Annotated in this window: 190 protein-coding genes and 5 tRNA genes; 75 read left to right on the top strand and 120 right to left on the bottom strand. The window is 61.6% G+C overall.

Annotation, left to right across the window (positions count from 1 at the left end):
* On the top strand, positions 1-207 hold a 207-nt coding region (locus tag OKB87_RS16395; protein WP_270828005.1), incomplete at its 5' end, for a hypothetical protein.
* A gap of 10 nt (positions 208-217) precedes the next feature.
* Here OKB87_RS16395 and gmhB read toward each other — a convergent pair.
* The 22 genes from gmhB to OKB87_RS16285 form a co-directional block, all read right to left on the bottom strand.
* Positions 218-760, bottom strand: a complete 543-nt coding sequence (gene gmhB, locus OKB87_RS16390) for a D-glycero-beta-D-manno-heptose 1,7-bisphosphate 7-phosphatase (RefSeq protein ID WP_039216140.1) — start codon at positions 758-760, stop codon at positions 218-220.
* A gap of 112 nt (positions 761-872) precedes the next feature.
* Positions 873-2,057, bottom strand: coding sequence for an elongation factor Tu (gene tuf / locus OKB87_RS16385; RefSeq protein WP_011707694.1), 1,185 nt, complete (start codon positions 2,055-2,057; stop codon positions 873-875).
* 54 nt (positions 2,058-2,111) lie between these two features.
* A complete protein-coding gene (gene fusA / locus OKB87_RS16380) occupies positions 2,112-4,217 on the bottom strand; it encodes an elongation factor G (protein ID WP_011707695.1) in 2,106 nt (701 codons plus the stop codon).
* Between the two features lie 75 nt (positions 4,218-4,292).
* Entirely contained in the window at positions 4,293-4,763 is a 471-nt protein-coding gene (gene rpsG / locus OKB87_RS16375; protein ID WP_005306266.1) for a 30S ribosomal protein S7, read from the bottom strand.
* A gap of 93 nt (positions 4,764-4,856) precedes the next feature.
* Positions 4,857-5,231, bottom strand: coding sequence for a 30S ribosomal protein S12 (gene rpsL, locus OKB87_RS16370; RefSeq protein ID WP_005306278.1), 375 nt, complete (start codon positions 5,229-5,231; stop codon positions 4,857-4,859).
* Positions 5,232-5,414: 183 nt separating this feature from the next.
* Complete coding sequence (gene tusB, locus OKB87_RS16365) at positions 5,415-5,693, bottom strand: sulfurtransferase complex subunit TusB (protein ID WP_024945207.1); 279 nt, start codon at positions 5,691-5,693, stop codon at positions 5,415-5,417.
* Between the two features lie 7 nt (positions 5,694-5,700).
* A complete protein-coding gene (gene tusC / locus OKB87_RS16360; protein WP_016352262.1) occupies positions 5,701-6,057 on the bottom strand; it encodes a sulfurtransferase complex subunit TusC in 357 nt (118 codons plus the stop codon).
* A 9-nt stretch (positions 6,058-6,066) separates the two neighbouring features.
* Positions 6,067-6,459 carry a sulfurtransferase complex subunit TusD gene (tusD, locus tag OKB87_RS16355; RefSeq protein ID WP_270828004.1) on the bottom strand — a complete coding sequence of 131 codons (393 nt, stop codon included), beginning with the start codon at positions 6,457-6,459 and terminating at the stop codon, positions 6,067-6,069.
* 86 nt (positions 6,460-6,545) lie between these two features.
* Positions 6,546-6,926, bottom strand: coding sequence for a RidA family protein (locus tag OKB87_RS16350; RefSeq protein ID WP_016352264.1), 381 nt, complete (start codon positions 6,924-6,926; stop codon positions 6,546-6,548).
* A 25-nt stretch (positions 6,927-6,951) separates the two neighbouring features.
* Positions 6,952-7,668, bottom strand: a complete 717-nt coding sequence (locus OKB87_RS16345; protein WP_005306294.1) for a helix-turn-helix transcriptional regulator — start codon at positions 7,666-7,668, stop codon at positions 6,952-6,954.
* Between the two features lie 197 nt (positions 7,669-7,865).
* Entirely contained in the window at positions 7,866-12,170 is a 4,305-nt protein-coding gene (rpoC, locus tag OKB87_RS16340) for a DNA-directed RNA polymerase subunit beta' (RefSeq protein WP_011707700.1), read from the bottom strand.
* Positions 12,171-12,260: 90 nt separating this feature from the next.
* Complete coding sequence (gene rpoB / locus OKB87_RS16335; RefSeq protein ID WP_010635847.1) at positions 12,261-16,289, bottom strand: DNA-directed RNA polymerase subunit beta; 4,029 nt, start codon at positions 16,287-16,289, stop codon at positions 12,261-12,263.
* Between the two features lie 224 nt (positions 16,290-16,513).
* A complete protein-coding gene (gene rplL / locus OKB87_RS16330) occupies positions 16,514-16,879 on the bottom strand; it encodes a 50S ribosomal protein L7/L12 (protein WP_011707702.1) in 366 nt (121 codons plus the stop codon).
* A 51-nt stretch (positions 16,880-16,930) separates the two neighbouring features.
* Positions 16,931-17,431, bottom strand: coding sequence for a 50S ribosomal protein L10 (rplJ, locus tag OKB87_RS16325; RefSeq protein WP_011707703.1), 501 nt, complete (start codon positions 17,429-17,431; stop codon positions 16,931-16,933).
* A gap of 256 nt (positions 17,432-17,687) precedes the next feature.
* Complete coding sequence (rplA, locus tag OKB87_RS16320; RefSeq protein ID WP_011707704.1) at positions 17,688-18,389, bottom strand: 50S ribosomal protein L1; 702 nt, start codon at positions 18,387-18,389, stop codon at positions 17,688-17,690.
* 4 nt (positions 18,390-18,393) lie between these two features.
* Positions 18,394-18,822 carry a 50S ribosomal protein L11 gene (gene rplK / locus OKB87_RS16315; RefSeq protein WP_005318556.1) on the bottom strand — a complete coding sequence of 143 codons (429 nt, stop codon included), beginning with the start codon at positions 18,820-18,822 and terminating at the stop codon, positions 18,394-18,396.
* A gap of 133 nt (positions 18,823-18,955) precedes the next feature.
* Complete coding sequence (nusG, locus tag OKB87_RS16310) at positions 18,956-19,507, bottom strand: transcription termination/antitermination protein NusG (RefSeq protein WP_005306318.1); 552 nt, start codon at positions 19,505-19,507, stop codon at positions 18,956-18,958.
* A gap of 9 nt (positions 19,508-19,516) precedes the next feature.
* Positions 19,517-19,888, bottom strand: a complete 372-nt coding sequence (secE, locus tag OKB87_RS16305) for a preprotein translocase subunit SecE (protein ID WP_011707705.1) — start codon at positions 19,886-19,888, stop codon at positions 19,517-19,519.
* Positions 19,889-19,948: 60 nt separating this feature from the next.
* Positions 19,949-20,025: transfer RNA gene (locus tag OKB87_RS16300), tRNA-Trp, on the bottom strand.
* A 53-nt stretch (positions 20,026-20,078) separates the two neighbouring features.
* Positions 20,079-21,263 (bottom strand): elongation factor Tu, encoded by a 1,185-nt coding sequence (gene tuf, locus OKB87_RS16295; protein WP_011707694.1) that lies wholly within the window; start codon positions 21,261-21,263, stop codon positions 20,079-20,081.
* 171 nt (positions 21,264-21,434) lie between these two features.
* Positions 21,435-21,509: transfer RNA gene (locus tag OKB87_RS16290), tRNA-Gly, on the bottom strand.
* Positions 21,510-21,547: 38 nt separating this feature from the next.
* Positions 21,548-21,632 (bottom strand) — tRNA-Tyr (locus OKB87_RS16285).
* Between the two features lie 262 nt (positions 21,633-21,894).
* On the opposite strand from OKB87_RS16285, the gene coaA reads away from it, so the two are divergent.
* On the top strand, positions 21,895-22,833 hold the full coding sequence (coaA, locus tag OKB87_RS16280; protein WP_011707706.1) for a type I pantothenate kinase: 939 nt from the start codon (positions 21,895-21,897) through the stop codon (positions 22,831-22,833).
* 75 nt (positions 22,834-22,908) lie between these two features.
* Here the strand turns inward: coaA and birA are convergent, their stop codons facing one another.
* A complete protein-coding gene (gene birA / locus OKB87_RS16275; protein WP_011707707.1) occupies positions 22,909-23,874 on the bottom strand; it encodes a bifunctional biotin--[acetyl-CoA-carboxylase] ligase/biotin operon repressor BirA in 966 nt (321 codons plus the stop codon).
* The gene (murB, locus tag OKB87_RS16270; RefSeq protein WP_270828003.1) at positions 23,871-24,908 is read right to left on the bottom strand and encodes a UDP-N-acetylmuramate dehydrogenase; all 1,038 of its coding nucleotides are present in this window, start codon (positions 24,906-24,908) and stop codon (positions 23,871-23,873) included. The genes birA and murB overlap by 4 nt, the downstream gene beginning before the upstream one ends.
* Before the next feature lie 127 nt (positions 24,909-25,035).
* Here murB and OKB87_RS16265 point away from each other — a divergent pair, with 127 nt between their 5' ends.
* The gene (locus tag OKB87_RS16265; RefSeq protein ID WP_011707709.1) at positions 25,036-25,689 is read left to right on the top strand and encodes a potassium channel family protein; all 654 of its coding nucleotides are present in this window, start codon (positions 25,036-25,038) and stop codon (positions 25,687-25,689) included.
* A complete protein-coding gene (locus tag OKB87_RS16260; protein WP_135318816.1) occupies positions 25,686-27,041 on the top strand; it encodes a TrkH family potassium uptake protein in 1,356 nt (451 codons plus the stop codon). Before OKB87_RS16265 ends, OKB87_RS16260 begins: the two co-directional genes overlap by 4 nt.
* 27 nt (positions 27,042-27,068) lie before the next feature.
* On the opposite strand, the gene OKB87_RS16255 is transcribed toward OKB87_RS16260, so the two are convergent.
* Positions 27,069-27,896 (bottom strand): helix-turn-helix transcriptional regulator, encoded by an 828-nt coding sequence (locus OKB87_RS16255; RefSeq protein WP_270828002.1) that lies wholly within the window; start codon positions 27,894-27,896, stop codon positions 27,069-27,071.
* 100 nt (positions 27,897-27,996) lie between these two features.
* Here OKB87_RS16255 and OKB87_RS16250 point away from each other — a divergent pair, with 100 nt between their 5' ends.
* Both OKB87_RS16250 and OKB87_RS16245 read left to right on the top strand, forming a co-directional pair.
* On the top strand, positions 27,997-28,530 hold the full coding sequence (locus OKB87_RS16250) for a carboxymuconolactone decarboxylase family protein (RefSeq protein WP_270828001.1): 534 nt from the start codon (positions 27,997-27,999) through the stop codon (positions 28,528-28,530).
* Between the two features lie 13 nt (positions 28,531-28,543).
* A complete protein-coding gene (locus tag OKB87_RS16245; protein WP_270828000.1) occupies positions 28,544-28,978 on the top strand; it encodes a DUF417 family protein in 435 nt (144 codons plus the stop codon).
* Positions 28,979-29,019: 41 nt separating this feature from the next.
* On the opposite strand, the gene OKB87_RS16240 is transcribed toward OKB87_RS16245, so the two are convergent.
* Positions 29,020-30,987, bottom strand: coding sequence for a DNA topoisomerase III (locus OKB87_RS16240; RefSeq protein ID WP_270827999.1), 1,968 nt, complete (start codon positions 30,985-30,987; stop codon positions 29,020-29,022).
* 363 nt (positions 30,988-31,350) lie between these two features.
* Between OKB87_RS16240 and OKB87_RS16235 the strand changes: the two genes are divergently transcribed.
* Together OKB87_RS16235 and torA are read left to right on the top strand one after the other, a co-directional pair.
* Positions 31,351-32,481 carry a NapC/NirT family cytochrome c gene (locus OKB87_RS16235; RefSeq protein WP_270827998.1) on the top strand — a complete coding sequence of 377 codons (1,131 nt, stop codon included), beginning with the start codon at positions 31,351-31,353 and terminating at the stop codon, positions 32,479-32,481.
* Positions 32,482-32,503: 22 nt separating this feature from the next.
* Entirely contained in the window at positions 32,504-34,984 is a 2,481-nt protein-coding gene (gene torA / locus OKB87_RS16230; RefSeq protein ID WP_270827997.1) for a trimethylamine-N-oxide reductase TorA, read from the top strand.
* Positions 34,985-35,126: 142 nt separating this feature from the next.
* On the opposite strand, the gene OKB87_RS16225 is transcribed toward torA, so the two are convergent.
* From OKB87_RS16225 to OKB87_RS16210, 4 genes are all read right to left on the bottom strand, one after another.
* Complete coding sequence (locus OKB87_RS16225) at positions 35,127-35,588, bottom strand: hypothetical protein (RefSeq protein WP_010635837.1); 462 nt, start codon at positions 35,586-35,588, stop codon at positions 35,127-35,129.
* 41 nt (positions 35,589-35,629) lie between these two features.
* A complete protein-coding gene (locus OKB87_RS16220) occupies positions 35,630-36,979 on the bottom strand; it encodes a sensor histidine kinase (RefSeq protein ID WP_005306363.1) in 1,350 nt (449 codons plus the stop codon).
* Between the two features lie 37 nt (positions 36,980-37,016).
* Positions 37,017-37,673, bottom strand: coding sequence for a response regulator transcription factor (locus OKB87_RS16215; RefSeq protein WP_011707717.1), 657 nt, complete (start codon positions 37,671-37,673; stop codon positions 37,017-37,019).
* A gap of 87 nt (positions 37,674-37,760) precedes the next feature.
* The gene (locus OKB87_RS16210) at positions 37,761-38,093 is read right to left on the bottom strand and encodes a PepSY domain-containing protein (protein WP_011707718.1); all 333 of its coding nucleotides are present in this window, start codon (positions 38,091-38,093) and stop codon (positions 37,761-37,763) included.
* Positions 38,094-38,156: 63 nt separating this feature from the next.
* On the opposite strand from OKB87_RS16210, the gene OKB87_RS16205 reads away from it, so the two are divergent.
* Positions 38,157-38,402, top strand: a complete 246-nt coding sequence (locus OKB87_RS16205) for a PepSY domain-containing protein (RefSeq protein ID WP_010635834.1) — start codon at positions 38,157-38,159, stop codon at positions 38,400-38,402.
* 44 nt (positions 38,403-38,446) lie between these two features.
* On the opposite strand, the gene msrQ is transcribed toward OKB87_RS16205, so the two are convergent.
* Together msrQ and msrP are read right to left on the bottom strand one after the other, a co-directional pair.
* Positions 38,447-39,079 (bottom strand): protein-methionine-sulfoxide reductase heme-binding subunit MsrQ, encoded by a 633-nt coding sequence (gene msrQ / locus OKB87_RS16200; RefSeq protein WP_011707719.1) that lies wholly within the window; start codon positions 39,077-39,079, stop codon positions 38,447-38,449.
* A gap of 19 nt (positions 39,080-39,098) precedes the next feature.
* On the bottom strand, positions 39,099-40,100 hold the full coding sequence (gene msrP / locus OKB87_RS16195; RefSeq protein WP_043164186.1) for a protein-methionine-sulfoxide reductase catalytic subunit MsrP: 1,002 nt from the start codon (positions 40,098-40,100) through the stop codon (positions 39,099-39,101).
* Between the two features lie 370 nt (positions 40,101-40,470).
* On the opposite strand from msrP, the gene OKB87_RS16190 reads away from it, so the two are divergent.
* Positions 40,471-40,944: a DUF1097 domain-containing protein gene (locus OKB87_RS16190; protein WP_029304910.1), complete on the top strand. Its 474-nt coding sequence runs from the start codon at positions 40,471-40,473 to the stop codon at positions 40,942-40,944.
* A gap of 81 nt (positions 40,945-41,025) precedes the next feature.
* Here the strand turns inward: OKB87_RS16190 and OKB87_RS16185 are convergent, their stop codons facing one another.
* From OKB87_RS16185 to cydH, 4 genes are all read right to left on the bottom strand, one after another.
* Positions 41,026-42,306 carry a sigma 54-interacting transcriptional regulator gene (locus OKB87_RS16185; protein ID WP_042064247.1) on the bottom strand — a complete coding sequence of 427 codons (1,281 nt, stop codon included), beginning with the start codon at positions 42,304-42,306 and terminating at the stop codon, positions 41,026-41,028.
* Complete coding sequence (locus OKB87_RS16180) at positions 42,303-42,818, bottom strand: hypothetical protein (protein WP_270827995.1); 516 nt, start codon at positions 42,816-42,818, stop codon at positions 42,303-42,305. Before OKB87_RS16180 ends, OKB87_RS16185 begins: the two co-directional genes overlap by 4 nt.
* Before the next feature lie 8 nt (positions 42,819-42,826).
* The gene (locus OKB87_RS16175; protein ID WP_011707724.1) at positions 42,827-44,227 is read right to left on the bottom strand and encodes a sensor histidine kinase; all 1,401 of its coding nucleotides are present in this window, start codon (positions 44,225-44,227) and stop codon (positions 42,827-42,829) included.
* A 98-nt stretch (positions 44,228-44,325) separates the two neighbouring features.
* Positions 44,326-44,418: a cytochrome bd-I oxidase subunit CydH gene (gene cydH / locus OKB87_RS16170; RefSeq protein WP_017409791.1), complete on the bottom strand. Its 93-nt coding sequence runs from the start codon at positions 44,416-44,418 to the stop codon at positions 44,326-44,328.
* A gap of 129 nt (positions 44,419-44,547) precedes the next feature.
* On the opposite strand from cydH, the gene OKB87_RS16165 reads away from it, so the two are divergent.
* Complete coding sequence (locus tag OKB87_RS16165; protein WP_011707725.1) at positions 44,548-45,063, top strand: 2-amino-4-hydroxy-6-hydroxymethyldihydropteridine diphosphokinase; 516 nt, start codon at positions 44,548-44,550, stop codon at positions 45,061-45,063.
* A gap of 3 nt (positions 45,064-45,066) precedes the next feature.
* Here OKB87_RS16165 and OKB87_RS16160 read toward each other — a convergent pair whose 3' ends face one another.
* Positions 45,067-45,771, bottom strand: a complete 705-nt coding sequence (locus tag OKB87_RS16160; RefSeq protein ID WP_017409790.1) for an SDR family oxidoreductase — start codon at positions 45,769-45,771, stop codon at positions 45,067-45,069.
* A gap of 120 nt (positions 45,772-45,891) precedes the next feature.
* On the opposite strand from OKB87_RS16160, the gene OKB87_RS16155 reads away from it, so the two are divergent.
* On the top strand, positions 45,892-46,296 hold the full coding sequence (locus OKB87_RS16155; RefSeq protein ID WP_016352284.1) for a CBS domain-containing protein: 405 nt from the start codon (positions 45,892-45,894) through the stop codon (positions 46,294-46,296).
* Here the strand turns inward: OKB87_RS16155 and OKB87_RS16150 are convergent.
* Positions 46,293-46,829: a DUF2301 domain-containing membrane protein gene (locus OKB87_RS16150; protein ID WP_270827993.1), complete on the bottom strand. Its 537-nt coding sequence runs from the start codon at positions 46,827-46,829 to the stop codon at positions 46,293-46,295. The two genes, OKB87_RS16155 and OKB87_RS16150, sit on opposite strands and share 4 nt — an antisense overlap.
* Positions 46,830-46,914: 85 nt before the next feature.
* On the opposite strand from OKB87_RS16150, the gene OKB87_RS16145 reads away from it, so the two are divergent.
* On the top strand, positions 46,915-47,679 hold the full coding sequence (locus OKB87_RS16145; protein ID WP_024945190.1) for a substrate-binding periplasmic protein: 765 nt from the start codon (positions 46,915-46,917) through the stop codon (positions 47,677-47,679).
* A gap of 94 nt (positions 47,680-47,773) precedes the next feature.
* Here the strand turns inward: OKB87_RS16145 and asnC are convergent, their stop codons facing one another.
* Entirely contained in the window at positions 47,774-48,235 is a 462-nt protein-coding gene (gene asnC, locus OKB87_RS16140; protein ID WP_011707730.1) for a transcriptional regulator AsnC, read from the bottom strand.
* 153 nt (positions 48,236-48,388) lie between these two features.
* Here asnC and asnA point away from each other — a divergent pair, with 153 nt between their 5' ends.
* Entirely contained in the window at positions 48,389-49,381 is a 993-nt protein-coding gene (gene asnA / locus OKB87_RS16135; protein ID WP_016352287.1) for an aspartate--ammonia ligase, read from the top strand.
* 209 nt (positions 49,382-49,590) lie between these two features.
* On the opposite strand, the gene OKB87_RS16130 is transcribed toward asnA, so the two are convergent.
* From OKB87_RS16130 to rluD, 4 genes are all read right to left on the bottom strand, one after another.
* Positions 49,591-50,415 carry an MBL fold metallo-hydrolase gene (locus tag OKB87_RS16130; RefSeq protein WP_270827991.1) on the bottom strand — a complete coding sequence of 275 codons (825 nt, stop codon included), beginning with the start codon at positions 50,413-50,415 and terminating at the stop codon, positions 49,591-49,593.
* Between the two features lie 60 nt (positions 50,416-50,475).
* Positions 50,476-53,049 carry an ATP-dependent chaperone ClpB gene (gene clpB / locus OKB87_RS16125; RefSeq protein ID WP_024945187.1) on the bottom strand — a complete coding sequence of 858 codons (2,574 nt, stop codon included), beginning with the start codon at positions 53,047-53,049 and terminating at the stop codon, positions 50,476-50,478.
* Positions 53,050-53,220: 171 nt separating this feature from the next.
* Positions 53,221-53,958 carry a peptidoglycan editing factor PgeF gene (gene pgeF, locus OKB87_RS16120; RefSeq protein ID WP_270827989.1) on the bottom strand — a complete coding sequence of 246 codons (738 nt, stop codon included), beginning with the start codon at positions 53,956-53,958 and terminating at the stop codon, positions 53,221-53,223.
* 252 nt (positions 53,959-54,210) lie between these two features.
* Entirely contained in the window at positions 54,211-55,191 is a 981-nt protein-coding gene (gene rluD, locus OKB87_RS16115; protein ID WP_011707736.1) for a 23S rRNA pseudouridine(1911/1915/1917) synthase RluD, read from the bottom strand.
* A 117-nt stretch (positions 55,192-55,308) separates the two neighbouring features.
* Here rluD and OKB87_RS16110 point away from each other — a divergent pair, with 117 nt between their 5' ends.
* Positions 55,309-56,064, top strand: coding sequence for an outer membrane protein assembly factor BamD (locus OKB87_RS16110; RefSeq protein ID WP_017409782.1), 756 nt, complete (start codon positions 55,309-55,311; stop codon positions 56,062-56,064).
* Positions 56,065-56,207: 143 nt separating this feature from the next.
* Here the strand turns inward: OKB87_RS16110 and OKB87_RS16105 are convergent, their stop codons facing one another.
* The 7 genes from OKB87_RS16105 to yqhD form a co-directional block, all read right to left on the bottom strand.
* Positions 56,208-57,536 carry a CoA-disulfide reductase gene (locus tag OKB87_RS16105; RefSeq protein ID WP_270827988.1) on the bottom strand — a complete coding sequence of 443 codons (1,329 nt, stop codon included), beginning with the start codon at positions 57,534-57,536 and terminating at the stop codon, positions 56,208-56,210.
* A gap of 96 nt (positions 57,537-57,632) precedes the next feature.
* A complete protein-coding gene (locus OKB87_RS16100; protein WP_029304921.1) occupies positions 57,633-59,033 on the bottom strand; it encodes an L-cystine transporter in 1,401 nt (466 codons plus the stop codon).
* Positions 59,034-59,198: 165 nt separating this feature from the next.
* A complete protein-coding gene (locus OKB87_RS16095) occupies positions 59,199-60,506 on the bottom strand; it encodes an L-cysteine desulfidase family protein (RefSeq protein WP_270827986.1) in 1,308 nt (435 codons plus the stop codon).
* A gap of 310 nt (positions 60,507-60,816) precedes the next feature.
* On the bottom strand, positions 60,817-61,569 hold the full coding sequence (locus OKB87_RS16090) for a substrate-binding periplasmic protein (RefSeq protein WP_270827985.1): 753 nt from the start codon (positions 61,567-61,569) through the stop codon (positions 60,817-60,819).
* Between the two features lie 96 nt (positions 61,570-61,665).
* Positions 61,666-63,150 carry a Re/Si-specific NAD(P)(+) transhydrogenase subunit beta gene (gene pntB, locus OKB87_RS16085; protein ID WP_041216802.1) on the bottom strand — a complete coding sequence of 495 codons (1,485 nt, stop codon included), beginning with the start codon at positions 63,148-63,150 and terminating at the stop codon, positions 61,666-61,668.
* 11 nt (positions 63,151-63,161) lie between these two features.
* Positions 63,162-64,688: a Re/Si-specific NAD(P)(+) transhydrogenase subunit alpha gene (gene pntA / locus OKB87_RS16080; RefSeq protein WP_011707743.1), complete on the bottom strand. Its 1,527-nt coding sequence runs from the start codon at positions 64,686-64,688 to the stop codon at positions 63,162-63,164.
* 507 nt (positions 64,689-65,195) lie between these two features.
* The gene (gene yqhD / locus OKB87_RS16075; protein ID WP_162517942.1) at positions 65,196-66,359 is read right to left on the bottom strand and encodes an alcohol dehydrogenase; all 1,164 of its coding nucleotides are present in this window, start codon (positions 66,357-66,359) and stop codon (positions 65,196-65,198) included.
* A gap of 146 nt (positions 66,360-66,505) precedes the next feature.
* On the opposite strand from yqhD, the gene OKB87_RS16070 reads away from it, so the two are divergent.
* Both OKB87_RS16070 and OKB87_RS16065 read left to right on the top strand, forming a co-directional pair.
* Positions 66,506-67,408 carry an AraC family transcriptional regulator gene (locus tag OKB87_RS16070; protein ID WP_263680180.1) on the top strand — a complete coding sequence of 301 codons (903 nt, stop codon included), beginning with the start codon at positions 66,506-66,508 and terminating at the stop codon, positions 67,406-67,408.
* A 17-nt stretch (positions 67,409-67,425) separates the two neighbouring features.
* The gene (locus OKB87_RS16065; protein ID WP_226032542.1) at positions 67,426-67,938 is read left to right on the top strand and encodes a lipocalin family protein; all 513 of its coding nucleotides are present in this window, start codon (positions 67,426-67,428) and stop codon (positions 67,936-67,938) included.
* A gap of 65 nt (positions 67,939-68,003) precedes the next feature.
* Here OKB87_RS16065 and OKB87_RS16060 read toward each other — a convergent pair whose 3' ends face one another.
* Positions 68,004-69,896, bottom strand: a complete 1,893-nt coding sequence (locus tag OKB87_RS16060) for a methyl-accepting chemotaxis protein (RefSeq protein ID WP_270827983.1) — start codon at positions 69,894-69,896, stop codon at positions 68,004-68,006.
* Positions 69,897-70,108: 212 nt separating this feature from the next.
* Positions 70,109-71,008, bottom strand: a complete 900-nt coding sequence (locus OKB87_RS16055; protein WP_270827982.1) for a LysR substrate-binding domain-containing protein — start codon at positions 71,006-71,008, stop codon at positions 70,109-70,111.
* Between the two features lie 104 nt (positions 71,009-71,112).
* Between OKB87_RS16055 and OKB87_RS16050 the strand changes: the two genes are divergently transcribed.
* Positions 71,113-71,709 (top strand): LysE family translocator, encoded by a 597-nt coding sequence (locus tag OKB87_RS16050; protein WP_270827981.1) that lies wholly within the window; start codon positions 71,113-71,115, stop codon positions 71,707-71,709.
* A 36-nt stretch (positions 71,710-71,745) separates the two neighbouring features.
* Here OKB87_RS16050 and OKB87_RS16045 read toward each other — a convergent pair whose 3' ends face one another.
* The 3 genes from OKB87_RS16045 to OKB87_RS16035 all read right to left on the bottom strand — a co-directional run bounded on the left by OKB87_RS16045 (position 71,746) and on the right by OKB87_RS16035 (position 74,515).
* A complete protein-coding gene (locus tag OKB87_RS16045; RefSeq protein ID WP_270827980.1) occupies positions 71,746-72,570 on the bottom strand; it encodes an alpha/beta fold hydrolase in 825 nt (274 codons plus the stop codon).
* A gap of 205 nt (positions 72,571-72,775) precedes the next feature.
* A complete protein-coding gene (locus tag OKB87_RS16040; protein ID WP_270827979.1) occupies positions 72,776-74,146 on the bottom strand; it encodes a phosphatidylserine decarboxylase family protein in 1,371 nt (456 codons plus the stop codon).
* Positions 74,147-74,438: 292 nt separating this feature from the next.
* Positions 74,439-74,515: transfer RNA gene (locus OKB87_RS16035), tRNA-Trp, on the bottom strand.
* 208 nt (positions 74,516-74,723) lie between these two features.
* On the opposite strand from OKB87_RS16035, the gene OKB87_RS16030 reads away from it, so the two are divergent.
* The 5 genes from OKB87_RS16030 (at position 74,724) to OKB87_RS16010 (ending at position 77,651) form a co-directional block, all read left to right on the top strand.
* Positions 74,724-75,266: a hypothetical protein gene (locus tag OKB87_RS16030; RefSeq protein ID WP_016352300.1), complete on the top strand. Its 543-nt coding sequence runs from the start codon at positions 74,724-74,726 to the stop codon at positions 75,264-75,266.
* Between the two features lie 99 nt (positions 75,267-75,365).
* Positions 75,366-75,560 (top strand): hypothetical protein, encoded by a 195-nt coding sequence (locus OKB87_RS16025; RefSeq protein WP_123785055.1) that lies wholly within the window; start codon positions 75,366-75,368, stop codon positions 75,558-75,560.
* The gene (gene pyrB, locus OKB87_RS16020) at positions 75,541-76,461 is read left to right on the top strand and encodes an aspartate carbamoyltransferase (protein ID WP_016352301.1); all 921 of its coding nucleotides are present in this window, start codon (positions 75,541-75,543) and stop codon (positions 76,459-76,461) included. The genes OKB87_RS16025 and pyrB overlap by 20 nt, the downstream gene beginning before the upstream one ends.
* A gap of 16 nt (positions 76,462-76,477) precedes the next feature.
* Positions 76,478-76,942, top strand: coding sequence for an aspartate carbamoyltransferase regulatory subunit (gene pyrI / locus OKB87_RS16015; protein ID WP_011707750.1), 465 nt, complete (start codon positions 76,478-76,480; stop codon positions 76,940-76,942).
* A gap of 217 nt (positions 76,943-77,159) precedes the next feature.
* Positions 77,160-77,651 carry an arginine repressor gene (locus OKB87_RS16010; protein WP_016352302.1) on the top strand — a complete coding sequence of 164 codons (492 nt, stop codon included), beginning with the start codon at positions 77,160-77,162 and terminating at the stop codon, positions 77,649-77,651.
* A 178-nt stretch (positions 77,652-77,829) separates the two neighbouring features.
* Here OKB87_RS16010 and OKB87_RS16005 read toward each other — a convergent pair whose 3' ends face one another.
* The 4 genes from OKB87_RS16005 to arcA form a co-directional block, all read right to left on the bottom strand.
* The gene (locus tag OKB87_RS16005; protein WP_011707752.1) at positions 77,830-79,233 is read right to left on the bottom strand and encodes a YfcC family protein; all 1,404 of its coding nucleotides are present in this window, start codon (positions 79,231-79,233) and stop codon (positions 77,830-77,832) included.
* A gap of 123 nt (positions 79,234-79,356) precedes the next feature.
* Positions 79,357-80,361, bottom strand: coding sequence for an ornithine carbamoyltransferase (gene argF / locus OKB87_RS16000; RefSeq protein ID WP_017409770.1), 1,005 nt, complete (start codon positions 80,359-80,361; stop codon positions 79,357-79,359).
* A 130-nt stretch (positions 80,362-80,491) separates the two neighbouring features.
* Positions 80,492-81,418 carry a carbamate kinase gene (gene arcC / locus OKB87_RS15995; RefSeq protein ID WP_011707754.1) on the bottom strand — a complete coding sequence of 309 codons (927 nt, stop codon included), beginning with the start codon at positions 81,416-81,418 and terminating at the stop codon, positions 80,492-80,494.
* A gap of 63 nt (positions 81,419-81,481) precedes the next feature.
* Positions 81,482-82,702 (bottom strand): arginine deiminase, encoded by a 1,221-nt coding sequence (gene arcA / locus OKB87_RS15990; protein WP_011707755.1) that lies wholly within the window; start codon positions 82,700-82,702, stop codon positions 81,482-81,484.
* A gap of 745 nt (positions 82,703-83,447) precedes the next feature.
* Between arcA and OKB87_RS15985 the strand changes: the two genes are divergently transcribed.
* The 3 genes from OKB87_RS15985 (at position 83,448) to OKB87_RS15975 (ending at position 84,742) form a co-directional block, all read left to right on the top strand.
* On the top strand, positions 83,448-83,624 hold the full coding sequence (locus tag OKB87_RS15985; RefSeq protein WP_175610347.1) for a hypothetical protein: 177 nt from the start codon (positions 83,448-83,450) through the stop codon (positions 83,622-83,624).
* Between the two features lie 100 nt (positions 83,625-83,724).
* Entirely contained in the window at positions 83,725-84,372 is a 648-nt protein-coding gene (locus tag OKB87_RS15980; RefSeq protein WP_011707757.1) for an AAA family ATPase, read from the top strand.
* 1 nt (position 84,373) lies between these two features.
* Complete coding sequence (locus OKB87_RS15975) at positions 84,374-84,742, top strand: CopG family transcriptional regulator (protein ID WP_270827978.1); 369 nt, start codon at positions 84,374-84,376, stop codon at positions 84,740-84,742.
* A 601-nt stretch (positions 84,743-85,343) separates the two neighbouring features.
* On the opposite strand, the gene OKB87_RS15970 is transcribed toward OKB87_RS15975, so the two are convergent.
* The 6 genes from OKB87_RS15970 to OKB87_RS15945 all read right to left on the bottom strand — a co-directional run bounded on the left by OKB87_RS15970 (position 85,344) and on the right by OKB87_RS15945 (position 95,252).
* On the bottom strand, positions 85,344-87,077 hold the full coding sequence (locus OKB87_RS15970) for a methyl-accepting chemotaxis protein (RefSeq protein ID WP_270827977.1): 1,734 nt from the start codon (positions 87,075-87,077) through the stop codon (positions 85,344-85,346).
* A gap of 51 nt (positions 87,078-87,128) precedes the next feature.
* Positions 87,129-88,139 (bottom strand): galactose/methyl galactoside ABC transporter permease MglC, encoded by a 1,011-nt coding sequence (gene mglC / locus OKB87_RS15965; protein WP_011707760.1) that lies wholly within the window; start codon positions 88,137-88,139, stop codon positions 87,129-87,131.
* 16 nt (positions 88,140-88,155) lie between these two features.
* Positions 88,156-89,676: a galactose/methyl galactoside ABC transporter ATP-binding protein MglA gene (mglA, locus tag OKB87_RS15960; RefSeq protein ID WP_011707761.1), complete on the bottom strand. Its 1,521-nt coding sequence runs from the start codon at positions 89,674-89,676 to the stop codon at positions 88,156-88,158.
* Positions 89,677-89,730: 54 nt separating this feature from the next.
* A complete protein-coding gene (gene mglB, locus OKB87_RS15955; RefSeq protein ID WP_011707762.1) occupies positions 89,731-90,717 on the bottom strand; it encodes a galactose/glucose ABC transporter substrate-binding protein MglB in 987 nt (328 codons plus the stop codon).
* 234 nt (positions 90,718-90,951) lie between these two features.
* Entirely contained in the window at positions 90,952-94,029 is a 3,078-nt protein-coding gene (locus OKB87_RS15950; RefSeq protein WP_270827976.1) for a beta-galactosidase, read from the bottom strand.
* Positions 94,030-94,247: 218 nt separating this feature from the next.
* Positions 94,248-95,252 carry a substrate-binding domain-containing protein gene (locus tag OKB87_RS15945; protein WP_011707764.1) on the bottom strand — a complete coding sequence of 335 codons (1,005 nt, stop codon included), beginning with the start codon at positions 95,250-95,252 and terminating at the stop codon, positions 94,248-94,250.
* 204 nt (positions 95,253-95,456) lie between these two features.
* On the opposite strand from OKB87_RS15945, the gene galE reads away from it, so the two are divergent.
* The 6 genes from galE (at position 95,457) to bacA (ending at position 102,041) form a co-directional block, all read left to right on the top strand.
* Positions 95,457-96,470 carry a UDP-glucose 4-epimerase GalE gene (galE, locus tag OKB87_RS15940; RefSeq protein ID WP_270827975.1) on the top strand — a complete coding sequence of 338 codons (1,014 nt, stop codon included), beginning with the start codon at positions 95,457-95,459 and terminating at the stop codon, positions 96,468-96,470.
* 106 nt (positions 96,471-96,576) lie between these two features.
* Complete coding sequence (locus OKB87_RS15935) at positions 96,577-97,635, top strand: UDP-glucose--hexose-1-phosphate uridylyltransferase (protein ID WP_029302305.1); 1,059 nt, start codon at positions 96,577-96,579, stop codon at positions 97,633-97,635.
* Positions 97,632-98,780: a galactokinase gene (gene galK, locus OKB87_RS15930; protein ID WP_252376259.1), complete on the top strand. Its 1,149-nt coding sequence runs from the start codon at positions 97,632-97,634 to the stop codon at positions 98,778-98,780. Before OKB87_RS15935 ends, galK begins: the two co-directional genes overlap by 4 nt.
* A 64-nt stretch (positions 98,781-98,844) precedes the next feature.
* Positions 98,845-99,837, top strand: a complete 993-nt coding sequence (gene galM / locus OKB87_RS15925; protein WP_270827974.1) for a galactose-1-epimerase — start codon at positions 98,845-98,847, stop codon at positions 99,835-99,837.
* A 185-nt stretch (positions 99,838-100,022) separates the two neighbouring features.
* A complete protein-coding gene (locus OKB87_RS15920; protein ID WP_270827973.1) occupies positions 100,023-101,033 on the top strand; it encodes an aldo/keto reductase in 1,011 nt (336 codons plus the stop codon).
* Positions 101,034-101,225: 192 nt separating this feature from the next.
* Positions 101,226-102,041 carry an undecaprenyl-diphosphate phosphatase gene (gene bacA, locus OKB87_RS15915; RefSeq protein ID WP_016352313.1) on the top strand — a complete coding sequence of 272 codons (816 nt, stop codon included), beginning with the start codon at positions 101,226-101,228 and terminating at the stop codon, positions 102,039-102,041.
* A gap of 62 nt (positions 102,042-102,103) precedes the next feature.
* Here bacA and OKB87_RS15910 read toward each other — a convergent pair whose 3' ends face one another.
* From OKB87_RS15910 to OKB87_RS15900, 3 genes are all read right to left on the bottom strand, one after another.
* On the bottom strand, positions 102,104-102,769 hold the full coding sequence (locus tag OKB87_RS15910; RefSeq protein ID WP_270827972.1) for a ChrR family anti-sigma-E factor: 666 nt from the start codon (positions 102,767-102,769) through the stop codon (positions 102,104-102,106).
* A complete protein-coding gene (locus OKB87_RS15905; RefSeq protein WP_252411236.1) occupies positions 102,762-103,331 on the bottom strand; it encodes a sigma-70 family RNA polymerase sigma factor in 570 nt (189 codons plus the stop codon). The genes OKB87_RS15910 and OKB87_RS15905 overlap by 8 nt, the downstream gene beginning before the upstream one ends.
* A gap of 132 nt (positions 103,332-103,463) precedes the next feature.
* A complete protein-coding gene (locus OKB87_RS15900; RefSeq protein ID WP_049045479.1) occupies positions 103,464-104,030 on the bottom strand; it encodes an LON peptidase substrate-binding domain-containing protein in 567 nt (188 codons plus the stop codon).
* 313 nt (positions 104,031-104,343) lie between these two features.
* Between OKB87_RS15900 and argS the strand changes: the two genes are divergently transcribed.
* The 4 genes from argS (at position 104,344) to hslU (ending at position 109,074) form a co-directional block, all read left to right on the top strand.
* Entirely contained in the window at positions 104,344-106,089 is a 1,746-nt protein-coding gene (argS, locus tag OKB87_RS15895) for an arginine--tRNA ligase (RefSeq protein ID WP_270827971.1), read from the top strand.
* Positions 106,090-106,092: 3 nt separating this feature from the next.
* A complete protein-coding gene (locus tag OKB87_RS15890) occupies positions 106,093-106,932 on the top strand; it encodes an SPOR domain-containing protein (RefSeq protein WP_011707775.1) in 840 nt (279 codons plus the stop codon).
* A gap of 187 nt (positions 106,933-107,119) precedes the next feature.
* A complete protein-coding gene (hslV, locus tag OKB87_RS15885) occupies positions 107,120-107,653 on the top strand; it encodes an ATP-dependent protease subunit HslV (RefSeq protein WP_005340772.1) in 534 nt (177 codons plus the stop codon).
* A gap of 92 nt (positions 107,654-107,745) precedes the next feature.
* Positions 107,746-109,074, top strand: a complete 1,329-nt coding sequence (gene hslU / locus OKB87_RS15880; RefSeq protein ID WP_270827970.1) for an HslU--HslV peptidase ATPase subunit — start codon at positions 107,746-107,748, stop codon at positions 109,072-109,074.
* Between the two features lie 92 nt (positions 109,075-109,166).
* Here hslU and OKB87_RS15875 read toward each other — a convergent pair whose 3' ends face one another.
* On the bottom strand, positions 109,167-110,591 hold the full coding sequence (locus OKB87_RS15875) for an MFS transporter (protein WP_270827969.1): 1,425 nt from the start codon (positions 110,589-110,591) through the stop codon (positions 109,167-109,169).
* A 167-nt stretch (positions 110,592-110,758) separates the two neighbouring features.
* On the opposite strand from OKB87_RS15875, the gene OKB87_RS15870 reads away from it, so the two are divergent.
* The 6 genes from OKB87_RS15870 (at position 110,759) to mgtE (ending at position 118,762) form a co-directional block, all read left to right on the top strand.
* The gene (locus OKB87_RS15870) at positions 110,759-111,670 is read left to right on the top strand and encodes a LysR family transcriptional regulator (RefSeq protein ID WP_270827968.1); all 912 of its coding nucleotides are present in this window, start codon (positions 110,759-110,761) and stop codon (positions 111,668-111,670) included.
* Positions 111,671-111,957: 287 nt separating this feature from the next.
* On the top strand, positions 111,958-114,504 hold the full coding sequence (gene nirB, locus OKB87_RS15865; protein ID WP_270827967.1) for a nitrite reductase large subunit NirB: 2,547 nt from the start codon (positions 111,958-111,960) through the stop codon (positions 114,502-114,504).
* Between the two features lie 100 nt (positions 114,505-114,604).
* On the top strand, positions 114,605-114,922 hold the full coding sequence (gene nirD, locus OKB87_RS15860) for a nitrite reductase small subunit NirD (RefSeq protein ID WP_065475151.1): 318 nt from the start codon (positions 114,605-114,607) through the stop codon (positions 114,920-114,922).
* A gap of 51 nt (positions 114,923-114,973) precedes the next feature.
* Complete coding sequence (gene nirC / locus OKB87_RS15855) at positions 114,974-115,786, top strand: nitrite transporter NirC (protein ID WP_102989835.1); 813 nt, start codon at positions 114,974-114,976, stop codon at positions 115,784-115,786.
* Between the two features lie 12 nt (positions 115,787-115,798).
* A complete protein-coding gene (gene cysG, locus OKB87_RS15850) occupies positions 115,799-117,205 on the top strand; it encodes a siroheme synthase CysG (protein WP_270827965.1) in 1,407 nt (468 codons plus the stop codon).
* A 132-nt stretch (positions 117,206-117,337) separates the two neighbouring features.
* Positions 117,338-118,762: a magnesium transporter gene (gene mgtE / locus OKB87_RS15845; protein WP_024945584.1), complete on the top strand. Its 1,425-nt coding sequence runs from the start codon at positions 117,338-117,340 to the stop codon at positions 118,760-118,762.
* Between the two features lie 57 nt (positions 118,763-118,819).
* Here the strand turns inward: mgtE and OKB87_RS15840 are convergent, their stop codons facing one another.
* Positions 118,820-120,673: a methyl-accepting chemotaxis protein gene (locus OKB87_RS15840; RefSeq protein WP_017409750.1), complete on the bottom strand. Its 1,854-nt coding sequence runs from the start codon at positions 120,671-120,673 to the stop codon at positions 118,820-118,822.
* A gap of 146 nt (positions 120,674-120,819) precedes the next feature.
* On the opposite strand from OKB87_RS15840, the gene rraA reads away from it, so the two are divergent.
* Positions 120,820-121,305, top strand: a complete 486-nt coding sequence (rraA, locus tag OKB87_RS15835; protein ID WP_005306574.1) for a ribonuclease E activity regulator RraA — start codon at positions 120,820-120,822, stop codon at positions 121,303-121,305.
* Positions 121,306-121,575: 270 nt separating this feature from the next.
* On the opposite strand, the gene OKB87_RS15830 is transcribed toward rraA, so the two are convergent.
* From OKB87_RS15830 to OKB87_RS15820, 3 genes are all read right to left on the bottom strand, one after another.
* Positions 121,576-122,250: a 7-cyano-7-deazaguanine/7-aminomethyl-7-deazaguanine transporter gene (locus tag OKB87_RS15830; RefSeq protein ID WP_270827964.1), complete on the bottom strand. Its 675-nt coding sequence runs from the start codon at positions 122,248-122,250 to the stop codon at positions 121,576-121,578.
* A 132-nt stretch (positions 122,251-122,382) separates the two neighbouring features.
* Positions 122,383-122,670, bottom strand: coding sequence for a DUF3630 family protein (locus OKB87_RS15825; protein WP_270827962.1), 288 nt, complete (start codon positions 122,668-122,670; stop codon positions 122,383-122,385).
* 10 nt (positions 122,671-122,680) lie between these two features.
* The gene (locus OKB87_RS15820) at positions 122,681-124,108 is read right to left on the bottom strand and encodes a protein adenylyltransferase SelO (protein WP_270827961.1); all 1,428 of its coding nucleotides are present in this window, start codon (positions 124,106-124,108) and stop codon (positions 122,681-122,683) included.
* A 103-nt stretch (positions 124,109-124,211) separates the two neighbouring features.
* Here OKB87_RS15820 and OKB87_RS15815 point away from each other — a divergent pair, with 103 nt between their 5' ends.
* Positions 124,212-124,511, top strand: a complete 300-nt coding sequence (locus OKB87_RS15815) for a c-type cytochrome (RefSeq protein WP_270827960.1) — start codon at positions 124,212-124,214, stop codon at positions 124,509-124,511.
* A gap of 66 nt (positions 124,512-124,577) precedes the next feature.
* On the opposite strand, the gene recQ is transcribed toward OKB87_RS15815, so the two are convergent.
* Entirely contained in the window at positions 124,578-126,413 is a 1,836-nt protein-coding gene (gene recQ / locus OKB87_RS15810; RefSeq protein ID WP_270827958.1) for an ATP-dependent DNA helicase RecQ, read from the bottom strand.
* A 133-nt stretch (positions 126,414-126,546) separates the two neighbouring features.
* On the opposite strand from recQ, the gene OKB87_RS15805 reads away from it, so the two are divergent.
* Complete coding sequence (locus OKB87_RS15805) at positions 126,547-127,011, top strand: thioesterase family protein (protein WP_029306122.1); 465 nt, start codon at positions 126,547-126,549, stop codon at positions 127,009-127,011.
* Positions 127,012-127,135: 124 nt separating this feature from the next.
* A complete protein-coding gene (locus OKB87_RS15800) occupies positions 127,136-127,663 on the top strand; it encodes an AbiTii domain-containing protein (protein WP_270827957.1) in 528 nt (175 codons plus the stop codon).
* 276 nt (positions 127,664-127,939) lie between these two features.
* On the opposite strand, the gene OKB87_RS15795 is transcribed toward OKB87_RS15800, so the two are convergent.
* The 9 genes from OKB87_RS15795 to OKB87_RS15755 all read right to left on the bottom strand — a co-directional run bounded on the left by OKB87_RS15795 (position 127,940) and on the right by OKB87_RS15755 (position 137,126).
* Positions 127,940-128,016: transfer RNA gene (locus OKB87_RS15795), tRNA-Pro, on the bottom strand.
* 147 nt (positions 128,017-128,163) lie between these two features.
* The gene (locus tag OKB87_RS15790; RefSeq protein ID WP_252452975.1) at positions 128,164-128,874 is read right to left on the bottom strand and encodes an MOSC domain-containing protein; all 711 of its coding nucleotides are present in this window, start codon (positions 128,872-128,874) and stop codon (positions 128,164-128,166) included.
* Between the two features lie 45 nt (positions 128,875-128,919).
* Complete coding sequence (locus OKB87_RS15785; RefSeq protein WP_011707793.1) at positions 128,920-129,762, bottom strand: ABC transporter permease subunit; 843 nt, start codon at positions 129,760-129,762, stop codon at positions 128,920-128,922.
* The gene (locus OKB87_RS15780) at positions 129,759-130,664 is read right to left on the bottom strand and encodes an ABC transporter permease subunit (protein WP_017409743.1); all 906 of its coding nucleotides are present in this window, start codon (positions 130,662-130,664) and stop codon (positions 129,759-129,761) included. The genes OKB87_RS15785 and OKB87_RS15780 overlap by 4 nt, the downstream gene beginning before the upstream one ends.
* On the bottom strand, positions 130,661-131,815 hold the full coding sequence (potA, locus tag OKB87_RS15775) for a polyamine ABC transporter ATP-binding protein (RefSeq protein WP_270827956.1): 1,155 nt from the start codon (positions 131,813-131,815) through the stop codon (positions 130,661-130,663). The genes OKB87_RS15780 and potA overlap by 4 nt, the downstream gene beginning before the upstream one ends.
* Positions 131,816-131,890: 75 nt before the next feature.
* Positions 131,891-132,952 carry a polyamine ABC transporter substrate-binding protein gene (locus OKB87_RS15770; RefSeq protein ID WP_429076257.1) on the bottom strand — a complete coding sequence of 354 codons (1,062 nt, stop codon included), beginning with the start codon at positions 132,950-132,952 and terminating at the stop codon, positions 131,891-131,893.
* 141 nt (positions 132,953-133,093) lie between these two features.
* On the bottom strand, positions 133,094-134,191 hold the full coding sequence (locus OKB87_RS15765) for a polyamine ABC transporter substrate-binding protein (protein ID WP_016352333.1): 1,098 nt from the start codon (positions 134,189-134,191) through the stop codon (positions 133,094-133,096).
* 54 nt (positions 134,192-134,245) lie between these two features.
* Positions 134,246-135,607, bottom strand: coding sequence for an aspartate aminotransferase family protein (locus tag OKB87_RS15760; RefSeq protein ID WP_270827954.1), 1,362 nt, complete (start codon positions 135,605-135,607; stop codon positions 134,246-134,248).
* A 187-nt stretch (positions 135,608-135,794) separates the two neighbouring features.
* Entirely contained in the window at positions 135,795-137,126 is a 1,332-nt protein-coding gene (locus tag OKB87_RS15755) for a glutamine synthetase family protein (protein WP_011707799.1), read from the bottom strand.
* A 468-nt stretch (positions 137,127-137,594) separates the two neighbouring features.
* Between OKB87_RS15755 and OKB87_RS15750 the strand changes: the two genes are divergently transcribed.
* The 9 genes from OKB87_RS15750 to malZ all read left to right on the top strand — a co-directional run bounded on the left by OKB87_RS15750 (position 137,595) and on the right by malZ (position 145,870).
* A complete protein-coding gene (locus OKB87_RS15750; protein ID WP_010635769.1) occupies positions 137,595-137,981 on the top strand; it encodes a TraR/DksA family transcriptional regulator in 387 nt (128 codons plus the stop codon).
* A gap of 170 nt (positions 137,982-138,151) precedes the next feature.
* Positions 138,152-139,009, top strand: a complete 858-nt coding sequence (locus OKB87_RS15745; RefSeq protein WP_226032569.1) for a hypothetical protein — start codon at positions 138,152-138,154, stop codon at positions 139,007-139,009.
* A gap of 51 nt (positions 139,010-139,060) precedes the next feature.
* Positions 139,061-139,507 carry an Mpo1 family 2-hydroxy fatty acid dioxygenase gene (locus OKB87_RS15740; protein ID WP_146062424.1) on the top strand — a complete coding sequence of 149 codons (447 nt, stop codon included), beginning with the start codon at positions 139,061-139,063 and terminating at the stop codon, positions 139,505-139,507.
* A 21-nt stretch (positions 139,508-139,528) separates the two neighbouring features.
* Positions 139,529-140,005: a CreA family protein gene (locus tag OKB87_RS15735; RefSeq protein ID WP_146062425.1), complete on the top strand. Its 477-nt coding sequence runs from the start codon at positions 139,529-139,531 to the stop codon at positions 140,003-140,005.
* 77 nt (positions 140,006-140,082) lie between these two features.
* Positions 140,083-141,072, top strand: a complete 990-nt coding sequence (locus tag OKB87_RS15730) for a 2-hydroxyacid dehydrogenase (protein WP_024945568.1) — start codon at positions 140,083-140,085, stop codon at positions 141,070-141,072.
* Positions 141,073-141,163: 91 nt separating this feature from the next.
* The gene (gene yegD / locus OKB87_RS15725; RefSeq protein WP_270827953.1) at positions 141,164-142,543 is read left to right on the top strand and encodes a molecular chaperone; all 1,380 of its coding nucleotides are present in this window, start codon (positions 141,164-141,166) and stop codon (positions 142,541-142,543) included.
* A 153-nt stretch (positions 142,544-142,696) separates the two neighbouring features.
* Positions 142,697-143,116 (top strand): META domain-containing protein, encoded by a 420-nt coding sequence (locus tag OKB87_RS15720; RefSeq protein WP_016352339.1) that lies wholly within the window; start codon positions 142,697-142,699, stop codon positions 143,114-143,116.
* A gap of 70 nt (positions 143,117-143,186) precedes the next feature.
* Positions 143,187-144,035 (top strand): HDOD domain-containing protein, encoded by an 849-nt coding sequence (locus OKB87_RS15715; protein WP_041213562.1) that lies wholly within the window; start codon positions 143,187-143,189, stop codon positions 144,033-144,035.
* 5 nt (positions 144,036-144,040) lie between these two features.
* Entirely contained in the window at positions 144,041-145,870 is a 1,830-nt protein-coding gene (malZ, locus tag OKB87_RS15710; protein WP_241871557.1) for a maltodextrin glucosidase, read from the top strand.
* Positions 145,871-146,034: 164 nt separating this feature from the next.
* Here the strand turns inward: malZ and OKB87_RS15705 are convergent, their stop codons facing one another.
* The 7 genes from OKB87_RS15705 to OKB87_RS15675 all read right to left on the bottom strand — a co-directional run bounded on the left by OKB87_RS15705 (position 146,035) and on the right by OKB87_RS15675 (position 153,505).
* Positions 146,035-147,150, bottom strand: a complete 1,116-nt coding sequence (locus tag OKB87_RS15705; protein WP_270827952.1) for a class I SAM-dependent methyltransferase — start codon at positions 147,148-147,150, stop codon at positions 146,035-146,037.
* A 132-nt stretch (positions 147,151-147,282) separates the two neighbouring features.
* Positions 147,283-148,635 (bottom strand): DUF4910 domain-containing protein, encoded by a 1,353-nt coding sequence (locus OKB87_RS15700; protein WP_270827951.1) that lies wholly within the window; start codon positions 148,633-148,635, stop codon positions 147,283-147,285.
* A gap of 351 nt (positions 148,636-148,986) precedes the next feature.
* Entirely contained in the window at positions 148,987-149,748 is a 762-nt protein-coding gene (locus OKB87_RS15695; protein ID WP_270827950.1) for an AAC(3) family N-acetyltransferase, read from the bottom strand.
* On the bottom strand, positions 149,745-149,969 hold the full coding sequence (locus tag OKB87_RS15690; RefSeq protein ID WP_270827949.1) for an acyl carrier protein: 225 nt from the start codon (positions 149,967-149,969) through the stop codon (positions 149,745-149,747). Before OKB87_RS15690 ends, OKB87_RS15695 begins: the two co-directional genes overlap by 4 nt.
* Positions 149,962-151,644, bottom strand: a complete 1,683-nt coding sequence (locus OKB87_RS15685; RefSeq protein WP_270827948.1) for an HAD-IIIC family phosphatase — start codon at positions 151,642-151,644, stop codon at positions 149,962-149,964. The genes OKB87_RS15690 and OKB87_RS15685 overlap by 8 nt, the downstream gene beginning before the upstream one ends.
* Before the next feature lie 97 nt (positions 151,645-151,741).
* Positions 151,742-152,275, bottom strand: a complete 534-nt coding sequence (locus tag OKB87_RS15680; RefSeq protein WP_270827947.1) for an ATP--cob(I)alamin adenosyltransferase — start codon at positions 152,273-152,275, stop codon at positions 151,742-151,744.
* 87 nt (positions 152,276-152,362) lie between these two features.
* A complete protein-coding gene (locus OKB87_RS15675) occupies positions 152,363-153,505 on the bottom strand; it encodes a DUF5610 domain-containing protein (protein WP_270827945.1) in 1,143 nt (380 codons plus the stop codon).
* A 170-nt stretch (positions 153,506-153,675) separates the two neighbouring features.
* Between OKB87_RS15675 and trmA the strand changes: the two genes are divergently transcribed.
* The 4 genes from trmA to OKB87_RS15655 all read left to right on the top strand — a co-directional run bounded on the left by trmA (position 153,676) and on the right by OKB87_RS15655 (position 157,436).
* Positions 153,676-154,809 (top strand): tRNA (uridine(54)-C5)-methyltransferase TrmA, encoded by a 1,134-nt coding sequence (gene trmA / locus OKB87_RS15670; RefSeq protein ID WP_270827944.1) that lies wholly within the window; start codon positions 153,676-153,678, stop codon positions 154,807-154,809.
* Positions 154,810-155,053: 244 nt separating this feature from the next.
* Positions 155,054-155,764 (top strand): two-component system response regulator RstA, encoded by a 711-nt coding sequence (gene rstA, locus OKB87_RS15665; RefSeq protein WP_026080319.1) that lies wholly within the window; start codon positions 155,054-155,056, stop codon positions 155,762-155,764.
* 109 nt (positions 155,765-155,873) lie between these two features.
* Complete coding sequence (gene rstB, locus OKB87_RS15660; protein ID WP_103827651.1) at positions 155,874-157,199, top strand: two-component system sensor histidine kinase RstB; 1,326 nt, start codon at positions 155,874-155,876, stop codon at positions 157,197-157,199.
* A 54-nt stretch (positions 157,200-157,253) separates the two neighbouring features.
* Complete coding sequence (locus OKB87_RS15655; protein ID WP_010635722.1) at positions 157,254-157,436, top strand: hypothetical protein; 183 nt, start codon at positions 157,254-157,256, stop codon at positions 157,434-157,436.
* Between the two features lie 76 nt (positions 157,437-157,512).
* On the opposite strand, the gene OKB87_RS15650 is transcribed toward OKB87_RS15655, so the two are convergent.
* The 3 genes from OKB87_RS15650 to rpmE form a co-directional block, all read right to left on the bottom strand.
* Positions 157,513-158,769 carry a malic enzyme-like NAD(P)-binding protein gene (locus OKB87_RS15650; protein WP_270827942.1) on the bottom strand — a complete coding sequence of 419 codons (1,257 nt, stop codon included), beginning with the start codon at positions 158,767-158,769 and terminating at the stop codon, positions 157,513-157,515.
* A 181-nt stretch (positions 158,770-158,950) separates the two neighbouring features.
* On the bottom strand, positions 158,951-160,384 hold the full coding sequence (locus tag OKB87_RS15645) for a DUF2867 domain-containing protein (RefSeq protein WP_162516707.1): 1,434 nt from the start codon (positions 160,382-160,384) through the stop codon (positions 158,951-158,953).
* A gap of 167 nt (positions 160,385-160,551) precedes the next feature.
* Complete coding sequence (gene rpmE / locus OKB87_RS15640; RefSeq protein ID WP_016352348.1) at positions 160,552-160,767, bottom strand: 50S ribosomal protein L31; 216 nt, start codon at positions 160,765-160,767, stop codon at positions 160,552-160,554.
* 147 nt (positions 160,768-160,914) lie between these two features.
* Here rpmE and priA point away from each other — a divergent pair, with 147 nt between their 5' ends.
* Positions 160,915-163,122 (top strand): primosomal protein N', encoded by a 2,208-nt coding sequence (gene priA / locus OKB87_RS15635; RefSeq protein ID WP_270827939.1) that lies wholly within the window; start codon positions 160,915-160,917, stop codon positions 163,120-163,122.
* A gap of 79 nt (positions 163,123-163,201) precedes the next feature.
* Here priA and OKB87_RS15630 read toward each other — a convergent pair whose 3' ends face one another.
* Both OKB87_RS15630 and OKB87_RS15625 read right to left on the bottom strand, forming a co-directional pair.
* On the bottom strand, positions 163,202-164,326 hold the full coding sequence (locus tag OKB87_RS15630; protein WP_270827938.1) for a hypothetical protein: 1,125 nt from the start codon (positions 164,324-164,326) through the stop codon (positions 163,202-163,204).
* Positions 164,327-164,378: 52 nt separating this feature from the next.
* Positions 164,379-164,933 carry a TetR/AcrR family transcriptional regulator gene (locus OKB87_RS15625; RefSeq protein ID WP_101149674.1) on the bottom strand — a complete coding sequence of 185 codons (555 nt, stop codon included), beginning with the start codon at positions 164,931-164,933 and terminating at the stop codon, positions 164,379-164,381.
* An 80-nt stretch (positions 164,934-165,013) separates the two neighbouring features.
* Here OKB87_RS15625 and OKB87_RS15620 point away from each other — a divergent pair, with 80 nt between their 5' ends.
* On the top strand, positions 165,014-165,463 hold the full coding sequence (locus tag OKB87_RS15620) for an HPP family protein (RefSeq protein ID WP_429076589.1): 450 nt from the start codon (positions 165,014-165,016) through the stop codon (positions 165,461-165,463).
* A 50-nt stretch (positions 165,464-165,513) separates the two neighbouring features.
* On the opposite strand, the gene ompA is transcribed toward OKB87_RS15620, so the two are convergent.
* The 6 genes from ompA to ilvG form a co-directional block, all read right to left on the bottom strand.
* Positions 165,514-166,620, bottom strand: coding sequence for a porin OmpA (gene ompA, locus OKB87_RS15615; protein WP_270827937.1), 1,107 nt, complete (start codon positions 166,618-166,620; stop codon positions 165,514-165,516).
* A 247-nt stretch (positions 166,621-166,867) separates the two neighbouring features.
* Positions 166,868-168,388 (bottom strand): threonine ammonia-lyase, biosynthetic, encoded by a 1,521-nt coding sequence (gene ilvA, locus OKB87_RS15610; protein WP_029304971.1) that lies wholly within the window; start codon positions 168,386-168,388, stop codon positions 166,868-166,870.
* Between the two features lie 3 nt (positions 168,389-168,391).
* Positions 168,392-170,233 carry a dihydroxy-acid dehydratase gene (gene ilvD / locus OKB87_RS15605; RefSeq protein WP_016352352.1) on the bottom strand — a complete coding sequence of 614 codons (1,842 nt, stop codon included), beginning with the start codon at positions 170,231-170,233 and terminating at the stop codon, positions 168,392-168,394.
* Positions 170,234-170,379: 146 nt separating this feature from the next.
* Positions 170,380-171,324: a branched-chain amino acid transaminase gene (locus tag OKB87_RS15600; protein WP_010635712.1), complete on the bottom strand. Its 945-nt coding sequence runs from the start codon at positions 171,322-171,324 to the stop codon at positions 170,380-170,382.
* A gap of 12 nt (positions 171,325-171,336) precedes the next feature.
* Entirely contained in the window at positions 171,337-171,588 is a 252-nt protein-coding gene (gene ilvM / locus OKB87_RS15595) for an acetolactate synthase 2 small subunit (protein WP_005306810.1), read from the bottom strand.
* On the bottom strand, positions 171,585-173,231 hold the full coding sequence (gene ilvG / locus OKB87_RS15590; protein ID WP_270827936.1) for an acetolactate synthase 2 catalytic subunit: 1,647 nt from the start codon (positions 173,229-173,231) through the stop codon (positions 171,585-171,587). Before ilvG ends, ilvM begins: the two co-directional genes overlap by 4 nt.
* Positions 173,232-173,615: 384 nt before the next feature.
* Between ilvG and OKB87_RS15585 the strand changes: the two genes are divergently transcribed.
* The 3 genes from OKB87_RS15585 (at position 173,616) to OKB87_RS15575 (ending at position 177,115) form a co-directional block, all read left to right on the top strand.
* Entirely contained in the window at positions 173,616-175,130 is a 1,515-nt protein-coding gene (locus OKB87_RS15585; protein WP_270827934.1) for a YifB family Mg chelatase-like AAA ATPase, read from the top strand.
* Between the two features lie 120 nt (positions 175,131-175,250).
* Entirely contained in the window at positions 175,251-176,165 is a 915-nt protein-coding gene (locus OKB87_RS15580; RefSeq protein ID WP_269384800.1) for an acyltransferase, read from the top strand.
* Positions 176,159-177,115 (top strand): acyltransferase, encoded by a 957-nt coding sequence (locus tag OKB87_RS15575; RefSeq protein WP_270827933.1) that lies wholly within the window; start codon positions 176,159-176,161, stop codon positions 177,113-177,115. Before OKB87_RS15580 ends, OKB87_RS15575 begins: the two co-directional genes overlap by 7 nt.
* On the opposite strand, the gene OKB87_RS15570 is transcribed toward OKB87_RS15575, so the two are convergent.
* Positions 177,061-177,546, bottom strand: coding sequence for a DUF523 domain-containing protein (locus tag OKB87_RS15570; RefSeq protein ID WP_270827932.1), 486 nt, complete (start codon positions 177,544-177,546; stop codon positions 177,061-177,063). The two genes, OKB87_RS15575 and OKB87_RS15570, sit on opposite strands and share 55 nt — an antisense overlap.
* Before the next feature lie 100 nt (positions 177,547-177,646).
* Positions 177,647-178,297, bottom strand: coding sequence for an NUDIX hydrolase (locus OKB87_RS15565; RefSeq protein ID WP_011707866.1), 651 nt, complete (start codon positions 178,295-178,297; stop codon positions 177,647-177,649).
* A gap of 75 nt (positions 178,298-178,372) precedes the next feature.
* Between OKB87_RS15565 and OKB87_RS15560 the strand changes: the two genes are divergently transcribed.
* Both OKB87_RS15560 and pncB read left to right on the top strand, forming a co-directional pair.
* A complete protein-coding gene (locus tag OKB87_RS15560) occupies positions 178,373-179,008 on the top strand; it encodes a nicotinamidase (RefSeq protein WP_045788782.1) in 636 nt (211 codons plus the stop codon).
* 101 nt (positions 179,009-179,109) lie between these two features.
* Positions 179,110-180,288, top strand: coding sequence for a nicotinate phosphoribosyltransferase (gene pncB / locus OKB87_RS15555; RefSeq protein ID WP_029302345.1), 1,179 nt, complete (start codon positions 179,110-179,112; stop codon positions 180,286-180,288).
* 75 nt (positions 180,289-180,363) lie between these two features.
* Here the strand turns inward: pncB and OKB87_RS15550 are convergent, their stop codons facing one another.
* The 9 genes from OKB87_RS15550 to rph all read right to left on the bottom strand — a co-directional run bounded on the left by OKB87_RS15550 (position 180,364) and on the right by rph (position 189,856).
* Positions 180,364-180,972: a thiol:disulfide interchange protein DsbA/DsbL gene (locus OKB87_RS15550; protein WP_011707872.1), complete on the bottom strand. Its 609-nt coding sequence runs from the start codon at positions 180,970-180,972 to the stop codon at positions 180,364-180,366.
* 137 nt (positions 180,973-181,109) lie between these two features.
* A complete protein-coding gene (locus OKB87_RS15545; protein ID WP_073352190.1) occupies positions 181,110-182,099 on the bottom strand; it encodes a serine/threonine protein kinase in 990 nt (329 codons plus the stop codon).
* Between the two features lie 88 nt (positions 182,100-182,187).
* A complete protein-coding gene (gene ccoG / locus OKB87_RS15540; protein ID WP_270827931.1) occupies positions 182,188-183,636 on the bottom strand; it encodes a cytochrome c oxidase accessory protein CcoG in 1,449 nt (482 codons plus the stop codon).
* 199 nt (positions 183,637-183,835) lie between these two features.
* Positions 183,836-184,099 (bottom strand): YihD family protein, encoded by a 264-nt coding sequence (locus OKB87_RS15535; protein WP_005306857.1) that lies wholly within the window; start codon positions 184,097-184,099, stop codon positions 183,836-183,838.
* A gap of 30 nt (positions 184,100-184,129) precedes the next feature.
* Positions 184,130-185,284: a GGDEF domain-containing protein gene (locus OKB87_RS15530; protein WP_017409683.1), complete on the bottom strand. Its 1,155-nt coding sequence runs from the start codon at positions 185,282-185,284 to the stop codon at positions 184,130-184,132.
* 126 nt (positions 185,285-185,410) lie between these two features.
* Positions 185,411-185,800: a Cu(I)-responsive transcriptional regulator gene (gene cueR / locus OKB87_RS15525; RefSeq protein WP_010635698.1), complete on the bottom strand. Its 390-nt coding sequence runs from the start codon at positions 185,798-185,800 to the stop codon at positions 185,411-185,413.
* Between the two features lie 10 nt (positions 185,801-185,810).
* A complete protein-coding gene (locus tag OKB87_RS15520; protein WP_270827930.1) occupies positions 185,811-188,231 on the bottom strand; it encodes a heavy metal translocating P-type ATPase in 2,421 nt (806 codons plus the stop codon).
* Positions 188,232-188,411: 180 nt separating this feature from the next.
* Positions 188,412-189,065, bottom strand: coding sequence for an orotate phosphoribosyltransferase (gene pyrE / locus OKB87_RS15515; RefSeq protein ID WP_010676102.1), 654 nt, complete (start codon positions 189,063-189,065; stop codon positions 188,412-188,414).
* A 74-nt stretch (positions 189,066-189,139) separates the two neighbouring features.
* Complete coding sequence (gene rph / locus OKB87_RS15510; RefSeq protein ID WP_024945517.1) at positions 189,140-189,856, bottom strand: ribonuclease PH; 717 nt, start codon at positions 189,854-189,856, stop codon at positions 189,140-189,142.
* Positions 189,857-190,003: 147 nt separating this feature from the next.
* On the opposite strand from rph, the gene OKB87_RS15505 reads away from it, so the two are divergent.
* The gene (locus tag OKB87_RS15505) at positions 190,004-190,867 is read left to right on the top strand and encodes a YicC/YloC family endoribonuclease (RefSeq protein ID WP_270827929.1); all 864 of its coding nucleotides are present in this window, start codon (positions 190,004-190,006) and stop codon (positions 190,865-190,867) included.
* 166 nt (positions 190,868-191,033) lie between these two features.
* The gene (locus OKB87_RS15500; RefSeq protein WP_242796922.1) at positions 191,034-192,101 is read left to right on the top strand and encodes a glycosyltransferase family 9 protein; all 1,068 of its coding nucleotides are present in this window, start codon (positions 191,034-191,036) and stop codon (positions 192,099-192,101) included.
* On the opposite strand, the gene OKB87_RS15495 is transcribed toward OKB87_RS15500, so the two are convergent.
* The 6 genes from OKB87_RS15495 to rfaD all read right to left on the bottom strand — a co-directional run bounded on the left by OKB87_RS15495 (position 192,037) and on the right by rfaD (position 199,022).
* The gene (locus OKB87_RS15495; protein WP_270827928.1) at positions 192,037-193,149 is read right to left on the bottom strand and encodes a glycosyltransferase family 9 protein; all 1,113 of its coding nucleotides are present in this window, start codon (positions 193,147-193,149) and stop codon (positions 192,037-192,039) included. The two genes, OKB87_RS15500 and OKB87_RS15495, sit on opposite strands and share 65 nt — an antisense overlap.
* 55 nt (positions 193,150-193,204) lie before the next feature.
* Positions 193,205-194,233: a glycosyltransferase family 9 protein gene (locus OKB87_RS15490; protein ID WP_270827927.1), complete on the bottom strand. Its 1,029-nt coding sequence runs from the start codon at positions 194,231-194,233 to the stop codon at positions 193,205-193,207.
* Between the two features lie 82 nt (positions 194,234-194,315).
* Entirely contained in the window at positions 194,316-194,981 is a 666-nt protein-coding gene (locus OKB87_RS15485; protein WP_333563327.1) for a glycosyltransferase family 25 protein, read from the bottom strand.
* On the bottom strand, positions 194,978-196,192 hold the full coding sequence (locus OKB87_RS15480; RefSeq protein ID WP_270827926.1) for an O-antigen ligase family protein: 1,215 nt from the start codon (positions 196,190-196,192) through the stop codon (positions 194,978-194,980). Before OKB87_RS15480 ends, OKB87_RS15485 begins: the two co-directional genes overlap by 4 nt.
* On the bottom strand, positions 196,193-197,956 hold the full coding sequence (locus OKB87_RS15475) for a polysaccharide deacetylase family protein (protein WP_270827925.1): 1,764 nt from the start codon (positions 197,954-197,956) through the stop codon (positions 196,193-196,195).
* A 109-nt stretch (positions 197,957-198,065) separates the two neighbouring features.
* Positions 198,066-199,022 carry an ADP-glyceromanno-heptose 6-epimerase gene (gene rfaD, locus OKB87_RS15470; RefSeq protein WP_076362228.1) on the bottom strand — a complete coding sequence of 319 codons (957 nt, stop codon included), beginning with the start codon at positions 199,020-199,022 and terminating at the stop codon, positions 198,066-198,068.
* Between the two features lie 156 nt (positions 199,023-199,178).
* Between rfaD and OKB87_RS15465 the strand changes: the two genes are divergently transcribed.
* The 5 genes from OKB87_RS15465 to OKB87_RS15445 all read left to right on the top strand — a co-directional run bounded on the left by OKB87_RS15465 (position 199,179) and on the right by OKB87_RS15445 (position 205,241).
* A complete protein-coding gene (locus OKB87_RS15465; RefSeq protein ID WP_011707886.1) occupies positions 199,179-199,823 on the top strand; it encodes a TetR/AcrR family transcriptional regulator in 645 nt (214 codons plus the stop codon).
* 115 nt (positions 199,824-199,938) lie between these two features.
* Positions 199,939-201,129: a glycine C-acetyltransferase gene (locus OKB87_RS15460; RefSeq protein WP_045525924.1), complete on the top strand. Its 1,191-nt coding sequence runs from the start codon at positions 199,939-199,941 to the stop codon at positions 201,127-201,129.
* Positions 201,130-201,185: 56 nt separating this feature from the next.
* Positions 201,186-202,214, top strand: a complete 1,029-nt coding sequence (tdh, locus tag OKB87_RS15455; RefSeq protein ID WP_016352377.1) for an L-threonine 3-dehydrogenase — start codon at positions 201,186-201,188, stop codon at positions 202,212-202,214.
* A gap of 200 nt (positions 202,215-202,414) precedes the next feature.
* Positions 202,415-202,870 carry a c-type cytochrome gene (locus OKB87_RS15450; protein WP_024945508.1) on the top strand — a complete coding sequence of 152 codons (456 nt, stop codon included), beginning with the start codon at positions 202,415-202,417 and terminating at the stop codon, positions 202,868-202,870.
* Positions 202,871-202,955: 85 nt separating this feature from the next.
* Positions 202,956-205,241 (top strand): putative bifunctional diguanylate cyclase/phosphodiesterase, encoded by a 2,286-nt coding sequence (locus OKB87_RS15445; RefSeq protein ID WP_139391656.1) that lies wholly within the window; start codon positions 202,956-202,958, stop codon positions 205,239-205,241.
* A 7-nt stretch (positions 205,242-205,248) separates the two neighbouring features.
* Here the strand turns inward: OKB87_RS15445 and rep are convergent, their stop codons facing one another.
* On the bottom strand, positions 205,249-207,261 hold the full coding sequence (gene rep, locus OKB87_RS15440) for a DNA helicase Rep (protein ID WP_016352380.1): 2,013 nt from the start codon (positions 207,259-207,261) through the stop codon (positions 205,249-205,251).
* Between the two features lie 152 nt (positions 207,262-207,413).
* Between rep and OKB87_RS15435 the strand changes: the two genes are divergently transcribed.
* Both OKB87_RS15435 and OKB87_RS15430 read left to right on the top strand, forming a co-directional pair.
* Positions 207,414-208,634: an aminotransferase class V-fold PLP-dependent enzyme gene (locus OKB87_RS15435; protein WP_270827922.1), complete on the top strand. Its 1,221-nt coding sequence runs from the start codon at positions 207,414-207,416 to the stop codon at positions 208,632-208,634.
* Positions 208,635-208,647: 13 nt separating this feature from the next.
* Positions 208,648-209,082 carry a SufE family protein gene (locus OKB87_RS15430; protein ID WP_270827921.1) on the top strand — a complete coding sequence of 145 codons (435 nt, stop codon included), beginning with the start codon at positions 208,648-208,650 and terminating at the stop codon, positions 209,080-209,082.
* A 21-nt stretch (positions 209,083-209,103) separates the two neighbouring features.
* Here OKB87_RS15430 and tcdA read toward each other — a convergent pair whose 3' ends face one another.
* Entirely contained in the window at positions 209,104-209,940 is an 837-nt protein-coding gene (gene tcdA / locus OKB87_RS15425; RefSeq protein ID WP_270827920.1) for a tRNA cyclic N6-threonylcarbamoyladenosine(37) synthase TcdA, read from the bottom strand.
* Positions 209,941-210,126: the final 186 nt, after the last annotated feature.

Genomic DNA, 210,126 nt, shown 5'->3' with positions numbered 1-210,126 from the left:
GGGAGTGGCATTCTACTCAACCGCCTTCTCGAGTCAAGCCTTATTTTCAAAGGCTTTTCGAGGTTACCGACCCGGTTTTTTGCGTTGCCGCTTGCCGTGTCGATGGAGGCGCATTATAGGGAGCTGAAACTTTCTGGCAAGCAGATAATTGCAAAAAGATGGCTTTCATCGCTCAACCGCTCACAAAGCCACCAAAAAGCATTTTAAACCAGCAAAATCAGGCCACGGTGGGGGCAGCTACGGCAAAATCATGCAGATTGTCATAGATGGCATCGGCCAGCTCGACACCAGCATCCGTTACCGGCTTGCCCGTTCTGACCATGATCTTGTGACCAACCCCGGCATTGATGGCGGCTTTCAGATCGGAAGGTTTGTCGCCCACCATATAAGAACGGCTCATATCGATGTTCAGCTCTTGCTTGGCAAGCAGCAACATTCCCGGTTCTGGCTTGCGGCAGTCACAGGGAGCACCATGCTCCGGATGATGCGGGCAGAAGTAGATACCATCGAGGTCCACGTCGCGATCGGCCAGTGACCAATCCATCCACTCGGTCAGGTTCATGAAATCATCTTCGCTGAAATAACCGCGGGCGATACCAGACTGGTTGGTGACAACGACCAGCAGATACCCTTTCTTCTTCATCAGCTGCAGGGCTTCGATGACCCCGGGCAAAAAGTGGAAGTCATCTACCTTGCTGACATAACCGGTGTCTTCGTTGATGACACCATCACGATCCAGAAAAATGGCTGGTTTGCTCACAGAAACGACCTCTATCAATGATTTCGCAAAGTATCTCACAGGCCATTTAAAGCCCCAAAAGTAAAAGGGGTGGCCGAAGCCACCCCTTTCATGTGCGTATTTAAAGTATCGATTAAGCGATAACTTTAGCTACAACACCAGCACCTACGGTACGGCCACCTTCACGGATGGCGAAACGCAGGCCGTCGTCCATCGCGATCGGCGCAATCAGGGTAACAACCATCTTGATGTTGTCGCCCGGCATTACCATCTCTACACCTTCCGGCAGTTCGATGGTACCGGTCACGTCGGTAGTACGGAAGTAGAACTGCGGACGGTAGCCTTTGAAGAACGGGGTATGACGACCACCTTCTTCTTTGGACAGCACGTACACTTCAGATTCAAACTTGGTGTGCGGCTTGATGGTGCCCGGCTTGGCCAGTACCTGACCACGCTCTACGTCTTCACGCTTCACGCCACGCAGCAGCGCGCCGATGTTCTCGCCTGCACGACCTTCGTCCAGCAGTTTGCGGAACATTTCAACGCCGGTACAAGTGGTCTTGGTGGTATCTTTGATACCAACGATTTCCACTTCTTCACCAACTTTGACGATACCGCGCTCTACACGACCGGTTACTACGGTACCACGGCCAGCGATGGAGAATACGTCTTCGATAGGCATCAGGAACGGCAGGTCGATGGCACGCTCCGGCTCCGGAATGTAGGTGTCCAGGTGGCCAGCCAGTTCCAGAATCTTCTCTTCCCACTGAGCTTCGCCTTCCAGCGCTTTCAGTGCGGAACCACGGACTACCGGCAGGTCATCACCCGGGAAGTCGTACTCGGACAGCAGTTCGCGAACTTCCATCTCGACCAGTTCCAGCAGCTCTTCGTCATCTACCATGTCACACTTGTTCATGAACACGATGATGTACGGAACGCCTACCTGACGACCCAGCAGGATGTGCTCACGAGTCTGCGGCATCGGGCCGTCAGTCGCTGCTACTACCAGAATCGCGCCGTCCATCTGGGCAGCACCGGTGATCATGTTTTTAACGTAGTCGGCGTGACCCGGGCAGTCTACGTGCGCGTAGTGGCGGGTAGCGGTGTCGTATTCTACGTGGGAGGTGTTGATGGTGATACCACGCTCACGCTCTTCCGGTGCCTTGTCGATCTGGTCGAAGGCGAAAGCCTTACCACCGAAGTGCTTGGCCAGCACGTTGGTGATAGCGGCAGTCAGGGTGGTTTTACCGTGGTCAACGTGGCCGATGGTGCCGACGTTTACGTGCGGTTTATTACGCTCAAATTTTTCTTTAGACACGACGTAGTCCTTCTAGGTTAAACCCGCCTACCGTCGTAGGCGGGGAATCTTAAATTACTTGGATTTGCGCTCTTCGATCACGGCCTGGGCGACGTTGGTCGGGGCATCGTGATACTTGGCGAATTCCATGGCGTAGGAAGCACGACCCTGGGTAGCAGAACGCAGGGCGGTAGCGTAACCGAACATCTCGGCCAGCGGCACCAGGGCACGAACGATCTTGCCGGACGGGCCATCTTCCATACCTTCGATCAGGCCACGACGACGGTTCAGGTCACCGATCACGTCGCCCATGTAGTCTTCCGGAGTCTCGACTTCTACTTTCATGATCGGTTCGAGCAGAACCGGGTTGGCCTTCATGAAGCCAGCCTTAAAGGCCATGGAAGCAGCGATCTTGAACGCCAGTTCGGAAGAGTCGACATCGTGGTAGGAACCGAAGTGCAGACGCACGCCCAGATCCATTACCGGATAACCTGCCAGCGGGCCGGACTTCAGCTGCTCGCGGATACCCTTGTCAACACCCGGGATGAATTCACCAGGAATGACGCCGCCCTTGATGTCGTTGACGAATTCGTAGGCTTTGCCTTCTTCCAGCGGGTACATGTCGATCACAACGTGACCGTACTGACCACGACCACCGGACTGCTTGGCGTGCTTACCTTCGATATCCTTGACGGTGTTACGAATGGTTTCACGGTAGGCAACCTGCGGCTTACCTACGTTCGCTTCTACCTTGAACTCGCGACGCATACGGTCAACGATGATGTCCAGGTGCAGCTCACCCATACCGGCGATGATGGTTTGGCCAGACTCTTCGTCAGTCCATACACGGAAGGACGGGTCTTCCTGAGCCAGACGGCCCAGAGCCAGGCCCATCTTCTCTTGGTCAGCCTTGGTTTTCGGCTCAACTGCGATGGAGATTACCGGTTCCGGGAATTCCATACGCTCGAGGATGATCGGCGCTTTTTCGTCACACAGGGTGTCACCGGTGGTCACGTCTTTCAGACCGATGGCGGCAGCGATATCGCCTGCGCGAACTTCTTTGATCTCTTCACGCTTGTTGGCGTGCATCTGAACGATACGGCCAAAACGCTCGCGCTTCTCTTTAACGGAGTTCAGCACGGAGTCACCGGAGTTAACCACACCGGAGTAAACGCGGAAGAAGGTCAGGTTGCCTACGAACGGGTCGGTAGCAATCTTGAATGCCAGAGCAGCAAACGGCTCGTCATCAGAAGCATGACGCTCGTCTTTGGTCTCGCCATCCAGCTTCAGACCGTCGATGGCTGCTACGTCGGTCGGCGCCGGCAGATAGTCAACCACGGCATCCAGCATGGCCTGTACGCCCTTGTTCTTGAACGCGGAGCCACAGGTAACCAGGATGATTTCGTTGTTCAGAACGCGCTGACGAAGAGCTTTCTTGATCTCTTCCTCGGTCAGTTCTTCACCACCCAGGTATTTTTCCATCAGGTCTTCAGACGCTTCAGCAGCGGCTTCAACCAGGGTCATGCGCATTTCTTGCGCTTTTTCCAGCAGCTCAGCCGGGACGTCTTCGTAATCGAAGGATACGCCCTGGTCAGCTTCGCTCCAGTTGATGGCTTTCATCTTGACCAGGTCGATAACGCCCTTGAAGTTCTCTTCTGAACCGATGTTCAGTTGCAGCGGAACCGGGTTACCTTTCAGACGGGTCTTGATGTGCTCAACGCAGCGCAGGAAGTTGGCACCGGTACGGTCCATCTTGTTGACGAACGCGATACGGGGAACCTTGTACTTGTTAGCCTGACGCCATACGGTTTCAGACTGTGGCTGTACGCCACCTACGGCACAGTACACCATCACGGCGCCATCCAGAACACGCATGGAACGCTCTACTTCGATAGTAAAGTCAACGTGGCCCGGGGTATCGATGATGTTGATACGGTGCGGTTGGAACTGTTTGCCCATACCGGACCAGAAAGCGGTGGTCGCGGCGGAGGTGATGGTGATACCACGCTCTTGTTCCTGTTCCATCCAGTCCATGGTGGCGGCGCCATCGTGAACTTCACCGATCTTGTGACTTACACCGGTGTAAAACAGAACGCGCTCGGTAGTAGTAGTCTTACCGGCGTCGATGTGAGCGGAGATACCGATATTACGATAACGCTCAATGGGTGTTGTACGAGCCATTGTCATCCTCTTACTAGGGCACTTGTCCCCAGATAATTAAAGGTGCGCAGAGCCAAAAGACCCTGCGCAAGCGGATTACCAGCGGAAGTGAGCGAAAGCCTTGTTCGCTTCAGCCATACGGTGTACGTCTTCACGTTTCTTGACAGACGAACCCTTATTGTCAGCGGCATCCAGCAGCTCGCCAGCCAAACGCTGAGCCATTGATTTTTCACCACGTTTACGAGCGGCATCAACCAACCAGCGCATTGCCAGGGCATTGCGGCGAACCGGACGAACTTCTACCGGTACCTGATAGGTTGCACCACCGACACGACGAGATTTAACCTCGACGGCCGGACGAATGTTGTCCAGGGCTTCTTCGAATACGGCCAGGTGCTCTTTGCCAGTCTTGGTGGCAATGATGTCCAGCGCGCCATATACGATGGCTTCGGAAACAGATTTCTTACCGTCAACCATTACTACGTTGACAAATTTAGCCAGCAGCTCTGATCCGAACTTGGGATCCGGCAGGATTTTACGCTGACCAACAACACGACGTCTTGGCATTTCAAATTCTCCGTAACTTCAGGGGTTACCCAAAACTAGAAAGTTATCTAACTAGAAACGAATTAACGTTTGGCCTTACTTAACGGAGAACCATTAAGCTTTCGGACGCTTCACGCCATACTTGGAGCGAGCCTGCTTACGGTCTTTAACACCGGCACAGTCCAACGCACCACGAACGGTGTGATAACGAACACCTGGCAAGTCTTTTACACGACCGCCACGGATCAGAACAACAGAGTGCTCTTGCAGGTTGTGACCTTCACCGCCGATGTAGGAGGTGACTTCGAAGCCGTTGGTCAGACGTACACGGCATACTTTACGCAGTGCAGAGTTAGGCTTCTTCGGGGTGGTGGTGTATACACGGGTGCACACGCCACGCTTCTGAGGGCACGCTTCCAGCGCCGGCACGTTGCTTTTCACAACGAGCTTGATGCGTGGCTTGCGAACCAACTGGTTAATAGTTGCCATCAAAAGGCTCCTGATAATGACTTCATAAACATGTGAAAAATCCTCCCCGCAGATACGGGGACGCGAAATTTTATGCCCTGTTGTCAAGGGAGTCAAGATTTATACAATCCGAGCCAGGAAAGGCAGTGAAGAGGTCTTGAAAAATATCGCTAACCAGCTGAAATAACTATATAAAACTGGCAGTCAACCAGCCCAGGTCTGCGGCGAGCCTTTTTCCGCGATCAGAGCCACCAAGCCGGCCATGTCCAGATCCAACCCGATCCGTTGTTGCAACCCCCTCGCCTGCAGGTCTTCCCGCATGACATAGAGCGGCACTCCAGCCAACCGTGCACACCACTGAGGGGCCGTGGCAGCGACGACGGCATCCTGCATCAGCACCAACACATCCTCTGGCTGGCGGTAGGTCAGCGCCTGTTCCAGGTCCTGGCTCTGGAAGGGAGAGGTCAATATCAGCTGTATCATGGTCACCTCAAAAGCAGATGTGGGTAGCACAGGCATCCCACTGGTGCCGGATGTCGGTGCGGGACAGGCCGGTCACGGGGATCAGCAGGTCAGCCACCGTCAGGCCACGCTCGGCCAGCGAGTCGGTGCACACATAGACCTCCTCGATGTCGTAGAGCTCAAGCAGCTTGAAGGTCGGCGCATAGTGACGCTGCAAGATGGCCTGCGGCTGCTGCTCTCTGAGCAGTTGCAGCACGCCATCTCCGATGAGAAACAGGGCCAGCGACTCGGTCATGGCCGAAGTGGCCAGCAAGGCATCCAGACCTTCCCGCCCGGCGGCGGTACCGTGCGGTCCGCGCCGGCAAATAAACGCTATCTTGTGCATGGCAGCCTCCTAAAACTGGACGAATCGATCGGCGGTCAGGCTGGCCTCCGCCAGCTGACCCAGGCCGCTCAGGCAAAATGGCGGCTCCAGGTTGAAGTGTGCCCTGCCCAGCCCCTTGGCCTCCTGCTCATCCAGCACACCGCGCCGCATGGCGGCAGCGACGCACACATCGATACGGATCCCTTGCTGGTTGGCCAGTTCACGCCACAGGGCGACCAGGTTGCTCTCATCGGAGGCGGGAGCATGCAACCCGTTGCCGTTGCAGACCCCATCCTGGTAGAAGAACAGGTAAGACAAGCGATGGCCCTGCTCGATGAGGCTCAAGGCAAAGCGATAGGCGGTGCTGGCCGACTGGGTGCCATAGGCGGGCCCCGTTACCAGCAGGGCAAAATTCAGACTCATATCCGGACTCCTGCGCATGTGTTCGTCCATTCTACGCCAAACACAAAAAAGCCCCTCCTGGGAGGGGCTCTTCGTGCAGCCTTGGATCAGACGTAAGCGATGGCTTCGACTTCAACCAGCACATCCTTCGGCAGACGCGCCACTTCCACGCAGGAGCGGGCAGGAGCGGCTTCACCGAAGTAACGGGCATAAACCTGGTTGAAGGCAACAAAGTTGTTCATGTCGCTGAGGAAGCAGGTAGTCTTCAGTACCTTGCCGGTATCAGCTCCCGCTTCCTTCAATACTGCAACCAGGTTCTTCATCACCTGCTCGGCCTGCGCTTCGATACCGCCAGCCACTATCTCCATGGTGGCCGGATCGAGCGGGATCTGCCCGGAGGTGAAGACCAGCTCGCCCAGTTTGGTGGCCTGAACATATGGACCAATTGCGGCAGGAGCCTTGTCGGTTGCAATAACTTCTTTAGCCATTCTTGTCTATCCCCTTCTATGGCGCTTACTCGTTTTCGTCTTCACCCTGCTTGCGCTGTCGGATGTACAGATAAACGGTATGTTTGGAAATGTTCAGCTTGTCGGCGACTAGGTTGATCGAGTCCTTGATATCAAATATGCCCTTCTCGAACAGCTGGGTCACGATAAACCTGTTTTTGGCATTGTTGGCAACGGTCGGATCGCGGTTGATCTCGTCGATGGTGTTGTCCACCGTCTGGGCAACCAGCTCTTCCACACTGTTGGCAAAGGTCTCCGGCGACTGACGCTCGACTTGTTGAGGCGTCGGGAAAAATTCGGCGACGAACTCGTGAAAAGGCGCGTTGATGTGCAGGTTGATACAGATGAGGCCGATCACCTGCTTGTCGCTGTTCCTGATGGCGATGGTACTCGACTTCATCAGGGCTCCGGTACGGCTGCGAGCAAAATAGCTCTGGGTGTAATCCTGGCCGGTATTCTCGATGTCCTTGAGCATACGCAGCGCGAGATCGGTAATGGGGGCCCCCTCATTTCGTCCCGTATTGAACCCGTTGGCAATCTTGATCACGGACTCGTGCAGATTTTCCAGGGAGTGAAGCACCACTTCACAGTGCTTGCCGAACAACTCGGCCAAGCCATCGATCAGCCCATCGTATGAGCGCAACAATTCCCTGTCTTCGTCTGTAAAAGTGCGACCGATCAGTTGCTCTTCGGGAAGCATCACTTCCTCGATACCGACAGTCATGTTCTACCCCTGTAATACCCATTCAACTTTCCCGAGTTTTCAGTTGCGGGGGTGTAATGTCAACTTTTTTTGATTTTTTACTCTGCAACCTTGCTCTGGATCATCCGAATATCCGCGTGGCGTCTGGCTTTGACGAGAAAATCGACAATAAAAAAGGGCCCCATGAAGGGGCCCTTTTCATTCGCTACAGCGGAAGATTACTCTTCGTCAAAACTGCCGGCTGCGTTGAGCAGATCCGCCAGGTTTTGCTGAGCTTCATCGGCAGTCACCTGCGGTACACCAACAGCACGGGCTGCGGCGGCACGCTGGTTGATCCGGCCGTGGTGGTAGGCAAAGCCGGTACCAGCCGGGATCAGACGACCCACGATCACGTTCTCTTTCAGGCCACGCAGTTCGTCACGCTTGCCGCCAACGGCCGCTTCGGTCAGAACACGGGTGGTTTCCTGGAAGGAAGCCGCGGAGATGAAGGACTCGGTGCTCAGAGATGCCTTGGTAATACCCATCAGGATGTGACGGAAGGTGGCAGGGGTCTTGCCCTCAGCAACCAGCTTACGGTTGGCAATCTTCACGCGAGCCACTTCAACCTGTTCGCCTTCGATCAGGTCGGTGTCGCCAGCGCTCAGGATCTCGCACTTGCGCAGCATCTGACGCACGATGACTTCGATGTGCTTGTCGTTGATCTTAACGCCTTGCAGACGGTAAACGTCCTGCACTTCGTTGGCGATGTAGTTGGCGACCGGGCTGATACCGCGCAGACGCAGAATGTCGTGAGCAGACTCAGGGCCGTCCGCCAGCACTTCACCCTTCTCAACTTTTTCACCTTCGAACACGTTCAGGTTACGCCACTTCGGAATCATCTCCTCGTAGACATCGCCACCATCGGTCGGGGTGATGACCAGACGGCGTTTGCCCTTGGTCTCTTTCCCGAAGGAGATGGTACCGGAGATCTCGGCCAGAATTGCCGGTTCCTTCGGTTGGCGAGCTTCGAACAGATCCGCAACGCGCGGCAGACCACCGGTGATGTCCTTGGTACCGCCGGACTCTTGCGGGATACGCGCTACCGCGTCACCCACGCCCACGTTGGCACCATCTTCCAGGTTCACGATTGCCTTGCCCGGCAGGAAGTACTGGGCGGCTACATCGGTACCCGGGATCATCACGTCCTTGCCGTTCAGGTCGACCAGTTTCACGGTCGGACGCATCTCTTTACCGGCACTCGGACGCTCGTTGACATCCAGCACGACGATGGAGGAGAGACCGGTCAGCTCGTCGGTCTGACGAGTAATGGTCACGCCATCGATCATGTGTTCGAAGTGCAGGCGACCCGCTACTTCGGTGATGATCGGGTGAGTGTGCGGATCCCAGTTGGCGACGGTTTCACCGGCGTTCACGGCCTGGCCATCTTTCACTTCCAGCACGGAACCGTAAGGCAGCTTGTGGCTTTCCTTGGTACGGCCCATCTCGTCCATGATGGTCAGTTCGGTAGAACGGGAGGTGATAACCAGTTTGTCATCGCTGTTGTGAACGAACTTGGCGTTCTGCAGCTTGATGCTACCGGTGTTCTTGACCTGGATGCTGCTCTCGGCAGCGGCACGTGATGCGGCACCACCGATGTGGAAGGTACGCATCGTCAGCTGGGTACCCGGTTCACCGATGGACTGGGCGGCGATAACACCGACAGCCTCACCCTTGTTAACCAGGTGACCACGGGCCAGATCACGACCGTAGCAGTGAGCACAGTTACCGAAGTCGGTCTCACAGGTGATGGCAGAACGCACCTTCACGCGGTCAACGGAGTTGCGCTCCAGCAGGTCACACAGCTGCTCGTCGAGCAGGGTGTTGCGTGCTACCAGCACTTCGTCTTCAGTACCCGGCTTGATCACGTCATCGGCAACCACACGGCCCAGCACGCGCTCACGCAGCGGTTCGACCACGTCGCCACCTTCGATCAGCGGAGTCATCCACAGACCTTCGGTAGTGCCGCAATCGTCCTCGGTGATCACCATGTCCTGTGCCACGTCAACCAGACGACGAGTCAGGTAACCGGAGTTCGCAGTCTTCAGTGCGGTATCCGCCAGACCCTTACGAGCACCGTGAGTGGAGATGAAGTACTGCAGTACGTTCAGACCTTCGCGGAAGTTCGCGACGATCGGGGTCTCGATGATGGAGCCATCCGGCTTGGCCATCAGGCCACGCATACCGGCCAGCTGACGGATCTGGGCTGCGGAACCCCGCGCACCGGAGTCGGCCATCATGAAGATGCTGTTGAACGAGGCTTGCTCTTCTTCTTCACCCAGCGAGTTGACGTTACGCTCTTTGGACAAGTTCTCCATCATGGCCTTGGAGACGCGCTCGTTGGCGCTGGCCCAGATATCGATAACCTTGTTGTAGCGTTCGCCCGCGGTCACCAGACCGGACAGGAACTGGTCCTGGATCTCGGCAACTTCGGCTTCTGCAGCGGCGATGATGTCTTTCTTGGCATCCGGGATGACCATGTCATCGATACCAACAGAAGCACCGGACAGGGCCGCATAGTGGAAACCGGTATACATCAGCTGGTCAGCGAAGATGACGGTGTCCTTCAGGCCCTGCTTGCGATAGCAGGTGTTCAGCAGACGGGAGATGAGCTTTTTGCCCAGCGCCTTGTTGGATACGGATTTGATCCAGTTCTGCGGGTTGGCATCCAGGTCAGCCTGCTCTGCAGCAGTCAGCACCTTCGGCTCGTCGATCAGCGCGTATTCCATGCCTTTCGGCAGGATCAGGCTCAAAATCGCACGACCAACGGTGGTGTTCTTCATCTCGGTGTGAGCACGCAGCGAACCGTCTTCCTGACGCAGGTATTCGGTGATGCGAACTTTCACGCGAGCATGCAGATCGGCCAGACCGGCGCGGTATACCTTCTCGGCTTCTTTCGGGCCGGACAGCACCATACCTTCGCCCTTGGCGTTGATACGGGCGCGGGTCATGTAGTACAGACCCAAGACCACGTCCTGAGACGGAACGATGATCGGCTCACCGGAGGCAGGCGACAGGATGTTGTTGGTGGACATCATCAGCGCACGCGCTTCCAGCTGGGCTTCCAGAGTCAGCGGTACGTGGACCGCCATCTGGTCACCGTCGAAGTCCGCGTTATAGGCGGCACAGACGAGCGGGTGCAGCTGGATGGCCTTGCCTTCGATCAGGGTCGGTTCAAACGCCTGGATACCCAGACGGTGCAGGGTCGGTGCACGGTTCAGCAGAACCGGGTGTTCGCGGATCACTTCGTCCAGGATATCCCAAACGACAGCTTCTTCGCGCTCCACCATCTTCTTGGCGGCCTTGATGGTGGTCGCCAGACCGCGGGATTCCAGCTTGCCATAGATGAAGGGCTTGAACAGCTCCAGCGCCATCTTCTTCGGCAGACCGCACTGATGCAGACGCAGAGTCGGACCTACGGTGATAACGGAACGACCGGAGTAGTCGACACGCTTACCGAGCAGGTTCTGACGGAAACGACCTTGCTTACCCTTGATCATGTCGGCCAAGGATTTCAGCGGGCGCTTGTTGGAGCCGGTGATGGCACGACCACGACGGCCGTTGTCCAGCAGGGCATCGACGGACTCTTGCAGCATGCGCTTTTCGTTGCGCACGATGATGTCCGGAGCAGCCAGGTCCAGCAGGCGCTTCAAGCGGTTGTTACGGTTGATCACGCGACGGTACAGATCGTTCAGATCGGAGGTCGCGAAACGGCCGCCGTCCAGCGGTACCAGCGGACGCAGGTCCGGCGGCAGCACAGGCAGCACTGTCATGATCATCCACTCCGGCTTGTTGCCGGACTGCAGGAAGGCTTCCATCAGCTTCAGACGCTTGGTGGTCTTCTTGCGCTTGGTCTCGGAGTTGGTCTGATCCAGCTCTTCGCGCATGGTGCGCACTTCGCCTTCCAGATCGATGGCGCGCAGCAATGCCAGGATTGCTTCGGCACCCATCTTGGCGTCGAATTCGTCGCCCCACTCTTCCAGTGCGTCCAGGTACTGCTCTTCGGACAGCATCTGGCTGCGCTCGAGGTTGGTCATGCCGGGTTCGATCACTACATAGGATTCGAAATACAGCACGCGCTCGATGTCACGCAGGGTCATGTCCAGCAGCAGACCGATACGGGACGGCAGGGACTTCAGGAACCAGATGTGGGCAGTCGGGCTGGCCAGCTCGATGTGGCCCATACGCTCACGACGGACCTTGGTCTGGGTCACTTCTACGCCGCACTTCTCACAGATCACACCACGGTGTTTCAGGCGCTTGTACTTGCCGCACAGACACTCGTAGTCCTTCACCGGTCCGAAGATACGGGCGCAGAACAGACCATCACGTTCCGGCTTGAAAGTCCGGTAGTTGATGGTCTCAGGCTTTTTGACCTCACCGAATGACCAGGAGCGGATCATGTCAGGAGAGGCCAGACCGATCTTGATACTGTCAAACTCTTCGGTCTTGGTCTGAGCCTTCAAAAACTTGAGTAAGTCTTTCACGTGTTTCCCCTGTCAGGAGTCTAACCTCGGCGCCCTACTGCCGAAACAGCGGGGCGCCCACGTCAATTCTCGAACAATAAGAGCGAGCTCTTACTCTTCGTCCAGCTCGATGTTGATACCCAGAGAGCGGATTTCCTTCAGCAATACGTTGAAGGATTCGGGCATGCCCGGCTCCATACGGTGGTCGCCATCCACGATGTTCTTGTACATCTTGGTACGGCCGTTCACATCGTCAGACTTGACGGTCAGCATCTCCTGCAGGGTATATGCCGCACCGTAAGCCTCCAGGGCCCACACTTCCATCTCACCGAAACGCTGACCACCGAACTGTGCCTTACCACCCAGCGGCTGCTGGGTAACCAGGCTGTAAGAACCGGTAGAACGCGCGTGCATCTTGTCGTCTACCAGGTGGTTCAGCTTCAGCATGTACATGTAACCCACGGTGACCTTACGCTCGAAGGCGTTACCGGTACGACCGTCGAACAGGGCGATCTGACCAGATTCCGGCAGGTCGGCCAGCTTCAGCAGGGCCTTGATTTCACGCTCTTTGGCGCCATCAAAGACCGGCGTAGCGACCGGCAGACCCTTGCGCAGGTTACCAACCAGGGTACGTACGTCGTCGTCGGACAGCTCGGCCACGTTCACTTGCTGGGTGTCTTTCTCGCCCAGGTCATAGACCTGTTGCAGGAAGTCACGCATCTCGTGCAGTTCGCGCTGTTCCTTGACCATGCGGTCGATCTTCTCGCCGATACCCTTGGCCGCGAGGCCCAAGTGCACTTCGAGGATCTGACCGATGTTCATACGGGACGGTACGCCCAACGGGTTCAGAACGATGTCGACCGGACGACCGTACTCGTCATGGGGCATATCCTCGACCGGACAGATCTTGGAGATAACACCCTTGTTACCGTGACGACCCGCCATCTTGTCACCCGGCTGGATGCGACGCTTGACGGCCAGATAGACCTTGACGATCTTCAGTACGCCCGGCGCCAGGTCATCGCCCTGGATGATCTTGCGACGCTTGTTCTCGAATTTCTTGTCGAACTCGGCCTTCAGCTCAACGTGCTGTTCAGCGATCTGTTCCAGCTCGATTTGCTTGGCTTCATCTTCGATGGCCAGTTCAAACCACTTGGAGCGATCGAGCTTGTTCAGACGGTCTTCGCTGTAACCGGCGGCCAGCAGCAGGTTGCGGGAGCGGCCGAAAATGCCGTCTTCCAGGATCTTGAACTCTTCGGTCAAGTCCTTCTTCGCTTCCTTCAGCTGCATCTCTTCGATTTCTTTGGCGCGCTTGTCTTTTTCCACGCCATCGCGGGTAAAGACCTGCACGTCAACCACGGTACCGTACACACCGTTCGGCACACGCAGGGAGGAGTCCTTCACGTCGGACGCCTTCTCACCGAAGATGGCGCGCAGCAGCTTCTCTTCCGGAGTCAGCTGGGTTTCACCTTTCGGCGTTACCTTACCGACCAGAATGTCGCCGCCCTTCACTTCGGCACCCACGTAGACGATACCGGACTCGTCCAGCTTGGACAGAGCGGCTTCACCCACGTTCGGGATGTCAGCAGTGATCTCTTCCGGACCCAGCTTGGTGTCACGGGAGATACAGGCCAGTTCCTGGATGTGAATGGTGGTCAGGCGATCTTCCTGAACAACACGCTCGTTCACCAGGATCGAGTCTTCGAAGTTGTAACCGTTCCACGGCATGAACGCGACGCGCAGGTTCTGACCCAGCGCCAGTTCACCCAGGTCGGTGGACGGGCCGTCAGCCAGCACGTCGCCCGCCATCACCGGCTCGCCCAACATCACGCACGGACGCTGGTTGATACAGGTGTTCTGGTTGGAACGGGTGTATTTGGTCAGGCTGTAGATGTCGATGCCGGCTTCGCCAGGCAGCAGCTCATCTTCGTTGACCTTGATAACGATACGGGAGGCATCGACGTAGTCGATCATGCCGCCACGCTTGGCCACTACGGTAACACCGGAGTCAACGGCCACAGCGCGTTCCATACCGGTACCAACCAGCGGCTTGTCGGCGCGCAGGGTCGGTACAGCCTGACGTTGCATGTTTGAACCCATCAATGCGCGGTTCGCGTCATCGTGTTCCAGGAACGGGATCAGGGCCGCTGCCACAGATACGATCTGCTGCGGGCTCACGTCCATATACTGGATCTGGTCGGCGTTCATAAAGGTGGATTCACCTTTGTGACGGCACGGGATCAATTCATCTTTCAGACGGCCATCTTCGGTGGTCGCGGCGTTAGCCTGTGCGATCACGTACTTGCCTTCTTCAATAGCAGACAGATAGTCCACTTCGTCGGTGATCACACCGTCAATGACCTTGCGGTACGGGGTCTCGAGGAAACCGTACTCGTTGGTACGAGAGTACACGGACAGAGAGTTGATCAGACCGATGTTCGGACCTTCAGGAGTTTCGATGGGGCACAGACGACCGTAGTGGGTCGGGTGTACGTCTCGAACTTCAAAGCCGGCACGCTCACGAGTCAAACCGCCCGGGCCCAGCGCGGAAATACGACGCTTGTGGGTCACTTCGGACAGCGGGTTGTTCTGGTCCATGAACTGGGACAGCTGGCTGGAACCAAAGAACTCTTTGACTGCGGCGGAGATCGGCTTGGCGTTGATCAGATCCTGCGGCATCAGGGTGTCCAGGTCGCCCAGGGAGAGACGCTCCTTGACCGCACGCTCGACACGCACCAGACCGACGCGGAACTGGTTTTCAGCCATTTCACCGACAGAACGGATACGACGGTTGCCTAGGTGGTCGATATCGTCCACCTCGTCATTGCCGTTACGGATGTCGATCAGGCGCTTCATCACATCGACGATGTCGTCTTTGGTCAGAGTACCCACGCCGGTCTCGTCTTCACGAGCCAGACGGCGGTTGAACTTCATCCGGCCTACGGTAGAAAGGTCGTAACGCTCGGAAGAGAAGAACAGGTTCTCGAACAGCTGTTCTGCGGCTTCGCGAGTCGGCGGCTCACCCGGACGCATCATGCGATAGATTTCGACCAGCGCTTCCAGGCGGCTGGAACTGGAGTCGATACGCAGGGTCTCGGACATGTAGGCACCGTGATCCAGTTCATTGGTGAACAGAACCTCGAAGTGCTTGAAGCCGGCTTGGGAGAGGTTGGCTACCGCTTCCAGGCTCAGCGCCTGGTTGGCAGTCACTACCATCTCGCCAGTTTGCGGATGTGCGTAGTCCTTGGCAGCAACTTTGCCAACAACATACTCAACCGGTACCTCAATCTGGGTAACGGAATCTTTTTCCAACTGACGGATGTGACGCGCAGTCACTCGACGACCGGTCTCAACCACCACGGCGCCATTGGCCACGATGTCAAAGGTCGCAGTTTCACCACGCAGGCGCTCCGGTACCAGATCCATCATCAACTTGCCATCTTTGACTTCGAAACCGATGGTCTCGAAGAAGGTGGCCAGAATCTGTTCGGAACTGAAATCCAGGGCACGCAGAATAATGGATGCCGGCAGCTTACGACGACGGTCGATACGGACAAACAGGTTGTCTTTCGCATCGAACTCGAAGTCCAGCCAGGAGCCACGGTAGGGAATAACGCGCGCGTTATACAGCACCTTACCGGATGAATGTGTTTTGCCTTTATCGTGGTCGAAGAAGACGCCCGGGCTACGATGCAGCTGGGAGACGATTACCCGCTCGGTACCATTGATAACAAAGGTGCCGTTCTCGGTCATGAGCGGAATTTCGCCCATGTATACTTCTTGTTCCTTGATGTCTTTGACGGTGCCGGCAGCTGCTTCACGGTCGTACAGAACCATACGAAGCTTGACACGCAGCGGCGCGGAGTAGGTCACTCCACGGATCTGGCATTCTTTTACGTCAAATACCGGCTCACCCAGGCGATAGCTGACATACTGAAGCTCAGCACTACCGGAGTAACTGGTGATCGGGAAAACGCTACGGAAAGCGGCCTCTAGGCCATATTCACCTTCCGGGTCAGCCTCGATGAACTGCTTGAAGGAGTCCAGCTGAATGGACAACAGATAAGGCGTGTCCAGTACCTGGTCTCGCTTACCGAAGTCCTTACGAATGCGTTTTTTTTCGGTATAAGAGTAAACCATAGGGTTCCTCAGCTCGCTGATAAGTGACCCACTCTGTCCCACGGGACAGCTCTGTCTCAACACCGTTTTGTGTTGGCCCGGACGAATGAAAACAGTCCGGATTGCTGGTGCACCGAGAGTCGTAAACGGTGTGAAATGCTCTCAGTCTACAGCGCAAAAAGGCTGGTGAACAAAAATTCACCAGCCCTAGCCTGTTTTATCAGGCTAATCTACATAAATGCAGATTATTTGATCTCAACAGAAGCACCGGCAGCTTCCAGCTCTTTCTTCAGAGCTTCAGCTTCGTCTTTGGAGACGGCTTCTTTCAGGTTAGCCGGAGCAGCTTCTACCAGGTCTTTGGCTTCTTTCAGGCCCAGACCGGTGGCGCCACGAACGGCTTTGATGACGGCAACTTTGTTGGCACCGGCAGCAGTCAGAACTACGTCGAACTCGGTCTTCTCTTCTACTGCTTCAGCAGCAGCCGGGCCGGCCATTACGGCAGCAGCGGCAGAAACACCGAACTTCTCTTCCATAGCTTCGATCAGCTCAACAACTTCCATTACGGACATGGAAGCAACGGCTTCGATGATTTGGTCTTTAGTGATAGACATGACAAAAATTCCTGATGTTGAATAAACTCAAACAGCCTAGATAGGCGAGAATCAAGCAGCAGCTTGTTTCTGGTCGCGAACAGCAGCGATAGTACGAACCAGCTTGCCAGCAGAGGCTTCCTTCATGGTAGCCATCAACTTCGCAATTGCTTCTTCGTAAGTCGGCAGCGTGGCCAGACGATCAATTTGTGCTGCGGCGATAAACTCACCGTTAAAAGCGCCAGCCTTGATTTCGAACTTTTGGTTCGCTTTGGCAAACTCTTTGAACAGACGAGCGGCAGCGCCCGGGTGTTCGTTAGAGAAAGCAATCAAGGTAGGACCGGTAAATGCGTTGTTCAGGCACTCGTATTCGGTACCTTCTACCGCGCGACGCAGCAGGGTGTTACGCACAACGCGCATGTACACACCGGCTTCACGAGCGGTTTTACGCAGGACGGTCATCTTGTCTACAGTCACGCCGCGGGAATCGGCAATCACTGCAGAAAGAGCGCCTTTGGCAGCTTCGTTGACTTCAGCAACAATTGCCTTTTTGTCTTCGAGTCCCAATGCCATTGGCTTAACTCCTGGATTGAATCCGGGTCAAATGACCCAGTACTGACACATCCCCCCTACCTTTACAACAGAGGGGAACGATGCGGTAGCAGGATTCCAGAAGAGAAAGAATCTTTCTCGCTGGGTTTCCGGCACCGTCTACGCAGGAAGGATTAAGGCCTTACAGCCTCCTGCGGTCTTGGACGGAGGTCGAAGCCCCCAACCAATCAAGGCGCAAAATTATAGATTAAATTTTGCGCCTTGTAAAATCCATCAATTAGGCCTGAGCTTCCAGAGAAGCTTGGTCTACGGCAACACCGGCACCCATGGTGGTGGAGATGCTGACTTTTTTGATGAATACACCCTTGGCGGAAGACGGCTTGGCCTTTTTCAGGGCAACCAGCAGAGCTTCCAAGTTTTCTTTCAGCTGAACTTCATTGAAAGAGACCTTGCCCAGGGTGGTGTGAATGATACCGTTCTTGTCATTACGGTAACGAACCTGACCAGCCTTGGCGTTCTTGACGGCTTCGGCAACGTTAGGAGTTACAGTACCAACTTTCGGGTTCGGCATCAGACCGCGCGGGCCCAGGATTTGACCCAGCTGACCAACAACGCGCATGGCATCCGGGGATGCGATAACTACGTCGAAGTTCATCTCGCCTTTCTTGACCAGATCGGCCAGATCGTCCATACCAACCAGTTCAGCACCGGCAGCTTTGGCAGCTTCGGCGTTGGCACCTTGGGTGAATACGGCTACGCGTACTTCACGACCGGTACCGTGCGGCAGTACAGTTGCACCACGCACGTTTTGGTCGGATTTACGAGCATCGATACCCAGGTTAACGGCAACGTCAACGCTTTCAACGAACTTGGCAGTAGCCAGTTCTTTCAGCAGGGCAATGGCTTCGTTGATGGAGTACTCTTTGGTTCCGTCAACTTTTTCGCGAATAACGCGCATACGCTTGGAAAGTTTTGCCATTGTCTTAATCCTCCACTACCAGGCCCATGGAACGAGCGGAGCCGGCGATGCAACGTACTTTTGCATCCAGATCGGCACCGGTCATATCCGGCTCTTTGGTCTTGGCGATTTCTTGCAGCTGAGCCACAGTCACCTTACCAACCTTGTCTTTGTTCGGCTTGGCAGAACCAGACTGGATACCAGCAGCTTTCTTCAGCAGGAAGGCAGCGGGCGGAGTCTTGGTTTCGAAGGTGAAGGAACGGTCGCTGTAAACGGTGATCACGACCGGAGTCGGTGAGCCTTTTTCCAGCTTTTCTGTACGGGCGTTGAACGCCTTACAGAATTCCATGATGTTCACACCGTGCTGACCCAGAGCAGGACCAACGGGAGGGCTGGGGTTAGCACTGCCAGCCTTAACTTGCAGCTTGATATAAGCTGTGACTTTCTTAGCCATTACAAAAATACCTCAGAAATGGGTTCTAACGCCTCGGAGACATGCTCCTGCAAACGGCTCCCCAACTAATAAAGGGGCAGCGAATTATAATGACATTCGCTGCCCCTGACAACCGTTAACGAACAGAGTTTAATCAGCCCTTTTCGACCTGACCAAAATCCAGCTCTACCGGTGTAGAACGACCGAAGATCAAAACGGAGACCTTCACGCGGCTCTTTTCGTAATCCACCTCTTCAACGGTACCGTTGAAGTCGGCGAACGGACCATCAGCAACCCGCACCATTTCACCCGGTTCAAACAGGGTTTTCGGACGCGGCTTGTCGTGGGCATCTTGCAGACGATTGAGGATGGCATCCGCTTCTTTATCAGAGATAGGAGCAGGACGATCAGAGGTGCCACCAATGAAGCCCATGACGCGCGGTACGTTGCGTACCAAGTGCCATGTAGTCTCATCCATGATCATCTGAACCAGGACGTAGCCCGGGAAAAACTTGCGCTCACTCTTGCGCTTCTGGCCAGCGCGCATCTCGACCACTTCTTCGGTCGGGACCAGCACTTCACCGAACATGTCTTCCATGCCATGCATCTTGATATGTTCACGCAGGGATTTGGCAACACGGCCTTCATAGCCGGAAAACGCCTGCACCACATACCATCTCATACGTTGTTCACGTTGTTCAGTCATGGCTTATCCTTACACACCGGTAATCAGGTTGACCAACCAGACCAAGGCACCGTCCAGAATGAACAGCAACAGCCCCATCACGGCAGTCACCGCCAGCACAATCAGGGTTGTCTGAATGGCTTCCTGACGGGTCGGCCATACGACCTTGCGGACTTCCAGGCGAGACTCACGGGCAAATGCCAGTGTCGCCTTTCCCTTGGTGGTTTGCAGGGCTACTGCACCGGCAGCAGCAATGACAACGACCACACCCAGGGCGCGGACGGCAGCGACGACATCGTTGAGCAGGTAATTACCCACTACAGCGGCCGCCAGGATAATGAAAACCAGGCCCCAAAGCAGGGTATCCTTGCTTCCGCCCTGGCTCTCAGAACTAACACTCATACAACCCACCTGTATCTGACGTAACCAAAGACACAAAAGCCCCGTACGAGACGAGGTATATGGCAGGGGCGGCAGGACTCGAACCCGCAACCATCGGTTTTGGAGACCGCTGTTCTACCAATTCGAACTACGCCCCTGCATAAGAAAGCCCCTATTATAGGGGCTTTGCTTTATTTATGTAAGCCAAAGATTAAGCGATAACTTTAGCTACAACACCAGCACCTACGGTACGGCCACCTTCACGGATGGCGAAACGCAGGCCGTCGTCCATCGCGATCGGCGCAATCAGGGTAACAACCATCTTGATGTTGTCGCCCGGCATTACCATCTCTACACCTTCCGGCAGTTCGATGGTACCGGTCACGTCGGTAGTACGGAAGTAGAACTGCGGACGGTAGCCTTTGAAGAACGGGGTATGACGACCACCTTCTTCTTTGGACAGCACGTACACTTCAGATTCAAACTTGGTGTGCGGCTTGATGGTGCCCGGCTTGGCCAGTACCTGACCACGCTCTACGTCTTCACGCTTCACGCCACGCAGCAGCGCGCCGATGTTCTCGCCTGCACGACCTTCGTCCAGCAGTTTGCGGAACATTTCAACGCCGGTACAAGTGGTCTTGGTGGTATCTTTGATACCAACGATTTCCACTTCTTCACCAACTTTGACGATACCGCGCTCTACACGACCGGTTACTACGGTACCACGGCCAGCGATGGAGAATACGTCTTCGATAGGCATCAGGAACGGCAGGTCGATGGCACGCTCCGGCTCCGGAATGTAGGTGTCCAGGTGGCCAGCCAGTTCCAGAATCTTCTCTTCCCACTGAGCTTCGCCTTCCAGCGCTTTCAGTGCGGAACCACGGACTACCGGCAGGTCATCACCCGGGAAGTCGTACTCGGACAGCAGTTCGCGAACTTCCATCTCGACCAGTTCCAGCAGCTCTTCGTCATCTACCATGTCACACTTGTTCATGAACACGATGATGTACGGAACGCCTACCTGACGACCCAGCAGGATGTGCTCACGAGTCTGCGGCATCGGGCCGTCAGTCGCTGCTACTACCAGAATCGCGCCGTCCATCTGGGCAGCACCGGTGATCATGTTTTTAACGTAGTCGGCGTGACCCGGGCAGTCTACGTGCGCGTAGTGGCGGGTAGCGGTGTCGTATTCTACGTGGGAGGTGTTGATGGTGATACCACGCTCACGCTCTTCCGGTGCCTTGTCGATCTGGTCGAAGGCGAAAGCCTTACCACCGAAGTGCTTGGCCAGCACGTTGGTGATAGCGGCAGTCAGGGTGGTTTTACCGTGGTCAACGTGGCCGATGGTACCCACGTTAACGTGCGGTTTATTACGCTCAAATTTTTCTTTAGACATGATCGTCCCTCTAAACTAACGCTGAGTACGCGGTGGCAAGCTAACCACAGAACAGTTTATATGATGGATTTGAATCTGGTGGGGAAGAGAGGCTGGTGCTGACAGGCAGGTTCGATTGCCGAACTCACCCTAAGGTGTGGCTCTGCTATCGCCTGAGCCGTATCAGCATCTTGGAGCGGGCAGCGGGAATCGAACCCGCATCATCAGCTTGGAAGGCTGAGGTAATAGCCATTATACGATGCCCGCATTTCTCTAACCCAAAGAACTCAAACCGCAGAGAAATATGGTGGAGGGAGAAGGATTCGAACCTTCGAAGGCAGAGCCGTCAGATTTACAGTCTGATCCCTTTGGCCGCTCGGGAACCCCTCCAGTTGCATAAATGCCACAACGGTAATTCTGCTTGCACCCGTTGTTTTATCGCTTTTGCCGAGCAAATAGACGACAGACATCTAAGCGTCGCGCATTTTATGGTAAGCATTTTGGGGATGCAACCATTGCGCCTTGCAAAATGTGCATTATTGCCAGGAACCAGGCAAAAAAGGACTCACTCTCCGCTCGAAACCGTCGCTTCTCTTGTCGCTCCCCACCCCTTGGTGTATGGTCGCCCTGCCCAAGAAACAGTGATGACACCATGACGACAGAGCATAACCCCTATCTGCAATTCACCCGCGAACAATGGGCGTTATTGCGCGACTCGGTCCCTTTGACCCTGACCGAGCACGATCTGCAGACCCTGCGCGGGATCAATGAAAAGGTGTCATTGCAGGAGGTAGAAGAGATCTATCTGCCCCTCTCCCGCCTGCTCAACCTCTACGTCAAGGCCAAGCAACGCCGCAGTAGGGTACTGGAACAGTTTCTCGGTCAGTCCCGCGGCAAGGGTACCTACATCATCAGCATCGCCGGCAGCGTGGCGGGCGGCAAGAGCACCACGGCGCGCATCATGCAGGCACTGCTGGAGCGCTGGCCGGAACACCCGCGGGTGGAGCTGGTCACCACCGACGGCTTTCTCTATCCCAACAAGGTGCTGGAAGAGCGCGGCCTGATGCGCCGCAAGGGTTTCCCGGAATCCTATGACATCCGTCATCTGGTGGAATTTGTCGCCAACATCCGCGCCGGCCACGAAAAAGTCGAAGCGCCCGTCTACTCCCACCTTATCTACGACATCATCCCTGATGAGAAGAAGGTGGTGGAGCAGCCGGACATCCTGATCCTCGAAGGGCTCAATGTACTGCAGAGCGGCATGGATTATCCGCAGGAGCCCCATAGAGTCTTCGTCTCCGATTTCGTCGACTTCTCCATCTATGTGGATGCCGAGGCCGAGCTGCTGCGCACCTGGTATATCGAGCGCTTCCTCAAGTTCCGCAGCGGCGCTTTCTCGGATCCGGACTCCTACTTCCACCACTACGCCAAACTGGCGGAGAGCGAAGCAACCAAGATTGCCAACAACATCTGGCAAGATATCAACTATCTGAATTTGAAAGAGAACATACTGCCGACCCGGGAGCGGGCCAACCTGATCCTGACCAAGGGCAACGAGCACGCCATCGAGCAGATCAAGCTGCGCAAGTAGCAGCTACCAACACGAATCACAATGAAGAGGGGGCCCGCAGGCCCCCTCTTCTATTCATGACGCTCGCCACCGTCTTCAGTCACCCCGGCGCAGGGAGATCTCGCCGCCCAGGTAGAACTTGATCCCCTCTGCGGTCTCCAGCCGCAGGGCGCCGCGATCATCGATGCCGCGCGCCACGCCGCGGATCTCCTGCTCGCCCATCAGCAACCGCACCGGCCGGCCGGCGAAGTGGTCGAGCCGGTTCCAGTCCGCCACGAAGCTGGCGAGACCACTCTGCTCGAAGGTGAGCATGGCCTGCTGCAGGTGGTCGAGCACCCGGCCGGCCAGCAGATTGCGGTCCACCAGTTCCGGCTGGATGTGGCGCAGTTCGGACCAGGCCTGATCGATCCGCTCCCCCTCCCGGCTCGGCATCGCCAGATTGAGGCCAACCCCGATCACCAGGTGGCAGCTGGCACCGGCACTGCCGCTCATCTCCACCAGAATGCCCGCCAGTTTGCGGCCCTGATAGTAGAGATCGTTCGGCCATTTCAGCTCCACCCCCGGATAACCGAGGGATTCCAGCGCCTGCACCACGGCCACGCCGACCGCCAGACTCAGCCCCATGGCGGCCGCCATGCCCTGCTCGAGCCGCCAGTACATGCTGAGGATCAGCTGGCAACCAAAGGGGGAGACCCAGGGCTTGCCGCGACGACCACGACCGGCGGTCTGGCACTCGGCCAGGCAGCTCTCGCCGGAGCTCAGCTGATTGACCCGCTCCAGCAGGTACTGGTTGGTGGAGTCGATGACCGGAAAGCAGTGTACCGGCGCCATGGGCGCCAACGCCTGCAGCTGCACCTCGTCATAGAGCGCCATCGGCACCGCCAGCCGATAACCCTTGCCGGTCAAGCTGAACAGGTCCAGCCCCAGCTCCTTGAGCGCGGCCATGTGCTTGCTGACCGCCGCCCGGCTGATACCGAGCTGCTCACCCAGTTGTTCGCCGGAGTGAAACTGGCCGTCGCTGAGCAGGGTGATCAGGGTCTGTCTGATGGGGGTCAGGGTCATGAGAGCACCTCGTCGAGCCAGGTTTCACCGCTGCGCCCCATGAAGCGCACCTCGTGTTCCAGCAGCACGCCGAACTTCTGCTCCACGCTGTCGCGTACGTGAGCCGCCAGGGCGATAAGCTCCATGGCGCTGGCTCCGCCCAGGTTGACCAGCACCAGGGCCTGCTCCTGATGCACGGCGGCGCGGCCGATGGCAAACCCCTTGAGGCCGCACTGATCGATGAGCCAACCCGCGGCCAGCTTGGCCTGCCCGTCAGCGGCCGGGTAGCAGGGAAGGTGCGGGAATTGCTGCTTGAGCTGGTCGGCCTGCGCCGCCGTCACCACGGGGTTCTTGAAGAAGCTGCCCGCGTTGCCGAGCACGGCCGGATCCGGCAGCTTGGCCATGCGGGTGGCGCAGACGGTGTCGAAGATGGCCTGCGCCGAGGGCTGCTCACCGAGCGCGGCCAGCGGACCATAACCCGCCACCGGCTGCCAGGCCTTGGCGAGGCGCAGCCCGACGGCGGTGATGAAGTGGCTGTCCTGACAGGCGTGCTTGAAGATGCTGTCGCGATAGCCGAATCCGCAGGCGGCCGCCTCGATACGCTCCAGCTGGCCGCTCTGCCAGTTGAACGCCTCCACATAGGCACAGACGCTGGCCAGCTCGACCCCGTAGGCGCCGATATTCTGCACCGGAGCGGCCCCGACCGTGCCCGGGATCAGCGCCAGGTTCTCGAGCCCGAACCAGCCCTGCTGCAGGCTATGGCACACCAGCTCATGCCAGTTCTCGCCGGCCGCCACGTGCAGCAGCCAATGATCCCCCTCGTCGTGCAGCGTTATCCCCTTCAGACGGTTGAGCACTACGACACCGGCGAAGTCATCGCAAAACAGCACGTTGCTGCCACAACCCAGCACCAGCCGCGGCAAGTCGGCCAGCTCGGGGTTGGCTACCAGTTGCGGCAGATCGTCGATCCGTTCCACTTCGGCCAGCCAGCGGCAATGGGCATCGAGGGCGAGGGTGTTGAGCGTCAACAAGGAGGCGTAAGGGGTGAGTTTCATCTGCGTGTCCCGACAATGGCAAGCGGGCAGTCTACCTTATATTGCCGCCGGACGAAAAATCCGCCCCCCTTTTCGGACTCATGCCGCAGGAGTAGAGTATCCGGCTCCGACGCTTGAGGAAGTACTCATGAACAACCAATTTGCCGTCATCGGCCTGGGACTGTTTGGCAGCGCCCTGTGTGAAGAGCTGCAACGGCAGGATGCCGAGGTGCTGGCGATAGACATCGACGAGAGCAAGACCCGTCAGATAGCCACCCTCTGCAACCACGTCATCGTCGCCGATGCCACCGACGAGGCCACGGTAGCCGAGCTGGGGCTGGCCGACTTCGACATTGTCTTCGTCGCCATCGGTGACAACCTCGAGACCAGCATCCTCACCACCCTCGTCCTCAAGGAAGCCGGCGTGAAGAAGGTGTGGGTCAAGGCGCGCGACAAGTTCCACGCCAAGATCCTGCAGAAGGTGGGGGCCGACAAGGTGATCAACCCGGAGTGGGACATGGGCCGCCGGGTCGCCCAGAGCATGCTGGACAACCGGTTGTTCGACTATCTGGAGCTGGGCCACGACATGGTGCTGACCGAATTCGTCATCGGTTTGCCGCAAAATGGCCGCACCCTCGCCGACCTGCATCTGCTGCAGCAGACCGAACTGCAACTGCTGGCCATCAAGCGCGGCCAGGTGCTGCACAACGTGCTGACCGGCAAGATGGAGCTGCAACTGGGTGACATCCTGATCCTGGCAGGCAACAAGCACGCCATCGACCACTGGCTGGAAACCCTATGACCCGCTGGCGTAGCAACTACGCCTTCGCCCTGCACCGGGACGACGAGTCGCGCTGGAGCGAAGCCAAGCTGATCCTCGGCAGCTTCCTGATCATCCTGCTGGTCGGCACCCTGTTTCTGGTGCAGCCCTCCAGCCACAACGGCGAAGTGAGCTTCATCAACGCCCTGTTCACCGCCACCTCGGCCATCAGCGTGACCGGGCTCGGAGTGGTGGATACCGGCACCGCCTTCACCCTGCAGGGGCAGATCTTTCTGTTGATGCTGATGGAGATTGGCGGCCTCGGCCAGATGACCATGACCCTGCTGCTGATCGCCATGTTCAGCAAGCGGGTCGGTCTGCGCCAGCAGGTGCTGGCCAAGGAGGCGCTGGGCCAGGAGGGGTCGGTCAACATCATCCAGCTGGTGAAGCGGATCGTGCTGTTCGCCTTCATCGCCCAGCTCATCGGCACCGGCCTGATGGCCATCCGCTGGGTACCCGAGCTCGGCTGGGAGCGCGGCCTCTACGTCAGCTTCTTCCACGCGGTCTCGGCCTTCAACAACGCCGGCTTCTCGCTGTTTGCCAACAATCTTATGGACTACAGAGACGACCCCATCATCAGCCTGACCATAGCCGCGCTGATCATTCTGGGGGGGATCGGCTTCACCGTCATCGTCGACCTGGTGCGCAACCGCCGCTGGCGCAAGCTCAAGCTGCACAGCAAGCTGATGCTGATCATGACCCCGGCCCTGCTGCTGCTGGGTACCCTGATGTTCTGGCTGCTGGAGCACAACAACCCGGGTACCCTCGGCAAGGCCTCCTTCGGCGGTCAGTGGCTGGCGGCCTTCTTCCAGTCCACCAGCGCCCGTACCGCCGGCTTCAACTCCATCGACATCGGCCAGATGGTGCCCGCCTCCCTGTTGTTCATGATGATGCTGATGTTTGTCGGGGCCGGCGCCACCTCCACCGGTGGCGGTATCAAGGTGACCACCTTCGCGGTGGTGCTGCTGGCGACCAAGGCGTTTCTGACCAAACGCCCCCACGTCACCGCCTTCGGCCGCACCCTGTCACCCCAGATAGTGACCCGATCGCTCGCCATCATCATCGTCAGCACCATGGTGCTGATGCTGGCCATGTTCCTGCTGATGCTCACCGAGCAGCAATCCTTCGACAAGATCATGTTCGAGACCATCTCGGCGTTTGCCACCGTGGGGCTCTCCACCGGCATCACCGCCGGTCTGAGCGAACCCGGCAAGCTGATCCTGGTGCTGGTGATGATCTGCGGCCGTCTCGGCCCGCTGACCCTGGCCTTCATGCTGGCCCGCCCGAGCGAGACCCGCATCAAGTATCCGGAAGAAGCCGTCTACACCGGCTGATGACACCGGGGCCCGTCGCGGCCCCGGTCATTTGCGCTGCCGCGTCTTGAGCCAGCGTCCCGGGCTCATGCCGAACTCCCGTTCAAACGCCCGCCCAAAGGCGGTTCCACCGCTGTACCCCGCCCCCAGCGCCACCTGAGTGATGGACTCCCCTACCAGCAGCTGCTGACTGGCCAGCATCATGCGCCAGCGCGTCAGATAGCCCAGTGGCGTCTGCCCGGTCAGCGCCTGGAAATAGGCGGCGAAGCGGGCGCGCGACATGCCCGCCTCCCGTGCCAGCGTCTCGACCGTCCAGTGCTCGTCTCCCCGCTGATGCATGGCCGTGACGGCCCGCGCCAGACGCGGGTCAGAAAGCGCAGCCAGCATCCCCTGCCGGCAGAGCCCCTGTTCCACCAGATGACGCAGCAGCAGGATCAGCAGCACCTCCAGCAGACGGGAGATGATCGGTGGCTGACCGTAACGCTCGGCGAAGGCCTCCTCGAACAGCAGGGTCAGTACCGGCGCAATGGCCGGGATCGTCTGCAGCGGCAGCACCAAGGTATCCGGCAACGCCAGCTGCAGTGGTGAGTCTCCTGCCGGCCCGAACGACACGCTGGCGCACACCAGATCGCAGCCTGCCAGCTGGCAGGGTTCGAGCCTGTGTGCCTGCCCCCTGGCGTAGAGGATCAGGGTCGGCTCGGTCAGCAACAGGGGTTCACCCCCCTCTTCGCGCAGCAGCAGTTCGCCACGGCGCAACAGGTGCAGATGGCCGCCAGCGGGATAGTCGCTGCTGTGAGAGTGCTGACACAGGTTGCCGGCGAAAAAGAGACTGGCCTGGGGAGCGGCATGGGCCAGCAATATCGAGAGTGGATCCATATTTGAGACGCCTGGTAGTCAATGATGGACTCTGGGTGATAAACCGTACCATTAAAATCGGCATAGTGTCTCCCGTACCCATCCCAAACAGGAGCACATCATGAGTCGCATTCACGCCGTCGTGCAGCCCAAACCGGCTGCCGCCCCCACCTTCGCCGCCCTGAAAAGCAGCATGGGCATGGTCCCCAACCTATACGCAACCCTGGCCCATTCACCGGCCCTGCTCAACGGTCTGCTCGGCTTTGCCGACGCGCTGGGCAAGGGGCGGCTCAGCGCCCGCCAGCGGGAGCTGCTGGCACTGGCCATCGGTCAGGCCAACGCCTGCCAATACTGCCTGTCGGCCCACACCCTGCTGGCTGGCCGGGCCGGTTTCGATGACGACGCCATCCGGGCTGCCCGTCTCGCCCAGGCGGCGGATCCGCTCGATCACGCCCTGTTGCAGCTGGCGGTCGCCCTGGTCACCCAGCGCGGTGTCATCAGTGATGCGCAACTGGCCGCCGCCCGGGCGGCGGGCGTGGATGATGAGTTGATGATGGAGGTGCTGGGGCAGGTGGTCATCAATACCCTGACCAACTACGGCAATCATCTGGCGGCAACCGACATCGACTTCCCGCCGGTCACTCTCACCCCCTGACAAAGGAGCATGAATGGAACGCCATGACCGAGGTTTTCTGATCGCCCTCGTCGGGGTGGTGCTGACCCTGCTCTGGATCGGCGTGTTCAAGTTCACACCGACCGAGGCGGCGGCCATCCGGCCGCTGGTGGCAAGCCATCCGCTAATGAGCTGGCTCTATGCCGTGCTCTCGGAGCAAGCCGTCTCCAATCTGATCGGACTGGTCGAGATCCTGATCGCCGGCGGTCTGATTGCCGGCCTGTGGCGACCACGTCTGGGCTACTGGAGCAGCCTGGGGGCCATCCTGACCTTCCTCCTGACCCTCAGCTTTCTGCTGACCCTGCCGGGCGTCTGGAAGCTGGTCGACGGAGTGCCGGTCACCGAGTTCTTCATCTTCAAGGATCTGGTACTGCTCGGCGTTGCCTGGCACTACCTGAATTTGAGTCGCGCCAGACTGGCCGACGCCTGACGACAATGCCTTTTTGCGCCCCGACAGGGGCGCTTTTTTTATCAGGCAGCCTTGACCGGCCGCTTGCTCCCCCGCTTGGCTGTCCCGCTCGTACCACCAGCCGCAGTGCTGCGCTTGCGCTTGGTGAAGCGGCGCTTGTCGGCCCCGGGCGCCGCCTTGGGCAGGGCGCTGAAGCTGGCCCCCGAATCCTGTCTGGCGCCGTCGATCAGGCCCTTCAACTGCTCGGTCAGCGGCCCCATGAATTGCTGATAGCTCGTCTGCCGCTCGGCAATCCGGCCGAGGTGCTGCTCCCACAGCGCCGTCATGTCAGGGGTGGTCGCCGTGGCAGGCAACGCCTGAATGAGAGCTCGCCCGGTCGGAGTCGCCTTGATGCTCTTGCCCTGGCGCACCAGAAAACGCCGCTTGAACAGCAGATCGATGATGCCCGCCCGGGTCGCCTCGGTGCCGAGGCCGTCGGTCTCGCGCAGGGTCTTGCGGATCTCGGGATCCTGCACGTAGCGGGCGATGCCGGTCATGGCGGCCAGCAGAGTGGCATCGGTGAACGACTTGGGCGGCTGGGTCATCTTCTCCTGCAGCTCCCCCCGCTCGCACAGCAGCTGCTCGCCCTTGCGCAGGGCCGGCAGGGTCCCCGCCTCCTCCTCGTCATCTTCCTCCACCCCGAGCAACGCCTTCCAGCCCGCCTTGAGGATCCGCCGCGCCTTGGCCTGGAACAGGCCGCCGGCGATGCGCAGCAGCACCTTGCTGTCGTTGTACTCGAACGGCGGGTAGAACTGCAGCAGGTACTGACGGGCAATCAGGCCGTAAAGCTTCGCCTCGTCAGCCCCCAGCGTTGCCGGGTTGCCCTGCTTCTCGGTGGGGATGATGGCGTGGTGGGCATCCACCTTGCTGTCGTTCCACGCCTTGCTGCGGATCTTGCCGTCCGCCTCGCTCACCGCTTTGGCCAGCGCCGGCGCCGTGCTGGCGATGGCCTCCCGTACCTGGCCGGCCCGGTTGAAGTGATCGCTCGGCAGGTGACGGCTGTCGGATCTGGGGTAAGTAATGAGCTTGTGGCGCTCGTAGAGCCCCTGGCAGACGTCCAGCACCCGCTTGGCGTCCATGCCGAACCGCTTGGCGGCATCGATCTGCAGGCTGGAGAGGTTGTAGGGCAGCGGCGCCGCCTGCTTGCGGGCCTGCTCCTCCACCTCTTCCACCAGTGCGGGTTGACCCTGGATCCGCTCCACCACCTTGGCGGCCAGCGCCCGGTTGAGCACTCGCCCCTCCTCGTCCTGCCAGGGTAGACAGGCCTCGGAGGGCAACCACTTGGCGCTGAAGTGCTCGTTGCCTTCGGTCTGTAGATGGGCCAGCACCTCGAAGAAGGGTTTGGGCACGAAGGCTTCTATCTCGAGATCCCGCCGTACCACCAACCCCAGCAGCGGCGTCTGTACCCGACCGACCGACAGCAGCTCACTGCAACCCCCCTTGCGGCCAAGCAGGGTATAGGCCCGGGTCATGTTGATGCCGTAGAGCCAGTCGGCCCGGCTGCGGGCCAGCGCCGACACCGCCAGCGGCACGAACTCCTTGTTGTCTCTGAGCTTGTCGAGGGCTCGGCGTACCGCCGGCGGGTTGAGATCGCTGATGAGACAGCGCAGCACCGGCCTGGTTTTGCCGTAGCCGAGGAAATCGATCACCTCGTCCACCAGCAGTTGCCCCTCCCGGTCCGGGTCACCGGCGTTGACCACGCAGTCGGCTTGTTTGATCAGCCGCTTGATGACGGTGAGCTGGGTCTTGGTCTTCGGCTTGGCCACCAGTTGCCACTGGCTCGGGATGATGGGCAGCGATTCCATGCGCCACTGCTTGTAGGCGGCGTCATAGGCATCGGGCTCGGCCTGCTCCAGCAGATGGCCGATGCACCAGGTCACCACATCCCCCTGCGCGGTTTCGATAAAACCGTCCCCCTTCTTGTGGGGCTTGGGCAGCACGTCGGCAATGGCACGTCCCAGACTGGGCTTCTCGGCGATGAAGAGTCGCATGGCAAACACCTGAACACTGTATATGTGAACAGTATATAACGGGGCCCAGGCAAAGCCCAAGCCCTCCCCGGGCGCGAGGCGACAGGCCCTTGCCGAGGCAGGAACGATGAGAGGGGGTGGCGGGCGGGTGCACAGCACCGCCGGGTCGTGGATGGCAGGCCCAGGCTGGCCATGCTTCAAACGAGGACAAAAAAGACGGCAAAATCGCAGGAAGTTAAATTAAATTCAATTAAATGATAAATTACAAAATAATAAATGCATTTAAAATAACAATACAAAATATAAATCATGATAGAGGTCAATCAACTACCTCTCCATGGATACTACTATATTGGTAATATTTGATCGTAGGAAAACGCCGTCATGCTTGGAAAATTGTTGAGAAAAACCTGGTTCTGGCTACTGTTGCTCGGAGCCCTCTTGGGCGTTGCAGCGCTGGGGGTCACGGTGACCGTCATGCACAAGACCAGCTCCACCGAGTTCTGCGTCTCCTGTCACTCCATGCAGACCCCGCTGGCCGAGTATCAGGGCAGCGTCCACTTCCAGAACGTGAAGGGCATTCGTGCCGAGTGCGCCGACTGCCACATTCCGGGTGATCCCACCTCCTATCTGTGGACCAAGATCCGCGCCGTAAAGGATATCTATCACGAGGCGATGGGCACCCTCGACACCCCTGAGAAATATGAGGCTCACAAGCTGCGGATGGCGCAGTCGGTGTGGGACGAGCTGAAGGCCAACGACTCCGCCACCTGCCGCAGCTGCCACAGCTACGCGGCCATGGACATCCTGGCCCAGCGCCCCAACGCCCGTGCCGAACACCCGGTCGCCATCAAGGAGGGCCAGACCTGCATCGACTGCCACCGCGGCGTCGCCCACATCATGCCCGACATGAGCGGCCTGGCCGCCGCCGGTGCCAGCGAGCTGGCGCAAGCCGCCGCCCAGACTCCGGCCAGCGTCACCACCCGTTACGCCATCGCCACCACCCCGCTCTATCTGGATGCCGGCGCCAAGACCGACGAAGGCACCCTGATGCCCTCCACCCAGGTGGAAGTGCTGGCCAACGACAACGGCCGCGCCCAGGTGCGCATCGACGGTTGGCAGCAGGACGGGGTGAGCGAGGTGTTCTACGCCGCTCCCGGCAAGCGCATCCTGAGCACCCTGCTCGGCGACAAGGCCAAGGCGCAGCTCACCACCGGCAAGAGCGAAACCGACAGCGCCACCAACCTCACCTGGCATCAGGTCAGCCTGACCGCCTGGGTGGATCAGAGCCAGCTCATCGGCGATCAGGGCAAGCTGTGGCAGTACGCCTCCACCCTGATGTCCAACAACTGTACCGGCTGCCACGGCCTCACCGCACTGGATCACTTCAATGCCAACCAGTGGATCGGCGTCATCAAGGGGATGGAATCACGCACCTCCCTGACCCCGGAACAGGCACGCATGTTGACCCAATACGTCCAGAAACATGCCAGTGACATGAACGCGGCGCACTAAGGCTGGCACAGAGGAAATCGTCATGACTTTTTTTACCGATAAGCAAACCAATCTCTCCCGCCGCAACCTGCTCAAGGGGCTGGGCGCCTGCGCCGCCCTGCCGCTGCTGGCCGGCGTCTTCCCGAAGAGCGCGCTGGCCCAGGCCATCAGCACGGCGCTTGAACAGTTCCCGACCCTGGTGCCGGCCCAGAAAGGCATCCTGACCGGCGCCCACTGGGGGGCTTTCGAGGCCATCGTTGAAGATGGCCGCATGGTGCGGGTCCAGCCGGTGGCCGATGATCCGGCCCCCAACGATCTCATCGACATGGCGCCGTTCCAGGTCCACGCCAAGAACCGCATCAAGTACCCCATGGTGCGCAAGAGCTGGCTGGAACAGGGCCCGGGCGCCAAGCCCGAACTACGCGGTGCCGACGAGTGGGTACGGGTGAGCTGGGAGAAGGCCATCGCCCTGGTGGCCGGCGAGATAGGCAGGGTGCAGCGCGACTTCGGCCCGCAGGCGATCCACGCCGGTTCCTACGGCTGGAAGAGCGTCGGCATGTTCCACAACAGCCGCACTCTGCTGCACCGCCTGATGAACCTGGCGGGCGGCTTCACCGGCTATGCCGGCGACTACTCCGCCGGCGCCGCCCAGGTGATCATGTCCCACGTGATGGGCTCCATCGAGGTGTATGAGCAGCAGACCGCCTGGCCCAACGTCATCGAGCACGCCGAACTGGTGGTGCTGTGGGGGGTCAACGCCCAGGTCACCCTGAAGAACAGCTGGAACATGCCGGATCACGAGGGTCAGGCCGGCTTCAAGGCGCTCAAGGAGAAGGGTACCCGCATCATCAGCATCGACCCGGTCTACAACGAAACCGCCAAGCTGGCCGGGGCCGAGTGGATTGCGCCGAACGCCTACACCGACGTGGCCATGATGCTGGGGGTAGCCCACACCCTCTACAGCGAGCAGAAGCACGATCAGGCCTTCCTCGACCGCTACACCACCGGCTTCGACAAGTTCCTCGCCTATCTGCTCGGCCAGGAAGACGGCCAGCCGAAGAGCGCCGAGTGGGCGAGCACCATCTGCGGCGTCGATGCCAAGGTGATCCGCCAGCTGGCCCTCGACATGGCATCCAAGCGCACCATGATCATGGCGGGCTGGGGCATGCAGCGGCAGCAGCACGGTGAGCAGCCCAACTGGATGCTGGTCACCCTGGCCGCCATGCTGGGCCAGATCGGCCTGCCGGGCGGCGGTTACGGCTTCAGCTACCACTACTCTTCCGGTGGTAGCCCCACCGCCAAGGGCGGCATCCTGGCGGGCATCTCCGCCGGCAATGCGCCGAAGAACGGACCGGCGCCGATCCCGGTGGCCCGCATCGCCGACTGTCTGGCCAACCCCGGCAAGACCATCGACTTCAACGGCCGCAAGGTGACCTACCCGGACATCAAGCTGGTCTACGTGGCGGGCGGCAACCCCTTCCACCACCACCAGGACACCAACAACCTGGTCAAGGCCTGGCGCAAGCCGCAGACCGTGATCGTGCACGAGCCCTACTGGACCGCCACCGCCAAGCACGCCGACATCGTCCTGCCGGCCACCACCAGCTACGAGCGCAACGATCTGGAGATGGGCGGCGACTACTCCCAGCGCTACGTCTTCCCGATGCACCAGTGCGTGCCGCCCCAGTTCGAGGCGCGCAACGACTTCGACATCTTCCGCGACGTGGCCGCCAAGCTGGGCCTGCAGGAGCAGTACACCGAAGGCAAGGACGAGATGCTGTGGCTCAAGCAGATGTATGACGGCATGGCCGCCCAGGCCCGTGGCGCCCGGGTGGCGCTGCCGCCGTTCAACATGTTCTGGGAGTCCAACAACTACATCCGCTTCCCGGTGCCCGAGGCGAACCGCCAGTGGATCCGTCACGCCGATTTTCGCGAGAACCCGCTGCTCAACCCGCTCGGCACCCCGTCCGGCAAGATCGAGATCTTCTCCAGCACGGTGGCCAGCATGGGTTATGCCGACTGCGCCGGCCATCCCAAGTGGTATGAGCCCAAGGAGTGGATCAAGAGCAAAGAGGCGACCCACTATCCGCTGTCGCTCAACACCTCCCACCCGACCCAGCGGCTGCACTCCCAGCTCGACAACACCCCGCTGCGGGACAAGTTCGCCGTCGCCGATCGCGAGGCGATCCTGATCCACCCGGACGACGCCAAGGCACGCGGCATTCAGGATGGCGATCTGGTGCGGGCCTTCAACGACCGCGGCCAGATCCTGGTGGGGGCCCTGCTCTCGACCGACATCCGCCCGGGGGTGGTGCGGGTGTGCGAAGGGGCCTGGTTCGATCCGGCCAAACCGGGCGAGGCGGGGAGCCTGTGCAAGAACGGCAACGTCAACTGCCTCACCTTCGACGAGGGCACCTCCAGCCTGGCGCAGGGCAACTGCGGTCACATGGCCCAGCTGCAGATCGAGAAGTACCAGGGCCCGGCCCCGGTCAACACCGCCCACGCGGTGCCGGCCAACGCCTGAGCAGAGGACTGAGCAACAAAAACGGCGCCATCAAGGCGCCGTTTTCTTATCGCGGTTTGTGGTGTGACTCAGAAGTCACCTTCAACCATCTACTCTTCCGCATACTCCACCCGTTTTGCAGCAAGAGCACGGAAAAGGTGGCTTAGAAGTCCCCTTCCACCATGTACTCTTCCGCACACTCCACCAGCTGGGGCCAGAGTTCTTCCGGCACCCAGGCATCCGGGTCATCTTCATCCCCGTCGTACTGGCTCCAGAAATAGCGGCGCAGGCCGGAGGCGAAGTCATCGCTCAGCTCGGCCAGCTCGGAGAGCGGCCCCAGCCAGGCGATGCGACGCAGGCCGGAGGCGAGATCGTTGATGGCGTCCATCAGGCCGCGATCGTCGAAGCTCTGCTCCACCAGCAGGGTGAAGCGCTCGCGCGCCCGCTCGGTCTGATCCTCATCCAGCTCGCCCACGTCGGCCAGCAGGTCGACGAAATCTTCCAGCAGGAAGGCAATCAGGCTGTCGCGATCCTCAAACCACTGGATCTGGGCCCCCTTGGTGCCCAGCACGGAGGCATCGAACGAATCGTCGAGGTGACACAGTGCCCATGGATCATCGGTCATGGTTCTCTTCCTCAGGCTAAAACAGGTGCCATATCTTATGCCTAGCTCTCTACTCTTGCCACCTTGGGCAACGAGAGAGAAGCCGCCAGCCCGCCGAGTTCGGCGCGCCCCATGATGAGGCTGCCGCGATAGGCTTCCGCCAGATCGGAGACGATGTTGAGACCCAGACCCGAACCAGGCACCTTCTCGTCGAGCCGCACCCCGCGCAGCACCGCCTTGGCGATCTGATCCTCGCTCATGCCGGGACCGTCATCCTCGATGCGCAGGGTGATCCAGCCCCCCAGCTCGGCGCTGGAGATGCGCAGCCGGCCGGCCGACCACTTGAAGGCGTTCTCCAGCAGGTTGCCCACCATCTCGTCGAAGTCCTGCTCCTCCACCCCGACCGCCAGGGTGGCCGGCACCTGCAGGTCCACTTCCCGGCCCGGATAGAGGCGGGAGAAGGCGCGGCAGATGTATTCCACCCGCGCCCGCACCGGGGTCGACACCCCGAGGATCTTGGCGGCGCCGGTCACCCGCGCCTTGCCGAGGTGGTAATCGATGTGGCGCTGGATCTGATCGAGCTGCTCGCCGAGAGCGGCCTGATCTTCCGGCGGCAGCTGAGCCACCTGGTTGCGCATGATGCTGAGCGGCGTCTTGAGGGCGTGGGCCAGGTTGCCAGTGTGAGAGCGGGCCCGCTGCAGCAGCTCGCCATAGTGGTGCAGCAGCCGGTTGATGTCTTCCACCAGCGGCTGGATCTCCAACGGATAGCGCAGCCGGAACCCCTCCTGATGGCCCTGATGGACCCGGCTCAATTCGCGGCGCAACAGGTGCAGCGGCCGCAAGCCGTAGACGATCTGGAACATGAAGCCGAGCACCAGCCCGGTCGCGGCAAAGCCGAGGCCGAGGAACAGGCTGATGCGGGTCTTCTTCAGGGTCTGGGTCAGGGCGCTGCTGTCCTTGGCCATCACCAGGGTGAACACCCGATCCGAACCGGGCAGCAGCACGGTACGGGTCATGATCAGCAGCGGCTCCTTGTTGGGCCCCTTGCCGACGAAGAGATCCGGATCGCCGAAGGCCGACTTCAGGCCGTGCACGTCGAGGTGCACATCCCACAGGGAGCGGGAGCGGCTGACCACGCTCTCCCCCAGCTCCAGCTGCCAGTAGTAACCGGAGTAGGGCTGGCGAAAGCGGGGATCGGCCATGGGTTCGGTGACCACCGGCAAACCATCCGGCTGGATCTCGAGGCGGGAGAGCAGATCGTAGAGCTGCAGGCGCAGGCCGTCGGCCTCCGCCTCCTGCCAGTAGTTGCGCATCATGGTCTGCAGACTGAAGCCGGTGGCGAATAGGAACAGGCCGCACCAGACCATGGCGATGACCACCAGCCGCCCCCGCAGGGTACGTACCAGCCTCATTCAGCCGCTCCGGCGCACGAGGGCATCAAGTGCCAGCTCATTCGTTGATCCGGTAGCCGAGACCGCGCACCGTCTCGATGAGATCGGAGTGGGTCTTCTTGCGGATCCGGCCGATGAACACCTCTACCGTGTTGGAGTCGCGGTCGAAATCCTGGGCGTAGATGTGGTCGATCAGCTCGCTGCGCGACACCACCTTGCCCCTGTGCTGCATCAGATAGCCGAGCACCCGGAACTCGTGGGCGGTCAGCTTGATGGGGGTGCCTTCGTACCACACCTGGGATGCCGCCATGTCGAGCCGCACCCCGCCGATCTCCAGGATCGAGCTGGCGTTGCCCGCCGCCCGCCGCACCAGGGCATGGACCCGGGCCACCAGCTCGGCCACCTGGAACGGCTTGGTGAGGTAGTCGTCAGCCCCGGCGTTGAGCCCCTCGATCTTCTCGTGCAGCTGGCCACGGGCGGTCAGCACCAGTACCGGGGTGTCGATCCCCTTGCTGCGCCACTCTTTGAGCACGCTCAGGCCGTCGCGGCCCGGCAGACCGAGATCCAGAATGATGGCGTCGTAGGGCTCGGTCTCGCCGAGAAAGCCGGCCTCGTTGCCATCGTGGCAGAGGTCGGTCACGAAACCGGACAGGCGCAGCTGTTCCGCCAGCTGGCCCGCCAGGGTCTTCTCATCTTCAACTATCAGAATTCGCATAAATTGGGTATCCAAAGCAGGGTTGTGCCGGTACCGGCGGCAGTTGGAGAAGGAGCCGAATGGCGGCGCGTTCGCGGACTCACTCCATCACTCCTCTTCCGGGGGCGGACGCGGTTCGAACAGCCGCTCCAGATGATGGCCCTTGAGCCACACCATCTCCAGGTTGTCGGCCCGATAGCCCACCTTGATGACGCTGTTCTCGCTGTCGATCAGCTTGAGTTCGTACAGCCAGATGCCGTCCTCCTCCCCCAGATCGACCCGCAGCACCCGTACCGGCAGGCGGGAAGCCACCTCCATCACCTCATGAAAGGGGCGCACCCGTCCCTCGCTGACAGCCTGCTGCAGCAAGGCCTCGTTCGGCGTGGCCGCCTGTGCCAGTGCCGGCAGCAGCAACCCAAGCAGAGACAGGGCTCTATTCATGGATGATTCATCTCCCAAAACCTAACATAATGCCGTTTATAGTCTGCCAGCCATGAATCCGGAATGAATATGATCCGACGCAGTTTCCTGCTGATCCTTTGCCTCTTCTCCACCCTCGGCTGGGCGGCCGAGAGCCGTCTCGACATGGCCGGGCTGGTCAAACTGCTGGTGGCCCAAGGGTATCACGACATTCGGGAAGTGGAGCTGGAAGGGGACAAATTCGAGGTGGAAACTCTGGATGCCCAGGGGCAGCGGGTACGACTCCTGGTGGACGCCCATACGGGTGACATCAAAAAAGAGGCCGACTAGGCCTCTTTTTTATGGCGGGTTGCCGGGGCGGCGCACTGCCGGCCTCATGCCTCCCTCAGTTTCTGCGGCCGAAGCCGGCGCCAGGGGCGCAGCAGCTTGTCGCGACGTGGCACCAGCAGGGCGCAGGCCAGCAGCAGATAGATGAGCGGCTCCTGCCAGCCGCTCTTGAGCGACCACCAGTAGTGCACCGGTACCAGCAGGGCCACCGCGTAGATCCAGTTGTGCAGCTGCTGCCAGGCCGGCCCCATGCGCCGCAGCAGGGCCGGGATCGAGGTAAGGCTGAGCGCCAGCAGCAACAGCAGCGCCACCATCCCCACCACTATGTAGCTGCGCTTGACCAGCTCGCCGCCAATCAGCCCCCAGTCAAACTGCAGATCCAGCCCCAGCCAGACCATGAAATGCAGACCGGCCCAAGCGGCGCACCAGAGTCCGAGCGGGCGGCGCAGCTTGATGAGCTGTCCCTGCCGCCAGCGTTTGGCCAGCGGCGACACCAGCAGGGTGAGCAGCAGCAGGTTGAGCGCCCCCTTGCCCAGATAGTGGGTCAGCCCCTGTACCGGATCCCCTCCCAGCAGGCCGCCGGGCACGGCCACCAGCAGCCAGAGCAGAAACCCCAGCGAGGCGAGGTGTACCAGCGCCCGCAGCAGGGTGATGTGACGCGCCGTCAGTCGCAGAGTCATGGTGTCAGCTCCTCTCGTCTCAATACCATTTGCGCAGATCCATGCCCTGATAGAGGGACGCCACCTCATCGGCATAGCCATTGAATGGCAGGGTCGGCTGGCGCTTGGCCCCGAAGATGCCCCCCTCGCCGATGAAGCGCTCGCTGGCCTGACTCCAGCGCGGGTGATCCACCGCCGGATTGACGTTGGCGTAGAAGCCATATTCGTTGGGAGCCAGCAGGTTCCAGGTGGTGGGCGGCATCTCCTCCACCAGCCGGATGGATACGATGCTCTTGATGCTCTTGAAGCCGTACTTCCAGGGCACCACCAGCCGGATCGGCGCACCGTTCTGGGCCGGCAGCGCCTTGCCATAGAGCCCCATCGCCAGGAAGGAGAGCGGGTGCATCGCCTCGTCGATGCGCAGCCCCTCGACATAGGGGTAGTCGATGCCGCCACCGAGGGAACGCGACGCCTGTCCCGGCAGCTGTTCCGGATCATAGAGAGTCTCGAACGCCACGAACTTGGCGCGACTGGTGGGCTCGGCCCGGCGGATCAGATCCGCCAGCGCGATGCCGCTCCAGGGCAGCACCATGGACCAGGCCTCCACGCAGCGCAGCCGGTAGATGCGCTCCTCCAGCGTGCTCTTGTTGATGAGATCCCACACGTCCAGGGTAAACGGCTTGGCCACCTCCCCTTCCACCTTCAGGGTCCAGGGCTCCGGCTTGAGGTAGTGGCCGTTGCGGGCCGGATCCCCCTTGTCGGTGCCGAGCTCGTAGAAGTTGTTGTGGGTGGTGGCCTTCTCCTCCGGCGTGAGGATCAGCCCCTCCGGCCGGGCGGCGGCGTGGATGTTGAGCGCCCGAGTGGCGACCGGCGCCGGCTTGTCGCCAGAGAAGAGATCGAGCACCCCGGCCTGGGTCGGAAACGCCAGGGTGGCGGCGCCGAGCCCCAGCCCTTTCAGGATCAGGCGGCGATCCTGATAGACGGCTTCCGGCGTGACGTCCTGTTCGGTGAGGTGGTGGGCAGAGCGGCGCTTGAGCAACATGGAAAAACTCCCGGGGCGATGAGGGTAACAATCATAAGACCCGCCCCGGCCGAGTTTTATTTCACGGAAAATTACATGAATTGATAGAGGGGCAGTGCCTTGGCCATGGTTCCGACCAAAAACAGCACTACGAACACCAGCAGGGGAACGATCACATTTGGCACCATCAGACTCACTCCATGAGCAGGACAGGGCCTCTAACTATGGAGCAGGGACCAGCGCCTCACCATGAAATATTTTCGCGAGCGCAAGCGTATTCCTGAGTTGAAATGAGTGATGCAGATCACACACAATCCCGCCCCTGCTTGCCGCCCCTCTTGCGCGGGGTAGGCTCCCTTTTTTCCGAATTTCACTACTGAAGAGTCACGCCATGAGCCCATTGATCGCCATCGCCATCACGACCGGGATCCTCTCCGCCGTCTGGGGCTGGGTCGCCGTTACCCTCGGCCTCATCTCCTGGGTCGGCTTCCTCGGCTGCACCAGCTATTTTGCCTCCAGCGGCGGCTACAAGGCGCTGCTGCAGACCCTGCTGTGCAATGCCAGCGGCATGCTGTGGGCCCTGCTGCTGATTCATGGTGACGCCTGGTGGGGCGCCGGCGTGGCGGGCTACCTGATGACCGGGGTGGTGGCCACCCTGATGTGCGTGCAGGCCAAGCAGCAGTGGCTCGGCTACATTCCCGGCACCTTCGCCGGTTGCTGCGCCACCTTCGGCGCGGCGGGAGAGTGGCGACTGATCCTGCCGTCACTGGTGATTGGTGCGCTGTTCGGCTACCTGATGAAGGCGAGCGGCCTCTGGCTCTCCCACAAAACCCAGGCCACCGCTGGCGTCACCGATCCGGCCTGATCCTGGCGATGTGACCGATCCGGTCTGAAACAAGAGGGGCGGTCCGTCACCGACGGGCCGCCCCTCTGTCATTTATCCCTTCTATCCCTTCGACTTGAAGTTCGCGGCTTCGATGCCGTGCCGATTCAACAGCTTGTAGAAGTCGGTGCGGTTTCTGCCCGCCATGTTGGCCGCCAGGGTCACATTGCCTTCGGTGGTGCGCAGCAGCCGGATCAGATACTCCTTCTCGAACTCGGCCCGTGCCTCGTTGAACGAAGGGATGCCACCACTGCCGCCGCTCAGCGCCGACTCCACCATGGCGGCGCCGATCACCGGGCTGCAGCAGAGGCTGGCCAGCTGCTCCACCACGCTGCAGAGCTGGCGCACGTTGCCGGGCCAACCCGCCGCCGCCAGCAGGGCCAGCGCCTCCGGCGAGAAGCCGAGGGCGGCGCAGTCGCCGTGGCGGCTGCGATAATCATCCAGCGCCTGCCTGGCCAGCAGCGGAATGTCTTCGCTGCGGGCGCTGAGGGGGGGCAAGGTGATGTTGGCCACGTTGAGCCGATAGAAGAGATCTTCCCGAAAGCGCCCCTCCTCCATCGCCGCCACCAGATCCTGATGGCTGGAGCTGATGACCCGCACCTCGGGCGTGCCCTGGCCGTACTCCTGCAGCACCTGCAGCAGCTTGGCCTGCAGCGATTCCGACAGGTCCCCTATCTCGTCGAGAAACAGGGTCGCTCCCTTGGCCTGTTCAAACAGGCCGGACTGGCCATCCTCGCCGAACAACTGCAGATCCAGCACCGCCCACGGCAGCGCGGCACAGTTGATGACGTGCAGCGGCTTGTCACGCCGGCTGCTGGCCTGGTGCAGCGCCTGGGTCATGACGCCCTTGCCGGAACCGGAAGGGCCCATGATCAGCACGGGCACCTCCATGGCGGCGATGCTGCCAGCCTGGATCAGCAACTGCTCCATCTGCGGGTTGCGGGTCAGGATCAGCGACTGCCAATCCTGTCGCTGCTTTGGGCGCGTCAGGCTCAACGCGTGCTCTATGGTGGCGAACAGCTCATCCTTGTCGATGGGCTTGGTGAGAAAGCTGAACACCCCGGAGCGGGTTGCCTGGATGGCATCGGGAATGGTGCCGTGGGCGGTCATGATGATGACCGGCAGCCCCAGCCACTGGGACTGGATCCGCTCGAACAATGCCAGCCCGTCCATGCCGGCCATGCGCAGATCGCTCAGCACCAGATCGGCCCGTTGCTGGCGCAGCCGATCCAGCGCCCCTTCGGCACTGTCGGCGGTATCCACCTCATAGCCCTGGCTGCGCAGGCGCATGCTCATCAGCTTGAGCAGGCTGGCATCGTCATCGACCAGCAGGATGCGACTCATTTCAGCGCCTCGCCATTGCCGTTCAGCTTGCGCTGATTGAGTTGATCATCGATGGCGGAGAGTTGCTCGATCTGGCGGCGCAGACGCTGCACCTCCTGACTCTGATCGTCGCGCCGGCTGTCGCGGGCCAGCAGCTCCTCGCCGAGGGCTATCCAGCTGCGCAGGAAAGCCTGAGCATCCAGCCCCAACTCCGGCAGCAGGCTCTTGAGCTTGTCCAGACCAGCCCGCCGGCTGGCCACCGACTCGGACGGGTGGGTGTTGACCATGGCCAGGCTGACCCGGCTCTCGATATCGGTCGCACCCTTGAGGCGCTGGCGCTCCTGGGCCCGCTGCTGGGCATGGCTGGCCAGCAGCCAGTCCGAGTATTGCAGGCGCACCTGCATCTCCTTGTTGGCAAACTCCATCCGTTTGGCGAGGGCGAGATCCGGCGACGCCGCCGGGTCACGCGCTGGCAGCAGGGAACAGCCTGTGAGCAGGCTCATCATCAATACCGGAACAACACAATGTTTCATCTTGGGCTTCACTTCAACGTCAACCGGAAACAGACATCCGCCTGTTCATCTTCAACCAATACCAACTCGCCGCCAAGGCTCATCGCCGATTCCCGGGCGATGGAGAGCCCCATTCCGGAGCCTTTCAGCAGCCCCTGGCGCACAATACTGCCCTGCTCGAAGGGCTCGAAGATCCGTTCCCGCTCGGCCAGCGGAATCGCGGGCCCTTCGTTGGCCACCTCCAGCCAGCTGCCGTTGCCATCCTGCCCGGCGCGGATCCAGATCTGCCCGCCGCTGGCGCCGTAGCTGACCGCATTGGAGAACAGATTATCGAGGATCAGCCGCAGGCGATATGGCTCGGCCTGCAGGGTGATCGGATCGGTCGGCAAGTGTACACTGATTTGTTTGGATTCCAGCGCCAGCCGGTACTCTGCAGACAATTCTGACAGCAGGGGCGCCAGCGCCACCGGGGTCAGGGTGAACACCTCCTGCTGGCTGAGCCGGTTGAAGTCGAGCAGTCGTTCGATCAGGGTCTGCAGCCGGCGGCTGTTCTCCTCCAGCATCTGGCAGATCTCCTGCTGATCCGGAGTGAGCGGCCCTACAAGCTGCTCGGAGAGCAGATCCGCCCCTTCCCGCAGCACCGCCAGCGGGGTCTTCAGCTCGTGGGAAACATGGCGCAGGAACTGGTATTTCTGCTGCTCCAGTTCCTTCAATTTATCGTGCAACCAGACGATCCGCTCCCCCAGCAATACCAGTTCGGCCGGCCCGTCCACCGGGCGTTTGTCCGGTTCCACACCGGCACCCAGACTCAAGATCCGCGACTCAATCTGACGCACCGGGTGGATGATCAGATAGGTAAACAGCAGCACCAGCAGCAGGCTGAGCACCGCCACGAAACCGCTGACCCACCAGATCTCCGTCATCAAGGCGGCGATGGTCGCCCGCACCCGGCTGACATGCTCATCTACCTGGCTGCGAGTGATAATCTCAAGCTGCTGATTAACCTGATTAAATTCATCAAATTTGGGGCTGTTTGACTCGGCCTTGGCGCGGGCGAGATCCTGCAGGCTGTCGAGCCAGGCGAGCGCCTGCTCGAGACCCGTGTAAGCCTCGGCATCCGGGATGGAGCTCTGGTGAGCGGCGAGCAGGCTGCGATAACTCGCCAGCTGCTGCTGATAACTGGCCAGGATGCGCTCATCCCCCAGCACCGCATAGCGACGAAGAGTACGTTCAAGATCAATGGCTTGGGTGGTCAGCAGCGTCGCTCGACGGGTGTCGCGCACCGCCCGTTCCAGCTCGTCGCTGGTCAACTGGCTGAGGTGTTCGAGGGACTGGCTGTCGTGCCAGATCATGCCGCCCAGAGGCATCAACACCAGAACGAACCCCATCAATACCACTTGTAGCAGGGAGCGTGGGCGTACCTTGGTCATCTTGGACTATCTCAATTCAGCAGGGGTGGGTCAGCATATCTGCACTCCCCCAAAAAGCAAAACCGGCCAGGGGGCCGGTTCATGCTGCAGCTTGGGCATCACGCCAGACCGACGGATGCCACACAGATAATCAGGATCATGGCCAACGCACCAGATGCGGTCAGCAGTGCCCATTTCAGTTCCACGCTCATGCAAACCTCCTTTCTTGCCAAGATGATAGAGCCTGATCACAACAGACAAACCGATGTTAATGCATAGTTAACCCGATAACCGTGAGCTGTGTATGAATTTCAGATGAGCCCCATCCAAGGACCGGTGACATGTTCTATCTGTGTAGCATTGGATCGAATCTTGATCCCCATCAGCACGTCAGTCAGGCGGTCGGCGAGCTGCTCGTTCACTTTGGCCGCCTGCAGCTGAGCTCGGTGATCCAGACCAAGCCGGTCGGGATGCACTCCAGCCATGATTTCCTCAACTGCCTGTTCGTCGCCGAGAGCGAGCTGGCACCGCACCAGCTCAAGGCACACTTCGTCGCCATGGAGCTGGCCCACGGCCGGGATCGCAGCGATCCGCGCTGCAAGGTGCTGGACCGGCCGCTGGACATCGACATCCTGGCCAGCAGCCAGAGCGATGACTTCTCCACCGCCCGGGTCGATGCCTATCTCGACGAGCTGCTGGCGGAGCTCTATGGCCGTGGCCAGGTGCATGATCGCAAGGTGACCCTGCCGCTGCACACCCGCTTGATGGCGGGCAAGGTGATCGAGGAGCGCCAGGTCGGCCTCGCCCCCATCGCCCTGCAGCAGGAGATGGCCACCCCCGCCGCGCTCCTGCGCTGACCCCTAGATGACGGCCAGACTGCGGCCACCATCCACCCGGATGCTGGCCCCGGTCATGTAGTCGTTCTGCATCAACAGCTGAACCGCCTGCCAGATGGGCTCCAGCCCCCCTTCCCGCGCCAGCGGCGTCTTCGCCAGCACCTGCTGGCGCCACGCATCGCCATGTTCGTCGAGAAACAGAATGGGGCCCGGCTCTATGGTGTTGACCCGCACGGCCGGCGCCAGCTCGCGAGCAAAGCTCATGGCCAGAGAGTGGGCCCCCGCCTTGGTGGCCACATAGCTGGCAAACTGGGGTGCCGGCGCATGGATGTAGATGTCGGTGATGTGGATGATGCCGGCATTGGCGTTGCGCGCCAGCTGGGGCGCCAGCGCCCGGTTGAGCTGGAAGGGAGCCGCCATGTGCACCCGGTAGAACTGATCAAACTGGGCCAGCTGTGCCGCTGGATCCGCCGCCTGCGGCTCAAACGCCGAGGCGTTGTGGATCACCAGCGCCAGATCCTGATGGACCGCCAGCGCCTCGATCAGCTTGCCGACCTCCTCCTCGCGCGCGAAATCCGCCTGCACCAGCTCGACCCCCAGCGCCCGCAGTCGCGCCAGCTCGGGTCGTTCGCTGCGATAGCTGCCCGTCACCTGCCAACCCGCCGCCACCAGCTGTTCGCACAGATAGAAACCAAGCCGGCGGCCACACCCCGTCACCAATGCACGCATACCCTCTCCTTGATTGTCCGGCCGGGGGATACCTATCGATCCCCACGGCACAAGCCATTGGCCGTGGCCGCCACCCGGCGGGCATAGTGGCGCCATTGCCACCTTAACGGAGCCACTTCCATGTTACAGATCCGCGATCACATGAGCCGTTCGACCCACTCCCTCACCCCGCAGCTCGGCCTGGCCGAGGCGCTGGACCGGCTGCATGACTCAGGCCTGAGCGGCCTGCCGGTGCTGGACCCGCAGCAGCGGCTGATCGGTTTTCTCTCCGAGCAGGATTGCATCCCGAGCCTGCTCACCGGCAGCTATCACTGCGATACCCGCACCCGGGTCGAGGATCTGATGAGCCGGACACCGCTCTCGGTCAGCCCGGATGACAGCATACTGGATCTGGCCCGCCAGATGACCGAGGCCAGACCCAAGGTCTATCCAGTGCTGGAGGGGAACCGGGTAGTCGGCATCATCAGCCGCCGACAGGTCATGCAGGCTCTCAACGCCCAGATGAAGGGCTGCCTGCCCACCTAAATCTGGTAGCGCCCCTTGTCGCCGATATCGAAGTGCAGCGGCATGCGCCACTTGGCCAGGGAGAGCAAACAGAGCAGCAACCCGCACACCAGCGCCACCAGGGCGGCGGCCCAGCCGATGCCGGCCAGCTCCAGCAGCCACAACAGGGGCAGCAACAGAGGGACCGCCCTGATCCCCGGAATGGCGAAGCAGAACTGCTCCTTGAAGGCCAGCCCCGCCAGTGTGGCCAACGCCGCCCCCAGCACCAGCACATCCGGCGCCCCGCTCGCACTGAGCAGCAGGGCGCCCCAGCCCAGCCCCTGCAGCACAAAGCGAATGCGCTTGTCATAGACATGCAGGCATAACCCGCATACCCCGCTGGCCACGGCCAGCGCCACCAGCCAGCTCGCCGGCGCCAAAAAATCCTGCCCGAGCAGCAGGCTTGCCCCTCGACACAGCAGCAGCAAGGCTGCCAGACTCAAGCCAATGCGATAGAGGCAGACCGACACTCTGTCGATGCCGTCCAGCTCGCTTTCTATTTCAGGGTTTGCCATCGGCGGTCGCCTCTGTTGCAGGTAGGGGCCAATATACTTGAATTATGCCCGCGAGCGATTCCCTATTCCGTGCAGGAGATGTGGTTTGCGAAGATTCATTCTGCTCTGCCTGTTGTTCCCCCTCTGGCTGCAGGCCAAAGAGTTGATCATCGGTGGCACCCTGGAGCCGCCGCTGAAGTTTCTGGATGCACAGGGCGTTCCCCATGGTCTGGACGTGGACGTGGTCAGCACCATCTTCGGCAAGCTGCGCATTCCCATCCGCATCGAGCTGACCGACTCCGGCGCCCGGCTGACCCGCAACGCCGAAACCGGGGTGTACGATCTGGTGATGACCCACTCCTACAAGCCGGAGCGGGAGCGCTATCTGCTCTACCCACAGCAGGCCCACCTGCGCCACAGCTGGCACTTCTTCGTGCGCAAGGCCGACCTGCTGAAGATCCGCTACGACACGCTGAGCGATCTGAAACCCTGGCGCATCGGCATCACCAAGGATTTCTCCTATACCCCGGAGCTGACCGCCGCCCTCGCCGACCCGGCCTATCACTTCCAGGAGATCCCCATCAACCAGCTGCAACTGCGCAAGCTGATCGCCGGGCGTATCGACGTGGTGCCCATGCCGCTGGTCACCGCCTTTGCCCAGATCAAGGAGGAGGGGCTGGAGGGCAAGCTCGATTACCTGCCCAAGCCGCTCAAGGCCAGCCCTTACTACACCGTCTGGACCAAGGCCAAAGCCGATGCCACCACCCCGGCCCTGATGGCGGCTTACGATGCCGAACTGCTGCGCATGAAGCGCGACGGCCGGCTCAAGGCCATCTACGACCACTACGGCATCCCCTATATCGAGCCCTGATCCCGACCGTCAGGGCTGCACGTCCCACAAGATCGGGTTCTGTAATGAAATCCGGGTTTCGCATGTGAAATGGAGCTCCCGCGTCCCTCAGTCCTTAAGGCTTCACATCCCGCAAGATCGGGTTTTGCAGCGAGATTAACGTCTCGGTGGACTGGATCTCATCGATGGTCTGGATCTTGTGGATCAGTACCGTCTGCAACTCGTCGATGGAGCGGGTCATCACCTTCATGAAGATGCTGTAGTGGCCGGTGGTGTAGTAGGCCTCCACCACTTCGTCCAGCGCCTGCAGCTTGGCCAGGGCCGAGGGGTAATCCTTGGCGCTCTTCAGATTGATGCCGATGAAGCAGCAGACGTCGTAGCCCAGCTTCTTGGGGTTCACCTGCACCCGCGTACCCTCGATGATGCCCGCCTGCTTCATCTTCTCCACCCGCACATGGATGGTGCCCGGGCTGACCAGCAGTTGTTTGGCAAGCTCGGCATAGGGAATGCGCGCATTCTCCATCAGGGCGGTGAGGATGGCCTGATCGAGATTATCGATCCGATAATTTTCCGGCACTTTTTTGCACTCCCTTTGATGATTCATCATTAATTACCGGTGTATTTTGAATAAAAAAATACACAAAGCCTATTTCTATTATCGAATATTGAATTTAGTTGGCAATCTGTTGAAGAATCCTCACATCCAACGGGTTCAAGACAGGTATTCAGCATGAAACAGCACTACATTCGCAGCCAGCAACAGATCAGCTTCGTCAAAGAGATGTTCTCCCGCCAACTCGCCCAGCAACTGGGTCTGATGGAGGTGCAAGCCCCCATCCTGAGCCGGGTCGGTGATGGCACTCAAGACAACCTCTCTGGCCACGAGAATGCAGTGCAGGTCAAGGTGAAGACCCTGCCTGAGCACAGCTACGAAGTGGTGCATTCGCTGGCCAAATGGAAGCGCCAGACCCTGGGTCGCTTCGGTTTCGGCCCGGGCGAAGGCATCTACACCCACATGAAGGCGCTGCGTCCGGACGAGGATCGCCTCACCCCCATCCACTCCGTCTACGTGGATCAGTGGGACTGGGAGAAGGTGATGCCGAGCGAACGCCGCGATCTGGCCTACCTGCAGGAAACCGTGCGCGGCATCTGGGCTGCCATCAAGGCTACCGAGCGCGCGGTCTGCGCCGAGCACGAGCTGACCCCCTTCCTGCCGGCCGAGATCCAGTTTCTGCACAGCGAAGAGCTGCTGACCCGCTACCCGGATCTCGATGCCAAGGGGCGCGAGCGTGCCATCGCCAAGGAGCTGGGTGCCGTGTTCCTGATCGGTATCGGCGGTGCCCTCTCCCACGGCGAGCGCCACGACGTGCGTGCCCCGGACTACGACGACTGGAGCAGCCACAGCGAGCTGGGACTGGCCGGTCTGAACGGTGACATCCTGGTGTGGAACCCGGTGCTGCAAGACAGTTTCGAGATCTCCTCCATGGGGATCCGGGTCGACGCCGAGGCGCTGCGCCGTCAGCTCGCCATCACAGGTGACGAGGATCGCCTACAGTACGACTGGCACCAGGATCTGCTGGCCGCACGGATGCCGCAAACCATCGGCGGCGGCATCGGCCAATCCCGTCTGGCCATGTTGCTGCTGCAAAAAGAGCACATCGGCCAGGTCCAGGTCGGTGTCTGGCCGGCCGAGATGAAAGCCGCCGTGCAAGGCATGCTGTAACGAATGAAGGTCATGCTGGCGTCATCACGCTGGCATGGCAACAGGCAGGTGGCCGTCGGGGTTGAGCGAGCGCATCCCCGGCAGGCTGTAAGACGCGAGGCCAGCAGTGGCCGCGCTTCGCAATCGGGGACTTGCCCCTGCGACCCGCTCAACCCACGTCAGGTCGCTTCACTACATTCCTCCCGGCAATCTTCGGATTGCCGTTTTTTTTAGGCCGAAAAACTGTGCTCAAAACCCGCCCCGATCTGGCGCTGGCGCGGCAACCCCGCCTTTCTGCTGCCGGTGCAGTGGCAGGCAAACAACTGCTCTACCGCCTCTTCCTGCAGATAGGCACCGAGCGCCACCGCCCGCTGTGGGCCGGAAAACTTCAGGTGCAGGCCGCCGATGACGGCGTGGATCCGCTCGTCGCCACACACCTCCTTGGCCTGCGCTATGATGTTCTCGACCCCGGCGTGGCCACAACCGATAAAGACGATGAGCCCCTGCTCGCTCTTGTAGGCCAGCGCGGAGTCGTCGCTGATAAGGTCTTTCTCCACCCGCCCGCCCCGCACTATGTAGCCGAGCAGCGAAGGCGCTGCCCGGTCGCGCCGCACAATGCTGCCGAGGAACACCAGACGATCCGAGAGCCACACCGGCTCGGCCGAGCAGTGGGGGAGCAAGCCTTTGGCCGGCAGCGACTCCCGAGCCAGCTCCCCCGACAGGCGATAGAGGTTGCGCCGCCAGAAGGGGAGCGACAGGAAGTAACCCCGCTCGCAGAACACGTCCGGACAGGCGATGAGCGGGATGGGTCTTGGATAGACGGGCAGTGAGCCGACCCCGCCCACATGGTCATAATGACCGTGGGAGAGCACCACATGGGTGAGCGAGGCGAGATCGATCCCCATCACGGCGGCGTTGTGGCACAGCGCCCGGCCACGGCCGCTGTCGAACAGCACCCTGAGGCCGTCACACTCCAGCAGCAGCGCTAACCCTCGCTCGGGCAGACAGCCAGGCAGATGAACGTCGTCATCCACCAGCACGGAAAACTTCAGCATCTCGCTCCCCCTGAAAACAAAACGCAGGCACGAGGCCTGCGTTTTTCATCGACAATCCCGTTACTGGGTCATGGTGAGGCCATTGCTGTCGGCCCCCAGCACCAGCTTTTTGCCCGGCACGATGCGGCCGGAGAGCAGCGCCTGCGCCAGCGGGTTCTCCACCTTGTGCTGGATCGCCCGCTTGAGGGGACGCGCCCCGTAGACGGGATCGAACCCGGCGTGCACCAGCTTTTCGAGCAGCGCCTCGCTCACCTCCACCTCGTAACCCTGGGCCTCCAGTCGGCCCATCAGGCTCTTGAGCTGGATGCGGGCGATGGACTTGATGTGCTCCTCGCCGAGCGGGTGGAACACCACGGTCTCGTCGATCCGGTTGATGAACTCCGGCCGGAAGCTGCGAGTCAGCACCTCCATCAGCATGCCCTTCATCTCGTCGTAATCCTTCTCGGAGTGGTGCTCCTGAATGAGATCCGACCCGAGGTTGGAGGTCATGATCACCACCGAGTTGCGAAAATCGACGGTACGACCCTGACCATCGGTCAGGCGGCCATCGTCCAGCACCTGCAGCAGGATGTTGAACACATCAGGGTGTGCCTTCTCCACTTCATCCAGCAGGATCACCGAGTAGGGGCGACGGCGTACCGCCTCGGTCAGATAACCGCCCTCCTCGTAACCCACGTATCCCGGAGGCGCCCCCACCAGACGGGCCACGCTGTGTTTCTCCATGAACTCCGACATGTCGATCCGCACCATGGCGTCCTGGGTATCGAACAGGAACTCGGCCAGCGCCTTGCACAGCTCGGTCTTGCCCACCCCGGTGGGCCCCAGGAACAGGAAGGAGCCGATGGGGCGGTTCGGGTCGGACAACCCGGCGCGGGAGCGGCGAATGGCGTTGGAAACCGCCTCGACCGCCTCTTCCTGACCGATCACCCGGCTGTGCAGCTGATCTTCCATCCGCAGCAGCTTGTCGCGCTCCCCTTCCAGCATGCGGGCCACCGGAATGCCGGTCCAGCGGGCCAAGACGTCGGCTATCTCCACGTCGGTGACACGGTTGCGCAGCAGGCTGGTCTCCTGCATCTCGGCCTGGGTGGCGAGATCCAGCTGTTTCTCCAGCTCCGGAATGCGGCCGTACTGCAGCTCGGACATCCGGCCCAGATCGCCTGCGCGGCGCGCCACGTCGAGATCCTGACGGGCCTGCTCGAGGGCCGCCTTGATGTGCTGGGTACCGGCGAGGGCGGCCTTCTCGGCCTTCCACACCTCATCCAGCTCATTGTATTCGCGATCTTTTTCGCTGATTTCCTGATTGATCAGCTCGAGCCGCTTGCGGCTGGCGTCATCGTCCTCCTTCATCAGCGCCTGTTGCTCCAGCTTGAGCTGGATGATGCGCCGCTCGAGCCGGTCGAGGGACTCGGGCTTGGAGTCGATCTGCAACCGGATGCTGGCCGCCGCCTCGTCGATGAGGTCGATGGCCTTGTCCGGCAGCTGGCGATCCGCAATGTAGCGGTGCGACAGCTGGGCCGCCGCCACGATGGCAGGGTCGGTGATCTGCACGTGGTGGTGCAGCTCATAACGCTCCTTCAGGCCGCGCAGGATGGCGATGGTGTCCTCCACGCTCGGCTCCTCCACCAATACCTTCTGGAAGCGGCGCTCCAGCGCGGCATCCTTCTCGATGTACTGGCGGTATTCGTCCAGGGTGGTGGCACCGACACAGTGCAGGTCGCCACGGGCCAGCGCCGGTTTGAGCATGTTGCCCGCATCCATGGCGCCTTCACCCTTGCCGGCGCCGACCATGGTGTGCAGCTCGTCGATGAAGAGGATGACGTTGCCCTCCTCCTTGGCCAGATCGTTCAGTACGGCCTTGAGCCGCTCTTCGAACTCGCCACGATACTTGGCACCGGCCACCAGCGCCCCCATGTCGAGCGACAGCACCCGCTTGTTCTTCAGCCCCTCCGGCACTTCACCGTTGATGATGCGCTGGGCCAGCCCTTCGACGATGGCGGTCTTGCCGACGCCGGGGGCACCGATCAGCACCGGGTTGTTCTTGGTACGGCGTTGCAGCACCTGGATGGTGCGGCGGATCTCGTCATCCCGGCCGATCACCGGGTCGAGCTTGCCGATCTCGGCCCGCTCGGTCAGATCGATGGTGTACTTCTCCAGCGCCTGGCGATTCTCCTCGGCGTTGGCATCTTCCACCTTCTTGCCGCCACGCACCTTGTCGATGGCCGCTTCGAGTTTCTCCTTGGTCAGCCCCTGGGCACGCAGCAGCTCGCCCAGCGTTCCCTTCTCGTCGAGGGCCGCCAGCACGAACAGTTCGGATGAGATGAACTGATCCTTGCGCTGCTGAGCCAGCTTGTCGCAGACGTTGAGCAGCCGGCCGAGGCCGTTGGAGAGCTGCACGTCCCCTTCCACGCCGCTGACGCGCGGCAGGCGATCCAGCTCTTCGCCGAGGCGCGAGCGCAGGGAATTGATGTCCATCCCGGTCAGGGTGAGCAGCGGACGGATGGAGCCGCCATCCTGATTGACCAGGGCGGTCATCAGGTGAACGGGTTCGATGAATTGGTGGTCACGACCCAGTGCCAAAGACTGGGCATCGGAAATAGCAATCTGGAATTTGCTGGTCAGGCGATCGAGGCGCATTGCACTCCCCCTTTCAAGACAGACGCCGCTTGCGCGGCAAACAACATAACTTTCTGAGATGAAAGATGAGGCCCGTACGGACTATTTCAAGGGGCGAGACTGGTTATTTTTTCTGCAAAGCGGGAAGCAGGCAGGATCCCCGCCCGGCAAGATGCAGGGCGGGGAGCATTGTCAGGGCACCAGCCAGATAATCGAGGCCATCCGGCCGGTCTGGCCGTTGCGGCGATAAGAGTAGAACTGTTCGCTGTCGCTGAAGGTGCAATGTTCGCCGCCATAGACGGCGGTGACACCGGCGCGGGCGAGGCGCAGCCGGGCCAGCTGATAGATATCCGCCAGCCATTTCCCTTCGTTGGACGAAGAGGCGAACGCAGCCGCCGCCTCGGCCTGCTCGGCCATAAAGGCCTCGCGCACCTCGCCACCCACTTCAAATGCAGTGGGACCGATGGCCGGACCCAGCCAGGCCAGGATCTCGCCCGGCTCGCAGCCCATGGCGGCGATGCTCGCCTCCAGTACGCCACCCTGCAGCCCGCGCCAGCCGGCGTGAGCGGCAGCCACCACGGTACCGGCTCGATCGCAGAACAGCACCGGCAGGCAGTCGGCGGTCATCACGATGCAGGCCTGACCCGCCTCACGGGCGCAGGCGGCATCCGCATCCGGCGCACAGCCATAGTCGTGGCTGACGGGATGCACCGCGGTGCCGTGCACCTGATTGAGCCAGTTGAGCGTGCCGGGGATCCCCGCCGCCTGCTGCAGCCGGGTCCGGTTGGCCTCGACCCGTGCCGGCTCGTCCCCCACGTGGGCCCCCAGGTTGAGGCCGGCAAAGACCCCCTCGCTGATACCGCCGTCACGGGTGGTCGACAGGGCGCTGACCTTGGCCGGTGCCGGCCAGTCAGGTTCGATCCATTTCATCTGTGGCTCCTTTCCTTCATATAAAACGGGGCCCCTTGGCTGCAACCAGTCAAGGGGCCCCATATCAGGTCATGCAGGGCGGGTTACGGCAGGAATCGTCGCAGAGCCGCCCTCTTCATCAGTTCCAGACCAGATCATCCGGATTGGCCAGGGTGATCTTGGTGTGCAGCACTTCCATCAGCTCATCAATTCCAGACTAAATCATCCGGATTGGTCAGGGTGTTCTTGATGTGCAGCACTTCCATCAGTTCATCAATTCCAGACTAAATCGTCCGGATTGGCCAGGGTATCCGCCCGCAGTACTTCCATCAGGTCCAGCATGTCTTGCGGCGTGGGGGAGTGCCATTCCATCACTTCACCCGTGATGGGGTGCGCCAGCTTCAGCATGGTGGCATGCAGTGCCTGACGATGGAAGCCACGCAGGGCCTCGGTCAGCTCGGGGGTGGCGTTGCGCAGCAGACGCAGACGGCCACCGTAAGCGGGATCCCCCACCAGCGGATGCTTGATGTGGGCCATGTGGACACGGATCTGGTGGGTACGACCGGTTTCCAGTCGCAGCCGCAGACGGGTGTGGCCACGGAACTTCTCGTGCACCCGGTAGTGGGTGACGGACTCGCGCCCATTGGGCACCACGGCCATGTGGGTACGCTGGGTCGGGTGACGGCCGATGGGGGCATCGACGGTGCCACCGGCGGTCATGTGACCGATGGCGATGGCTTCGTACTCACGAGTGATCTGGCGCGCCTGCAGCGCTTCCACCAGGTGGGTCTGGGCCGGAATGGTCTTGGCGACCACCATCAGACCCGTGGTGTCTTTATCCAGACGGTGCACGATACCGGCGCGGGGCACCTCGGCGATGGCGGGGTAGCGGTGCAGCAGGGCGTTGAGAATGGTGCCATCTGGCGTGCCGGCGCCCGGGTGAACCACCAGACCGGCCGGCTTGTCGATCACCAGAATGTGTTCATCTTCATAGACGATGTTGAGCTCGATGTTCTGGGCATCCCAACGGGTATCATCCGCCAGCTCGACATCCACATGTACCTTCTGCCCGGCCAGCACTTTCTCGCGCGGGGTATTGGCAACCTGACCATCCAGGGTCACTCTGTCCTGTAAAATCCACTCCTTGATGCGGGTGCGGGAGTAGTCTGGAAACAATTCGGCCAGGGCCTGGTCGAGTCGCTGCCCGAATTGGTGATCCTGGAATTCGCCTGTCAGTTCAATATGCTGGCTCATGTATGGTCTCTTGAGCGGGGGGTATCAATTCGAAATAATCCGGGTATTCTAGCTTTTCTTTTAGCCAAGCATAACGGATACTTTGCCAATTTCGTGGAAATGGACCGGATGTTGTTGATGGGAAAGAAGTCTCACCTGCTGATGTCGCTCGCCTTGGTCGCTACCTTGATCACAGGCTGTTCCAGCACCAAACCCAAGGTACCGGACGAACCGCCGGAGACCCTGTACCAGAAAGCACGCCTCAAGCTGGATGCCGGTAACTACCTGAATGCTATCGAGTTACTGGAAGCTTTGGACTCGCGCTATCCTTTCGGCGCCTACTCCAACCAGGTTCAGCTCGACCTCATTTACGCCTACTACAAGCAGGATGATACTGCCCAGGCGATCGCCAATATCGACCGTTTTATCCGCCTCAATCCGGCGCATAAAAATATCGACTACGTATTCTACATGCGCGGTCTGACCAACATGGCCGGCGATTACAACTTCTTCCAGGACTTCCTGGGCATCAATCGGGACGACAAAGACCCCTCCTATGCCCGTCAGGCCTTCCAGGATTTCAAGACCCTGTTGCAGAACTATCCCAACAGCGTCTATGCCGCCGATGCCCGAGCCCGCATGATCGGTCTGAAGAACCGGCTTGCCCGTTACGACCTGAGCGTGGCCGAGTACTACGTGAAGCGTGATGCGCTGATCGCCGCCGCCAACCGCGCCAAGCTGATCGTCGAGACTTATCCCGACACGGCCGAAACCGAGAAGGCATTGGAGATCATGATCAACTCCTACGACAGCCTGAAGATGCCGACCCTTGCCCAGCATGCCCGCGAAGTGCTGGCCAAGAACTACCCGGACAATCGTCTCGGCCGCGGCTGACTCGCAGCAACGCATAAAAAAACCGGAGCCACTGGCTCCGGTTTTTTTATGGGCACCGTTCATGAACGACATGCCCCTTTACCACTCCGTGCCGGCGGTATGAGGGGAGACGGCGCACATCAGCCACGCCGTCATGCCGTGCGTTACTTGGCGACGTTGCCCGCCACGTTGAGCACATCCCAGGTGCGGGAGAAGGGCGGCGCATAGGCAAAGTCCAGCATGCCGAGCTGCTCGGTGGTCACCCCCATGGTGATGGCAACCGCCAGCGCGTCGATGCGGTGGACCGCCCCCTTGCGACCGAGGATCTGGCCCCCCAGCAGCCGCTTGCTGCCCGCCTCATAGACCAGCTTGACGTGAATGTCGGACTGGCCCGGGCAGTAGTTGGTGTGGCACTTGTCCTTGATCACCACGGTGCGGTAATCGATGCCCATCGCCTTGGCCTCCTGCTCGGAGAGACCGGTACGGCCCGCCTCCAGCCCCAGCACCTTGAGCGCGGCAGAACCCAGAGTGCCCGGGAACTCCTGCTCGGCACCGGCCAGGTTTTCCCCCACCATGCGGCCCAACTTGTTGGCGATGGTGGCGAGCGGCACATAGACCTGCTGCTGCTTGACGCCGTGCCAGACGCTGGCACAGTCGCCGGCCGACCAGACGTTGGTCAGCGAGCTGCGCCCCTGCCGGTCCACCTTGATGGCGCCGTTGCCGAGCCGCTCGATGCCGGTATCGGCCAGGAACTCGGTATTGGGTTTGACCCCGGTGCAGACCACCACGATGTCGGCCTCGTACTCGCCATGGCTGGTACGCACGCCGGTCACCCGGCCCTCCCCCAGCAGCGCTTCAACTCGCTCGCCGAGATGAAGGGAGACCCCCTGCTCGCGCAGTTCGGTCTCGATGTGCTGGGTGATCTCGCCGTCAAACGCATCGGGGATGACTCGCTCCGCCAGCTCGATCAGGCGCACCTCTTTGCCCTGATGCACCAGCGCCTCCACCACCTCCAGCCCGATAAAGCCGGAGCCGATCACCAGGGCACGGCTGTTGGCCTTGTCCTGCACGGCGGCCTTGAGGGCCATTCCGTCGGCCATCCGGCGCAGACCGAATACCCCTTCCTGCTGCAGGCCGGGGATGGGGGGCATCACTTCGCGGGCGCCGGTGGCGATCATCAGCCGATCGTAGCGATCGGTGAAGGTATCGCCCTTGTGCTCCACTGTCAGCGTCTGCGCGGCGGCATCCAGACCCAGCACCCGGTGGCCGGTCTTGACCTCGATCCCCTTGGCGGCAAACTGCTCCGGGGTGAACTCGGCCATGTAGCCGGGTTCCTGAAACTCGTCGCCAACGAAGTAGGGCAGACCGCAGGCACCAAAGGAGATCACCTCGGATGCCTCATACACCACTATCTCGGCCTCTTTGGCCAGCCGGCGCGCCTTGGCGGCCGCACTCATGCCGGCGGCTTCGCCACCGATGATCAGGATTCTCATACTCGCTCCTTTCCATGCAACGGGGAGGGCATGCCCTCCCCGCTCTCTTTATTGGTTGCTCGCCGGGGCAGGGGTCGACTCCCCCGGACTGGCGGATCAGATGGTGGACTCTTCACCGTCCAGACACACCTCGTGCTCGCTGTTGAACACCGCCATGTCGGTCTCCCCCAGCAGACGGCTGGTGACCGTGCCCGCGGTGATGGAGCCGGAGACGTTGAGGGCGGTACGGCCCATGTCGATCAGCGGCTCGATGGAGATGAGCAGACCGGCCAGCGCCACCGGGAAGTCCAGCGCGGAGAGCACGATCAAGGCGGCGAAGGTGGCGCCGCCGCCAATGCCGGCTACCCCGAACGAGCTGACGGTGATGATGGCGATCAGGGTCATGATGAAGCCCGGATCCATGGGGTTGACCCCCACGGTCGGCGCAATCATCACCGCCAACATGGCCGGATAGATGCCGGCGCAGCCGTTCTGGCCGATGGTCGAACCGAACGAGGCGGCGAAGTTGGCGATCCCTTCAGGAATACCGAGCGCCTTGGTCTGGGTCTGCACGTTCATCGGGATGGAGCCCGCACTGGTGCGGGAGGTGAAGGCAAAGGCCAGCACCGGCATGATCTTCTTCAGGAAGCGAGCAGGGTTGATGCCCACCAGGCTCACCAGCAGCAGGTGCACCGCAAACATGATGGCGATGGCGCCGTAGGAAGCCATGACGAAGCTGAGCAGATTGAGGATGTCGGCATAGTTGGAGCCGGAGACCACCTTGGTCATCAGCGCCAGCACGCCGTAGGGGGTGAGGCGCAGCACCAGGGTCACCATCCGCATCACGATGACGTGGGCGACCTGCATGAAGTGACCGAAGCTCGCGAAGATCTCCGGCTTCTTGCGGGCGATACCGGTGGCCGACAAACCGATGAAGATGGAGAAAATCACCACGGCGATGGTGGAAGTCTTGCGCGCGCCCGTCATGTCGAGGAAGGGGTTGGCCGGGATGAACTCCAGCACCATCTTGGCAAAGGACATGCTCTCGACGCTGCCGAGGGTGGTCTGCAGGGCCGCGCCACGAGCGGTCTCGGCGGCGCCGGCGGTGAGCCCCTCGGCGGTCAGGCCGAACAGGTTGGACATCAGGATGCCCGCCCCGGCGGCGATCATGGTGGTGAAGATCAGCACGCCTATGGTCATGGCGCTGATCTTGCCGAGCGCGGTGCCGCCGTTGAGCTTCAGGATGGCCCCGATGATGGAGACCATGATGAGCGGCGTGATGATCATCTGCAGCAGCTTCACATAGCCGCTGCCGACGATGTCCAGGTAGTCGCCGGTCTGTACCAGCACGTCGGAACCGGCGCCGTAAAGCAGCTGCAGGGCGGCGCCGAACAGGATACCCAGCCCCAGCCCCGAGAAGACCCGGCGGGTGAAGCTGACGTGGGTTTGCTGCAACCGATAGAGAAACAGCAGCAACATGACCAGGATGGCCAGATTACCTATAACGCTAAGAGTCATGACGATATTCCCCAAATGATCGGGCCGGGCCCGAGGTGTACGGGCGAGTGCCCAGTGCGCACTCTCCCCTGAAACGTGCCGCATCGTGGCGGCCCGCCCCCCGGTGTGGCCGGGGTGGCGTCAACAGGCAGAAAAACGGAGGGTGGCCTGCGCCACCCTCTTGCATCACTCGGCCTTGCCTTGTTGCTTGGCCCGCATGATGTTGATGATCTCGATATCGGTATCCAGCATCCCCTGTTTGGAGAGGCGACCCAGGTTGGCAATAGTCTCGTCCACATCGTCGGAAACGATGCCTTCACTCTGGGGCACGTGCAGGTTGTTGATGGCCATCAGCGACGATTTGACCGCCGCCGAGGTGGAGGTAGAGACCTTCATGGAACAGGCGCTGCCCGCGCCGTCGCAGATGATACCGGAAACGTCGCCGATCATGTTGTTGATGCAGTGACTAATTTGCTCGAACTGGCCGCCCAGCAGCCAGGTGATGGCGGCCCCTGCCCCCATGGCGGCGGTGCTAGCGGCACAGAGAGCCGACAGCTTGTTCTGGTAGGCCTTGATGTAGATGGCCACCAGGTGGCTCATCACCAGCGCCCGGGTCAGCTGCTCGTCGCTCGCCTGGAGGAAGCGGGCGGCCGCCACCACCGGCATGGTGGCGGCAATGCCCTGGTTGCCGGAGCCCGAATTGGACATGGCGGGCAGCATGGCGCCATCCATCCGCGCATCGGAGGCGGCAGACGACAAACGCATGGCCAGGGTCATCAGGTCATCGGAAAGCAGCTTGCGCTCCACCTGCTCGGTGAGGATCTTGCCGATGCGCAGGCCATACCCCTGCAGCCCTTCATCTGCCAGCGCCTGGTTCATGGTGGCCGCCTCGCGGATGAAGTCGATCTCGGCCAGCGGCACCTGCAGGGCGAAATCGACAATCTCGCGCAGGGTCATGGCTGGCTTGCTGGAAGGGGCGACCTGGATCTGCACGCCGGGGGCGCTGTCCTGCGCCATCAGCACCTCACCGTCGCGCTCCATCAGGATGATGCGGGTGTGGTCGGTACAGATCACCACCCGGGCACTGTGTCCCTCTACCTCTGCCAGCACCTCGGCATAGAGCACGTCCGGCACATCCTTCACATCCACCTTGATGGCGGGCAGCAGCGCCTTGGCGGCGTCGACCTGATCTGGCGTGAGAGTCTTGAGCACCTCCAGCCCGGCATCCGGGTTGCCGCCGGTGATGCCGACGGCGGCCGCCACCGGCAGACCTATCATGCCGGTACCCGGCACGCCTACCCCCATGCCGTTCTTGAACAGATTGCCGCTGACCCAGACGCTGACGCGGGTCGGCACCTGCCCCAGCAGCTTGCGGCAGTTGGCCGCCGCCAGCGCCACCGACATGGGCTCGGTGCAGCCAAGGGCCGGCACCACTTCACGCTTGAGCAGGGTAATAAAGTCGGTCCATTGTGCTTTCATTGCGATGTGTCTCATGTTCACGGTGCCCGATGCGGGCTTGTCATTGTGCTGTCCGCTCCACAATGGCGGAGCGACATATAACCAGTATGGCGGGAGATGCCGGGTCGGCTGCAGCCGGTCGAGGGCCGAGCCAATGATCGGGGCCGCCTGAGTCGTTGGGCAATCCGATCAACTTTTGGTAACTCTAAAGCAATAGGACTCAAATAAATTTGCGCCGCTTCGCTTTTTGCGCAGGCATTATGCCCAACTGGCGGTGAAGTACCACAAAATGTGAACAAGCGCACGGCAGGTCGCTGCCGACCTGGTTCAGCCGGCAGCGGGGAAGTCAGAGCCCGTAACGGGTCAGCAGAGATTGATATTCGGGGGTCTGCTTGAAGGCCTTGAGGGCGAGGGAAAACTGATAGGCCAGCCGCTCGTTGCCGGGCCTGTGGGTAAAGGCGAGGAAATTGCGGTTGCTCTCGCTCACCCGTTTTTCGCTGTGGCCGACCTGATCCTGCAGCCCCTGCCCCTTGAGCAGGTAACGGCCCACCATCTGGTTCATCACGACGGCATCGAGCCGCCCCGCCATCATCAGGTGCAACTGCTTGATCATGTTGCTCTCCCCGGTCATGGCCACCCGGGTAAACAGGGCCGAGGTGAGGAACTCCTCGCCGTAGGCGTAGTCGGCCTGGGTACCGATACGCAACCCCTTGAGGCTGGCCAGCCCCTGGAAGTCGACGGGCCGGGCGAACGGAAAGAAGAGCACTTCTCCGCTCTGGGAGAGGGGTTCATCCGGATAGTGCAACCACTCCAGCCGGCGCTCCTCGAAAAAGGCATCGACGATGGCATCACCGCGCTGGAACCTGGCCTCCTGCAGCACCCGCTTCCAGGGCAGTACCTTGACCGTGGTCCGGTAACCCATCCGCTTGAGCACGGTGCGGGCCAGCTCCAGATCGGCACCGCCCAGGCTGCCGTCATCGAGCCGCATCACATAGGGCGGCCACAGCTCGGTCAGCAGGGTCAGGGTCGGTGGCTCGCTCGCCTGTGCCGCCCACCCCCACCAGAGGCAAAGCAGGATCCATCCTTTACGCCACACCATGCAGTGATCTCCTCTGTGTATTGGCTGAGGATATACCAAAAAGTGAGTAATAAAAAAGGAGGCCGGAGCCTCCTTTTTTGCTTTCCTCTCCGGCGCTTACAGCGCTTTCAGGATAGCCTCGACGCTGGCCTTGGCATCGCCGAACAGCATCTGGGTGTTCTCCTTGAAGAACAGCGGGTTCTGCACACCAGCATAGCCAGTGTTCATGGAGCGCTTGAAGCCGATGACGTTCTGCGCCTTCCACACTTCCAGCACCGGCATGCCGGCGATGGGGCTGCCCGGATCTTCCATGGCGGCCGGGTTGACGGTGTCGTTGGCACCGATCACCAGCACGGTGTCGGTATCGCTGAAGTCTTCATTGATCTCGTCCATTTCCAGAACTATGTCATACGGGACTTTCGCTTCCGCCAGCAGCACGTTCATGTGGCCTGGCAGACGACCGGCCACCGGGTGGATACCGAAGCGCACCTTGACGCCGCGATCACGCAGCTTCTGGGTGATTTCAGCCACCGGGTACTGGGCCTGTGCCACCGCCATGCCGTAGCCCGGGGTGATGATGACGGAGCTGGAGTTCTTCAGCAGGTCAGCCACGTCCTCGGCGCTGGTTTCGCGGTATTCGCCCATCTCCTGGTCGGCCGTGGAGGCCACGCCGTCGGAGCCGAAGCCACCGGCGATCACCGAGATGAAGGAGCGGTTCATCGCCTTGCACATGATGTAAGAGAGGATCGCACCGGAGGAACCCACCAGCGCACCCACCACGATCAGCAGGTCATTGGAGAGCATGAAGCCCGCCGCCGCCGCCGCCCAACCGGAGTAGGAGTTCAGCATGGAAACCACCACCGGCATGTCGGCGCCACCGATGGAGGCCACCAGGTGCCAGCCGAAGGCGAAGGCGATCAGGGTCATTACCAGCAGGGCGAAGGTAGAACCGCCCGCGTTGACGAAGTAGACCATCAGCGCCAGCGAGGCGACCACGGCCAGCAGGTTCAGCTTGTGGCGGTGCGGCAGCATCAGCGGCTTGGAGGAGATGAGGCCACGCAGCTTGCCAAACGCCACCACGGAACCGGTGAAGGTCACCGCACCGATGAAGACGCCGAGGAAGATCTCGACCAGGTGGATGTTCAGCATGGCGCCGGAGAGGTGCTCGACCTGGGCTATGCTTGCCGCCTGCTCGAACGCCGCACGGGCGGCTGCCAGGGTGGCATCCAGGTTGGAACCGACGGAGACAACCACTTCAGCAGGCGCAGAGGGGTGCAGATCGATGAAGCTGTTGAAGCCCACCAGCACGGCCGCCATACCCACGAAGCTGTGCAGCACGGCCACCAGCTCTGGCATCTCGGTCATCTCGACCTTCAGCGCCAGACGCACGCCGATGGCACCGCCGATCACCATGGCCAGAATGATCCAGTGAACGCCACTGGTTTCCGGGTTGAACACGGTCGCGAGCAGGGCGATGGCCATCCCCGCGATACCGAACAGGTTGCCATGCTTGGCCGTCTCTTGCTTCGACAGTCCCGCGAGACTGAGGATGAAGAGCACGGCGGCAACGATATAGGATGCTGTTACCAGTCCTTGAGACACGTTAAACCCCCTTAATCCTTACGGAACATCTTCAGCATGCGCTGAGTGACGGTGAAGCCGCCGAAGATGTTGATACTGGCAATCAGCACGGCGACGAAGGCCAATGCGGTGACCAGGGTCGACCCTTGCCCAATCTGCAGCAGGGCACCGACCACGATAATGCCGGAGATGGCATTGGTGACCGACATCAGCGGCGTGTGCAGGGCGTGAGAGACGTTCCACACCACGTAGTAACCGACCACGCAGGCCAGGATGAATACGGTGAAGTGGGAGAGGAACGCCGCAGGCGCCACGGCAGCAACCCAACCGAAGGCGGCGATGCCGAGGGCACCGAACACGAACTTCTTGTTGGAGGGCTTGGCCGCTTCCTTCTTGGCGGCCGGTTTGGCGGCAGCCGGTTTTTGCGGGGCGGCAGAGACCGAGATGGCGGGCGGCGGGAAGGTCACTTCACCGGCCTGGATCACCGTCATGTTGCGCTGCACCACGTCTTCGAAGTTGATGGCGACGTTGCCGTCCTTCTCCTTGCACATCAGCTTCATCAGGTTGACCAGGTTGGTACCGTAAAGCTGGGAGGATTGGGCAGGCAGGCGGCCCGGCAGATCGGTGTAACCGATCACCTTGACGCCGTTGCCGGTGACATGCAGTTCACCCGGCACTGTGTATTCGCAGTTGCCGCCAGCCTGGGCAGCCATGTCCACGATCACCGAGCCCGGCTTCATGCTGTCCACCATCTCTTTGGTGATCAGCTTGGGTGCCGGCTTGCCCGGGATCAGGGCGGTAGTGATGATGATGTCCACTTCCTTGGCTTGCTGGGCAAACAGCGCCATCTCGGCCGCGATGAACTCTTCGCTCATCACCTTGGCGTAACCGTCGGAGGAGGAGCCATCCTCGCCACCGAAGTCCAGCTTGAGGAACTCGCCACCCATGGACTCGATCTGCTCGGCCACTTCCAGACGGGTATCGAACGCACGCACGATGGCACCGAGGGAACCGGCAGTACCGATGGCGGCCAGACCGGCTACGCCGGCACCGATCACCAGTACCTTGGCGGGCGGCACCTTGCCGGCTGCGGTGATTTGGCCGGTGAAGAAGCGACCAAACTGGTGCGCGGCTTCCACCACGGCACGATAGCCACCGATGTTGGCCATGGAGGAGAGGGCATCGAGGGACTGGGCACGGGAGATCCGCGGCACCATGTCCATCGCCATCACATTGATGTTGCGCGCGGACAGCTTCTTGACCAGCTCAGGGTTCTGGGCAGGCCAGATGAAGCTCACCAGGGTGGCACCATCTTTAATTTGTGCGATCTCGGCATCGGTCGGCGCATTGACCTTGAAGATGAGGTCGGCTTGCCAGACGCTCGGCACCACGCTGGCACCGGCAGCCTCGAAGGCGGCATCATCGAAGCTGGCCAGCAGGCCGGCACCGGCCTCGATGGCGACCTCGAAGCCGAGCTTTTTCAGCTGCTCAACGGTAGCCGGGGTCGCTGCGACCCGGGTCTCACCGGCGAGACTCTCTCTCGGTATTCCAATCTGCATGACTATTCCCTGATGGTTAATAAACAATCGCTGCCCAGTGTCGCATTTCTGGCGAAACAAGACATGACCAAAGTGCAGGTCACGGGCCCTTTGTTATGAAAATCAGTAGGCTTTACCTCAACCTCCTGTCATGGCCAGGCCCCCGCTTTTCAGGCGCGAAGGTGATTAGTATCAAATTTTGGAGTTTTATTACAACCGCAGTCCCGGCGGGGCGCGTACAGAATTCAGCCCGTCCCGGACCATGATTTAAAAAAACAAACCAAATTAGCGACTTATACCAGTAAAAAGCGCTGGAAAAAGTGATCCAACCAGTCAAAAAAAATGTTTTACCGGCCCTCTATCTTAGCGCTTTTTGTTCTTACGAAATCCGCACGGATCACAGATATCGGGCCGAAAACGAAAAAAGTAACTGTTTTGTAACAGACAAGGGGCCGGCTACCCGCCAAATGAGCGGATCCGGCCCCTGCTATTTAATCGTTTCGATGGTGACGGGCCAGTGCGCCCCGTTTACCAGGCCGCCTCATAAATATGCTGGCTCTGCACCAGGTCGATATCGCCGTGCTCGCCGATGGCGGTCATGCCGTGTTCCGCCAGCTTGCCGAGCAGGGTATCAATTCCTGCGTCCGCCACGCCGTAATCCCGCAGCCGGGTCTTGACCCCCATCCGCTCGAAGAAGTCGCGGGTGGCGGCGATCGCGCCATCGATGCGCTCCGCGTCACTGCCGCTGCGCAGATCCCACACTCGCTCGGCGTATTGCAGCAGCTTGGCGTGTTTCTGCTGGCGCTTGGCCTGCAGCAGGGCCGGCAGCACCACCGCCAGGGTCTGGGCGTGGTCGAGGCCGTGCAGGGCGGTGATCTCGTGGCCCAGCATGTGGGTCGCCCAGTCCTGCGGTACACCGGCCCCGATCAGGCCGTTCAGCGCCAGGGTGGCGCTCCACATGATGTTGGCGCGTACCTCGTAGTTTTCCGGTTCCACCAGCGCCTTGGGGCCCTCTTCCAGCAGGGTCAGCAGCAAGCCTTCGGCGAAGCGGTCCTGCACCTTGGCGTTGACCGGATAGGTGAGGTACTGCTCCAGGATGTGGATGAAGGCATCCACCACTCCGTTGGCCACCTGACGGGCGGGCAGGGTGTAGGTGAGCACCGGATCGAGCACGGCGAAGCGCGGCATCACGAACGGTGAGAAGAAGTGCACCTTGTCGCCGCTGCTGCGACGGGTCACCACGGCGCCCATGTTCATCTCGGAACCGGTAGCCGGCAGGGTCAGCACGGCGCCGAGCGGGATGGCGGAGCGCACTTCGTTGCCCACGGTCTCGAGGATGTGCCAGGGATCCCGGGCCGGATCATAGTGGGCGGCGGCGGCGATAAACTTGGTGCCGTCGAGCACGGAGCCGCCGCCGACGGCCAGCAGGAAGTCGACCCGCTCGGCGCGGGCCAGCTCGACCGCGCCCATCAGGGTTTCATAGGTGGGGTTGGGCTCGATGCCACCGAATTCAAACAGGGTCATGCCGGCCAGCTCGCTGCGGATCTGGGCCAGCAGGCCGCTGCGCACCACGCTGCCGCCGCCGTAGGTGATGAGGATGCGGGCATCGCGCGGCAGCTGTTCACGCAGCTGGGCGACCTGGCCCTTGCCGAACAGGATCTTGGTCGGGGTATGCAGGGTAAAGTTGTTCATCGACATTGCCTTTGTGAGTATCTGGCGGCCTGGCCGCAAAAATGTGATTGCATTTTTCTCCAGGCAACCAGTACCATCAAGGCAACATCCTGCTTTATTTTTGCCTATTCCTACAAAGCAGCCAAAACAGAACCCAAGAGTATCCCATGCAGACCCGCTACACCGATCTCGCCGCCAAGCTGGCCCGCCACGTCACCGCCCCAGGCATCACCCCCTCGCCGGTGGATCAGGTGAGCCTCATCTACACCACCGAATACCACGGCCGCACCCCGGTGCTCTATCAGCCGCGGATGATAGTGATCCTGCAGGGGCACAAGGTGGGCTATCTGGCGGACCAGGTGTTTCGCTACGACCCCAACCACTACCTGCTGATGACCCTGCCGCTGCCCTGCGAGTGCGAGTGCTTCGCCTCCCCCGAGCAGCCTCTCATCGGCTTCTCCCTCGAGATCAACCTGGTGACCCTGCAGGAGTTGCTGCTGGAGCTGGGGGATGCCCTGCCCGCACCTGCCCCGCAAAAGAGCGGCGTCCACTCGGTGCCCCTGTCTGAGGCCATGTTCTGTGCCGCCGAACGGCTGATCGCTCTGATGGACAAACCCCACCACGCCCGGGTGCTGGGGCCGCAGACGGTGCGGGAGATGCTGTTTTACGCCCTGCACGAGGGGGGCGGCCCGGCGTTGCAGGCGCTCGCCAATCGCCACAACCATGTGGGCCAGATTGCCCGGGTGCTGCGTATGATAGAGTCGCGTTACGCCGACAACCTGACCATGGAGGAGCTGGCGCGGGAGGTGAACATGAGCGTCTCCGCCTTCCACCACCACTTCAAGGCGGTCACCGCCACCTCGCCGCTGCAGTACATCAAGTCGTTTCGCCTCCACAAGGCGCGGATGATGATGCTGCACGACGGCATCAAGGCGGGCACCGCGGCGACCAGGGTCGGCTACGAAAGCAACTCCCAGTTCAGCCGGGAGTACAAGCGCTTCTTCGGCAGCACGCCGACGGATCAGGCCTCCCGCTTTAGGGAAGGCCAGCTGCGCATCATAGAGGGATAACCAGAGAGGAATTGTTCATGCGTGCACTGCTTTGTCTGCTCACCGCCTGCCTGCTGACGGCCTGTACCGGCCTCGCTGACGGCATCCGCCCCGTTACCGGCTTCCAGCTCGATCGTTATCTTGGCACCTGGTACGAGATAGCCCGCCTCGACCACGGTTTCGAGCGCGGACTGGAGCAGGTGAGCGCCACCTACAGCCTGCGCGACGATGGCGGGGTCAAGGTGCTCAACCGCGGCAAGCAGAGCGACGGCAGCTGGCGCGAAGCCGAGGGCAAGGCCTACTTCGTCGACAAACCGGACGAAGCACGGCTCAAGGTGAGCTTCTTCGGCCCCTTCTACGGCGGCTACAACGTCATCGAGCTGGACCCCGATTACCAGCTCTCGCTGGTGACCAGCTACAACCACGATTATCTCTGGATCCTCGCCCGCTCACCCAATCCGCCCAAGGACAAAGTGGATGCCCTGGTCGCCAAGGCGGCATCGCTGGGCTTTGCCACCGATCAGCTGATCTGGGTCAAACAGACCCCTTGAGCCTGTCGTGAAATAAGAAAGGGCAGCCCGCGGGCTGCCCTTTTTCATGAACGTTCGAGTGATGATCAGAGCCTGAAGCGGCCGATCTCCAGCTCCAGCCGCTCGGTCAGCCCCTTCAGCTCGGCCGCTTGTGCCGCCTCCTGATTGGCCTGCTCGGCCAGCTCCTGGGAGACGTGACGGATGTTCTCGGTGTTGCGGCTGATCTCGCTGGTGACCGAGGTCTGCTCTTCGGCCGCCGCCGCAATCTGGGTCGCCATGTCGCTGATGGCGCCGATTGCCTCGTTGATCTGCCCCAGGCTCAGGTTGGCGGACTCCGCGTCCTCCACGCTGGTACCTGCCAGCTGGCGGCTAGTCTCCATGCCGCTCACCGCCCGGCGGGTGGTCTGCTGCAGGGTCTCGATCATCTGCTGGATCTCGTCGGTGGAGTCGTGGGTGCGGCGTGACAGCACCCGCACCTCGTCCGCCACCACCGCAAAGCCGCGCCCCTGCTCACCGGCCCGGGCCGCCTCGATGGCGGCGTTGAGCGCCAGCAGGTTGGTCTGCTCGGCGATGCCGCTGATGGTGGCCAGAATGCCGCTGATCTTCTGGGCGTGGGCATCCAGCTCCACGATGATCTGGCTGGCGTCCGCCACTTCGTCCGCCAGCCCCGTGATGCTGCGCTGGCTCTGACCGACCTGTGACTGACCAGCGACCGCCAGCTTGACCGCATCGCCCGAGGTGGTGGCGGCAAACTCGGCGTTGCCGGCGATCTCCTGAGTGGCGGAGGCCATCTCGGTCACCGCGGTCGCCACCATCACGATCTCGTCCTGCTGCTGGCGCACCCGCTGGCTGCGGGACTGGGCCCCGGCTGCCTGGGTGCGGGACTGGGCCGCCAGCTCGACGGTGACGTCCCGCAGCCGGCTGACGATGCCGTGCAGCCGCGCCACGAACTGGTTGAAGCTCTCCGCCAGCTGACCCACCTCATCCTTGCTGCGAGTGTTGATGTGCACCGTGAGGTCCCCCTCGCCGTGAGCGATGTCGTGCAGCGCACCAGCCACCCGGCCCAGATCGGCAAACAGATACTTGAACATGGCGGTGAGCAGGGCGCTGAACACCAGCATCAGCACCAGGGTCAGCCCCACCAACTGCCACAGCAGGGTGGCAAGCGGCGCCTCCAGCACGTCGCGATACATCACCATGGCCAGCAGCCAGTCGGTGCCCGCCACCGGCTGCACCGCCAGCAGCACGTCACGCCCGTCCAGGGTGGCGGCGTGCAACTCGTTGTTCTCACGGCCCCACTGCTGGAAGGTGGCCGCTGACAGGTCGGGGGAAAGCTCACCAATCTGCTTGAGCGCCAGCTCCTTGTTGGGGTGGCCGACGATGAGGCCGCTGCTGTCGAGCAGCATGGCGTACCCCTCGCCCTGCACCTGCATCGCCAGCACCTCGTCGATCAGCTTGTCGAGCGCCAGGTTGGCACCCACGGCGCCGACCAGTTCGCCCTGATGCAGCACCGGCTCGGAGAGGGTGACCACCAGCTTCTGCATGGTGACGCTGACATAGGGAGCGGTGACGATGAGCTGCCCCGCCTTCACCGCGTCCTGATACCAGGGGCGCTCGCGCGGGTCATAGTTGCCGGTGTTGAGGGAGGGGTCCTGCCGGGTCATCACCCCCTGGGTCGAGCCAAAGTAGGTAAGCCCGAACCCGCCCGAGGTGTAGGCCTGCTTCAGATGCGGCACCAGCTCGGCCTGCGGGTTGTCGGCGATCAGGTTCACCAGCGCGTGCACCGTGTTCTTGCGATCCGCCATCCAGTCGCCGATGGCGACCGAGTAAGCGTGACCATAGTTGACCGCCTCGCTCTGAATGGCGCTCATGGTGCGGGATTTGAGGGTGTGAAAGGCAACGATGCCGAGCAGTGAGGCCATCAGCAGCACCACCCCCAGACTGGTGGCCAGCAGCTTGCCGCGCAACGAAAGTGTCATGACTACGGATCCTTGTTGTTGTGACGGGCCAGGGAGAGACCCTTATTTAATCAAGGCTATCGGCGAACAGGCACCGGGACTTTAGTGACTCCGTTCAGTTTGTGCCTTTTAAGCCGCAGGACGTGCTACCGATCACGAAAATGGCGACATCCCTGTCTGCCAGCCCTCGTTTCGGCGAGCAAGGCGTCAGCTGTCGACGGGTCGATGCGACCTCAGAGCGGGGTCTCGCCACCCAGCTCGGTCAGCAGCAAATTCAGCAGCGCGGGCGGGCGCTCCCCGTGCCAAGCCAGCGCAGTGGTTACCACCTGCACCTCTCCCGCCAGGGGGCGGATCACCACGTTGGCCGGGGCGCTCTTGTGCAGGGGCTCGGGCACCAGGGCCACCCCCTGGCCACAGCCGACGAAGGCCACCTGGGAGGCTACGGTACGCGCCTCATGCAGCACCCGGGGAGCGAAGCCCGCCTCGTGGCAGCAGGCCATCAGGGTATCGAAATAGGCCGGGTTGAGGGCGCGGGGGAACAAGACGAAGGGATCCTCCGCCAGGGCAGCCAGGGGCACGGACGCTTCCCTCGCCAGCGGGTGGGTCAGGGGCAGGGCCACCGCCAGCCTGTCCTGCTTCAAGGGGCGCACTCGTATACTCCCCTCATCCCGCCCGGCCAGCCGCACCAGGGCTAGATCCAGTTCGCCGCTCTCCAGCGCCGGGATGGCGTCGGCGCTGTCTATCTCCCGCACCGAGACGGTGACGCCGGGATGGCTCAGCTTGAGCCGCTCGATCACCGCCGGCAGCTCGTCCAGCATGGCGGAGGTGATGGCCCCTATGGTCAGCAACCCCACCTGACCCGATGCCGCCTCCCGCACCGCCAGCTCCAGGTGTTCGAGCTGATCCGCCAGCCGCCGCACCGCAGGCAGGATCGCCTGACCCGCCGGGGTGAGCTGCACCCCCTTAGGGGTGCGATCGAACAACTTCACCCGCAGGGCATGCTCCAGCACCTTGATCTGCTCGGTCAGGGGCGGCTGGGTCATACCGAGGCGGCGGGCTGCGCGGCCGAAATGGCGCTCCTCGGCCACTGCCAGAAACAGCCAGAGATGGCGGACGAGTCGGAAATTGATCATGGTTGATAGCCTGTTCGAATCGGGTCGTTACTTTCTTTGAATTTTACGTATAGGCATAGGCTCACAACAATGACGCCGACCCTCTCAACAACATAGGAAGCGACGTGCAAGCCTACCTGATGTTTATCGCCATGGCAGGGCTCACCATACTGAGTCCTGGCCCCAGCACCCTCAAGTCCCTCACCAATGCCCTCAATCACGGGCTGGGACCGGCCCTAGTCGGCATGGCCGGCCTCACCTGCGGGGTGCTGGGGGTGGCCACCCTCTCCGCCACCAGCCTGGGGGTGCTCCTCGCCACCTCCCCCACCGCCTTCGAGCGGGTGCGCTACGGCGGCGTGCTCTACCTGGCCTGGCTCGGGGTGAAGCTGTGGCGCAGCCCCCCTCCCAGGATGGGTGAGAACCCGCCATCGGCCCGCCACCGGCTGTTCTGGGAGGGTGTCATGCTGCAATTCACGAACCCCAATGCGCTGATCTTCTTCCTCTCCATACTGCCCCAGTTTATCGACCATCGGCGCGCCTATTTGCCGCAGTTCCTGTTGCTGGTTTCCAGCTTCTGCCTGCTGATGGTGCTGGTGCACGGCGGCTACATCTTCTCGGCCCGCAAGGCGCGGCGCTGGCTGCAAGGGGGTGGCGGGCGCTGGATCAACCGCCTCGGCGCCCTCGCCTTCGGGTTGCTCGCCATGGTGCTGCTGCGGGGCTAGGAGGCCCCGCACTCTCGATGCCCACCAGGGCGCGTATCACCCGGCGGCCATGTAGCGCTCGCTCTCTTCGAAGAACTCGGCCAGCGCCCACCACATCAGCACAGGGTTCGAATACATGGGGAAGTGGCCGCAGCGGGGGATCTCGGTCAGCCTGACCCCGGCCTGCGACAGCGCCCCCAGATAGGAGAGGTGGGCGTTCTGCTCCCCGTACAGGAAGTGCCGGGGGCACGGCAGGGCGAGGAACTTGCCGAGCAGACCCCCCTCATCCGAATGGGCCACCATGGAGCGGAAGATGGGGCGCACCGCCTCGGTGCATACCTTGTGACGCAGGCTGGCGGCATAGAGGGCGCTCGCCATGTCCCGGCCATGGCGGGTGCGTTCGATGAAGGCGGCGAAGAAGGCCTCGTCACTCTGCGCCGGGTAGGCCTGCACCTGACGGCTCAGGAAGCAATCCTCCGGCGCCAAGTTGCCCTCCATGCTGGTGAAGCTGAGCACCCGCTCGGGATGGCGATATGCCAGCAGCAGGGCGGTCAGCCCGCCCATGGAGTGGCCCACCAGATGGAAGCGCCCGAACCCCTTGCTCTCGATCATCTTGAGTGCCGTCAGCACCAGCAGATCCAGATCAATGCGATCCGGCCTGTCCAGGGTGGTTGCCCCGCAGCCGGAGGCATCCCAGGCGAGGAAGGGGCGATCGTCGAAGTCGGGATGGTGGACGAGGTCGGCGTAATCCTCCTTGGTGGAGCCGAAGCCGTGCAGGAAGACGACGGGGGCACGCGTACCCGGGCGGCCGATGGCGGCGATGTCGAGCCGCACCTCCCCCAGTTGCAGGGCTTGGGTCCATTCGGTGCAGCGGGGGGACATGGGATCTCCTTGGTATGGATGGGCCAACGATGGCGGCCCCCGATTATGGCCAGCCCCGGCGAGCCGGTGAATTTTGATCAGCGTATCAACACCATTCGCTCAGACTATGACGATGGCGCTGTTCATTCGATTTACCAGTTCCTGCCCGCCCCTCGCGCCAATGAAAAAGGCCGCCATATGGCGGCCTTTTTAGGCAACATTATCCCTATCTCACCCGGGCGATGGCGGTATTGAGCCGCATATTGGTCGCATCCAGCCCTGGGGTCTGACCATGGAAGTCGAACTCCAGCCTGACACCGGGGCGGAACAGCAGGCAGTGGGTGGAGCCGCCGAAGTGGAACATGCCAAGCGGATCCCCCTTCTGCACTCGATCCCCCGCCTGCACAGTGATCTCGCAGCTCGACACCTCGGCCATCCCCACCGGCACCACGCACATCAGGCCGATTTTGGGGTTGTCGGCCTCGATGAAGATGAGTGCCCGGGTCGCCACCGAGGTGAGGAACGGCTGGGAATTGTTGGGGGCGCTGGGATCCGCCCCCTGCGGGTCGGCAAAGCCTTCGAACTGGTTTTCCAGATAGTAGGTGCCGTTGACGATGCGCACTTTGCGGATGGTGCCGCTCACCGGGCTGTGCCAGCGGTGGTAGCTGAGCGCACTGAGGAAGGCCTGGTAGACGGTGCCGCCTTCGAAACGGGGCGCCAGATCGTCAAAATCGAGCATGTTGTCCAGCGAATAGGGCTGCCCCTTGAGCCAGAACTGATCGCTGCGGCTCACCTCCTTGCGCACCTGCAGCGGCGCCGATTCGCAGGCGTTGACGATGACACTGTCATCCGTCGGCGCAGATACCGGCCGCACCCCGGCCCGAAAACGTCGGGTGAAGAAGTCGTCCCAGCAGCTGAACCCGTGGTATTCGGCCGCCGGCTCGCACTCGAAGATCTGCTCGAAGCTGCCCGGCGTGGGGTTGGGCCCCTCCCCGACCGCCTCGTTCGCCACCTTGACCATCTCGGCCTTGGCCACCTTGCCAAGCCAGGGCACCACCAGGGTCTCCTGATCCAGCCGGCTGACCGGTTCATTCAACACGTAGCGGGAAGCCGGGCTCTGCAGGAACTGGGCCCAGTAGTCGAGGATCTTCTTGAACTGCTGGTTGATCAGGGCGTTGGCAAAGAAGTGATAGCCGGACTGGGTGGCCATGGGCCAGTCGAGCAGAGCATTGATGGGAAAGCCGATGAGACCGGATGGCTCGTGGCTGGGGATGTCCTGATACGCCTCGGGTGCCATGGTCATGATGCCGTTGAGCAGCCCCAGGAACTCCTCGAACGAGCGTACCTCTGGCTGACCGAGCGGGGTCAGGTGCTTGTGGCGCCAGGCTTCCTTGAACATGGCTTCGGCCTGGGCATGCAGCGCAGGGTCGGCATGGACCAGATCCCGCAGCTCGGCGATGGGGGGCACCAGCGCACGCGGCTGCTGGGTCACGTAGTGCTTGATCCGCCGGATCCAGCGCTCGATATGGGCGCCATCGCGGGGGATCCAGCCACCGGGACGGGACTTGTTCAATCGGGTTTCAACTGCCTTGTTCATGGTTCGCTCTCCTCAGCTGATGTTCACGCCCACAATCCACGGCTTGAGCATTGAGTGCCGGCCTGCCAACGGCATGCCAGGGCACCGACCCTGTTATGTAGCACAGGGAGCGCGGCGGGACGATTGCCAGAAACGACAGGGCAAACCGGCGCAACAACGACTAGCGGTCGGGATGAACGAGTACAACAGGAGGAAGCGCCCTGCTACAGCAGGCGGGACAAGGGACGACGGGAAAAAACGGGAGGCCCGGAAAAGCGAAAAGCCAGCTCAATGAGCTGGCTTCTCTGAAGAATGGCAGGGGCGGCAGGACTCGAACCCGCAACCATCGGTTTTGGAGACCGCTGTTCTACCAATTGGAACTACGCCCCTGCAACAAACGAGGCGAATTATACAAAGCCGGGATCAAAGGTAAAGGCTTTTTTCTCACTTTCGGTGCGATTGCACAAAGGACGAGCAGATCTCGTCACTTTTTACAGCCAAAGGGGGTAACTCGCTGTATTTACAGCCTTGTTTGGGTAGGAAAGCAGCGGCAATGGGGGTAGGGTGAAGAGGTGGCCAGGCAATGAGGAGGCTGCTCATGCTCAATTATCGGTTACTTCAACAACTTGCACCGCTCAACTTCCGGGATGAGAGCAAAACCGAGGCCCTGCCGGACTATCTGGCACGGGTCGCCCCGCTGGTGCCCTTCATTCCCGACAATGTGCTCTCCCAGTGGATTTACCGCCATTGGCGCGGTTTTGAATCCAACTGGAGCTTTATCGATCTCGCCCGCCACCAGTTCGAGTGTGAAAGCTGGCCGACCGCCAGGATCATCGAGCAGACCGGTTCCCGCCATATGGAGGTGGTCGAACGCTGGGGCGAGATGCTGAGGCACAACCGTTACGTCCGCCGCTCCTGGCTCGGGGAGTACATGCTGAGCCAGGGTACCTGGTCCGAACCCATCATAGTGCTGGCATCGGCGGCGGGCAGCAGCTACCCGGACGGTCACCCGCTGCCACAACCCTATTGTCTGCTGGAGGGACACCACAGACTCGCCTATCTGCGCAGCATGGCCGAAGATGCGCAGCCATTGCAGGCCGAGCACCAGGTGTGGGTTTGCCGGCCAGTTCACGACAGTTAAACGTTTTTCCGCGCAAATCTTGCCTTTGAAATAAATTTTTGACAATTCAAAATGCGACTCTATAATCTGTCCGGTTTGAAAAAAGGTCAGGACAGGACAATGCAGTTTTTGCTGAAAAAAACAGCCTTGCAGACGGGTGGAGCGCACCAGAGCGGCCCCGTTGTTTCCGGTTCCCGACCCACAGATCCCCAATTGTTTTTAAAAAAAGCCCCTGTTTCAGGGGCTTTTTTTTGTGCCCGAAAAACCTTCATTGATGTCAAAGGGAATGCAGACGATGACCAATCCACTCTATAAGAAACATGTCATCTCCATTTCGGACCTGACCCGGCCCGACATGGAACTGGTGGTCGCAACCGCACAGCGGTTGAAGGCCGAACCCGACACCCGCTTGCTGAAAGACAAGCTGGTTGCCAGCTGCTTCTTCGAAGCCTCCACCCGTACCCGCCTGTCGTTCGAGACCGCGGTCCAGCGCCTGGGCGGCAACATCATCGGCTTCGCCGACGGTGGCAACACCAGCGCCAAGAAGGGCGAGACCCTGGCCGACTCCATCAAGATCATCGGCTCCTACACCGATGCGGTGGTGATGCGTCACCCGAAAGAGGGCGCCGCCCGCCTCGCCTCCGAGTTCTCCCGGGTACCGGTCATCAACGGCGGTGACGGTTCCAACCAGCATCCGACCCAGACCCTGCTCGACCTCTTCTCCATTCACGAGACACAAGGCAAGCTGGACGGCCTCAACGTCGCCTTCGTCGGTGACCTCAAGTACGGCCGCACCGTGCACTCGCTGGCCCAGGCCCTCAGCCTGTTCAACTGCCGCTTCTTCTTCATCTCGCCGGAAGCGCTGGCGATGCCGGATTACATCTGCGAGGAGCTGGAAGAGAAAGGCATCCAGTTCAGCGTGCACGAGACCATGGAAGAGGTGATGCCGGAGCTCGACATCCTCTACATGACCCGGGTCCAGAAAGAGCGCTTCGACGAGACCGAATACAAGCACATGGCCGCCAAGTTCGTGCTGGAAGTGGCCACCCTGGAAGGCGCCAAGCCCACCATGAAGATCCTGCACCCCCTGCCCCGCGTCGACGAGATCGACGTCGCGGTCGACAAGACCCCCCACGCCTACTACTTCCAGCAGGCGGAGAACGGGGTTTATGCACGCCAGGCGCTGCTGGCTCTGGTACTGAACGAAACCGTCTAAGGGAAAGGGGTATATCATGTCCGAGAAGAACCAACTGCAAGTCGAAGCCATCCGTCACGGCTCCGTCATCGACCACGTCCCCGCCGGCCAGGGCATCAAGATCCTCAAGCTGTTCCAGCTGATCGAGACCCAGGAGCGCATCACCGTCGGTTTCAACCTGAAATCCGGCGCGCTGGGCAAGAAGGATCTCATCAAGATCGAGAACACTCGCCTGACCGAACAGCAGGCCAACCAGCTGGCGCTGTTCGCCCCCAAGGCGACCGTCAACATCATCGAAGACTTCGCCGTGGTGAAGAAACACCAGCTGGAGCTGCCGGAGTTCATCGCCGGGGTATTCCACTGCCCCAACTCCAACTGCATCTCCCACAACGAGCCGGTGGACAGCTACTTCCGGGTGCGCGAGGTGAAAGGCGTGGTGCGGATGAAGTGCAAGTACTGCGAGAAGTCCTTCACCCAGGACATCGTCAGCGAGCGCTACTGATAGCCAGACTCAAAAGATATCCAGGTGGGCCCCAAGGGGCCCATTTTTGACCCCTGTCACATCACCAAATAACCAGTTGGTTATAATTTGCCATCCAAACAGAGCTATTCCCGCTCATTTCCTGCCAGTGCATTGATTGCCAGTATTTTTTGCTGATATTCAGCGAATGCGGCAGATATCGAGCGTTTACCGTCGGTCATCATCAAAGGAATTCGCCGTGGTCAAAACCCTCAGTCGTCCCGTGGAACAAGAGCCCGATCTGGCCCAGCTGGATGCCTGTCGCCAGATCATCGGCCAGCACTGCTACAGCACCCAGGAGGAGATCCGGCGCGAGCTGTCGGAGCGCGGTTTCGCCGACATCAGCCAGTCCACCATCTCCCGCCTGCTGCGCCGGCTCGGCGTGGCCAAGGCCCAGAACGCCAACGGCAAGAAGGTCTACACCCTGGTGGACGAGCAGCTGGAGCCCGCCGGCAGTACCCGCTCCATCCACGACATGGTGCGCGAAGTGGTGCACAACCAGCAGATGGTGCTGATCCACACCACCCCGGGTGCCGCCACCGTGGTGGCCCGCCTGCTGGATCGCAACGCCAATCCCGAGATCATGGGCGCCGTCGCCGGCAACGACGTGGTGCTGGTCGCCCCGCGCCACATCAGCCGCACCCGTCAGGCCCACGCCGCCGTGGTGCGCACCCTGGCCCAAGCCCGCTAAGCCCTCTCCCCCGAAGAGATCGAGGCGACCAGAAGGTCGCCTTTTTGTTGCCGCTGATCTTCGCCAAGGATGGTTCATCCTCACCCGTTCTCCCCTCACCACGGCTTGAATCGTTATGAATCAGCCATAAAAAACGGGAGCCAGTGGCTCCCGTCTTCAGCTTTCTCTTCGTTGTGGATCAGAGCACTGCACCCAGGCTCAGGCAGACCACGATCAGCACGGTCAGCAGGCCGAGCAGCGGCGCCACCCATTTCAGCCAGCGTACGTAGGGCACCTTGGCAATCGCCAGGCCACCCATGACCACGGCGGAGGTCGGGGTCACCAGGTTCACCAGGCCGGAGGCGGACTGATAGGCGGTGACCACCAGCTCGCGACCCACGTTGGCGAAGTCGGCCAGCGGCGCCATGATCGGCATGGTCAGCACGGCCAGGCCGGAGGAGGACGGCACCAGGAAGGAGAGCACCACTTCCAGCACGAACATCACGTTGATGAACACCACGGTGGAGAGGCCGGTCACGATCCCTTCTGCGCTGTGCAGTATGGTGTGAGTGATCATGCCGTTGTCCATCACCACCACGATACCGCGGGCGATACCGATGATGAGGGCGACGCCGAGCAGGTCGCGGGCACCATCGATGAAGTTGGAGGTCAGCTCCTCTTCACTCATGCGGGAGATGACACCGACGATGATGGCGGCGGCCAGGAACACACCGGAGATCTGCGCCATCCACCAGCCCAGCACGGCCACCCCGTAGATCATCACGGCGAAGGCGGCGACGAAGATACCCAGCACGATTTTACGGGTCAGGGTGAACTCCAGCATCTGATCGCTCTTGTTGCCAAGGAAGTGGGCACGGTTCTCTTCCCACTTGTCAGCCACCAGGGATTTGCTCGGGTCGTTGCGCACCATCTTGGCGTAACGCATCACATAGGCAACACAGAGCAGCCAGCCGGCAACCAGCATGGCGACGCGCAACCAGATGCCGTCGGTGAAGGAGATACCGGCCGCGTTGGCGGCAATCACGGTGGCGAACGGGTTGATGGTAGAGCCCAATGTACCGATACCGGCCCCCAGCAACACGGTTGCGGCAGCCACCACCGGGTCAAAGCGAGCGGCCATCATCACCGGCACCAGCAGGGTGTAGAACGGCAGCGACTCTTCCGCCATGCCGTAGATGGTGCCGCCCGCGGCGAACAGCGCCATCAGGATCGGGATCATCCACTCTTCACGGCCGCGCAGACGGTCGGTTACACGCTCGATACCGGCATCGATGGCACCGGTCTTGGTCACAATGCCAAGAAAACCACCGATGATCAGGATGAACAGGGAGACGTCGATGGCGCCTGCCTGATAGGTGTCATGGTTATAAAGACCGTCGATAGGTGCCAGCAGCACGTCGACGATCCCCTGGGGATTGCCCTCCACCAGTTTGTAGGTACCAGCCACCGGCACTTCCTTGCCGAGGGCTTCGTTCATGGTCATTTCATATTTGCCGGCCGGCACTATCCAGCTCAGGGCGGCCACCAGGGCGATCAGCACGAACAGTATCGTGTAGGCTGACGGGAACTTGAATTTGGTCATGGTCCAGCTTCCTTCTGTGGGTGTGGTATCCATGCAGGCTGCGGGTCGTAGGGTTAGAGGTATTATGCCGCTGTCACATGGTCGAAAAGCCGGGGGTCACCCCCCGGCACCACTACTGCGACCTTAGTCGCCCAGCGTAGCAACCATCACTGCCTTGATGGTGTGCATCCGGTTTTCGGCCTCGTCGAACACGATGCTGTGCTCGGATTCGAACACGTCCTCGGTCACTTCCAGGCCTTTCATGCCATATTTGTCAGCCACTTCCTTGCCCATGGTGGTCTCATCGTTGTGGAACGCCGGCAGGCAGTGCATGAACTTCACATCCGGGTTCTTGGTGGCGTTGATGACATCCATGTTGACCTGATACGGGGTCATCAGTTTGACGCGCTGATCCCAGGCTTCTTTCGCTTCACCCATGGAAACCCAGACGTCGGTGTAGAGGAAGTCGGTACCCAGCACACCCTCTTTGACGTCTTCGGTCAGGGTGATGCGTGCGCCGGTCTCTTCGGCGATCAGGCGGCACTTGGCAACCAGTTCTTCTTCCGGCCAGAAGGCTTTCGGCGCAACCAGGCGGATGTCCATGCCCATCTTGGCGGCACCGACCATCAGGGAGTTGCCCATGTTGTTGCGGGCATCGCCCAGGTAGGCGAACTTGATTTGATCCAGACGTTTGCCCTTGCCGTGCTCCAGCATGGTCATGAAGTCGGCCAGGATCTGGGTCGGGTGGAATTCGTTGGTCAGGCCGTTCCAGACCGGTACACCGGCGTAGGCACCCAGCTCTTCCACGATCTCCTGACCGTAGCCACGGTATTCGATACCGTCATACATGCGACCCAGTACCCGGGCGGTGTCCTTCATGGACTCCTTGTGACCAATCTGGGAACCGCTTGGGCCGAGGTAGGAGACTTGCGCGCCCTGGTCGAAGGCCGCCACTTCAAACGCACAGCGGGTACGGGTGGAGGTCTTCTCGAAGATCAGGGCAATGTTTTTGCCGGTCAGGTGTTTACGCTCATAGCCACCGTATTTGGCTTTCTTCAGGTCGATGGCCAAGTCGATCATGTATTGGATTTCGCGCGGGGTGAAGTCCAGCAGTTTCAGGAAGTTACGGTTACGCAGATTAAAAGCCATGATGAGTTCTCTCTATATTTGTTCAGACCAATTTAGGCAGTAGTGTTGACTACGCATTCTTCAGTACAGATTTGTTCAAGCCACGTAGGGCAGTAGCACTGGCTACGCATTCTTCAGTACAGATTTGTAACTACGCATTCACGGTACGGGTAGCGACGATATTGGTACCGGCTTCGCCCTTGAGGATGGCCAGGCCATCTTCCAGCGAACCGATGCCGACCATGCCGCCGGTCGCTTTGACAAATTCACAGGAGGCTTCGACTTTCGGTCCCATGGAGCCGGCATCGAACTTGACCCCGGCCAGCTCGTCCGGGCTGGTGATCCGCAGCGGACGCTGGGTCGGTTTGCCCCAGTCCAGATAGACGGCATCGGCATCGGTCAGGATCAGCAGGGCGTCGGCCTTGATCTGCTTGGCCAGGTAGGCGGCAGACATGTCCTTGTCGATGACGGCTTCGATGCCGGTCAGGCTCTGGCCATCCCAGGTCACCGGAATGCCACCACCACCGGTACAGATGATGAGGTGACCCTGGGCGATCAGGGTTTCGATGGCGTCGCCTTCGACGATGCGCTGGGGCAGCGGGGACGGCACTACACGGCGGAAGAACTTGCCGTCAGCCTTGACCACCCAGTGCTTCTCTTCTGCCAGGGTGCGGGCTTCCGCTTCTTCGTAGACGGGACCGATAAATTTGGTCGGATTGGCAAACGCCGGATCCTTGGGATCGACCTGCACCTGGGTCAGCAACGCGGTGACGTTGCGGCTCGGCATCAGGTTTTTCAGCTCCTGGATCAGCATGTAGCCGATCATGCCCTGAGACTCGGCACCCAGCACATCCAGCGGATAGGGGGATACCTTGGTGTAGGCACTGTTTTGCAGGGCCAGCAGACCGACTTGCGGGCCGTTGCCATGCACCAGCACCACGTTGTACTCCTGAGCGATCAGGGCGATGGTCTTGGCGGCGGTGGCGATGTTCTTGCGCTGGATGTCAGCTTCGAGCGGCTCGCCACGACGGAGCAGAGCATTGCCACCCAGGGCGACGACGACAGTTGGTTTTTTCATGAGTGTTACTCTCGAGTCTTGGTATCTGTGGCGCCGGCCTCTTGCCGGCGCCACGCCGTCTTGTTAGATGCCGTCGCGTTCCATCGGGCAGCTCATGCAGCGGGCGCCGCCGCGACCACGTCCCAGCTCTTCACCCGGGATGGGCAGCACTGTGATGCCTGCCTTGTCGTACTTCTCGTTGGTGTAGGTATTGCGCTCGTAACCCACCACCACGCCGGGGCGCACGGTCAGCACGTTGTTGGCATCGTTCCACTGCTCGCGCTCGGCCTCGAAGGTGTCACCACCTGTGGTGATGAGCTTGAGCTGATCGACACCCAGTGCCTTCTCGATGGCGGTGACGAAGTAACCCTCTTCCTTGATGTTCATGCCGGTGGCACCGCCCGGAGTCAGGCTCCAGCAGTTCACATCCTTGCGGATGACTTCCGGATAAACGGAGAAGGTGTCTATGTCCATGTGGGTCATGACGGTATCCAGGTGCATGCAGCTGCGGTGTTTCGGCAGTTGCATGGCGATGACCTGCTTGGCCTGGCCGTGTTTGAACAGGCCGCGAGCCAGGTGCTCGACCCCTTGCGGTGTGGTGCGCTCGGACATGCCGATGAGCACGGAACCGCGGCCGATGACCAGCACGTCGCCACCCTCGATGGTGGAGTTGTCGTAGTCGCGATCTTCATCACCGAAGTATTTGATGAAGTCTTGGCCAGCGAACTGCGGGTGCCAGCGGTAGATGGCCTTCACGTGGTTGGTCTCGCGACGACGGGCGGCCTTGGCCATGGGGTTGATGGAAACGCCGCCATAGACCCAGCAGGAGGTGTCACGGGTAAACAGGTGGTTGGGCAGCGGCTCGATGATGAAGTCGGTCGGGGCGTGCATGCCGACGACCATGTTGACGCCGCTGTAGGGCATCTCGGAGTAGGTCAGGCCACCGGAGAGAATGCGGGCCAGTTCACGGTGCGGCATGTCTGCCAGGAAGCAGCGCACGTCGTTGGCAAAGGAGGTACCGAGGCGATAGTCGGAGACCTGATGTTGCAGCAGCCAGGTTTTGGCTTCCGGCACGTCCAGGGTTTCGGCCAGCAGATTGGTCAGCAGGAAAACTTCGACATTCTGATCGCGCAGTACCTGAGCGAATTTGTCGTGCTCCTGACCGGCACGTTCAACCGACAGGACGTCATCAAACAGCAGATCCTGGCAGTTGGAAGGAGTCAGACGCTTCAGACTGAGGTTGGGGCGGTGCAACATGACACGGCGCAATTGGCCAACTTCAGAACCTACATAAAATTTGCTCATGATTATATTCCGTCTAGCAGTGGTCCCTGCGAGTGATTGAATAGATTCCTTCTATTCATGCTCGTGGCTAAGGCGGGATATTCTTTATGTAGGGTAATCGGCTTGTGTTCTATCCTGCCCTTGCCTTTCGAGACCGAGGTTAGACCTGCGAATCACACCAAACTTAGACATTGATCACATTCACTTATAACTGAATAAAATCACGGTTTATTCTTTGATAGGGATAACAGAACTGACAATCTCCCATTCATCACCCTCGTTTAAATACGCACTTTTCATCGTGAATTTTTCATATTTCTTCTTGTTTCATTCATCCATCATATCTACTAAGGGATATATAGAAAAACAAAAAACCTTCAATTTCATAGAGATAAAAACAAAATCAACATTCATTGAATTTAATATGCAAAAAATTGAATTTTATGAGATTTCAAAGCGGTGATGCGGGGAAATAAATAGTCATTGCCTGCCTGCTCACTGAATAATCTGTTTGTTGTCCCAGATCATGGCATCTCGTCCAACCCGCTCGCGCAGGCCCGCTGCGGCGCACCTGCCGGCTCATCATTTATATGGATATGCACCCAGTCCGCATCTTGGCCGCTCATTTTTCAGGACGCCTGCCATCAGCTCTTTTCAAACTTTTTTCATTAGTTGAATTTATTTCAGCACCTTGCGTCACCAACCACCTCGGCTTAACTCAGAAAGTGATCAGGATCACACTCGTTTTATCACCAAGGAGATAACCATGAAGATCAAGTCACTGCTGTTGTTTGCCACCCTGCTGCTGCCCATGACCCCTGCACTGGTCAGTGCAGAAGGGGCGCCGGCCATGCCGCTGGTGGTATGCCAGGTCGATAAGGCTCCCCAGATGCTGGTGCCGGCCTATGTCTGTCAGTGGTATGGCGGCAGCCAGCACTATTGAGAGTGAGAGCCCAAGAGGAGGCCACCTCCTCTTGGCTTGTCATGGCCCAACCCCCTCCTATACTCAATGCAGCTGTTTTTCATAGGGATAGGAGACGGTCATGATCCTGCTGGTCGGTGGCGAAAAAGGGGGGAGCGGCAAGAGTTGCCTGGCCCAGAATCTGGCGGTTTACCTCAGGACCCAATTTCATGGCGAGGTGTTGCTGGTCGATTGCGATCCACAGCGCACCACCTCGGACTGGATCCAGGAGCGCAATGACAATCCGGACCTGCCCCAGATAAATTGTGTTCAGCTCTACGGCAACATCCGCAACGACCTGCTCAGCCTGAAGAACCGCTATGACTATCTCATCGTCGATTGCGGCGGCCAGGACAACCGGGCTCTGCGTTCCACCATGGCAGTTGCCACCCACGCCCTGATCCCGCTGCGCCCCAAACGCCGCGATCTCAAGACCTTGCCGCACATGGAAGACCTCATCACCACCTGCAAGATGGTCAACCCCAGCCTGCGGGCGGCCGTGGTGCTGACTCAGTGCCCTGCCCTCCCCAACCAGGTGAAGCGGATCCTGGAGGCCAAGGAGGTGTGCTCTTCCTTCGGTGTCGACGTACTCAACTCCATTACCTATGGCCGCAATGTCTACGATGACAGCGAGGAGAAGGGGTTGTCGGTGATGGAAATAGAACCGGATGGCAAATCTGCCGAAGAGATCCGGGCCATCGCCAAGGAGTTTCTGGAGCTGGGGGTGTGAGATGGGCCTTGCCGACCTGAAGAAGAAACACAACCTGCATCATCAGAAGAAGTTCACCATTGACGAGTTCATCGAAGATGCTGACTTCTACGCCAAGGGCAAACCCAAGGTTGTCAGCCTGGAGCTGAATCTTCATCGGGAGGAAGCCCTCACTGCACTCGCCTTCATCGAGAATGGTGAACACCTGAAACCCAGCTACAAAAAAGCGACCTTTTCCCTGAGTACCACCGCCATCGATGAGCTTGGCAGCCTGACCCAGCAGGATGGCATGAACAAATCCCTGTTGCTGCGTCTGTTTACCCATTACTTCTCCTCCTTGAGCCCGGAAGAACGCCAAACCATCTATGAACGGCTACGGGAACACAACTGACACGACAGTCGTGTCACTGATTATCACCCCCAGCTCCCCGCGCTCTGCTCCCCTTATCCCTTTCTGAACCCTGGTTAAACGGCGTGTGAGACATTCGCCATTCACCTCGTGAGCAAAGCGCCGAAAAAACTCTCGCGATAGTCGGAAGATAGGATCAAAAAACCTGAACACAAACAAAACAAAGCATTGATTTAAAATGAAATATATCGAAACAAGTTTCCTTCGTAACGAGATGCGTAAAAACGTTTTTCAATCTGCCGTTGTCGTGCCCCGTGAAATCCTTATAGTTACTCCTGCACGGACGCAATGAAGTCGGTCAGGAAGACTGGCTGCCAGGGTTGGGCAAATGGACTCACCACAGGATGTGGTAAAGGACACCTCCCAGGACGGAGAAAGTGCGACGGGAACGGATGACTCGTCAGGCCATGATGGCTAAAGGACACCCCAAAGGATTGGGAAGGGGAAACCTAAAGGAAGAGGTATAGTCAGGGATTGCAGGGAGCAACTTCGTTCAAGGACATGAGCGATAAGACTATCGGGGGCGACGCAAGTCGCCCCCATCTTTTTTGGCCATTTCTCTTCAGCGGCCAGCCTCCGGCATCTACTCGAGCCGGAAGTGGCCCACGATCTCCCGCAGCCTGTCGTAGGCCTGCTGCATCGCGGCTGAGCTGGCTACCGTCTCCTCCCCGTTGTGAGTCAGCTGGCGGATCACCTCTGCAATCGCACTCATGTTGCGATTGATCTCTTCGGCTACCGCACTCTGCTGCTCCGCCGCCGTGGCGATGTGGCTGATAAGATCGTTGATCTCCACCACCTCTCCCACCATCAGATCCAGCGATTCATTGACCCGGGTGGTGTTCTCGGCGGCCCCCTGGCAACTCTGTTTGGTGTTGCTCATGGCATCCACCACCGTCTGGGTACCCCGCTGCAGACTGACCAGCATGGTCTGGATCTCCGCCGTGCTCTGCTGGGTGCGAGCTGCGAGGGAACGCACCTCGTCCGCCACCACCGCAAAGCCGCGCCCCTGCTCGCCAGCCCGAGCTGCCTCGATAGCGGCGTTGAGGGCCAGCAGGTTGGTCTGCTCGGCTATGCTGCCAATCACGCCCAGTACTGAACCAATCTGCTGCACATCCTGCTGCATGGCTTCGATGGAGCGGGCTGTAGCCTCCACTTCGTCCACCAGCGCCATCACGCTGGCCATGGCCTGATCCACCACCTGACGGGACTGGCTCGCCAGCTGCTGGCTCTGGCCGGTCAACTGGGCCGTGCTGGCCGCACTCTCCGACACCGAGACGGCGGTACGGCTCATCTCGTTGATGGCGGTCACCACCTGCTCGGTCTCCCGCACGTGATCCGCCAGCAGGGACTGGGCGGCCCCGGTCTGGCTGGCCAACCCCTCGATACCGCTGTTGAGCTGGCCGCTGGCCTGCCGTACCTCGTTCATCATCTCCTGTAGCCGCTCGATAAAGCGGTTGATGCCGGCCGAAATCTGGCCCAGATCATCGGTACTGGTTACCGCCAGCCGACGGGTCAGGTCGCCACTGCCACGGGAGAGCTCCAGCACCAGATCCCGCAGCGAAAGGATGGGACGGTAGGCAAGATTGAGCGCCAGTACGGCGAGCACCATCACCACCACCGCCACCCCGAGCAACGCCATGATGATCTGGCCGTTGAGCGCCTGGGTCATGGTGCGGATGTAGTCGAGATCGATGTAGCCAGTCAGCGTCCAGCTGCTGCCACGGATATCCAGCGGATTGGGACGAGCCTCGTTCTCTCCCTGCGGCTTGCTGCTGTAGAGCACATTGCCCTGGCCATCGGCCAGCGAGAAGTAACGCCCCTCGCCGCTCACCTTCTCCAGCAGGTTCTTGAACTCGCTCATGTCGAGGTAATAAAGGTAGGCAGAATCGGCCCCTCGCGGCACCAGAATGGAGATGACGGGCTTGCCATCCACCTGCAGCAGCGGGCTGACGGTGATCTGGTTGTTGGCGGCGGGGATCAGCTTGCGCAGCGCATCGACCTTGGCCGTATCGTTGATGACCCCGCTCACGTCGAACGCCATGTCGCCAATAACCTTGACGATATTGTGAAAGCCGGTCTCTTCCAGCGTCTTCTTGACGTTGGTCACCCCGAAGTTGAGGTTGGCCGCCAGCAGGATTTTTTGATTGATGTCGCTGGCCAGCTTCTCTTTGACTAGGGAGATCTGCTCGTTGATGTTCTGGGTGGCCTGGGTGCGGATATAGGCGCTGATGAAGTGATTGACGCTGAACCAGGCAGTGCCGATGGTGACCAGAATGGCCAGCAGCAGCAAGACGTAAATCTTGACCTTGAATGGCATGGGATCCCTCCAGAAGAGAGGGCTGGCACTGCCAACCCTCTCTGCCAATCGTTATTTCTTCTTGGCGTACTTCATGGAGTCCAGCGCCACCGCCAGAATGATGATGCCGCCCTTGATAATGAACTGCCAGTAAGGGCTGACCCCGATATAGGTCAAACCATAGTTGATCAATGTAAAGATGAGTACCCCGGTGATCACCCCGGCAACCGTGCCCACCCCGCCGGCAAACGACACCCCGCCCACCACGCAGGCAGCGATGGCATCGAGTTCATACATGAAGCCGAGGTTGTTGGTGGCACTGCCGATCCGGCCTGCTTCCAGCATGCCGCCGAAGGCGTAGAACACCCCTGCCAACGCATAGATCATCACCAGGTTGACTGCCACGTTGACGCCGGAGACCTTGGCGGCTTCCGGGTTGCCGCCGATGGCGAAGATGTTCTTGCCAAAGCGGGTCTTGTTCCACAGCACCCAGACGAACACGCTGGCGATGGCGGCATAGAAGGTCAGATAGGATAGCTTGAAGCCGCCCAGCTTGATGAACCCCTGCGCGAAGCTGGAGAAACGAGGATCGAAACCGGCCACCGGCGAGGCCCCTACCGAGTCAAAGTAGAGGGAGTTGATGCCGTAGACGATGATCATGGTCCCCAGGGTGGTAATGAACGGAGTTACGTTCAGATAAGCCACGATGAGGCCGTTGACCAGACCTATCAGGGCTCCCACCACGCACACCAGCAAGATCACCGCCGGAATGGGCACTTCACCCAGGCTGGGAAACACCTTGTTGACGTTGGTCAGCGCCTGCAGCATGGTCGCCGCGATGAGCGCCGCCAGGCCAACCTGACGACCAGCCGACAGATCCGTACCCTGGGTGATGATGATGCCAGCCACCCCCAGCGCTATGATGACCCGTACCGAAGACTGGGTCAGGATGTTGCTGAAGTTGGTGAGACTCAGGAAGGAGGGTTCCTTGATCACGATGATCATGAGCAGCACCAGCAGCACCACGTAGATGCCGTTCTCCTTGAGCGCCCGCATCAGATTGAAATTTTTAGCCGACTCCATAAATGTCTTCCTGTCTCTAGAGGTACAGAGATGCCAGGCGCAGTATCTCGCTCTGGTCAGTTTCTTTGGTATTGACGATCCCGGCGACCCGGCCATTGCTCATGACCATGATGCGATCCGTGATGCCGAGCAGTTCGGGCATTTCCGACGAAATGATGATGATGCCCTTGTCCTTCTTCGCCAGCTCCAGGATGAGCTGATAAATCTCGAACTTGGCCCCCACGTCGATGCCGCGAGTCGGTTCGTCCAGCATCAGGATCTCCGGCTGGGTCAGCAGCCAGCGGCCGATGATCACCTTCTGCTGGTTGCCCCCCGAGAGGGAGCCGATCTGGGTCTGTTGAGTCGGTGTCTTGACCCGCATGGAGTCGATGACCCACTGGGTATCGCTCTTCATCTTGTTGTCGCTGAGCAGCCCCATGGAACCCTTGTAGTTGTCCATGTTGGCGATCAGGGAGTTGAAGGCGATGTCGAGGCGCGAATAGATGCCGGTGGAGCGCCGCTCCTCGGTCACCAGTGCAAAGCCGTTGCGGATCGCCTCGTGGGCATTGTGGTTCGCCACCGGCTGACCGTGCAGCTTGATGATCCCTTCACTGCGATCGCGGATGCCGAACAGGGTCTCGACGATGTCGGTGCGCTTGGCCCCCACCAGTCCGGCGATGCCGAGGATCTCCCCCTTGTGCAGGTTGAAGGTGATGTCCTGAATGGAGGGCTGGTTCTTCGCCGTCAGGTGCTCGACTTCGAGGATCACCTCTTTCGGCTGGTTGGTCTTCTCCGGGAAACGCTGGGTCAACTCACGGCCGACCATCATGCCGATGATCTGATCCATGGTCATGCCCTTGAGCGGCTGGGTCGCCACCCACTGGCCATCCCGCAATATGGTGATCTCGTCACACAGCTGGAAGATCTCTTCCATCTTGTGGGAGATGTAGACGATGCCGCAGCCCTTCTCCTTGAGCTTGTTGATGATCTTGAAGAGATGGCTCACCTCTTTCTCGGTCAGCGAGGAGGTGGGCTCGTCCATGATGACGATCTTGGCGTCATAGGAGAACGCCTTGGCGATCTCGATCATCTGCATCTGGGAGACAGAAAGGGTACCGACCTTGACCCTTGGGTCGATGTCGATGTCCAGCTCGTCGAAGATATGCTTGGTGTCCTGATACATCTTGCCGTGATCGACGAACAGCCCCTTGGTGGGATAGCGGCCGAGCCACATGTTGTCCATCACCGAGCGTTGCAGCACCAGGTTCAACTCCTGATGCACCATGGAGACACCATTCTCCAGCGCCTCTTTGGAGGAGGTGAAGTTGATTTCCTGCCCCTTGAAGAAGATCTTGCCCTGATCCTTCTCGTAAATGCCGAACAGGCACTTGAGCAACGTGGATTTTCCTGCCCCGTTCTCGCCCATCAACGCATGCACAGAATGAGGACGGACCCGTAAATTGACATTATCGAGTGCCTTGACGCCGGGAAAACTTTTACTGACGTCAATCATCTCCAACAGCCATTCTGATTGTTGCTGTGTTGTCATATCAGCCATCACATCTGGTTGAAACTGAGGGCAAGGGGAGACCCCTTGCCCGGGAGGAGGGAGTTATTCGAATTTGGACAGGTTGTCAGCATCGACACCAACGTAGGGAACACGCACAACCTTGTTGACGATGTTCCACTTGGTGCCTTCACCGGCCGCTTTGCCTTCTGCCAGGTTCTTGGTCAGCTCGTAAGTCGCCTTGGCCTGGTTGGCGGCATCGTTCAGCACGGTACCGGCCATGGCACCGCTCTTGACCAGTGCCAGCGCTTCCGGCAGAGCATCAACCCCGAATACCGGGATGGCAGTCTTGCCCTGGGCCTTCAGCGACTCGACGGCACCCATCGCCATACCATCGTTGTTGGCGATGACCACTTCGATCTTGTTGGCGTTGGGGCCGGAGATCCAGGCGTCCATCTTGTCCTTGGCCATGGCGGTATCCCACATACCGGTATCCATGTGCAGCTGCTCGGTCTTGATGCCGCCGTCGTTCAGGGTCTTGATGACGTAGGTGGTACGGGCTTCAGCATCGGGGTGACCCGGCTCCCCTTTCAGCAGCACGAACTGGATGACGCCATCCTTGTTCAGATCCCAGGCCGGGTTGGCTTTCCAGTGCTTGGCGATCAGCTGACCCTGGATGATGCCTGACTCCTTGGAGTCGGTACCCACGTAGTAAGCCTTGTCATAGCTGGCGAGATCGGCAGCGCTCGGCTCCTTGTTGTAGAACACCACGGGCACATCCTCACCACGGGCCTTCTCGATCACGACCGGGGCCGCAGCCGGGTCAACCAGGTTGATGGCCAGCGCCTTCACGCCTTTGGCCAGCAGTACGTCGACCTGATCGTTCTGCTTGGACTGGTCATTCTGGGAGTCATTCATCAGCAGCTCCACCCCCGGGTTGGCCGCCGCTTCCTTCTCGATTGCCTTGCGCACTACCGCCATGAAGTTGTCGTCGTATTTGTAGACGGTCACCCCGATGCGGGTTTCGGCATGAGCGGTGGCCCCAGCCATCAGGCTCATCAGTACGGCGGCAATGGTCGTGATCTTTTTCATTGTTATGCTCCGATCTCTCTATCTGTTTTTGTAGGGAATGCTGTACACCAAGTGAACTGGCGCCAGCCTAATGTAATCAGTTTGTTGTATGACAATCTGTGATCATGACAACAAAATGAAAACGTTTACACTCTGTTACATAGCAACAAATCAATTAAAAATCATGTAGTTATAGTTACCCACCAAGGATTAAGCCCTGAACGAGGCTCTTTCTTGTTAAGCAATCGCTCAGATTCAGCGTAGAACACAGTTCCAATAGTAGCCGCCCGGCTGCAACCAATATTCCGGCCGCACGCTCTGGCTCCAGGAGTCATCGCCCCCAATCCCCATATGAAAGCCATCGAGACAGAGGTGCAGCCCTCCCTCGGCCACCAGATCGGTCTGGTGGCGGGCCTGTGCCAGCTGCTGCTGACTGAAGCGGCTCAAGCTGAAATGGAACAGCCCTTCGACCTCGACACTACCCAGTTGCAGCTGGCGGGTGTCGCAGCGCAGTCCGTTGTCGGTCGGGAACACATACGCGGTGTGCAGCGCATCGAGCGACGACTGCCAGCGACCGAGGTCGGCAGCCAACAGGCGATCCGGGTAGTTCTCGTGCGGACCGCGCCCCAGCCAGCTCACCTCCTCCCCTGTCACCAGCACTTCGTCGGCCAGCCAGAGCCGGGCGCCGATGCGCGGCAGAGAGGGCATCTCGGCCGCTACCTCCACTTCGATGGCGAGGCGCATGGCTCCATCCTGATCGAACTGGTGACGCCAGCGGGTCAGCAGCTTGAGCGTATCGCCGACGAAGTAACCGTGGTGTACCGTCACAACCCCTTGGTCAGGGCTCACTACCAGATCGAGGCAGCGGTGCTGCAACTCATTGAGCCCAGCCTCCTGCCAGCGAGCGATCCAGGCGTTGGGATCGGCGTGGTCCGCCTCGCTGGTACCAATGTCGTTGTCGAGCGGTGCCCGATAGAAGTGATCGGCGATGGCCTCTTTCAGCTGCTCGCGGCCCAGCTTGCACCAGCTTTGGACGCGGCCGCTGGCCTTGTCCAGCCGCCACTCGCTGGCGGCCGCCCGGATCTGCCAGCCATCCGCCAGCTCAATAAAGGTGGCCGGCGTGCGGGCGACAGGCAGCGCCAGCGGCGCAGGCAACATGCATTGCTGGCGCGCCACCTCGTGACCGGCCGCTGACCAGTGCGTGGCAGCGGGCTGCACGATGGCGAGCTCCAGCCAGGCGAGCGCCCCCGGCGCAAAGGCCGGCAACCGTTCCAGCAGAGTCAGCCTCATGCTGCCCTGCGGTGCCAAGGTGAGTGGGCATTCACCCTGGCTCACCACCATGCCGTCTTCGCACAACCGCCACTGCAGCCGCTCGTTGTCCGTCTCGCGAAACAGGTATTCACTGCGGATCTCGACCGTCAGCGGCTGGCGCTCGAGCAGCCTCAACCCGAACTGCTGCTGGGCCCGCTTGGCCTCGAACAGGGCGGGATGGGGGGTGCGGTCGGGGAACACCAAACCGTTGCAGCAGAACTGGCGATCATTCGGGGTATCGCCGAAATCACCGCCATAGGCCCAGAAATGGCGGCCGTCATCGGTCAGCTTGTCCAGTCCCTGATCGACCCAATCCCAGACGAAACCACCCTGCAGCCGCGGATGATCACGAAATGCCTGCCAGTAGTGGGTATAGCCCCCCAGGCTGTTGCCCATGGCGTGGGCGTATTCACACAGGATCAGCGGGCGGGTCTCGCCCGGCAGGCCGATCCACTTGGCCAGCGCCCACTTGGGCACCGCCGGGAAGGGTTGATCCTGATGGGTGCGGGCATACATGGGGCAGATGATGTCGGTGGCCGGCGTATCGGCCCCGCCCCCTTCGTATTGCACCGGACGGCTCGGATCCGACTGCTTGACCCAGCCATACATGGCATCGTGGGCCGGGCCGTAGCCCGACTCGTTGCCAAGGGACCAGATGATGATGCTGGGGTGGTTGAAGTCGCGGGCCACCATGCGGGTCACCCGCTCCAGGAAGGCGTTGCTCCAGGCGGGATCCCGCGCCAGCCGCCCCATGGGGGTCATGCCGTGGGTCTCCAGGTTCGCCTCGTCCACCACGTAGAGACCGAGCCGGTCGCACAGCCGATAAAGCTCGGGGTGATTGGGGTAGTGAGAGCAGCGCACCGCGTTGAAGTTGTGCCGCTTCATCAACAGCAGATCCTGCTCGATGGCGGCGGGGGTCACCACATGGCCGTTGGCCGCATCGTGTTCGTGACGGTTGGCGCCGCGAATGAGCAGCGGCTGGCCGTTGACCCGCAGCAGGCCGCCACGGATCTCCACCGCCCGAAAGCCCACGTCATAGGCCTCGCTCTCGATAGGTTCCCCCTGCTCGTCCAGCAGGGTCAGGGTGAGGCGATAGAGGTGGGGGGTCTCGGCGCTCCATTTGCGCGGGGCCGCCACCTCGAGCCAGCACTCGGCGCGATCGTCATACGCCCCTTTCTCGTCAATGGCTTGCGTGCCGATCGGCTGGCGCAGGGTCGCCACCCGCTCACCGCCGTCATAGAGATTGGCCGCCACCGACAGACCAGCCCCATTGGCCGCCTGCAGCGCGATCTTGAGGCGGCCATCGCGATAGCAGGCGTCCAGCTCTGGGGTGACCCTAATGTCCATCAGATGACGGGCCGGTTTGTGCAGCAGGCTGACGGAGCGGAAGATGCCGCTCATGCGCCACATGTCCTGATCTTCCAGATAGGAGCCGTCGGACCAGCGCAGCACCAGCACTGCCAGCCGGTTGTCACCGCTGCAGAGGAAAGAGGTCAGGTCAAACTCGGCAGGCAGCCGGCTGTCCTGGGAGTAACCGACCCAGAGACCGTTGCAGAAGAGGTGAAAGGCGCTGTCCACCCCGTCGAAGATGATCCGGGTCTGACCGCTGGCGAGCCAGTCGGCCGGCACGCTGAAGTCGCGGGAATAGCAGCCGGTGGGATTCTCGGTCGGCACCCGCGGTGGATCGCACGGGAAGAGATATTTGATGTTGGTGTAGATGGGCACGTCTGTCGCAGGCCGCAACCCTGGGTAGGCCGCATCCAGCTGCCAGTTGCCCGGCACCTTGATGGGACAGGCATCCGGCAGATCCTCGACCAGCCAGTGCTCCGGCACCAGCTCGGGCGCCGCGAAGAAGGAGAAACGCCACTCCCCATCCAGCAGGGTGCGCGATGGTGAGGCGAGATCATCTCGCGCCGCGGCTTCGCTGCGCCAGCTGAACAAGGGGGTATGGGCAGGCAACCGATTCACTGCGGTAATCGCCTGGGTCTGCCAGTCCTGACGGGCCACTATCTCCCTGAGCATTCTTCTCTCTCCCTGCATGAACGCCGAAAACGTATGCAGTGTAGGGGAGTTTTGCCCGGTGATCGGCGATCTCGCTCACACAGATGTAAACGATTACACTGAATTTGTTAAGTAAAACAGGGTAAAAATGCGCTAAATGCAGGTAAAAGACCAAGGCTCCGGATCACGCGCCGCAAAAACGGCGATCCGGAGCGATAAACGGAGGTAAATGAAAGGGATCAGCTTCGAACGGGAGCCACCGAGTGGCGGTTGATCAGGGTCGGGGTGTAAATGCGGCTCTGCACCGCCTCGCTTTCGCCCGCCGCCAGCTGCAGTGCCAGCTTGGCCGCCTGGGCAGCCATCAGTTCAACCGGGTAGCGCATGGTGGAAAGCTTGGGGCGCAGGTATCTGGCATAGATGATGTCATCGAAGCCCACCACCGACACCTCCTCCGGCACCTTGAGGCCATTGTCCGCCAGCACCGAGATGGCCCCCGCTGCCATGGCATCGTTGTAGGCCACCACGGCTGTGATGGGCAGCCCCTTGGCCAGCAGGTTGAGCATGGCGCGCTCGCCGCCCTCCTCGTTGGGCATGCCGCTCTCCACCAGCTCGGGATCGGCGCGCAGCCCTGCCTCGGCCAGCGCATCCTGATAGCCCTGCAGCCGCAGGATGGCATCCTCGATGGCGTGATCCGAACTGAGGAAGGCGATGTGGCGGTGGCCCAGCTCCAGCAGATGGCGGGTCGCCGTGGCGGCCCCCTGCCGGTTGTTGAGGGCGATGCAGCGCCCCTTGAGCGCCGGGATGTCGCGGTTGATCAGCACCATGCCGGGCACCCGCAGCGCGTAGTCGATCAGCTCCTCATCGCTCAGCGCCTTGCTGTGCACCACCAGCGCCTCGCAGCGCTTGCCGATCAGCAGTTCGATGGATTCGCGCTCCTGCCGAGCCTTGTGAAAACCATTACCCATCAACAGGTGCAGACCCTGTTCCACCGCCACCGCGGCCACCCCCTTGACCAGGGCGCCGAAGAAGGGATCCGCCACATCGCCCACCAGCACCCCCATGGTGTCACAGGTCTGACTGACCAGTGCCCGCGCGTTGGCATTGGGGGTATAGCCCAGTTCGGCCATGGCCTTCTGTACCACCTCGCGGGAGGCGGCGCTGGCCTTGGGTGAGTTGTTCATCACCCGTGAAACCGTTGCCACCGATACGTTGGCCAAACGGGCGACATCCTTGATGGTACTCATGCTGTTTTCACTTATTTCACGGCTCGGGATGGCGCCATTATACCGAGCAATGTCACTGATAACAGGGGGGAAAACCATATTGCTGAAATGATGACCATCAAAACAAGTGTAATCGTTTACACGTATTTGTTAGCCAGTTCACAGTTTGCCCGCCGGCCCCTCGGCTAGACTCCTTCACAGGCTTTTTTCAGCGTGGAGATGAGGATGAAAGTACTGGTCACCGGCGGCTGCGGCTACATCGGCAGCCACACCTGCCTGGCACTGCAAGCGGCTGGCATGGAGCCCGTGGTGGTGGACAACCTCTGCAACAGCAAGGCGGGCGTACTGGCTCGCATCGCCGCCATCAGCGGGCGCGAGCCCCGCTTCTATCAGGGGGACATCCGTGACCCGGCTCTGCTGGATCGCATCTTCAGCGAGCAACGGATCGACGCAGTGATCCACTTTGCCGCCCTCAAGGCGGTCGGCGAGTCCACCCGCCTCCCCCTCGCATACTACGAGAACAACCTGAGCGGCACCCTGGTATTGCTGCAGGCGATGCAGCGGGCCGGCGTCCATAACCTGGTGTTCAGCTCGTCGGCCACCGTCTACGGCGACCCGGCCAGCACCCCCATCCGGGAAGATTTCCCGCGCAGCGCCACCAACCCCTACGGCCGATCCAAGCTGATCATCGAAGAGATCCTCGAGGATCTGCAGCGGGCGGAGCCGCACTGGAGCATGACCCTGCTGCGCTACTTCAACCCGGTCGGCGCCCACGAGTCGGGCACCATGGGGGAAGATCCCCAGGGGATCCCCAACAACCTCATGCCGTTTTTGACCCAGGTCGCCATTGGCCGGCGCAACTGCCTTTCCATCTTTGGTAACGATTACCCCACCGTCGACGGCACCGGTGTGCGCGACTACATCCACGTGATGGATCTCGCCGAGGGGCACGTCAAGGCGTTGCAGCACTGCGCCAGCAAGGGTGGCGTACACGTCTACAACCTGGGCACGGGCCAGGGCCAGAGCGTGCTGCAGATGGTCGCGGCGTTCGAGGCGGCCAGCGGCCGCCCCTTGCCCTATCGCATCGAACCAAGACGCCCCGGCGACATCGCCGAATGCTGGGCCGATCCCGCCAAGGCCGAGCGCGAGCTGGGCTGGCGTGCCCGGCGGGATCTGGCCGCCATGTGTGCCGACAGCTGGCGCTGGCAATCCGCCAACCCCCAGGGGTATGAGGCGTGATATCCGTTTTGCTCCCTTCTCCCGTCGCGGGAGAGGGGCCACAGATGAGAGGCGCCCCCGCCCTCATCACTGTCCGCAATACCTTTATTGAGCTTGAGGAGTGATGATGTTCAACCCGGTTGATCACCCCCACCGTCGTTTCAACCCGCTGACCGGCCAATATGTGCTGGTCTCCCCCCACAGAGCCAAGCGCCCCTGGCAGGGCCAGGTCGAGAAGGTGAGCCAGGCGCCGAGCCAGGCCCATGACCCCGACTGCTTCCTCTGTGCCGGCAACAAGCGCGTCACCGGCGACCAGAATCCCGACTATCGGGACACCTTCGTCTTTACCAACGACTTCGCCGCCCTGATGCAGGACACCCCGGCCGCCAGTGGCCAGCAGGATCCCCTGCTCAAGCTGGAAGCCGCCCGTGGCACCAGCCGGGTCATCTGCTTCTCGCCGGATCACGGCAAGACCCTGCCCGAGCTGCCCCTGCCTGCCATCGAGCAGGTGATCACTACCTGGATGGAGCAGGTGGCCGAGCTGTCGGCCCAGTGGGAGTGGGTGCAGGTGTTTGAAAACAAGGGCGCCGTCATGGGCTGCTCCAACCCGCACCCCCATGGTCAGCTGTGGGGCAGCGACTTCCTGCCCAATGAAATTGCCCGCGAAGAGCAGCACCAGCGCGACTGGCTGGCGGAGCACGGCCGCCCGCTGCTGGTCGACTACGTGGAGCGGGAGCTCAAAGACAGATCCCGTATCGTGGTGGAGACCGCACACTGGCTGGCGGTAGTTCCCTTCTGGGCGGCCTGGCCGTTCGAGACCCTGCTGCTGCCCAAGCGCCACGTTCCCTCCCTGCTCGACCTCACTCCCGAGCTGCAGCAGGATCTGGCCATTGCGCTCAAGGAACTCACCAGCCGCTACGACAATCTGTTCGAGTGCAGCTTCCCCTACTCCATGGGCTGGCACTTTGCCCCGCCCCGCTCCGACTGCCCAGAAGCGTGGCAACTGCATGCCCACTTCTATCCGCCGCTGCTGCGCTCCGCCACGGTGCGCAAATTCATGGTGGGCTTCGAGATGCTGGCCGAGACCCAGCGTGACCTTACCCCGGAACAAGCCGCGGAACGGCTGCGGGCGCTTTCCCCCATTCATTACAACCAGACCAATCAGGCCAACGAGGAGGCCCTATGACCCCGAGCCAGCGCGTCAGCGCCGTGTTTGCCGAGCAGTTTGAGCAACAACCCGACCTGCTGGTACGGGCCCCCGGCCGCGTCAACCTCATCGGCGAGCACACCGACTACAACGATGGCTTCGTGCTGCCCTGCGCCATCGACTACGAGACCTGCGTCGCCATCGGCCTGCGCGATGACAGCCTGGTGCACGTGATCGCCGCCGACTACGGCAACCAGCGCGACCTGTTCGATCTCGACCAGCCCATCGGCCACCATGCCGACCAGCGCTGGAGCGACTACATCCGCGGGGTGGTGAAGTACCTGCAGGAGCGGGGCTATCCGCTGCGCGGCCTCAATCTGGTGGTCTCCGGCAACGTGCCGCAGGGGGCCGGCCTCTCCTCTTCCGCCTCGCTGGAAGTGGCCATCGGCCAGGCCTTCAAGGAGGCGCTGGGGCTCACCATTACGCAGGCCGAGATTGCTCTCAACGGCCAGCAGGCGGAGAACCAGTTCGTCGGCTGCAACTGCGGCATCATGGACCAGATGATCTCCGCCAGCGGCAAACAGGATCATGCCCTGCTGCTCGACTGCCGCTCGCTGGAAACCCGGCTCATCCCCATGCCCACCGATCTGGCGGTGCTGATCGTCAACTCCAATGTGCGCCGCGGCCTGGTGGACAGCGAATACAACACCCGCCGCCAGCAGTGCGAAGCAGCCGCTCGTCACTACGGGGTCAAGGCGCTGCGCGATCTGGATCTGGCGGCGCTGGAAGCGGGCAAGACCGGGCTGGATGAGGTCTGCTACCGCCGTGCCCGTCACGTGGTGGGCGACAACAGCCGCACCCTGGCCGCCGCCGATGCGTTGGCGCAAGGGGATCTGGTGCGCCTCGGCGAGCTGATGGCCGACTCCCACGCCGCCATGCGCGATGACTTCGAAATTACCGTGCCCGCCATCGATGGTCTGGTGGAGATCATCAAGGCCAGGATCGGCACCGAGGGCGGCGTGCGGATGACCGGTGGCGGCTTCGGTGGCTGCGTGGTCGCCCTGCTGCACCCCGACAAGGTGGCCGAGGTGATCGCCGCGGTCGATGCGGAGTACCCGGCCCGCTTCGGCCTCAAGGCCGACAGCTACGTCTGCCGCGCCAGCGCGGGGGCGGGAAAACTATGAGCCCATTGATGATGCAGACCGACGGCGACGTCTGCCGGATCGGCAACACAGGTGCAGGCACACTATGAGCGATGCCATGATCCCGTTCGAGCTGGAAAACGAGGAGGGGCTGCGCCTGCGCGGCCTCGATTTTGGCGCCACCCTCACCTCCCTCACCCTGCCGGTGGCGGGCGGGCGCCGTGAAGTGCTGCTGGGCTGTGCCGATGAGGCCTACCCCGCTCAGCAGGTGTGGCTGGGGGCGGTGGCGGGGCGCTTTGCCAACCGCATCGGCAACGCCGAGCTGCTGCGCGACGGCCAGCGCTGGCCGCTGGATGCCAACCAGCCGCCCCACTGCCTGCACGGCGGACGGGCGGGGTTTCATCGCCAGCACTGGCAGATCAAGGAGCGGGAGGCGGACCGGGTCAGACTGACCCTGCTCTCCCGGGCAGGGGATCAGGGCTTTCCCGGCAACCTGCGGGTCACGCTGGAGTACCGGCTGGAGCAGTGCGATCTGGTGGTGGATTTCGTCGCCAGCACAGATGCCGCGACCCCTGTCAGCCTCACCAGCCACACCTACTTCAATCTCGATGACAACCCGAACGGCAGCGATGTGCGCGACCACCTCATCCGCCTCAATGCCGACCGTTTCCTGCCGACCGACCCAAGCGGGCTGCCACTCGCGCTCGCACCGGTGGAGGGGCCGTTCGATCTGCGCCACGAACGCCTTATCGGACAAGACTGGCTGAGCCACCCCCAGCAGCAACAGGCCAAGGGGTATGACCACGCCTTCGTGCTCAACGGGCCGACCGCCGAGTGGGCGGCGCGGGTGGTCTCGGGGGATCGCCAGCTGGCCATGGAGGTCTATACCAACCAGCCCTCGCTGCAGTTCTACACCGGCAACTGGCTGGCCAATACGCCGGCACGCGATGGCCGACTCCATCAGGATCACGCCGGCTTCTGTCTGGAGGCCCAGCAGTTGCCGGACAGCCCCAACCGGCCCGAGCTGGGGGATCCCTGGCTGTCGCCGGGGCAGACCTATCGCCACCAGACCCGTTATCGCTTTATCGCCGCCGGCTGACCCCGGCGCCCTCCGCCAGGCCTACGCTGACAATCCCAGGCGCGGCCGGGGCGGCGTCACCGTTTCGCGGCACTCTGGCTACACGCTGGCCCCGTGCGCTCTGCTCCACGCCGACATGGCGGATGAAGAGGGCGCGGGGTCACCCATCACATCCGCTCGCACACAAGTCCACGCAAGGAGTCGTTATGGATGATCACTACCTCGCCGCCCCCGACCGCTATCAGCGCCAGCCCTATCGACCCGCCGGTCGCCACGGCCTGCGCCTGCCCGGCATCGGTCTAGGCCTCTGGCACAACTTCGGCGCCGAGTGCGATCCCGCCACCGCGAAAGCCATGGTGCACCAAGCGTTCGATCTGGGCATCACCCACTTCGATCTGGCCAACAACTACGGGCCGCCGCCGGGGTCGGCCGAGCTCACCTTCGGCAAACTGCTCAAGGGGAGCCTGGCTCCCTATCGAGACGAGCTCATCATCGCCAGCAAGGCGGGGTACATCATGTGGGATGGTCCCTACGGCGATGGCGGCAGCGCCAAATACCTGTTTGCCAGCCTGCACCAGAGCCTGCGCCGGCTCGGTCTCGACTACGTGGACATCTTTTATCACCACAGGCCGGATCCGCGTACCCCGCTGGAAGAGACCTGTCAGGCGCTGGCCCTGATGGTACGTCAGGGCAAGGCGCTCTACGTCGGCCTCTCCAACTACCCGGCCCCGCTCGCCGCGCAGGCCGCCGCCCGGCTGGCGGAGCTGGGCACCCCCTGTCTGGTCAATCAGCTCAAATACTCCCTGTTCCAGCGCGATATTGAGCCCGAAACCCTGCCGGTCTGCCGCGAGCACGGCATGGGGGCGGTCGCCTTCTCCCCGCTGGCCGGCGGGCTGCTGAGCGATCGCTACTTGGCCGGCATTCCAGCGGATTCGCGCGCCGCCAGTGCCAGCCCCTTCCTCAAACCCGAGCAGATCACCGCCGGGAAGCTGGCCACCATCCGAGCCCTGCATGCGCTGGCGCAGCAGCGGGGCCAACCACTGTCGCAACTGGCGCTGCAGTGGGTGCTGCGCGACTCTGTGGTGAGCTGCGCCCTGATCGGTGCCAGCAGCCCGCAACAGATTGTCAGCGCGGTGGAAGCCCAGGCCCAACCCCCGCTGGATGCGGCGCTGCTGCAGCAAATCGAGGGGATCCTGGCCAGCCAGGGCACCGCCTGATCGAGGCCGAGGCCGACAGCGAACAAATCTGACCCGAACGAAAACCCATGGCCCCGCCGTCGATCCCGCCGGCGCGGCCTGGCGCCGACACAATATTCACTGGTTGCCCGCCCGATTTTCCTCCATCATTGGTCGCCCCTGGCTCGGCTCGGGGCCGACTTCATCCGGACCAATAATCAAGAGATCTGAAACATGACAGAGTCTTACGCCCTGTTTGTCGCCTTCGTACTGGGCATAGTGGAGGGCCTGACCGAGTTCCTCCCCGTCTCCTCCACCGGCCACATGATCATCGTCGGCCACCTGCTTGGCTTCGATGGCCCCAAGGCTGCCACCTTTGAAGTGGTGATCCAGATGGGCTCCATCCTGGCGGTAGTCGCCGTGTTCTGGCGCCGCCTGTTTGGCCTGATCGGCATCCACTTCGGCCAGAAACCGGCGCAGGGACACGCCACCCTCTCGCTGGTGCACATCATCCTCGGCATGCTGCCCGCCGTGATCATCGGCCTCGCCATCCACAGCTGGATCAAGGCCAATCTGTTCGGCCCGCAAACCGTGATGTACGCCCTGGTGGCCGGCGGTATCCTGCTGATCATCGCCGAGAAGTTCCGCCCGGCAGTGCGCTCCGAAACCCTGGACGACATCAGCTACAAGCAGGCGCTCGGCATCGGTCTGTTCCAGTGTCTGGCGCTCTGGCCCGGTTTCTCCCGCTCCGGTGCCACCATCAGCGGCGGCATGCTGATGGGGATCAGCCGCCAGGCGGCGGCCGAGTTCTCCTTCATCCTGGCGGTGCCCATGATGGTGGCGGCCAGCGGGCTGGATCTCTACAAGAGCCGGGATCTGCTCTCCATGGCCGACTTCCCCATGTTCGCGGTGGGCTTCATCACCGCCTTCGTGGTGGCCATGATCGCCATCAAGACCTTCCTGGCGCTGATCCGTCGCCTCGACTTCATCCCGTTCGCCATCTACCGCTTCGTGGTGGCCTTCGCCGTCTATCTGGTGTTCGTCGCCTGATCCGGCCGCGACACCATGCAAAAAGGGACCTCGAGGGTCCCTTTTTTTATTGCTGCCATGGCTCAGTAGAGGCGATGGCTGATGCCATTGAGCAGTCGCGACAGCCCCTTGGTGAACTGTACCGGCGCATCCTGCACCGTGTAGCAGAGGCAGCCGTCCGGGGTGTGCGGGCTGTGGGCGTGGCTGGCATCGCGCCAGATGAAGTCCCCCGCCTGATAGCGGGTATCGCCATCTTCGATGATGCCAGCCAGCAGCAGGGTCAGCTCGTAGCCCTTGTGGGTATGCTCCGGGATGCGGCCACCCGCCTCTATGTGCAGCAGGCTGGCGCGGGCCCCCTGCTCGTCGAGCGGCAGGCTCACCTGCCGGATGGCGCCGATGTGACGCCAGCTGGGGGCGTGGTGACGGGCCAGCACCCGCGGCAACCGGTACGACTGGCCCGCCACCTGCAGCTCGGGCTGGACCGCCGCCGACTGACTCAACGCGGCCGCACTGGCCACCGGCTGCTGCAGGATGCCGGCCAGCATGGCATCGAACGCCGCCGGCAAGGGCTCGCACTCTTCGGTGGGCGCCAGGTATTGCCGGGCCAGCTCCTCTTCGCAGGCCCGCAGCCGGGCCGCGCAATCGGGGCAGAGCTCGCAGTGAGCAGAAACGCCGACGGCCAGCGGCAGGGGCAGTTCGTCGGCGGCAAAGGCGCGCAACATGGCCTGAACGGGATGGGCTTTAATCATGGCCTTGCTCCACTTGTTCCTTCAATTTTTGTAATGCCAATCTGAGGCGGGATTTGATGGTGCCGAGCGGCACGCCGAGCCGGTCTGCCAGCTCCTGCTGGGAGAGCTCCTGCAGGTAAATGCCGCGCACCACCTGCTGCTGCGGTTCCGGCAGGGTGCCGACGTAATGAGCCATCTGGCGGGTCAGCACGGCGTCTTCGCCGCCGCTCAGGTGCTCCTCTTCCGCCCTGAACTCCAGCATGGGCCACAGCTCCTCGGCACACAGCTCTTCTTTGCTGGCGCGGCGTCGGCGCAGCATGTCGAAGCCCTGATTGCGCATCACTGTGTAGATCCAGGTGGTGGCCCCCCCCTTGTCGGGGTGATAGAGCCGGGCCTTCTGCCACACCAGCAACATGGTCTCCTGCACCAGTTCCATGGCGTTGGCCTCGCTGCCGAGGTGGCGCAGCCCGTAGCTGCGGATGCGCGGGGCAAAGTGCTGGAACAGGGTGGCGAAGGCGGCCTTGTCGCCATGCTCGGCCACCCGCACCAGCAGGGATTTCAGATCGCCGGCGGGGTCATCCATGGGGGGCGATATCCTGTGCGGAGTCGATTGTGATTGGCCAGTATATGCCATGGCGCCGTACCTTGAAGAGGGTGATGAGTGCCAATACGTGCGCCGCGGCAAAAGGATCACCGGCGCCGTATCAAAGAGGGCTTAGTGGCTGGCGACCAGCAACCCGCTCAGCAGGGAGAGCGCCGGCTGGTTGTCTTCCGCCGCCACCAGCCACTGCTTCTGTTCTACCGGGATCGGCAGCACCTCCAGCCAGCGCTGGGCCACCCAGCTGGCATCGCCCCAGTCGGGGTTGCGATAGAGGGCCGCGTATTCCGGGTAGTCCTCGAACACCTCCTGCAGCGCCCTGGCCAGCGAGTGCTGGTCGGCATTGAGCCGGCCGGTACGCCAGGGGGGCAACTGCTCCACCTCCCCAATCCGCAAGCCGTCTGCCTCCTGCCACAGATCGGTGATCCTGACCCGCTCCATGCCAAGCACCGTGATGCCGAGCAGGCCGTCCGGCAGTTGATCGAAGTCGACGATCCGCACCCGGGTGGCGATGGGGTACATGTTGCGCAGCGCATCGGGCTGGCGGGGATCCAGCATGCAGAGGGCGAAGCCCTGATCTCCCGCCTGGGCGATCATGCGCTGGTATCTGGGCTCGAAGATGCGCAGCGGCATGATGCCGCCGGGCAGCAGATGGGCCGAGAGGGGAAACAGCGCCAGTTTCATCGACAGATTCCTCGGTAAAAGGTCCCTGTTGATACGACCGTGCCGACGGGGCAGATCATTCAGAACGAGTTGGAATAAAAAACCCCTTAACAATCAGGGGAAAATAGCCTGGACAAGCCGCTTCGATATGCAGTAGAAATGGATAAGCACCACAATTTCCGTCCAATATTCTGGATTACGGTGCCAAATGCAGTGAAATATCCGCCCATCCAACTCCGGCGGGCCGTCCCTATAGTTTTCTCGGGCCGATGCGGGTAAAATTCACGCCCTTATATACCAGTCATTTTTCGACGCGCAACCTTGGTGGTCAGTTATGAAAGAGCATATTCATCATCTACTTGAACAAACGGTAGCCAATCTGAAGTCTGCGGGCGTCCTGCCGGCGGACCTGGAAGCCCGCGTGCAAGTAGACCGATGCAAGGAGAAGGCTCACGGCGACCTGGCCACCAACCTGGCCATGCTGCTGGCCAAACCGGCCCGCAAGAATCCCCGTGAGCTGGCCGCTGCCATCATCGAGCACCTGCCCGCCTCCGATCTGATCGCCAAGGTCGAGATCGCCGGCCCCGGCTTCATCAACTTCTTCTTCGACCCGAGCTGGCTGGCCGGCCAGGTGGAGGCCATGGTCGTCTCTGCCAACGCCAACGTGAAGCTGCCGGCGCCGCAGACCGTGGTGGTGGACTACTCCGCCCCCAACGTGGCCAAGGAGATGGCGGTGCACCACATCCGCTCCACCGTCCTCGGTGACGTGGCCGCCCGCGCACTGGAGTTCCTCGGCCACAAGGTGGTGCGTGCCAACCACATCGGCGACTGGGGTACCCAGTTCGGCATGCTGATCGCCTATCTGGAGAAGATGGCCAACGAGCACGCCTCCGACATGGAGCTGCGCGATCTGGAAGCCTTCTACACCCAGGCCAAGCGCCACTACGACGAAGACGAAGCCTTCGCCGAGCGCGCGCGCAACTACGTGGTCAAGCTGCAGGGCGGCGATGAGTACTGCCGCACCATGTGGAAGAAGCTGGTCGACATGACCATGGAGCAGAACCAGCGCAACTACGACCGCCTGAATGTCTCCCTGACCAACAAGGACATCATGGGCGAGTCCATGTACAACGACATGCTGCCGGAGATCGTCGCCGATCTGAAAGCGCGCGGCCTGGCGGTCGAGAGCGAAGGCGCCACCGTCGTCTTCCTGGACGAGTACAAGAACAAGGATGGCGAGCCCATGGGCGTCATCATCCAGAAGAGCGATGGCGGCTTCCTCTACACCACCACCGACATCGCCTGTGCCAAATATCGTTACGAAACCCTGGGCGCCGACCGGGTGATGTACTTCATCGACTCCCGTCAGCACCAGCACCTGATGCAGGCCTGGACCATCACCCGCAAGGCGGGCTATGTGCCGGAATCCGTACCGCTCGAGCACCACGCCTTCGGCATGATGCTGGGCAAGGACGGCCGTCCCTACAAGACCCGTTCCGGTGGCACCGTCAAGCTGGTCGAACTGCTGAACGAAGCCGAAGAGCGCGCCAGCGCCCTGCTGGAGAGCCGCAACAGCGACCTCTCCGCCGAAGAGAAGGCCCAGGTGGTGCACGCCATCGCCATGGGCGCGGTCAAGTATGCGGATCTCTCCAAGAACCGTACCACCGACTACATCTTCGACTGGGATCTGATGCTCTCCTTTGAAGGCAACACTGCGCCGTACCTGCAGTACGCCTACACCCGTATCCAGTCCATCTTCCGCAAGGCCGGCGTCGATGCCGACACCCTGAGCGGTCATGTGATCCTGAACGAGGAAGCGGAAGAGGTGCTGGCCCAGAAGCTGATCCAGTTCTCCGACGCGGTCAACGGCGTGGCGGACAAGGGCATGCCGCACCTGCTCTGTACCTATCTGTACGAGCTCTCCGGCAACTTCATGACCTTCTACGAAGCCTGCCCGATCAACAAGGATGGCGTCGACGAAGCGACCCGTCAGAGCCGCCTGCTGCTGTGCGCCGCCACCGCCAAGGTCCTCAAGCTGGGTCTGGGCGTACTGGGCATCCACACCCTGGAGCGCATGTAATAGATGGCGACCCGGGATTATGTCGGCAGCCGCCCGCGACGTCGGGCGGGTGGTCGCAACACCAAGAAAGCGGCACCTCGCCGCTTTCCTGTTATCCCGGCCCTGCTGGCCGGGGCGCTGCTGGCAGGGTTCGGTGGCTTCCTCTACACCATCAGTGGCAAGGGTCATGATGCCCCGACCATCGAAGAGCAGGTGAAAGCCAACAAGCCCAAGGCACAGAACAACGGACTGCCGCAGGAGAAGTGGAGCTATATCGAACGGCTGGAGAACAAGCAGGTCGATATCACCGAGCCGCCGCCCCAGCCGGGCGTGCTGCCACCACCGCCGGCGGAAACCATGACCCTGCAGCCGGAGAAGCTGCCGCAACCGGTGCCGACCGACATTCCCCAGCCGGGTACCCCCATCGGTCAGGTGCAGCCCTACAAGCCGCAACCGGTACAACCGGCCAAGCCGGCGACCGGTGCACCGGTGGCCAGTGCCCAGGAGCAGGTGATCGACCGCAAGGCCGAACGGGATCGGATGGAGCGGGAGCTGCGTGCCGAACTGGAGCGGGAACGAGCCGAGGCCGCCAAGGCCAAGGCGGCGACCCCGCCTGCAACGGCCGACAACGAACGCTACATGATGCAGTGCGCCGCCTTGCGCTCGCAGGATTCCGCCGAATCGCTCAAGGCGCGCATCGCCTTCACCGCCGGGCTCTCTTCCAGCCTGCAGGTGGTCAACGGGGCCGGTGGCGCCGTCTACAAGGTGATGGTCGGTCCCTTCAGCGGCAAGGCGGCGGCCGATGCGGCCAACCGCAAGCTGCAGGGCTCCGGCATCAGCGGCTGCATCCCCAAGAAGGGCTGATCGCCGCGTCCATACCACAGGGCCGGGTGGCAACACCCGGCCCTGTTTCTTTTGGTGCCAGTTGCCCCCGAGCCTCTCCCACCCCGTTGGTCTCCCTAAACCGCAGGCTTGAAAAGCCGGTTTGCCATCCCCATCTTTCTTGCCATGCACAGTCAGGCCGTCATTCGGCTCAAGCGAGGTAAGTAAAGTGACTACCATAGTTTCAGTTCGCCGCAACGGTCAGGTCGTCATCGGTGGCGATGGCCAGGTTTCCCTTGGCAACACCGTCATGAAGGGCAACGCCCGCAAGGTTCATCGCCTCTACAACGGCAAGGTACTGGCTGGTTTCGCCGGCGGCACCGCCGACGCCTTCACCCTGCTCGAGCGCTTCGAAGCCAAACTGCAGGCCCATCAGGGCAACTTGGAGCGCGCCGCCGTGGCGCTGGCCAAGGACTGGCGCACCGATCGCGCCCTGCGCCGCCTCGAGGCCCTGCTGGCCGTCGCCGACGAGCACAAATCCTTCATCATCACCGGCAACGGTGACGTGGTGCAGCCGGAGCACGATCTCATTGCCATCGGCAGCGGCGGCAACTTTGCCCAGTCCGCCGCCATCGCCCTGCTGGAAAACACCGAGCTGGATGCTAGGACCATTGTCGAGAAGTCCCTCAAGATTGCGGGCGACATCTGTGTGTTCACCAACGGCAACCACACCATCGAAGTGCTGGATTATTCAGCTAAATAAGTCGGCGAAACAGGGCCGCCAAATAAGGCCGCCAGCCAAACCCCATTTTCCAAGGGGTGGGCCCTGCCCGCCCCGGATACAGGAACGCCATCATGTCCGAGATGACCCCGAGAGAAATCGTCCACGAGCTGGATCGTCACATCATCGGCCAGGCCGACGCCAAGCGCGCGGTCGCCGTCGCCCTGCGCAACCGCTGGCGCCGGATGCAACTCGATGAAGAGATGCGCCATGAAGTGACCCCGAAAAACATCCTGATGATAGGCCCGACCGGCGTCGGCAAGACCGAGATCGCCCGTCGTCTGGCCAAGCTGGCCAACGCTCCCTTCATCAAGGTGGAAGCGACCAAGTTCACCGAAGTGGGCTATGTCGGCAAGGAAGTGGACAGCATCATCCGCGATCTGACCGATGCCGCCATCAAGCTGGTGCGCGAAACCGAGATGGAGAAGATGAAATACCGCGCCGAGGAAGCCGCCGAAGAGCGCATCCTCGACGCCCTGCTGCCCAACCCGCGCAACAGCTGGGGTGAGGAAGAGAAAGCCGACAACTCCAACACCCGCCAGATCTTCCGCAAGAAACTGCGGGAAGGTCAGCTGGATGACAAGGAGATCGAGCTGGAGCTCGCCGCCTCCCCGATGGGCGTCGAAATCATGACCCCGCCGGGCATGGAAGAGATGGCCAACCAGTTGCAGGGGCTGTTCCAGAACCTGGGCCATAACCAGAAGAAGAAGCGCAAGATCAAGGTCAAAGAGGCCATGAAGGCGCTGATCGAAGAGGAAGCGGCCCGCCTGGTCAATCCGGAAGAGCTGAAGCAGAAAGCCATCGCCGCGGTCGAGAACAACGGCATCGTCTTCCTCGACGAGATCGACAAGATCTGCAAGCGCGGCGAGAGCTCGGGCCCCGATGTCTCCCGTGAAGGGGTACAGCGCGACCTGCTGCCGCTGGTCGAGGGCTGCACCGTCAACACCAAGCACGGCATGGTCAAGACCGACCACATCCTGTTCGTCGCCTCCGGCGCCTTCCAGATCGCCAAGCCGTCTGACCTCATCCCCGAGCTGCAGGGCCGCCTGCCGATCCGGGTCGAGCTGACCGCGCTGACCACCGATGACTTCGAGCGGATCCTGACCGAGCCGAACGCCTCGCTGACCGATCAGTACCAGGCGCTGATGGCTACCGAAGGGGTCAAGATCGAGTTCACCAAGGATGGCATCCGCCGTCTGGCCGAAGCGGCCTGGCAGGTCAACGAGCGCACCGAAAACATCGGCGCCCGCCGCCTCCACACCGTGATGGAGCGCCTGATGGAAGACATCTCCTACGACGCCTCCGAGAAGTCTGGCGAAACCTTCGTCATCGACACCGACTACGTCAACGCCCACCTCGGCAAGCTGATTGAAGACGAGGATCTGAGCCGCTTTATCCTGTAAATCGAGAACGAGGAGCTGAGCGGTTTAATATCCTGTAAGCGAACCGCTCAATCTCATAACAAGACGCCTCCCCTGTGGAGGCGTCTTTGTTTTCAGCACCCTCCTGACTCGCAGCCTGCCCGGGTCGTTTCGCCCGGCGTACTGCACTGGTCTCTTCCCGCCAGCCAGAGCGCAGCCAGCAGCAACACGCCGCCTAGGGCGAAGCTGGCCTGCATGGCGAAGTGCAGCTCGCTGGCACTGGCGACGGCCGGATCGCCCCCGCCCGCCAGACCGGCAAACAGGGCGCCGAGCCCGGCCGCCCCCGTCAGCTGACCCAGATTGCGCGCCAGGGTCAGCAACCCGGCCACGGCCCCGCGCGCCTGTCCGCCGCTGCCACCGATCACGGCGCTGTTGTTGGCGGTCTGAAACAGGGCGTAGCCGGCGGTCAGCAACAGGATCGGCAGCAGATAGCCGAGCGGGCCAAGGGCTGGGCTGAGCACCGCCAGCAAGGCCGCGGCGGCGCTCATCAGCAGCAAGCCCAGCCGCACCACTGTGATGGCGCCGACCCTGTCCACCAGCCAGCCGGCGGGCAGCCCGGTCAGCGCCGCCAGCAGGGGCCCGCCCGAGATGAGCAACCCGCTGGTCAGCGGGTCGAGCCCGAATACCCCCTGCAGATAGAAGGGGCCGATCAGCAGGGTCAGCACCATGATGCCAGCCACCAGCGCACTGGCCACCAGACCACCGCGCAACTGACGAGTACCCAGCAGCGCCAGCGGCAACAGGGGGGCGGCAGCACCCAGCTCGCTGCGCACCAGCCAGGCGGTGGCCAGCAGCGCCCCGCCCCCCAGCCAGAGGGCCAGCGCCGCCGTCGAAGTGAGGGCCAGCCCGTAGCAGAGCAGCGCCACCAGCAAGAGCGACAGACTCGCCAGATTGAGCCTCTCCCCCTCTGTGTACGCCGCATCCCGAGGCAGACCGAACAGGCCACAGACCAGCGCCAGCAGGCCGATCGGCAGCAGCGCGAGAAAGGCCGGCTGCCAGCCGGCAATATCCAGCAGCAGACCGCCAAACGAGGGGCCGAGGGCCGTGCCGCAGGCCGAGAGGGTACCGAGCAGCCCCATGCCCCGGCCACGCCGGGCCGGCGACACCAGCTGGCCCACCATGGCCAGCGACAGCACCAGCATGCAGGCCGCTCCCGCCCCCTGCAGCACCCGGGCGGCGAGCAGCCAGCCGATGGTCGGTGCCAGCGCGCAGAGCAGGCTGGCCAGCACAAACAGTCCCATGCCCCACAGCAGCAGGCGGCGCCGGCCGAACCTGTCCCCCAGCCGGCCCGCCACCACCGTCAGGCAGGTGAGCCCAAGCAGATAGGCCACCAGCACCCACTGCAAGCTGGCGAAGGGAACGGCAAAGTCCGCGCCCAGTGCCGGCAGCAGCATGCTGGCCATGCTCCCCGCCAACATGGGCAACAGGGTGGCGAGGCCCAGCGCCAGCAGACCGAGGCGGCGCGCAGCGGGAGGTAAAACGTGGGTGAAGGGTGACATGATCCGGGCTCCACAAGGGGGTGATGACGACAAGGCTAGTGGGGCCGGTGAACAGGCGGAAGACGCACCAGTTGCAGCTTATCAATGCACTGGACGCCATATGAGGGAGTCCATTCTCGGGTATGATGAAGCTGGCCCCTTGCACCCACCTCGATGAAGGCATGCACATGAGCACTCCCGACCTCAACCTGCTGATCACCCTGGATGCCCTGCTGGACGAAGGCAGTGTGGCGGGCGCGGCCAGACGACTGGGCTTGAGCCCCTCCGCCATGAGCCGGGCCCTGGCCAGGCTGCGCGAGACCACCGGCGACCCGCTGCTGGTACGGGCCGGCCGCGGTCTGGTGCCCACCCCCAGGGCGTTGCTGCTGCGCGAGCAGGTCGGCCGGCTGGTGCAGGAAGCCGAGGAGGTACTGCGCCCCCGGCTGGAGGTCGACCCGGCGCGGCTGGAGCGCACCTTCACCCTGCGCGCCAGCGAGGGGCTGGTGGAACTGTTCGGCGCCGCCCTGCTGAGCCGGCTCGCCGCCGAGGCGCCGGGGGTGCGGCTGCACTTTCTGGCCAAACCCGACAAGGAGAGTGGCCCCCTGCGCAGTGGCGAGCTGGATTTCGAGACCGGGGTCATCAGCGCCACCACGGCGCCAGAGCTGCGTACCCAGGCGCTGTTTCAGGACCACTTCGTCGCGGTGCTGCGGCCGGGCCATCCACTGTGCGATGGCCCGCTGACCGCTAGCCACTATGCCGAGGCGCGTCACGTGCTGGTGTCCCGCAGCGGCCAGCCCCACAGCCCGGTCGATGAGGCGCTGACCAAGCTGGGGTTGACCCGCACCGTCGCCACTCTGGTCCCCGGCTTTGCCACTGCGCTGGCGCTGGTGCGCGGCAGCGACCTGGTGGCCACGGTACCGGAGCATCACTGCGCCGCCCTGCTGGGCGATCTGGTTGCACGCCCCCTGCCCTTCACGCTGCCCGGGATCCGGGTCGCCCTGCTCTGGCACCCCCGGCTGGACGCGGATCCGGCCCACCGCTGGCTGCGCACCCTCATTCGCGACATCTGCGCCCAACCCCCCTACCGCCCCCTGCCGTAGGCCCCTCCCCTCGCCAAACTGCCAATGAAGGAATCTTTCACGCCTTTTGGCAGTACGGGCCTTGCTTTGCGTGGTCAGCCAGGCCGCCCCTGCTGCTGCGGTCCCGATCCGCATTCCGCCACCAATTGCACCACTGGTATACCTATTTATGTATAGCTTTGAATTATCAGGAATTACCCCTGAGGGGATATATAAATAGACACTTGATTTGCATCAATCGTCTGCCCCTGCCGACTGGGTAGCCTAGCCTCAGAATGATGTTTTATTACTCCAAACTTGAGGCAACTATGAGCAAAGTCAGACTGGTCGTTGTGGGCAACGGCATGGTGGGGCACCGCTTCATCGAAGAGTTGATCGAGCGGGCCGACCCGGGCCGCTACGAAATCACCGTCTTCGGTGCAGAACCCCGTCCCGCCTACGATCGCGTCCATCTCTCCTCCTACTTCTCCCATCACACCAGCGAAGATCTCTCCCTCGTCAAACCCGGCTTCTACGACAAGCACGGCATCCGCCTGCTGCTCGGCGAAGCGGTGAAAAAAATCGACAGGGCCAACCGCGAAGTGCACTCCAACAAGGGCACTGTGGTCGAGTACGACAAGCTGGTGCTGGCCACCGGTTCCTACCCCTGGGTGCCGCCCATCCAGGGCAGTCAGCATCACGAGTGCTTCGTCTATCGCACCATCGAGGATCTGAAAGCCATTCGCAGCGCCGCCAAGAGCGGCAAGAGCGGGGTGGTGATCGGGGGCGGTCTGCTTGGCCTCGAAGCCGCCGGCGCCCTCAAGGCACTGGGTCTCGAGACCCACGTGGTGGAGTTTGCTCCGGTGCTGATGGCCGAGCAGCTCGACGGTCAGGGTGGCCAGCTGCTGCGCCGCAAGATTGAATCCATGGGGGTACAGGTACACACCAGCAAGAGCACCAGCGAGATCCTGATGCACGGCGGCCGCGACGCCCAGCACCGCCTCGCCTTCGCCGACGGCAGCCAGCTTGAAGTGGACGTGGTGGTCTTCTCCACCGGCATCCGCCCGCAGGATACCCTGGGCCGTTACTGTGAACTGGCCATTGCTGACCGTGGCGGCGTGCTGATCGACGATCACTGCCTCACCTCCGACCCCGACATCTACGCCATCGGCGAGTGCGCCGCCTGGCAGGGCCGCTTCTTCGGGCTGGTGGCGCCGGGCTACAAGATGGCCCAGATCACCGTCGACCATCTGCTCGGCGGCGACAGCCGTTTCGAAGGGGCGGACATGAGCGCCAAGCTCAAGCTGCTCGGCGTCTCCGTCGGCTCCATCGGTGATGCCCACGGCCGCACCCCGGGCAGCCACAGCTATGTGTTCCAGGACGACCAGGCCGGCGTCTACAAGAAGATCGTGGTGAGCGAAGACAACAGCCGCCTGCTTGGCGCCGTGCTGGTGGGTGATGTGGATGACTACGGCAACCTGCTGCAGATGATGCTCAACGCCCTGCCGCTGCCGAGCCACCCGGACACCCTAATCCTGCCCGCCTACGCCGGTGCCAAACCGACCCTGGGGGTGGATGCCCTGCCGGAGAGCGCCCAGATCTGCTCCTGCTTCGATGTCTCCAAGGGCGACATTGCCAAGGCGGTGGCCGAAGGCCACACCACGCTGGCCGCCATCAAGCAGCACACCAAGGCCGGTACTGGCTGCGGCGGCTGCGTGCCGCTCATCAGCCAGGTGCTCAACGCCGAGCTGGTGAAGCAGGGCATCGAGGTCAACAACCACCTCTGCGGCCACTTCCCCCATTCCCGTCAGGAGCTGTTCCACCTGGTCAAGGTAGAAGGGATCAAGAGCTTCGACGAGCTGCTGGCCAAGCACGGTCACGGCCATGGCTGCGAGGTGTGCAAACCGACCGTCGGCTCCATCCTCGCCTCCTGCTGGAACGACTATGTGCTGAGCCCGCTCAATACCCAGCTGCAGGACACCAACGACATCTTCCTCGGCAACATGCAAAAGGACGGCAGCTACTCCGTCATCCCGCGCATGGCCGGCGGCGAAGTGACCCCGGAAGGGCTGCTGGCGGTGGCCGAAGTGGCCCGCGACTACAAGCTCTACACCAAGATCACCGGCGCCCAGCGCATCGGTCTGTTCGGAGCCCAGAAGGATGATCTGCCGGCCATCTGGCGCAAACTGCTGGCGGCGGGCTTCGAGACCGGTCAGGCCTACGCCAAGGCGCTGCGCATGGCCAAGACCTGCGTCGGCAGCACCTGGTGCCGCTTCGGCGTGCAGGACAGCGTCGGCCTCGGGGTCTTCCTCGAGAATCGCTACAAGGGCATTCGCACCCCCCACAAGATGAAGTTCGGTGTCTCCGGCTGTACCCGCGAATGTGCGGAAGCGCAGGGCAAGGACGTCGGCATCATCGCCACCGACGCGGGCTGGAACCTCTATGTAGGCGGCAACGGCGGCATGAAGCCGCGCCACGCCGATCTGCTGGCGTCTGACCTCGACCGCGAGACGCTGATCAAGCTGATCGACCGTTTCATGATGTTCTACGTCACCAGCGCCGACAAACTGCAGCGCACCTCGGTCTGGCTCGGCAATCTGGAAGGGGGCGTCGACTACCTGCGCGAGGTAATCGTCGACGACAAGCTGGGACTGGCCGACACGCTGGAGCGCGATATCCAACGCCTTATCGACAGCTACGAGTGCGAATGGTCGCGCACCCTCAACGAAGAGGAGGCGCTCAAGCGCTTCAGCCACTTCATCAACAGCGACAAGCGCGATCCGGACGTTCAGTTCGTCAGCGAACGCGACCAGCACCGACCGGCGACCCCGGCCGAGCGCATCCCCGTCTACCAGATCGAGGTGGAAACCAAATGATGAAACTTGCCTGCCAACTCAATGACATCCTGCCGGGCTGCATGGACGTTTGCGCCCTGCTCGATAGCCAGTCCATCCAACTCGAGGTGGAGATTAAGCGATGAAACTTGCCTGCCAACTCAACGACATCCTGCCGGGAACCGGTGTGTGCGCACTTATTGAGGGCCGCCAGATCGCTCTGTTCCGCCCAAGCGCGGCGGCCGAGGTGTTCGCCATCGACAACCGGGATCCCTTCTTCGCCGCCAACGTGCTGTCGCGTGGCATCGTAGGTGAACACGAAGGTGAGCTCTGGGTCGCCAGCCCGCTCAAGAAGCAGCACTTCCGTCTGCGCGACGGCCACTGCCTCGAAAATGCAGCCATGTCTGTCCAGAGCTACCCGGTCGAAGTGCGCGACCAACAAGTCTGGGTCACCGTCTAACACCATGCATATCAGGGCTGCCCGCGGGCGGCCCTCTTGAAGGAAACAAAGATGTATACCGAAACCATCAACAAGTGCGCCGCCAACGCGGCCCGCATCAATCGCTTCGAGCGCAGCGACAAGCTCGGCTTCTGGCTCAGCTCTGCCATGGCGGGGGCCTATGTGGGCCTTGGCATCATCCTCATCTTCACCCTGGGCAACCTGGTGGATCCGAGCATCCGTCCACTGGTGATGGGGGCCACCTTCGGCATCGCCCTGACGCTCGTCATCATTGCCGGTTCCGAGCTGTTCACCGGCCACACCATGTTCCTCACCTTCGGGGTGAAGACCGGCAAGATTTCCATGGGGGATCTGCTGCGCATCCTGCCGCAGACCTGGGCCGGCAACCTGCTCGGATCCATCGCGGTGGCGCTGATCTACTCCTACGGCGGCAGCCTGCTACCGGACGCGGGCAGCCTGGCGCACAAGGTGGCGCTGGCCAAGACCCAGGCACCGGCGCTGACCCTGTTCATGAAGGGCGTGCTGTGCAACTGGCTGGTCTGCCTCGCCATCTGGATGGCGCTGCGCACCGAGGGTGCCGCCAAGTTCATCGCCATCTGGTGGTGCCTGCTGGCCTTTATCGCCTCCGGCTACGAGCACTCGGTCGCCAACATGACCCTGTTCGCCCTCTCCTGGTTCGGTGCCCATTCAGAGGCCTACACCCTGGGCGGCATCGGCCACAACCTGCTGTGGGTGACCCTGGGCAACACCGTCTCCGGCGCCCTCTTCATGGGCCTCGGCTACTGGTATGCCACCCCCAAGGCTGAGCGCCCGGTCGCGGTGAGCGAGACCACCACCACTGCCAACCAGACTCAAACCGCCTGATCAGGAGGCCCCATGGACTACTTGCCCATCTTTTGCCGACTCGACAACAAACCCGTGCTGCTGGTCGGCGGCGGCGAGGTAGCGGAGCGCAAGGCGCGCCTGCTGCTGGATGCCGGTGCCCAGCTCACCGTGGTCGCGCCCGAGCTCGACCCCGAGCTGGCAGAACTGGCTGCCAACGGCAGCATCGAGTGGCTGGCCGGTGAATTCGCGCCGCAGCAACTGACGGGCAAGTGGCTGGTGGTGGCCGCCACCGATCGGCGCGAGGTGAACGCCCTGGTCTACCAGAGCGCCAATCAGGCGCGGATCTTCGCCAACGTGGTGGATGACCCGAAACGCTCCAGCTTCATCATGCCGTCGATCATCGACCGCTCGCCGCTGATGGTGGCCATCTCCTCCGGCGGCAAGGCCCCAGTGTTAGCCCGCTTGCTGCGGGAAAAACTCGAAGCCTTGCTGCCCCAGCATCTGGGCGCCGTTGCGGCCTTCGCCGGCAGCCTGCGGGAGCGGGTCAAGGCCCGCTTCGCCAGCATGGGCGAGCGGCGCCGCTTCTGGGAACGGCTGCTCGGGGCGGACCGGCTCGGGCAGGCGCTGGCACGGGGCGATAGCGCCTCTGCCAATCAGCTGGCCGACAGCCTGTTTGCCGACGAGAGCCAGACCGGTGGCGAGGTGGTGCTGGTGGGGGCAGGCCCCGGCGATCCAGGCCTGCTCACCCTGCACGCCCTGCGCCAGATGCAGCAGGCGGACGTGGTGGTCTATGACCGGCTGGTCTCCGACGAGGTGATGGCGCTGGTGCGCCGGGATGCCAAGCGCATCTTCGTCGGCAAGCAGGCGGGCAATCACTGCGTGCCGCAGGAGGGGATCAACCAGCTGTTGCTGGACGAGGCGAAGAAGGGCCAGCGGGTGGTGCGGCTGAAGGGGGGTGACCCCTTCATCTTCGGCCGTGGCGGCGAGGAGCTGGAGACGCTGGTGGGCAGCGGCATCGGTTTTCAGGTGGTACCGGGGATCACCGCGGCCAGCGGCTGCGCCGCCTACGCCGGCATTCCGCTGACCCACCGCGATCACGCCCAGAGCGTGCGCTTCGTCACCGCCCACGGCAAAGGGGGCGCCCAGGATCTCGACTGGCCGCTGCTGGCCAAAGACAAACAGACCCTGGTGTTCTACATGGGGCTCTCCTCCTGCGCCACCATCCGCGAGCAGTTGCTGACCCACGGCAAGGCGGGCGACACCCCGGTGGCGCTGATCGAGCGCGGCACCCAGCCAAGCCAGCGGGTCATTCGCGGCACCCTCGATCAGTTGCCCGCGCTGGCGGTGGGGGTCGAGAGTCCGGCCCTCATCATGGTGGGATCTGTGGTGACCCTGGCGGACCAGCTTGCCTGGTTCGGGCAAGGATGCGCCGCAGATGCGGCCCTGGCCTCGGCCTGATCGCTGCATCTATGTCAACGCCACCCTCGGGTGGCGTTTCTTTTTCTGCATTTACTGTCATAACCTCTTGTTTTGAGTCTGGTATCCTATGGGGTGTGTCAGCCGGACCACCGAATTCAGGAATTCTGCTTCATGTCCCTCCCCGCCAAGAACAGCGCCAAACAGCGTGAACAAGACAGATCGCGCATTCTCACCCTGCTGCTGGCCGATGATGCCCTCACCGACAGCCTGCTCGACCCGCAAGGGGTGCAGGATGCCACCCTGCGGGACCAGACCAGCGAGCTCACCCGGCTGGTCAACAGCCTGCCCGCCGCCGATATCGCCGATGCGCTGGAATCCCTGCCGCCGGACGAACGTCACGTGCTGTGGCAGCAGGTGGACGAGGAGAAACACGGCCAGATCCTGGTCGAGGCATCGGAAACGGTGTGGGACAGCCTGATCAGCGGCATGAGCGACAAGGAGCTGCTGCACGCCCTGCGCACCCTCGACATCGACGATCAGATCTATCTGGGCCAGTACCTGCCCCGCAACCTGATGGGGCGGCTGCTCACCTCCATGGCCCCGGCCCAGCGCGACCGGGTGCGGGAGGTGATCCGCTACGGCAAGCACACGGTCGGCGCCATGATGGACTTCGAGCTCATCACGGTGCGGGCCGAGGTGAGCCTGGCCACGGTGCAGCGCTACCTGCGCCTGCGCGGCAAGATCCCCGCCAACACCGACAAGCTGTTCGTCACCGACCGGCGCAACCGGCTGCAGGGGGAGCTGCCGCTCACGACCGTGTTGCTGCACAAACCCGAGACCCTGGTGCGCGACGTGATGGAGAAGGATCCGGTCACCTTCGATCCGGAAGACAACGATGAAGCCGCCGCCCGTACCTTCGAGCGGGACGACCTGGTCTCCGCCGCCGTCATCGACGGCCGCGGCAAGCTGATGGGCCGGCTCACCGTCGCCGAGGTGGTGGATCTGGTCTATGAGGAGAGCGACACCGACCTGCGCCGGATGGGGGGGATCAGTGAAGAGGAGGACGTGTTCGCGCCTGTCTCCAAGGCGGTCAAGACCCGCTGGGCCTGGCTCGCCATCAACCTCTGCACCGCCTTCGTGGCATCGCGGGTGATCGGTCTGTTCGAGCACACCATCTCCCAGCTGGTGGCGCTGGCGGCGCTGATGCCCATCGTCGCCGGTATCGGCGGCAACACCGGCAACCAGACCATCACCATGATAGTGCGGGCGCTGGCGCTGCAGCATATCCAGACCGGCAACGTCTCCTTCCTGCTGTGGCGCGAGCTGGGGGTGGCCCTGATCAACGGCCTGGTGTGGGGCGGCACCATGGGGGTGGCCACCTACATCCTCTATCAGGATGCGGCACTGGGCGCGGTGATGACGCTCGCCATGATGCTCAACCTGCTGGTGGCGGCGCTGATGGGGGTCATCATCCCCATGACCATGAGCCGGCTGGGCCGCGACCCGGCGGTGGGGGCCAGCGTGATGATCACCGCCATCACCGACACCGGCGGCTTCTTCATCTTCCTGGGGCTGGCCACCCTGTTCCTGCTTTAATCTGATTGGCAATAAAAAGGGAGCTTTTATGGCTCCCTTGTTCATTCGGCGCGGCCGCTACACCCGGTATTTGGCCACCGCCTGGTTGAGCAGCTTGGCCTGCTCGGTCAGGCCGTGACTCGACTTGGCGTTCTCCTCCGCCATCAGGCTCGACTCCTGGGCGATGTCGCGGATGTTGTTGACGTTGCGGTTCACCTCGTTGGCCACCAGGCTCTGCTGCTCGATGGCGGCGGCAATCTGGGTGCTCATGTCCATGATATGGGTGACGTCCTGGGTGATCTGCTCCAGCAGTTCGCCCGCCATGCTGGCCTGCTCCGAGCTGCTGTTGCCCTGCTCGCGGCAGGTCGCCATCATGCCCACTATGTTGCCGGTCTGCTTCTGTAGCGAACTAATGATGCCGGCGATCTCCTGGGTCGACTTCTGGGTGCGGATGGCGAGGCTGCGCACTTCGTCCGCCACCACCGCAAAGCCGCGCCCCTGATCCCCTGCCCGCGCCGCCTCGATGGCCGCGTTGAGGGCCAGCAGGTTGGTCTGCTCGGCGATGCCGCGGATCACGTCCAGCACAGAGCCGATGGTTTCGCTCTCCTGCTGTAGCTGGGCCACTTCGCGGGAGGAGTTCTCCAGATTGTCGGCCAGGGAGCGGATCTGGCTGACGGTGTTCTCCACCGCACTGCGCCCCTCCATCGCCTTGTTGTTGGTGGTCTGGGCATTGTTGGCGGCCTGTTCGGTGTTGCGGGCGATCTCCTCTATGGTGGAGCCCATCTCGGTGGAGGCGGTCGCCACCATGTCGGTCTCCTGCAGCTGGCGAGCGGCCCCCTCGCTGGTGCGGCGCACGTTGCCGGAGAGGTGATCCGCCGCCTCGGTCAGGGTGTGCACGCTCTGCTTCACGTCGCCGATGAGGTGGCGAAAGCCCCCCAGCATCACGTCCAGATTGCCCGCCAGCTGGGCCATCTCGTCCGCCCCCTGCAGCTCTATCTTGAGGCGCAGGTCGTTGTCCTGCCGGATGCGGTTGACGGTATCGTTCACCCGCGAGATGGGGCGGTCGATGCTGCGCCCCAGCAGCATGCTCATGATGCCGATCAGCACTATGATGATGCCGCCGCAGACCAGCATCAGGGTATTGAGGCGCGAGGTCTGCCGTACCAGCTCGTCGGCGATGTGCTTGCCGACGGCGGTAAAGCCCTGCTCGGTCTGGTGCACCAGGCCCCGCATCTCATTGCGCAGCCCCTCATCTTCACTCAACCCCAGCACTTGCATGCCCTGCACCAGTGCGACGAAGTCCTGCCGGTACTGCTCGCTGGCCTGCTCCAGCTTGCCGCGATCAGCCTCCGGCAAGGTTGCCAGCCGCTGCTGGAAATCCTTGTGCAGGGTCTGGAAGCGTTCCAGATACTGGATGTCGGAGCGCAGCATGAAGTCTTTCTCCGCCCGCCGCAGCTGCAACATGGTGATGAGCAGCCCCTGCTCATCGAGCTGCTTGAGCCCCTCTTCCACCTGATGCACCGCGGTTCTCAAACGCCCGTAGAGGCCGTCTTCCGGCCCCAGCCCGATGATCTGCTGCTGGGCCACCAGATCGTTGAAGGCCTTGCCATAGGCCCCCATCTGCTGATCCAGCCGGGTCAGCTCGCCCTGCACGGCGCTGAGGTTGTCATCCTGACCCAGGGTCTGGTTGAGCTGGTGAAAATTGGCCAGCACCTCGTTGAAGCGGGTCACGAAGGCCGGATCCTTGCGGATCAGGAAATCCTTCTCGGCCCGTCGCAGGTTGAGCATGGCGATCTCGAGCCCGTCCACGTTGCGCTGGGCCTCGGTCAGATGGCGACTCACCTGGTTGGAGTAGAGAAACAGGCCGCTCAATACCAGCATGGCAACGGCGACCAGCGCGGTATTCAAGATCAATTTATGACGGATCAGCACGATGAACCTCTCACAAGCACGGGATGGACTGCATTGAGCTTATGCGGAAAACGTTATCCCCGTTGTTGTTCAAGGAATATTCATTGAAATGCCGGTCCCACTCCTTATACTGGATCCCACCTGTTTCCAGCGGTGGATTTGACACAATGGAATACAACACTTCAGAACTGTGCGACATCTATCAGGACATGGTGGATGTGCTCGAACCCATGCTCTGCTCCTTCGGCGGCCGCGCCTCTTTCGGCGGCGTCATCACCACAGTCAAATGCTTCGAATCAAACGGCCTGATCCGTGAACTCGTCAAAGAGAACGGCGTCGGTCGGGTGTTGCTGATCGACGGCGGTGGCTCCATGCGCCGCGCCCTGATCGACAGCGAGATCGCCACCACGGCGGCCGAGAACGAGTGGGAAGGGATCGTCTGCTACGGCTGCGTGCGCGAGGTAGACATTCTGGAAGACTTGGATATCGGCATTCAGGCGCTGGCAGCCATTCCGGTGGGTGCCGACAGCAAGGACGTGGGCGAGACCGATCTGCCGGTCAACTTCGGCGGTGTCACCTTCCTGCCGGACGACCATCTCTACGCCGATACCACAGGGGTAATCCTCTCCCCCGATGCACTCGACATCGAGTAAGCAGAGCAGAGTGAACATGGGAGCCAAGGCTCCCATTTTTTATGTCCGTCGCTGGCCGAAAACACGCAAAAAAAGAGGGCCAGTAAAAACTGGCCCCTTAACTGGAAGCAATGTGAGCAATGTCGTGCCTTCACAAGAAGTCCATCACGTTGGAACGAATGAAGTCTTTCCCGGAAAACAAGGTAACAATAATCATTCTCATTTAACTTGGCAACCCTTATTTGCCAAAAATGCAAAAAAATTGACCACCGCTGTGGGTGGTCAATCTCGTCAGGCTTGCCGTGTGGCCGTTTGCAGGCCGGCCAATCCGGCCTCGCCCACCAGCTTGCGGCTGAGATAACGCAGCAGCACGCCGTAGAGCGGCACAAACAATCCCAGGCTTATCAGCAGCTTGAACACGTAGTCCACGGTGGCAATCTCGACCCAGTGCTCGGCCATGAAGGGATCCGTGCTGCGCCAGAAAGCGATGGTAAAGAAAGCGATGGTGTCCACCAAGTTGCCGAACAGAGTGGAGGCAGCCGGTGCCACCCACCAGGCTTTCAGCAGCCGCAGCCGGTTGAACACCACCACGTCCATGAACTGGCCCACCAGATAGGCCATAAAGCTGGCCAGGGCGATGCGCGCCACGAACAGGTTGAACTCGGCCAGGTTGCCGACGCCCTGGAAGCTGCCCTCGAAGAACAGCACCGACAGGGCATAGGAGATGGCCAGCGCCGGCAGCATCACGGTCTGGATGATCTTGCGCGCCAGACCGGCACCAAAGATCCGCACCGTCAGGTCGGTGGCCAGAAAGATGAACGGAAAGCTGAAGGCACCCCAGGTAGTGTGGAAGCCGAAGATGGTGATCGGCAGCTGCACCAAGTAGTTGCTGCTGGCAATGATCAGGATGTGGAACAACGAGAGGCGCACCAGCGCCGTCTGGTGCTGAGCAGGGGTCAGACTCATATTGTGACCTTTTTGGTTAATGGGGTTAGGGAACCCATACCGCCACCATTGGCGATAATAGAGGGGCGAGATTATACGCCCCCACACTGATAGTTCAATCTTTATGCGGTTGGTTGAGGCTGCTGTCCCCGCTCAGCCCTGATGCTGACGGGCCAGCCAGAGCAGCACCTCGGCATCGGCCGGCTGCTCCGCCGCCAGCCAGCAGCCGCTGTAGTGTTCGTATTCGAGCCGAAAGCGGCTCCCCTCAAACTCCAGCAACCAGCTGTGACGATCAGCGCCGCACTCCCGCTCGAGCGCCACCAGCTCCCACTCCTGCAATAGAACCTCGGCCAGAGTCGGAAAGCTGTCCCAGTCGAGTGCGGGGTTCACCAGCGTCACCACCCCGGTGTCCCTGTCTGTCTGCGCGATACGCCAGTTCATCTGCGGTTCCTCAACTGCTGCAAGAGAGCTCGCCACCGCAATACCATGCCGGTTGCGGAGTAGCGAGCTCCTCGTATTCGGGTTGCTCATCATAGGGGTGCTGCAGGGCCGCAAACAGCCGTTCGAACGGTACCATGTCACCCTGCTCGGCGGCCTCGATCACCCGCTGGGCCAGCGCGTTGCGCAGCACATACTTGGGGTTGACCGCATCCATCTGCGCCTTGCGCACGCCATCCTCGCTCCCTTCCCGGGTCAGGCGCGCCCGATAGGCATCAAGCCACCCTTGCCAGGCGGCAGGATCCGGCAGCAGGGCCAGCAGGCTGGCGGGCCATGCCCCCTCTCGCGTCACCTCACCGAGACGGCGCAGGAACAGGTGGTAATCCACTCCGTGCGCCGCCAGCAGCCGGAACAACTCGCGAAACAGCGCCGGATCGTCGTCTTCCCACACCGCCAGCCCCAGTTTGGCGCGCATCAGTTCCGAGTAGTGCAGCATCAACTGGTGTTCGTACTGGGCCAGGGCCGCCGCCAGCGCGTCCCCATCGACGTGGCCGGCCAGCGCCTGCGCCAGCTTTTGCAAGTTCCAGTAACCGACCGCCGGCTGCTGATCCAGTGCATAACGACCGCCCGGATCCGAGTGGTTGCAGACAAAGTCCGGCACATAGGCATCGATGAAGCCGTAGGGACCGTAATCCAGCGTCAGTCCGAGCAGCGACATGTTGTCGGTGTTCATCACCCCGTGGCAGAAGCCTGCCGCCTGCCACTTGGCGATGAGCCGCGCGGTGCGGCGTACCACTTCGGCAAACAGCTCGGCACCATCGACCAGCTCGGGGAAATGGTGGCGTAGCAGATAGTCGATAAGGGTCGGGATCCGCTCCCCCTGCCCACTCCAGGCGAAATACTCGACGTGACCGAAGCGCAGATGGCTCGGGGCGGTACGCAGCACGGTCGCGCCTGTCTCCACCTGCTCGCGGTAGACCGGCTCCTGGCTGCCCACCAGCACCAGTGCCCGGGTGGTGGGGATGCCGAGGGCATGCAGCGCCTCGGAGGCCAGGTACTCGCGAATGCTGGAGCGCAGCACGGCGCGGCCATCACCGAAACGGGAGAAGGGAGTCTTGCCCGCCCCTTTCAGGTGCAGGTCCCAGCGGCTGCCATCCGGTGCCTGCTGCTCCCCCAGCAGCAGGGCGCGGCCATCGCCGAGACGTGGGCTGTAGCCGCCGAACTGATGGCCCGCATAGACCTGGGCCACCGGCTGCATGCCGGGCAAGGGCTGCCCATGGCCACAGCAGGCCAGCCAGTCGGCCTCGCTCACCGCTCCCAGCCCCAGCTCGCCGAGCAGCGCACGGTTGAGGTGCAGCAGGCCGGGGGCATGCAGTGGCTGGGGTGCGACGGGCTCGCAGGCCCAGGGCAGTTCGGTGGCAAAAGTGTTGATCAGCTTCATGGTGGTGCGGTTCGTCCCTGCGTATGCTCGTGTCACTCTTTATACCGCCGTCGGCCAGCACTGGCTAACGGACGATGCGCTATTTCATTTCAAGGAGAAGAAGATGCAAAGATGGTTGGGCACCCTGCCCCTGTTGCTGTTGTTGGGGGGGCCGGCCCAGGCGGCCGATGTCGAGGCAGGCAAGGCCAAGGCCGCCGTCTGCGCCGCCTGTCACGGGATCGAAGGCAAGGCTCTTATTCCCAACTATCCCCATCTGGCGGGACAAAACGCCGCCTATCTGGTGAAACAGCTGAAGGCTTTCAAGGATGGCAGCCGCAAAGAGCCTTTGATGGTGCCCTTCATGGCGCCGCTCACCGATGCGGACATGGAGAACCTGGCGGCCTATTACGCCAGCCTCAAATAACCTGGCGCGCCCGGCAGACGGGCGCCCGTTGGCGACGCACCCGCCCGGTGCAGCTTCACCAAGCTCCTACCGACGGCAGTAGTCGATGATCAGGTCCATAAAGGCTTCGCCGAAGCGTTCCAGCTTGCGGTGACCCACGCCGTTGACCGCCAGCATTTCCGCCTCCGTCATCGGCATCAGCTGCGCCATCTCGACCAGGGTGGCATCGTTGAACACCACGTAGGGCGGCACCTCTTCATCCTCGGCGATCTGCTTGCGCAGAGCGCGCAGCTCCTTGAACAACCGCTTGTCGTAGTTGGCGTTGTCGAGCAGGCCGTTGCGCTTCTCCTTGCGGCTGGAGATGGGCTGCAGACGCGGCACCGCCAGATCCAGCTTCACCTCGCCGCGCAGCACGGGACGGGCCGCCTCGGTCAACTGCAGCACCAGGTTGCGGGTGATGTTCTGGGTCAGCAGCCCCTTGTGGATCAGCTGGCGGATCACGCTCATCCAGTACTCGTGGCTCTGATCCTTGCCGATGCCGTAGGTCGACAGCTTGTCGTGGCCGTGATCCTTGATGCGCTGGTTCAGCGACCCGCGCAACACCTCCACCACATAACCCACCCCGAAGTTCTGACCCACCCGCCAGACGCAGGAGAGCGCCTTCTGGGCATCTTCGGTGCCGTCATAGCTCTGGGGCGGATCGAGACAGATGTCGCAGTTGCCGCACGGCTTGTCGTTGTACTCGCCGAAGTAGTTGAGCAGCACCTGGCGGCGGCAGGTCTGTGCCTCGGCGAAGGCTGCCATCACGTTGAGCTTGTACTGCTCCACCTGCAACTGCTGGGGGTTTTCGATATTGTCGAGCAGCCGGCGCACTCGACCGATGTCGGCAGGATCGTACAGCAGCAGCGCCTCGGCCGGGGTGCCATCGCGCCCGGCCCGGCCGGTCTCCTGATAGTAGGATTCGATGTTCTTGGGGATGTCGTAGTGCACCACGAAGCGCACGTTGGGCTTGTCGATGCCCATACCGAACGCCACCGTCGCCACCACTATCTCGATGTCGTCCTTGAGGAAGGACTCCTGAGTGCGCTGGCGCAGCTCGAGCGGCAGGCCGGCATGATAGGGCGCCGCCTTGCAGCCGTGGCGGGAGAGCCGCTCGGCCACCTCTTCCACCCGATTGCGGCTGGAGCAGTAGACGATGCCGCAGTTGCCCTTCTGGCTCTGCACGTAACGCAGCAGCTGCTCCGCCGCCTTGAATTTCTCCACCAGGCTGTAGCGGATATTGGGTCTGTCAAAGCTGGCAGTGTGGATAAAGGGATCGCTCAGTTCCAACCGATGCAGCATATCGCTGCGGGTCGCCTCGTCGGCGGTGGCGGTCAAAGCCACCACCGGCACCTGCGGGAACCACTGCTTGAGCCGGCCCAGCGCCGCATATTCCGGTCGGAAGTCATGGCCCCACTGGGAGACGCAGTGTGCCTCGTCGATGGCGAACAGCCCGAGTGGCAACTCGGCTAGCCGGTCCATAAACTCGTGCTGAAGCAGTCGCTCGGGGGAGACATAGACCAGCTTGATCTCGCCGCGACGCATGGCAGCGAAGTTCTGGATCATCTCCTCCCGGCTCAGTGCCGAGTTGATGTAGACCGCCGCCACGCCGTTGGCGCGCAGGCTGTCCACCTGATCCTTCATCAGCGAAATGAGGGGAGAGACCACCACCCCGAGCCCGGGCCGCAACAGCGCCGGGATCTGGTAACAGAGCGACTTGCCGCCACCGGTGGGCTTGAGCACCAGCGCATCGCGCCCCGCCACGATCTGCTCGATGATTTCGAGCTGGCCCGGCCGAAATTGCTGATAGCCGAACACCGCCTGCAGCAGGGCAAGCGGATTCTCTGGCTGGGGGTCAGGCAGGGTTTCGGCAATGGCGGTCATGGGCTCTCCTTTGGGGTCGCCATTCTAAAGCAGCCGCCGCCCACAATAAACCTGCCATTGCGACTGTTAAGGAAGTGTTGCAGACTGGCTGGAGTTTTTACTCGGTCGTACTGCCAGGGATCGGACTCAAGGAATGAAACAGATGCTCAAGAAGATGGCGCTCAGTGGCATTGCCAACCTGTTCGCCGAGAGGATGCCGTTCAACAAGCTGATCGGCATGCAGGTGACCCACTACGACTTCGACAAGGTGGAGCTGCGCATCAAGATGGAGGAGAAGCTGATCGGCAACCCCTTCCACAACATCCTGCACGGCGGCGTCACCGCCAGCCTGCTCGATGTGGCCGGCGGCATGATAGTCGCCGCCTCCTGCATCGACGAGCTGGAAGACTTCTCCCCCAGCTACCTCAAGGAGCGCTTCTCCCGCCTCGGTACCATCGATCTGCGGGTGGACTACCTGCGGCCGGGGCGCGGCAACGAGTTCATCGCCACCGCCCACATCATCCGGGCCGGCAGCAAGGTCGCGGTTGCCCGCATGGAACTGCACAACGAAGAAGGGACTCATATCGCCTTCGGTACCGGCACCTACCTGGTGGGCTGAGCCAGCCTATTGCATAAAAACCACGCTGCTAATCTGATTTTAATCATTAGAAACCTTACCCCCTCTGCCGCCACCAGGTTCATACTGAAAGTCGGGATTGTGTGCAGAGGGAGGATTGCAGGCGATGAGTGCGAAACTGGCCACCAAACCATCCAGAACCTTGTTGAGGCAGCTCGAGTCCATGCTCGACGAGGTGCAGACACCCGAGTGTCGCCACTGGCTGGAACAGGAGCTTGAGGGATACTCTCTCTGTTCGCACCTGCCTTGGTATCGCATCATAGCCTGTCGGCAACGCGGTCACTTCTTGGACCTGAAGACGGGAAAATACCTGACTTGTCATATCAACAGTCAAACGCTAAGCCAACGCGACCTGGCCCAAATTCAGTTCATCTATGCCCGTGAACCCGCCGCCCACTATTTGCTGCAACGCAATTCCGGTATTGAGCCCTGGCCAGAACAGCTGCTGGAAGATTATCAGGAGCAGCTGATCCCCGGCCATCTATGCCTGCAAGCCTGGCATGAGCCCGTGTCTTCATTACGTGAACAACTGATGGAGGGAATCGAACATTTCATTAGTGAGTACCCCAAGCACGCGGCCTTGCAACCTCAGCATGGCTTCAAGGCATTGCGGCATCAGCACTGGCATATCTAACAGGCGCCTGGCGCGCAAGGAGGGCACCATAGACAGAACCCAACCAGAGATTGCCACAATCTAGAGTGCCGGAGTCAGGATCAGACTCCACCCTGGGCCACCGAGCGGTGGCCCTTTTATTGCCCTGCGCCGGGCAACGGAACTGACGAGACGGATGAAACAGAGAGACAGAGAGCATTGCAGTTGCCCTAGCAAGCCGCAAGCCTGAATATCGCCCTCCACTTGCGCAAACGCCAGATGCGAAAAGGCCGCTCTATTGAGCGGCCTTTTCTAATGTGGTCGGTGTGAGAGGATTCGAACCTCCGACCCCTTCGTCCCGAACGAAGTGCGCTACCAAGCTGCGCTACACACCGATGTCTGCGGGACGGGAATTTACCGAAAGCCCCGACTCGACACAAGCCTTTTTTACGTTTGTAAGCAAAAAAATGGCTGTTCGCTCAACTATTCGTCAGTTCCATCCGTCCTGAGCCGTCAGCGGCCAAAAAATGGCCTGGCAACGCTTATGACGAAGCGAGCTGGAATTCGGCCGGGCCGAGCAAGCGACGACGCCAGTCAGCGACCACACCATGCTCCAGCCAGTCTGCCGCATGCTTGCGCCAGTTGGGCGAGAGGGCCGGATTTTCCAGCAGCAACAGCAGGTCCGCCTCGTTGCGCAGCTGGTTGAACAGGATATCGGCGGTGCGCTTTACCGTGAGTTCAGGGTAGGGCCTGTCCACCAGCTCCAACCGCTCCTGCGGCATCACCATCCCCTCCTCCAGCACCCGCAGCAGCCAGCCGCAGCGGCCGCTGAGCTGCATCACCTGCGACATCTGGCCATAGCCAAAACGCTGGTTGAGCTTGAAGCAGGGGGATCTGGGCTGGCTTATCTGGATCAGCGCCTCGCCGAGTCGATAGACATCGCCGATGCAGGCCTGCTCCTCGGTCAGCCCGACCCCGGAGAGGTTCTCGCCGAAGGCGGCCGGTTGCCAGGGGGTACGCGGGGCCGCCAGACCCAGCGCCGTCTGCCAGTTGTGCCACCAGGGGTAGTGATCGGCGGGATAGTAGTGCAGCGCCCGATCCGGGCCGCCATGGTGGCGCTGGTCGCACTGTTCGTCGCCAGCCAGACCATTGGCACCGCACCAGAGCGGTATGGAGGTGGCTTGTTTGTGGATGGCGCTGACAAGGCCGGGAACCAGTTCGGTACCCTGGCCGCTAAAGATGGAGATCCGCATTCTCATCCTCCGGATTGACGAGAGAATGCGGATCTTAACACGAGGTCAGGCGACTGCCTGCATCTGGGTGGTCATGGCGATCTCGGCGCGGCGACGTTTCTCCGCCTTGGCCATCAGATACCAGCTGCCGAAGGTGAACAGCGACACCGACAGCAGGATCAGGCTGGCCACCGCGTTGATCTCGGGTTTCACCCCGAGCCGCACCGCCGAGAAGACCTCCATCGGCAGGGTGGTCGAGCCCGGGCCGGAGACGAAGCTCGCCAGCACCAGGTCATCCAGCGACAGGGCAAACGACATCATGCCACCCGCTGCCAGCGAGGGGGCGATCATCGGGATGGTGATCAGAAAGAACACCTTCCAGGGTTTGGCCCCCAGATCCATGGCCGCCTCCTCGATGGAGAGATCCAGCTCCCGCAGGCGGGCCGACACCACGATCGCCACATAGGCGGTACAGAAGGTGGTGTGGGCTATCCAGATGGTCACCATGCCCCGCTCGGCGGGCCAGCCCACCAGCTGGGCCATGGCCACGAACAGCAGCAGCAAGGAGAGACCGGTGATCACCTCGGGCATCACCAGCGGCGCCGTCACCATGCCGCCGAACAGGGTCCGGCCACGGAAGTGCGGGATCCGGGTCAGCACGAAGGCCGCCACCGTCCCCAGCGCCACCGCTGCAATGGCGGTATAGAAGGCGATCTCCAGCGAACGCAGCACCGAACCTATCAACTGCTTGTTGTCGAGCAGGCCGAAATACCACTTCAGCGACCAGCCGCCCCATACCGTCACCAGCTTGGAGGCGTTGAAGGAGTAAATCACCATGATGATCATCGGCAGGTAGATGAACAGCAGCCCCAGCCACAGCATCAGCTTGGCAAAACCAAAGCGCCTCATACTTTACCCTCCAGCTCTTTGGCCTGGTTGCGGTTGAACAGGATGATCGGAATGATCAGCACCGCCAGCATCACCACCGCCAGGGCGGACGCCACCGGCCAGTCACGGTTGTTGAAGAACTCCTGCCACAGCACCTTGCCGATCATCAAGGTCTCGGGACCACCCAGCAGCTCCGGAATGACGAACTCGCCCACCACCGGGATGAACACCAGCATGCAGCCGGCGATGATGCCGTTCTTGGAGAGCGGCACCGTGATCTGCCAGAACCGGGTCAAGTTGCGGGCACCGAGGTCGGAAGCCGCCTCCAGCAGACTCTGGTCGTGCTTGACCAGGTTGGCGTAGAGCGGCAGCACCATGAACGGCAGGTAGGAGTAAACGATGCCGATGTAGACCGCCAGGTTGGTGTTGAGGATCTGCAGCGGCTCGTTGATGAGGCCTATGCCCATCAACAGGCTGTTGAGCAGGCCGTTGTTGCTGAGAATGCCCATCCAGGCGTAGACCCGGATCAGGATCGCGGTCCAGGTCGGCATCATGATGAGCAGCAGCAGAACGGTCTGGGTCTCCTTGTTAGCCCGGGCGATGGAGTAGGCCATCGGATAGCCGATCAGCAGGCAGAGCACTGTGCTGATGAAGGCCATCTTGAGGGAGCCGAGATAGGCCGCGATGTAGAGCTCATCCTCCTGCAGCAGCAGGTAGTTGCCCATGTGCAGCAAGATGGTGAGCTGATCGTCGGCCCAGCTCACCACGTCGGTGTAGGGCGGGATCGCCACGTCCGCTTCGGCGAAGCTGATCTTCACCACTATGATGAAGGGCAGCAGGAAGAACAGGAACAGCCAGAAGAACGGGATGCCGATCACCAGCTGCCGCCCCCCCAGTGCCTTCAGTCGTCTCAATGCCATCATGATTGCAGCACCACGCCGCTGTCATCTTCCCAGTAGAGGAACACCTGGTCATCCCAGGTCGGCCGCTTGCCGTGGCGTTCGGCATTGGCGATGAAAGCCTGAACGATTTTGCCCGAAGGCAACTGGATGTGATAAACCGAATGACCGCCCAGATAGGCGATGTCATAGACTTCGCCCTTGGTCCAGTTGAAGTCCGGATGCTCGATCTCCACCGGCTTTTGCAGGCTCATCAGCAGTTTTTCCGGCCGCAGGGCGTAGGTGACCTTCTTGTTCTCGGCGCGGGAGCTGATGCCGTGGCCCACATAGATGGGCTGCTCCAGATCGGCGCAGGCGATGGTGGCGTGGTCCTGCTCATCCTCCACCAGCAGACCGTCGAACAGGTTGACGTTGCCGATGAACTCGCACACCAGCCGGCTGGCCGGGGTTTCGTAGATGTCCATCGGGCTGCCGATCTGTTCGATGCAACCCAGGTGCATGATGGCGATCCGCTCGGCCATGGTCATCGCCTCTTCCTGATCGTGGGTCACCATGACGCAGGTTACCCCGACCCGTTCGATGATCTCGACCAGCTCGAGCTGCATCTGGGAGCGCAGCTTCTTGTCCAGCGCCCCCATGGGCTCATCCAGCAACAGCAGCTTGGGGCGTTTGGCCAGCGAACGCGCCAGCGCCACCCGCTGGCGCTGGCCGCCGGAGAGCTGATGGGGCTTGCGGCGGGCATACTGGGTCATCTGTACCAGCTTGAGCATCTCCTCCACCCGGGCATCGACCTCCGCCTTGGGCAGGCCATCCTGCTTGAGGCCGAAGGCAATGTTCTGCGCCACCGTCATGTGGGGGAACAAGGCGTAGGACTGGAACATCATGTTGATGGAGCGTTCATAGGGCGGCATGTCGGTGATGTCGACCCCGTCGAGGAACAAGCGTCCCTCGGTGGGACGCTCGAACCCCGCCAGCATCCGCAGCAGGGTCGACTTGCCGGAGCCGGACCCGCCCAGCAGGGCGAAGATCTCGCCCTTGTGGATGTTGAGGGACACGTTGTCGACCGCCAGCGTTTCATCGAACTGCTTGCTTACCCTGTCTATCTTGACCAGCACTTCTTTGCGTTGCTGGCTGCCCTCGAGGGCTTTCTTGTAGGCACTGGAGGCTATCGCCATTACCAAACTCCCAAAGGTAATACCGGCCGGGGCCGATCCATAAAACAGTCTGGCGCCCCGGGATGGGCGCCAAGGTTAGGTTCCGGACTTGATCTTGGTCCAACTCCGGGTGATCAGGCGCTGCACCGCGCGGGGATGTGCCTGCTGCACATACAGCCGCTCCAGCACCGCCTGGGGTGGATAGACGGACTCGTCATTGCGCACGTGCTCCTCCATGAACTCCCCCGCCTTGGCGTTGGGGTTCGCGTAGCCCACATGATTGCTGATCTGGGCAATCACCTCGGGCTGCAACACGTAGTTGATGAGGGCGTGCGCCTCTTTCACGTTGGTGGCATCGGCCGGGATCGCCATCATGTCAAACCAGAGGTTGCCCCCCTCCTTCGGTATGCTGTAGGCGATCTTGATCCCCTTGCCGGCTTCGTCGGCACGGGCCGCCGCCTGCAGGATGTCGCCGGAGAAACCGGCTGCCACACAGATGTCGCCGTTGGCGAGATCGCCGATGTACTTGGATGAGTGGAAATAGGCCACATAGGGGCGTACCTTGAGCAGCAGCTCCTCGGCGCGCTTGAGATCCGCCGGATCCTGGCTGTTGGGGTTGAGCCCCAGATAGTTGAGCGCCGCCGGAATCATCTCGTCTGCCGAGTCGAGGAAGGCGACCCCGCAACGGGCCAGTTTCTGCATGTTTTCCGGTTCGAAGATCACGGCCCAGGAGTCAATCTTGTCGACCCCCAGCACAGCCTTGACCTTGTCGATGTTGTAACCGATGCCATTGGTGCCCCACAGATAGGGCACGGCGTACTGATGACCCGGATCCACCTTGTCGAGCTGCTTGAGCAGCACAGGATCCAGGTTGGCCAGATTGGGCAGCAGGGCGGGATCCAGCTTCTGGAAGGCCCCCGCCTTGATCTGTTTGGCCAGGAAATTGTTGGAGGGCACCACCAGATCGTAACCGGTGCGTCCGGTCAGCAGCTTGCCTTCGAGGGTTTCGTTGGAATCAAACACGTCATAGACGGTCTGGATCCCGGTCGCCCGCTGAAAGTCGCTGAGGGTGGTCTCGCCGATATAGTCGGACCAGTTGTAAAAGTGGACCACAGGGGCTGCCTGAGCCACATTTGCCAACCCCAGAGCCAGGGCCATCGTCACTATCTTGGTTGTGTGCACTTACTCAGTCCTCTTAATGTGTGATTTGCCAGTCGCGCATCCTTACGCGCCGTCCAACCTGTCGGGTGGGTCACCTCCCTCCCGGCCGAACTGCGGACCGGGAGGGGCACTCGTCACTTACTTGCCTGACTTGATCTTGGTCCAGCTACGCGTCATCAGACGCTGCACCTTGGCCGGCAGATCCGGGAAGGTGTAGATCTTGGCCAGCGTCTCGTCGCTCGGGTAGATGCCCGGATCGTTGCGGATCTTCTCGGACACCAGCGGCACGGAGGCCTTGTTGCCGCTCGGGTAGCTGACGGCGTCGGAGATCTTGGCGATCACCTCCGGCTTCATCAGGTAGTTCAGGAACACATGGGCCGCTTCCACGTTCTTGGCATCGGCCGGGATGGCCAGCATGTCGAAGAAGCTGCCAGCCCCCTCTTTCGGGATCACGTAGGTCAGGTTGACGCCGTTCTTGGCCTCGATCGCCCGTGACTTGGACTGCTGCAAGTCACCGGAGTAACCGACCGCCACACACAGGTTGCCGTTGGCCAGATCCGAAATGTATTTGGAGGAGTGGAAGTAGGCGGTATAGGGACGGATGGAGAGGAACAGCTCCTCCGCCTTCTTCAGCTCGTCCGGCTTCTGGCTGTCCGGCTTGAAGCCCAGGTATTGCAGGGCGGCCGGCAGCATTTCGGTCGGCGAGTCGAGGAAGGAGACACCGCACTCCTTCAACTTGGCCATGTTTTCCGGTTTGAACACCAGATCCCAGGAATCCACCGGCGCCTTGTCACCCAGCACGGCTTTCACCTTCTCCGGGTTGTAGGCATAACCGATGGTGCCCCACAGGTAAGGAATGGAGTACTGGTTACCCGGGTCGCTCGGTTCGAGCGCCTTGAGCAACGAGGTATCCAGGTTTTGCCAGTTGGAGAGCTTGGACTTGTCCAGCTTCTGGAACACGCCCGCCTTGATCTGCTTGGCCAGGAAGGGGTTGGACGGCACGACGATGTCATAGCCCGAACTGCCGGCCAGCAACTTGGCTTCCAGCACCTCGTTGCTGTCGAACACGTCGTAGACCACCTTGATGCCCGTCTCTTTCTGGAAGTCTTCCAGCGTGTTTGGCGCGATATAGTCGCTCCAGTTGTAGACGTGCAACACCTTGTCCTCGGCCATCGCCCCGGTACTCATCATGACCAGTGCCACAGAGGCTGCAATCATTCCCGTTTTGAAAGACATCGTCCTTGTCTCCTAAGCAAATTGTATGCGCAAGCCAACCTGCCCGGCGCCCGCCTATCCCCGCAGCTTTGCCGCCGTCAGATCGAGACTGAGCCTGGCCAGATTGACCAATTCATCCACCTGTTCCTCGGTGATCACCAAGGGGGGCGATATGATCATGGTATCGCCGACCGCCCTCATCACCAAGCCATTGTTAAAGCAGAACTCCCGACAGGTCATACCGGCCTGCAACCCAGCCGGGAAGCGGCTGTTGGTCTGCTTGTCCTGCACTATTTCCAGCGCGGCCACCAGGCCTTTGCCACGGGTTTCGCCCACCAGCGGATGGTCCGCCAGCTCCGCCCAGCGGCGCTGCAAATAGGGGCCGATGGTATCATGAACTCGCTTAACTATGCTTTCGTTTTGCATAAGCGTAATGTTGGCAATCGCCACGGCGCAGGCCACCGGATGACCGGAGTAGGTGAAGCCGTGGTTGAACTCGCCCCCCTCTTCCACCAGCACCTTGGCGACCCTGTCCCCCACCATCACGGCCCCCATCGGCAGATAGCCGGAGGTGATCCCCTTGGCCAGGCACATGAGATCCGGCTTGATGCCGAAGCCTTCGCTGGCGAACCAGTGACCAGTGCGGCCAAAGCCGCAGATCACCTCGTCGGCGATCAGCAGGATGCCGTACTTGTCGCAGATGCGCTGGATCTCCGGCCAGTAGCTGTCGGGCGGGATGATGACGCCGCCAGCGCCCTGGATCGGCTCGCCGATGAAGGCGGCCACCTGATCCACCCCCAGCGCCAGAATCTTCTCCTCCAGCTGACGGGCACGGGCCAGTCCGAATTCGTGGGCGCTCATCCCCTGCCCCTCGCCGAAGTGATAAGGCTGGTCGATGTGCACGATACCGGGAATAGGCAAGCCACCCTGGGCATGCATCCCCTTCATGCCACCCAGGCTGGCGCCCGCCACGGTGGAGCCGTGGTAGGCGTTGTGGCGGCTGATGATCACCTGTTTGTCCGGCTGCCCCTTGCTGGCCCAGTAGTGGCGCACCATGCGCAGCACGGTATCGTTGCACTCGGAGCCCGAGCCGGTGAAGAAGACGTGGTTAAGGTGCGGCGGCGTGATCTCGGCCAGCAGGGTCGCCAGCTCGGCAGCGGGCGGGTGGCTGGTCTGGAAGAAGAGGTTGTAGTAGGGCAGTTGCTGCATCTGGCGGGTGGCGGCGTCCACCAGCTCCTGGCGGCCATAGCCCAGGTTGACGCACCACAGGCCGGCCATGCCATCCAGAATGCGCTTGCCTTCGGAGTCTTCCAGATAGACGCCCTCGGCCCGGGTGATGATGCGGCTGCCTTTCTTGTTCAGTGCCTGAAAATCGGTAAACGGATGCAGGTGATGGTTGGCTTCCAGTTGCTGCCACTCACGGGTGGTATGCTGCATTGCTTGCTCCTCGGTTCCTTCGATTTAAGCGATGTTTGTTGGTCAGTTGAGGAGGTACAGACAACTCCCCCGGTCACGGTGACGCACCGAGTGTCGTGCAGTGCCTGCTCCCCAACTGTCTCGATTCACGCGGGAGGGGCCGGCGGCCCCTCCGGGCAGGGTGATGCGCGACCGGCGCGCATCCGGGTCACACGTTCAGCAGCAGGAACTCCCGTTCCCAGCGGCTGATCACCCCGAAGTAGGTCTCATATTCCTTGCGTTTGACCGCCACGAAGGCCCGGGTAAAGCGCTCGCCCAGCATCTCCTTGATGGGGTCGCACTGCTCTAGGTGGCTCAACGCCTCCTCCAGCGAGCGGGGCAGGCTGTAGGGCAGCTCATAGGCGCTCGACTTCATCTCCGGCAGCGGCTCCAGCTTCTCCATCATGCCGAGGTAGCCGCAGGCCAGGGTGGCGGCCAGCGCCAGATAGGGGTTGGCGTCGGCGCCGGCGAAGCGGTTCTCCACCCGGCGGGCACTGGCCTCGGAGAAGGGCACCCGCAGGCCGCAGGTACGGTTCTCCACCCCCCACTGCACGTTGCGCGGCGCGCTCTCGCCAAAGGTGAGTCGGCGGTAGGAGTTGACGTTGGGGGCCAGCAGCGCGGTCACCGCCGGCGTGTATTTCTGCAGGCCGGCGATGAAGTGCATGAACAGCTCGGAGTGGCCGCCGTTCTCGGTGCCGAACAGGTTGCGGCCGTTCACATCTTCCAGACTCTGGTGGATGTGCATGGCGGAGCCGGGCTCGTCGCTCATCGGCTTGGCCATGAAGGTGGCGTAAATCCCGTGGCGGTGGGCCGCTTCCCGCATGGTGCGCTTGAACAGGAACACCTGATCCGCCAGATCGACGGCGTCGCCGTGCAGGAAGTTGATCTCCATCTGGGCGGCGCCGGACTCGTGGATCAGGGTGTCCACCTCCAGCTCCTGCGCCTCGCAGTAGTCATACATGTCTTCAAAGATGGGGTCGAATTCGTTGACCGCATCGATGCTGAACGATTGGCGGGCCGTCTCGGGGCGGCCGTTGCGCCCCACCGGCGGCACCAGCGGATAGTCGGGGTCTTCGTTGCGCTTGACCAAGTAGAATTCCAGCTCGGGGGCCACCACCGGCTTCCAGCCCTGCTTCTCGTAAAATGACAGGACCCGACGCAGCACGGAGCGCGGCGCGATGTCGATCAGCTTGCCATTGATGTCGAAACAGTCGTGGATCACCTGGGCGGTCGGCTCCAGCGCCCAGGGGACGAAACGAATGGTGTTGGGATCGGGATAGAGCTGCATGTCCCGCTCCAGCGGGTCGATCATGCTGTCGTCATCCGGATACTCGCCGGTCACCGTCTGGGTGAAGATGACCTCGGGCAGGCGCATGCCCCCCTCGCGCAGAAACTTGTTGGCTGGAATGATCTTGCCTCGGGCATTGCCGGTGAAATCCGGAAACAGGCACTCCACTTCCGTGATGCGATTGCTCTCCATCCAGCCCTTGATACTGTCCATGTTAAACCCCGACTCTACGGTTGCCATTGGCAAGGGTGTCTAATATATGGAACACCCTTGTTATCAAATTGTAATCAACACCACCATAAAAGCCCGCCATCAGGGGCAATGTCAAGCGGTGGTGTTTAAAAAACTATAAATAACGGCGCATATAATGACCATCGCGGGGACAAATACTAAACACCCTGGCGTGGTAACGACTCACTGCAAGCCCGGTGCCAACAAGCGTGCGGGATCCCCCATGTTCTCAGTCAGACCCTGTCTGAATCGGGTCATTTTTTTGCAAGGGCGCACAATACTTGTCCTCTTTGCTTTGCATGCCTGCATTTTTTTGGTACAAGGCCCGCCCTGATTTGCACTCTCCTGCTTGGATTTGGTGCAAATTCAGGACACAGGGCTTGGTCTGCAGGCAGACAGCCCCCATAAACAGGGATAATTGGGTTAGTAAACTGACTGGTAGTAAATCGTATGTGTGATTTCATGACTGAAGACCAACTGGCCTTTTACAAGGGACAGATCGAGCGCCAGATCCTCGAACTCGAAGATCGCCTCAACTCCCAGGCCAGCCAGGCCATCGCCACCGATACCAACGAGATGGCTGATGAAATTGACCGTGCCAGCATCGAGGAAGCCCGTCGTCTGGAGCTGAACCGCATCGAGCATGACAAGCTGCATCTGCGCAAGCTGCGTGGTGCCCTCAAGCGCATCAGCGAAGGGGATTTCGGCTACTGCGAATCCTGCGGTGACGAGATCTCCCTCAAGCGGCTGCAGGCTCGTCCCGAGTCCCGCTTCTGCGTTGAATGCCAGAGCACCAAGGAGTTCAACGATACCCACGTGTATCGTCGCGTCGCCTGACGCCTCGCTGCCTGCTCACATTCGTACGGCGAGCGTCGCCAGCGGGGTGGGCATGCAGGTGACAATGAGGACACCAGGCTGCTCACCCTGGCGGATCACGGCTACGCAGCAAGAGAGTGACAAGTTCTGTTAGACTCCGGGCAAGCCCGGAATCTACAGGAGAGCAGAGAGTGAAATGGTTCCTCAAACTGTGCTTGTGTCTGCCGTTGCTGGCACAAGCACAGACCCTCACGGTCAAGGTTCCCAGCCGGCCGATCAACGACCTCGACAAAGAGTACCAGCTCAAGCTGCTGGAACTGGCGCTGACCCATGCCGGCCAGCCGTTTCGCATCAAGCAGGTCGAACTCAATCTCAACCAGTACAGCCTGCAGCAACAGCTGAGCAAGGGCCAAACCATCAATGTGTTCTGGATGGGCACCTCCAGCGCCCTCGAATCCTCGCTCATCGCCGTGCCGATCCCGCTGTTTCGCGGGCTGGAAGGGCTGCGGCTCTCCTTCATCCATGCCGATGCCCAGGAGAAGTTCAACCAGATCAACTCGCTGGCCGATCTCAAGCAGCTGAAGGCGGCGCAAGGGGTGGGCTGGGCCGACAACAAGATCCTGGAGAACGCCGGCATCCCCACCTACTCAGGGCGCTACAGCAACCTGTTTCGGCTGATCAACGACGGTGACAAGCTGGACTTTTTCCCGCGCAACCTGGTGGAGATCTTCGCCGAGCGCAGCGAGCTGGTGGCGCAATATCCCAACCTGGTCATCGATCAGCACCTGTTGATCCGCTACCCCTTCGCCGAGTTCTTCTTCGTCAGCCCGGAATCCCCCAAGCTGGCCAAGGCGATCCAGACCGGCCTTGAGCGGGCCTATGCCGACGGCAGCTTCATGAAGTTCTTTCGGGAGAACCCCAAGATCCGCGAGGCCCTGGCCAGCGCCAATCTCGATCGGCGGGTCACCATCTCCCTGCCCAATCCCGACATGACACCGTTGCTAAAATCCATTCCGGCCCAATATTGGGAGTATCCCCCGCAGGGATAAGAGTCGGCCACCTCAACCGGGGTGGCACCCACGGCGCGCCAGGGAGGTGCCATGAAGGGAATCGAGGAGTGGTTTGAACTGTACGGCCAGAGCCACCGGCACCCGGTCAATGTGGCGATCCACAAGCTGGCGGTGCCCGGCATCTATCTCTGCGCCCTGGCCCTGCTCTGGTGCCTGCCGGCCGGGCCGATGCCGCCGTCGCTCAACTGGGCCGCGCTGGCGGCCATTCCGGTGCTGGCCTTCTACCTGCGGCTGTCGTTTGCGCTGTTTGTGGGCATGACGGTGCTGACCGCGCTGGGGCTGGTCATTTGCCACAGCTGGCAAGGCCCCTTGCTGTGGCCGGCGCTGGCCGGGTTCGTGCTGCTCTGGATAGCCCAGTTCGTCGGTCACAAGATCGAGGGCAAGCGCCCCTCCTTCCTCACCGACCTACAGTTTTTGCTGATCGGCCCCGCCTGGGTGCTGGCCAGCCTCTATCGTCGTTTGGGCATTCCCTACTGAGGGAAGCCAACAGGAGAGACCATGAGACATTCTCAGAACCTAGCTCGCGCCCTGCTGCTGCTGGGCGCACTGATTGCCGGCCCGGCGCTGGCCGACAAGGCCGACCCCGTCGGCGAGGTGAGCACCGCCTTCAAGCTGTTTGGCCCCAACCACAAGATCCTGGTGGAGGCGTTCGACGATCCCCGCATCGACGGCGTCGCCTGCTACCTGGCGCGCCCCAAGACCGGCGGCGTCAAGGGCGGACTCGGGCTGGCGGAAGATCCCTCCCACGCCTCCCTCTCGTGCCACCAGATTGGCCCCATCACCCTGCCCGCCAAGTTGAAGGCGGGGGAAGAGGTATTCGACGTCAGCACCTCGCTGGTGTTCAAGGAGCAGAAAGTGGTGCGCTTTTACGATCAAAAGCGCAACGCGCTGGTCTATCTGACTTACAGCACCAAGCTGGTGGATGGCTCTTACAAGAGTGCGGTCAGCGCCGTGCCCATCATGCCGTGGGGCTGAATCCCCACCATTTATCCCGTGATGACGACCAACATTTGTTGTAATTTAACCACATCATTATCTGCGGAGAGCGCACCATGAGAGTCGCCGTTTTCAGTACCAAGAGCTACGACAAAGAGCACTTCAATCAGGCCAACAGCCAGTACGGTTATGAACTGGAGTTCTTCGACGTGCGGCTGGAGGCCAAGACTGCCCGGCTGGCCCACGGCTTCCCCGTGGTGTGCCTGTTCGTCAACGACGATGCCGACCGTGAGGTGCTGACCGAGCTGGCCACCAACGGCACCAAGGTGATCGCCCTGCGCTGCGCCGGCTACAACAACGTGGATCTGGCCGCTGCCAAGGAGCTGGGGCTGAAGGTGGTGCGAGTGCCCGCCTATTCCCCGGAAGCGGTCGCCGAGCACGCGGTGGGCCTGATGATGACCCTCAACCGTCGCATCCACAAAGCCTATCAGCGCACCCGGGACGCCAACTTCTCGCTGGAAGGGCTGGTCGGCTTCAACATGCACGGTCGCACCGCCGGCATCATCGGCACCGGCAAGATAGGCATCGCCACCCTGCGCATCCTCAAGGGCTTCGGCATGCGCCTGCTGGTGAGCGATCCCTATCCGAACCAGGCGGCCATCGATCTCGGTGCAGAGTACGTGGATCTCGATACCCTGTTCCGCCAGTCCGACGTCATCAGCCTGCACTGCCCGCTGTTCAAGGAGAACTACCACCTGCTGAACAAGGAGGCGTTCGCCAAGATGAAGGACGGGGTGATGATCATCAACACCAGCCGGGGCGGCCTGCTCGACTCCAACGCCGCCATCGAGGCGCTCAAGACCGCCCGCATCGGCGCGCTGGGGCTGGACGTCTACGAGGAAGAAGAAGATCTCTTCTTCGCCGACAAGTCCAACGAGGTGATCACCGATGACGTGTTCCGCCGCCTGTCGGCCTGCCACAATGTGCTGTTCACCGGTCACCAGGCCTTCCTGACCCGCGAGGCGCTGCACGCCATCGCCGACACCACCCTCAGCAACATCCGCGCCATCGACAGCCAGGGTCGCTGTGACAACGAGGTGGAGTAAACCACCGCGCAATAAGCGAGGCGCCGGGTTGTGAGACCCGGCGCCTTCGGGTAGGCTACCAGCCCTTTTTTGCTCAGGAGTCTGGCTGCCCATGTTTATCGGATTTGATTACGGTACCTCCAACTGTGCCGTCGCCGTGATGGAACAAGGCAGCCCCAGGCTGCTGAACCTGAGCGGTGCCCACTACCTTCCCTCCACCCTGCATGCCCCTCACCGGGATGCCATCGCCGGCCTGCTGGCAGAAGGGCTGGCACCCGCCCAGCAGAGCGAGTACCTCAAGCTGCGCGGCCCCGTGGTCACCCGGGCCCAGGCGGTACGCCGCCAGATGCGTGAAGAGGGGCTGATCGACGAACTGAGCTTCGGCGCCGCGGCGCTGGAGCGCTATCTGGAAGAGCCGGACGACGGCTACTACCTCAAGTCGCCGAAATCCTTCCTCGGCGCCTATGGCCTCAAGGCACCGCAGATCGCCCTGTTCGAAGACATCGTCTGCGCCATGATGCTGCACGTGCGGCGCGAGGCGGAGCAGCAGCTCGGCGCGCCGATCCGCCAGGCCGTGGTCGGTCGCCCGGTCAACTTCCAGGGACTGGCGGGGGAAGAGAGCAACCGTCAGGCCATCGCCATCCTGAGCGAGGCGGCCCGCCTCGCCGGGTTCGAACAGGTGGAGTTTCTCTATGAGCCGGTAGCGGCCGGCTTCGAATTCGAGGCCCGCCTGACCGAGGATGCGGTGGTGCTGGTGGTGGACATCGGCGGCGGCACCACCGACTGCTCGGTGCTGCGGATGGGCCCGAGTCACCGCGACAGGCTCGATCGCGACGGCGATCTGCTCGGCCACAGCGGCCAGCGCATCGGCGGCAACGACTTCGACATCCGGCTGACGGTGGAGGGCATGATGCCGCTGCTCGGCATGCACGAGACCCTCAAGACCGGCAAGCCGCTGCCCCACCCGCTGTTCTGGGACGCCGCCGCCATCAACGACGTCAGCGCCCAGAGCCGCTTCTACAGTCTGGAGACCGCCCGCCAGCTGCAGGATCTGCAACTCGACAGCCAGCCCGGCAGCAAGCTGGGCCGCCTCGCCAGCCTGCGCGCTCACAAGCTGAGCCACCAGCTGGTGTGGCGCGCCGAGCAGGGCAAGATCGCCCTCTCGACGCAGGAGTACAATCACCAATCGCTGAGCGAGCTGGAAAAAGGGCTGGAGGCGGAGCTGACCCGCGAACAGCTGGCCAATGCCTCTGCTCTGCTGCTGGAGAAGATTGGCGAACTGATGGATGAAGCCATCGCCGCCGCCGGCGTGCAGCCGGATCGGGTCTTCATCACCGGCGGCAGCGCCCGCTCCCCGCTGATCCAGGCCTTCATCCGCCAGAAGCTGCCCCAAGTGCCGCTGGAAGGGGGTGATGACTTCGGCTCGGTCGCCTCCGGCCTGGCCCGTTACGCCGAGCGGCTGTTTGGCACCGGTCAACCCACCCCGATCTGACCCAAGTGCAGCCAGGCATGGGGGCTGTGTTGCCATTTAACGACACAGGCCCCACCCACAGGGCGACAGAAGCAGTCGGGGGCGCTCCCCCTCGCCCTGCCTGAGGGCGCGCACAGAGGGTATGCTTGTCACTCCCACTACCGGAGCCCTTTCATGCCCAGATTCTTGCTACTGCTGCTCGCCCTGCTTCTGCTCAGCGCCTGCAGCAGTACTCCCCGCTTCGCCTCGCAAGACCTGCAGCACCACCACTGGGTGCTCGACAAGCTGGATGGCCAGCCCGTTGCCGCGCCGCGAGACAACCCGCCCGATTTCGAGATAGGTGAGCACTTCACCGTCAACGGCATCGCCGGTTGCAACCGCTACTTCGGTCAGGGCCACCTCGAGGGGAACAAGTTCTGGGTGACCAGTCTGGGCAGCACCGAGATGGCCTGTCTGGCCCCGCTCGATGCGGTGGAGCAGGCGGTGCTGACCACCCTTACCGAAGGGGCCACCCTGGACGGTACTACCCAGACCCTGATCCTGCAGGGCAAACGGCATCGTTTGGAATACACCCTGCGCGACTGGGTGCTCTAGGGCTCACAAACCGGCATCACAAACAGGAACATGTGCCCCGCCTGTGGCACAATATGAGGCAGTGCTCGCAATGGAGGCTGCCTCAGCCATGTCGATGGACCGTCTGTTTGACAAGATCAAACAACTCCCCACTATCCCGCAACTGCTGCATGAGTTGATGCAGAGCTTCAGCGATGAAAATGCCCGCATCGACGAGATTGCGGCCAAGATAGCCATGGATCAGGTGATCAGCGTCAAGGTGCTGAGAATGGCCAACTCGGCCGCCCTGCGCCGTGGCAACGAAGTCACTTCCATCGAACAGGCGGTGATCCGCCTCGGTTTCAACCGGCTGCGATCTGTGGTGGTCGCCTCCGGCATCATCGGCAGCTTCAAGGCGCCTCCCAGCTTCGACAAGAACAAGTTCTGGACCGAGACCTTCCAGGTCGCCACCATCGCCAAGACCCTGGCTCAGGAGGCCAAGGTGCTCGACCCCGAGACCGCCTTTACCTGCGCCCTCATCCACAATATCGGCGAACTGCTGATCCAGAGCACCTTGCCGGAAGAGGCGGAGCTCATCAATCTGGCGATCCAGAAAGGGAGCAGCCGGGTCGAGGCCCAACGCGAGATGCTGGGGTACGACTACGCTCAGCTCGGCGCCGAGCTAGCACGGCGCTGGAACCTCTCCGAGGCCTTCGTCGACGCCATCTCCCAGCAGCTGGATCCCCTCTCCCACGACCCGGTCAGCAAGGAGGCAGTGCTGATCCGCCTGGCGGTCTTCATCTCCTTCGCCTGGAACGCGGGAGTGCCGGCCCAGGCCATCATCGCCCGCTTTCCCAAGCCACTGGCCGACCAGCTGGGGCTGGATCCCAAGTCGCTCGCAGGCCAGCTCGAAACCTTGCATGAACAGGGCAATGCCCTCGCCGATCTTCTGACTCAATAAGCATCATGACCCATCCATTTCTGTTTCATCCCCAGGTGGCGCCCTGGTTCAAAGAGAGCGCCGATGCCCTGCAACTGACCCTGTTCAGCGAGCTGGATGCCCCGATCCGCGAGGTGTGGCTGCGCCACGAGCCGGACAACGAGGAGTACCTGATCCCGATGACGGCGGTCTCCACCCGCGACCGGCTGCAGGTATGGCAGGCGACCCTGCCGCTCATCAAGGGACAGGACATTCACCTCTACTGCTTCAAGTGTCTCACCGATGAGGAGCAGTGGTGGCTGCACGGGGCCGGCGTCAGTGCCGCCATGCCGCCGCGCGAGCAGCATTTTCGCTTCAACAGCCTGCACCAGCCACCGGCCTGGGTGCAGGACCAGGTGTTCTACCAGATCTTCCCCGATCGCTTCTGCAACGGTGACCCGTCGCTGAGCGTCAAGCATCACGAGTACGAGTACCGTGGCAAGGCGGTGATCAGCAAGGCGTGGGGCGAGCCGGTCAGCCGCCACGAAGAGGGCCACGGCGCCTGCGAATTCTACGGTGGCGACCTGGCGGGCATCGACGCCAAGCTGCACTACCTGCAATCTCTCGGGGTGACGGCGCTCTATCTCAACCCCATCTTCGATTCGCCGAGCAACCACAAATACGACACTCAGGACTACTTCAAGGTGGATGCGCACCTCGGCACCAACGCCCAGTTTGCCGAGCTGACCCGCAACCTGCACCAGCGCGGCATGAAGATCATCCTGGATGCGGTGGTCAACCACACCTCCACCGAGCACCCTTGGTTCTGCCCGCCGCTGGGAGCCCAGAGCAACCCGGACTCACCGTGGCGCAGCTTCTACACCTTTGACAACGAAGGGGATTATGTCAGCTGGAAGGGCATCCGCAGCCTGCCCAAGCTCGACTTCTCCAGCGAACAGGTGCAGGACGCCGTCTACCGCGCCGACGACGCCATCCTGCGTTACTGGATGCGTGCCCCCTACCAGATCGACGGCTGGCGCTTCGACGTCATCCACATGCTGGGGGAGCGCGGCACTGCCGAGGGCAACCGCGGCCACGTGCGCGCCATTCGCGGCGCGGTGAAGCAGGAGAACCCGGACGCCTACGTGCTGGGCGAGCACTTCTTCGAGGCGAGCCAGTGGCTGCAGGGGGATCAGGAGGACGGCGCCATGAACTACTACGGCTTCGCCCATCCGATCCGCGCTTTCCTGGCGGGGCAGGACATCGCCTACCACCCCATCAAGATCAGCGCCGAAGAGCTGGATCGCTGGCTCAAGCTGGCGCGAGCCCACATCCCGTTCAAGAACCAGCTGGCCCAGTTCAACCTGCTGGACAGCCACGACACAGCCCGCTTCCTCCACCTGCTGGGGGAGGACAAACAGCGGATGCAGCTCGCGGCCACCCTGCTGCTCACTTACATCGGCGTGCCGTCCATCTACTACGGTGATGAAGTGGGGCTCTCTGGCGGCAACGATCCGGACTGCCGTCGCTGCTTCCCGTGGGAGACCACCGCCTGGGATCACGTACTGCACGACCACTACCGCCGGTTGATCCAGATCCGCCGGCAGCGTCCGGCCCTGCGTCGCGGCGACATTCAGACCCTCTATGCCGGCCCGCACAGCTATGTGTTTGCCCGTACCCTGCAAAGCGATCAGGTGGTGGTAGCCTGCAACCGTCACCCCAGCGAGCCGCGCACCATCAGCCTGCCCCTGTGGCAGACCGCGAGCCCCGCCAGCCGCTTCACCGACGCCTTCAACGGCGACAAATTCGAAGTGGTACAGGGCGAGGTGCAGCTCACCATCCCCGCCAACTCGGCCAGAGTGCTGCTCTCCAGCTGACTATAGGGGAATATCTACTTGAAAGGTGGAAACATTCCCGCCCCCACCTCACTTTTCCATTTGATAGACCTGTATATACAGGTCTATCTGTGATAGTAGACCAAAATCGTACTTCACAAGGTCATGCTAAACAGAGATTGCCGGCCTCTGTTTGAGACTACTTATTAAGCATGACTGAAAATTTCAACATTATCGTATGTTATTCCATCAAGCCTGATTGAATTAAGTATCTCTTTATAAAAACTGGATGCAATAATCAGATTTTTTATATGCATGCCTTTAATTTCCTTAAAATTGTGGACTTTTAAGTTAACACCAGGAATCATGAGCCCAGCCTTATTTTCGTCCCCGTCAACCACAAAAATTTTTGTATTGCAAAGAATATCTTTCTCTATTCCGTTCAATAGGATTACCGATGCAGAACCAGCGCCCCACCAAACTATCTTATCTTTTCCTCTGAGAAAATCGTGAACCCTCTGCCGCAAGGATTCACAATATCTCTTAATGTCAACCAATCTTGAAAGATAGTCAGGCTTGTCAAAAACCACATCAATCTCACTATATTTAGCATTATCTTTTTTTGCCAAAACAATTCTGAGGTTATCAGAATCGATACAGTAATCTATTATTTTTAAATTGTTTCTGCGAGATAAAAGTCGCATGAAATAGATATTGTAATAGAAAAGATGCTGAACATGAAAACCACCAAAATCTGGTACTTCAATTACTATCTTACCACTATCTTTCAAGGTATCTGACATTAACTTGAAGATCGAAAATGGATCTTCAAAATGTTCAAAAACATGCATTAAATAGTACCCATCTATTTTTTTATTTGCATGAGATGCGTCAAAATAACCTTTTGTTACATTTAATCCTAAGGCCTTTGCACTATCAGCTTGAGGCCCCGGCTCAATCCCCCTAACCTTATGAAAACCAATCTCACCCAGTTTTGTGAGAAGATATCCTTCTGAACAACCTACCTCTAGTATTTCATCATCACAACTAAAATAGCGTCTAATAGTATTAATTACACCATCGTATTTGGTTATACCGATATTATTAAGAGGAGATATGTATAAATAATTATCGTATATCTCTGTCAACTCTTCTGAGGATAATTTTTTTGATGCAAATCCGAGCAAACAATCCTTGCAAACACTGACTTGCATTTCTGCTACCTTGACAGGAAATTCACCAGAATACGCAGACAAAACGGTTGGCATTTTTCGCTCAAGGAATACTGATGTATTATCACTGTAGCAATATGGACACTTCATAACTTTTTCCTTAAATCATAGTCAAGGTCAATAACATTATATTTTCATGTCACATAAAACATGCCATGTTTGATAAATGATCTGATATCTGAACACTACCATCCCACAAGTTACATGAATACTAATGAATTTTTATCCTGTATGTACATCATCAGAAACACGAAGTAACACCCCAGCATCAAGCAATAATCTTGCGAGTGGCTCTATTCGCCAAAATGGTACATCAATCACCTCAGCGATCTCAAAAAGGGTTAATTCCCCATCACTATAGGCCAATAAATTCATCATATCTCGGATATGTTCACCCGAGTTACGCATCGAAAGATTAGGATAAAGACCACGTTTACCGAGCTGGGGCTCCCCTAGCACCGCAACCTTGTATCTTTGATCCAGCTCCAAACATTCAATAGCTCGCCGCAGAGCAAAAAAACTGTCAGCTAGGCCAGATGGCGTGACAAGCGACATATCATCCAGTGATGTATGATATTCAGCATAACAGCCATACTTACTACGCATTATAGTTGTAACAGGCAAGTCAATTCCTGGTGCACACAGCTGGCGTTCATTCGAACCTCTATCAAGATAACTATATTGTATAAAATCAGGGGCGATATGATGCAACACATGACGACCTATACGATCAACTAAAGAATTACCCTGCCGAGATGGCAAAAAGGAGTAACACCGCTCGTCTCCCATGCAGGTCAGGTTAAAACCAGCTACTGTATGTTTTTTTAAATGTTCTAAATGACGCGATAGATAAACTATTGCCCCTAATGTTTCTGGAACAAGCATTAGCCGATAGCTATAACGACGCCGAGGTAATGAGGCTAGCCAAGCCATCAGGAAGACCCCAATACCAGGGCCAGATAGCTCATTGTTGGCCATAGATGGATGGCAAATATAGCTGGATAACAGAACCTCCTGCTGGCTATCTCCTGGCAACACCCACTCAGCATAGGTAAGTGAACCAGGCTGCAAACTTGCATCGATTACAACCTCATAGTTTCCTTCCGGTAGCGCCTCTCGCACTTTATGCGGTAAACAGAAACCCCAGCGACGGTGATAATAAGAAGTAACATAGGGGATGGCATCCGGTAATTCAGGCAATGAATACAAGTGGGACTGTAGTTCAGCCAAGGAGAGAGTACAGCGCACTGGCTCTGAATACCCCACCAGATGCAAGTTACTATCATTGAAGTCAACCACCTTGTGTCCGTCGGGACCTATGATATATGCCGCTCTGACATTCCACTCATCCGGCACAGTCCAATCAAAAAATGTGCTTCCGCTAGCAACTTCATGAATCTGCAGTTCAGGTAAACAATGCTCGCGAAACAGGGCTAATGTTTTCCTCACGCCATCACCAGTCAAACTGCGATTGAGCGGAAATAACAGGGTCAATAAATGATGTAATTGCTCGCCAAGTTGAGTCTGATCGTCCCAGTCCGTTGGCAAATAACCAATCATTTTTTTAGATATCATGTGGCTTCCTCAATCAACTCAACAATATTTCTAAATGGGTTCAAGTAAAATTAGATATAGGCACCACCAACCGTGATGGCCGCCTAACGAGATCCTAAAGAAGCTGGCACAGTTCCCTCCATCGGACGATCCACTCCGGCTTGCAGACTACCTGACAGGCAATGTGGTTGATAACGTAGCACTGAGTCTTGAGTAGCAGCACCTCTGGGCTCTCTTAACCTGTCGGGGCGGCCTGTTCGTAACACAAACCATGCTCGTCTTGCTGCTCTTCCACCGCCATAAAGAAGCGGCTCACCCCCCAACTCGTAACAGCAATAGGCAGCCCCAAAGGCGACCACCAGTCCAACACGCTCAAACTGCATGGGGCTCCCCTCCCGCCCGGATCAGGGCATATGGCGCTACCGCCAGCAACTCGCTAGCAGCAATCATAAAGTCGTGGCACGAGACAGCCCAGACCGGCACCCGATGGCACAACGCTTGGCGCCAGGCCCCACGCTCCTGCAATAAGGCCACCAGCCGGGAAAGGTCAATCTCGCTGGCCAGCGACAGGTCGCGCACATAGTAATCCGCCAGCCACTCCCGCACCCGCCCGTCGACTCGCACTTGACCCACAAACGTTTTGTGATAGCGATAGGATACGACCAATCTCTGCTCTACATAGTGAGTAAAGGTGGTACTAGGGGGGCAACCCAACCCCATCAGCCAACCATCCTGCTCCGCCAGCCAGCCAAATGGGCTCTCCTGACCGAAACAATCGTGGCACTCCCGGGCTACCAGCGCAGGCCCCTGCGGACCGCTGATCGCAATGCTGAAGACGGGATCTCGCGTGCGCACCACTCCTTCACGCTGGCGGAACAGCTCCGTCATCAAGCCCACCTTGCTCGGGGTCTGCACAGGGTCGAAGCACTCGTCCGCCATCGGGCTGTAGCTGAAGGTCGGCACCAGCAGGTGCCCGCCCAGCCACTGCTCGAGGCATGTCCAGAAGGCCGCGATACCCGCAGCGTTGCCCATGCCGGCAAACTGGGCCACCACCATGGCATCCGAGTGCACCATCAGGGCGCCGCCTCGAGGGATCCCCAGCTCTGTCAGCGCATGCTCGAGCGCCAGCTTCACACTACTACCCCTTTGCTCTGCAGGGCTTGCTGGATGTTGGCCAGACTCTTCAACTCGACCAGCTCGTTCGGCTCGAAACGCACGCCATAGTGCTGTTCGACCAGCAGCAGCAGGTTGAAGTGACCCAGAGAATCCCACTCGGGAAAGCTGCCGAGGGCAGACTGTGCGTTAACGCTGGCCTGGGGGAACTGCTGGCGAGCCAGCGCGATAAGGTCATTCATGGGCGTAGAACTCCAAAAATGGGAGAGAAAGAGAGCAGAGATCTAGACTGAGGAACACCTCGTCCGTCAGCGGTATCAATCCCGCTGGAATGGTTATCGGCCGGGTTGGCAGATTCACCAGAAAATCCCGTGCTGGCAAGTTGCGTTCCGTAGTAACCAAACTAATGACCAGCTCGGTCACGTTCTGCGCTAGCAATCGATCAACCAGTTGTGCCAGCAACCAGTATTCAAAGCCGCGCCCCAGTACCCGGCAGCTGATGGTCAGGGTATCCAGCAGCGCCCTGCCCTCATCGAGCGGGCGCACCACCAGCAGCGCCGTCATGCCATGATCGGCGAACCGGTCTCGCAAATTGGCCAGCCAGACCTCACAGCCCTCGGTGGCCAGCCGGGCCAGCTCCGCCGCCTGATAGCGGCGGCCGGAAAGGTTGAACTGATTGGTCTTCTGACTGAGCTGTTCGGCTCGCAACTGGTTGCCCGGGGAGAGCGGCTGCCAGTCGGCCTGCAGCGTCAATTGCCGCAGGAAGGCGTGCTCATCACCCAGTTGCCGGCGCACCGCCTCGGCCTCGGCCTGGGCCTGATAGGAGTGCTGCCGCAGGCCGTCATCCCGGCTCTGGTGGCGACTGCACAGGGTCGGCAGCGTCAGCAGGGCATCCGGCCAGCTCCAGAGATCGGCCGGCGGGGTCATCACCATCACCTCGGAGCAGTTGGCCCGCACCTCGGCCCGTTCCAGCTCGCTGTCATCCCAGAAGACCAGGCTGTCCAGCCCGACATTGAGGCGGGCTGCCAGCCGCCGCAGCCCCTGGGATTTTGGCTCCCAGCCGATCTCGGCGGCGGCGATCTGTGCCCGTGTCAGCACCATGCCCGGATGCGCGTCAAACAGCCGCCACACATCGTCCGCCAGATTCTTGGAGCAGAGCGCCAGCACTATGCCCTGCCCGTGCCAATAGCTGGCCGCCTGCTGGAAGGCCTGGTAGAGCCGGCCCATCCCGTCCTGTCCCAGCAGGACGCCGCCGACACCGTCTTCGCCGACCACGCCGCCCCACAGGGTATTGTCGCAGTCGAGCACCAGCACCTTGTGGGCGGGTTGCTGCAACCGCTGCAGCAAGGGGAGAATCCACTGCGCCAGGCTGGCCAGACCGGCCATGGAGAAGGGGCAGGACATCAGATAGAGGTTGCGCCGATCGAAGCAGTGCTGGCGGCCATACTGTTGCAGCCAGAGCGGCAGGTGCAGGTCGTCCAGGCCGGGTTGCTGCAGGCGCAGGCGGGCCATCTGCTGTTCGAACGCACTGGCCAGCGCGGCGAGCACGGCAGGGGCCGGGCCATAAACAGAGAGCGGCGCATGGCTGCAGGCCCCCACCAGCAGGTGATCCTGCGGGCGGCGCTGCAGATGCTGCAACAGGGGCTGGCAGAGCGCGTCGACGAAGGCCACAACCGCCAGCTGCTGATCGTCCTGCGCCAGACGGCCCCACTCCTGCAGGGTCCGGGCAGGCACCAGATCTTCCCACAGCCAGATGATGATGTGGGTCCCGGCCGCGGCATCGGCGCTCTGGTGCATCAGGGTCTGCAACCACTGGCCATGGGGAGCCACCTGCACTTCGCCGTATTCAGCCAGGGGTCGCCAGGCGAGGTTGCCCGGCATCAAGAACGAACTGCCACTGAGATGAAGCATGGTCATGACCTTCTCCGCTGCGCTACCGGAACCATCCCGGCGACCGACAAATGGGATGATCGTGTTTGATCTTCATGAAAAACAAAAGCTTTTTTGGCCGTATTCAGTAGTTGATGCTGACGTAGGGTACCTCGTCCACCTGCCACTGCTGCTTGAGGTAGACGGTCAGCACGAAGAAGAAGTTGGCCAGCAAGTTGGCGAACCGATAGAGGATGGGGTCGAAGCGCACCCCGCTCTCCTCCAGCCGCACCAGCAGCCGCACCACCTTCTTGCTGCCGCAGCGGCACAGATGCAGGGTCGGGATCGGCTGCGGCCCTTGCGGCAGCACGAAACCGGTGACCCGGCCGCGGCTCGCCTCGTTGTAGTGATCGTAACGCCCCTTCAGCCACGCCAGATCCTCCTCGAAGATGCCGAGCCTGCCGCGCACCGAGCCGTTGAGGTTGTAGATAAGCCGCTGCAGCGCGGCGAGATCCGCCTGCATGGGCGCAATCTCGGCATCCGGAGCCAGGTGTGACAACGCGGCGCCCACCTGGCAGCAGAGCTCGTCGGTGGCGATCTCGTAGTCACACTGGAACTGGGTTTCGAAGATGAAGGGGTAGCAAAGCTCGCGCTTGTCTCTGGGCTTTTTCGGGTTCATGGGCTGGCCGGATCGGGAAAAAGGCCAGTTTGCCAGCCCCCGCAGGAGCTGGCAAACGGCCGGTCATGGTCCTCGATTCAAAACGGTTCAGACGCTTTTGCTGCTGGCATCCGTCGCCGGCTGGAACTGGCCGATCATCCGCAGCGCATCCAGCATCCGCTGGTTGAAGCTGGTGAAGCTGCCCACCTGGGCCGGATCGCTCTGGCCACGGGCCGCCAGCACCGCCGGCGTCAACGCCTGCTGCTGGGATGCCGGCAGCAGAGAATCCGCTTGCTGCTGCACCTGATCCAGCTTGGGCAGGTAGTCCGCCAGCGGCTTGAGCATCTCCTGCAGAGAGTGCGCCCCCTGATAGGTCTGGCTCAGCTTGAGGCTCTGCTTGAGCTTGAGCGAATAGGAGGCCAGCTGGCTATCATCCAGCTTCAGCTCGCCCGCCTTCTTCAACAGGTCGTCGAAATTGCCGGAGAAGAAGTTGCCGGCCAGATCGTCGATCCCCTTGACCAGCTTGCCGATAGAGTCCATCTCCTCGCTGCTCAGGTTGCCCTCCAGCGAGAAGCTGAAGCTCTGGCTCGACTTGAGGCTGAACTGGCTGCCGCTGTCATCCTTCTGGGACTTGGTCTGCCAGCTGTCGTTGAAACGCAGCACCACCTTGTCGCCATCCTTGGTCTGGATCTCCAGCGAGCCCTGCTGGCGGCTGGCCATCTCGGCCTGGCCCATGTCGGTGGTGGAGACCTTGCCGAAGAACTCCTTCTCGAACTGATCGAGCCCCTCCTGGATCAGCTTGTAGCTCTGATCCATGCCGGTCTTGATGTCTTCGTTGTCCGCCCAGTCGCCGAGCTGCTTCCTGGCATCGCCAAAGCCCTTGTCCACTCCCTTACGGGCCTGCTCCATCATGCCGGTCAGGCTGTCGTCCGACTTGCCGTCGGCCCGGGCAGCCCCCAGCCGGCCGGTGACAAACTGCAGTACGTTGTCGGCCACCGACTGAAAGTCGAACAGGGTATCCGGGGTCACCGCCTCCGGCTGATCCTGCGCCTTGGGCGCCTTGTAGCCCTGGCCATTGATCTCCAGCGCGAACTGCAGCGCCTGCTGCACCAGCACCTGCGCCCATTTCGGCGCCTTGTGCAACGAGACTTCATCCCCGTTGTTTACCGGCTTCGAGTCCGCCTGCTGGGGCGATTTGGGAGCAACACCCACTCCCTTGGGTTGGGCCGCGCCCACTCCGTCGATCTGCATAATGTGTCCTCCCACCATGCCTGTAGATCAGCTATCGGCCTGACTGCACACTTCTTGACCACAAAATGCTGGACAATCTGCGGCGGCCTTTTAAAATCGGGCCCCTTTGGGTGGCTGCAGGCTTCCCCCGATTTCGACCCGGCCAGACCGGTGTGCATGTGAGGTAAATCATGACCCAATCCCAGCAGGTTTCCGCCGACCCGGCGCCCCTTCGAACCCCGGCCGACTACCAGGCCCAGCTCGACGAGAAGCGCGAGCGCCTCTGCGGGTTGTTTGCCGATTTCACCCTGCCTGCGCTGGAAGTGCACGCCTCCCCCGCCGAACACTACCGGATGCGCGCCGAGTTTCGCATCTGGCACGACGGTGACGACCTGTATCACTGCATGTATGCGCCGGCTACCAAGGAGATCATCCGGGTCGATCAGTTCCCCACCGCCAGCCGCCTCATCAACCAGCTGATGCCGGTGCTGCTGGAGGGGCTGCGCCCGCACCCCGTGCTGCGTCGCAAGCTGTTCCAGATCGACTACCTCTCCACCCAGTCCGGCCAGATCTGCGTCAGCCTGCTCTACCACCGCAAGCTGGAGAGCGAGTGGCAGCAGGCCGCCGAAGCGCTGCAGGCCGACCTGCGGGCCAAGGGATTCGAGCTGCAGCTGATTGGCCGTGCCCACAAGCAGAAGATCTGCCTGGGGGAGGTGTTCGTCATCGAACGGTTGAATGTGCAGGGCCGCGAGCTGGTCTACAAGCAGGTGGAGAACAGCTTCACCCAGCCCAACGCCGCCATCAACGAACAGATGCTGGGCTGGGCGCTGGACGTGACCAAGGGGAGCGAGGGCGACCTGCTGGAGCTCTACTGCGGCAACGGCAACTTCTCCATCGCCCTGGCGCAGAACTTCCGCAAAGTGCTGGCCACCGAGATCGCCAAGCCGAGCGTGGACTCCGCCCAGTTCAACATCGCCGCCAACGGCGTCGACAACCTGATCATCCTGCGCATGTCAGCCGAGGAGTTCACCATGGCGATGCGCGGCGAGCGGGAGTTCAACCGCCTCAAGGGGGTGGATCTCGGCGCTTACCAGTGCAACACCATCTTCGTCGACCCGCCCCGGGCCGGCCTCGACGACGCCACCGTCAAGCTGGTGCAGGATTACGACAACATCCTCTACATCTCCTGCAACCCCGAGACCCTGCAGGCCAACATGGCGGTGCTCGGCGAAACCCACGAGATCGCCCGCTTCGCCCTGTTCGATCAGTTCCCCTGGACTCACCATATGGAAGCCGGCGTCTATCTCAAGCGCAAAGTGAGCTGATGTCACAGGGGAGAGCACGTCGCCCTGTCCGAACCACTTCCCCCTGGGTTCACGACATGGAAGCCGGCGTCTATCTCAAGCGCAAGGCGGGTTGATGCCGCCGGGGTACAGCTCCCCGCTCGACCAGCAAAACAAGACAGGGCCCGCGGGCCCTGTTTGATTATTTAACCCTGTGCATGGGGCAGCCGGAGCCGCTATGCTGGCGGCACGCGCATCCGCGCCACAGTCTGGGTGTCATGCCACCATGCAACGCATTCTTTTTGTTGAAGATGATCCCGAGATAGGCCAGCTCATCAGCAGCTGGCTGGCCCGCCACGACATGGAAGTGCTGCTGGAGCCGAGAGGCGATCTGGCGCTGGCCAGGGTCGAGGCCGAGCAGCCGGACCTGGTGCTGCTCGACATCATGCTGCCGGGTCAGGATGGTCTCTCCCTGTGCCGGGATCTGCGCCCGCGCTTTGCCGGCCCCATCGTCATGCTCACCTCGCTGGACAGCGACATGAACCAGATCCTGAGCCTGGAGCTGGGCGCCAACGACTACATCCTCAAGACCACGCCGCCCCCCGTGCTGCTGGCCCGGCTGCGGGTCCAGTTCCGCCAGCAGGGGCAACAGGCCCCGCAGCCCGTGGTCGCCAGCACGCCGCCCCAGCGCCTGCAGTTCGGCCGATTGCAGATCGACGGGCCGGGCCGGGACGTGCGCCTCGACGGCGACAGCATTCCGCTCTCCACCGCCGATTTCGATCTCCTGTGGGAACTGGCCTGCCACGCCGGCCAGATCCTGGGGCGGGAGGCGCTGTTTCGCAGCCTGCGCGGTCGCGACTACGACGGCCAGGATCGCAGCATGGACGTGGCCATCTCCCGCCTGCGCCGCAAGCTGGGGGACGACACCAGCAACCCGACCCGCATCAAGACAGTACGCCAGAAGGGCTACCTGCTGGTGCCCCAGGCTTGGGAATAAGCCCCGCCGAATGACCTTGATGCTCCCTTCTCCCCTTGCGGGAGAAGGGTTGGGGATGAGGGGGCAACAAGGCAATGTCCAGACGTAATCCAGGCAAGAGGAGAACCCAATGCGCCGCCTGTTTATCCAGTTCTATCTGCTGCTGATCGGCTGTTTCACCCTGGCCATCCTGCTGGTCGGCATGGTCTATCAGGTCACCGCCGAGCGGGCGGGAGATCGCTATCTGGAGCGGATGATGCAGGGCTCCCTCGGCCTGCTCACCGGTGAGCTGGCCCGCTTGCCGCCGGAGCACTGGCCCGCCCGCATGGCGGAGCAGAGCCGCCAGCTCACCCTGCCGCTACAGATCGGCGCCCTCGCCAACCAGCCGCTGGCCAACGAGGATCAGGCCTTCCTGGAGGCCGGCAACATCGTCATCGTCGAGGAGGATGACACCTTCCTGCAGCGTATTCCGGGCACCGATCAGGTGCTGATCGTCGGCCCCGTCCCCTATCTCTCCTACCTGCACGAGCTGCACTGGGTCGACGTGGGGCTGCTGCTGGTCATCGGTCTCTCGCTGGGACTGCCGATCCTGCTCTGGCTGCGCCCGCACTGGCGCGGCCTGCAGCAGCTCGAACAGACCGCCCGCCGGGTCGGTGACGGCGATCTCTCCTGTCGCACCCGCTTGCCGCCCGGCAGCAGCCTCGGCCGGGTCGGCCGCACCTTCGACCAGATGACCGAGCAGCTGCAGGCCATGCTGGCCAGCCGCAAGCAGCTGACCGACGCCATTGCCCACGAGCTGCGCACCCCGCTGGTGCGGCTGCGCTACCGGCTCGCCATGCTGGATCCGGCGCCCTCGGCCGAGGAGCAGCAGGGGCTGGAGCGGGATCTCGGCGCGCTGGACGCCCTCATCGAGGAGATGCTCACCTACGCCAGACTCGATCGCCCCGAGCTGCCGCTGCAATGCAGCGAGTTGGAGCTCGGCAGCTGGGCCGGCAGCCGCCTCGCCGACTGGCAGGCGCTGCGGCCGGACAAGCGGCTCGACTTCGTGCGCCCGGCCATGGCCCTGCCCTGGCGCGGCGATACTCGCCTGCTGGATCGGGCGCTGGAGAACCTCATAGGCAACGCCCTGCGCCACGCCGCTGGCCGGGTCACCCTCAGCATGGTGCGTCAGCAGGATCACTATCTGCTGGAGGTGGCCGACGACGGCGCCGGTATCGATCCGGCGCTGGCACCGCAGATCTTCGAGCCCTTCGTGCGGCTGGATCAGAGCCGCGACCGACGCACCGGCGGCGCCGGGCTGGGGCTGGCCATCGTACGCAGCATCGCCCGCCACCACGGCGGCGAGGTGCAGCTGCTGCCGAGCAGCTGCGGTGCCCGTTTCTGCCTGATGCTGCCTGTACATTTGGATACAAACCGTCACCAGTCACTCACTGAACCGCAGGTCGAACAGCCCTAGGATGAAGTCATGGAGAAACGCTCCATGTCATCAACCCGAATGAGGAACTGGAATATGAACAAGCTGATCCCCCTGAGCCTGGCTGCTGTCTTCGCCCTGACCTCCGGCTTCACCATGGCTGCCACCCCGACCAAGGCTGCCGCTCCCCAGGCTACCCAGACCAAGGTCGTGAAAAAACACCACAAGGCTGCCCACGCCAAGGCGCCGGCCGTCAAGGTTGCTCCCAAGACCAAGTAATCGACCAACAAGCTTCCCGTAATAAAAAGGGGCCCCGACATGGGGCCCCTTCTGTTTTCTGCGCGCTTGCCTTGGCTCAGCCCAGCATATAGTCCGCCGGCAGGGCGATGCGGGCCACCCCGGATTCCACCGCTGCCAGTGCCACGGCACGGGCGACGCGCGGCAGCAGACGGGCATCCATCGGCTTGGGAATGACGTAGTCCTTGCCGAAGGCCAGCTCGCTGACGCCGGCGGCGGTCAGCACCTCGGCCGGTACCGGCTCTTTGGCCAGACCACGGATCGCCTCGACTGCGGCGATCTTCATGGCATCGTTGATGCGGCTGGCACGGGCGTCGAGGGCGCCGCGGAAGATGAAGGGGAAGCAGAGCACGTTGTTGATCTGGTTCGGATAGTCGGACCGACCGGTACCCATGATGAGATCCCCGCGCACTGCGTGAGCCAGCGCCGGCTTGATCTCGGGGTCCGGGTTGGAGCAGGCGAAGATCACCGGGTTTGGCGCCATCAGCGCCACCGCTTCGGCGGGCAGCACATCCGGACCGGAGACGCCGACGAACACATCCGCCCCGTCGATCACCTCCATCAGAGTGCGCAGGGGGGTGTCGTTGGCGAAGCGCTGCTTGTACTGGTTGAGATCGGTACGGCCGCTGTGGATGACGCCCTGACGATCCAGCATGAAGATGTTGTGGGGCTTGGCACCACACTTGATCAGCAGCTCCATGCAGGCGGTGGCGGCAGCCCCGGCGCCCATGCAGACGATGCGGCTGTCACCAATCTGCTTGCCCTGCACTTCCAGCGCGTTGAGCAGGCCGGCGGCGGTGACGATGGCGGTACCATGCTGATCATCGTGGAACACCGGGATGTCGCAGCGCTCGATCAGCGCCTGCTCGATCTCGAAGCACTCGGGAGCCTTGATGTCTTCCAGGTTGATGCCGCCGAAAGTGTCGGCGATGGCAGCAACGGTGTCGATGAACTGCGTGCTGGTCTCGTGCTTCACTTCGATGTCGATGGCGTCGATGCCGGCAAAGCGCTTGAACAGCAGGGCCTTGCCCTCCATCACCGGCTTGGAGGCCAGCGGCCCCAGATTGCCCAGTCCCAGGATGGCGGTGCCATTGGAGATGACGGCCACCAGGTTGCCCTTGCCGGTGTAACGGTAAGCATCGGCCGGGTTGGCGGCGATCTCGCGCACCGGCTCGGCGACGCCCGGGCTGTAGGCCAGCGCCAGATCGCGGGCGGTCTCGGCGGGCTTGGTGAGGGCGATGGCGATTTTGCCCGGCACGGGCTGGGCATGGTAATCGAGTGCTTGTTGACGAAGATCGTGACGCTGATCGGACATGGGGGACCCCGATACGGTAGTGAATTGAGTGGTGCATTGGCTCGCCCACGGGCGAGGGCTGGGGATCATAAAGAAAACCATCGGGCTTTCACAGAGGAAAGTATCGTCACCCAGCCACTGACAAGCCAGTAATTAGCATGTCATGCCAACCAAGAATACCCATTTAGTTATAGATATGGTTTCACCCCATCACCGGAATGCCGGCTTTCGCCTCCGCCTGTCTGGCGATCGCCTCCGTCATGCCCTGGAAGATGAAGAGGTGGAACGGCAGCATGGCGAGCCAGTAGGCCAGTCCCCAGGCCCCCTGTGGATGCCAGTGGGCCGTCACCTTGAGCCGGGTCAGCCCCGACTCCTCCGGCAGTATGTTGAACTCCAGCCGGCCGACGCCGGGGGCCCGCATGTTGAACAACAGATCCAGCCTGCGCCCCTCGTCCACCCCGAGGATCTGCCAGGAGTCCAGCATGTCCCCCTTCACGAAGCGATCCGGGTTGGTGCGGCCGCGGGTCAGCGCCGGGCCGCCGATCAGGTGATCCATCCATTCGCGCACCACCCACAGCTGGTTCATGTAGAAGTAGCGCTGCTCGCCCCCCAGCTGCTGTAGCACCTGCCACACCACCTCGGGCGAGGCGAGGCAGATGGCATCGCCGCTGGCGGTGCGGTCATAGAAACCGTACTCGGGATGGCGCCAGCGCAGGCCGAGCGGGGTCTCCTCCCCCTGCTGCTCGGCGCCCAGCTGCTGCTCCAGGGAGAGACTCTCGGCCAGCGCCTCGTCGAAGCTGAGCAGGGTTTGCGGCAGCAGGGCCCGCAGCGGGCCGTCGTCGGCCGGAATGTCGTGCTTGAGGCCGCCCACCAGCGCCTTGGCCACCGGCTGCGGCACCGAGGTGACAAACTGCAGCCACCAGGCGGAGAGGCGCGGGCTGAGAAACGGCAGCGGAATGATGGGGCAGCGCTTGCCGATGTGGGCGGCGAACTTCTGCAACTGCTGCTGATAGCTGAGCAGCTCGGGACCGGCGGCATTGAAGATCTGGCCGTCCACCCCGTCGGCCTCCACCAGCCCGCCCAAGTAGTGCAGCAGGTTGGAGAGCGCAATGGGCGGCGTACGCGAGCGCACCCACTTGGGCGTCACCATCATCGGCAGGTTGAACACCAGATCCCGCATCACCTCGAAGGCCGCGGAGCCGGGCCCCACTATGATGCCGGCGCGCAGCTCCACCGTCGGCACACCGGCGCTCCGAAACAGCTCGCCGCAATAACGGCGGGAGTTGAGGTGGCGGCTGTTGCACTGCGCCGGCTGGATGGCGCCCAGATAGATGATACGGCGTACCCCGGCGGCGCGGGCTGCGGCGGCGAAGTTCTTCACCCCCTGCTGCTCCAGCCGGTGGAAGTCGGCCCCCGCCCCCATGGCGTGCACCAGATAGAAGACGGTGTCGATGCCGGCCAGGGCGGGCAGCAGGGTAATCGGCTTGAGGCTGTCGGCAAGGCGAAACTCCACCCCGGGCGGCAGACGGCAGGGGCGCCGCGCCCCGGCAATCACCCGATAACCCAGTTCTTGCAGATGGGGCACCAGGTAAGAACCTATGTAGCCCGCCGCCCCCATCACCAGACAATCACGCATCTGCACACTCCCTGTCTTGCCCATGTTACCGCCCCTCATCTTCGCCCCTGTTCCCGCAAAGGGAGAAAGGAGAGTCCCACCATAGGGCAAAGCGGGCCGTTACAGAACGCCGACCAATAAAAAAGGCGCCCATTAGGCGCCTTTTTCAGAATTCTTCAGAAGTAGAATTACTTCTTGGTGGTCATCGCACCGAAACGCTTGTTGAACTTGTCTACGCGGCCGCCGCTAGAAACTTCTTTCTGCTTGCCGGTATAGAACGGGTGGCACTCGGAGCACACGTCCAGGTTCAGATCTTTACCCAGGGTAGAGAAGGTGTTGATGACGTTACCGCAAGAGCACTTGGCGGTGATGGCTACGTAGTCAGGATGGATACCAGCTTTCATGGACAACCTCAATTATCAGGCCGTGTCGCTATCCGATCTTCTGTCGGACACCACACGATTGTTGAACACAGTTTCAAAGGCTGCGAATAATATAGGAAATGCCTGAGTTCAGGCAAGTGGCTTCGCAGAAAAAATAGGCAATCTCTGGTGAATTCTTCCCAAACGCTGGATCTGGTTCGTGTGGCTGTGCCGGTGCCGTTACGCCGTCACTTTGACTATCTCTCCCCCCTGCCTTTGCCTACCCCCGGCTGCCGGGTCGAGATCCCGTTCGGCCCGCAAACCCTGGTCGGGCTGGTGGTGGATCACCCGGCCGACAGCCAGGTGCCGCGCAACAAGCTCAAGCCGATCAAACGCGTGCTTGATGGCGCTCCCGTGCTGGGGCCCGACATTCTGGCGCTGATGAACTGGAGCGCCAGCTACTACCAGCATCCTCTGGGAGAGGTACTGCCCCACGCCCTGCCGGTGCTGGTGCGCAAGGGGGAGCCCGCCGCCTACCGCGAGCTGGAATTCTGGTTCGCCACCGAAGCCGGCATGGCGGTCGATCTCAACGAGCTCAAGCGTGCAGCCAAGCAGCAGCAGGCGCTCGCCTTGCTGCGCAAGGGGCCACAGACCCCCTCCGCCCTCAAGCAGGAGGAGATCCAGAGTGCTGCCCTCACCGCGCTGGAGAAGAAGGGGCTGCTGGAGAAGCGTTCGCTGGAGCCGAGCCATGACGGCGACTGGGTCGCTCGCTTCGAGCCGGGCGAGGGGCTGCGCCTCAACGGCGAACAGGCGCTGGCGGTCTCCGCCATCACCAGCCAGAGCGACCAGTTTGGCGCCTTCCTGCTGGATGGCATCACCGGCTCCGGCAAGACCGAGGTTTACCTGAGCATCCTCGAGCCCCTGCTCAAGGCGGGCAAGCAGGCACTGGTGATGGTGCCCGAGATCGGCCTCACTCCGCAGACCATCAACCGCTTCCGGCGCCGCTTCAACGTGCCGGTGGTGGCGATGAACTCGGCCATGAACGATCGGGAGCGGCTCGACGCCTGGCTCGCCTGCCGCGACGGCGGTGCCGCCATCCTGATCGGCACCCGCTCCGCGGTGTTCACCCCGTTTCACAACCTCGGCATCATCATCATCGACGAAGAGCACGACGGCTCCTTCAAGCAGCAGGACGGTTTTCGCTACCATGCGCGGGATCTGGCGGTGATGCGGGCCCATCGCGCCGGCATCCCCATCCTGCTCGGCTCGGCCACCCCGTCGCTGGAGACATTGCACAACGCCCGCAGCGGCAAGTATCACCACCTCACTCTCACTCGCCGCGCCGGCAATGCCCAGACCGCCCGCCAGGTGATCCTGGATATCAAGAATGTGCGGCTGCAGGCTGGACTCTCCCCCCAGCTGGAGCAGCTGATGGCGGAACATCTGGCGGCGGGCAATCAGGTGATGCTGTTTCTCAACCGCCGTGGCTACGCCCCAGCTCTTATCTGCCACCAGTGCGGCTGGAGCGCCGCCTGCGAGCGCTGCGACGCCTGGTACACCTGGCACCAGGCCGGGCGGCGGCTGCACTGCCACCACTGCGACAGCGTGCGCCCGCTGCCCCACCACTGCCCCGAGTGTGGCAGCAACGAGCTCATCGGTTCAGGTGTGGGTACCGAGCAGCTGGAGCAGCTGCTCGGTACCCTGTTCCCGCACTATCCGGTGGTGCGCATCGATCGGGACAACACCCGTCGCAAGGGGGAGTTGGAGACCCACCTCGGCGACATCAAGGCGGGCAAGTACAAGATCCTGATCGGCACCCAGATGCTGGCCAAGGGCCACCACTTTCCGGATGTGACGTTAGTGGGGCTGCTGGATGTGGATGGCGCCCTGTTCAGTGCCGATTTTCGCGCCGCCGAGAAGCTGGCCCAGCTCTACACCCAGGTGGCGGGCCGCGCCGGTCGCGCCAGCAAGCCTGGGCTGGTGGTGCTGCAGAGCCACCATCCCGAGCACGCCCTGCTGCAGGATCTGACCCAGAACGGCTATGGCCACTTCGCCGACACGGCGCTGAAAGAGCGTCGCCTGCTGGGGCTGCCGCCGTTCAGCTATCAGGGGCTGTTTCGGGCCGAGGCCAACGGCCGCGACGAGGTGCAGTTGTTCCTCACCCGTCTCGCCGATACCCTGCGCAGCGCCCGTTATCCCCATGTTCAGGTGCTGGGGCCCATCAGCGGCTTCATGGAACGCAAGGCGGGCAAGTTTCGCATGCAGTTGCTGGTGCAGGGGCCGAACCGGGCGCCACTGGCCCAGCTGCTGGATTGGGCGGTGAAGGAGCTGGAGGGATGGCCCGAGACCAAGCGGGTACGCTGGAGCCTCGACATCGACCCCACCGAGCTGAACTGAGTCAGGCTCTTGTCGCTGATGGTGAAGCGGTCGCTGGCGCGCGGCGTCAGCGACCGGGTTTGCCATGCGGGTGCAGGGTTCAGACCCGCAGGTCGACCTGCTGCACCCAGCCGCCCTTGCCCTGCTCGGTCACATAGAGACCGGACTGGCGCAGTACCCCCTGATTGCCGCTTTCCCCCAGATGGTTGAAGGGGGTGTCGAGGGGATGCAGCAGGATGGCGCCGATCCCCAGCTCCACCAGGGCGATGGGGGACTGCTCCGGCTGCCAGAACTGCAGCGCCGAGAACTGGCTGTCCCGCTCGTCCAGCACCCCGTTGCCATCCTCATCCAGGGTCGCCAGCTCGCCAAAACCGTTGCCGGAGCGGGCCCCGAACAGCTCGCCGCCGTCATCTATGGTGCCGTTGCCGTTGCGATCCAGCGCCACGAAGCCGCTCCCTTCACTCAGGCCGGGCAGGCTGTCCGCCTTGCCATCCTGATCGATGTCGAACTTGACCCTGGCGTCGGTCAGGCCGGCTATCTTGCCGTCCAGGCTGAGCACCAGCGGATCCTTGAGGGCATTGAGGGTGGTGCGGCGCTGGCTGATGTCGAGCTGGCGCCAGTCCAGCACAAAACCCAGATCCAGCTGCAGAGTCTGGCCATCCTGGGTCTGCAAGTTCGCCGCCGCTACCACGTTGAGCTGCTCTTTTTGCAGCAGGCTGTCGGTCACCTCCACCAGCTGATCCGGCTCGGCGGCGGGCCGGGTCCCCTCACCCGTCGGCGCGGGGACTCCCTCCGCGCTCTGCTCGGCCGGCTTTATCGGGTCCGGCAGCTCTATCTCGTGGCCCAACATCGCCTCGATCATCAGCTTGATGAGCCGCTGGCGGTTGTCGAGCCCGTCGTTGGGAATGCCATCCTGTTCGCCCTTGTCGGTCTCGGCAGGCTTGGCGGGTGCCGGTGTCGGGGCGGCTGGCACCGGGCCGGCAGCAGTACGGCTGGCCATCTGCAGCGTCAGCAGGCTGCTGCGGGTGAAGGTGAGCTGGCTGCCACCGGCCGCCGCTGGCGTCGAGTCCGCCGGCGCCGTGGCAGGGGACTGCGCCTGGCTGGCAGCCGGCACGGGGCCGAGCCGGCGCACCTTGCGGGCCTGCGCCTGTTGTTGCTGGTATTGCACCTCCCCCTGGAGGTCGTAGTGATCGATGCGCATATCTTCGCCCTCGGCGCCATACATCTGGTCAGTTATCGACCAGCTGTCGATGGGGGCTTAACACCGATTGGCTATATCAGGGGGCAGTCACCTCGCCGTTGGCACATAACAGCGCCAATGCCAACGACCTTGCCTGCACCAGCGCCAGCGGTTGCTGATAGCTGTGCGCCATCACCACGGCCCCCTCCAGCAACAAGCAGATGCCGGTGGCTTGCGTCTGGTCGCAGTCGAGCCTGGTGCAGACCCAGTCCAGCAGCGCCTGCTTGTGTGCCACTACCAGCTTGCGCACCGGATGGCGGGGATCGGCAAACTCGGCGCTGGCGTTGATGAAGTTGCAACCATAGAAGTCGCTGCGGGCAAACCACTCCCCGAAGCCGTCGAACAGGGCATGCAGGCGGCTCTCCCGCCCTTCCAGCCCCTGTTGACGCTCTTCCAGCAGGGCGAAGAACTCCCGCTCACGGGACTGCAGCACCTCCTCGATCAGGGCGTCCTTGGTGGGAAAATGACGATATAGGGTACGTTTGGTGCTACCGGCCTCCGCCCAGATACGATCTATACCGGTGGCGTGAAAGCCATGGCGGTTGAACAGACGATAGGCCGTCTCCATCAGTTGCTGCCGCTTTTCGCTCATCGTGTTTTTCTCCTTGAAGTACACCGATCTGTCTACATAATGTGCCTAATCACGGCTGACAAACCAAGAAGGAAAGCGTGATGAGAAGATGGTATGGCCCGTTGTGGGCAGGAGTGGGGGCGGCACTGGCGATAGGAGTGCTGGGCGGGTTGAACATCAGCTGGCATGGCGCCCTGATCATGGCGCCCTTCGGGGCCAGCTGCGTGTTGCTGTTTTCCCTGCCGACGAGCCCGCTGGCACGGCCGTGGAATGTGCTCGGCGGCCATCTGCTGACGGCCGCCGTCGGCTTGCTGGTACAGACTCTGCCCCTGCCACTGGTAGCGCAACTAGCCCTGGGGGTGGGACTGGCCATCACGCTGATGCAGGGGTTGAATCTGATCCACCCGCCCGCCGGCGCCAACCCCCTGCTGGTGTTGATGACGGGGCAGCAATGGCCCTTTCTGTGGCACACGGTACTGCCCGGCGCTCTGTTGCTGATCCTGCTGGGATACGGTTTCCAGAGGGTCAAATGGCGGCTTGGCACCGGTTAAACAGAAAAGGGAGGCCTAGGCCTCCCTTTTCATTCAGCAGACAGTCGTGGTCATTGCGCCTGCTGGGAGACCCCTTCCAGCCGCACTTCCACCCGCCGATCCGGTGCCAGACAGGCGATCAGCGCCGGTTTGGAGCCGCTGTTGCAGTTGTTGCCGGTGATCGGAGAAGACTTGCCGCGCCCCTCGACCCGTACCTTGTCGGCAAACAGTCCCTTGGCGATCAGGTAGTCGGCGACGCTGCGGGCGCGCTGCTCGGAGAGCGCCTGGTTGTAGGCGTCGGAGCCGATGCGATCGGTGTGGCCGATCACGGTCGCCACCCCGTCTTTCGGATTGGCCGCCACTATCTGGCTGAACAGGTTGTCGAGCGCCTGGCTGGCAGCCGGCTTCAGGGTCGCCTTGTTGAATTCGAACAGCACATCCGAGCTCAGGCTGAAGGTCTTGGGCACCACCACCACGGCGGGAGCAGGCGCCGCAGCCGGGGCCGGTGCGGGCGCCGCCACTTCGCCGCCCTGCTGGCCGAAGCGATAGAGCATGGCAAACGCCAGCATGCCGTTGTCCATCTCGATGCCGGCACGATCGAGGGAAGTATCCCCGAGCGGGGTGGTGTACTGGTATTCGAGGCGGGCGGCCCAGTCACGGTCGATGGCGTATTCGGCCCCCAGCGCGCCGACGAACACGGCGCCATGCTTGTTGCCGGTATCCTTGATGAAGTCGGTGGCCGTCTGGGCCGACAGTTCGCTGTTGGTCCAGGCGTAACCACCGCCGATCCGGCCATAGAGATCCAGCGCATCGTTGACCGGGAACCCTATCTTCATGGTGGTCTGGATCATCTGGCTCTTGGCTTCCCCTTCCACCCTCACCCCGCTCAATTCGCCGGACGAGGTGTACTTGCCGAACCAGTCATAGCCGAATTCGAAGCCCAGGTTGGGGTTGAGCTGATAACCGGCAAAGGCGCCCAGCCCGAGCGTATCCTTGCTGGTGCTGGTGTTCTGCAGCGCCCCCAGGGTGTCGGAGACGACCTGCTTCTGATCCACGTCGAAGAACTTGGACCAGCCGGCCTTGCCGCCGGCGTACCAGGTGTTGTCCTGAGCGGCAGCCTGCACGGCCCCGCTGACGAGCAGGCCGCTGACCAGCACGGCAAGTAACGATTTGTTCATGGTGAAAGCCTCTGCAGTGAGTCGTGATGGGCGCTCTTGCGCCTCTCTTCCCTGATGGGGCAAACCCGGCCCCGTCCATCAGGTTATCCCATCTGCTGCCAGCCTCAAATGACTTGGGACTCAAGAGTGTGAAGCGCCCGGCATTCCCGGCAGGAAAACGCCCCATGCAGGGGGTATCTGCGGATGTGCCGGTCAGCGCCATGAAAAAGGGAGGCCAATGGCCTCCCTTTTGTTGCTTGCAACCCACCTAGCTGGCCAGAAACAGCCGGTAGGCGGGATCGTCGCTCACCTCTTTCCAGCCGTAGCCAATCTCGTGCAGGTAGTCGTGGAAGGCGGCCACGTCCTCATCCGGCAGCTCGAAGGCACAGAGCACCCGGCCGTAGTCGGCACCGTGGTTGCGGTAGTGGAACAGGCTGATGTTCCAGCGACAGCCCAGGGTCTCCAGAAAGCGCATCAGGGCGCCCGGTTGCTCCGGAAACTTGAAGCTGTAAAGGCGTTCACCGAGGGGCCGGGCCGGGCGGCCGCCAATCATGTAGCGCACGTGGTTCTTGGCCAGCTCGCTCTCGGTCATGTTGACCACCGGATAGCCGTTGCCACCGAGCTGATCGATGATCTGGCCCAGCTCCTCGTCACCGCCGGTGAGGCGCACCGAGACGAACAGCGACGCCTGCTCGGCATCCGCATAGCGGTAGTTGAACTCGGTCACCATGCGCGGTCCAAGCTGACGGCAGAAGTCGAGGAAGGCCCCCTTGCGCTCGGGGATGGTCACCGCCAGCATGCCCTCGCGCTTCTCGCCGATCTCGCAACGCTCCGACACGTAACGCAAGCTGTGGAAGTTGACGTTGGCGCCGGAGAGAATGGCCGCCATCCGCCCCCCCTTGACCTGCTCCCGCTCGCTGTAGGCCTTGAGGCCCGCCAAGGACAGGGCCCCCGACGGCTCGGCGATGGCGCGGCAGTCGTCGAAGATGTCTTTCAGCGCGGCGCAGATCTGGTCGTTGGAGACGGTCACCACTTCGTCCAGATACTGGTTGCACAATCGGAAGGTCTCCTCGCCGATGCGCTTGACCGCCACCCCGTCCGCAAACAGCGAGACCCGCTCCAGATTGACCGGCTCACCGGCCGCCAGCGCGGCCTTGAGGCAGGCGGAGCCCTCCGCTTCCACCCCGATCACCTTCACATCCGGCAGCAGCTGCTTGATGTAGACCGCCACCCCGGCGGCCAACCCGCCGCCCCCCACCGGCACGAACACGTGGGTGAGGTGGGTATCCTGCTCCAGCAGCTCCTTGCCGATGGTGCCCTGGCCGGCGATCACCTCGACGTCGTCAAACGGCGGGATCAGGGTGTAGCCCTCCAACTCGGCGAGGCGGCGGCTCTCGCCGTAGGCCTCATCGAAGCTGTTGCCAAACAGCATGACGTTGCCGCCCTGCCGGCGCACCGCGTCGATCTTGATGTCCGGCGTGGTCTTGGGCATCACGATGATCGCCTTGATGCCGAGCTTGGCGGCCGACAGGGCGACCCCCTGGGCGTGGTTGCCGGCGGAGGCGGCGATGACGCCGCGCTCCTTCTGCTCCTCGGTCAGGGTGGCGATCTTGTGGTAGGCGCCTCGCAGCTTGAAGGAGTGGACCGGTTGCAGATCCTCCCGCTTCAGGCTGACGTGATTGCCGAGCCGCTCGGAGAGTTTCTTCAGGGTTTGTAAAGGGGTAACCCGCGCCGCCTCGTAGACGGGTGAGAGCAGCACCTTGCGTAGATAATCCGCCGCAGAGACCATGGTTTATTCCCCCAACAGGGTGCGATCGCGCACCGCGCCCTTGTCGGCACTGGTGGCGAACATGGCGTAGGCGCGCAGGGCAAAGGAGACCTGACGCTGGCGATCGAGCGGCTTCCAGCCCCGAGCCTCGACGGCGACGCGGCGGGCAGCCAGCACGCTGTCGGCCACCTCCAGCACCATGCTGCGGGCCGGGATGTCGATGTTGATGATGTCGCCATCTTCCACCAGACCGATAGTGCCGCCGGAGGCCGCCTCCGGCGAGACATGGCCGATGGAGAGACCCGAGGTGCCGCCGGAGAAGCGGCCGTCTGTGATCAGGGCACACGCCTTGCCGAGCCCCATGGACTTCAGATAGGTGGTGGGGTAGAGCATCTCCTGCATGCCTGGGCCGCCTTTCGGGCCCTCGTAGCGGATCACCACCACTTCACCGGCCTTGACGGTGCCATCCAGAATGCCCGCAACCGCCGTGTCCTGGCTCTCGAATACCCGGGCCGGGCCGCGGAAGGTGAGGTTCTCCTCATCCACCCCGGCGGTCTTGACGATGGCACCGTTCAGCGCTAGGTTGCCGGCGAGCACGGCCAGGCCCCCTTCCAGGCTGTAGGCGTTGTCCAGCGAGCGGATGCAGCCTTCGGCTCTGTCCAGATCCAGCTCCGGCCAGCGGCAATCCTGGCTGAACGCCTTGGTGGTGCGGATGCCGGCAGGCCCTGCGCGGTAGAAGTCCACCACCTCCTGACTCGGCTGACGGCTGACGTCATATTCGGCCAGCAGCTCCACCAGCGAGGTCCCCAGCACGTTGCGGGTATCCCCGTGCACCAGGCCCGCTTTTTCCAGCTGACCCAGGATGGCGACCACACCGCCGGCGCGGTGCACGTCTTCCATATGGTATTTCTGGGTGGAGGGCGCCACCTTGCACAGCTGGGGCACCTTGCGCGACATGCGGTCGATGTCGGCCATGGTGAAGTCGACGCCCGCCTCCTGGGCCGCCGCCAGCAGGTGCAGCACGGTATTGGTGGAACCGCCCATGGCGATGTCGAGCGCCATGGCGTTCTCGAACGCCGCCTTGGTGGCGATGTTGCGCGGCAGGGCCGAGGCATCGTCCTGCTCGTACCAGCGCTTGGCCAGAGTGACGATGCGCTGGCCTGCCAGCTTGAACAGCTGCTCGCGATCGGCGTGGGTCGCCAGCAGGGAACCGTTGCCCGGCTGGGAGAGGCCCAGCGCCTCGGTCAGACAGTTCATGGAGTTGGCGGTGAACATGCCGGAGCAGGAGCCGCAGGTGGGGCAGGCACTGCGCTCCACCTGTTCGCTCTGGGCGTCGGAGACCTTGGGGTCGGCGCCCTGGATCATGGCGTCCACCAGATCCAGCTTGATGATCTGGTCGGAGAGCTTGGTCTTGCCCGCTTCCATGGGGCCGCCGGATACGAAGATCACCGGGATGTTGATGCGCAGGGCGGCCATCAGCATCCCCGGGGTGATCTTGTCGCAGTTGGAGATGCAGACCATGGCGTCGGCGCAGTGGGCGTTGACCATGTACTCCACCGAGTCGGCGATAAGCTCGCGCGATGGCAGGGAGTAGAGCATGCCACCGTGGCCCATGGCGATGCCGTCATCCACGGCGATGGTGTTGAACTCCTTGGCCACCCCGCCGGCGGCTTCGATCTCACGCGCCACCAGCTGGCCCAGATCCTTGAGGTGGACGTGGCCCGGCACGAACTGGGTGAAGGAGTTGACCACGGCGATGATGGGCTTGCCGAAATCCTGATCGGTCATGCCGGTGGCACGCCAGAGGGCGCGGGCCCCGGCCATGTTACGTCCGTGGGTGGTGGTGGCGGATCTCAACTTCGGCATTGTCTCTACTCCCTGAATGCCCAGCGGGCTCATTATCTTTGGAAATGAAAAAGTGACTCTCGGATCGGGAATCGATCCTGGTGAGGGCACCGCGCAGTGCCCTCACCGGAAGCGACTCGGGGAGGCACATCGCCTCCCCTCATTTGTCAGTCAGCCACCGGGGTCAACCAGCCCCACTTGTCTTCGGTCTGGCCGTTGAACAGGCCGAAGAAGGCGTTCTGCAGCTGCTCGGTCACCGGGCCGCGGCAACCGGCGCCCACCTGCATCCGATCGACGGAGCGCACCGGGGTCACTTCGGCGGCGGTGCCGGTCATGAAGATCTCGTCTGCGACATACAGGGCCTCACGGGGCAACGCCTGCTCGCGCACCTCGTATCCCAAGTCACGGGCCAGCGTCATGATGGTGTCGCGGGTGATGCCGGGCAGAATGGCCGCGGTAGCGGGCGGGGTAAACAGCACGCCGTTCTTCACCAGGAACAGGTTCTCTCCCGCCCCTTCGCTCAGGTAACCGTTCACGTCCAGCGCCAGCCCCTCGGCGAAGCCGTTGCGCTTGGCCTCGCGACTGATCAGCTGGGAGGAGAGATAGTTGCCGCCCGCCTTGGCGCCGGTGGGAATGGTGTTGGGAGCGAGCCGGTTCCAGGAGGTGACGCATACATCCACCCCGTTCTTCAGTCCCTCTTCCCCCAGATAGGCGCCCCAGGGAATGGCCGCAACGATCACGTCGGCCTTGGCATCCTTAGGAGGATGCAGGCCAAGGCCCACGTTACCGATGAAAGCCAGCGGGCGCAGGTAGCCGCTTTTCAGGCCGTTCTCGCGCACCACGGTGCGGCAGGCTTCGTTGATCTCGGCCTCGTTGTAGGGAACCTCCATCCAGTAGATCTTGGCGGAGTCGAACAGGCGGCGGGTGTGCTCCTGCAAACGGAAGATGCAGGTCCCCTTTGGGGTGTCGTAGGCGCGAACCCCCTCAAACACCGAGGAGCCGTAGTGCAGGGCGTGGCTCATCACGTGCACCTGGGCATCCTGCCAAGGCACCAGTTTGCCGTTGAACCAGATGTATTGGGGATGAGTGGCGGATTGGGAAGGCTGTGACATTGGCTTGGCTCCTTAAGCTCTGATCCGGGGTTGCTGTTCCAGTGCATCGACCCGGGAGACGTCCACCAGCTTCACCAGCTGGCTCCACAACTGCTGGATGGGACGCACCGACTCGACAGTAACCGTGATCCGCAGTTGTTGGCAATCCTGCTCCATGTTGAGGGCGCAGAGGTTGAAACCGCGGTGACGCACCACCCGCAGCACCCGCTCCATCACTTCGGGTCTGGGCTGGGCATGGATTTGCAAGGTATTGAACTGACTCATGGGCGTTGCTCCATCATCTGGTGGTTGGCGACTCCTGGCGGAACCAGGGGCCAGACGTTTTCTTCCTCTGAAATGGCCACATGCAGCAGGTAGGCTCTCTCGCTGGCCAGCAGGCGATCGAGGGCTCCGGCTATCTGATCCTTGCATGTGATGGTTTCGCCGGGGATGCCGAAGGCGGCAGCCAGGGCGATGAAATCGGGGTTGTCGGAAAGGATGGTCTCGCTGTAACGGCCGTCGAAGAACAGCTCCTGCCACTGGCGCACCATGCCGAGGCGCTGGTTGTCCAACAGCACCATCTTCACCTTGAGCTGGGCCCGGCGGATGGTGCCAAGCTCCTGCACGTTCATCATGAAAGAACCGTCGCCGCTCACCAGCACCACCTCATCTTCGGGGCGCGACATCTTGGCGCCGATGGCGGCGGGCAGACCGAAGCCCATGGTGCCGAGACCAGCACTGGAGAGGTGGTTGCGCGGGCTAGTGAAGCGCATGTGTTGGGCCACCCACATCTGGTGCTGACCGACGTCGCAGGCCACCACGCTGCTCTCCGGCAACCTGGCAGAGAGCTGCTTGAGCAGCGCCGGAGCATAGATGGGCTGGCCGGGATGGTCGTAGCGGAAGGCGTACTCGCGGGCCATGTTCGCGCAGTGCTCACGCCAGGGCTCGATGGCCAACGTCATGGCGAGGTGCGGCAGCACCTGTTTCAGATCCTGGGTGATGCCCACTTCGGCGGCGCGGCGCTTGCCGAACTCGGCGGCGTCCACATCCAGGTGGATCACCTTGGCCTCGGGGGCGAACTCCTCCAGCTTGCCGGTCACCCGATCATCGAAACGGGCACCCACCACCAGCAGCAGGTCGCACTGCTGCACCGCATAGTTGGCGGCCTTGGTGCCGTGCATGCCAAGCATGCCCAGATAAACGGGGCTGTCGGGATCGAGCGCCCCTATCCCCTTGAGGGTGGTGACCGCAGGCATGCCGGTGGCGGCGGCAAACTCGCGCAGCTGCTGCTCGGCGTTGGCCATCCCCACCCCGCCGCCGACGTAGAGCACCGGGCGCTCGGCGGCGGCCAGCAGGGTGCGGGCGGCCGTCAGTTCGGCCTGGCTCAGATGCTCGGGCTCTGCCACCGCAAACAGCGGGCTCTGGGTTGGCACCTTGGCCAGTTGCACATCCTTGGGGAGATCGATCAGCACCGGGCCCGGGCGCCCTTCACTGGCGATGGCGAAGGCTTCGGCGATCACCTGCGGCAGATCGGCCACGTCAGTCACCATGAAGGAGTGCTTGGTGCAGGAGAGGGACATGCCGAGCACGTCGACCTCCTGAAACGCATCGGTCCCGACGGCGGCGCAAGGCACCTGACCGCTGATGGCCACCAGCGGCACCGAATCGAGCAGCGCCTCCGCGAGGCCAGTTACCAGGTTGGTAGCGCCGGGGCCGGAAGTGGCGATGCAGACCCCCACCTGACCGGAGGCGCGGGCATAACCCACCGCCGCCATGGCGGCACCCTGCTCATGGCGACAGAGCTGATGGGCCAGGCCACCGTCATACAGGGCATCGTAGACCGGCATGATGGCCCCGCCCGGGTAACCAAACACCTGAGTCACACCCTGTTGCTTGAGAGCCTGTACCAAAAACTGCGCGCCGTTCATCTGGAAAATCCTGTCCTGTGGTCGAAAAAAAACCCCCGAGCTGTGAGGCTCGGGGGTCGCTTGTTTCGTTCTGTCCGGTGGTGGGTCTATCCCTTGTTCCGTGCAGCTAAACGAGCCCCGAGCGGTGAGATAATAATCACCACTAGGACCACAATAATGCTGACGAAACGGGAGGCCATGTTCATAGTTACAACCGGAAATCCTGTGAAATTGGGCGGTTTTTACCGCGAATGGCTATTAGAACTAGCACGGTGATTTTTATTGGGCAAGCGTTTTTTTTCCTGACAAGACTCTGATTTTGACTGAGTCCGAACGCGTCGATTGGAACAAAAAACTAATAAAAAACGGTTAACCCGCACATACATCAAACCAAGGACGGGATTTATGTCATTAGCTGTGGTTTATAGCCGTGCCAGCTTGGGTGTCGCGGCCCCGCAAGTGACGGTGGAGGTGCACCTCTCCAACGGTTTGCCCGCCTTCAACATGGTGGGCCTGCCGGAAACCTCGGTGAAGGAGTCGCGGGATCGGGTGCGCAGCGCCCTGCTCAACGGCAATTTCGAGTTCCCGAGCAAACACATCACGGTCAATCTGGCCCCCGCCGATCTGCCCAAGGAGGGGGGCCGTTTCGATCTGGCCATCGCCATCGGCATTCTCGCCGCTTCCAAGCAGATACCCGCAAAATACCTGCTCGATCACGAATTTTTAGGGGAGTTGGCCCTGACCGGCGAGATCCGTCCCGTGCTCGGGGTGCTGCCCGCCGTGCTCGCCTGCCGGGATGCGGGGCGCACCCTGCTGGTACCGCGAGAGAATGGCCCCGAAGCCTCGCTGATCCAGGATGCCGAAGTGCGCACCGCCCATCAGCTGCTGGCAGTCACCGCCTGGCTGGCAGGCCAGTACGAGCTGCCGCTGCCGGATCCCCAGACCACGGATACCCTGCCCGAAGTGCCGGACCTGCAGGACGTGATCGGCCAGTCCCAGGCCAAACGGGCGCTGGAGATCGCCGCCGCCGGCAGCCACAACCTGTTGTTCATCGGCCCGCCCGGCACCGGCAAGAGCATGCTGGCCAGCCGCTTGCCCGGTATCTTGCCACCCCTTAGCGAACAGGAGGCACAGCAGACCGCCGCCATCCACTCCATCGGCGGCCTCACCCCGCGCGCCGGTCACTGGCACCACAGGCCCTATCGCACACCGCACCACAGTGCCTCGGCAGTGGCGCTGGTGGGGGGTGGCAGCCACCCAAGGCCCGGCGAAATATCCCTGGCCCACAACGGCGTACTGTTTCTGGATGAACTGCCCGAGTTCGAGCGCAAGGTGCTCGACTCCCTGCGCGAGCCGCTGGAGACCGGCCACATCACCATCAGCCGGGCCGCCCGCCAGGTCGATTTCCCCGCCCGCTTCCAGCTGGTGGGCGCCATGAACCCCAGCCCCTGCGGCCACTATGGCGATGGCCAGACCCGCTCCAGCCCGGACCAGATCCTGCGCTACCTCGGCAAGCTCTCCGGCCCCTTTCTCGACCGCTTCGACCTGACGGTGGAGGTGCCGCTGTTACCCAAAGGCAGCCTGACCGGCAAGGCGGAGCGGGGAGAGTCGAGCCAGCAGATCCGCGAACGGGTGCTGGGGGCACGGGAGCAGATGCTGAGCCGCAACGGCAAGCTCAACAATCTGCTTGATAGCCGTGAAATCGAAGAAATTTGCCGCTTATCGCCGCAGGATGCCGAGTTTCTGGAGAACGCCATCCAGAAGCTGGGGCTCAGCATCCGGGCCTGGCACCGCATCCTGCGGGTGTCGCGCACCATCGCAGATCTGGCAGGACGACAGGCCATCGAGAAGGAACACCTGATCGAGGCGCTCGGCTACCGGGCCATGGACCGGCTGCTGTCGCGGCTGCGCAGCGGCTGATACGGGGCAGGAGACGACCGCGATGGCCCTTTGCATGGTCTCGCGGGCCATCGGCTGATATTATGGCCACAGATCTGACCACTTGATGGCCCCTTATCGACAGCAAGACGGACCCGACCCATGCCCAACAAGCTGATTGAGCGACTGCGCGGCAGCCTCTCGACCCTGCTCTATTTTCTCAACACCCTGTTCTGGTTTATCCCCATCCTCACGCTGGGCCTGATCAAGCTGTTGCTGCCCTTCAAGGGTTGGCGCACCCTCTGCAACGCGCTGCTGGATGGCAGTGCCGGCTGCTGGATCGGTTTCAACAACCTGATCCAGAAAACCATCATCAGAACCCCTTTCGATGTGGTCGGAGTGGACAAAGGGCGCCGGAATGAGTGGTATATGGTGATTGCCAACCATCAATCCTGGGTCGACATACTGGTACTGCAGCGGATTTTTAATCAAAAAATCCCCTTCCTGAAGTTTTTCCTCAAGAAAGAACTGATTTGGGTACCTTTTCTCGGCCTGGCCTGGTGGGCGCTGGATTTCCCCTTCATGCGGCGATATTCGCGCAAGTTGCTGGAAAAGAAGCCGCATCTGAAGGGAAAAGACATAGAGACCACGCGCCAGGCCTGTGCCAAGTTCCGCCATATTCCGGTGAGTGTGATGAACTTCGTGGAGGGCACCCGCTTCACCGCCCGCAAACACGACAAACAGGCAGCACCCTATCGCCACCTGCTGCACCCGCGGGCGGGCGGCATCGCCTTCACCCTGGCGGCCATGGGTGATCAGCTGCACAAGCTGGTGGATGTGACCATCGCCTATCCGGATGGCATCCCCAGTTACTGGGACTTCATGTGCGGTCGGGTCAAGGAGATCAAGGTTCGAGTCCGCTTTTTGCCGATCGAACGCAATCTGGTGGGGGATTACTTCAATGACCCCGAGTTCCAACAAGAGTTTCAACAGTGGCTGAACGGGATCTGGCACGAGAAAGACCAGACCCTGGATCAGCTGCTGGCGGACAAGACGCCCTCAACGACGCCATGCTAACCCTGCTCCCAGGTCCGCTGGTGCTGCTCATCAGCGCCGGCCTGACCATACTGTTTACCGCCCTGTGCGCCAGCCTGATCCTGCTGGTGTCACTGGCCAAGCTGCTGCTGCCGATCCCGGCCTTTGGCCGTGCCTGCAGTCGCCTCAACAACCGTTTCATGCGCCTGTGGCTGGCCTGCAACGCCCTGGTGATCCGCCTCACCACCCACATCGACTGGCAGGTGGAGGACGACACCCGGCTGCGCAAGGATGGCTGGTACCTGATCGTCAGCAACCACATGAGCTGGACCGATATCGTGGTGCTGGGTCATCTGTTTCGCGACCGGCTGCCGGTGCCCAAGTTCTTCATGAAGCACGAGCTGATCTATATCCCGCTGCTGGGGCTGGCCTGCTGGGGGCTCGACATGCCCTTCATGCGTCGCTACTCACGGGAGTTTTTGCTGAGGAACCCGCATCTGCGGGGCAAGGATATCGAGACCACCCGCAACGCCTGCGAGAAGTTTCGCCACATCCCCACCACCGTCATCAACTTCGTGGAGGGGACCCGCTTCACCGAGGCGAAGCGCGACGCCTCCCGCTCCCGTTACCAGCACCTGATGTCACCCAAGGCGGCAGGGCTGGCCTTCACCCTGGCGGCCATGGGAGAGCAGTTCGACAGCCTGATCAACGTCACCATCAGCTACCCGGACAACCCAGAAACCCCCTTCAAGGATTTCCTGATGGGGCGGATGAAGCGCATCCGGGTACGGATCGAGGAGCTGCCAGTGGATGAGCAGCTGGTGGGGGATTATTTCAACGACAAGCAGTTCAAACGCGGCTTCCAGCAGTGGCTGAACCAGCGCTGGCAGGAGAAGGACGCCGTGCTGGCGCAGTGGCAGGCAGCCGATGCGGCGGCTCAGGCCGAGCCGCAGGCAGCCAAGGCGAGTGCCGAGGCCAGCTCGGGCAGCTGATCCTCGCTGAACACCCGGATGCCGTGGCGGCGCAACAGGGCCGTGGTCATGCCCTCGCCCGCCACAGAGACACCCTCGAAGCGGCCGTTGTAGATGCGGCCGCTGCCGCAGGAGGGGCTCCCCTCCTTCAGCAGGGCGAAGCGAATGCCCTGAGCCTGGCAGAGTTGCAGCGCCAGCCGGGCGCCGTGATCGAACTCGGCCGTCACATCCAGTCCACCCTCGGTCACCACCCGCTCGCCTTGCCGTTCGGCAGGCGGGCGCGGGGTCGGCAGACCACCCGCCACCTCGGGGCAAAACGCCAGCGCTCGCCCTTCAGCCCCCAGCTCGCGCAGCCAGTCGCTGACAATGCCCTTGCTCTGGCCGTCGTAGCGCACCGGCTGGCCCAGTAGGCAGGCGCTGACCAGCACCTTGTGCACGCAGGTCTCACTCATGCTTTGCTCCCCCGCTGGCTAAAACCTGGGCCCTCGTAGCCCAACGAACATGGGCCCAGCAGGCAGGCACTTACCAATACCTTGTGCACACCTGCCCCACTCATGCTTCCGCTCCGTTCATCACCTGATCGAACATCACGCAGCAGGGGCTCTCCATCCGGTAGAGGATGGCGGGGCGCTGCTTGCCGGTACGCTTGCGACCGGTATCCAGCAGGATGCCGGCGCGGTGGATCCGCTTGCGAAAGGCCGCCGTGTTCATCGGCGTCTGCAGGATGATCTCGAAAGCCCGTTGCACCTCGGAGAGGGTGAACTCTGCCCCCAGCAGTTGCAGCGGCAAGGTGCTGTAGCGGCTCTTGATCCGCAGCCGCTCCAGCCCCCGGGCGATCAGCTGGGTGTGGTCGAAGGCGAGGCTGAGCCCCGGCAGGTCACAGAGCGGGTGCCAGCAGCCGTGCACCGCTTCGACCTCGGAGTCCACCAGGCAGAGATAGACCAGGGTGGTGGACCAACCACGGGGATCCCGCTCCAGATTGCCGAGGGTGCAGACCTGTTCGCTGTAGCAGTGGCCCAGCCCCCACTCGGTCAGCAGGCGATGGCGAGCCGCGTCCAGATCCCGATCCCGGGTCTCGTCAATGCGCAGCGCCGGCAGTTGCCAGCAGTGGGCAAAGGGCGGGCGATCGCGGGTCTCAAGCAGCAGCTCGAGCCGCTCCTCGTTCAACCGCAGCACCACCATATCCAGACTCATTCTCAACATGCCGATCGCCCTGCTCGCCTTCGATTAATGTTTGGTAGATAATATCACACGAATAGTATGTGCAGGAGCCACTCAATGGGAACCGTCGCCAGCCTGGATATTGATGCGCAGAAGGGCTTTACCCCCCTCTGCCCGAACGAACTGCCCGTCGCGGGCGGGGATGATATTGTGGCTGCGCTCAACGCTCAGGCCACCCTCGCCAGCCTGCGGATCGGCAGCAAGGATTCGCATCCCGCCAACGCCGCCTGGGCCGTCAGCGATCCCGCCGGCATGTTGCTGCCGCTGGACTTGCCCAACGCCGACCTCACCTGGCCGGTGCACTGCGTGCCGGGTACCCGCGGCTTCGAACTGCTCGACGGCCTGCCGGCCCCGGTCGATTACGACTTCTTCGTCTGGAAGGGGGTCGAGCCGGATCTGCACCCCTACGGCACCTGCTTCCACGATCTGGCCGAGCGCCGCAGCACCGGACTCATCGAGTTTCTGCAAGCCCGTGGCGTCACCACTGTGCTGGCCGGCGGCCTCGCCACCGACTACTGCGTCAAGACCAGCGTGCTGCAGCTGCGCCGTGCCGGCTTCCGGGTGATCGTCCATCTCGATGCCTGTCGTGGCATCGCCCCCGAGACGGTTGCCAGCGCCCACACCCAGATGATCGAGGCCGGCGCCGAACTCGCCCAGAGCCTGATCGATGTACAACGCCTGCTGGACGCCTGATATGCCCCTCATTCTCATCAGCCTGCCCGATACCGGCGTCTGCAATCTACAAAAGCGGCAGGGGAGCGCTCTTGCGTTCACCCGCCTGCGGGGAGTCTGATATGCCACCCATACTCAACAGCCTGCTCGATACAGATGCTTACAAGCTGCACATGCAGCAGGCGGTGTTCCATCGCTATCCGGATGCCGAGGTGGTGGCCGAGTTCCACAGCCGCAACGAAGAGGATCTGCTGCCCATGATGGGCCAGATTGAGGAGCAGCTGCACCTTGCCGGCTCCTTGCGGCTGACCAGGCCCGAGCTCAACTTCCTGGCCGAGCGCCCCTTCTTTACCGCCGATTACCTCGACCACCTGCGCCGCAAGCCGCTGGATGCCTCCCTGCTCAAGGTGTTCGAGCAGGACGGTCGCATCAACGTGCGGGTCGAGGGCCCCTGGCAGGACGTGATCCTGTGGGAGATCCCGGTGCTCGCCATCATCAGCGAGATGCGCAACCGCTTCCGTTACCCCCAGTTCGGCGTCAGTCAGGCGCTGGAGCGGCTCGATCAGAAGATCGACAAGCTGGAGCGGGAGCTGAGCCGGGAGGAGATGAACGAGTTCAACCTCATCGACTTCGGCACCCGGCGCCGCTTCTCCCTCGCGGTGCAGGATGCGGTGGTGGGTCGCCTCAAGGAGCGGCTGCCGGCGTTTCGCGGCACCAGCAACTACCTGCTGGCCCAGAAATACGGCCTGCCGGCGGTGGGTACCCAGGCCCACGAGTGGTTCCAGGCTCACCAGCAGCTCGGCTTCCCGCTCGAGCACAGCCAGCGGGCCGCCCTCACCAGCTGGCTTGATGAATTCACCAATCACCTCGGCATCGCGCTCACCGACTGCATCACCATGGATGCCTTCCTGCGCGACTTCGACTTCGAGCTGGCCAGCCGCTATCAGGGACTGCGCCACGACTCCGGCGATCCCGTGGTGTGGGGCGAGAAGGCCATCAGCCACTATCAGCGACTCGGCATCGACCCTACCGAGAAGACGCTGGTGTTCTCCGATGGCCTCAACCTCGACAAGGCGGTCGAGTTGTTCCGCCACTTCCGCGGCCGCATCAACACCAGCTTCGGCATCGGCACCAAGCTCACCTGCGATCTGCCCGGCGTCAGCCCGATGAACATCGTGTTCAAGCTGATGGAGTGCAACGGCGGCCCGGTCGCCAAGATCTCCGACAGCCCCGGCAAGACCCTGTGCCGGGATGCGGACTTCATCCGCAACCTCAAGCAGGCGTTCCACGTCGGGGTCTGACCTCGGCCAATCTGATGGCAAACAAAAAGCCCGCCGGTTTGCACCGGCGGGCTTTTTTCATCGGGTCTGGCGGGATCAGTCTTTCTTGGCCAGCAGGAATTTCACCAGCTGGTTGAACTGCTCCTGGGAAGTAATGGATTCGATCTTCACCATGTACTTGCCATTGACCAGGAAGGCCGGCACACCGCGGATGTTGTAGCTCTCGGTGTTGCGGTCAAACTGGGAGACCATGCCGGAGACGGCGAAGCTGTCGACGGCACCGTCGAACTCCTCGGCCGGCACGCCGTTGTCCACGAAGATCTGCTTCACGTCGGCACGGCTCTGCGGGTACTGACGCTGGGTGTGGATCTTGTCGAAGATGGCCGGGGTCAGCTTGCCTTCAACGTTCAGCAGGCTGGCAACGGCGTAGGCACGCTGCATCTCCGGACCCATCTCGCGGCCCAGGAAGGCCACCGGGTTTTTCTTCATCGGCACGCCTTCCGGCAGGTTCTTCTTCAGATCCTCGGCAATCGGCTCGAACTTGGCGCAGTGGGGGCAGTAGTAGGAGAAGAACTCCAGCACTTCCGGTTGGGCGCTACCGGTCTGTTTGACCACATCGTAGTTGACGCCTTCCTTGAATTCGGGGGCGGCGTGAACCATGGGGATCATCAGCATGGCAGCAAGGAAAAATAGTACTTTTTTCATGACGTTTCCTGTTAAGGGATCACTGTGAGGCACGCCCGGCGAACCGAAGCAGTGCCAAGCCTATTGCGTCACCACTGCGCAGTCAATGGTCAAGCTGGGTGCGCGAGTCCCGTCTGCCGCCCGCTCTCTTTCCCTCATCACCAGCCCGGCGTCAGCGTCAGGGGGGGTGCCTTGAGCGCTTCCAGCTGGTCGTGCAGGGTCGCTATCTGCTGGCGCCAGTAGTGATCGGTGTTGAACCAGGGGAAGTGGCGCGGGAAGGCGGGGTCTTCCCAGCGCCGGGCCAGCCAGGCCATGTAGTGGACGATGCGCATGGCCCGCAGCGGCTCGATCAGCGCCAGCTCGCGCGGGTCGAACTCCATGAACTCCTCATAGCCCGCCAGCAGGGTATCGAGCTGGATCAGCTGCTCGTGCCGCTCGCCGCTCAGCATCATCCAGAGATCCTGAATCGCGGGGCCGCTGCGACAGTCATCGAGATCGACGAACAGGGGGCCGTCGCGCCAGAGGATGTTGCCCGGGTGACAATCGCCATGCAGGGAGATCTGGGCCACGTCCAGGGTCATGGCGTCACTGACATGCTTGATCAGCTCGTCCAGTACCCCGAAGAAGGACTTGGCCAGCCCGCTCGGCAGCCACTCGCCGGACGCCAGCAGCTGACGCGGCTCGTGCAGCATGCTCTCCACATCGAGCCGGACTCTGTGATGGAAGGGGCGGCTGGCGCCTATCTGGTGGATGCGGCCTAGGTAGCGCCCCACCCACTCCAGCTGGTCGAGGTTGTCCACCTCGAACTGGCGGCCCCCCACGCTCTGCCAGATGGCGAAGGGGTAGCCTTGATGCTCCAGCAAGGTCTCGCCGGCAAAGGCGATGGGGGCGGCAACCGGGATCTCCGCCTCATTGAGGCGGGCGGCAAAATCGTGCTCTTCGAGGATCTGGGCCCGGCTCCAGCGACCGGGACGGTAGAACTTCACCACGTAGCGGCGACGATCTTCATCCTGAAACTGGTAGACCCGGTTTTCGTAGCTGTTGAGTTCGATGAGACCGGAGTCGATACGCAGACCGCTGAGGTCCAGCGCATCCATGATGAGATCGGGATTGAGGTCGGAATAGTTGAAACGCATGTCATCCACCATGAGAAAGGGGCGCCGTTGCGCCCCATTCTATCACTACTGCTTATCATTGCCGCGCCCGATGACCGGCTAAAACCGGCCATGACGGCGGTCACAGCCGGCTGATGAACTTGCTTGGCTGGCGCAGGATCCCCTTGCTGTCGTCTGCGGCCGCCCCTTCGCGTTTGAGCACGAAGCGGATGTCCAGAGTCGGCTTCTTCAGATTGAAGGGGTCGACCGCCACGCTCACCGGCAGGGTGAAGATCTCGCCCGCCTTCAAGGTCACCTCGCGCGGGCCGAACCATTCGTGCTCCGGCAGCCCCTCCACATCCAGCTGATAGGTCTGGGGATGCAGGGTCTTGTTGAGGATCTTGAGGGTGTAGGTGTTCTCGATGAGCCCCTCGCTGTTCTCGCGGAACAGCTGATTGCGATCCCGCAGGATATCGAGCCCCATCGGCATGATGGACATGGCGTTGTAGACGAACACCCCCAGCATCACCGCCATCACCAGGCCATAGCCAATCAGCTTGGGCCGCGCCACGTGGGTGGAGTCGTTGGCCAGCTTGTGCTCGGTGGTGTAGCTGATGAGCCCCTTCGGATAGCCCATCCGCTCCATGGTCTGATCGCAGGCATCGACGCAGGCGCCGCAGTTGATGCACTCGTACTGCAGGCCGTCGCGAATGTCGATGCCGGTCGGGCAGACCTGCACGCAGAGGTCGCAGTCGATGCAGTCCCCCAGCCCCAGCGCCTTGGGATCGGCCTTGCGGGCACGGGCGCCACGGGTTTCCCCGCGCTTGGCGTCATAGCCGACGATGAAGGTGTCCTTGTCGAACATGGCGGACTGGAAGCGAGCATACGGGCACATGTGAATGCACATGATGGCGCGCATCCAGCCGGCGTTGCCGTAGGTACAGGCGGCGAACAGCACCACCCAGAAGATGACCCAGCCGCTGGCCTGCAGGGTGAAGAAGTCCGGCACCAGCTGGAACACATCCTGGAAGTAGGCGACGAAGGTGAGGCCGGTACCCAGCGACAGCAGGATCCAGGCCAGATGCTTGGCACCCTTGCGGGCCAGCTTCTCGGCGTTCCAGGGCGAGGCATCCAGCTTGCGGCGCTTGTTGGCCGCCCCTTCCAGCTTCTCTTCGAACCAGATGAACATGAAGGTCCACACCGTCTGCGGGCAGAGATAGCCACACCAGACCCGGCCGAGAAAGGTGGTCACGAAGAAGAGCCCGAAGGCGGCGATCATGAAGATCCAGGCCAGCAGGGTCAGGTCCTGCGGCCAGATGGTGGCACCGAAGATGTGGAACTGCTGGTGACCGATGTCGAACAGCACGGCCTGGCGACCGTCATAACGCAACCAGGGAATGGCGACGAAGAGCACCACGAAGAACCAGCCCATGACCTTGCGCACCCGCTGCCAGTAGCCGGTCTGGGCCCTCACGTAGATGCGGTTGCCGGGATTGAACCTGTCATCGCTCGCTTTGAAGGTATTGGGGTTGTATGTCCCCGTTACATCGCCGGTGACATCCTTGATATCGATCTTGTCCTGGTCGGCCATTGCAACACTTCGCTCCACTCATTAATTGTTATGGAGCGGATTATATCTTAAACAGCCTGCTAATTGTGTGGGTAAAATGTATCTAATGTTCGAGTGGCGTCGCAATTTCAAGCAACAAAAAAGACGTATCGCCAGTTGACGAAACGCCTTTTTGAGAGATTCTTTTGAACACCAATAAAGGCTCCAGCTGGAGCAATCTTTACTTGATGCCGCGGGCCTTGAGCAGGGCTTCCTTGAAGTCGGGCACGTGATCCTTGGCCAGGCCGGGGATCATCGCCTGCTTGTCGGATTCCCGCATCTTGAGGTGATAGATCAGCATGTCGTCGGTCAGCTCGGACAGAGGACCTTCAAATCCCGCTTCCTCGGCCAGTTTGGCAACAAACTGCACCAGGCTGAGATCCTGTTCCTTGATCCAGGCAGGCTGCAACAACTCCAGCAGCTCTTCGATACGATGACATTGCATAGACGACCTCTTTAATCTGTCTTGTGAAACTCAGGCAACCTTACCCATCAAGGCTACTTCGATACGATCCCGCCCATTATGCTTGGCCTGGTAGAGGGCCGCATCCGCTTTTTGAATCAGCTCGCTGATGGAGAGGCTCTGATCCGGCACCAGGGTCGCCACCCCGAAGCTGCAACTGACCCGCCCGGAAACCAGGGATTTCTGATGGGGAATGCTCAAATCCTTCAGCGCCACCCGCACGTTCTCGGCGATCTGCAGCGCCCCCTGCATGCTGGTACAGGGCAGCAGCAGGGCGAACTCCTCGCCGCCGTAGCGGGCGGCGAGATCGTCCTCCCGCCGCTGCACTTCGGCCAGCAGACCCGCCACCTGCTGCAGGCACTCGTCCCCCAGCTGATGGCCGTACAGGTCGTTGAATTGCTTGAAGTAGTCCACATCCACCAGCACCAGCGACAGCGGCGCCCGGGCCCGGTGACAGCGACGCCAGGCGCGCTCGAGGCAGTAGTCGAGGTGAGCCCGGTTGGCGATGCCGGTCAGCCCGTCCAAGCGGGAGGTGAGCTTGAGGTGCTCGGAGACCGCCTTCAGCTCGGCCACCAGATCGGCGTTGGAGAAACGGTGATAGAGGGAGGCCACCTGATCCCGCCGCAGGCGGCGCAGCAGGGTCGGCAGGAAGACGAACAGGTAGCCCGCCAGCATGCAGGAGACGATCCGCTCCTGCTCGTTGCCCGCCCCCAGCTCGAACAGCATGGCCAGCCCGAGCGGCAAGACGGCACCGTAGAGCGAGCGGCGGCTGCCGAACAGCATGATGGCACTGCCGGTGAGGATCAGGCTGGAGAGCATCATCATGGCCGCGCGATAGGTGTCGGGCAGCTTGTCCATATAGAGCAGCACGCCCAGCGCCCAGATGATGGAGGTGATCGTCACCCCGATGAAGAGCTCACGCTCCAGCACCGGCAGCGGGATCTGCGCCAGCCTGGGCTGACGCCAGCGCAGGTGCCAGCCTCGGCAGATCAGCAGCAGCAACACCCCGGCCAGCCAGCCGAGCGCTTCGGCGGCGGGCAGGTAGTCGTGGAACAGCAGGCTCCAGCCAAGCGCCAGCAGACCCAGGCAAGGCAGGCTGAATGAGGCGTGGGTATAGAGCTGGGCCATGATGGCCTGCTTCACCTGACGTGTCACACTCTGGGTCAACTGCGTACTCCCTGTACAAGAGCCGCACAGTCTACCACTACCCCTTCGGAGCCAACAATAAAACGTCCGTTATTAAGCGGTTAGTCAGTCGATGATGCCAGGCCCCGGCCTGCCGGCAGAGACGGCTCAGCCGCGTTCCAGCTCGTCGAGGATCGGGCACTCGGGGTTTTCATCCCCATGGCAGCAACCGACCAGCCCCTCGAGGGAGCTGAGCATCGCCTGCAAGCCGGCGATGCGGGCGCGCAGATCGACGATCTTCTCCTGCGCCAGCTTCTTCACCTGGGCGCTGGTTCTGTGCTCGTCCCGGTAGAGCGCCAGCAGCTCCTGACACTCCTCCAGGTTGAAGCCGGTCTCCCGCGCCCGCTTGACGAAGCGCAGCTCGCGCAGCGCCCCCTCGGTATAACTACGGTAGCCGTTGTCGCTGCGCACCGGCGCCGAGATGAGGCCGATGCTCTCGTAGTAGCGAATGGTCTTGGCGGTCAGTCCCGTCGCCTTGGCTACCTTGCTGATGTTCATGGATGACTCCTTAACGGTTCGATTCTGTGCTGACATGGGCGAGAGCCCGCGGCTGCCAACGCTTCAATAACAGGGAATTGCTCAATACTGTGATGCTGCTCAGGGCCATGGCCGCCCCCGCCAGCTCGGGGCTGAGGTAACCCAGCGCCGCCAGCGGAATGCCGATGATGTTGAACACGAAGGCCCAGAACAGGTTCTGCTGGATGGTGCGCCAGGTGGCCGCCGAGATGTCGATGGCATCGGCCACCAGCCGCGGGTCAGATCGCATCAGGGTGATGGAGGCGGTCTCCATCGCCACGTCGGAGCCGGAACCCATGGCGATCCCCACATCCGCCGCCGCCAGTGCCGGGGCGTCGTTCACCCCGTCCCCCACCATGGCCACCAGCCCGCTGGTTTGCGCCCGCAGCGCCTCCACTTTTTCCACCTTGCCGGCCGGCAGCACGGAGTCGAAGGCCCCGTCCAGCCCCAGCTTGGCGGCAATATGGGCCACCGGCGCCGGCGCATCACCGCTCACCAGCCAGCTGGCGATGCCGCGCTGGCGCAGGGTGGCGATGGCATCCGGGCTCTCGGGGCGCAGGGTATCTGCCAGTGCGGCTATGCCGGCCACCACGCCGTCGATGGCCACCCAGACCCGGGTCGCGCCGTCGGCGGCTTGCTGATCCTGCGCAGGCGGTTCAATACCGAGCTGGTCCAGCAAAGAGCCATTGCCGATGGCGACCGTGTGACCAGCTACCTGACCGACAATACCGGCCCCAACCCGCACCTCGACGGCTTCCGGCTGGGGCAACGTAGCCTCCTTGCCGACTGCCTCGCGCATGGCCAGCGCCAGCGGGTGTTCGCTCGCCTGCTGCAGGGCGGCGGCGAGGCGCAGTTGCTCGTCGTTGCCGCTCCAGCTGGCCAGCACCGGCCGGCCCTGGGTCAGGGTGCCGGTCTTGTCGAAGATCAGCGCCTTGATGGCGTGGGCCTTCTGCAGGGTATCGACATCCTTGATCAGAATGCCGTGGCGCGCCGCCACCCCGGTACCGGTGACGATGGCCGCCGGTGTCGCCAGCCCCAGCGCACAGGGACAGGCGATCACCAGCACGGCCACCGCCGCCAGCAGCGCCTGACCGAAGTCGTTGCTGATGGCGTACCACACCAGCAGGGTGAACAGGGCGATGGCCATCACCACCGGCACGAACACGGCGGAGACCTTGTCCACCAGCTGCTGCAGCGGCGCCTTGCCCATCTGGGCGTTCTCTACCAGTGCGATGATCTTGCTGAGGCTGGAATCCTCCCCCACCGTGGTGGCTTCAATCTCCAGCACGCCGGAGCGGTTGATGGCTCCGCCCAGCACCTTGTCACCCTCGCCACGGGGCACCGGCAGGCTCTCGCCGGTGAGGATCGACTCATCCAGCTCGCTCTCGCCGCTCACGATTCTACCATCCACCGGCACCCGCTCACCCACCAGCACCCGCAGCCGATCGCCGCGCAGCACCTCGTCGATGGCAACGCTCTGCCAGCTCTCGCCACGCCAGACGGTGGCGGTTTCCGGCCGCAGCGCCATCAGTTCGCGAATGGCGGACTGGGTGCTGCGCCGGGCCCGAGCCTCCAGCAACTTGCCGAGGGAGATCAGGGTGATGATGATGGCGCTTGCCTCGAAATAGAGCTGGCCGCTCGCGGCCATCCCCAGCGTCAGCAGTAAATAGAGGCTGTAGAAGTAGGCCGCGCTGGTACCGGTCGCCACCAGCACATCCATGTTGGCGGAGCGGTTCTTGATGGCGAGCCAGGCACCACGATAGAAGCGGGCCCCGATCCAGAACTGCACCGGGGTGGCGAGCACCAGCTCCAGCCAGGCGGGCAGATGCCAGGGCAGCAGACCAGCCATGGCCAGCATGCCCGCCAGCAGCGGCAGGGTGAGCAGGGCCGAGACGATGACCCGGGTCTGCGCCTGACGGGCGCTGGCGGCCTCCTGCGCTTCCCGCTCCAGCAACTGCTGGCGGCGGCCGCTGGCTGAGCCCTGCGCCAGTTGGGCGCCAAAGCCGAGGGCCTCTATCTGCTCGCGCAGGGCCGCGGACGTCTGCATCCCGGGTACCAGCACGATACGAGCCTGCTCGATGGAGAAGTTGACGTCGGCGGAGATGACGCCAGGCAGCGCCGCCAGCATCTTGTTCAGACGGGCCGAGCAACCGGCACAGGTCATGCCGGTGATTTGAAACAGGATGGTCTCGCTGCCGTAGTCGTAACCCTGCGCCTTGATGCTCTCCAGCACCGCAGGCAGGCGGTCAGGGCTGGCCAGCTCGATGGCCGCCTGCTCCAGTGCGAAGTTGACGGTGGCCTGCACCCCGTCGAGCTTGTTGAGGGCGGTCGTGATGCGGCCGGCGCAGTTGGCGCAGCTCATGCCGCTGAGCGGCAACTGCAGATGAATCGGTGATTGAAGATGAGTGGTCATGTTGTTCCTCCCCGGAACCAGTCGGCCAGAATGAGCGCCGACCAACAAACCCTAACCTTTACTGTAAGGGTAAACTCAAGCCACATGATCCACTTTTTGCAGATGAAAAAAACGGCGCCCGTTTGCTGCCAGAAAGCCAACGGGCGCCGCCTTCAACGATTGTGCGGTGTGAACTGCGACTCAGATACCGTACTGGGCGCGGTAAGCCTTCATGGCGGCCAGTTGCGCCGCCAGCTCCGGCTGCTCGGCCTGCTTCTCTTCCAGATACTGGATCAGATCGCTCATCTGAATGATGGCGATGATGTGGGCGCCGTAGTCACGCTCCACCTCCTGAATAGCGGAGAGCTCGCCCTTGCCCTTCTCCTGACGGTCCAGCGCGATCAGCACGCCCGCCAGCGAGGCGCCGTTGGCCTGGATCAGATCCATGGATTCGCGGATGGCGGTACCGGCGGTGATGACGTCGTCCACCAGCATGATGCGCCCCTTGAGCGGGCTGCCCACCAGATTGCCGCCCTCGCCGTGATCCTTGGCTTCCTTGCGGTTGAAGCACCAGGGCACGTCCACGTCGTGCTGCTCCACCAGTTGTACTGCGGTGGCAGAGGCGATGGGGATCCCCTTGTAGGCCGGGCCAAACAGCACATCGAACTCGATGCCGGCATCCATCAGGGCGGCGGCATAGAAGCGGCCGAGACGGGCCAGATCGCGGCCGCTGTTGAACAGACCGGCGTTGAAGAAGTAGGGGCTTTTACGACCGGATTTCAGGGTAAATTCGCCGAATTTGAGGACCTGCTTCTCCAGGGCGAACTCGATAAATTGACGCTGGTAGGCTTTCATTCTGGCTCCTTGCTTGGCTTGTCGTTTACTTTCGTGGGGTATAAAAAAACGCGGTCAATGCCGCGTTTTTAAAATCAGGAGAGCGACTGCTTCTGCAGCGCAATGATGTCGGCGATGCCGCCCTTGGCGAGCGCCAGCATCTCCAGCAGCTCTTCATGGGTGAAGGGTTCAGCCTCCGCGGTGCCCTGCACCTCGATGATGCGACCATCCTCGGTCATCACCACGTTCATGTCGGTCTCGGCGGCGGAGTCTTCGATGTACTCCAGATCGCAGATGGCTTCCCCTTCATACATACCGACGGAGACGGCGGCGATCATCTGCTTGAGCGGGCTCTGCTTGAGCATGCCCTTCTCGACCATCCAGTTCAGCGCGTCGACCAGCGCCACGCAGGCACCTGTGATGGCGGCGGTGCGGGTGCCACCGTCGGCCTGCAGCACGTCGCAGTCAACGGTAATGGAGTGCTCACCCAGCGCGGTCAGGTCTACCGCGGCGCGCAGGGAGCGGGCGATCAGCCGGGAGATCTCCAGAGTGCGGCCGCTCTGCTTGCCGGAGGCCGCTTCGCGGTTCATCCGGGAGTGGGTGGAGCGCGGCAGCATGCCGTATTCGGCGGTCACCCAGCCCTGATTCTTCCCTTTCAGGAAGCGCGGCACGCTGGTGTCGACGCTGGCGGTGCAGAGCACGCGGGTGTTGCCGAATTCCACCAGCACGGACCCTTCAGCATGCTTGGTGAAGTGGCGGGTAATGGTGACCGGACGAAGCTGCGCGGCAGTACGATCGCTGGGACGTGACATGGGACGGACCTCTGGGCTGGCTCAAATTGGCGGGCGATTATAAGTGATCCCGCCCCAAATATCAGCCGCTAAAACCATGCTGTCGGCTGACGGAGCAGGGCTGGCTGAGTATACTGGCCCCACACTTCATCAAGCCCGGAACAATCAATGATTCACAGCATGACCGCCTACGCCCGCAAGGAACTCAAGGGCGACTGGGGCACAGCCGTTTGGGAAATTCGTTCGGTCAACCAGCGCTATCTGGAGACCTACATTCGCCTGCCGGAACAACTGCGCAGCCTGGAGCCGGTTCTGCGTGAGCGCTTCCGCGCCAAGCTGCAGCGCGGCAAGGTGGAGTGCAACCTGCGCTTTGAGGCCGCGCAAGCCGTTGCCAGCCAGCTGCACATCAATGAAGAGCTGGCCAAGCTCATCATCGACAGCGCCAACTGGGTGATGAAAGAGGCGGGCCAGGGCCAACTCAACCCGGTCGACGTGCTGCGCTGGCCAGGCGTGATGGCTGCCGCCGAGCAGGACATGGATGCGGTCGCCACCGAGCTGCTCGGCGGGTTTGACCTGACCATGGAAGATTTCCTCGCTTCCCGCGCCAGCGAAGGGGCCAACCTCAAGTCCCTGATCGAACAGCGTCTGGCCGGCATTCAGGTAGAAGTGAAGAAGGTGCGCGTGCACCTGCCGCAGATCATCGAGTGGCAGCGCCAGAAGCTCACCGACCGGCTGGCCGAAGCCAAGGTAGAGCTGGATCCGGCTCGTATCGAGCAGGAGATCGTGCTGCTGGCCCAGAAGATCGACGTGGCCGAAGAGCTGGATCGTCTGGAGATGCACATCAGCGAGACCAACAAGATCATGAAGAAGGGTGGCGCCTGCGGCCGCCGTCTCGACTTCATGATGCAGGAGTTCAACCGCGAGTCGAACACCCTCGGTTCCAAGTCCATCAACGCCGAGGTGACCCAATCCGCCGTCGAGCTGAAGGTGCTCATCGAGCAGATGCGCGAGCAAATTCAGAACATCGAGTAATCGATACAAGAAGCCCGTCAACGACGGGCTTCTTTCATTTGACGACGCGCCAGGTTGGCGGCCTGCGCCAGATCGGATTTTCACGTTGCACCGACAGCATCTGACTCACTTGTGCGGTATGCTGTCACGCTGACGATCAACCATGACCTCTGTTGAGGCCTGCCTTATGAAATACCTTGTAGTTCAAACCAAACAGATAGGGGATGTGCTGATCTCCACCGCGCTGTGCAACAACCTCAAGCAGAATGACCCAAGCGGCGAGGTTCACTATCTGGTCATGGATTATTGCGCGGGTATGGCGCAGGGCAATCCCAATATCGATCGGCTCATCATCATCGAGAAGGCCAGGCGCAACCAGTGGCGCTACATGAAGGATCTGCTGCTGGCCATTCGCCGCGAGCGCTACGACGTGGTGGTCAACAGCCAGGGCCAGATGATCGGCCTGCTCAGCTGCCTCTTCTCCGGCGCCCGCCTGCGCATCGGGTTTGACTCCTTCCCCTGGCGGCTCGGCCACAACCGCATAGTGCGTTTTCGCAAAGACACCGAATTCCAGGGCAACAGCACCCTGGTTGACGACCGCTTCTCGCTGCTCAAGCCGCTCAAGCTGGCCAGCGAGGATCGCAACTACTACCTCTGGCTGAGTGTAGAAGAGAAGCAACAAGGCAAGGATGCCCTGCTCGCCGCCGGCGTCGACCTGAGCCGCCCGCTGATCGCCATGGGCGTCAACTCGCTCGGGCACTACAAGCGCTGGCCCATCGACTGCTTCGCCAAGGTCGCCCAGTGGCTGATCGAGCAGCACGATGCCCAGATCCTGATCTACTGCGGACCGGGGGAAGAGGAGTACAACCGCGGCCTGAAACCGCTGCTGCCCGCCGCCCTGCAAGCCAGCGTCTTCGACCACATCAAAACCCGCTCGGTACGGGAGCTGGTGGGGCTGTTCGCCCACTGCCGGCTGTTTGTCGGCAATGACACCGGCCCACGGCATATGGCGCAGGCCATCGACCTGCCCCTGCTGACCATAGTGGCTCCGGGCGGCGACAAGATCATCGCCAACCCGGTCAACCACCCCCGTTATCAGGCCATCGATGTGTTCGATGCCAAGGGACCCGACTTCCAGCTGCCACAGAACGCGGAAAAGGACTTCATCGACGAAGCTCTGCTGCGCGCCATCACGCCCGAGCTGGTGATTGAACGGCTGACAGCGCTGCCTGGTTGGCAAGCAGCCACGCCCTGAAAGTACGCTCGAATTCGGCCAGATCGAGGGAGTTGATATCCTGCTCCCGGGTATTGGTCGAGAACAGCACTGTGGCTGACGGGGAGTTGGGGTGCCACTCCAGGAAGTTCTCGTTGCCGCCCCCTATGTCCGGGTTGTAGAGGCCAAGAATGGGCTTGTGCAGCCCGGCGGCGATGTGCACCGTCGCCGTGTCCACCGAGATCAGCCCCTGACACCGGCGCAGCTGGGCGAACAGCCCGGCCAGCGAGGGCGCATCCGGTGACAGCAGCAGGCGCTCCGGTCGGCTCAAGCCGGCCCGGATCCCGGCCACCTCCTCCTCCATACCCGGCGGGTAGAGCAGACAGATGGCGCAAGAGCCGGCCGCCAGCATCTGCTCAAGCATCTGGCTGATAAGCTCGGGCCGCAGGCGGCGGGAGCTGCCACTGCCATAGGGGTTGAAACAGAGGACCGGCTCGGCTGGCCACCAGCTGGCCAGCGCATCGGGCGGGCTCATGGTCGGGACTATGTATTGCTGGTCCGGATTACTCACGCCAAGTCGCTGCAGCAGCAGGGCGAACTTGTCGGAGAAGTGCATGCCGCTGGAGGCCTTGCCCAGCTTGAGGTTGACCGCCTGCAGGGCATCGTCCATGCCGGCAACCCAATCTGCCCTCACCTGACTGATGAAGTAGATGTCCTTCATTTTCAGCATCTTGCCAAAGTGCACCAGACACTCCACCTCCCCCAGCGAGCGTGCCAGCCGCTTGAGCTGGCCATAGCCCGGCCGCTTGGGTACCTCTATCACCTTGTCCATGCCGAAATGATCGCGAAACAGGGGAGCCATGGCCGCAGTCGTGACGATCCACACTTCCCGCTCCGGGCTGGCGCGCTTGATTTCGCGGGCCACCCAGGACGAGACGATCGCATCCCCCAGCTTGGCATCCCAGCGCAGCAACACTATCTTCCCCTTGCGCTCATGCAGCGGGGCCGGTCGTTTGCGATCGAACAGCAGCTGCCCCAGCTTGCGGCGAAGAATGTCACGCTGGAGTTGCAGATCGTTGATTAATGACATGAATCCACCAGAAGGGCCATTGAGTTGGAAAAAGGATGATAACAGGCTGACGCGACTAGAGCGCCATCAGGGCATCGACCTGGCGGCTGATCTCGGCCGGTGACAAAGCGGCCAGATTGTCCGTGGTCGAGCGCAGGATGATATTGCGACCCGCCAGCGGAATGAAGGCATCGCGCCAGCGCTCGTTGTTCATCAACACCAGGGTGGGCACCCCGAAGGAAGAGGAGATATGGATGATGGAGGTATCGGTCGAGATGACCCCTTGCGCATCCTTGATAATCTTGGCGGCATCGAGAATGGTGTCGGGAAACAGCACTCTCATGTCCTGCCGCGGGCACGCCACGGGCTGCCTGGAGAATACCAGGTAGGAGATCCCCTGATAGGTCGGCAACTGTGCCAGGATCCCGTCGATCTGTGCCTCCGTCATCGAGTTGCCAACCTGGCTGCCCGTCAGGTTGACCAGCAGATAGCGGCCATATGCGCCGGTATCGAGCTGCTCATTGCAGGGTGACGGTACTGTGGCCGGCACCCCAGCCGCATCACCTGCCACGCAGAGCATGCGATAGACGAAGTGATCCCTGACTGGGCGTGACGACACTATGGTGGCCTTCTGGTTGAACAGCGGCAGCAACTTCTGCTGCCCTTCACTCTTGAAGCGCAGGGGCAGCGACTGCAACCGCCCGTTCGCCAGCAACAGCAACTTGGCCATGGCGATATCGTCGGGCTCGTCAAACAGATTGATCACCAGGTCATACTGCCGTTGCCTGAGTTCACGCAGCTTGCACCACATGCTCGCCGGCCACAGGGTGTCGTTCAGGGTGATCACGTGACACTCATCGATCCCGGCGACCGACGCCGCCAGCAGCTGGTTGCGCTGGCTGCACACCAGCTCGAGGCGCGCGGCGGGGTAGATCTCTCTAAGCCGGGCAATGGCGGGCAGGGTGAGAATGAAATCGCCGATGGCGTCATAACCGACCACCAGCACCCGCTTCACCTTCGCCCCGGCGGGGCATGGGGCGGCGTCAGGCGCTCTGCCGATCAGCCATCTGGCAATGGAGTGGGTAAGCAACTTCTTGAGATTCATGAGTTATCCAGCATGTATGGCCCACAGCGTCGGCAAGGCTGACAGGGCTGCCAACCAACAGCCACCGTCGGCACGCCCAGTGCTATTTCAGATAGTGACCGTAGGCTCTGTCATCTATGGTGGTGGTGAACAGATCCACATCCAGACAGCAGGGCTCCACCCCGGAGGCAGACAGGCCATTGAGCTGCAAGCGGCCGGTCAGATAGTCGGAGGGCATCCGCAGCGGATAGGCACACTGCAATAATTTTTTCGCCCCGGCCAGGGTCAGCACATACCCAGCGGTAGAGAGCACTCCTCGCTTGGAGGAGCGGCTGGGCGTCAGGTATCTGGCAAGCCGGTAGCCACCGGGCAGGGATGACAGGAATGGCCAGCGTTTGGCTTTGCCATGATGCAGGAAGACGATCTCGGACTGGCAGGAGTGCACTATCGTCTCGATGATCGCCTTGCTGTGCATGTGCAGGTAGATGTCATCTTCAAGCACCACACAGCGTTCAATACCCTCGGCGACAATGCGCTCATAAACTCGAATATGGCTCATGGCGCAGCCAATCTCGCCAAAACTCAGTGCATGGCCACACACTTCTTTGGCCAGCGCCAAATCCACCTTGGCCAGCTCGGCATTGCTCAGCGCCTTCCCGTCTGTTGCATCTACAAACTCGAAATCTATGCCCAGATGCGCCATCTGCTGAACAACCATCGCCCGTCGCTCAACGCTGCGAGCCAAACTGATGACAAAAACCGGAATCATGACGTGCGGGTATCCTTTTTAAACTCATGGGCAAACCAGATGAAAACCAGGCTGAGCGTGTACAGATAGAGCACCCCTTGATGCTCAAACGGCACATCGCTTAGGGAGTTAATAGCAAACGCGAGGGGAACCAGCACACCCGCCGAAATCCAACTTATATTGTTCGCCGCCAGATAGAGCGGCAGGCCAAGAAAGATCACCAGCGCAATAAATCCTATGCTGCCGCGAACGACCAGATTCTGCATATATTGATTATGGGCATGAGTTAGTACTGGGTTCAGAATTGACGCAGGGACTAATTCATTCCTAACTTGGCTTATCTTCAATGCGTCGAAGCCATCCGTGCCCACCCCTGCCACCGGTGAATCCAAAAAACCCAGCCAAGCACTCTGCCAGGCAATGACGCGCAAGCCCCATGATGAGTCGTACAAACCTTTTTCTGCCGAGTTGAGATCCGAGACTGCCTCTGCGACCCGAACCTGAACCAGCTGGTTGGTCTGATAGATGGCGCCTGTCGTAGCCATGCAAAGCACGGCAACCGCGATGTATTTCCACGGTTTGAAGTAGGCCTTGTAACAGATGATGTAGGCAAGAATAACCCCGAAGGCGAGCCAGACTCCCCGGCTCTGGGAGAGATAAAGCGCAAACAGGGCTGCCATCAGGCCAACCAGGCTCCCCCCTCTCAGCCATCTAGGCAACTGTTTTTGCTGGAAGACAAACCAGTTGAGGATAGCCAGCGTCAACGCTGCCTGCGAAAAGAGAATGGCATTGGTAAACCCTTCCACCCTGGCAATACCGTGCTGGTATTGCCAGATGCTGAGGATACCCAATCCCATCCCGCCCAGCACGATGGCCAGATAACCCAGCATCAACAGAATCGGCTTGCGCGGCATCATCAGCGCAAAGACGAGGACATAGAACAGCCCGCGCATGACCCCGTATTGATCACCGTGGATCAACCGGTTGACGAAGATCATGGCGGCATAGACCAGCAGACCCCAGAGAATGCGACGGTCTTTGAGCCCCACATCCCGTTGTTTGCCGACAAAGTAATTCAACAAACCGAAGATGCCGGTCACGGCCAGCAGATTGGATTGAATGCTCTGGCCGAAAGGGGCCAGAAACAGGCCGCAAAAGGAGAACAGGATGGTCAGCGCAAACAGGGCTGTGGTTGTTCTATCGAGCAAGGCAAGGCTTCTGCTGAGCATCAATCAAGATTTCCTGAAGACATAGTTACCCCGGATTTTGCGCCACAGGCCAAAAACATCGGTACGCGGGAAAATGGCAATGCGGCGGATCCGGAAGGGGTCCTGGTGCATGGCTCTGGGCCCGCTGTTGGTGGCAACGGCAAAATGGTAGCCCGCCGCCATCGCCTGCGCCTTTGCGCTCTCATCCATATCGCCATAAGGGTAGGCAAACGACAGCAGAGGGTAGCCGAGCAGGGCTTCAAGCTGTCGTTTGTTCTCTTGGATTTCATGAGCTTGCTGCTCTGGCGCAAGTTTGCTCAACCTGGGGTGGGTCAGGGTATGCCCGCCGATCTCCACATGGCCGGAGGCCGCCAGCGCCTTGAGTTGCTCGCCATTCATCAGGTCCACCCGGGTGTCCGGGTTGCTCGCCTGTTCCACGTCCCAGCGGTTATACCCTTCCCCCGTGACCACGTATACCACGGCTTTGTAACCATATTTTTCCAGCAGCGGCAGCATGCGGGTCAGGTTGTCCTGATAGCCGTCGTCGGCGGTGATCATCAGGTATTTCTTGCCGTACTGCAGCCGGTGAATGAAGCCCTTGTCCGCCAGATCGCGGAACGTCAGGGTCTCATAGCCGAGCCACTTCAGCAGGCGCAGGTGCTTCTCGAACATGGCGATCGGCATCCAGGTACCGTGTACCCCCTTCTCGCTGTCATGCTCGATGAAGCGGTGATACATGATGACCGGCATCTCGCGGCGCAGGGTCTCGACCACCGCATCCTGATAGATGGACTCCAGGCCGGAGACGACTCCCGCCAAGCCATATTCGGCCTGAATGCGCTGACGAATTGTGTCTGAAACTGTGCCACTGGCCAGGGCCGGGGTAATCTGCACCTTCAGTGCGGCAAAATCGATCGCCAGATCCTGGGGGCCGATATCGCCGAAGTTGCAGGCCAGCGCCTCACCCAGATTGTGCTCGGTCACCAGCCCGATGGCCTTGGCTTCACCGATGGCAAAGGCGGGACGACCACACAGCAGGGCCTCCATCGCCACCCGACCGGCACCGATCACCAGATCGCATTGCGCCATCAGCGCAGGGACATCTTCCACATAACCGACGAAATAGACCCGCTCCTGAAAACGCTGGAAACGTGCCGGCAGCTGGCTGCCGCTCACCACCTTCACCTGGTAGGCGTCCAGATCCAGCACCTCATCCAGCAACCGATAGCAGAGCTCACCCTTGGGGCCGCTCAGCCGGCCTACGATGGCGATCACCGGCCTGGCATTGGTTGGTACAGGCACAGGCTGGAACTTGTCGGTTTCGATGCCGTTGCGCAGCACCTGCACGATGGCCGGATCCACCCCCAGATTGTCGATGATCTGGTGGGCGATATCCTCGCACACCGCCACAGCTCGAAAGCCGAGAGCATGGAAGGCCTTGCGGGAGGCATGCACCGGCTGGCGGCCGTGCACCGTGGTGATCATGGGGGTGCCGGTCAGCTTGCAGGCCACATAGCTGCTCCAACCGGAGGCGCGCGAGTGGGCATGCACCAGCTGGATATGGTGTTTCTTGATCAGATAGACGAGATAAAACACGTGCCAGAAGCGGCGCAGAATACTGCGCTTGTTGAATCGCAGCTTGAACACCTCACCCAGAGTGGGCTTGGTCAAGGTGTCCGATACGTAGAAAACCTGGTGGCCACGCCGGGTCAGTTCGTTACCGACCGTGGTGGCATAGACCTCAGCGCCCGTCACTTCGAGCTGGGAGAGTGCCATCAATATGTTCATTGCGTGGTTACCCGGTAGAAACTGAGAAAAGCCGTGACAAACAACAGAGCCGGAAGCAGGTATGGCCTGCTTCCGGCTTGTCTGCATATGGCGGTGTAAAACTCACCCGTTAACGGTTGAGCCACGCCATATAGTCCGCGACCCCTTCGGCCACGGTTTTGAACTCGGCGTCATAACCGACACTACGCAGCTTGGTCATGTCTGCCTGGGTGAAACTCTGATAGCGACCCTTGAGGTGATCCGGGAAGGGAATGTACTCGATAGCGCCCTTCTGGTGATGCTTGATCACCGCTTCGGCCACGTTCTGGAACGGTTCGGCCCGGCCGGTACCGCAGTTGAAGATGCCGGAGTGCTGCGGATTCTGCCAGAACCAGAGGTTCACCTTGCAGACGTCATCCACATAGATGAAATCGCGCATCTGACCGCCGTTGGGGAAACCGTCGCAGCCTTCGAACAACTTGGGATTCTCGCCCTTCTTCACCTGGGTATTGAGGTGGAAGGCAACCGAGGCCATGGAGCCCTTGTGCTGTTCGCGCGGGCCATAGACGTTGAAGTACTTGAGACCGACTACCTGGGAGTTGATCTCCGGCATCCAGCGACGCACGTACTGGTCGAACAGCTGCTTGGAGTAGCCGTAGACGTTGAGCGGCTGCTCGAACTTCGGATCTTCGATGAAGTTGTCGTTGCGCCCGCCATAGGTTGCAGCAGAAGAGGCGTAGATGAACGGAATTTCACGCTCGATGCAGTAGTGGAACAGATCCTTGGAGTACTCGTAGTTGACCTCCATGATGAACTTGCCGTTCCACTCGGTGGTGGCGGAGCAGGCACCTTCGTGGAAGATCACCTCGATGCCGCCATCCCACTCTTCAAATTCGTCGCCGGAAACAATCCGCGCCTGGAACTCATCCTTATCCATGTAATCGGCAATGGTCAGATCGACCAGATTGACGAACTTGGTGCCGTCGGTCAGGTCATCGATGACCACCACATCGGTCCGTCCTTGAGCGTTCAGCTGCTTGACCAGATTGCTGCCGATAAAGCCAGCACCGCCAGTTACTACGATCATGGAGTTTGCCTCGCGTACGTTGATGGCCACGTGTGACTGCCTGTTAAAGCTGTGTATAGTGAGCCAATTTGAAATTGCCGAAAAGTTTATCACGGGCCGCAAGGGGATTCGACCTTGACGATTTCACCGGCCAGGGGCCCGGCAGAGGGAACAGCGATGAAAACCAGAGACAGGATCATTCACAGCGCCACCGAGCTGTTCAACGATCAGGGTGAGCGCAACATCACCACCAACCACATTGCCGCCCATCTGGGCATCAGCCCGGGCAATCTCTATTACCACTTCCGTAATAAAGAAGACATCATCCACTCCATCTTCGACCAGTACGCCCGCCACCTGAGCGAGAGCTTCACCCCGGCGCGCAGCGACGAGATCAAGCTGGAAAACCTGATGGGCTATCTGGATGCCATCTTCTATCTGATGTGGCAGTTCCGCTTCTTCTACGCCAATCTGCCGGACATCCTCAGCCGCGATGAGCCGCTGCAGCAGAAATACCTCAAGGCCCAGGAGCAGTTGCGCGCCGCCGTGGTGGCCCTGCTCAGAAGCCTGCGCGAGGGCGGCATCATAAATGTCAGCGACGAGGATCTGCCGGATCTGGGCCAGACCATCAAGATGGTGGTCACCTGCTGGATCCCGTTCCAGATTGCCCAGGCCCCCAACACCCGCATCACCAAGCCGTTGCTCTATCAGGGCGTCTTGCGGGTACTGTTCCTGCTGCGCCCCTATGTGCAGCCCCAGGTGGCCGACCAGATCCGCCAGCTGGAACAGCACTATCGTCAACTGGCCCAACCAGCCGGGTGAGATCTGTTTCACAATTGTTGAATGTCAGCACAATCATTTGAATTCACCGCAACAGATTGCAGTAAAATACTGCCCATTGTTGATAATCAGCTGAAATAGCCAATAAGGATCGAGGATGTCTAACGGATTCTATCGTCACCTGACCGAGCAGCTTGAGCAGGTGCAGGCTGAAGGGTTGTACAAGCAGGAGCGCGTCATCACCTCGGCCCAGCAGGCCCGGATTGCGGTGGGCGGCGAGCAGGTGCTGAACTTCTGTGCCAACAACTATCTGGGGCTGGCCAACCACCCTGACCTGATCGCAGCGGCTCATCAGGGGCTGGACAGCCACGGCTTCGGCATGGCCTCGGTCCGTTTCATCTGCGGCACCCAGGATCAGCACAAGGAGCTGGAGCAGAAGATGTCTGCCTTCCTGGGCACCGAAGACACCATCCTTTACTCCTCCTGCTTCGATGCCAATGGCGGTCTGTTCGAAACCCTGTTCGGTGCCGAAGACGCCATCATCTCCGATGCCCTCAACCACGCCTCCATCATCGACGGGGTCCGGCTGTGCAAGGCCAAGCGCTATCGCTACGCCAACAACGACATGGCCGAGCTGGAAGCCCAGCTCAAGCAGGCTGACGCCGACGGCGCCCGCTTCAAGCTGATCGCCACCGACGGGGTCTTCTCCATGGATGGCGTCATTGCCGACCTCAAATCCATCTGCGATCTGGCCGACAAGTACGACGCCCTGGTGATGGTGGACGACTCCCACGCCGTCGGCTTCATCGGCGAGAACGGCCGCGGCACCCACGAGTACTGTGGCGTGATGGACAGGGTCGACATCATCACCGGCACCCTGGGCAAGGCGCTCGGCGGTGCCTCCGGTGGCTACACCTCCGGCAAGAAGGAGGTGATCGACTGGTTGCGCCAGCGCTCCCGCCCCTATCTCTTCTCCAACTCGCTGGCCCCCTCCATCGTCGCCGCCACCATCAAGGTGATCGACATGCTGGCCGAAGGCCATGCGCTGCGCTCCAGCCTCAAGGAGAACAGCCAATACTTCCGCGAGCGGATGAGCGCCGCCGGCTTCACCCTGGCCGGGGCCGATCACGCCATCATTCCGGTGATGCTGGGTGACGCCAAACTGGCCGCCGAGATGGCAAGCCGCATGCTGGCCGCCGGCATCTACGTGGTGGGCTTCTCCTTCCCGGTGGTGCCCAAGGGCCAGGCCCGCATCCGCACCCAGATGTCCGCCGCCCACACCCGTGAGCAACTGGACAAGGCCATCGATGCCTTCATTCGCATCGGCCGCGAACTCGACATCATCTGATTTGAATCAAGGGGCCTGGCGCCCCTTCTTTCTGCATTCATCGTGAAGGAACAACCATGAAAGCGCTCTCCAAACTGCACAAAGAAGTCGGCATCTGGATGACGGACGTACCGGCCCCCGAACTCGGCCACAACGACCTGCTGATCAAGATCCGCAAGACCGCCATCTGTGGCACCGACATTCATATCTACAACTGGGACGAATGGTCACAGAAGACCATCCCGGTACCCATGGTGGTCGGCCACGAATACGTCGGGGAAGTGGTCGCCATCGGCCAGGAAGTACGCGGCTTTGCGGTCGGAGACCGGGTATCCGGTGAAGGCCACATCACCTGTGGCCACTGCCGCAACTGCCGTGCCGGCCGCACCCACCTGTGCCGCAACACCATAGGCGTCGGCGTCAACCGCCCCGGCGCCTTCGCCGAGTATCTGGTGATCCCGGCCTTCAACGCCTTCAAGCTGCCGGACAACGTCCCTGATGAACTGGCCGCCATCTTCGATCCGTTCGGCAACGCGGTGCACACCGCCCTCTCCTTCGACCTGGTCGGTGAAGACGTGCTGATCACCGGCGCCGGCCCCATCGGCATCATGGCCGCCGCCGTCTGCCGCCACGTGGGTGCCCGCCACGTGGTGATCACCGACGTCAACGAATACCGGCTCGAACTGGCCCGCAAGATGGGCGCCACCCGCGCCGTCAACGTGGCCAAGGAACAGCTCAGCGACGTGATGAGCGAACTCGGCATGACCGAAGGGTTCGACGTAGGGCTGGAGATGTCCGGCGTACCCAGCGCCTTCCAGGACATGATCGACAAGATGAACCACGGCGGCAAAATCGCCATGCTCGGCATCCCCCCCGCTACCATGGCCATCGACTGGGGCAAGGTGATCTTCAAGGGACTGTTTATCAAAGGGATCTACGGTCGTGAAATGTTCGAGACCTGGTACAAGATGGCCAGCCTGATCCAGTCCGGGCTGGATCTCTCCCCCATCATCACCCACCGCTTCCACATCGACGACTTCCAGCAAGGGTTCGATGCCATGCGCTCAGGCCAGTCCGGCAAGGTGATCCTCAGCTGGGACAAATAAGCCTTTCGGCCCGCCCATGAGATGAAACCCGGTGAAAACCGGGTTTCTTTTTTTCGGGCCGGCCTCGCCAGTTTGTGATCTGACGAAGAAACTTTGCACGCAGAGTGCTTAACACTTCACACACAAGCGTTTAAATGGCTGTAACTATTCGGTTATAATCCAGTCGTTTTCTAGGGATAATAAAAGCCTGCTGGGAGTACATGAGCGTGTTGAAAAAACTGAGCTATTTGCTGGCGGTCGGGATGACGGCCGCCAGTTTGTCCGGCGTGGTGCTTGCTGCCGATGATATGTCACCGGAGGCAATTGCCGAGCGGATCAAGCCTGTCGGTCAAGTCTATACCGCCAAGGATCTGGAAGGGATTGCGACCGCAGGCGCAGCCCCTGCGGCGGCAGCGGCATCTGGTCCGCGCGACGGCGAAGCCGTGTTCAAGGGCGCCTGCTTCGCCTGCCACGATGCCGGCATTGCCGGTGCCCCCAAGCGTGGCGACAAGGCCGCCTGGGAACCGCGTATCGCCCAAGGCATTGAAACACTTAAGAAACACGCCATTGCCGGCTTCGCAGGCAAGACCGGTGTGATGCCGCCACGAGGAACTTGCGCCACCTGTAGCGATGAAGAGATCGAAAACGCCATTCACTACATGATCGACAAGCTCTAAGTGTTTGAAAGGGCCGCATTTGCGGCCCTTTCAATCTGATGACTTCCGGCTACTCTTTGTAGGGTAGGCAAACCGGGAGTTACTCATGTCAGCGCAACCAATAGCACCCCATTACTCGACTCCCTTGCTGGCGTTGGTCTCCGCTATTATGGATTTCCCCGCCCCCTCCGCCGCCACTTCCAAAGATTACGACACCCTGATCCAGCAGCTGAACCAGCTCTGTCCGCTGCAGCATTTCGGCATGCTCGGCTTGTCGGAAGCCGGCCTGCAGTGGGTATGCGAATACCAGATCTCCGACAGCTTCAAGTTGCAGCTGGGGCTGGAAGAGTCGCGCATCACCGATCAACTGACCCAGCTCGATGAAGCCGATGGCTGGTGCTCGCTGCCGGTCGAGCATGGTCAGGTCCAGTGGCTGCTGGCCTGCTGCCAGCCCAAGGAGCTGCCAACCCTGCGCCTGTTGCTGGAGTGCCTGGCCAAGCGGTTGAACGAGACCCAGGCAGGCTCCCAGCTGTCGGAGCTGGCCTCACCCCTGATCCGCAAAGACCCTGACTGGCAGAAGAAGATAGAGAGCATCAACCGCATCATCCGGCTGGCCAACACCCTGCCCAGTCAGGCGCTGTTTTCCCAGCTCGAGGCGGTACTGCGCCAGATGCTGGCCATTCAGGACATGCTGCTGGTGCGCATCGACAGCCACCGGCTCGAGAAGATCTATCCGGAGCAACCTCCCCACAGCGACGACTTCATCACCGGGTTGTGCCACAGTACCAACAACATGGAACAGCACAAGGAGCAGCTCTACTGGTACAGCCAACCGCTGCGCCTTCAGCAGCAGTACTTCGCCCACTTTCTCATCAGCCTGCAGCACCCGCTGGAAACCGATGACCGGCTGTTTCTCGACTTCCTGCGCAGCCAGCTCACCCTGCTGCTGGAGCTGAGGCGGATCCGCCAGCAGCTGCACGACATCAACTCGGAAGATTCCATCAACCAGCGCCTGCAGCAGCTGCGTCAGACCAACCTCAGGTTGCAAAAGCAGCTCAAGCAGCATCAGGAGCTGGAACGCCGACTGCAGTTTGACGCCCTGCACGATCCGCTGACCCAGCTGCCCAACCGGGCCCTGCTGATGAATCACCTCAATCATGCCATGACCCACTTTCACCGCTACAAGTCGCCGGGTTTTTCGCTGATCTTCATCGATGTGGACCACTTCAAGCAGGTCAACGACACCCTGGGCCACAGCGCCGGCGACCAACTGCTCAAGGAGATGAGCCGCCGCCTACAGACCTGCATTCGGCAAAACGACATGGTAGCCAGGTTGGGCGGGGATGAATTCGTCATCTATCTGGACAACAGCAAGACCGAGGAGGATATCAGCCCGGTTCTCAACCGCATCATCAGCCGCCTCTCCTACCCTTTTCGACTGATGGGCAACGAGCTGGGCATCACGGTCAGTCTGGGGGTGGCCAGCGTATCGGAACAGACCTCCGACATCAGCCAGCTGCTCCATCAGGCCGACTTGGCCATGTACCAGGCCAAACGCAACGGCCGCAGTCGCATCGTCAGCTATTCGGAAGAGTGCTCGGTCCAGACCTGGGCCTCGCCGGAAGAGATGCTGGCAAGAGCGCTGCGTGAAGGGCGCATCGTCCCCTATTTTCAGCCGGTGATCCGGCTCAAGGACAGCCGGCTAACCGGGCTGGAGGTGATGGCCCGCTGGATCACCGAAGAGGGGGTACTCAAGGATGCGTTCGACTTTATCCCGCTGGCGGAGCAGTGCGGTCTGATTCAGGAGCTGGACTACCAGATCCTGAGCCACACCTGCCAACAATTGAAGGAGTGGCTGCCGCTGTCAGGCCAGAGCAAGTTCAAGGTGGCCATCAACTTGTCCGGCAAGCATCTGGTCAGCCATGAACAGATCATGAAGTTGGTTGAAATCATCGAATCCGAGGGGATAGCCCCCGGCTATCTGATCTTCGAGTTCAACGAGCGGGAGCTGTCACGGCAGGACTCCGATGCCCTCACCTCGTTGCACGAACTGAGAGCCAAGGGTATCCAGATCAGTCTGGATGACTTTGGGACCGGGTTTTCTTCCCTCAACGCCCTGTTCCACTTCCCGGTGGACTACATCAAGGTGGATGACAGCTTCACTCATCGCATGCTGCAGTCACCCAAGGATCTCGCCCTCATCCGTGCCATGCGCGACATCTGCCAGGATCTGGACTTCACCCTGGTGGTGGAGGGCATCGAAAACCAGCAACAGCTACAGAAACTGATCGATCTCGGTTGTCTGATGGGCCAAGGGCGCTATATCTCGCCGCCCATGCCCGGAGCCGATATCACCCCCCTGCTCACCCAGACCAAGAACGAGCGCGGCTAACCACCACTCAATCCTTCTTGAACAGCGCTCTCAGGTTGGCGACCCCGACCTGCCCCTTCTGCTGACGTTCCTCGGCCGTCACCTTCTTCTGGTTTTCCCACTCCAGATCGTCCTGAGGCAGTTCCAGCAGGAAGCGGCTCGGCTCCGGCCGCACCGACTCGCCGTACTGGCGCCGCTCCTTGCAGAGGGTAAAAGTCAGTTCGGTCTGGGCCCGGGTGATGCCCACATAGGCTAGGCGCCGCTCCTCCTCCACGTTGTCTTCATCGATGCTGGTCTGATGGGGCAGCAAGCCCTCCTCCATGCCCACCATGTAGACATAGGGAAACTCCAGCCCCTTGGAGGCGTGCAGGGTCATCAGCTGCACCTGATCAGCCTCGTCCTCTCCCTCGTTGCGCTCCATCATGTCACGCAGGGTGAGCCGGGTAACCACCTGAGCCAGAGTCATTGCTTCCTCCAGCTCATCCCCCTCCAGCATCTCGGTGATCCAGCGGTAAAGGGTGGAGACGTTCTGCATCCGCATCTCTGCCGCCTTCGGGCTGGGAGAGGTCTCGTAGAGCCACTCCTCGTAGTGGATCTCCTTGATCATGTCCCGCACCGCCTCCACCGGATTGCCGCGCAGCGCCTGATCGCCGAGCCGCACCAGCCAGTTGGTGAAGGCCTGCAGGGCGGATAGACCACGCCCGGAGAGGTGTTGCTCCAGCCCCAGCTCGAAGCTGGCGGCAAACAGGCTCTTGCCACGCTGGTTGGCATACTGGCCCAGTTTTTCGAGGGTGGTGGGGCCTATCTCCCGGCGCGGCAGGTTGACCACCCGCAGGAAGGCAGTGTCCTCGTCCGGGTTCACCAGCAGCTTGAGGTAAGCCATGATGTCCTTGATCTCGGTGCGGGAGAAAAACGAGGTGCCGCCGGAGATACGGTAGGGAATGCGGTTGGTCATCAGCGCCTTCTCGAAGATGCGCGACTGATGGTTGCCCCGATAGAGGATGGCGTAGTCTTTGAACCGGGTGCGGTTCATGAACTTGTGGCCCATCAGCTCGGCGGCGATACGCTCCGCCTCGTGCTCCTCATTCTTGGCAAACAGCACCTTGAGCTTCACCCCTTCATCGAGCTCGGAGAAGAGCGCCTTGTCATAGACGTGGGGGTTGTTGGCGATCAGGATGTTGGCGCACTTGAGGATCCGCTTCTTGGAACGGTAGTTCTGCTCCAGCTTGATGAGTTTGAGGCTGGGAAAATCCTCGTTCAGCAACACCAGGTTCTGCGGCTTGGCACCGCGCCAGGAGTAGATGGACTGGTCATCGTCCCCCACCACGGTAAAACGGGCCCGCTCGCCGACAATCTGCTTCACCAGCTCGTACTGGCTGGTGTTGGTGTCCTGATATTCGTCGACCAGCAGATAACGGATCTTGTTCTGCCAGCGGGTGCGTACCTCCTCGTTGCTCTTGAGCAACAGGGTCGGCATCACGATGAGATCGTCGAAATCCAGCGCGTTGTAGGCCACCATCTGGCGGTGATAGCGCTCATAGAGCTGGGCCAGCAACACTTCTTCCGGGCCGCGGGCGATGCGCATGGCGCGAGCCGGCAGGATGAGGTCGTTCTTCCAGTTGGAGATCTGGCTGATAAGAGCCGAGAGCTTGTCCTTGTCGTTGTCGAGCTCCGCCTCGGTCAGCTCTTTTAGCAGCGCCAGCTGGTCGGTATCGTCGAACAGGGAGAAGTTGGCCTTGAGGTTCAGGCTCTTGTGCTCGCGGCGGATGATCTCGAGCCCCAGAGTGTGGAAGGTGGAGACCATCAGCCCCCGCGCCTCCTTGCGACCCAGGGTCTGGCCGACCCGTTCTTTCATCTCCCGCGCGGCCTTGTTGGTGAAGGTGACGGCGGCGATGTTGCGCGCGTTGTAGCCGCACTGCTGTACCAGATAGGCAATCTTGTTGGTGATGACGCGGGTCTTGCCCGATCCGGCACCCGCCAGCACCAGGCAAGGGCCGGAGACAAACTTGACCGCTTCGTTCTGATTGGGGTTGAGCTTCATGGGCCGGATCTCTTGGCTTATGATGAGGGGTGGCATTGTAACAGAGATCCCGCAGGCAGCCGAAACCGCAGGCAATATACCGCCACTGCGCCTTGTGTTTGACCGCCATTTTCCGGATCATGGCCGACTTTTCCAGATGATATGAGGGGAGCATGAACCAGCAACAGCACGCCCGGCTGCGCAGCCAGTTTCCGGCCTTGGCACAAGAGGTCAACGGCCACCCTCTGGTCTATCTGGATAACGCCGCCACTACCCAGAAACCCCAGGTGGTGCTGGATGCGATCGCGCACTACTATCGGGCCGACAACGCCAACGTGCACCGCGCCGCCCATGCCCTGAGCGGCCGCGCCACCCGAGCCTTCGAGGCCGCCCGCGAGACGGTTGCCCGCTTTATCAATGCGCCTCACAGTCGCGAGGTGATCTGGACCCGTGGCACTACTGAGGCGATCAATCTGGTGGCCCAGAGCTGGGGCATGAGCGAGCTCAAGGCGGGAGACGAGATAATGCTCAGCACCCTGGAGCACCACGCCAACATCGTCCCCTGGCAGCTGATTGCCCAGCGTACCGGCGCCATGATCCGGGTCATCCCCCTCGATGAGCGGGGCGATCTCGATCTGGCGGCCTATCGCGCCATGCTGGGGCCACGCACCCGGCTGGTGAGCGTGGCCCACGTCTCCAATGCCCTGGGTACCGTCAATCCGGTCAAAGAGATAGTGGCTGCCGCCAAGGCGGTCGGGGCTCTGACCCTGATCGACGGCGCCCAGGCGGTGGCTCATCTCAAGGTGGATGTACAGGCCATCGGCTGCGACTTCTACGCCTTCTCCGGCCACAAGCTCTATGGCCCGACCGGGATCGGCGTGCTGTGGGGGCGCACCGAGCTGCTGGAGCGGATGCCGCCCTGGCAAGCGGGGGGCGAGATGATCGACAGAGTCAGCTTCGCCGGCACCACCTTCAACTCCCTGCCCTTCAAGTTTGAAGCCGGCACCCCTCATATTGCCGGTGCCATCGGTCTCGCCGCTGCCGTCGACTTTGTGATGGAGCAGGACAGGGGTTCATTGGCCAGCCATGAAGCCGCGCTGACCGACTATCTGGTTGCCGGACTGCAACAGGTGCCGGGGCTGCATCTGGTCGGCGAACCCGGCCAGCGCGCCGGCGCCGTCTCCTTCCTGCTGGAGGATATCCACCCGCAGGACGCCGCCACCCTGCTCGACATGCAGGGGATCGCGCTGCGGGTCGGCCATCACTGCGCCATGCCGCTGATGGAATCGCTCGGTATCGGTGGCACCCTGCGCGCCTCGCTGGCCTGCTACAACAATCGGGACGATGTCGACGCCCTGCTGGCCGCCCTGCACAAACTCAGTGACTTCTTCTAAGGCAGACAATCCAATGAACAGCCTCGCAACCTACACCCGGATAGGCGTGGAGCCCGACGCAAATAGCATTCGTCAGCAGTTTGCGGCAGCAAACGGTTGGGAAAACCAGTACCGGCTCATCATCCAGCTCGGCAAACAGCTGCCTGCCCTGCCCGGCGAATGGCAGCAGGAGGCATTTCGCCTCAAGGCGTGTGAAAGCCAGGCCTGGCTGAAGGGGGAGAAAGGCGAGGATGGTAACTGGCACTTTGCCTGCGACTCCGATGCCCGCATCGTGCGCGGCCTTATCGTCATCGTGCTGGCGGCGCTCAACCACCAATCTGCAGCGGCGATCCACTCCTTCGACATGGAGGGCTATTTCAGTGAACTGGGACTTGAGAAACACTTGAGCCCGTCGCGAGGCAACGGGCTCAGAGCTATCGTGTTGGCAATCCGGGAGCAGGCAGTCTAACCCGCCTTGTTCGGTGGTCGATTAGGCTTCGCCAATCGACCCTGCTTCTTCATTCCCGGCCTCTTTCTCGGCACGGGCGCCCCGCTCGGCAATCTTCTTCAATACCCGGGACGCGGCAACCAAGCCAAAAGTAGCCGTCACCGGCGTCACGGCGCCGAAGCCGGAGGCGCAATCCATCTTCATATTGCCGTCGCTGGCCGCCTTGGCCTGGCAGGTGCCGCCATTGCCATCCGGATAACTCAGCTGCTCGGTTGAGAAGACACACTCCACCCCGAACTTGCGCGCCGGATTCTTGCTGAAGTTGTGCAGCCGGCGCAGGTCGGAGCGCACCTTGGCGGCCAGCGGATCCTGAATGGTCTTGGCCAGATCGGCCACGGTGATCTGGGTCGGGTCCATCTGCCCGCCGGCACCACCCGCCACGATCACCGGAATCTTGTTGCGCTTGCAGAAGGCAATCAACGCCACCTTGGCCTTGACCGAGTCGATGGCATCCACCACATAGTCAAACTCCCGCTTGATATACTCGGCCAGGTTGCCGGCGGTGACGAAGTCATCCACCTCGATCACCTCGCAATCCGGATTGATTGCACGGATGCGCTCGGCCATCACCTCCGTCTTGAGACGGCCAACCGTGCCCTGCATGGCGTGGATCTGGCGATTGGTGTTGGTGATACAGATATCATCCATATCGATCAGGGTGATCTGGTTGATGCCGGCCCGAGCCAGCGCCTCGGCCGCCCAGGAACCGACGCCACCTATCCCGACCACACAGACTTTCGCCTGGCTGAAGGAGCGCAGCGCACTCTGACCATAAAGACGGGCAATGCCCCCGAATCGCTGTAGATACTCTGCTTTCATAACACCACCTTGCTTGAGGGCGGCCATTATAGCGGCAACCTCTCTCAGGGGCGATAATCGGATGATGGCGGTGTTGAGGTGAGGGAAAAGGAGTGCGGTGTCGTAAACGAAAAAAAGCCCAGTCTTTCGACTGGGCTTCTTGTTAGTGGCGGAGCGGACGGGACTCGAACCCGCGACCCCCGGCGT

Source organism: Aeromonas sp. Y318-1, assembly GCF_027706125.1.
GTDB lineage: Bacteria > Pseudomonadota > Gammaproteobacteria > Enterobacterales > Aeromonadaceae > Aeromonas > Aeromonas hydrophila.
The sequence above is the reverse complement of the archived record's forward strand: the minus strand, read 5'-3'. Positions and strand labels throughout refer to the sequence as shown.

Coding starts and splice junctions, on each gene's coding strand:
- fusA (WP_011707695.1), bottom strand. CDS start 4,217: ATGGCTCGTACAACACCCATTGAGCGTTATCGTAATATCGGTATCTCC.
- rpsG (WP_005306266.1), bottom strand. CDS start 4,763: ATGCCAAGACGTCGTGTTGTTGGTCAGCGTAAAATCCTGCCGGATCCC.
- rpsL (WP_005306278.1), bottom strand. CDS start 5,231: ATGGCAACTATTAACCAGTTGGTTCGCAAGCCACGCATCAAGCTCGTT.
- tusB (WP_024945207.1), bottom strand. CDS start 5,693: ATGATACAGCTGATATTGACCTCTCCCTTCCAGAGCCAGGACCTGGAA.
- tusC (WP_016352262.1), bottom strand. CDS start 6,057: ATGCACAAGATAGCGTTTATTTGCCGGCGCGGACCGCACGGTACCGCC.
- tusD (WP_270828004.1), bottom strand. CDS start 6,459: ATGAGTCTGAATTTTGCCCTGCTGGTAACGGGGCCCGCCTATGGCACC.
- OKB87_RS16350 (WP_016352264.1), bottom strand. CDS start 6,926: ATGGCTAAAGAAGTTATTGCAACCGACAAGGCTCCTGCCGCAATTGGT.
- OKB87_RS16345 (WP_005306294.1), bottom strand. CDS start 7,668: ATGACTGTCGGTATCGAGGAAGTGATGCTTCCCGAAGAGCAACTGATC.
- rpoB (WP_010635847.1), bottom strand. CDS start 16,289: ATGGTTTACTCTTATACCGAAAAAAAACGCATTCGTAAGGACTTCGGT.
- rplL (WP_011707702.1), bottom strand. CDS start 16,879: ATGTCTATCACTAAAGACCAAATCATCGAAGCCGTTGCTTCCATGTCC.
- rplJ (WP_011707703.1), bottom strand. CDS start 17,431: ATGGCATTGGGACTCGAAGACAAAAAGGCAATTGTTGCTGAAGTCAAC.
- rplA (WP_011707704.1), bottom strand. CDS start 18,389: ATGGCAAAACTTTCCAAGCGTATGCGCGTTATTCGCGAAAAAGTTGAC.
- rplK (WP_005318556.1), bottom strand. CDS start 18,822: ATGGCTAAGAAAGTCACAGCTTATATCAAGCTGCAAGTTAAGGCTGGC.
- nusG (WP_005306318.1), bottom strand. CDS start 19,507: ATGACTGAACAACGTGAACAACGTATGAGATGGTATGTGGTGCAGGCG.
- secE (WP_011707705.1), bottom strand. CDS start 19,888: ATGAGTGTTAGTTCTGAGAGCCAGGGCGGAAGCAAGGATACCCTGCTT.
- tuf (WP_011707694.1), bottom strand. CDS start 21,263: ATGTCTAAAGAAAAATTTGAGCGTAATAAACCGCACGTTAACGTGGGT.
- coaA (WP_011707706.1), top strand. CDS start 21,895: ATGACGACAGAGCATAACCCCTATCTGCAATTCACCCGCGAACAATGG.
- birA (WP_011707707.1), bottom strand. CDS start 23,874: ATGACCCTGACCCCCATCAGACAGACCCTGATCACCCTGCTCAGCGAC.
- murB (WP_270828003.1), bottom strand. CDS start 24,908: ATGAAACTCACCCCTTACGCCTCCTTGTTGACGCTCAACACCCTCGCC.
- OKB87_RS16265 (WP_011707709.1), top strand. CDS start 25,036: ATGAACAACCAATTTGCCGTCATCGGCCTGGGACTGTTTGGCAGCGCC.
- OKB87_RS16260 (WP_135318816.1), top strand. CDS start 25,686: ATGACCCGCTGGCGTAGCAACTACGCCTTCGCCCTGCACCGGGACGAC.
- OKB87_RS16255 (WP_270828002.1), bottom strand. CDS start 27,896: ATGGATCCACTCTCGATATTGCTGGCCCATGCCGCTCCCCAGGCCAGT.
- OKB87_RS16250 (WP_270828001.1), top strand. CDS start 27,997: ATGAGTCGCATTCACGCCGTCGTGCAGCCCAAACCGGCTGCCGCCCCC.
- OKB87_RS16245 (WP_270828000.1), top strand. CDS start 28,544: ATGGAACGCCATGACCGAGGTTTTCTGATCGCCCTCGTCGGGGTGGTG.
- OKB87_RS16240 (WP_270827999.1), bottom strand. CDS start 30,987: ATGCGACTCTTCATCGCCGAGAAGCCCAGTCTGGGACGTGCCATTGCC.
- OKB87_RS16235 (WP_270827998.1), top strand. CDS start 31,351: ATGCTTGGAAAATTGTTGAGAAAAACCTGGTTCTGGCTACTGTTGCTC.
- torA (WP_270827997.1), top strand. CDS start 32,504: ATGACTTTTTTTACCGATAAGCAAACCAATCTCTCCCGCCGCAACCTG.
- OKB87_RS16225 (WP_010635837.1), bottom strand. CDS start 35,588: ATGACCGATGATCCATGGGCACTGTGTCACCTCGACGATTCGTTCGAT.
- OKB87_RS16220 (WP_005306363.1), bottom strand. CDS start 36,979: ATGAGGCTGGTACGTACCCTGCGGGGGCGGCTGGTGGTCATCGCCATG.
- OKB87_RS16215 (WP_011707717.1), bottom strand. CDS start 37,673: ATGCGAATTCTGATAGTTGAAGATGAGAAGACCCTGGCGGGCCAGCTG.
- OKB87_RS16210 (WP_011707718.1), bottom strand. CDS start 38,093: ATGAATAGAGCCCTGTCTCTGCTTGGGTTGCTGCTGCCGGCACTGGCA.
- OKB87_RS16205 (WP_010635834.1), top strand. CDS start 38,157: ATGAATATGATCCGACGCAGTTTCCTGCTGATCCTTTGCCTCTTCTCC.
- msrQ (WP_011707719.1), bottom strand. CDS start 39,079: ATGACTCTGCGACTGACGGCGCGTCACATCACCCTGCTGCGGGCGCTG.
- msrP (WP_043164186.1), bottom strand. CDS start 40,100: ATGTTGCTCAAGCGCCGCTCTGCCCACCACCTCACCGAACAGGACGTC.
- OKB87_RS16190 (WP_029304910.1), top strand. CDS start 40,471: ATGAGCCCATTGATCGCCATCGCCATCACGACCGGGATCCTCTCCGCC.
- OKB87_RS16185 (WP_042064247.1), bottom strand. CDS start 42,306: ATGAGTCGCATCCTGCTGGTCGATGACGATGCCAGCCTGCTCAAGCTG.
- OKB87_RS16180 (WP_270827995.1), bottom strand. CDS start 42,818: ATGAAACATTGTGTTGTTCCGGTATTGATGATGAGCCTGCTCACAGGC.
- OKB87_RS16175 (WP_011707724.1), bottom strand. CDS start 44,227: ATGACCAAGGTACGCCCACGCTCCCTGCTACAAGTGGTATTGATGGGG.
- cydH (WP_017409791.1), bottom strand. CDS start 44,418: ATGAGCGTGGAACTGAAATGGGCACTGCTGACCGCATCTGGTGCGTTG.
- OKB87_RS16165 (WP_011707725.1), top strand. CDS start 44,548: ATGTTCTATCTGTGTAGCATTGGATCGAATCTTGATCCCCATCAGCAC.
- OKB87_RS16160 (WP_017409790.1), bottom strand. CDS start 45,771: ATGCGTGCATTGGTGACGGGGTGTGGCCGCCGGCTTGGTTTCTATCTG.
- OKB87_RS16155 (WP_016352284.1), top strand. CDS start 45,892: ATGTTACAGATCCGCGATCACATGAGCCGTTCGACCCACTCCCTCACC.
- OKB87_RS16150 (WP_270827993.1), bottom strand. CDS start 46,829: ATGGCAAACCCTGAAATAGAAAGCGAGCTGGACGGCATCGACAGAGTG.
- asnA (WP_016352287.1), top strand. CDS start 48,389: ATGAAACAGCACTACATTCGCAGCCAGCAACAGATCAGCTTCGTCAAA.
- OKB87_RS16130 (WP_270827991.1), bottom strand. CDS start 50,415: ATGCTGAAGTTTTCCGTGCTGGTGGATGACGACGTTCATCTGCCTGGC.
- clpB (WP_024945187.1), bottom strand. CDS start 53,049: ATGCGCCTCGATCGCCTGACCAGCAAATTCCAGATTGCTATTTCCGAT.
- pgeF (WP_270827989.1), bottom strand. CDS start 53,958: ATGAAATGGATCGAACCTGACTGGCCGGCACCGGCCAAGGTCAGCGCC.
- rluD (WP_011707736.1), bottom strand. CDS start 55,191: ATGAGCCAGCATATTGAACTGACAGGCGAATTCCAGGATCACCAATTC.
- OKB87_RS16110 (WP_017409782.1), top strand. CDS start 55,309: ATGGGAAAGAAGTCTCACCTGCTGATGTCGCTCGCCTTGGTCGCTACC.
- OKB87_RS16105 (WP_270827988.1), bottom strand. CDS start 57,536: ATGAGAATCCTGATCATCGGTGGCGAAGCCGCCGGCATGAGTGCGGCC.
- OKB87_RS16100 (WP_029304921.1), bottom strand. CDS start 59,033: ATGACTCTTAGCGTTATAGGTAATCTGGCCATCCTGGTCATGTTGCTG.
- OKB87_RS16095 (WP_270827986.1), bottom strand. CDS start 60,506: ATGAGACACATCGCAATGAAAGCACAATGGACCGACTTTATTACCCTG.
- OKB87_RS16090 (WP_270827985.1), bottom strand. CDS start 61,569: ATGGTGTGGCGTAAAGGATGGATCCTGCTTTGCCTCTGGTGGGGGTGG.
- pntA (WP_011707743.1), bottom strand. CDS start 64,688: ATGCAGATTGGAATACCGAGAGAGAGTCTCGCCGGTGAGACCCGGGTC.
- yqhD (WP_162517942.1), bottom strand. CDS start 66,359: ATGAACAACTTTACCCTGCATACCCCGACCAAGATCCTGTTCGGCAAG.
- OKB87_RS16070 (WP_263680180.1), top strand. CDS start 66,506: ATGCAGACCCGCTACACCGATCTCGCCGCCAAGCTGGCCCGCCACGTC.
- OKB87_RS16065 (WP_226032542.1), top strand. CDS start 67,426: ATGCGTGCACTGCTTTGTCTGCTCACCGCCTGCCTGCTGACGGCCTGT.
- OKB87_RS16060 (WP_270827983.1), bottom strand. CDS start 69,896: ATGACACTTTCGTTGCGCGGCAAGCTGCTGGCCACCAGTCTGGGGGTG.
- OKB87_RS16055 (WP_270827982.1), bottom strand. CDS start 71,008: ATGATCAATTTCCGACTCGTCCGCCATCTCTGGCTGTTTCTGGCAGTG.
- OKB87_RS16045 (WP_270827980.1), bottom strand. CDS start 72,570: ATGTCCCCCCGCTGCACCGAATGGACCCAAGCCCTGCAACTGGGGGAG.
- OKB87_RS16040 (WP_270827979.1), bottom strand. CDS start 74,146: ATGAACAAGGCAGTTGAAACCCGATTGAACAAGTCCCGTCCCGGTGGC.
- OKB87_RS16030 (WP_016352300.1), top strand. CDS start 74,724: ATGCTCAATTATCGGTTACTTCAACAACTTGCACCGCTCAACTTCCGG.
- OKB87_RS16025 (WP_123785055.1), top strand. CDS start 75,366: ATGCAGTTTTTGCTGAAAAAAACAGCCTTGCAGACGGGTGGAGCGCAC.
- pyrB (WP_016352301.1), top strand. CDS start 75,541: ATGACCAATCCACTCTATAAGAAACATGTCATCTCCATTTCGGACCTG.
- pyrI (WP_011707750.1), top strand. CDS start 76,478: ATGTCCGAGAAGAACCAACTGCAAGTCGAAGCCATCCGTCACGGCTCC.
- OKB87_RS16005 (WP_011707752.1), bottom strand. CDS start 79,233: ATGACCAAATTCAAGTTCCCGTCAGCCTACACGATACTGTTCGTGCTG.
- argF (WP_017409770.1), bottom strand. CDS start 80,361: ATGGCTTTTAATCTGCGTAACCGTAACTTCCTGAAACTGCTGGACTTC.
- arcC (WP_011707754.1), bottom strand. CDS start 81,418: ATGAAAAAACCAACTGTCGTCGTCGCCCTGGGTGGCAATGCTCTGCTC.
- arcA (WP_011707755.1), bottom strand. CDS start 82,702: ATGAGCAAATTTTATGTAGGTTCTGAAGTTGGCCAATTGCGCCGTGTC.
- OKB87_RS15985 (WP_175610347.1), top strand. CDS start 83,448: ATGAAGATCAAGTCACTGCTGTTGTTTGCCACCCTGCTGCTGCCCATG.
- OKB87_RS15980 (WP_011707757.1), top strand. CDS start 83,725: ATGATCCTGCTGGTCGGTGGCGAAAAAGGGGGGAGCGGCAAGAGTTGC.
- OKB87_RS15975 (WP_270827978.1), top strand. CDS start 84,374: ATGGGCCTTGCCGACCTGAAGAAGAAACACAACCTGCATCATCAGAAG.
- OKB87_RS15970 (WP_270827977.1), bottom strand. CDS start 87,077: ATGCCATTCAAGGTCAAGATTTACGTCTTGCTGCTGCTGGCCATTCTG.
- mglC (WP_011707760.1), bottom strand. CDS start 88,139: ATGGAGTCGGCTAAAAATTTCAATCTGATGCGGGCGCTCAAGGAGAAC.
- mglA (WP_011707761.1), bottom strand. CDS start 89,676: ATGGCTGATATGACAACACAGCAACAATCAGAATGGCTGTTGGAGATG.
- mglB (WP_011707762.1), bottom strand. CDS start 90,717: ATGAAAAAGATCACGACCATTGCCGCCGTACTGATGAGCCTGATGGCT.
- OKB87_RS15950 (WP_270827976.1), bottom strand. CDS start 94,029: ATGCTCAGGGAGATAGTGGCCCGTCAGGACTGGCAGACCCAGGCGATT.
- OKB87_RS15945 (WP_011707764.1), bottom strand. CDS start 95,252: ATGAGTACCATCAAGGATGTCGCCCGTTTGGCCAACGTATCGGTGGCA.
- galE (WP_270827975.1), top strand. CDS start 95,457: ATGAAAGTACTGGTCACCGGCGGCTGCGGCTACATCGGCAGCCACACC.
- OKB87_RS15935 (WP_029302305.1), top strand. CDS start 96,577: ATGTTCAACCCGGTTGATCACCCCCACCGTCGTTTCAACCCGCTGACC.
- galK (WP_252376259.1), top strand. CDS start 97,632: ATGACCCCGAGCCAGCGCGTCAGCGCCGTGTTTGCCGAGCAGTTTGAG.
- galM (WP_270827974.1), top strand. CDS start 98,845: ATGAGCGATGCCATGATCCCGTTCGAGCTGGAAAACGAGGAGGGGCTG.
- OKB87_RS15920 (WP_270827973.1), top strand. CDS start 100,023: ATGGATGATCACTACCTCGCCGCCCCCGACCGCTATCAGCGCCAGCCC.
- bacA (WP_016352313.1), top strand. CDS start 101,226: ATGACAGAGTCTTACGCCCTGTTTGTCGCCTTCGTACTGGGCATAGTG.
- OKB87_RS15910 (WP_270827972.1), bottom strand. CDS start 102,769: ATGATTAAAGCCCATCCCGTTCAGGCCATGTTGCGCGCCTTTGCCGCC.
- OKB87_RS15905 (WP_252411236.1), bottom strand. CDS start 103,331: ATGGATGACCCCGCCGGCGATCTGAAATCCCTGCTGGTGCGGGTGGCC.
- OKB87_RS15900 (WP_049045479.1), bottom strand. CDS start 104,030: ATGAAACTGGCGCTGTTTCCCCTCTCGGCCCATCTGCTGCCCGGCGGC.
- argS (WP_270827971.1), top strand. CDS start 104,344: ATGAAAGAGCATATTCATCATCTACTTGAACAAACGGTAGCCAATCTG.
- OKB87_RS15890 (WP_011707775.1), top strand. CDS start 106,093: ATGGCGACCCGGGATTATGTCGGCAGCCGCCCGCGACGTCGGGCGGGT.
- hslU (WP_270827970.1), top strand. CDS start 107,746: ATGTCCGAGATGACCCCGAGAGAAATCGTCCACGAGCTGGATCGTCAC.
- OKB87_RS15875 (WP_270827969.1), bottom strand. CDS start 110,591: ATGTCACCCTTCACCCACGTTTTACCTCCCGCTGCGCGCCGCCTCGGT.
- OKB87_RS15870 (WP_270827968.1), top strand. CDS start 110,759: ATGAGCACTCCCGACCTCAACCTGCTGATCACCCTGGATGCCCTGCTG.
- nirB (WP_270827967.1), top strand. CDS start 111,958: ATGAGCAAAGTCAGACTGGTCGTTGTGGGCAACGGCATGGTGGGGCAC.
- nirD (WP_065475151.1), top strand. CDS start 114,605: ATGAAACTTGCCTGCCAACTCAACGACATCCTGCCGGGAACCGGTGTG.
- nirC (WP_102989835.1), top strand. CDS start 114,974: ATGTATACCGAAACCATCAACAAGTGCGCCGCCAACGCGGCCCGCATC.
- cysG (WP_270827965.1), top strand. CDS start 115,799: ATGGACTACTTGCCCATCTTTTGCCGACTCGACAACAAACCCGTGCTG.
- mgtE (WP_024945584.1), top strand. CDS start 117,338: ATGTCCCTCCCCGCCAAGAACAGCGCCAAACAGCGTGAACAAGACAGA.
- rraA (WP_005306574.1), top strand. CDS start 120,820: ATGGAATACAACACTTCAGAACTGTGCGACATCTATCAGGACATGGTG.
- OKB87_RS15830 (WP_270827964.1), bottom strand. CDS start 122,250: ATGAGTCTGACCCCTGCTCAGCACCAGACGGCGCTGGTGCGCCTCTCG.
- OKB87_RS15825 (WP_270827962.1), bottom strand. CDS start 122,670: ATGAACTGGCGTATCGCGCAGACAGACAGGGACACCGGGGTGGTGACG.
- OKB87_RS15820 (WP_270827961.1), bottom strand. CDS start 124,108: ATGAAGCTGATCAACACTTTTGCCACCGAACTGCCCTGGGCCTGCGAG.
- OKB87_RS15815 (WP_270827960.1), top strand. CDS start 124,212: ATGCAAAGATGGTTGGGCACCCTGCCCCTGTTGCTGTTGTTGGGGGGG.
- recQ (WP_270827958.1), bottom strand. CDS start 126,413: ATGACCGCCATTGCCGAAACCCTGCCTGACCCCCAGCCAGAGAATCCG.
- OKB87_RS15805 (WP_029306122.1), top strand. CDS start 126,547: ATGAAACAGATGCTCAAGAAGATGGCGCTCAGTGGCATTGCCAACCTG.
- OKB87_RS15800 (WP_270827957.1), top strand. CDS start 127,136: ATGAGTGCGAAACTGGCCACCAAACCATCCAGAACCTTGTTGAGGCAG.
- OKB87_RS15790 (WP_252452975.1), bottom strand. CDS start 128,874: ATGCGGATCTCCATCTTTAGCGGCCAGGGTACCGAACTGGTTCCCGGC.
- OKB87_RS15785 (WP_011707793.1), bottom strand. CDS start 129,762: ATGAGGCGCTTTGGTTTTGCCAAGCTGATGCTGTGGCTGGGGCTGCTG.
- OKB87_RS15780 (WP_017409743.1), bottom strand. CDS start 130,664: ATGATGGCATTGAGACGACTGAAGGCACTGGGGGGGCGGCAGCTGGTG.
- potA (WP_270827956.1), bottom strand. CDS start 131,815: ATGGCGATAGCCTCCAGTGCCTACAAGAAAGCCCTCGAGGGCAGCCAG.
- OKB87_RS15770 (WP_429076257.1), bottom strand. CDS start 132,952: ATGGCCCTGGCTCTGGGGTTGGCAAATGTGGCTCAGGCAGCCCCTGTG.
- OKB87_RS15765 (WP_016352333.1), bottom strand. CDS start 134,191: ATGTCTTTCAAAACGGGAATGATTGCAGCCTCTGTGGCACTGGTCATG.
- OKB87_RS15760 (WP_270827954.1), bottom strand. CDS start 135,607: ATGCAGCATACCACCCGTGAGTGGCAGCAACTGGAAGCCAACCATCAC.
- OKB87_RS15755 (WP_011707799.1), bottom strand. CDS start 137,126: ATGGACAGTATCAAGGGCTGGATGGAGAGCAATCGCATCACGGAAGTG.
- OKB87_RS15750 (WP_010635769.1), top strand. CDS start 137,595: ATGTGTGATTTCATGACTGAAGACCAACTGGCCTTTTACAAGGGACAG.
- OKB87_RS15740 (WP_146062424.1), top strand. CDS start 139,061: ATGAAGGGAATCGAGGAGTGGTTTGAACTGTACGGCCAGAGCCACCGG.
- OKB87_RS15735 (WP_146062425.1), top strand. CDS start 139,529: ATGAGACATTCTCAGAACCTAGCTCGCGCCCTGCTGCTGCTGGGCGCA.
- OKB87_RS15730 (WP_024945568.1), top strand. CDS start 140,083: ATGAGAGTCGCCGTTTTCAGTACCAAGAGCTACGACAAAGAGCACTTC.
- yegD (WP_270827953.1), top strand. CDS start 141,164: ATGTTTATCGGATTTGATTACGGTACCTCCAACTGTGCCGTCGCCGTG.
- OKB87_RS15720 (WP_016352339.1), top strand. CDS start 142,697: ATGCCCAGATTCTTGCTACTGCTGCTCGCCCTGCTTCTGCTCAGCGCC.
- OKB87_RS15715 (WP_041213562.1), top strand. CDS start 143,187: ATGGAGGCTGCCTCAGCCATGTCGATGGACCGTCTGTTTGACAAGATC.
- malZ (WP_241871557.1), top strand. CDS start 144,041: ATGACCCATCCATTTCTGTTTCATCCCCAGGTGGCGCCCTGGTTCAAA.
- OKB87_RS15705 (WP_270827952.1), bottom strand. CDS start 147,150: ATGAAGTGTCCATATTGCTACAGTGATAATACATCAGTATTCCTTGAG.
- OKB87_RS15700 (WP_270827951.1), bottom strand. CDS start 148,635: ATGATATCTAAAAAAATGATTGGTTATTTGCCAACGGACTGGGACGAT.
- OKB87_RS15690 (WP_270827949.1), bottom strand. CDS start 149,969: ATGAATGACCTTATCGCGCTGGCTCGCCAGCAGTTCCCCCAGGCCAGC.
- OKB87_RS15685 (WP_270827948.1), bottom strand. CDS start 151,644: ATGACCATGCTTCATCTCAGTGGCAGTTCGTTCTTGATGCCGGGCAAC.
- OKB87_RS15680 (WP_270827947.1), bottom strand. CDS start 152,275: ATGAACCCGAAAAAGCCCAGAGACAAGCGCGAGCTTTGCTACCCCTTC.
- OKB87_RS15675 (WP_270827945.1), bottom strand. CDS start 153,505: ATGCAGATCGACGGAGTGGGCGCGGCCCAACCCAAGGGAGTGGGTGTT.
- trmA (WP_270827944.1), top strand. CDS start 153,676: ATGACCCAATCCCAGCAGGTTTCCGCCGACCCGGCGCCCCTTCGAACC.
- rstA (WP_026080319.1), top strand. CDS start 155,054: ATGCAACGCATTCTTTTTGTTGAAGATGATCCCGAGATAGGCCAGCTC.
- rstB (WP_103827651.1), top strand. CDS start 155,874: ATGCGCCGCCTGTTTATCCAGTTCTATCTGCTGCTGATCGGCTGTTTC.
- OKB87_RS15655 (WP_010635722.1), top strand. CDS start 157,254: ATGAACAAGCTGATCCCCCTGAGCCTGGCTGCTGTCTTCGCCCTGACC.
- OKB87_RS15650 (WP_270827942.1), bottom strand. CDS start 158,769: ATGTCCGATCAGCGTCACGATCTTCGTCAACAAGCACTCGATTACCAT.
- OKB87_RS15645 (WP_162516707.1), bottom strand. CDS start 160,384: ATGCGTGATTGTCTGGTGATGGGGGCGGCGGGCTACATAGGTTCTTAC.
- rpmE (WP_016352348.1), bottom strand. CDS start 160,767: ATGAAAGCTGGTATCCATCCTGACTACGTAGCCATCACCGCCAAGTGC.
- OKB87_RS15630 (WP_270827938.1), bottom strand. CDS start 164,326: ATGTATGGCGCCGAGGGCGAAGATATGCGCATCGATCACTACGACCTC.
- OKB87_RS15625 (WP_101149674.1), bottom strand. CDS start 164,933: ATGAGCGAAAAGCGGCAGCAACTGATGGAGACGGCCTATCGTCTGTTC.
- OKB87_RS15620 (WP_429076589.1), top strand. CDS start 165,014: ATGAGAAGATGGTATGGCCCGTTGTGGGCAGGAGTGGGGGCGGCACTG.
- ompA (WP_270827937.1), bottom strand. CDS start 166,620: ATGAACAAATCGTTACTTGCCGTGCTGGTCAGCGGCCTGCTCGTCAGC.
- ilvA (WP_029304971.1), bottom strand. CDS start 168,388: ATGGTCTCTGCGGCGGATTATCTACGCAAGGTGCTGCTCTCACCCGTC.
- ilvD (WP_016352352.1), bottom strand. CDS start 170,233: ATGCCGAAGTTGAGATCCGCCACCACCACCCACGGACGTAACATGGCC.
- OKB87_RS15600 (WP_010635712.1), bottom strand. CDS start 171,324: ATGTCACAGCCTTCCCAATCCGCCACTCATCCCCAATACATCTGGTTC.
- ilvM (WP_005306810.1), bottom strand. CDS start 171,588: ATGAGTCAGTTCAATACCTTGCAAATCCATGCCCAGCCCAGACCCGAA.
- ilvG (WP_270827936.1), bottom strand. CDS start 173,231: ATGAACGGCGCGCAGTTTTTGGTACAGGCTCTCAAGCAACAGGGTGTG.
- OKB87_RS15585 (WP_270827934.1), top strand. CDS start 173,616: ATGTCATTAGCTGTGGTTTATAGCCGTGCCAGCTTGGGTGTCGCGGCC.
- OKB87_RS15580 (WP_269384800.1), top strand. CDS start 175,251: ATGCCCAACAAGCTGATTGAGCGACTGCGCGGCAGCCTCTCGACCCTG.
- OKB87_RS15575 (WP_270827933.1), top strand. CDS start 176,159: ATGCTAACCCTGCTCCCAGGTCCGCTGGTGCTGCTCATCAGCGCCGGC.
- OKB87_RS15570 (WP_270827932.1), bottom strand. CDS start 177,546: ATGAGTGAGACCTGCGTGCACAAGGTGCTGGTCAGCGCCTGCCTACTG.
- OKB87_RS15565 (WP_011707866.1), bottom strand. CDS start 178,297: ATGTTGAGAATGAGTCTGGATATGGTGGTGCTGCGGTTGAACGAGGAG.
- OKB87_RS15560 (WP_045788782.1), top strand. CDS start 178,373: ATGGGAACCGTCGCCAGCCTGGATATTGATGCGCAGAAGGGCTTTACC.
- pncB (WP_029302345.1), top strand. CDS start 179,110: ATGCCACCCATACTCAACAGCCTGCTCGATACAGATGCTTACAAGCTG.
- OKB87_RS15550 (WP_011707872.1), bottom strand. CDS start 180,972: ATGAAAAAAGTACTATTTTTCCTTGCTGCCATGCTGATGATCCCCATG.
- OKB87_RS15545 (WP_073352190.1), bottom strand. CDS start 182,099: ATGGTGGATGACATGCGTTTCAACTATTCCGACCTCAATCCCGATCTC.
- ccoG (WP_270827931.1), bottom strand. CDS start 183,636: ATGGCCGACCAGGACAAGATCGATATCAAGGATGTCACCGGCGATGTA.
- OKB87_RS15535 (WP_005306857.1), bottom strand. CDS start 184,099: ATGCAATGTCATCGTATCGAAGAGCTGCTGGAGTTGTTGCAGCCTGCC.
- cueR (WP_010635698.1), bottom strand. CDS start 185,800: ATGAACATCAGCAAGGTAGCCAAGGCGACGGGACTGACCGCCAAGACC.
- OKB87_RS15520 (WP_270827930.1), bottom strand. CDS start 188,231: ATGACCACTCATCTTCAATCACCGATTCATCTGCAGTTGCCGCTCAGC.
- pyrE (WP_010676102.1), bottom strand. CDS start 189,065: ATGAAAGCCTACCAGCGTCAATTTATCGAGTTCGCCCTGGAGAAGCAG.
- rph (WP_024945517.1), bottom strand. CDS start 189,856: ATGTCACGTCCCAGCGATCGTACTGCCGCGCAGCTTCGTCCGGTCACC.
- OKB87_RS15505 (WP_270827929.1), top strand. CDS start 190,004: ATGATTCACAGCATGACCGCCTACGCCCGCAAGGAACTCAAGGGCGAC.
- OKB87_RS15500 (WP_242796922.1), top strand. CDS start 191,034: ATGAAATACCTTGTAGTTCAAACCAAACAGATAGGGGATGTGCTGATC.
- OKB87_RS15495 (WP_270827928.1), bottom strand. CDS start 193,149: ATGTCATTAATCAACGATCTGCAACTCCAGCGTGACATTCTTCGCCGC.
- OKB87_RS15490 (WP_270827927.1), bottom strand. CDS start 194,233: ATGAATCTCAAGAAGTTGCTTACCCACTCCATTGCCAGATGGCTGATC.
- OKB87_RS15485 (WP_333563327.1), bottom strand. CDS start 194,981: ATGATTCCGGTTTTTGTCATCAGTTTGGCTCGCAGCGTTGAGCGACGG.
- OKB87_RS15475 (WP_270827925.1), bottom strand. CDS start 197,956: ATGAACATATTGATGGCACTCTCCCAGCTCGAAGTGACGGGCGCTGAG.
- rfaD (WP_076362228.1), bottom strand. CDS start 199,022: ATGATCGTAGTAACTGGCGGTGCTGGCTTTATCGGCAGCAATCTGGTC.
- OKB87_RS15465 (WP_011707886.1), top strand. CDS start 199,179: ATGAAAACCAGAGACAGGATCATTCACAGCGCCACCGAGCTGTTCAAC.
- OKB87_RS15460 (WP_045525924.1), top strand. CDS start 199,939: ATGTCTAACGGATTCTATCGTCACCTGACCGAGCAGCTTGAGCAGGTG.
- tdh (WP_016352377.1), top strand. CDS start 201,186: ATGAAAGCGCTCTCCAAACTGCACAAAGAAGTCGGCATCTGGATGACG.
- OKB87_RS15450 (WP_024945508.1), top strand. CDS start 202,415: ATGAGCGTGTTGAAAAAACTGAGCTATTTGCTGGCGGTCGGGATGACG.
- OKB87_RS15445 (WP_139391656.1), top strand. CDS start 202,956: ATGTCAGCGCAACCAATAGCACCCCATTACTCGACTCCCTTGCTGGCG.
- rep (WP_016352380.1), bottom strand. CDS start 207,261: ATGAAGCTCAACCCCAATCAGAACGAAGCGGTCAAGTTTGTCTCCGGC.
- OKB87_RS15435 (WP_270827922.1), top strand. CDS start 207,414: ATGAACCAGCAACAGCACGCCCGGCTGCGCAGCCAGTTTCCGGCCTTG.
- OKB87_RS15430 (WP_270827921.1), top strand. CDS start 208,648: ATGAACAGCCTCGCAACCTACACCCGGATAGGCGTGGAGCCCGACGCA.
- tcdA (WP_270827920.1), bottom strand. CDS start 209,940: ATGAAAGCAGAGTATCTACAGCGATTCGGGGGCATTGCCCGTCTTTAT.